This is a genomic window from Acinetobacter sp. YH01010 (assembly GCF_013420775.1).
In the GTDB taxonomy this organism is placed as follows: Bacteria; Pseudomonadota; Gammaproteobacteria; order Pseudomonadales; family Moraxellaceae; genus Acinetobacter; species Acinetobacter amyesii.
In genome coordinates this window covers 171776-349803 of sequence record NZ_VOYF01000001.1, presented here as the reverse complement: position 1 = coordinate 349803, position 178028 = coordinate 171776, and the positions used below count along the sequence as shown (strand labels likewise).

The 178028-nt window shown below is 39.5% G+C and carries 155 protein-coding genes, 7 tRNA genes and 2 pseudogenes; 92 read left to right on the top strand and 72 right to left on the bottom strand.

Features of this window, described 5'->3' with window-relative positions:
* Positions 1–370: 370 nt before the first annotated feature.
* The gene (locus FTT77_RS01715) at positions 371–865 is read right to left on the bottom strand and encodes an Lrp/AsnC family transcriptional regulator (protein ID WP_180056054.1); all 495 of its coding nucleotides are present in this window, start codon (positions 863–865) and stop codon (positions 371–373) included.
* A 113-nt stretch (positions 866–978) separates the two neighbouring features.
* On the opposite strand from FTT77_RS01715, the gene FTT77_RS01710 reads away from it, so the two are divergent.
* The 8 genes from FTT77_RS01710 to FTT77_RS01680 all read left to right on the top strand — a co-directional run bounded on the left by FTT77_RS01710 (position 979) and on the right by FTT77_RS01680 (position 9367).
* Positions 979–1584, top strand: coding sequence for a LysE family translocator (locus FTT77_RS01710; protein WP_168378266.1), 606 nt, complete (start codon positions 979–981; stop codon positions 1582–1584).
* 527 nt (positions 1585–2111) lie between these two features.
* On the top strand, positions 2112–2864 hold the full coding sequence (locus FTT77_RS01705) for an electron transfer flavoprotein subunit beta/FixA family protein (protein ID WP_078192067.1): 753 nt from the start codon (positions 2112–2114) through the stop codon (positions 2862–2864).
* Positions 2865–2882: 18 nt separating this feature from the next.
* Positions 2883–3815 (top strand): FAD-binding protein, encoded by a 933-nt coding sequence (locus tag FTT77_RS01700; protein WP_111883923.1) that lies wholly within the window; start codon positions 2883–2885, stop codon positions 3813–3815.
* A 452-nt stretch (positions 3816–4267) separates the two neighbouring features.
* Positions 4268–4654: a hypothetical protein gene (locus FTT77_RS17330; protein ID WP_257224687.1), complete on the top strand. Its 387-nt coding sequence runs from the start codon at positions 4268–4270 to the stop codon at positions 4652–4654.
* The gene (locus tag FTT77_RS17325; protein WP_257224686.1) at positions 4614–4901 is read left to right on the top strand and encodes a hypothetical protein; all 288 of its coding nucleotides are present in this window, start codon (positions 4614–4616) and stop codon (positions 4899–4901) included. The genes FTT77_RS17330 and FTT77_RS17325 overlap by 41 nt, the downstream gene beginning before the upstream one ends.
* Before the next feature lie 290 nt (positions 4902–5191).
* A complete protein-coding gene (gene gyrA, locus FTT77_RS01690) occupies positions 5192–8176 on the top strand; it encodes a DNA gyrase subunit A (protein WP_180026830.1) in 2985 nt (994 codons plus the stop codon).
* 91 nt (positions 8177–8267) lie between these two features.
* Positions 8268–8738 carry a hypothetical protein gene (locus FTT77_RS01685; protein ID WP_180026829.1) on the top strand — a complete coding sequence of 157 codons (471 nt, stop codon included), beginning with the start codon at positions 8268–8270 and terminating at the stop codon, positions 8736–8738.
* A gap of 197 nt (positions 8739–8935) precedes the next feature.
* The gene (locus FTT77_RS01680; protein ID WP_180063731.1) at positions 8936–9367 is read left to right on the top strand and encodes a DUF3887 domain-containing protein; all 432 of its coding nucleotides are present in this window, start codon (positions 8936–8938) and stop codon (positions 9365–9367) included.
* A 67-nt stretch (positions 9368–9434) separates the two neighbouring features.
* Here the strand turns inward: FTT77_RS01680 and gltP are convergent, their stop codons facing one another.
* A complete protein-coding gene (gene gltP, locus FTT77_RS01675) occupies positions 9435–10730 on the bottom strand; it encodes a glutamate/aspartate:proton symporter GltP (protein ID WP_078190399.1) in 1296 nt (431 codons plus the stop codon).
* Positions 10731–11189: 459 nt separating this feature from the next.
* Between gltP and FTT77_RS01670 the strand changes: the two genes are divergently transcribed.
* Positions 11190–11738, top strand: a complete 549-nt coding sequence (locus tag FTT77_RS01670; RefSeq protein ID WP_180108785.1) for a hypothetical protein — start codon at positions 11190–11192, stop codon at positions 11736–11738.
* A 119-nt stretch (positions 11739–11857) separates the two neighbouring features.
* Here FTT77_RS01670 and FTT77_RS01665 read toward each other — a convergent pair whose 3' ends face one another.
* From FTT77_RS01665 to FTT77_RS01650, 4 genes are read right to left on the bottom strand one after another with little or no spacing between them, the layout of a single operon-like run.
* Positions 11858–12955 (bottom strand): ABC transporter permease, encoded by a 1098-nt coding sequence (locus FTT77_RS01665; RefSeq protein ID WP_373684689.1) that lies wholly within the window; start codon positions 12953–12955, stop codon positions 11858–11860.
* A gap of 17 nt (positions 12956–12972) precedes the next feature.
* Positions 12973–14103, bottom strand: a complete 1131-nt coding sequence (locus FTT77_RS01660) for an ABC transporter permease (RefSeq protein ID WP_180020751.1) — start codon at positions 14101–14103, stop codon at positions 12973–12975.
* Positions 14103–15266, bottom strand: coding sequence for an HlyD family secretion protein (locus FTT77_RS01655; protein ID WP_180074162.1), 1164 nt, complete (start codon positions 15264–15266; stop codon positions 14103–14105). The genes FTT77_RS01660 and FTT77_RS01655 overlap by 1 nt, the downstream gene beginning before the upstream one ends.
* A gap of 21 nt (positions 15267–15287) precedes the next feature.
* Positions 15288–16775: a TolC family protein gene (locus FTT77_RS01650; RefSeq protein WP_180108783.1), complete on the bottom strand. Its 1488-nt coding sequence runs from the start codon at positions 16773–16775 to the stop codon at positions 15288–15290.
* Positions 16776–17122: 347 nt separating this feature from the next.
* Here FTT77_RS01650 and serC point away from each other — a divergent pair, with 347 nt between their 5' ends.
* Positions 17123–18202 carry a 3-phosphoserine/phosphohydroxythreonine transaminase gene (gene serC, locus FTT77_RS01645; protein WP_078192058.1) on the top strand — a complete coding sequence of 360 codons (1080 nt, stop codon included), beginning with the start codon at positions 17123–17125 and terminating at the stop codon, positions 18200–18202.
* Positions 18203–18808: 606 nt separating this feature from the next.
* On the opposite strand, the gene nudC is transcribed toward serC, so the two are convergent.
* The 3 genes from nudC to dnaQ all read right to left on the bottom strand — a co-directional run bounded on the left by nudC (position 18809) and on the right by dnaQ (position 22757).
* A complete protein-coding gene (nudC, locus tag FTT77_RS01640) occupies positions 18809–19582 on the bottom strand; it encodes an NAD(+) diphosphatase (protein WP_180107611.1) in 774 nt (257 codons plus the stop codon).
* The gene (locus FTT77_RS01635; RefSeq protein WP_180108782.1) at positions 19582–21228 is read right to left on the bottom strand and encodes a chemotaxis protein; all 1647 of its coding nucleotides are present in this window, start codon (positions 21226–21228) and stop codon (positions 19582–19584) included. Before FTT77_RS01635 ends, nudC begins: the two co-directional genes overlap by 1 nt.
* A gap of 128 nt (positions 21229–21356) precedes the next feature.
* Entirely contained in the window at positions 21357–22757 is a 1401-nt protein-coding gene (dnaQ, locus tag FTT77_RS01630) for a DNA polymerase III subunit epsilon (protein ID WP_180108781.1), read from the bottom strand.
* 206 nt (positions 22758–22963) lie between these two features.
* Here dnaQ and FTT77_RS01625 point away from each other — a divergent pair, with 206 nt between their 5' ends.
* The 7 genes from FTT77_RS01625 (at position 22964) to FTT77_RS01595 (ending at position 33890) form a co-directional block, all read left to right on the top strand.
* Positions 22964–26290 carry a LysM peptidoglycan-binding domain-containing protein gene (locus tag FTT77_RS01625; protein WP_180008296.1) on the top strand — a complete coding sequence of 1109 codons (3327 nt, stop codon included), beginning with the start codon at positions 22964–22966 and terminating at the stop codon, positions 26288–26290.
* 26 nt (positions 26291–26316) lie between these two features.
* The gene (locus tag FTT77_RS01620) at positions 26317–28155 is read left to right on the top strand and encodes an extracellular solute-binding protein (protein ID WP_180108780.1); all 1839 of its coding nucleotides are present in this window, start codon (positions 26317–26319) and stop codon (positions 28153–28155) included.
* 33 nt (positions 28156–28188) lie between these two features.
* Positions 28189–29256, top strand: a complete 1068-nt coding sequence (locus FTT77_RS01615; protein WP_180108779.1) for a microcin C ABC transporter permease YejB — start codon at positions 28189–28191, stop codon at positions 29254–29256.
* Positions 29256–30269 carry an ABC transporter permease gene (locus tag FTT77_RS01610; RefSeq protein ID WP_180008289.1) on the top strand — a complete coding sequence of 338 codons (1014 nt, stop codon included), beginning with the start codon at positions 29256–29258 and terminating at the stop codon, positions 30267–30269. The genes FTT77_RS01615 and FTT77_RS01610 overlap by 1 nt, the downstream gene beginning before the upstream one ends.
* Positions 30244–31845 carry an ABC transporter ATP-binding protein gene (locus tag FTT77_RS01605; RefSeq protein ID WP_180008388.1) on the top strand — a complete coding sequence of 534 codons (1602 nt, stop codon included), beginning with the start codon at positions 30244–30246 and terminating at the stop codon, positions 31843–31845. The genes FTT77_RS01610 and FTT77_RS01605 overlap by 26 nt, the downstream gene beginning before the upstream one ends.
* 112 nt (positions 31846–31957) lie before the next feature.
* Positions 31958–33202, top strand: coding sequence for an NADH:flavin oxidoreductase/NADH oxidase family protein (locus FTT77_RS01600; RefSeq protein ID WP_180008287.1), 1245 nt, complete (start codon positions 31958–31960; stop codon positions 33200–33202).
* A 43-nt stretch (positions 33203–33245) separates the two neighbouring features.
* Complete coding sequence (locus tag FTT77_RS01595; protein ID WP_306669437.1) at positions 33246–33890, top strand: YiiX family permuted papain-like enzyme; 645 nt, start codon at positions 33246–33248, stop codon at positions 33888–33890.
* A 66-nt stretch (positions 33891–33956) separates the two neighbouring features.
* Here FTT77_RS01595 and FTT77_RS01590 read toward each other — a convergent pair.
* The 6 genes from FTT77_RS01590 to FTT77_RS01565 form a co-directional block, all read right to left on the bottom strand.
* Positions 33957–34032, bottom strand: a tRNA-Glu gene (locus FTT77_RS01590).
* Between the two features lie 58 nt (positions 34033–34090).
* Positions 34091–34166: transfer RNA gene (locus FTT77_RS01585), tRNA-Glu, on the bottom strand.
* Between the two features lie 24 nt (positions 34167–34190).
* A tRNA-Glu gene (locus FTT77_RS01580) sits at positions 34191–34266 on the bottom strand.
* Between the two features lie 132 nt (positions 34267–34398).
* Positions 34399–35304, bottom strand: a complete 906-nt coding sequence (locus FTT77_RS01575; RefSeq protein ID WP_180074167.1) for an alpha/beta fold hydrolase — start codon at positions 35302–35304, stop codon at positions 34399–34401.
* 109 nt (positions 35305–35413) lie between these two features.
* Positions 35414–36832: an amino acid permease gene (locus FTT77_RS01570; RefSeq protein WP_078189154.1), complete on the bottom strand. Its 1419-nt coding sequence runs from the start codon at positions 36830–36832 to the stop codon at positions 35414–35416.
* A gap of 123 nt (positions 36833–36955) precedes the next feature.
* Positions 36956–37031, bottom strand: a tRNA-Glu gene (locus FTT77_RS01565).
* A gap of 107 nt (positions 37032–37138) precedes the next feature.
* On the opposite strand from FTT77_RS01565, the gene FTT77_RS01560 reads away from it, so the two are divergent.
* Positions 37139–37831: a hypothetical protein gene (locus FTT77_RS01560; RefSeq protein ID WP_180108778.1), complete on the top strand. Its 693-nt coding sequence runs from the start codon at positions 37139–37141 to the stop codon at positions 37829–37831.
* 156 nt (positions 37832–37987) lie between these two features.
* On the opposite strand, the gene FTT77_RS01555 is transcribed toward FTT77_RS01560, so the two are convergent.
* The 8 genes from FTT77_RS01555 to pyrC form a co-directional block, all read right to left on the bottom strand.
* The gene (locus FTT77_RS01555) at positions 37988–39415 is read right to left on the bottom strand and encodes an amino acid permease (RefSeq protein WP_078192919.1); all 1428 of its coding nucleotides are present in this window, start codon (positions 39413–39415) and stop codon (positions 37988–37990) included.
* Positions 39416–39543: 128 nt separating this feature from the next.
* Positions 39544–39696 (bottom strand): hypothetical protein, encoded by a 153-nt coding sequence (locus FTT77_RS01550; protein WP_180004134.1) that lies wholly within the window; start codon positions 39694–39696, stop codon positions 39544–39546.
* 65 nt (positions 39697–39761) lie between these two features.
* The gene (locus tag FTT77_RS01545; protein WP_180008279.1) at positions 39762–40529 is read right to left on the bottom strand and encodes a hypothetical protein; all 768 of its coding nucleotides are present in this window, start codon (positions 40527–40529) and stop codon (positions 39762–39764) included.
* On the bottom strand, positions 40526–41362 hold the full coding sequence (locus FTT77_RS01540; protein ID WP_180108777.1) for a hypothetical protein: 837 nt from the start codon (positions 41360–41362) through the stop codon (positions 40526–40528). The genes FTT77_RS01545 and FTT77_RS01540 overlap by 4 nt, the downstream gene beginning before the upstream one ends.
* Positions 41363–41421: 59 nt before the next feature.
* A complete protein-coding gene (locus FTT77_RS01535) occupies positions 41422–43959 on the bottom strand; it encodes a TonB-dependent receptor plug domain-containing protein (RefSeq protein WP_180108776.1) in 2538 nt (845 codons plus the stop codon).
* Positions 43960–44164: 205 nt separating this feature from the next.
* Positions 44165–44240 (bottom strand) — tRNA-Glu (locus FTT77_RS01530).
* A gap of 20 nt (positions 44241–44260) precedes the next feature.
* Positions 44261–44920: a ribonuclease T gene (rnt, locus tag FTT77_RS01525; protein ID WP_078192915.1), complete on the bottom strand. Its 660-nt coding sequence runs from the start codon at positions 44918–44920 to the stop codon at positions 44261–44263.
* A complete protein-coding gene (gene pyrC, locus FTT77_RS01520; RefSeq protein ID WP_111885770.1) occupies positions 44905–45939 on the bottom strand; it encodes a dihydroorotase in 1035 nt (344 codons plus the stop codon). Before pyrC ends, rnt begins: the two co-directional genes overlap by 16 nt.
* Before the next feature lie 151 nt (positions 45940–46090).
* Here pyrC and FTT77_RS01515 point away from each other — a divergent pair, with 151 nt between their 5' ends.
* On the top strand, positions 46091–47347 hold the full coding sequence (locus FTT77_RS01515) for a diguanylate cyclase (RefSeq protein ID WP_180108775.1): 1257 nt from the start codon (positions 46091–46093) through the stop codon (positions 47345–47347).
* 82 nt (positions 47348–47429) lie between these two features.
* Here FTT77_RS01515 and argG read toward each other — a convergent pair whose 3' ends face one another.
* Positions 47430–48773, bottom strand: coding sequence for an argininosuccinate synthase (argG, locus tag FTT77_RS01510; protein ID WP_078189146.1), 1344 nt, complete (start codon positions 48771–48773; stop codon positions 47430–47432).
* A 619-nt stretch (positions 48774–49392) separates the two neighbouring features.
* Between argG and lldP the strand changes: the two genes are divergently transcribed.
* The 7 genes from lldP to FTT77_RS01475 all read left to right on the top strand — a co-directional run bounded on the left by lldP (position 49393) and on the right by FTT77_RS01475 (position 58314).
* Positions 49393–51060: an L-lactate permease gene (gene lldP / locus FTT77_RS01505; protein WP_180004194.1), complete on the top strand. Its 1668-nt coding sequence runs from the start codon at positions 49393–49395 to the stop codon at positions 51058–51060.
* 32 nt (positions 51061–51092) lie between these two features.
* Entirely contained in the window at positions 51093–51836 is a 744-nt protein-coding gene (gene lldR, locus FTT77_RS01500; protein ID WP_180004196.1) for a transcriptional regulator LldR, read from the top strand.
* Between the two features lie 2 nt (positions 51837–51838).
* Positions 51839–52993, top strand: coding sequence for an FMN-dependent L-lactate dehydrogenase LldD (lldD, locus tag FTT77_RS01495; protein ID WP_180004197.1), 1155 nt, complete (start codon positions 51839–51841; stop codon positions 52991–52993).
* Between the two features lie 319 nt (positions 52994–53312).
* Entirely contained in the window at positions 53313–55004 is a 1692-nt protein-coding gene (gene dld / locus FTT77_RS01490) for a D-lactate dehydrogenase (RefSeq protein WP_180108791.1), read from the top strand.
* Between the two features lie 182 nt (positions 55005–55186).
* On the top strand, positions 55187–57223 hold the full coding sequence (locus tag FTT77_RS01485) for an NADPH-dependent 2,4-dienoyl-CoA reductase (protein WP_180008269.1): 2037 nt from the start codon (positions 55187–55189) through the stop codon (positions 57221–57223).
* A gap of 87 nt (positions 57224–57310) precedes the next feature.
* Positions 57311–57400: transfer RNA gene (locus tag FTT77_RS01480), tRNA-Ser, on the top strand.
* Between the two features lie 701 nt (positions 57401–58101).
* Positions 58102–58314, top strand: coding sequence for a hypothetical protein (locus FTT77_RS01475; RefSeq protein ID WP_078189132.1), 213 nt, complete (start codon positions 58102–58104; stop codon positions 58312–58314).
* 59 nt (positions 58315–58373) lie between these two features.
* Here FTT77_RS01475 and FTT77_RS01470 read toward each other — a convergent pair whose 3' ends face one another.
* The 5 genes from FTT77_RS01470 to FTT77_RS01450 form a co-directional block, all read right to left on the bottom strand.
* Positions 58374–58667, bottom strand: coding sequence for a hypothetical protein (locus tag FTT77_RS01470; RefSeq protein ID WP_111885765.1), 294 nt, complete (start codon positions 58665–58667; stop codon positions 58374–58376).
* A 166-nt stretch (positions 58668–58833) separates the two neighbouring features.
* On the bottom strand, positions 58834–59190 hold the full coding sequence (locus FTT77_RS01465) for a hypothetical protein (RefSeq protein ID WP_180008268.1): 357 nt from the start codon (positions 59188–59190) through the stop codon (positions 58834–58836).
* 217 nt (positions 59191–59407) lie between these two features.
* Positions 59408–60127: a hypothetical protein gene (locus FTT77_RS01460; protein WP_180008267.1), complete on the bottom strand. Its 720-nt coding sequence runs from the start codon at positions 60125–60127 to the stop codon at positions 59408–59410.
* 88 nt (positions 60128–60215) lie between these two features.
* Complete coding sequence (locus tag FTT77_RS01455; RefSeq protein ID WP_180008265.1) at positions 60216–60914, bottom strand: 3'-5' exonuclease; 699 nt, start codon at positions 60912–60914, stop codon at positions 60216–60218.
* 89 nt (positions 60915–61003) lie between these two features.
* A complete protein-coding gene (locus FTT77_RS01450; protein ID WP_180041538.1) occupies positions 61004–61297 on the bottom strand; it encodes a hypothetical protein in 294 nt (97 codons plus the stop codon).
* 242 nt (positions 61298–61539) lie between these two features.
* Here FTT77_RS01450 and FTT77_RS01445 point away from each other — a divergent pair, with 242 nt between their 5' ends.
* The 5 genes from FTT77_RS01445 to FTT77_RS01425 all read left to right on the top strand — a co-directional run bounded on the left by FTT77_RS01445 (position 61540) and on the right by FTT77_RS01425 (position 66771).
* Positions 61540–62763, top strand: a complete 1224-nt coding sequence (locus tag FTT77_RS01445) for an alpha/beta fold hydrolase (protein WP_180108774.1) — start codon at positions 61540–61542, stop codon at positions 62761–62763.
* 156 nt (positions 62764–62919) lie between these two features.
* Positions 62920–64173, top strand: coding sequence for a serine hydroxymethyltransferase (glyA, locus tag FTT77_RS01440; protein WP_111885761.1), 1254 nt, complete (start codon positions 62920–62922; stop codon positions 64171–64173).
* Positions 64174–64334: 161 nt separating this feature from the next.
* Entirely contained in the window at positions 64335–64739 is a 405-nt protein-coding gene (rnk, locus tag FTT77_RS01435) for a nucleoside diphosphate kinase regulator (RefSeq protein WP_078192900.1), read from the top strand.
* Positions 64740–64986: 247 nt separating this feature from the next.
* Positions 64987–65949: a TauD/TfdA family dioxygenase gene (locus FTT77_RS01430; protein ID WP_180108773.1), complete on the top strand. Its 963-nt coding sequence runs from the start codon at positions 64987–64989 to the stop codon at positions 65947–65949.
* Positions 65950–66066: 117 nt separating this feature from the next.
* Positions 66067–66771 carry a Crp/Fnr family transcriptional regulator gene (locus tag FTT77_RS01425; RefSeq protein ID WP_180108772.1) on the top strand — a complete coding sequence of 235 codons (705 nt, stop codon included), beginning with the start codon at positions 66067–66069 and terminating at the stop codon, positions 66769–66771.
* Between the two features lie 62 nt (positions 66772–66833).
* Here FTT77_RS01425 and FTT77_RS01420 read toward each other — a convergent pair whose 3' ends face one another.
* Positions 66834–67322, bottom strand: a complete 489-nt coding sequence (locus tag FTT77_RS01420) for a TIGR00645 family protein (RefSeq protein WP_078189122.1) — start codon at positions 67320–67322, stop codon at positions 66834–66836.
* Between the two features lie 327 nt (positions 67323–67649).
* On the opposite strand from FTT77_RS01420, the gene FTT77_RS01415 reads away from it, so the two are divergent.
* From FTT77_RS01415 to FTT77_RS01405, 3 genes are read left to right on the top strand one after another with little or no spacing between them, the layout of a single operon-like run.
* Positions 67650–68441: a tellurium resistance protein gene (locus FTT77_RS01415; protein ID WP_078189121.1), complete on the top strand. Its 792-nt coding sequence runs from the start codon at positions 67650–67652 to the stop codon at positions 68439–68441.
* A 16-nt stretch (positions 68442–68457) separates the two neighbouring features.
* Complete coding sequence (locus tag FTT77_RS01410; protein WP_180009477.1) at positions 68458–69588, top strand: toxic anion resistance protein; 1131 nt, start codon at positions 68458–68460, stop codon at positions 69586–69588.
* A 41-nt stretch (positions 69589–69629) separates the two neighbouring features.
* Positions 69630–70550, top strand: coding sequence for a hypothetical protein (locus FTT77_RS01405; protein ID WP_180009481.1), 921 nt, complete (start codon positions 69630–69632; stop codon positions 70548–70550).
* 85 nt (positions 70551–70635) lie between these two features.
* Here FTT77_RS01405 and FTT77_RS01400 read toward each other — a convergent pair whose 3' ends face one another.
* A complete protein-coding gene (locus tag FTT77_RS01400; protein WP_257222706.1) occupies positions 70636–71040 on the bottom strand; it encodes a DsbA family protein in 405 nt (134 codons plus the stop codon).
* Between the two features lie 48 nt (positions 71041–71088).
* The gene (locus FTT77_RS17320) at positions 71089–71247 is read right to left on the bottom strand and encodes a hypothetical protein (protein WP_257222656.1); all 159 of its coding nucleotides are present in this window, start codon (positions 71245–71247) and stop codon (positions 71089–71091) included.
* 432 nt (positions 71248–71679) lie between these two features.
* Here FTT77_RS17320 and ahpF point away from each other — a divergent pair, with 432 nt between their 5' ends.
* Positions 71680–73245, top strand: a complete 1566-nt coding sequence (ahpF, locus tag FTT77_RS01395) for an alkyl hydroperoxide reductase subunit F (RefSeq protein ID WP_180009476.1) — start codon at positions 71680–71682, stop codon at positions 73243–73245.
* Between the two features lie 286 nt (positions 73246–73531).
* Here ahpF and FTT77_RS01390 read toward each other — a convergent pair whose 3' ends face one another.
* The 3 genes from FTT77_RS01390 to FTT77_RS01380 form a co-directional block, all read right to left on the bottom strand.
* Positions 73532–73786: a YfhL family 4Fe-4S dicluster ferredoxin gene (locus tag FTT77_RS01390; RefSeq protein ID WP_180009475.1), complete on the bottom strand. Its 255-nt coding sequence runs from the start codon at positions 73784–73786 to the stop codon at positions 73532–73534.
* A gap of 9 nt (positions 73787–73795) precedes the next feature.
* Positions 73796–75190 carry a tRNA 5-hydroxyuridine modification protein YegQ gene (yegQ, locus tag FTT77_RS01385; protein WP_180010889.1) on the bottom strand — a complete coding sequence of 465 codons (1395 nt, stop codon included), beginning with the start codon at positions 75188–75190 and terminating at the stop codon, positions 73796–73798.
* Between the two features lie 80 nt (positions 75191–75270).
* Positions 75271–75687 (bottom strand): Cd(II)/Pb(II)-responsive transcriptional regulator, encoded by a 417-nt coding sequence (locus tag FTT77_RS01380; protein WP_168379319.1) that lies wholly within the window; start codon positions 75685–75687, stop codon positions 75271–75273.
* A gap of 76 nt (positions 75688–75763) precedes the next feature.
* On the opposite strand from FTT77_RS01380, the gene FTT77_RS01375 reads away from it, so the two are divergent.
* The 12 genes and pseudogenes from FTT77_RS01375 (at position 75764) to FTT77_RS01325 (ending at position 89323) form a co-directional block, all read left to right on the top strand.
* Complete coding sequence (locus tag FTT77_RS01375; RefSeq protein WP_180009473.1) at positions 75764–76399, top strand: cation transporter; 636 nt, start codon at positions 75764–75766, stop codon at positions 76397–76399.
* A gap of 302 nt (positions 76400–76701) precedes the next feature.
* On the top strand, positions 76702–77265 hold the full coding sequence (locus FTT77_RS01370) for a TetR/AcrR family transcriptional regulator (protein WP_168379321.1): 564 nt from the start codon (positions 76702–76704) through the stop codon (positions 77263–77265).
* Between the two features lie 689 nt (positions 77266–77954).
* Positions 77955–80846: a type VI secretion system Vgr family protein gene (locus FTT77_RS01365; RefSeq protein ID WP_180108771.1), complete on the top strand. Its 2892-nt coding sequence runs from the start codon at positions 77955–77957 to the stop codon at positions 80844–80846.
* Positions 80846–82246, top strand: coding sequence for a hypothetical protein (locus FTT77_RS01360; RefSeq protein WP_180009471.1), 1401 nt, complete (start codon positions 80846–80848; stop codon positions 82244–82246). Before FTT77_RS01365 ends, FTT77_RS01360 begins: the two co-directional genes overlap by 1 nt.
* A 14-nt stretch (positions 82247–82260) precedes the next feature.
* Entirely contained in the window at positions 82261–83241 is a 981-nt protein-coding gene (locus tag FTT77_RS01355) for a PoNe immunity protein domain-containing protein (RefSeq protein ID WP_180009470.1), read from the top strand.
* Positions 83242–83279: 38 nt separating this feature from the next.
* A complete protein-coding gene (locus FTT77_RS01350; RefSeq protein WP_180010880.1) occupies positions 83280–84260 on the top strand; it encodes a PoNe immunity protein domain-containing protein in 981 nt (326 codons plus the stop codon).
* Positions 84261–84327: 67 nt separating this feature from the next.
* Positions 84328–85595 (top strand): annotated as a pseudogene (locus FTT77_RS01345) (type VI immunity family protein).
* Between the two features lie 35 nt (positions 85596–85630).
* On the top strand, positions 85631–86602 hold the full coding sequence (locus FTT77_RS01340; protein WP_180074081.1) for a PoNe immunity protein domain-containing protein: 972 nt from the start codon (positions 85631–85633) through the stop codon (positions 86600–86602).
* A gap of 479 nt (positions 86603–87081) precedes the next feature.
* Positions 87082–87693: a DUF1911 domain-containing protein gene (locus tag FTT77_RS17315; RefSeq protein ID WP_257223246.1), complete on the top strand. Its 612-nt coding sequence runs from the start codon at positions 87082–87084 to the stop codon at positions 87691–87693.
* Positions 87694–87732: 39 nt separating this feature from the next.
* Positions 87733–88494 carry a hypothetical protein gene (locus tag FTT77_RS01330; protein WP_257223244.1) on the top strand — a complete coding sequence of 254 codons (762 nt, stop codon included), beginning with the start codon at positions 87733–87735 and terminating at the stop codon, positions 88492–88494.
* A gap of 78 nt (positions 88495–88572) precedes the next feature.
* A pseudogene (locus FTT77_RS17310) lies at positions 88573–88704 on the top strand (hypothetical protein); the annotation flags it as partial.
* Between the two features lie 178 nt (positions 88705–88882).
* Positions 88883–89323: a hypothetical protein gene (locus FTT77_RS01325; protein ID WP_180027310.1), complete on the top strand. Its 441-nt coding sequence runs from the start codon at positions 88883–88885 to the stop codon at positions 89321–89323.
* A 73-nt stretch (positions 89324–89396) separates the two neighbouring features.
* On the opposite strand, the gene FTT77_RS01320 is transcribed toward FTT77_RS01325, so the two are convergent.
* The gene (locus FTT77_RS01320; protein ID WP_078189109.1) at positions 89397–90176 is read right to left on the bottom strand and encodes a ferredoxin--NADP reductase; all 780 of its coding nucleotides are present in this window, start codon (positions 90174–90176) and stop codon (positions 89397–89399) included.
* Between the two features lie 106 nt (positions 90177–90282).
* On the opposite strand from FTT77_RS01320, the gene tsaA reads away from it, so the two are divergent.
* Positions 90283–90996, top strand: coding sequence for a tRNA (N6-threonylcarbamoyladenosine(37)-N6)-methyltransferase TrmO (gene tsaA / locus FTT77_RS01315; protein WP_180005251.1), 714 nt, complete (start codon positions 90283–90285; stop codon positions 90994–90996).
* A 39-nt stretch (positions 90997–91035) separates the two neighbouring features.
* On the opposite strand, the gene FTT77_RS01310 is transcribed toward tsaA, so the two are convergent.
* Positions 91036–92049, bottom strand: a complete 1014-nt coding sequence (locus FTT77_RS01310) for a hypothetical protein (RefSeq protein ID WP_168379329.1) — start codon at positions 92047–92049, stop codon at positions 91036–91038.
* Between the two features lie 210 nt (positions 92050–92259).
* Between FTT77_RS01310 and FTT77_RS01305 the strand changes: the two genes are divergently transcribed.
* From FTT77_RS01305 to FTT77_RS01290, 4 genes are all read left to right on the top strand, one after another.
* Positions 92260–94017 (top strand): GspE/PulE family protein, encoded by a 1758-nt coding sequence (locus tag FTT77_RS01305; RefSeq protein WP_180108770.1) that lies wholly within the window; start codon positions 92260–92262, stop codon positions 94015–94017.
* Positions 94018–94121: 104 nt separating this feature from the next.
* Complete coding sequence (locus FTT77_RS01300; RefSeq protein ID WP_180108769.1) at positions 94122–94484, top strand: NirD/YgiW/YdeI family stress tolerance protein; 363 nt, start codon at positions 94122–94124, stop codon at positions 94482–94484.
* Between the two features lie 133 nt (positions 94485–94617).
* A complete protein-coding gene (locus FTT77_RS01295) occupies positions 94618–95286 on the top strand; it encodes a response regulator transcription factor (protein WP_180009491.1) in 669 nt (222 codons plus the stop codon).
* 4 nt (positions 95287–95290) lie between these two features.
* Complete coding sequence (locus FTT77_RS01290) at positions 95291–96610, top strand: HAMP domain-containing sensor histidine kinase (RefSeq protein WP_180009490.1); 1320 nt, start codon at positions 95291–95293, stop codon at positions 96608–96610.
* Between the two features lie 197 nt (positions 96611–96807).
* Here the strand turns inward: FTT77_RS01290 and hemP are convergent, their stop codons facing one another.
* Entirely contained in the window at positions 96808–96978 is a 171-nt protein-coding gene (gene hemP / locus FTT77_RS01285; protein WP_078189103.1) for a hemin uptake protein HemP, read from the bottom strand.
* Between the two features lie 147 nt (positions 96979–97125).
* On the opposite strand from hemP, the gene FTT77_RS01280 reads away from it, so the two are divergent.
* A complete protein-coding gene (locus tag FTT77_RS01280; protein WP_180009489.1) occupies positions 97126–98025 on the top strand; it encodes an NUDIX domain-containing protein in 900 nt (299 codons plus the stop codon).
* Positions 98026–98166: 141 nt separating this feature from the next.
* Here FTT77_RS01280 and FTT77_RS01275 read toward each other — a convergent pair whose 3' ends face one another.
* The gene (locus FTT77_RS01275) at positions 98167–98784 is read right to left on the bottom strand and encodes a tetratricopeptide repeat protein (protein WP_257220948.1); all 618 of its coding nucleotides are present in this window, start codon (positions 98782–98784) and stop codon (positions 98167–98169) included.
* Positions 98726–101119, bottom strand: coding sequence for a penicillin-binding protein 1B (gene mrcB, locus FTT77_RS01270; protein WP_168379334.1), 2394 nt, complete (start codon positions 101117–101119; stop codon positions 98726–98728). The genes FTT77_RS01275 and mrcB overlap by 59 nt, the downstream gene beginning before the upstream one ends.
* Positions 101120–101271: 152 nt before the next feature.
* On the opposite strand from mrcB, the gene FTT77_RS01265 reads away from it, so the two are divergent.
* Together FTT77_RS01265 and FTT77_RS01260 are read left to right on the top strand one after the other, a co-directional pair.
* Entirely contained in the window at positions 101272–102210 is a 939-nt protein-coding gene (locus FTT77_RS01265; protein ID WP_078189100.1) for an NAD(+) kinase, read from the top strand.
* Between the two features lie 2 nt (positions 102211–102212).
* On the top strand, positions 102213–102479 hold the full coding sequence (locus FTT77_RS01260; protein WP_078189099.1) for a YeaC family protein: 267 nt from the start codon (positions 102213–102215) through the stop codon (positions 102477–102479).
* A gap of 91 nt (positions 102480–102570) precedes the next feature.
* On the opposite strand, the gene FTT77_RS01255 is transcribed toward FTT77_RS01260, so the two are convergent.
* Positions 102571–103569, bottom strand: coding sequence for a glycosyl transferase family protein (locus tag FTT77_RS01255; protein ID WP_180009488.1), 999 nt, complete (start codon positions 103567–103569; stop codon positions 102571–102573).
* 408 nt (positions 103570–103977) lie between these two features.
* On the opposite strand from FTT77_RS01255, the gene FTT77_RS01250 reads away from it, so the two are divergent.
* Both FTT77_RS01250 and FTT77_RS01245 read left to right on the top strand, forming a co-directional pair.
* Complete coding sequence (locus tag FTT77_RS01250; protein ID WP_180005246.1) at positions 103978–105324, top strand: dicarboxylate/amino acid:cation symporter; 1347 nt, start codon at positions 103978–103980, stop codon at positions 105322–105324.
* A 171-nt stretch (positions 105325–105495) separates the two neighbouring features.
* The gene (locus FTT77_RS01245; RefSeq protein ID WP_180020843.1) at positions 105496–106638 is read left to right on the top strand and encodes an acyl-CoA dehydrogenase family protein; all 1143 of its coding nucleotides are present in this window, start codon (positions 105496–105498) and stop codon (positions 106636–106638) included.
* Between the two features lie 145 nt (positions 106639–106783).
* On the opposite strand, the gene FTT77_RS01240 is transcribed toward FTT77_RS01245, so the two are convergent.
* Positions 106784–107314, bottom strand: coding sequence for a DJ-1/PfpI family protein (locus FTT77_RS01240; protein ID WP_078189095.1), 531 nt, complete (start codon positions 107312–107314; stop codon positions 106784–106786).
* Between the two features lie 572 nt (positions 107315–107886).
* Between FTT77_RS01240 and pheA the strand changes: the two genes are divergently transcribed.
* The 4 genes from pheA (at position 107887) to FTT77_RS01220 (ending at position 112894) form a co-directional block, all read left to right on the top strand.
* A complete protein-coding gene (gene pheA / locus FTT77_RS01235; RefSeq protein WP_078194414.1) occupies positions 107887–108996 on the top strand; it encodes a prephenate dehydratase in 1110 nt (369 codons plus the stop codon).
* Positions 108997–109065: 69 nt separating this feature from the next.
* The gene (gene hisC, locus FTT77_RS01230; protein WP_078189092.1) at positions 109066–110157 is read left to right on the top strand and encodes a histidinol-phosphate transaminase; all 1092 of its coding nucleotides are present in this window, start codon (positions 109066–109068) and stop codon (positions 110155–110157) included.
* Positions 110158–110160: 3 nt separating this feature from the next.
* On the top strand, positions 110161–112410 hold the full coding sequence (locus tag FTT77_RS01225; protein WP_180020845.1) for a bifunctional prephenate dehydrogenase/3-phosphoshikimate 1-carboxyvinyltransferase: 2250 nt from the start codon (positions 110161–110163) through the stop codon (positions 112408–112410).
* 112 nt (positions 112411–112522) lie between these two features.
* Positions 112523–112894, top strand: coding sequence for a hypothetical protein (locus tag FTT77_RS01220; RefSeq protein WP_180020847.1), 372 nt, complete (start codon positions 112523–112525; stop codon positions 112892–112894).
* An 83-nt stretch (positions 112895–112977) separates the two neighbouring features.
* Here the strand turns inward: FTT77_RS01220 and FTT77_RS01215 are convergent, their stop codons facing one another.
* A complete protein-coding gene (locus FTT77_RS01215) occupies positions 112978–113502 on the bottom strand; it encodes a hypothetical protein (RefSeq protein WP_078194408.1) in 525 nt (174 codons plus the stop codon).
* Positions 113503–113782: 280 nt separating this feature from the next.
* Entirely contained in the window at positions 113783–114409 is a 627-nt protein-coding gene (locus FTT77_RS01210) for an alpha/beta hydrolase (RefSeq protein ID WP_078189088.1), read from the bottom strand.
* 124 nt (positions 114410–114533) lie between these two features.
* On the opposite strand from FTT77_RS01210, the gene yaaA reads away from it, so the two are divergent.
* The 4 genes from yaaA to FTT77_RS01190 all read left to right on the top strand — a co-directional run bounded on the left by yaaA (position 114534) and on the right by FTT77_RS01190 (position 119095).
* Entirely contained in the window at positions 114534–115316 is a 783-nt protein-coding gene (gene yaaA, locus FTT77_RS01205; RefSeq protein WP_078189087.1) for a peroxide stress protein YaaA, read from the top strand.
* Between the two features lie 957 nt (positions 115317–116273).
* Complete coding sequence (locus FTT77_RS01200; RefSeq protein WP_078189086.1) at positions 116274–117596, top strand: NCS2 family permease; 1323 nt, start codon at positions 116274–116276, stop codon at positions 117594–117596.
* 66 nt (positions 117597–117662) lie between these two features.
* Positions 117663–118664: an adenosine deaminase gene (locus tag FTT77_RS01195; RefSeq protein WP_180108768.1), complete on the top strand. Its 1002-nt coding sequence runs from the start codon at positions 117663–117665 to the stop codon at positions 118662–118664.
* A gap of 56 nt (positions 118665–118720) precedes the next feature.
* Positions 118721–119095 carry a hypothetical protein gene (locus FTT77_RS01190; RefSeq protein ID WP_180108767.1) on the top strand — a complete coding sequence of 125 codons (375 nt, stop codon included), beginning with the start codon at positions 118721–118723 and terminating at the stop codon, positions 119093–119095.
* 52 nt (positions 119096–119147) lie between these two features.
* Here FTT77_RS01190 and FTT77_RS01185 read toward each other — a convergent pair whose 3' ends face one another.
* Complete coding sequence (locus FTT77_RS01185; RefSeq protein WP_180108766.1) at positions 119148–119705, bottom strand: cytochrome b; 558 nt, start codon at positions 119703–119705, stop codon at positions 119148–119150.
* A gap of 212 nt (positions 119706–119917) precedes the next feature.
* On the opposite strand from FTT77_RS01185, the gene FTT77_RS01180 reads away from it, so the two are divergent.
* Both FTT77_RS01180 and rnhB read left to right on the top strand, forming a co-directional pair.
* On the top strand, positions 119918–120304 hold the full coding sequence (locus FTT77_RS01180) for a hypothetical protein (RefSeq protein ID WP_168379346.1): 387 nt from the start codon (positions 119918–119920) through the stop codon (positions 120302–120304).
* 93 nt (positions 120305–120397) lie between these two features.
* Positions 120398–120967: a ribonuclease HII gene (rnhB, locus tag FTT77_RS01175; protein WP_168379347.1), complete on the top strand. Its 570-nt coding sequence runs from the start codon at positions 120398–120400 to the stop codon at positions 120965–120967.
* Between the two features lie 91 nt (positions 120968–121058).
* On the opposite strand, the gene csrA is transcribed toward rnhB, so the two are convergent.
* From csrA to alaS, 3 genes are all read right to left on the bottom strand, one after another.
* On the bottom strand, positions 121059–121313 hold the full coding sequence (gene csrA / locus FTT77_RS01170; protein ID WP_078189080.1) for a carbon storage regulator CsrA: 255 nt from the start codon (positions 121311–121313) through the stop codon (positions 121059–121061).
* A 249-nt stretch (positions 121314–121562) separates the two neighbouring features.
* Positions 121563–122843, bottom strand: a complete 1281-nt coding sequence (locus FTT77_RS01165; RefSeq protein WP_078189079.1) for an aspartate kinase — start codon at positions 122841–122843, stop codon at positions 121563–121565.
* Positions 122844–123189: 346 nt separating this feature from the next.
* Positions 123190–125883 (bottom strand): alanine--tRNA ligase, encoded by a 2694-nt coding sequence (gene alaS / locus FTT77_RS01160; RefSeq protein ID WP_180009412.1) that lies wholly within the window; start codon positions 125881–125883, stop codon positions 123190–123192.
* 573 nt (positions 125884–126456) lie between these two features.
* Here alaS and FTT77_RS01155 point away from each other — a divergent pair.
* Together FTT77_RS01155 and FTT77_RS01150 are read left to right on the top strand one after the other, a co-directional pair.
* On the top strand, positions 126457–127485 hold the full coding sequence (locus FTT77_RS01155) for a type I glyceraldehyde-3-phosphate dehydrogenase (protein WP_180108765.1): 1029 nt from the start codon (positions 126457–126459) through the stop codon (positions 127483–127485).
* Positions 127486–127685: 200 nt separating this feature from the next.
* Positions 127686–127988, top strand: coding sequence for a hypothetical protein (locus FTT77_RS01150; RefSeq protein WP_180108790.1), 303 nt, complete (start codon positions 127686–127688; stop codon positions 127986–127988).
* Positions 127989–128146: 158 nt separating this feature from the next.
* Here the strand turns inward: FTT77_RS01150 and FTT77_RS01145 are convergent, their stop codons facing one another.
* Both FTT77_RS01145 and FTT77_RS01140 read right to left on the bottom strand, forming a co-directional pair.
* Positions 128147–128446 (bottom strand): AzlD family protein, encoded by a 300-nt coding sequence (locus tag FTT77_RS01145; protein WP_180108764.1) that lies wholly within the window; start codon positions 128444–128446, stop codon positions 128147–128149.
* A complete protein-coding gene (locus FTT77_RS01140) occupies positions 128443–129189 on the bottom strand; it encodes an AzlC family ABC transporter permease (protein WP_180074064.1) in 747 nt (248 codons plus the stop codon). Before FTT77_RS01140 ends, FTT77_RS01145 begins: the two co-directional genes overlap by 4 nt.
* 142 nt (positions 129190–129331) lie before the next feature.
* On the opposite strand from FTT77_RS01140, the gene FTT77_RS01135 reads away from it, so the two are divergent.
* From FTT77_RS01135 to FTT77_RS01110, 6 genes are all read left to right on the top strand, one after another.
* Positions 129332–129787: an Lrp/AsnC family transcriptional regulator gene (locus FTT77_RS01135; protein WP_180009416.1), complete on the top strand. Its 456-nt coding sequence runs from the start codon at positions 129332–129334 to the stop codon at positions 129785–129787.
* A 320-nt stretch (positions 129788–130107) separates the two neighbouring features.
* On the top strand, positions 130108–131274 hold the full coding sequence (locus FTT77_RS01130; protein WP_180074063.1) for an ATP phosphoribosyltransferase regulatory subunit: 1167 nt from the start codon (positions 130108–130110) through the stop codon (positions 131272–131274).
* Between the two features lie 66 nt (positions 131275–131340).
* Positions 131341–132660 carry an adenylosuccinate synthase gene (locus tag FTT77_RS01125; RefSeq protein ID WP_078189071.1) on the top strand — a complete coding sequence of 440 codons (1320 nt, stop codon included), beginning with the start codon at positions 131341–131343 and terminating at the stop codon, positions 132658–132660.
* Between the two features lie 514 nt (positions 132661–133174).
* A complete protein-coding gene (locus FTT77_RS01120) occupies positions 133175–133978 on the top strand; it encodes a M48 family metallopeptidase (RefSeq protein WP_078194387.1) in 804 nt (267 codons plus the stop codon).
* A 97-nt stretch (positions 133979–134075) separates the two neighbouring features.
* Positions 134076–134384, top strand: a complete 309-nt coding sequence (locus FTT77_RS01115; protein ID WP_078194385.1) for a hypothetical protein — start codon at positions 134076–134078, stop codon at positions 134382–134384.
* A 112-nt stretch (positions 134385–134496) separates the two neighbouring features.
* Positions 134497–135276: a M48 family metallopeptidase gene (locus FTT77_RS01110; RefSeq protein ID WP_111885895.1), complete on the top strand. Its 780-nt coding sequence runs from the start codon at positions 134497–134499 to the stop codon at positions 135274–135276.
* A gap of 56 nt (positions 135277–135332) precedes the next feature.
* On the opposite strand, the gene FTT77_RS01105 is transcribed toward FTT77_RS01110, so the two are convergent.
* The 4 genes from FTT77_RS01105 to FTT77_RS01090 all read right to left on the bottom strand — a co-directional run bounded on the left by FTT77_RS01105 (position 135333) and on the right by FTT77_RS01090 (position 139791).
* Positions 135333–136316, bottom strand: a complete 984-nt coding sequence (locus FTT77_RS01105) for a hypothetical protein (RefSeq protein WP_180108763.1) — start codon at positions 136314–136316, stop codon at positions 135333–135335.
* 137 nt (positions 136317–136453) lie between these two features.
* The gene (locus tag FTT77_RS01100) at positions 136454–136936 is read right to left on the bottom strand and encodes a peptidylprolyl isomerase (protein WP_078189067.1); all 483 of its coding nucleotides are present in this window, start codon (positions 136934–136936) and stop codon (positions 136454–136456) included.
* 136 nt (positions 136937–137072) lie between these two features.
* A complete protein-coding gene (locus FTT77_RS01095; RefSeq protein WP_180108762.1) occupies positions 137073–138374 on the bottom strand; it encodes an NAD(P)/FAD-dependent oxidoreductase in 1302 nt (433 codons plus the stop codon).
* 103 nt (positions 138375–138477) lie between these two features.
* Positions 138478–139791 carry a D-alanyl-D-alanine carboxypeptidase PBP6B gene (locus FTT77_RS01090; RefSeq protein WP_180012276.1) on the bottom strand — a complete coding sequence of 438 codons (1314 nt, stop codon included), beginning with the start codon at positions 139789–139791 and terminating at the stop codon, positions 138478–138480.
* Between the two features lie 180 nt (positions 139792–139971).
* Here FTT77_RS01090 and FTT77_RS01085 point away from each other — a divergent pair, with 180 nt between their 5' ends.
* Both FTT77_RS01085 and FTT77_RS01080 read left to right on the top strand, forming a co-directional pair.
* Complete coding sequence (locus tag FTT77_RS01085; protein ID WP_180108761.1) at positions 139972–141675, top strand: M61 family metallopeptidase; 1704 nt, start codon at positions 139972–139974, stop codon at positions 141673–141675.
* A gap of 64 nt (positions 141676–141739) precedes the next feature.
* A complete protein-coding gene (locus tag FTT77_RS01080; RefSeq protein WP_218954048.1) occupies positions 141740–143380 on the top strand; it encodes an LA2681 family HEPN domain-containing protein in 1641 nt (546 codons plus the stop codon).
* 32 nt (positions 143381–143412) lie between these two features.
* Here the strand turns inward: FTT77_RS01080 and FTT77_RS01075 are convergent, their stop codons facing one another.
* On the bottom strand, positions 143413–144201 hold the full coding sequence (locus FTT77_RS01075) for an rRNA large subunit pseudouridine synthase E (RefSeq protein ID WP_078194376.1): 789 nt from the start codon (positions 144199–144201) through the stop codon (positions 143413–143415).
* Between the two features lie 189 nt (positions 144202–144390).
* On the opposite strand from FTT77_RS01075, the gene icd reads away from it, so the two are divergent.
* The gene (gene icd / locus FTT77_RS01070) at positions 144391–145644 is read left to right on the top strand and encodes an NADP-dependent isocitrate dehydrogenase (RefSeq protein WP_180004095.1); all 1254 of its coding nucleotides are present in this window, start codon (positions 144391–144393) and stop codon (positions 145642–145644) included.
* A 405-nt stretch (positions 145645–146049) separates the two neighbouring features.
* A complete protein-coding gene (locus FTT77_RS01065; RefSeq protein WP_171319314.1) occupies positions 146050–146199 on the top strand; it encodes a hypothetical protein in 150 nt (49 codons plus the stop codon).
* A gap of 301 nt (positions 146200–146500) precedes the next feature.
* On the opposite strand, the gene FTT77_RS01060 is transcribed toward FTT77_RS01065, so the two are convergent.
* Both FTT77_RS01060 and FTT77_RS01055 read right to left on the bottom strand, forming a co-directional pair.
* Entirely contained in the window at positions 146501–147676 is a 1176-nt protein-coding gene (locus FTT77_RS01060) for a YbfB/YjiJ family MFS transporter (protein WP_180023950.1), read from the bottom strand.
* Positions 147677–147907: 231 nt separating this feature from the next.
* Positions 147908–149338 (bottom strand): pyridoxal phosphate-dependent aminotransferase, encoded by a 1431-nt coding sequence (locus FTT77_RS01055; RefSeq protein ID WP_078189059.1) that lies wholly within the window; start codon positions 149336–149338, stop codon positions 147908–147910.
* A 228-nt stretch (positions 149339–149566) separates the two neighbouring features.
* Here FTT77_RS01055 and msrB point away from each other — a divergent pair, with 228 nt between their 5' ends.
* From msrB to FTT77_RS01035, 4 genes are all read left to right on the top strand, one after another.
* Complete coding sequence (gene msrB, locus FTT77_RS01050; RefSeq protein WP_078189058.1) at positions 149567–149986, top strand: peptide-methionine (R)-S-oxide reductase MsrB; 420 nt, start codon at positions 149567–149569, stop codon at positions 149984–149986.
* Entirely contained in the window at positions 149983–150471 is a 489-nt protein-coding gene (locus tag FTT77_RS01045; RefSeq protein ID WP_078189057.1) for a glutathione peroxidase, read from the top strand. Before msrB ends, FTT77_RS01045 begins: the two co-directional genes overlap by 4 nt.
* A gap of 101 nt (positions 150472–150572) precedes the next feature.
* On the top strand, positions 150573–151094 hold the full coding sequence (locus tag FTT77_RS01040; RefSeq protein WP_180009462.1) for an energy transducer TonB: 522 nt from the start codon (positions 150573–150575) through the stop codon (positions 151092–151094).
* 321 nt (positions 151095–151415) lie between these two features.
* The gene (locus FTT77_RS01035) at positions 151416–153605 is read left to right on the top strand and encodes a TonB-dependent siderophore receptor (RefSeq protein ID WP_180108760.1); all 2190 of its coding nucleotides are present in this window, start codon (positions 151416–151418) and stop codon (positions 153603–153605) included.
* A 142-nt stretch (positions 153606–153747) separates the two neighbouring features.
* On the opposite strand, the gene dapC is transcribed toward FTT77_RS01035, so the two are convergent.
* The 6 genes from dapC to FTT77_RS01005 all read right to left on the bottom strand — a co-directional run bounded on the left by dapC (position 153748) and on the right by FTT77_RS01005 (position 160850).
* Positions 153748–154917 (bottom strand): succinyldiaminopimelate transaminase, encoded by a 1170-nt coding sequence (gene dapC / locus FTT77_RS01030; RefSeq protein ID WP_180108759.1) that lies wholly within the window; start codon positions 154915–154917, stop codon positions 153748–153750.
* Between the two features lie 24 nt (positions 154918–154941).
* Entirely contained in the window at positions 154942–157608 is a 2667-nt protein-coding gene (gene glnD, locus FTT77_RS01025; protein WP_180004107.1) for a [protein-PII] uridylyltransferase, read from the bottom strand.
* Positions 157609–157637: 29 nt separating this feature from the next.
* The gene (gene purT / locus FTT77_RS01020; protein ID WP_180108758.1) at positions 157638–158852 is read right to left on the bottom strand and encodes a formate-dependent phosphoribosylglycinamide formyltransferase; all 1215 of its coding nucleotides are present in this window, start codon (positions 158850–158852) and stop codon (positions 157638–157640) included.
* A 160-nt stretch (positions 158853–159012) separates the two neighbouring features.
* Positions 159013–159630, bottom strand: a complete 618-nt coding sequence (locus FTT77_RS01015) for a hypothetical protein (RefSeq protein ID WP_180108757.1) — start codon at positions 159628–159630, stop codon at positions 159013–159015.
* Between the two features lie 123 nt (positions 159631–159753).
* A complete protein-coding gene (gene ygaH, locus FTT77_RS01010; protein ID WP_078189050.1) occupies positions 159754–160101 on the bottom strand; it encodes an L-valine transporter subunit YgaH in 348 nt (115 codons plus the stop codon).
* Entirely contained in the window at positions 160098–160850 is a 753-nt protein-coding gene (locus tag FTT77_RS01005) for an AzlC family ABC transporter permease (protein WP_168379646.1), read from the bottom strand. The genes ygaH and FTT77_RS01005 overlap by 4 nt, the downstream gene beginning before the upstream one ends.
* Before the next feature lie 103 nt (positions 160851–160953).
* Between FTT77_RS01005 and FTT77_RS01000 the strand changes: the two genes are divergently transcribed.
* A complete protein-coding gene (locus tag FTT77_RS01000; RefSeq protein WP_180027232.1) occupies positions 160954–161433 on the top strand; it encodes a hypothetical protein in 480 nt (159 codons plus the stop codon).
* Positions 161434–161866: 433 nt separating this feature from the next.
* Entirely contained in the window at positions 161867–162025 is a 159-nt protein-coding gene (locus FTT77_RS00995) for a hypothetical protein (RefSeq protein WP_257221543.1), read from the top strand.
* A 96-nt stretch (positions 162026–162121) separates the two neighbouring features.
* Here FTT77_RS00995 and FTT77_RS00990 read toward each other — a convergent pair whose 3' ends face one another.
* Entirely contained in the window at positions 162122–162829 is a 708-nt protein-coding gene (locus tag FTT77_RS00990) for a Crp/Fnr family transcriptional regulator (protein ID WP_180074055.1), read from the bottom strand.
* Between the two features lie 100 nt (positions 162830–162929).
* Between FTT77_RS00990 and FTT77_RS00985 the strand changes: the two genes are divergently transcribed.
* On the top strand, positions 162930–163469 hold the full coding sequence (locus FTT77_RS00985; RefSeq protein WP_078189046.1) for a DUF962 domain-containing protein: 540 nt from the start codon (positions 162930–162932) through the stop codon (positions 163467–163469).
* 64 nt (positions 163470–163533) lie between these two features.
* Here the strand turns inward: FTT77_RS00985 and FTT77_RS00980 are convergent, their stop codons facing one another.
* Positions 163534–163926 (bottom strand): hypothetical protein, encoded by a 393-nt coding sequence (locus FTT77_RS00980; RefSeq protein ID WP_373685422.1) that lies wholly within the window; start codon positions 163924–163926, stop codon positions 163534–163536.
* A 273-nt stretch (positions 163927–164199) separates the two neighbouring features.
* Positions 164200–165291, bottom strand: coding sequence for a redox-regulated ATPase YchF (ychF, locus tag FTT77_RS00975; RefSeq protein ID WP_078189045.1), 1092 nt, complete (start codon positions 165289–165291; stop codon positions 164200–164202).
* A 269-nt stretch (positions 165292–165560) separates the two neighbouring features.
* Between ychF and FTT77_RS00970 the strand changes: the two genes are divergently transcribed.
* Together FTT77_RS00970 and FTT77_RS00965 are read left to right on the top strand one after the other, a co-directional pair.
* Positions 165561–166325 (top strand): glutathione S-transferase family protein, encoded by a 765-nt coding sequence (locus FTT77_RS00970; RefSeq protein ID WP_168379640.1) that lies wholly within the window; start codon positions 165561–165563, stop codon positions 166323–166325.
* A 321-nt stretch (positions 166326–166646) separates the two neighbouring features.
* On the top strand, positions 166647–167117 hold the full coding sequence (locus FTT77_RS00965) for an Lrp/AsnC family transcriptional regulator (RefSeq protein ID WP_180050071.1): 471 nt from the start codon (positions 166647–166649) through the stop codon (positions 167115–167117).
* Positions 167118–167208: 91 nt separating this feature from the next.
* On the opposite strand, the gene FTT77_RS00960 is transcribed toward FTT77_RS00965, so the two are convergent.
* The 3 genes from FTT77_RS00960 to FTT77_RS00950 form a co-directional block, all read right to left on the bottom strand.
* Positions 167209–167961 carry a YebC/PmpR family DNA-binding transcriptional regulator gene (locus FTT77_RS00960; protein WP_078189042.1) on the bottom strand — a complete coding sequence of 251 codons (753 nt, stop codon included), beginning with the start codon at positions 167959–167961 and terminating at the stop codon, positions 167209–167211.
* Positions 167962–168263: 302 nt separating this feature from the next.
* Positions 168264–168833 (bottom strand): 1-acyl-sn-glycerol-3-phosphate acyltransferase, encoded by a 570-nt coding sequence (locus tag FTT77_RS00955; protein ID WP_078189041.1) that lies wholly within the window; start codon positions 168831–168833, stop codon positions 168264–168266.
* A gap of 764 nt (positions 168834–169597) precedes the next feature.
* Positions 169598–169674 (bottom strand) — tRNA-Ile (locus FTT77_RS00950).
* A gap of 368 nt (positions 169675–170042) precedes the next feature.
* Here FTT77_RS00950 and FTT77_RS00945 point away from each other — a divergent pair.
* Both FTT77_RS00945 and FTT77_RS00940 read left to right on the top strand, forming a co-directional pair.
* Entirely contained in the window at positions 170043–172247 is a 2205-nt protein-coding gene (locus FTT77_RS00945; protein ID WP_180108756.1) for an OsmC domain/YcaO domain-containing protein, read from the top strand.
* Positions 172248–172783: 536 nt separating this feature from the next.
* Complete coding sequence (locus FTT77_RS00940; RefSeq protein ID WP_111885746.1) at positions 172784–173008, top strand: hypothetical protein; 225 nt, start codon at positions 172784–172786, stop codon at positions 173006–173008.
* Positions 173009–173134: 126 nt separating this feature from the next.
* Here FTT77_RS00940 and bioB read toward each other — a convergent pair whose 3' ends face one another.
* Together bioB and queG are read right to left on the bottom strand one after the other, a co-directional pair.
* A complete protein-coding gene (gene bioB, locus FTT77_RS00935) occupies positions 173135–174127 on the bottom strand; it encodes a biotin synthase BioB (protein WP_180027230.1) in 993 nt (330 codons plus the stop codon).
* A gap of 277 nt (positions 174128–174404) precedes the next feature.
* On the bottom strand, positions 174405–175499 hold the full coding sequence (gene queG / locus FTT77_RS00930) for a tRNA epoxyqueuosine(34) reductase QueG (protein WP_180108755.1): 1095 nt from the start codon (positions 175497–175499) through the stop codon (positions 174405–174407).
* A 20-nt stretch (positions 175500–175519) separates the two neighbouring features.
* Here queG and FTT77_RS00925 point away from each other — a divergent pair, with 20 nt between their 5' ends.
* The gene (locus FTT77_RS00925; RefSeq protein WP_180108754.1) at positions 175520–177007 is read left to right on the top strand and encodes an NAD(P)H-hydrate dehydratase; all 1488 of its coding nucleotides are present in this window, start codon (positions 175520–175522) and stop codon (positions 177005–177007) included.
* Between the two features lies 1 nt (position 177008).
* Positions 177009–177284, top strand: a complete 276-nt coding sequence (locus FTT77_RS00920) for an acylphosphatase (protein WP_168379658.1) — start codon at positions 177009–177011, stop codon at positions 177282–177284.
* 70 nt (positions 177285–177354) lie between these two features.
* On the opposite strand, the gene ruvC is transcribed toward FTT77_RS00920, so the two are convergent.
* Positions 177355–177900 carry a crossover junction endodeoxyribonuclease RuvC gene (gene ruvC, locus FTT77_RS00915; RefSeq protein WP_078189034.1) on the bottom strand — a complete coding sequence of 182 codons (546 nt, stop codon included), beginning with the start codon at positions 177898–177900 and terminating at the stop codon, positions 177355–177357.
* Positions 177901–178028 lie beyond the last annotated feature (128 nt).

The following is a 178028-nucleotide window of genomic DNA, read 5'->3' as shown; positions in this document are numbered from 1 at the left end:
GAGATCCATGCACGTGTAGCAGTCCTTAACAGATTTACGGAATTAGGTCGCCCACTTACCCAAGTTACGCCTTAAATTTGGATCAATTAGGGGCGCTTTGCATTTCAAATCTTTGTGCAACAAAGCCGTGTGAGCCTAAAAATCAATGGTTTTCCTACTTGAGCAATTGAGCTTAAAGACCTCCTTAATAGTTCTCATTCAATTGCCGCAAATCATGATTTTTCTTTGCTTAAAATAAAAGGAAAATACCGCAAACTAGGTATTTGCATTCGAGGCTGTGAGGGTAATCCGTCACTACATTGCCAAGCTTGTAGTATCGGCCTTGTTGTTTTAAATGCTTGAGTTGTTTCTTGGCAGATCAATTGTGTGGTTATAAATCTTCTAACGGTAACTGGAAGCTTTGTTTGATGATTTGGCTTGGTAAATCAGTCTTTACACTGGTGATGCCATTTTTCTTGGTTAAGTGAGTAGACTGAAATTTACGGTAACTTTCTAGGTCAGGCACCACAACTTTGAGCATTGCATCGCACTCACCCAAAATAATATAGCACTCCATGACTTGAGGAAGTTCTTTCATGGCTTCGATAAAAGTATCGATGGTTTCAGCATCTTGCCCAGTTAACCAAATACGAGAGAACAAAATTAATTGAAAGCCAATCTTTTGTGGATCGACCACGGTGGTGTAATTCTGAATCACACCTGCTTCTTCGAGTAATTTGACCCGACGTAAACAAGAAGAAGGCGAGAGTCCAATTTCCTTGGCTAAGTCATTATTTTGCATACGACCATTATTTTGAAGTGCGCGAATGATATTTTTATCAATACGATCCAGTTTAACTAGAATTGACTTAGAAGGTGTCTTCATAAAATAGAATATAATTCTAAAAATAATATCTATTATAGAATATTTGATATCCTATTTTAAAGCGATTCAAACATACTAATTTCACTTTCAGGACATAGAAAGGGAAAATTGAAATGTCTGTATTTGCTTTATTTGCCTTAACGGTAATTCCCCTTATTTTCACACCAGGACCCGATATGCTTTTTATCCTGTCACAAGTGATGGGTAAGGATGCAAAAGCAGGCATGATGGCTACAGTAGGTGTGTGTTCAGGTTACTTGGTTCACTCGATTTTGGTGGCATTGGGTATTGCTGCGATTATCGTGTCATTTCCACTACTGTTTGAAACAATCCGCTGGTTGGGGATTGCTTATCTTTTATATTTGGCGACGCATTTGCTACGTTCAGTATTTAGCAGTAAAAAATTAAGTATTGAGAAAAAGTCAGCGTCAAACCCGATTAAAAAAGGCTTTTTTACGGCTTTGCTGAACCCGAAAGGTATGTTGATTTATTTTGCAATTTTGCCGCAATTTATCGATAAATCAGCGAATACCGTGAGTCAAGGTTTGATTTTGTCCTTCATTTTTATTGGGCTGATTTTTGTGGTGTATTGTAGTTTAAGTGTGGTCTTTGCACGTATTACACAAAAAACTGAAATTGATGAACGCAAACAAAAGTGGGTTGATGGTACATCAGGCGGTTTATTGGCTCTTGCTGCGACATGGTTAATTGCCAATTAAAAACAGCAAATGTAAATAGAAATAATTGCCTTAACTAAAACCTTCGTGAAGGCGGAGGTTTTTTTATATGTGCTGAATATCGACACATATTAAGAACAAGAAAGAGAGAAAAACCCACCAATTAGCTTCGGAAAAGTGAAATTAGCGCTAAATTCATTATGCTTCTATCTTAAATGACAAGTTTAGATATGTTGCCGAATGTGTAGAGGGAAAGCTCTATTTCAGAAAGATTGATCGAAAATTGATATTAAATCAGATCTTTTGATGAGCTAAATCAAGTAAAAAAATAATAAAAATCAATGCTTAAAAAATAACTGAATAATGCGTTTTTTTGGATAACTGAACCATTCTCTAAAAAATGTGAACGATAAGTTCAAGGAAATTACGCTTTTTTACAGGTCTTTCGATAATTGTGACTTGACCGAAATGCCGTACACATTGCAAGATAGGGCACCTAAAAAATTTAAAGTGAAGAGTTAATATAACTTTTCTCAACATTTACATTTGCTAAAACAGCCGAGGATTACATGAAGGCTCTTGTTGCTGTAAAACGTGTGGTTGATGCCAACGTTAAAGTTCGCGTTAAGCCGGACAACAGTGGTGTTGACTTAACGAACGTTAAAATGTCAATTAACCCATTCTGTGAAATCGCAGTGGAAGAAGCGGTTCGTTTAAAAGAAAAAGGAACTGTTTCAGAAATCGTTGTTGTTTCTATTGGTCCTAAAGAAGCTCAAGAACAAATCCGTTCTTCTATGGCGCTTGGTGCAGACCGCGGTATCCTTGTTGAAGCTGACGACAGCCAGTTAGGTGCACTTGAAGTTGCAAAAATCCTAAAAGGTGTTGTAGACGCTGAACAACCTCAATTGATCCTTCTTGGTAAACAAGCAATTGATGACGACTCTAACCAAGTTGGTCAGATGCTTGGTGCGCTTTTAGGTGCTGGCCAAGGTACTTTCGCTTCAGAAGTTAAAGTTGAAGGCGATAAAGTACAAGTGACTCGTGAAATCGACGGTGGTTTACAAACTGTTGAACTTGCACTTCCTGCAATCATCACAACTGACTTACGTTTGAATGAGCCACGTTATGCTGCTCTTCCAAACATCATGAAAGCGCGTAAAAAGCCGCTTGATACTAAGTCACCTGCTGATTATGGCGTTTCACCTGCAACTAAGCTTAAAACTGTTAAAGTTGAAGCTCCTGCAGAACGTAAAGCGGGCGTACAAGTGAAGTCTGTAGACGAGCTTGTAGATAAATTGAAAAACGAAGCGAAAGTGATCTAATACAGAAGGATAAAAATCATGAGTATTTTAGTTATCGCTGAGCACGACAACAAAGCACTAAATGGTGCAACTCTTAACGTTGTTGCTGCAGCGCAAAAAATCGGTGGTGATATCACTGTATTAGTAGCTGGTTCAGGCGCTCAAGCAGTTGCAGACCAAGCAGCTAAAGTTGCGGGTGTAAGCAAAGTATTACTTGCTGACGACGCTGCTTATGCTAATCAATTGGCTGAAAACGTTGCTAAATTAGTTGCTTCTATCGGTGCGGGTTACACTCACATCCTTGCTGCTTCTACGACAACGGGCAAAAACGTACTTCCACGTGCTGCTGCGCTACTTGACGTAAGCATGATCACTGACATCATTGCTGTTGAAGGTCCTAAAACTTTCAAACGTCCAATCTATGCAGGCAACGCGATTGCAACTGTAGAGTCTGGCGAGTCTGTTGTAGTTGCGACTGTTCGTGGTACTGCATTTGATGCTGTTGCAAGCGAAGGCGGCTCTGCTGCAGTTGAAGCTGTTGCATCTACTGGTGATGCTGGTATTTCTAAGTTTGTTTCTGAAGAAATCGTGAAATCTGAACGTCCAGAATTAACAGCTGCGCGTATTGTTGTTTCAGGCGGTCGTGGTGTTGGTTCAGGTGAAAACTATCACACTGTTCTTGATCCATTAGCGGACAAGCTTGGTGCTGCGCAAGGCGCATCTCGTGCAGCAGTTGATGCTGGTTTCGTACCAAACGATATGCAAGTGGGTCAAACAGGTAAAATCGTTGCTCCTGACTTGTACATCGCTGTAGGTATCTCTGGTGCGATTCAGCACTTGGCAGGTATGAAAGAATCTAAAGTGATCGTTGCGATCAACAAAGATGAAGAAGCGCCAATTAACTCAGTAGCTGACTACTGGTTAGTGGGTGATTTGAATACTGTTGTTCCAGAATTAGTATCTAAAATCTAATTTCTGAACGCAGTTCAAAACGCTCCTAAGCTTATGGTTTAGGGGCGTTTTTGTTGTTTGAAGAATTAGTAGGTCTTCTTGGTTATGTTTAATCGATTAATTATACGTAAATGTACATATATAAATTGCACTTAGATGTTTCATGCTTATGAGGGTAGTGGATTCTTAGTTTTGTAGTTCAAAATTCATATAGTGTTTCTTATTATTGGTATTAGACACTACTGTAGCGCAAGCTATTTGTACGTTAAAACTTAAATGGTAAGTAAGCAGGCGCAATCGCTTGGTAATAGGATGGAGATTAATAAATTATAAAAAATACAAAGATTTAAAATAAAATAATAAAAATTTATCCTTCAAGTTTGAATCTTAAACTTAAAGCAAGCTTAAAGAATTGTATATTTTGTGTTAACATTGCTTTTTTATTGAACTTGCCCTTTAGGCGGAGTCTCCCTTTGAAATTTGATTTTCAGTTACCAATCAGTGTATTGGTGCTGATGATCTGTTGTTTACTTTTTCCTGTTTTACAAAGTATCTCTTTTCCTTTATTTGATGGAATGACTGTTACAGCAGTTGAATCGGTCCAAGCATTGTTATTGCTGTTTTTTGCGATTTTTACTTTTTTCTATATTCGACCACTTGAAATGCAAGATGGAAAGAAACAATTTTGGTTGTGGGCTGTTGCATGGTGGTTGTTGCTATTTGGTCGTAGTATTAGTTGGGGGCGTGACTATTTTCCTGATGTGCCTAAACCGTATTTTCGTTTAATTTCGGTATTCATGATTGCACCCTGTCGTCTTTATGCTGTTTTCGCCTTATTTACGCCAAGAAATCGCACGTAACTTAAAAACCTTGGCTTTGCCAATTTGGCCATTCGGCTTGGTGATATTGGGCTTATTTATTTCTGATGCAGTTGAGCATAGTCGAAGTCTTAGTTTTTTATTTTTGTACGATTTGGCTTATAAAGATTTCATCGAAGAAGTTTATGAATTTCCGCTTATTTTTGGTTTGTTTCTAACAGCATACCCATGGTTGCAGCATGATCATGTGCCTCAAGAATTAGAGGTCATGCAATATCATAAAGAGTGATTTTTATCACATTTATGGGTCTAAATTTGAAGCTTCGAAAAGAAATATTTTGAACATTAAACAACCTCTATTCGTAGAGGTTTTTTTCACAGCAAATAAAATCAAAATGCTTAAAATAAATACAAAAAATCATGGTTCTAGTGCAAGATGATTGGCACAAAAATCAGGGTTTTTATGCTATACTGTCCGACTTGATTTTTGATATTGGTTCAGTATTTTTTGAACTAATTTTTACAGATTTACGATATATAAATGCGGGCAGAATTCTGCTTGTATAACAAGGAGTATGCATGAGCGTATCGGAAATTAGACCGATTGCCATTGAGGATGAACTGAAGAGCTCATATCTCGATTATGCAATGAGCGTGATTGTGTCACGTGCGTTGCCAGATGTCCGAGATGGTCTCAAACCTGTTCACCGTCGTGTGCTTTTTGCAATGCACGAATTGGGCAATGACTACAACAAAGCTTACAAAAAGTCTGCCCGTGTAGTCGGTGACGTCATCGGTAAATATCACCCACATGGTGACTTAGCTGTATACGAAACCATTGTTCGTATGGCTCAAGATTTCAGTTTACGCTATCAATTGGTTGATGGTCAGGGTAACTTCGGTTCTGTCGATGGTGACAGTGCAGCAGCAATGCGTTATACCGAAGTTCGTATGCGTAAATTAACCCACGAACTTTTAGCGGATCTTGAGAAAGATACCGTAGAGTGGGAAGACAACTACGACGGTTCTGAACGTATTCCACAAGTCATGCCAACACGTGTGCCTAACTTGTTGATTAACGGTGTAGCTGGTATTGCTGTAGGTATGGCAACCAATATGGCTCCGCATAACATGACAGAAGTCATTAATGCATGTCTTGCTTATGCCAACGATCCGCACATCAGCATTGAAGGATTAATGGAACACATTTCTGGTCCAGACTTCCCTACAGGCGGTATAATTTACGGTAAATCTGGCATTGTCGATGCGTACCGTACTGGTAAAGGCCGTTTGCATATCCGTGGTAAATATCACATTGAAGAAGACCAAAAATCGGGCCGTAGCACGATTGTCTTCACTGAAATTCCTTATCAAGTTAACAAAGCAAAAACCATTGAACGTATTGCTGAGTTGGTCAAAGAGAAAAAACTTGAAGGTATTTCTGAACTTCGTGATGAATCAGATAAAGAAGGGATGCGTATTGCAATTGACTTGAAGCGTGGTGAAAACGCTGAAGTGATTGTAAATAACCTATTCCAAAATACCCAATTAGAAAATTCATTCAGTATTAACATGGTCTGCCTCGATAATGGTCAGCCTAAGTTAATGAACTTGAAAGATATTATTGCAGCGTTTATCCGTCACCGTCAGGAAGTGGTTACACGCCGTACCATGTTCGAATTGCGTAAAGCACGTGAACGTGGACATATCTTAGAAGGTTTGACGGTTGCACTTGCAAACATCGATGCGATCATTGAAACCATCAAAACATCTGCAAACCCAAGCGAAGCACGCGAACGTTTACAAGCGGGCGAGTGGGCAGGCGGTGGTGTCGTTGCATTGCTTGAAAAAGCAGGCGCGGTATCTGTCCGTCCAGATGAAATTGAAGGCGAAGATCCAGCACGTCCATTTGGTTTAACAGGTGATATTTATCGTCTGTCTCCAACTCAAGTAGGTGCGATCTTAGAACTTCGTTTACATCGTTTAACTGGTCTAGAACAAGACAAGTTACAAGCTGAATATACAGAAATTCTTGGTCAAATTGCTGAATACACTGCAATTTTGAACGATTTCAACTTATTGATGAACGTGATTAAAGAAGAATTAGCTTTAATCCTTCAACAATATGGCGATGCACGTCGTACCGATATCGTGGAATCACGTATCGACTTCTCTCGTGAAGATTTAATCCCTGAAGAGCAAATGGTACTAACTGTTTCTAAATCAGGCTATGCAAAAACTCAACCATTGTCAGACTACGCTGCACAGCGTCGTGGTGGACGTGGTAAGTCTGCAACTTCAATGAAAGAAGACGATTACATCCAGCATTTGATCGTGACTTCAAACCACGCAACAGTGCTTTGCTTTACCAATGTGGGTAAAGTTTATCGTTTGAAAGTGTATGAAGTACCTCAAGCATCTCGTGGTGCGAAAGGTCGTCCGATGGTGAACTTATTGCCATTAGATGAAAACGAGACCATCACCGCTATTTTACCAGTGGTCGATGCGCCGAAGAAATTTAAAGAACGTTTGGCTGACTTTAAAGCATTTGTAAAAGCCAATAGTGCACAGCTACAAACCAATGAAGTGATTAATAGTCATTTTGCTGGTTTAGAAGCTGCACTTGCTGAGACTGAAGACGGTGCAGATGACTTGTCTGATGCATTACGTGTTCAATTGAAACAGTTGGGCTTAGAGCTTTCTACCACTGATCTTGATGATGAAATCATCAATGACTTTGCACAGCAAGCAGAAGCCGTTCGTAAAAACTTCTACGTATTTATGGCAACAGAATACGGTACGATTAAACGTGTTGAGTTAGAACAATTCTCGAATGTTCGTTCAAACGGTCTACGCGCGATTGAACTCAATGGTGATGACACCTTAATCGGTGTTGCCATTACCGACGGCGAACAACAAATCATGTTGTTCTCAAACGAAGGTAAAGCCATTCGTTTTGCAGAAACTGACGTGCGTTCAATGGGTCGTTCTGCCAAAGGTGTTCGTGGTATGCGCGTGACCATTGGTGCAGCAGCTCAAGCTGAAGACGCTGAGGATGCGGATGTAGAGTCTGATGATGAAGATACCTCTGATTCAGTTCTCATTAGCCGTATAGTGTCATTGGTGGTTGTTCCTGAAACCGGTGAAGTACTTTGTGCTTCAGCCAATGGTTATGGTAAACGTACACCAGTAGATGACTTCCCAACTAAGAAACGTGGCGGTAAAGGTGTTATTGCAATTAAAACATCTGAACGTAACGGTGAACTTGTTGGTGCGGTAGCGATTGATGCGTCTAAAGAGCTGATGTTAATTTCAGATGGTGGTACACTGGTTCGTACACGTGCGTCTGAAGTGGCACAAACAGGTCGTAATGCTCAAGGTGTTCGTCTGATCCGTTTAGGTGAAAGCGAAATCTTGGTCGGTGTTGTTGCGATCGAAGCAGTTGAAGAAGACGAAACTTTTGAAGAAGTGGAAGCAATCGAAACTGAGCAGCTTGTAGATGACTCAACGATTATTGATCAAAATGACAATGAATCAGATCTCAATGAGCCTGAAGAAGACTAATTGAAGATTGAGAAAAGAGGGCGCTACGGCGTCCTTTTTGATAGATGAATAGTATTAACAAAAATTTATATAAACAAGAATAGTGACTTAAATGTATTTCAAAAAATTAATTAGAACCAAAGGAATAGTCATTTGTTTTGCATTAATGGGATGTAGTGAGCCGACGTCTGTAGAGTTTAATGAAGGTATAAAAAAAGAATCATCTATTCCTTATAAGCTGACACCTTTGCAACTTAAACACATTGAGCAATTGTATGTTGCTATACGTGATAAAGATTTAGATCAAATCCAGAAAATAACAGATGAGAAGTTTTATCAAGCTTTGTTAGAAGATCCAACATTATTACCAGAAATATCTTCATATATTCCATATTTTGAAAAAGTTTTAGATTATAAAATGGTGGAATATAAAAGTATTAAAAATAGTGTGCATGGTGAACTAATTGAAGCAAAGCTTAAGTATGAATACGAGCAGCAAACTGTATTTTACACCGTATTATTTAAACAAGATGATCCTTTGGCTAAAATTATCGGTAGTCATCTAAAGTTGGTACTTAAATAAACCCTTAGAATTTTCAGTGGTACTTTATTTAAATACATTAAAAGTGAAGCTCATTTACCTTGCGTAAGTGAACAGAGTTTAATTTAATGTATTGTCAACAAGTTGGAAAGAGAAAAGTTAAAGAGATATCTTAATTTTAATATCAACTTTGAAGTTTTATATATACTCAAAAGCTTAAATTAGGAATAAGTGTGGTTATGAAGGCAAATTTTTTGTTACTAGGTTGTGTCATAGCGTTGTCAGGTTGTGACCAAATTGGCCAAAAAGCATTAAATGCAATACCAGACCCAAGTACTGAACAGACTGAAGTTGCCCAAGCTGCCTATGATCAATTACGTGAAGGCAATTTTGATAAGCTGTACACTTACTTTGAACCAGAACTCAAAGCGAAGTTTGAACAGAATGAAAAAGAGCTGCGTAAATTTGCACGAGGTATTCCGAAACAAGATTACTCACGCAAAAATATTGTGGCTAAGCACATTGAAAAACCGTCTTTATATACGGTCACTTATGAGTACGGTTATACCAATAAAAACCTTGTACAGTATGATGTAAGTTTTGATAAGCCGGCAGGAAGTAACAAAATTCGAGATTTTAATATTTCAGTGTTTGGTGAAAAAAATAAATAAAGTTTGGTAAAAAATAAAACAAAGCTGTAAAAAAGGACGCCGAAGCGTCCTTTTTTATGGCATAAAATTAAGCGGCATCTTTTAGATTAGCGGCATAATTTTTTTGTTTTTCAGTATCAAATTGGCCTTCCCATTTACTGATCACCAGTACCGCAAGCGCGTTACCAATCACATTCAGTACAGTACGTGCCATATCTAAAATACGGTCAATACCTGCAATGAATGCCAGACCTTCGAGAGGAATACCGACACTGCCGAGAGTCGCCAGCAAGACCACGAAAGAAACGCCAGGTACACCTGCAATCCCTTTAGAGGTAATCATCAAGGTCAGTACTAGAATCACTTGTTGGGTGATTGTCAGATCAATCCCGTAAAGCTGAGCAATAAAGATAGCTGCAATACTTTGATATAGGGTCGAACCATCGAGGTTAAATGAATAGCCAATTGGAATCACGAAACTGGTAATCGGTTTCGGAGCACCGTAAGCTTCCATTTTTTCCATAATACGGGGGAGGACAGTTTCAGAACTTGCAGTTGAATACGCGAGAATCAATTCATCTTTTAAGATCTTGATAATGGCCCAAACACTGAAGCCACAGAACTTGGCAACGGCACCTAATACTATAAAAATAAAGAAGAATATTGCACCATAAACTAAAACTGCGAGCTTAAGCAGTGGCACAAGAGAGCTGAAGCCGAAATTCGCAACAGTCGCTGCAATCAGGCCGAATACACCAATAGGTGCAAACATCATGATCATGTGCGTAACTTTAAACATCGTTTCAGAAACAGCGGTCAACACTTTAATTAAAGGTTGTTTTACTTCCTGATCAAGCGCACCTAAACCTACACCAAACATCACAGAGAAAAAGATGATTGGGAGCATTTGACCACTCGTCAAAGCTGCAAAAAAGTTAGATGGAATAAGTGAAAGTATTGTTTGAATCAAACCATGAGAATGTTCACTGACTTCATGTGTTGTTTCTTGATACTTTGAAATATCGACTTGCGTCAATGCAGACATATCAATGCCGGCACCAGGTTGGAATACGTTGGCTGCAACTAAACCGACTAAAATAGCAACGGTGGTAATGATTTCAAAATAAATAATCGTTTTGAAACCTAGTTTACCTAAGTTACTACCGTGACTTGTATTGGCAATACCTAAAATAAGCATCGACACAACAAGCGGAATAACGATCATCTTAATGAGGTTAATAAAAATTGAGCCCAAAGGAGTCAAAAAGTTATTAACTAAAGCATCACGATATTCAGGAGAATAGTGTAGGAAAGCACCAACAAGTATACCTAGAATGAGAGCAATCACGATTTGCCAGGCAAGGCTCACCTTAATCTTTTTCATACATCAGCTCTTATGTCAGATTTGGGAGAAAAAAGCCCACAGTCATCCACGAACAAATGTTGCAGACAGACTGAATCCGCCATGACAAAAAGTTCTGAATAATTTGGGAGATAAATACGATAATATTTTGCAGTTTATATGAGAATACAGCCAACGATTTTGATCAAAACTAAACTGTTTGATCGGTAAATTATCATTTTTAGTTGTATAAGCGATTTGATTGTTAAGTTTAATTTATAGAACGAATAAAATTGAGTTATTAATGAACACTTCACAAAATCTCTGATTTGCCTAGAAAGATCGAAAAACTAATTGTGAGCCTGTATTTTTCATTTTTATATAGAAGTTTGCTTTATACTTGTGAGGCAGATAAATCAGTGAAAATTCTATAAATCACACAGATTATCCGAAATAAATTTTAACTTTATATATTTTAATAATAACCAGAGGGCTTGTACGGTGTTGAAAAAATTAGTCGTCATCATCGCTTTAATCTTACCTATAACGGCTTGTGAAAAAATTGGCGATTTCTTGATTGCAAAATTCGAATCAAGCCTACCAAGTGAGACAAGCTCACAGCGTACTAAGTCAGAAAAATTATTCGCAGCACTACACCAACCCCATCAAGACAGCTTTTTGGCATTGGTTGAAGAAAATGTTCGTGATGTGATGCTAGCAGATCCAGAGCTGTTTTCACGTATGAAAAAGCTGATTCCTGCAGGTCAACCTAGCGCTGAAGCGCAAGTGATTCAGCGAATGGCAAATACTCGGCTGGGAGAAGGTAAGACCACAACAATTGTGTATAAATATGATTATCCGCAAAAAGAACTGTATATGAGTGTGGTCTTTGCAGGTCATGATGGGGACGATAAAGTGAAAGGATTCTGGCTTGAAAACGCTGCAGAAAAAGAATCAGATGATTTGGTTACTGAGATCACTTCAGATGCAGATGATTTTGATATTCAAGTGGATGAGGCATCGACTGTGACGCCAACAGCATACAGTTAATTGGCGACAGAAAGCATTAAAATTTCAGACATGCTAAGAAGCAAAGCGTTCGAGTCTATGATGAATAGGTTTGAACGCATTTCGCTTGAGACCAGACATGTCTTACAGCACAAACAGTTTTATCTTTTGGCAAACTTTAAACGCCAGACAGCAAGACATAAAAAAATCAGTCCAATACTTGTGAGGTAAAGCAGTTTAGGTATGAGGATTACTGTAGGCACACCCATCTGATTGAGTTGAAGGAACATTTGAATGCCTTGGGTCGAAGGTAATGCTTGAGCGAGTATTTGCATCCATTTAGGCATAGCTGCATGTGGCCATGCCGTTCCCGAAAGTAGAAATAGCGGAATAGAACTAAAAACGATGACATGTCCTGCACGTTCTGGCAGGTCAAGAAAGGTGGCTAGATAGAGCGTCATCGCAATAATACAACTGAGGAAGATGGGTACAGCAATGAACATGCCACAAAAATTTCCACCCCGTGGATAATCGTTCAGCCAAAAGGTAAAACCAAATAAATAGAAGCACCCTAAAGTCCCGATAGTCAAAATACACAAGAAAATGCCAGCTAATTGTGAATAGCTTGGACGCCATGTGGTGTTTTGTCGATAGGTCGCAATCAGCATGCACAGACCCAATAAAATCGTCTGATGAATAATTAAGGGAGCAACCGCTGGGAAAATATAGCTGCCATAGCCTGAAAGTGGATTAAATAATGGAATCTTATGAATCGACAAAGCGGGGCTAAAATCAGATATGTTCTGGAATTTTTCTGCATATTCGACGAGGGCATTTTCCATAGAACTGGCTAAACCTAAGCCAATTTTTTGAGTCTTTAGAAAGTTTGCAGCACTGAGATATAAACCAATTCCACCGGTTTCACCACGGCGAATGCTATTTGAAAGATTACTCGGCAACAGTAAAATCCCGTCAGCTTGCTGACTTCTGAGCATATTTTCAGCCTCAGCAAAATTACCAGTCACAGCTTGAATTTCTACATTGGGACTATTGGCTACAGCACCAATAATCGTATTGGTGAGTATGCTTTGTTCCTCATCCACCACAATGATAGGGAGCGATTCTGCGTGTTCCGCTTGATAGGCAATGGGATAAAAAAAACTGTAAAGAAAAACAGAAAGCACTAAGGTGGTAAAAATCGAACTGTGCTTCACAATATCTTTAAATGTTTGAATATAGTGTCTGAGCAAAGCTGTTATAAATAACGCGATTTTATTCATATGATTTGTTCCTTCAGTACTTTACGTAAAAAGAAGCTGGCGAGAACAAAATAGAACAGACAGTAAATGATCAGGGTGACAAGCGGTGTGATTGAAATGGAGATTGGGCTACCAATGACCCATTGTTCTGTTTGTAATTTGGCATAAGGCGTATAGGGAATAATATTAGCCCAGAATTTTGTAAACATCGGCGCGTTATTCAGCGGCAATGTTACCCCTGCAAAACTCAGTGATGAGCCACCATATACCGCAATAAAACCAAAAGATTTGGTGAGATCACGTGTCGCCAAAACTACAGTAGAACTGATAAAGGCATAGGCTGTATAAAAAAACAATTGCCCGAGCAAAATTAGCAGTAATGAACCCTGAACAAACCACCCTCGAAACACGATTAGCCAGAACATCCACGCCCATGTCCAAGCGGTAAAAATGAAAACATAACTGAGATTTTTAGCGATTAAAGCTTGAAAGACAGAAGTCGGTTTCACCCATTGATTTACAGTGCCATATTTGATTTCTTGACCGACTGAAAATGCGACACAGCAACACAGTAATAAATGCAGAATCGCAGGAATCATGTACGGCTCTAAATAGAACTCATAATTTAAACCTGGATTATATAAAGGTGAAATTTTGACATTGGGTGTCGGTGCATCGAGGTAGGGAATTGTATTTTCTAAATACTGATGACCACTAAAATCGGCCATGGCTTGCAATGTACTTAGCAGCATGGCTGATGAAATACTATTGCCGACACTAAAATAGCTTTGGTTATAGGCAATGCTGACTTCTGCATCTTTTGCTTGAACCAGTCGTTGCTCTGCACCAGCAGGAATATGAATATAGCCCCAAATTTGAGTCTGATTTAAAAGCTTTTCAGCATCATCCATACTGGGTGTAATGGTGGCTACTTTTAAGGTATGGTTCAGCTGCGCAAAATGAGTAATGTTACGGCTTAAACTGCTTTGATCTTGGTCTATGATCGCGATGGGTAAATGATCTGGTTTGCCTTGAGCAAACATATTGGTAAAGAGCAAAATCACAAGGGCAGGGGCAAGTGTGACCATACACAAGTCCCATTTATGCTGCATCAAATAGCGAAACTCACGCAGAATGCCCCTAAACATTATTTACGCTCTTCAATTTTAAACAAAACGCTCATACCCACTTTTAAGTCAGCAATCGGCTGAGCGGGTTTCAGTTGGACTTTAAAACTACGAATGTCATAGCCGCCCGTTTGCCGCGTGGTTTTAATCGTTGCAAATTCACCTTCCGCTTCAATGTGATCAATTTTAAAATCGGCAGATTTGTTCAGTGCTGGTATAAATCCTTGCATGGTCTTGAGTTGATACACTTGAGCATACTGGTCTTCACGGACATTTAAGCTAATCCATAAGCTATCATCTTGAATCAGGCTTACAACGGGCACACCCATTGCAACTAATTCTGAAACTTTGCCATAGGTTTTTGAAATAGTGCCATTGGACGGTGCAAATAACTTGGTTTCAGCCTCAAGTGCATTGGCTTCAGCCAACGCGGCTTGCGCAATCTTGACTTGGGCATCTGCCGAGCTTTGTTGTTGCGGTGTACTGCCACGTTTTGCACGCGCATATTGTTGATAAGACGCTTCTGTCATTTGTGCAGCAGACACTGCGGCAGCTTGCATTTCATCACGGCGTTGTCGTGAAATGACACCTTCTTTATAGAGGTTTTGACCACGTTGGTATGTGGTTTGCGCCAATTGTTGCTGTGCTTTTAGACTTTGCCAATTGGCATATAAACTATCAATATTTTCTTGTTGAGAGCCACGTTCAGCTGTGGATTGCAGTGCTTGCGCAGATTGGAGTGCAGCTAAAGCCTGTTGTTTCTTTGCATCGACTTCGGGGCTGGTTAAACGAACCAGTGCTTGACCTGCTTGTACTTTTTCACCGTCATGCACATATATTTCTTCAATACGACTAGGTACTTTTGTACTAATGTGGATGGTTTCTGCCTCAACTCGACCTTGTAATTCAACCTGCTTGGGCTGATAACTTTTCCATAAGCCAAATGCAATCAATGCCAAAAGCAGAACTAAGACAATGCCAATCACGAGCTTGATCAAAGCAGATTTATTGCGACTTTGCACTGAGCTTTTTTTCGTCTCTGCATCAGTATTGGTATTCACTTTCTTTGGAGTATCCTCAGCAGTATTTGCTGTAGACGAAACGTTTGAACTCGAGACATTGGATTGGGATGTTTCAGCATTCGCAGAGGCATCTTCTTGGTGATCAGTTGGTTCCTGATTCATATTGTTTCCCCTCGGCTAAACTTAGCGAATATAGTCGGTGTGTGATTGATTGATATAGCTTTGGAACTGGTCAATGCTCCCGTGACTTTGTAGCAGTGTTGCGAGTGACATCACGTATTTATAAGCATTTAGCGCCATTTCACTTTGTAGCCCGTTCAATGCATTTTGTGCATCAATGACTTGTGTGGCCGTTCCCATATCTTCTTTAAATGAAAGCTGTTGAATTCTTAAATTTTCTTGAGCAGCTTTTAGGTTTTGCTGCAACAACAGGTGACTTTGTTGAGCGCTGGTGACTTCATTAAATGAGCTATAAATCAGGCTTTCAATTTCTTGTTTGGTACGCTCAGTCATTAACTCAGATGCATAGCGTTGAAGTTCAGCAGCTTGTACGGATTTGTTTTTATCAATACCTGAAAATAAGTTGTAGCGAGCGGCAACACCAACGATCCAGTTTTGTTTATCGTCGAGACTATATTCACCAAAGGCAAAGACGTTGGGTTTTTTTGCTGCGCTTTGGGCTTTCACATTAGCACCAGCCAATTGACTGTCCAATTGCATTTTACGCACCAAACTAGACTGATCCTGATAACTTTTTAGTAAGGCGGTTATATTTTGATTGTGTTGCTGATTGATAAATAATGGCGTTGTAAGATCAGTAATTTGGCTGCTTTGCATTAAGTTGTTTAACTTAAATAAGCTAGAGCGGAGATTCGCTTCAGTATTTTGAAAAGTTCTGAGAGCATTATTCTTCGCCACTTCAAATTGCATACGCTGGCCTTTGCTAATAAAACCCTGTTGTTCCATTTTGAGCGCATTGGCATAGTGTTGTTGCATCGCATTTAAATTGAAGCGGCTGCTTTCGACTAATTTTTTTTGTAATTGAGCATTGAAGTAGGCTTGGATTAATTCAAAACGTTGCACATCTTGTTGTTGTTCACTGCTTATCGCGCTGCGTTTGGCTTGGATATTGGCAATTTCCTTGGCGCTAGACGTTAACCCACCGGTATACAGCGGCATCATTACGGAAACGGTAGGGCGGATCACTTGATCATCTAAGACCACTTGGGAAGAATCTGGAATTAATCCGACACCATCACGGATTGGCTGTTGCAGACTGTCTTTTAATGGGTCTGCCAAATCACTCGGTAAGCTTTCATCAATTTTATTATTAATGCCATTACTCAGCGTTTGTTCTAAGTTGTTTTTTAAGGCGCCGAGAGGAATATCGAGTTCATTATGAAAGGCATAGGCACGGACGTTTAAATCCACACGAGGTAAACCAAGGCCTTTAATGGCCTGAGCTTGAAGTTCGGCAGATTGTTGTAGCGCTTGGTTGGCCTGAGTACTATACGAACTAGTGAGTAGACTTTGTTCTGCTTGGCTATAACTGATACTTTGCGCAAGTACCGTGGGGCTAAAAAAAACACTCAAACAACCAAGGCCAAGCAGCAATCCTGAACGAAATGTATGTTTAATTTTTATAGAATAATCTGTTCGAGGTAGAGGCATAAAAACACACTCACAGCTAGGATGGGTTCATTATAGTCATTGTGATGAAGTTGGGTAAATTCACTAAGTTGTTGTATTGTTTCATATGCATATGTAAATAAATTTTATCTTTGTAGCGCACGTCATTTTCGCACATCAAGACCTTAAATTAGCATCAATTCAAGGGATAAAAAATATCAGTAAATCTAATAATTTGAATTAATAAGAATTAATTTTGATCTTTATTGAAAATTTGACTTCAAATGTCAGACAGCATTGGAATATTTTCAGCTTTAACTACTGCAAGCACGCGTCAGATATGGTTAAATGCCATCATTTTATTGTGTTTCACTTTGAAAGGAAAACTCATGCGCGCGTACAACTTCTGTGCTGGTCCTGCTGCATTACCCACTGCCGTTTTAGAAAAAGCTCAAGCTGAAATGCTTGACTGGCAAGGCAAAGGCCTTTCGATCATGGAAATGAGCCACCGTAGTAAAGACTATGTCGCTGTGGCAGAGAAAGCAGAAGCTGATCTTCGTAAGCTGATGAATATTCCAGACAACTATAAAGTGTTATTCCTTCAAGGTGGCGCATCACTTCAATTCTCTGCGATCCCATTAAACCTATTGGGTAAAAACAGCAAAGCAGACTATATCCACACTGGTATTTGGTCTGAAAAAGCGTTGAAAGAAGCACAGCGTTATGGCGACATTAATGTTGTTGAAGCGGGTACCACCATTGACGGTAAACTTGCGATTACTGATCAAAGCACCTGGAACTTATCTGATGATGCGGCTTATGTGCATTATGCAGATAATGAAACTATTGGTGGTCTTCAGTTTGCCAACATTCCTGAAACGGACAAACCATTGGTTGCCGATTTTTCATCGAGCATTTTATCTGCACCATTAGACGTATCTAAGTTCGGTTTAATCTATGCAGGTGCTCAGAAAAATATTGGTCCTGCTGGTTTAACTTTGGTGATTATTCGTGATGATTTATTGGATCAAGCGAAAGCAGATATTCCAAGTATCTTGAAATATTCAGCTCAAGCGAAAAATGGTTCAATGGTGAATACACCTTCAACTTATGCATGGTACTTATCTGGCCTCGTTTTTGAATGGTTACTTGAGCAGGGCGGTGTAGACGCAATTTATAAAGCGAATATGGCAAAAGCTGAATTACTTTATGGTTATATTGATTCAAGCGATTTCTATGCAAATCCAATTGCAAAAGAATTCCGTTCAATCATGAACGTACCATTTACTTTGGCGAATCCAGAATTGGAAAAACAATTCTTGAAAGAAGCTGAAGAAAACCACTTGCTGAATTTAGCTGGTCACCGTTCAGTGGGTGGTATGCGTGCAAGTATTTATAATGCTGTTCCGCTAGAAGGCGTTCAAGCACTGGTTAACTTTATGGATGACTTTGCAAAACGCAACGCATAATCCTAAAGGCATAAAAAAACCGGCAAATGCCGGTTTTTTTTATTGAATAGATTAAAAAATAAAAGTATGTAACACGTATGCACAAATCAGCATACCTAACATAAAAAATAAGCAGGACATTGGCTCGATTTGATATCGAGATTCCATGTGATGGTCAACTTGCGATAAGTTTTCTTCTTGCACGACTTTCATAGATATTCTTTCCGATCTATTTATCGTTAATTACTATTTCTTAAACGCATTTTTAACATAATTATTTGATTAAATAAAGTACTATCTACCATAAACTTACTAAACTATTTATTTTATTTAAAAATAAGCAACTAAATTGCTAAATTTAGTTTCATAAATTTCCTATCTTATTTATTTATATTAGATTTTTATATTTTATCTTTTGCAGATAGATTTATTTTTTGGCATTATTTTGAATTTAATATTGTGGGTAAGTTATTTTAATTTGAATTTAAAAGTAGAATAAATCGACCAGCTTGTGGATAAAAAATATTCAATTATTTAAATATGCAGTGAATACACATGATTAGTGAGAAATAAAAAAACCACACTGAGGCGGCTTTTTTTATTTCTAAGTTTCTCAAAAGCAGTAGCTTATAACCATGCCTGGGTATCATCTGCAACAGCAGACCCATGGATGACATGCATAATCATCGAATGGGCGATACTTCCTTTGAACGGAATTTCAGGTAATGCATCAAATTTAAAGAAAGCCGCATCACTTATTTCTTCTTCTTGTAATTGAAGTTCACCTGAAGCATATTCTGCTTTAAATGCGATCATTAAATTACTTGGGAAGGGCCAAGGTTGGCTTGCCAGATATTGAATATTTTTGACCTTCAGCCCAACTTCTTCTTCAGTTTCACGACGAACCGCTTCTTCTAAAGTTTCACCGACTTCAACAAAACCTGCGATCAGCCCATACATTGCCCGGACATTTTTCGCATTTTTAGCCAATAAGATTTCATCTTCACCACGGGTAATGACGGTAATGACACAGGGGTTTACACGAGGGTATTGGTGATAACCGCAAGCAGGGCAAACCATGGCATATTCTGTGGCGTGGACTTGAGTTGCTGTACCACAGTGGCTACAAAATTTATGATTACGGCGCCATTCTAAGAGTTGAATAGCACGGCTGGCTTGTTCAAATTGCTGTACATTCCAAAGTTGTAGAAGCTGGCGAATAGGAATGAGTTGTAAGCCATCAGGAATTGGCTCATTTTCAAGTAGATCACGGGCAATCACTTGATCACCCGTGCCAATATTTAAATCACTTGCGAGTTGCTCAACTTCGGGAAGTTGAAAGTTTTCATCGACCAGCAATTGCTGTTGTTTGAAGATATACGCAAGTGACAATTTAGACATTAGGCTGCTGCTGATTTCAGTTTTTCGCTACTGTCCAATGCTACCTTAAACATGCCCTGTAAAACAGGTTGTTTGTTCTTTAAATTGTCAATCAACATATCTGCGCTTGCCAATGAATCTAATGCTTGATTCACTTCATTTGCTTCAATCGCAGTTGAAGACTCAACTCGTTTCAAAATGAATTGAGCTGTTGAATTCAGCGCATTTTGAGCCGCATCTGCATTGAGGAACAACATCGCACCACCAATTTCACGGAATTGAGTTGCAGTCGCTTCAAGTTGTGTCAAATCTTGGTTTTGTAAATACTGAACCAAAGATTGGCTAGCAGCATCAATTAAAACCTTGGTCTCATTTAACAGAGCAGCGTGTGCTTCATCTAAACGGTCGAGTGAAATATTCATATTATTCACACGAAGTTGTAAGCGGCTAGAAGTGTGATGACGCTCAAGCACACCAATCGAGTTCATGGCAGACAAGATATTGTTCATCAACTGCTGGGCAAAGCTTTCATCTTGTAAAATCTCAGCATTACCTAATGACGCAGCTTGACGCGACAGGTCGTTATACGCTTCATTTAAGTTCAAGACTTTGAAAATATTTGCCAATTCGTTCAATTTCGCTTGAAGTTCTTGGGTTTTTTCAGGCGTCATATTTTGATAGTTAAATTCAATATCATTACGAATTTGCGTCATTTCAGTCGTAACCAATTCACCAATGGTATGCATGGTTTCGAAGTCAGGACCATATAAATGACGACTGAAAACTTGCAATTGGGTGTCGGTAAGAAGGTCTTCACCGATATTTAACTTGCCACGAATATGATGAGAAATGTCATCTTCTTGGCTAATGCTTAGACTTAAGACATTGGCTAAATCAGAAATGGATGCTTTAAAGCGCTCAGTTCCTGCAAAATATTGAGCCATATTGCGTTCAATGCTCACTAAGGTACGTAAACGAGCATCGGTAATTAAGATTTGATCAATTTGATTAAATGCAACAAAAACCAAGTTCCAGTATTGTTTGCTTGGATGTTTATCTGAAAGACCTGCTAAATACGCACCGACCAATTTAATCGCTTGCAGATCCAGCTCAGTTTCTTCTTGTTTAATCAATTTATTCAACGCCAACTTATACAGACGGTGAACGTATTTTGATTTTTCAAGTGCAGGAGCTTGAGGTAGGTCAAAGTCAGGAGTAATACAATCGAGTAGGGACTCAATGTGTTGGCCTTCCGACGTTAAAGGTTTACCTAAAGACAGTTCTAGACGATTCAGACTGTCGAGTAGGAACTGTGGGATTTTAACTTCACGTAAGCAGATAAATTCAATATAGCGTTTCAGCATGGTTGTGCCTTCGCTCAGTGCGATGACATCTTGAGTGTTAATTTGCGCAGGATTCCCCATGATCTTGCGCATTAACTCTGCTGAATATTGAGCGATTTTTGCCAAACTTGGCATATCAACTAAAGCTAATACTTGAGCACATTGTTCAAATTGAATCAGTGCATCATCAATCCCGAAAGGTAAAGTTTGATCTTCAACTAAGGTGCTGACTGCTGATTCGACTAACTTGATTGAGTTATCAACCTCATTTTTTATTATCAGCAAAGCCGTTGGATCAAAATGGATAGAGGTTTGGTAAGACATGTATCTGCACCTTTCCTAGATGTTTTATCTTGTTTATTAACCGCCCCTTAAGGCGGTCCATGTTTATGGTTTTACTATAGCGTATGTAAGAATTGTTTATATACAAAAAGTAACACGAAATTTAGATTTTATTTCGCAAAAAGGCAAGGTGTACCATGTTTTTCTTCAAATTGTTTGACCCATGTCTCATGGGCTTCAAGTTCATCGGCTGAAGGTAAAATCACTGGTAATTCTATTTCAACAGCGGCGCGGGTTTGCGAACCATCTTCATTTTGCGAGTGGGTCAGGGCATCGATATCAAAGGATACCTGACCACCCGTCATTGCTAGGTATACGTCAGACAGAATTTCCGCATCGAGTAAGGCACCATGGAAGGTACGGTCACGTTGTGGAATTTCGTAACGACGCACTAATGCATCGAGTGAGTTTTTCTGGCCTGGATGCTTGGCTTTGGCCATAGCCAAGGTATCGGTGACTTCGCAAACTTCAGATAAGGCCACAAAACCGGCACGTTTGAACTCCATATCAAGGAAGTTCATATCGAAGGTTGCGTTATGCGCAATGATTTCTGTGCCTTTTAGATAGTCAAATAAGACATCAGCAATTTCAGCATACAATGGTTTGTCTTTTAGAAAGTCATCACTGATTCCGTGAATATTTTCAGATTCACCGACAGGTTTTTGCGGGTTGATATAAATATGAATTGAGCTACCGGTCAGTTTGCGGTTAATCATTTCCACTGCACCGACTTCAATAATACGGTCGCCATCTTGGAAATAGAAACCTGTGGTTTCCGTATCCAAAATTAATTGTCGTGGGCCAGATACATCGACAGTTGCTGGTGTAATGACAATCATTGGATGGATTTCAGCAGCTTGCTTAGACTGTGTAGAAGCATCTGGACTCAACGTTGAAGCAGTGTCTGTTGCTTGTTGTTCTATCACAATGTCATCAATCTGCTCTGCGTCAATAGCTGACTCAGCTGAGATTTCTTCTGCTTCATCCTCGCTATCAGCAAATTCAAGTCCAAACGGATCATTTAATAGCCAGTCAGGTTCAGCTTTTTTTTTAGGTGCTTCAGCTGTAGATGCTGCTTGTTTGATGCGTTCGAGGGTTTTTTCTGCGCCTAGATTGGCCAATTGATCGGCCATTTCATTTCCCGGATGGCCTGCATGCCCTTTAATCCAGTTCCATTCAATTTCCCGACCCTGACAAGTTGCATCCAGTAATTTCCACAAATCTGGATTTTTAACATCTTTCCAGTTTTTCTTTTTCCAACCATGAATCCACTCGGTTATGCCTTGTTTGACATAGTTGGAGTCTGTCCAAATGATCAGTTTTGCATCGGACGGACAATGTTGAATGCCTTCAATAGCAGCAGTCAATTCCATACGGTTATTGGTGGTTTCAGCTTCGCCGCCGCAGAGTTTTTCTTCTCCAGTTTCACGGATGATATAGGCCCCCCAACCCCCTAAGCCAGGGTTGCCTTTACATGCACCATCAACATAAAGCGTGATTGTTTGAGACATAAATCAAATCCGGAGAAAAACAAGCATTCAGAACCGTATATTGTATAACGCAAATGACAGAGAGAAATCCATTTCTGGCGATTTTTTTAATTTCTTGTAACATTTATACTGAAATAGCGTTAAATTAACGCCTTGTGTCTGTGTTCTGCTTCACTACAATGGCATATCTAAAAAATAAATTTTATATGAGTTGTCTGGATTTTTTTATGTATAAATCAACTGCGACTGTCTGGCAGCCTACGTTACCACAAATTTTTAAATTTACAGTCTTGGGTTCTGCGCTCGCAGCTCTTGGTCTGACGGGCTGTTCTTCATCGCAAACGACTAAGCAGAACTCAGCAAGTAAACAAGTTGGCTCAAACTTTCTCGATGCCAATAGTTTAGATTCACTCGAAGATTTACTTTCTGCAACAGACATGCGTGCCGTAGAAGGCGATCGCCTTTTAGTACTTAAGCATGGTGATGTCTGGAAGCGTATGACTGTGGGTTTCAAAATGGATTTGAACCACTGGGATACGCGAATTGAAGCGCAGCGTGGTTGGTTTATTTCACGTCAACCATATATTGATCGTTTAAGTGCGCGTGCGTCCCGTTATTTATATCACACGGTTAAAGAAGCAGAACGTCGTGGTTTGCCGACTGAGTTGGCGTTATTACCAGTGATTGAAAGTTCTTATGACCCAGCAGCAACCTCAAGTGCAGCCGCAGCGGGCTTATGGCAATTTATTCCAAGTACTGGACGTATTTACGGCTTAAAACAAACCTCAATGTATGATGGTCGTCGTGACGTAGTGGAATCAACGCGTGCAGCTTATGAGTTTTTAGGTGCGCTACATAACCAGTTCGGTTCGTGGGAATTGGCTTTGGCTGCATATAATGCAGGGCCGGGCCGCATTCAACAGGCGATTAACCGTAACCGTGCGGCAGGTTTGCCAACGGATTATTGGTCGCTAAAACTGCCCCAAGAAACCATGAACTATGTCCCACGTTTCTTGGCTGTTGCTCAAATTATTAAAAATCCAAGTGCCTATGGCGTAAGTTTGCCACCAATTGCCAACCGTCCACACTTTCGTGAAGTGGCTGTAGGGCCTGCAAATTTAAATGAAATTGCATCTATTACCGGTTTAAGCCGTGCAGAACTCTATGCACTAAACCCTGGTCATCGTGGCGATGTGATTGATAGCAGCAGCCCAATGCGGATTTTAATTCCTGCGGATGTGAGTCCATCAGTTGATGCACGTTTGAAAAAATTACAATCAGGTGGTTCATCAGGTTATTGGGCAAGTAATTCAACTTATAACTTACCAAAAAATAATGTTGAAATAACACCGTCACGTGTTACTCCGCCGGAATTAAATAGTAAAACTATTCAGCCCGCTAAAGTGACGCCACCTACGCTTAAAACACAGCCGACAGTGACAGCTTCTGCCAAACCACCTGTAGTCGCTACAACGGTAACGCCGAGTGTTCCATCAGGAACGAAAGGCAAAACGCCAATAGGATCATCTGCTTTGGCTGCATTTGCATCGAATAGTGATATTCCAAGTGCGCCGCGTATTCCAGTCGCTGTAACACCTTCGACGCCTGTGAAAGCCGTATCTGTCGAGCCACCACTCAGCGCAAATGAGCGTGAGCAAATCATGGCGGCTATTAAAGCTGAAGGTGAGACCAAAACAGTCGATGAGGTATTAAAACCAGTAGCGACTAAAGCAGAACAAGAAGAAGTCGTTCAGGAAATTAAAGCTATTGCGCCGAAAGGCACTGAAATTGTCGATCCTTATGATGGCAAGATTAAGTTGACTGCGATTCAGACCAGTCAGTCAATTGCAGACCAACAAGGTAAAGAACTGACGAAAGGGTTCTCTTACCCGAAAAGCGTGGCTGAAAATACAGGTGCAGATTCCGAAGAAGCCAAACGCAACCAAGGTAAAAATGTCATTCGTACAGATTCTGAAATTGTAGTTGTACCACCTAAAGGTAAACGCAGTACTTATACAGTTTTGGCGGGCGACACATTAGCGTTGATCGCGATGAAAAATGGCGTGAATTGGCGTGATATTGCAGCTTGGAACCAAATTTCGCCAGATTCGACCTTGTATGTCGGTACGACCATCTATTTATATGATGCGAAACCGATTGTGCAAAATAATGAAGAATCGAAAGCTAAGCCTATCGCAGATAGCTATGTGGTGAAAGCAAATGACAGTCTTACAGCTGTTGCGAGTCAATTTGGTTTAAGTACGAAGCAACTCGCCGATTACAATGGTTTAACCACCACGAGTGGTTTATATGTTGGGCAGAAATTATCCTTAAAAGAAACGCCAGCATCTAAAGCAAAATTGGAAGCTGACAAGAAAGCAGCTCAAGTTGTCGAAAAATCTGCAAAAGTTCAAACCAAATCCTACACGGTAAAACGTGGTGAATATCTAAAACTCATTGCAGATCGTTATGCGCTGTCAAATCAAGAGTTGGCAGATTTAACAACTGGTTTAACGGCTGGCAGTAGCTTGATGGTGGGACAAAAAATTAATGTGCCATTACAAGCTGTAGCAGAAGTTGAGAAGCTCGAAAGCAAAGTCGTGAATCGCATTGAAAATGTCAAAGTTGATCCTGCGTATAAAGTTGAAAGCTATAAAGTGCAGCGTGGTGATACCCTTTACAGTATTGCGACGCGGTCAAAAATCAGTTTGTCAGAATTGGCGAGTCTAAATGATATGTCGGTAAATAGTGGGCTGATGGCTGGGCAAAGCATTAAAGTTCCTGCAAGTTCAACTGTTCCGGATACATATGTGGTGCAGTCTGGCGATACACTGACAGGCATTGCTAGTCGCTATGATTTAGGCATGGACTATGTCGCAAATTTAAATGGTATAGAGCGTAGTTCTGGTCTACGCGTTGGGCAGAAATTAAAATTAACAGGTGATGTCGCACCGGTTAAAGTAGAAACCAAAGCTGAGGCGACCAAAATTGAAAGCAAAACCAATACACGAACGAATTCCGTTGATGCGACCGATATTCATGTGGTGAAATCAGGTGAAACATTGGGTGTGATTGCGAAGAAATATCATCTTCAATTACGTTATTTAGCTGAATTAAATGGCCTAAATACCAATAGTGCGATTCGTGTAGGGCAGCGTTTAAAAGTAGATGGTGAACTACCTGCTGATGTAGCTAGTAAAGCAACTGAAACCAAAAAAACGGAAGCTAAATCCTCTACGAGCAATGTGAAACCAACAAATACTGAAAGCTATACTGTGAAATCAGGCGAGTCTTTAAATTCGATTGCTAGTCGGACAGGTTTAACTGTGGCAGCATTGGCTGAATTAAATAACTTGAATCCGCGTGCTGGGCTTCGTGTCGGTCAAAATTTACAAGTCCCTAAAACTATCAGTGAATACCGTATTAAACGCGGCGATACATTGATTGGTTTAGCAAGCCGTTATGGACTTGATACATCAAAACTTGCTGAAATGAATGATATACAACCGTCTGCTCAGTTACGTATTGGTGAAGTCATTAAAGTACCAAACTGAGTCCAAACATTAAGGAGTTAAGTTGAATGTATTCTGCTTCAACTTCGCGTTACGTGTTTGGTGTGACTTTGAGCATACTTTCAACAGGGGCGTGGGCTGCGTTGCAGACCACGCCTTTTCTTGCCATACATAGTAGCCCTCAATATCATCAATTACAGGCAATGCCCTATGCCAATCCTCTTGCCAATAAAGGGGGATATATCACGACCTCGAGTATTGGGAGTTTTGATAATTTAAACAGCATGAATGGAAAAGGGCGTTCTGTTGAAGGTATCAATTATCTTTTTGATAGCTTGATGAGTTCATCTTTAGATGAACCGGGTGTGATGTATCCATTGCTTGCCGAAAAGGTGACATTTGACCCGAAAAAAACTAATTTTGTTATTTTTCATTTAAACCCAAAAGCACGGTTTAGTGATGGTTCTGAACTCACTGCTGAAGACGTTAAATTTAGTTTTGATACCTTTCAAACTAAATCAAATCCCGGTCTACAAATGTACTTAGCGGATTTGGACAAAACAGATGTTTTATCTAAATATCAGGTGAGGATGAGTTTTAAATCTGGACACAACACTGATATGCCCATGATTTTGGCGCAAATGCCGATTTATTCCAAAAAAGATTGGGCAAAAAAAGATTTTACTCAAATTACATTGCAGCCCATATTAGGCTCAGGCCCTTACACAATTGAGACGATCGATGCAGGTAGGAGTATTCGCTACAAGCGCAATCCTGAGTATTGGGGGCAGAACTTAGCTGTTAATCGTGGTCGATATAATTTTAACCATCTGAAATATGTATATTACCGCAGTCCTGACATTGCCTTTGAAGGCTTTAAAGCAGGTCAATTTACGTTATATGAGGAAAAGACTGCACGTAATTGGGTGGGAGCGTACAATTTTCCTGCTTTTAAAGACGGTAAAATTGTCAAATATCGCTTTAAACATGAACGACCGATTCCCACAAAAAGTCTCGTATTTAATACCCGTCGTGCGCCATTTAGTGATATTCGCTTTCGGCAAGCTTTAACTTTTGCTTATGATTTTGAATGGCAAAATAGAGCGTTGTTTTATGGGCAGTATCAGCGTTTACAGAGTTATTTTAGTAATAGTGTGTTAGAAGCAAAGGGAAAACCCTCTATCCAAGAGTTGGATATTTTAAAACCGATGTTATCGCAACTTGATCCTATTCAACGACAGGGGGTTTTATCCAATTGGCAATATCCTGTTTCTGATGGCAGTGGATTTAATCGAAAAAACCTTCTGCATGCACGCCAACTGTTATTGAATGCGGGTTATCGTTATCAAGACGGCAGATTGGTGGATGCAAAATCTCAGCCTGTGAAATTTGAACTTTTGATTCAGCAACAAGATTTGCAGCGAACCTTAATGCCATTTATACGAAATTTGAAACGTTTAGGTATTCAGGTGTTATTACGACAAGTCGATGGACCGCAATACACCGAGCGTATGCGAAATATTGACTTTGATATGATCGTGGATGAAATGCCTCAATCGCTCACTCCAGCGGGTGAGCAAGCTCAACTTTGGGGCAGTCAAGCAGCCGATCAAGTGGGTAATTATAATTATGCTGGGATTAAAAATCCTGTGATCGATAAGCTCATTCAACAGGTGATCAATGCTCCAAATCGGGAGGAATTGATTGTTCGTACGCGTGTTTTAGACCGCCTGCTTAGAGCGGGTTATTATCAAATCCCAATGTTTGGGCAAAGTGAAAACTGGTTTGCCTATTGGCATATGTATAAGCAACCTTATGTCAAACCTAAACTTTCTGTAGGGATTGACTATTGGTGGAGTGATGTAGCTCAAGCCAAGCAAATAACACAATATCTACGGCAGCAATAAATACACCTGAATGACAAGGAATGTGAAAGCAACATGGGCACATATATTTTAAAAAGATTGCTCCTGATTATTCCAACATTGTTTTTCATTTTACTGATTAACTTTGTCGTGATTCAGATTGCACCGGGAGGACCTGTTGAACAAGCCATACAGCAAGCTGAGTCCTTTCAAGGTATGGGAAACACAGGTGGTGGTGAAACTGCGACGACAGGCAGTAAATACCAAGGTGCTAAAGGCCTCAGTGAAGAAATGGTGGCAAAAATCGAAGCGCAATATGGTTTCGATAAGTCATTGTTCGAACGTTTTTGGCTCATGTTAAAGGGGTATGTGACGCTAGATTTTGGTACCAGTTTCTTTAAAGATAAGCCTGTGACTCAGCTGCTTTGGGAAAAACTGCCAGTATCTTTATCCCTTGGCTTATGGAGTACCTTGCTGATCTATATGGTGTCTATTCCATTAGGCATTAAAAAAGCCCGTCAACATGGTCTGTTATTTGATAAAAGTACGTCTATTTTATTGGCTATCGGCTACGCCATTCCTGCTTTTGCCTTTGCCATTTTACTCATTGTATTTTTTGCAGGTGGTTCATATTTTCAGTGGTTTCCTCTACAAGGTTTAGTTTCAGAGAATTTTACTGAGTTAAGTGTATTTGGCAAAATTGCAGATTATTTTTGGCATATGGCGTTGCCTTTGTTTGCCATGGTGATTGGTGGTTTTGCTGGCTTAACTTATCTGACCAAATACTCTTTTATGGAAGAACTAAATAAGCAATATGTTCTTGCTGCTCGTTCTAAAGGTTTGACCGAATCACGTGTGCTGTATGGGCATGTATTTCGTAATGCAATGCTCATTGTTATTGCTGGTCTACCAGAAGCCTTGATTGGCATCTTCTTTGTGGGAAATCTATTTATTGAAATTATTTTCAATCTAGATGGCCTGGGATTGTTGGGGTTTGAAGCCATCGTACAACGCGATTATCCAGTGATTTTTGGCACCTTGTTTATTTTTACCTTGATGGGGCTGATCTTAAGATTAATCAGTGATGTCATGTATCAAATGATTGATCCACGAATTAATTTTGATTCGCAGGGGGCAAAATAATGTCTCCGATCATGCAAGCGCGATTTCAACGTTTTAAAGACAATAAATTAGGTTTTACATGCTTTATCAGCTTTGCCTTGATTTTTATGTTGTCTCTAGCTGTCGAGTTTATTGCCAATGATAAACCGCTCTTGGTCAAATACGATGATTCTTTATATGTGCCCGTACTAAAAAGCTATCCAGAGACCGCATTCGGTGGGGTATTTGAAACTGAGGCTGATTATAAAGATCCTGTCGTTCAGCAACTGATTGAAGAGAAAGGCTGGGCTGTATGGCCACTAATTAAATTTTCCTATCAAACACCGAATTTAGAACTGGCTGTGCCCGTACCATCTGCACCAACTGCACAAAATTGGCTTGGTACCGATGACCAAGGGCGTGATGTGCTCGCACGTATTTTATATGGACTACGTGTGTCGCTCTTGTTTGGTTTTGCATTAACTTTTGCTTCAGCCATATTGGGCATCATGGTTGGGGCGATACAGGGCTATTATGGTGGCTGGGTAGACCTCATTGGTCAACGGATTTTAGAAGTCTGGGGCGGACTACCGATGCTATTCATGGTGATGATTTTGGTCAGCATGTTTACGCCGAGTGTGTATTGGCTCTTTGTCATTATGCTGCTGTTTGGCTGGCCCACTTTGGTCGGCTTGGTTCGTGCAGAGTTTTTGCGTGCTCGTAATTTTGATTATGTCCGTGCAGCACGGAGTCTTGGCGTTACAGATAGCACCATTATGTTTCGGCATATCTTACCAAATGCGATGAGTTCCAGTCTTTCACAGCTACCTTTCATGCTCACGGCAAATATTACGGCACTGACAGCCCTAGATTTCTTAGGTTATGGCTTACCGCCTGATGCAGCGTCATTAGGTGAGTTATTGCTTCAAGGGAAAAACAATCTGAATGCACCATGGCTTGCCTTATCGGGATTCTTTACCTTAGCGATCGTGCTGTCTTTATTGATCTACATTGGGGAGGCGACACGTGATGCATTCGATCCTAGACGTCAATAATCATCAAGTTAATGTACATCCCATCGTGTTAGAGGTGGAACATTTACATATTTCACATGCAGCACAGGTCTTGGTTGAAGACCTGAATTTTAAATTGCATGCAGGTGAAACGTTAGCCATTGTTGGAGAAAGCGGTTCAGGTAAATCGATTAGCAGCCTAGCTATACTCGGTTTGTTGCCAAGTGATCTGCAGGTCACAGGCAGCGTCAGCCTGAATGGACAAAATATTCTTGGACTGAGTCCTGAGCAGCACCGAAACATTCGTGGACAGAAAATTGCCATGATTTTTCAAGAGCCGATGACGGCCTTAAATCCCTTACATCGGGTTGAAAAGATTGTTGGTGAGTCACTGTTGTTACAGGGATGGTCGAAGGCAAAAACTCGGCAGCGGGTTATAGAATTATTAAATGATGTTGGTATTCCTGATGCTGAAGATAAGTTAAGACGATACCCACATGAGTTATCTGGGGGGCAGCGACAACGTGTCATGATTGCCATGGCATTGGCCTTAGATCCTGATATTTTAATCGCTGATGAGCCAACCACGGCTTTAGATGTCACTTTGCAAGCGCAAATCTTAAATTTATTAAAGTCGCTACAACAGCAGCGTAATATGGCCATGATTTTAATTAGCCATGACCTGAATTTGGTCAAGCGCTATGCCGAACATGTGATTGTGATGAATCGTGGACAAGTGGTGGAACAAGGAGATGTTCAGGAAATTTTTGAGCAACCGAAGCAGGCGTATACCCAAAATCTGTTAGACCATGATTTTGGTGTAGCAATACAGGTTTCACAAACGCAGACACTTTTAAAATTACACAAATTAGGAGTGAAGTTCCCAGTCAAACAAGGCTTATTGAACCGCATCAAAGATTATGTCGTTGCGGTAGAGGCTTTGGATTTAACAGTGGCTGAAGGTGAGTCGATCGGTATTGTTGGAGAGAGTGGTTCTGGGAAAAGCTCCCTAGCATTGGCTATTGCTCGGCTCATAGAAAGTGATGGCGAAATTATGTTAAATCAACACGCCATCCATCAACTTTCAGAAAAACAGCTCAGACCTTTACGTCGTGAATTTCAAATTGTCTTTCAAGATCCATTCAGTAGTTTAAATCCACGGCTAAATGTAGAGCAAACCATTGGCGAAGGTTTGGCCTTACAGCATTTATCTGCAAATGAAATTGTACAGCGTATAGATGAAGCTTTGCAGAAAGTCGAATTAGCCAGCTCATTTAAGCAGCGTTATCCACATGAGTTATCCGGTGGGCAACGGCAGAGAGTCGCCTTAGCACGTGCGTTGGTATTACGTCCTAAATTATTGATACTCGATGAACCCACATCGGCACTAGATCGGACGACACAAAAAGCCATCGTGAAGCTACTACGGCGTTTGCAGCAAGAATTTAATATGAGTTATTTATTTATCAGTCATGATTTACACGTGGTCAAAGCCCTGTGTCAAAAAGTGTTGGTACTGCGACATGCCAAAGTCATGGAGTTTCAAGACACTGCAGATCTATTTGCACGACCACAAACGGACTATACCCGTAAATTAATTGCAGCCAGCCAATACTAAAATCAAAGCTATGGATATTTTGACATGTGTCATTGTCAAAATATCCTTGACCTTTAGAAAATAATAATTAGAGTAAATACTCAGGACTTATTATTTCATTTTGGACATTGCCATGAGCCATTTAGCTGAAAGCTTTAAAATTCGTAATACCACATTTAAAAATCGCATCATTAAAGGTGCAATGAGCGAAGCATTGGCCAATACCGCAGGCCAACCCAATCACTTACATTTTGGGTTATATGAAGCTTGGGCGAAGGGTGGTTTAGGCTGTGCCATTACGGGTAATGTCATGGTGGATTTTTGTGCTAAAAATGAGCCTGGGGTTGTTGTCGCTGAAACAGAGCGTGATTTAGCACAGTTAACACAGTGGGCTGAGCTAGGCAAGAAGCACGGCATGGTGCAATTGGTTCAACTTTCACATCCTGGCCGCCAATGTCCTAAAGGTTTAAATAAAGAAACGGTTGCACCATCTGCTGTGCCATTTAGTCCAATGTTAGCTACAACGTTTGGAACACCGCGCGAACTTCGTGAAGATGAAATTTTAGATATCATTCAGCGTTTTGCACGTGCCGCACACATTTGTGAAAAGGCAGGCTTCGAAGGCGTGCAATTGCATGGTGCGCATGGTTATTTAATTAGTCAGTTCTTGTCGCCACTGACCAATAAACGTCAAGATCAGTGGGGCGGTTCAAATGAAAACCGCATGCGCTTTTTGCTTGAAATCTATAAGGCAGTTCGTGCAGCGACGACAGATGATTTTATTATTTCGGTCAAACTCAACTCTGCTGATTTCCAACGTGGCGGAATTAGCGAAACAGATGTGATTGAGGTCTTTAAGGCAATCGATTCCGCAGGGATTGATATGATTGAAATCTCGGGCGGTTCCTATGAAGCGCCAGCGATGGCGGGTGCTAAAGAAGAAAAACGTAAAGCCAGTACCATTGCTCGTGAAGCTTATTTCCTCGATTTTGCGGACAATATCCGTAAAGAAGTGAAATGCGCGTTAATGGTTACCGGCGGGTTTAGAACCGTCCAAGGCATGAATGCTGCACTAGACAGTGGAGCTTGTGATTTTATTGGTATTGCACGTCCTTTCGCTGTTGAAGTCGATTTGGCTGATCGTTTATTGGCGGGTCAGGATGTTCGTTATGGTGTGGACAAAATTAAAACTGGCATACCGATGATTGATAAAATGGCGATTATGGAAATTATTTGGTATGCCGCTCAGTTTAAATCGATTGGTGAAGGAAAACAGCCAAATCCTAAACTTTCACCGTTAAAAGTGTTTTTTAAATATCTCAAAGGCAATTTAACCGCGGTCATTAAAGGGCAAGTCAATTCACGTAAGTCGGCTTAGTCAATCATTGAATTATTAGAATAAGGGCAATCGGCATACATCCATGTTATGGTTGCCTTCATTCATATCAATATTACTTACAATAAAAATGTCTAAAATTTTAATATTAATAGTCATTCTTTCGGGGCTCAGTTCTGCTCTCTATGCCCAGTCTACATTTCAGACGGGGGATATCATTTTTCATATCTCAAAGTCACAACAAAGTTTAAGCATTCAAAAGGCGACACATTCGCCTTATAGTCACATGGGCATGATCGTAAATAAAAATAACCAAACTTGGGTGCTTGAAGCTATTCAACCTGTGCAATATACCGCTTTAAATCAATGGATCGCGCGTGGGGAGAATGCTCACTATGTGGTGAAAAGGCTCAAACAACCCTTAAATGTGCCGCAGAAAACGAAGCTAGTACAAAATGCAGAAAAGTACTTGGGCAAACCCTATGATATTTATTTTGAATGGGATGACCGTGCAATTTACTGTTCTGAAATTGTTTGGAAAGCTTATCAGCATGCTTTAGGAATCGAACTTTCGCCGTTACAACAACTTAAACAATTTGATTTAAAACAATATGAAGTGCAGCGTCTAATGCGGCAGCGCTATGGTCAAAATATTCCGCTAAATGAGCAGGTGATTGCCCCTAAGGCCATTTATGATTCAAAACTTTTAAAAGAAATATTTAGAAATTAAGGCAATAAAAAAGCCCAAGTCGCAATGCTTGAGCTTTTTAATGAGTGGTTAAAACCAACTCGAATATGGCGTCCCTACGGGGATTCGAACCCCGGTTACCGCCGTGAAAGGGCGATGTCCTAGGCCTCTAGACGATAGGGACAGTACAGAAAGCAAATTTTAAAACCGTTTATTTCAGTCTAAGTTTTTAGACTAAATAATGGCGTCCCTACGGGGATTCGAACCCCGGTTACCGCCGTGAAAGGGCGATGTCCTAGGCCTCTAGACGATAGGGACTTAATAAAATGTACTTCTGAAAATTGGCGTCCCTACGGGGATTCGAACCCCGGTTACCGCCGTGAAAGGGCGATGTCCTAGGCCTCTAGACGATAGGGACGTTTCAGAGGTGGGCGTATATTAGGGTGAAAATCGGGGGGTGTCAAACGCTTTTCTATAAATAAATTCAGTTTTTGTTGTTGAGTGCATAAAATTAAAACAATTTGCTAAAAATGTTTGAAAAATACATTATTTATGTCGGTTTTTTCAACACTTGTAAGATTGTAGCAATAACTTCTGGATGCGTTAAATATCCAGCAATATCGTGTGGGTGTTCAATCGATGTCTGAATTTGCTGGTTGATAATGGCGGGTTGAAAATCAAATGGTGCCTGACTCAGTGGAAAAGCGCTGAGAAAATCATCATGTGAATAAAAGTTTAACCAATCACCTGAAATTGCATCAGGTCGCTGTAAAGGCTGAGGTAAGTGGGCTTGGATGACACGAAAAGCCAAAGGTGAGCCCAAGGTAATAAAGCGCTGTATGTTGAGTTCAGGATGTAACAGTAAAAAATGATACGCAATCACGCTACCTAGCGAATGTGCAATCAACAGGGTGGGTTTCGTTTGATGTAATTGCTCATGCAGACGAGTATGAACTGCCTGAATAAAGTGTGGATTGGATAAATAGAGATAAGTTTCGACCAAAAATTTATGCAAAAGTGTGGCATGTAATTTTGGGAAATAATTCATTAAAACTGCAAAATCGCGTAGGGCAAGATCTTTGCCAAGTGCAGTGATCGATTTGAATGATTGACTAAATCCAATAGCATCATTGAGGGTGATGTCAGGTAGATTGTTTTGTACGGCATGATGCTCAAGTACTTTTGGTGATTTTTCTAGGAGTTCAGTGCGATGGATAAACGGAAAATGTGGCCACGTTTGAGGCGTCAAGGTGCTGGCTTGAAGCATATTCTGCAAATGATAACGCGTGAGTAAATCTCCATAAAAAGGCATGCGCATATGGTGCTGTATATATGATAAAAAAGTCTCTTGATGGCTTTGCTTTAAGCCTTGAGACAACAGTGCAAGCCAATGCTGTTCGAGCGAACGTGCAGTTTGTTGCTGTTGATTCATGCCATGGATAAAGATGATCTGCATATTGCACCTCATCGACGGATCAGTTTTTATTCTACTTTTATTAAAATATAGCCATAAAAAAAGAGCAACCGAAGTTACTCTTTTATCGTGTTTGGTATGACAACGCAGATCAATCTTTGTTGTGATACAAGGTGTAGTAGCTGATATAACACGCCACAATGAAGATCATACAGCAGATAAAGCCAGTTAACATTTCTGGGTCAAATACCATACTAATACAGGTAATAAGACAAAATACAAAACCGAGTATCGGCACGATTGGGAAGAGTGGTGCAGCAAAAGCTAAATCTTTTGCAGTTTTGCCTTCTTTATACCACTGACGGCGGAAGTTGAATTGGCTTAAACAAATACTCATCCATACCACCACCATGGTAAATGCCGCGACACCTAACAAGTTTTTGAAGATGGTTTCTGGTGCAAATTGCTCAGAAAGTAAGCCCGGCATACCACCGATCATGGTCACAATCACCGCAACATAAGGAATACCACGTGAGTTCACTTTAGAGAACACCGCAGGTAATTGCTTACTATAGGACAATGACCACATCATTCGAGATGCAGCAAATAAACCTGAGTTTGCAGCAGAAAGTAGGGCTGTGATAATGACAAAGCGGATGATGTCTTCTGCATAAGGAATACCAATGTGCTGGAATACTGTTACGAAAGGTGAACTACTTACACCTTCGGCAGATAAGCCAGCTTCTTGGTGTGGCAATAATGCAGTAATAACAACAATGGTACCTACAAAGAAAATCAACAAGCGGAAAATCGCCGTGTTAATGGCTTTAGGCACATTTTTCGCTGGATCTTTGGTTTCACCCGCAGCAACACCAATCAGTTCAGTACCTGAGAATGCAAAGTTAACAATCAACATTGTAGCGAAGATTGGGAACAAACCTTCAGGGAACCAGCCTTGTGCAGTGAGGTTGCTAAACAGCGGTGCAGCTTCATAGCCTCGATAGCCTAAAACACCAAAAATGGCCAATAGACCTAAAATAATAAAGGCTACAACGGTAATCACTTTGACTAAAGCTAGCCAAAATTCAGATTCAGCAAACCATTTGGTTGAAATCATATTCAAGCAGAATACAAAAGCACCAAAGATTAAGGTCCACATCCACATAGAGCTGTCTGGGAACCATTCCTGCATTAAAAGTGCAGCAGCGGTAAATTCAGTTCCTAGCGTTACTGACCATGTCAGCCAATAGAGCCAAGTGATGGTATAACCCGTACCAGGTCCGATATAGCGTTTAGCATAAGCGCCAAATGAACCAGATTCTGGCATATGTACAGCGAGCTCGCCTAAGCAAAGCATCACCATATAGGCGATAATACCGCCTAAAAAATACGAAATAATGGCACCTACAGGCCCCGTTTGTGCAATGACTTCACCCGAACCAAGAAATAAACCAGTACCGATTGCGCCGCCAAGCGAAATCATCACCAGATGTCGAGTACTCATAGCGCGTTTTAACGGCGCAGAATTGCCCTGATGCGAAGCATCATTCGGAGAATGTGATGACTGCATAGAGAAAAAGGAGAATCAAATAATGAAGCGAGTAATTGTAGAGAAGAATGCAATGATGATGCAATCAATTAATATAAATTATAGATAAATAAACTTTAAGTTTGTCAGAACTGACAGAAGAATTGGCGTCCCTACGGGGATTCGAACCCCGGTTACCGCCGTGAAAGGGCGATGTCCTAGGCCTCTAGACGATAGGGACGTTTTGAGGTGGGTGTATAGTACATAGCCCATCTATATTTGTCAAAATAGAGTTTCATTGTTATATTCTAAATGTATATAAATGAAACAAAAAACAGAATTTTTTTAATGAAAAATAATTTTAATGAGTTTATTTCTGGAATTTTATTTGAAATCAATCAATTTAATGTGGGCAAAGTCCATGAAAGATTCTATATAGTTTTATTGAATTATTTGCATTGGTTTGAAGTTTATCCAAATAATTTTTCTTCGTATATCAGTAAATCAGGGTTTGAAAGAATTATTGATGAACTTTTATTTAGGGATTTAGATGGGGAAAGTAGAATTACGTATAATCACCTCAAATCTTTAGATGATTCTCATTATTTTTTAGATATCCAGAGCTTTTTTAAATTATATTTAATCTTAAAGGTTCGAAGATATCAGTTGTCTAGTGATGATGTAGAACTTGAAAAATTAGAAAAAAAATTGGATGTAAGTTTTGAGCCAATGTTGTGGAGTAAAGACAAACAAGATTTATTGGTTATTAATCGTGATTTTCCTGAATTTAAAAAACAGATGAATTCAAGTCGGGTGCTTTTGCCACTTTCATTAATAGTTTTTAACTTTACTTTTGTTGAATTAATATCTAATACAAGTTTGAGAGTATCTATCCAAATATTTCTAGCAATAGTAGCTGTGTGTCTTTTAGCTAATGTTTCTAAAGGGGCAAAATCCGAAAAGGACTCATTAGAGTTGAAAGTATGGGATTATATCTTGGTGTTGAGCGAGGATAAAAACTCATTGACGAAAAGCAGTTGAACTATTTCTTTAAATTATAATTTGTACAGTGGTTTTTGTGGATTAAACTGCTCCCACAAATCATTTTTGAATTTATATGGAAACCCTAATTTTTCTCTCATAGGGAAGAGAAATAGTTTCATAAAAAAAGGTGGCTAATGAGCCACCTTAACTATTTTATTTATCGTGATATAACCAATAATAACCTGCATAACACGCCGCCATAAAGATCAGACAGCCAATAAAGCCTGAAAGCATTTCAGGATCTGCAGCCATACTTAAACCTGTTGCGGTACAGCAGACAAAGCCAAGAATTGGAACCAGCGGGAACCATGGTGTACGGAATTTAAGTTCTGACACGCTATGACCTTGTTTCAGCCATTGGCGACGGAAGTTAAATTGACTCCAGCAAATACTCATCCACACGATCACCATGGTGAAGGCAGCAACCCCCATCAAGTTCTTGAAGATGACATCTGCGCCAAATTGTTCTGACAATAGACCTGGTAAACCACCGATCATAGTGACCAATACAGCAATATAAGGCACACCAGTTTTGCTTAATTTGCCGAAAGCACGTGGTAATTGTTTTTGTGCGGACAGCGCCCACATCATACGTGATGCAGCATATAAACCAGAGTTAGCTGTAGACAGTAAAGCCGTAATAATGACGAAACGAATTAAGTCTTCTGCATAGGGAATGCCCATCAGGTTAAATACGGAAACGAATGGGCTACTACTTAAGCCGCCATGTCCACCAACATTTAAACCTGCATCGGTATAGGTCAACAGTGAACTGATGACGATAATAGTGCCGACAAAGAAAATGATTAAGCGCCATACCGCAGCATGAATGGCTTTAGGCACATTCTTTTCAGGGTTTTCAGTTTCACCTGCAGCGATACCAATCATCTCCGTACCATTAAAGGCAAAGTTCACGATCAATAGCGTGGCAAACAGAGGGAACAAACCATTTGGCAGCCAACCATGTTCTGTCAAATTGTGGAACATTGGAGCTGATTCATAGCCTTGGAAAGGTACGAAACCAAAGATGCAGGCAAAACCAAGGATGATGAAAATCAACACTGTTGCAACTTTCACCATTGATAACCAAAATTCTGACTCTGCAAACGCACGTGTAGAACTTAGATTAGAGATCAGTACGCCAGCTGCAAAGATCAGTGTCCATAACCAAATAGAGGTTTGTGGAAACCATTCCTGCATCAAAATAGCCGCCGCAGTAAATTCTGTACCTAAGGTGGCAGACCAGCCCAACCAGTACATCCAAGACACCATATAACCGGTACCCGGGCCAATATAATTAGTCGCAAAAGCACCAAAAGAGCCAGAAACAGGTAAATGTACGGCAAGTTCACCCAAACAGAGCATGACCATGTAGGCAATCAAACCGCCAATAATATAGGCAAGAACAGCGCCTAAAGGCCCAGCTTGTGAAATAACTTCACCTGAACCCATAAACAAACCAGTACCAATTGCACCACCAAGTGAGAGCATCACAAGGTGTCGAGTCGTCATCGCACGTTTAAGCGATGGACTTTTACCTTCAGCAGACGAGTGTTGCGAAGGTTCAGAGGGAGATTGCATAGTGAAATGAAAATTGAATGAAAGGTATATTTTATGATTGAATGCAGTGAAATGATTGATAAATCGAATTTTTCTTATAATGTGATAATACTGATCTAAAATTTAAATCTTTAGCACTGACCATTAGATTAATGGTCAGGAGTTTGATATTCGGCTTCGGAGGTTGCAGGTACTTGAGTTTGTTCGGTTACAGGGGCTTTGTTGTCATCGCGGCTCACAATATACAGATAGAGTGCAGATGGAAATAAGATGGCTAAAACCAAGAGCAACTTTTTAAACATAGGGTATTCTTACATCAAAATAGATCAAGCTGAAGTATAAACAAAACCAGTCAGGCTGTAATTAATTAAAGTTTACGGTTTTTCTGTTCTAGATTGGATAGGATGACTTGGTAAATGTCGGGGTAGTGTTGTTTAAAGTTCCGTTGTTGCATGATTGTGATGGTTGAAGCATTTGGCTCGATACCCAGTTTTAAAATTTTTTGGGTTAAAGCGAGTTGAGGGGAGCGACCATCAAAATGTGTATTTAGTAAGTTACCATCGGTATATTTTACTGTGAGTCCGATATTCAGGAGATAATCAAAAACATCAGGCAAACCAAAACCGGCAGCTTTGTAGAGTAAATTATATGTTTCTGCACGATAGCCACGGCCGTATGTTTGATGTGTTTTTAATAATCCTAATGCATTATAAAATTCTAATTTAGCAATAATTTCTTGTTCATTAATAGAACCATCGCCATTTTTTAAAGTCCTATTGATGGTATTAAAAGTGACATCGTTTGAGCTGGGTTTGCAATTAGCAGCAATCAGTCGCTTGATATCTTGAAGTGGAAGTATAAGATGCGCTGTGTCACACATTTTTTTAACTTCTTTATTTTTCATTTTACTGTTTTGAATATTTTTATTTTCAAATTCCTGCACTATGGCTGACCAACCATATATGTTTATAAATTTATAATAACGAGATGCATCATTTGTCATCCCTTTGATCTTTTTAAAGTCGTGAATGTTTTTCACTGATGGTGCATTGGTAGCGTGATTTTGTGGCACTGGAGCATTTGCAAAGCAATGCATACTCATTAGCAGGCAGCTGGTAATAACGATGTTTTTCATGGTTTGTGTGCTTTTAATAAATTGTAAACGTCAGGATATTTGGTTGAAAAGTCATTCTGTTCCATTTGTTTATAAACGTTACTATTGGGCTCGATTCCTGCATTCAGTAGTTTTTGAACGAAACTCACAGAAGGGTTACGGCCTTTGATATTGTCTAAAATTAAATTACCATCCACGCCCGTGTAATCGACTCCAATACTCAGCAAATAATCAAAAACGTCTTCAAGCCCCCAACCAATTGTTTTAGATTGCAAAGAGCTTTTTTCTTCATACGGGCCAAATTTATACGTAACGTGTGTTTGTAAAACATTTTCCGACTTGTAGAGTTTTAATTTTTCAATGATTTCGTTTTGATCTATTTTGCCTTCTGCATTGGTTAATGCGCCATTAATAATCATAGAGGATGAACGGCCATTGAGTGGTTTGCAATTTGCTTTAAATAAGCGTTTGGTTTTATCGGCAGTGCTTTGACTCAGTGCAATTTCGCAAAGTTTTTCTATTTCCCCTTTAGGCATTTTACTTTTTAGGATGGTTCCATTTTTAAAATCACGAACGATTGACTCCCAACCGTATTTACTTGCTGTTCGGTAATACTGTATTGCTTCTTCGCTCAATTTTTTGGTTTTTTTCGCTTGTATTTGAGTGTCATGATCGTTGGTTTCGGGAATAGAAGATTCTTGGTCATCATTCAATGCTGTTTGATTTGTCTGATTGGCATCGTGCTCAACAGTATTTGAAAAATTTGTCGGTAGGCTGGCTTCGGGTCTAAAAATGTAGATGAAGATACCGAGACATACTATGCACAGGCCAAAGAGTAAGATTATTTTTTTCATGTTTTAGTCTATTTTAAAATGAATCAAGAGCGTTTTTAAGGCGCTCTTGATAGGGAAGATTAAAATTTAAATGTGACATCAGCAATGAACTGTCGCCCAATTTCAGATCTAAGTCTGTTGGTCGACTCACTAATACCTGGGGTGGTATAGATATTATGTCGATTGGTAATATTGTTAATGGTTAAACCGAATATTGCTTTGTAGTCTTTAGAGAAATTCAAATCATAAGTGGTACGCATATCCCAACTAAATCGAGGTCTAATTGTATCTGTGGCATAGGCTTCCAACAGGACACCATCATGCTCAACTTTGTTTTTTAGTTTATACGTATCTTTATATTCAGATTTGTAGCTTAAGAAGTTATTAATCTTTAATGGTAAATTTGAAAACTCAATGTCCCAACCAAAACGAGCCGTCCAAGGCTGATTGAAATTTTCAACAGGACGTTCATTAAATTGGATGAGGCTGCCGTTAAAAATAATATCGCGATCTTCAGCAGCGGTATTACTGTTAACGTTATATGGCTCAGAATAGTCTAAATAATTTTTTTCCGATTCAGTGTAATCAAAGCCAAAGTTAAACCCGTGCAGAGAGTTTTTATATACGACTGGCAGCGTATTTCTGAGTGTGAGTGTGTAAATGTCAGCTTTTGCTTTACCACTATTACTATATTCAAAATGATCGATGGTATTGCTGGTTGTTGGATCAATAAAACGATTTTTTGTGATTTCATCTTTGCTATCGCGATTCACCCATTTCAGACCAAGGTTCCAGTTTTTAACTTGGCTATTAATGGCAAACACAATTTCGTCAGCATAAGGGGTCTTTAAATTGGCACGTTGAATATTGGAATTAGCTAATATTAAATCTGATAACCCAGTTTGAGTCCAATAGTCTTCAGTTTGATTTTTTGTGCGTTTTAAATTGTATTCCAAAAATGCAAGTTGATCTTGCAGTTCAGTGGCTAAGGTATAGTTTGCATAATATCGATTCCATCCCGTAGTGAAGGACAGAAGATCATTTTTTAGCGGTTTATAGTTAAAGGCAGTACGAGGTGCAATATTTAAATTTTTCGATAAGCTATCATAATCTGCACGTAAACCTAAACGCGCTGAAAAATTATCCCAAGTCGATGTGTTTTCAATGAAGGTATGCACACGTTGTTGGTCAATATTAACTTTACCTTTTTGATAATACTTGCCATTTGTTTGATATTGGCCTTGATAGTTATTTTCATCCGTTGCTTCATCACAAAGAATATCACCTGCCGTACAGCTAATGCCTGAACTAGATGTAAAAGTCTTAGGCTGATTATACATATAGGCATCGTTAGGCCGTTCCCATGCAACTTTAGAATAGTCATAGCCCATACCAAAGCTTAATTGTTGCATGCTGTTGCCAATCTGAATGGTATCAAACGTATTTTTTAGACTATACGAAAATGTATCTTGGTGTAATTCAATATCACTACTTGTGGCACCTTCACCAGGATTGGAACTCCAGTTTTTAGTTGGTGTTTGCTTCCAAAGAATGCCGGTAGTTGAATCATTTTCACGTGCTTGGCTTAGCGTTTGATAGCTAATATTTTGTTTTAATGTTGAATTATTGAGTTTACTTTCTAATTCACCAAAAAATGTCAACGTTTCTGTATTGCTAATACTTTTTGAATTTATTCGCTTATCAACGAAATTTAGACTGTCCAAATCCCCTAAATCAAAGCCAAACTTCGCTTTGGTTGTGTCCGAAGGTGTGTAAAAAAGGGTAGTCCCTAAGTTGATATTATTACGCTCGCTTTTGACTTTACTGCGATCTTCTAAACCACTCATTACTGGAACGATGGATTCACGTTTAGAGGCATAACTATTGATGCCCCATTGTTCAGAGAGTTTGCTGTATAGATTCAGGCTTAAGCCGTGTTTTTTATATTCTTTATTATTTGATGATGTTGGATCTTCAAACTCTGCAGCTTCTTCTTCATCGGTAAAATGATAACGTGACCAATCACTTTCCGTGTAGTCGTAAGTAACGGAGCCGTGGATTTTGCCAATTTCAGTATTTGGGGTACAAGTTTCAGCATTAACTACACCACCTGTAAATTCGCCGTATGCTGCAGAAACATTACTATCGATCAATTCTAATTTACAAATTAAATCGGTATTTAGGGCCATCCCTTGTGAGCCACCATCAAGCTTGCCTGAATAGGAGTTGCCGCTTGCCAGAGGGTCAAGGTTATTGGTGGTATTGACGCCGTTAATTACAAATTTATTTCGGTAAGTTTGCGCGCCATTAATAGATATCTCGGATGGTCGTAGCTCAGCCTGTGAATCTGCAGAACGTTGTTCACGGCTAAACTGCACATTTGGATTAACTTTTAAAAAGTCTGTGATATTTTTCGAACTATTCGGCGTTTTTTCTAAATCTTCTTTGGTGTAGATGGTTTTACCTACTTCTGGCTTGGCTTTGACTTCAACTTCAATCGGCGACATTTTGAGATTATTGCTTTGAATAAATTGAGTTGTATCAATTTCATTGGCATAAGCTTGAGATGCTAAAGCAGTCAAAATTGCGAGATTGAGGGGAGAATAGGCAAAGCGCATGGCTGTCAACAATTATGCAGATAAAAACGATAGCGATTATCATTAACTTTGCAAAAATAATCAATAGAAATGAGAATTATTTGCAATAGGTGTTTTTTTAATACACAGCGATTTCAGTGAATGAAAATTTTAACTAATCAGTAGAGATGGTGATGTGTATTCAATAGACTTGAATATTCAGCTTGGAGAAAGTCTGAATAAGAATTGGCGTCCCTACGGGGATTCGAACCCCGGTTACCGCCGTGAAAGGGCGATGTCCTAGGCCTCTAGACGATAGGGACGTTTAGAAGATGGCGGTATCTTATTGATCCGCCATCATAGTGTCAAGTAGGTGAGGGCCGAGTTTGTTCAAAATATAGCAGAACAGTTCAGCGGTCTTCTGAGTATCGTAAAGTGCAGAGTGTGCTTCTTTACCATCAAACTCAATACCTGCTTGAATACATGATTTTGCCAGCACAGTTTGTCCAAACATTACAGCGCTCAAAGTCACTGTATCGAATACGGAAAAACTATGGAAAGGATTTTGATTTTTTGTCCCTGTACGTGCAATAGCTGCCTGTACAAACCCTAAATCAAAATGGGCATTGTGACCAACTAAAACAGCATGAGTGCAGTTTTGTTGACGACGTACTTCATTCACTGACTTAAAAATACGTTTTAATGCTGATTTTTCATCTTCAGCCATGGCCATACGCATCGGATTAAATGGATCTACACCAATAAAATCCAGTGAACGACGGTCAAGGTTGGCACCTTCAAACGGATTGATATGTGCATGGTGGGCTTCACCCGGTACAAAATTACCTTCTGCATCATACACAATAGGAATCGCTGCAATTTCCAGTAAGGCATCGGTCTGTGAATTAAAACCTGCTGTTTCGACATCGACAACAACAGGTAGGAATCCACGGAAACGTTGACCAATGACTGGTCGAGTTTCATCTGTCACACTTTTCTCCATTGGATGGTCTTACCCGCATACAACGGAATAATTTTTTCGCCATCCAAATAGTCTAAACTTTCAGGGATCACTTGATCTTCTTTTACCAAAGTAATGGTATTGGTATTTCGAGGGAGTCCGTAGAAGTCTGCACCAAAGTGGCTTGCAAAACCTTCTAAACGGTCGATTTTACCGACTTGATCAAATGCTTGAGCGTATAGCTCAATTGCTGTTGGTGCACTATAACATCCTGCACAGCCACATGCATTTTCTTTAGCATTTTTTGAGTGAGGCGCACTGTCTGTACCTAAGAAAAATTTAGGGTTTGCACTGGTCGCAACTTCGAGCAATGTTTGCTGATGGGTTTGGCGTTTTAAAATCGGTAGGCAATAGAAATGCGGTTTAATACCACCCACCAACATATCATTACGGTTAAACAATAAATGTTGCGGTGTGATTGTCGCAGCGACATTACGGTCTTGTTCTAATACAAAATGCGCAGCTTCACTAGTAGTGATGTGTTCTAGCACCAATTTTAATTTAGGGAACTGTTTTAACAGTGGAGAAAGCACTTCATCAAGGAAACGTTTTTCACGGTCAAAAATATCCACATGGTTATGTGTCACTTCACCATGTAACAGTAACGGCACTTGGTGTTCTTCGAGTTGCTCAATCACACCATAGACTTTACTAATATCACTGACACCACTGTCTGAGTTCGTGGTTGCACCCGCTGGATAGAGCTTAATGGCATTAACATGCTCAGACTCTTTAATTTTTTTAACTTCACTTGCAGGGGTGTTGTCTGTGAAATAGAGCACCATACGCGGGTCAAAGTGAACGCCTTCAGGAACATGTGCCATGATACGTTCACGGTATGCATTTGCTTCTTCAACGGTTTTTACCGGTGGTACGGTGTTTGGCATACAAATCGCGCGAGAGAATTGTTGTGCTAAATCAGGAACTGTACGCTTTAGGGCTAGACCGTCACGTAAATGTGCATGCCAATCATCTGGCTGAAGAAGAGTAATCGTATTCACAGCGATTCCAAGCTTGGAAATAAAACAAATGATAATGCAAATAATGTGAAAATGGTAACGAGATTTCTGTACAAATGACTGAACAGATATAAATAAAGAATAAAACTGTGGTATTTTTAAATGACTAAAAGAATTAGATAAATGCTTGGAAATGGAATACAAGTATAACCTTGCAAAGTTGCAATACGATAAAGAAAAAATAGAGGAACTGATTACACGGCAAACTCGTCGTGTAGGGGAAATGTTTCCTAAAAAACTGGAAACCCAATTTTGGACTTTAAACCTCGATCGTGCGCAAACCAACATACGTCATTTTTTCTGGATGGGGGTGTTGATCTACTTTGTGCTCACCATGCTGATCATTCCCGGAGATTACTGGATAATTAATCAGCAGCATTTTGTGCATGATTTTATTCATTGTTTGCTTGGACAGCTCAATGGTGCGCTGTGTCTTCTGACTTTATATGCCTTTGCTCGTTACGACCGTCTGAAGCCTTATTTTTCACATGCCAGTATGTTTGTAGTGTTTTGGGCAGTTATTTCAATGTCTTGGCTCACCATGACCGTGTATACCGAAGCACTTAAACATCAGGCCATGATGATCCTTTGTATGATTTACATCTTGAGCTATATTTTGACGGGGGTTAAACCAGTCCAAATGTTGATGTCTGGATTGTTGGCTGCTGTGGTCACCATGTTGATGCTTTTTTCATTAGAAGTGAAATTTGATGTGATGGTATTGGGGCGTGTACTGATTGGAAGCTGTGTATTGGGTTTTGCAATCAGTAAGATGCTCTGTGCGCGTGAACGGATGATATTTTTGAATATGCTGCGCGCGGATATTAGTGAAAAAATCCATCGTATTCATACCACAGAGCTTTTACATTTAAGTCAGCATGATGAATTAACCAAGATTTCAAACCGACGTACTTTTGATGAAATGCTTGATACCTTTTATGAGCAATCTCGACGTAATAACACCTCGCTTGCTGTGCTATTTATCGATGTTGATCATTTTAAAAACTATAACGATTTCTACGGTCATCAAAAAGGCGATGATGTAATTTCAACCATTGCCAAAACCATTAAAAATGCCATTCGACATATGGATTTTGTAGCGCGATATGGTGGTGAAGAATTTGTGGTTTTATTGCCTGAAACCGATGCGCATGGTGCTTATGCGGTAGCGTCAAATATTTATAAAGCAATCGATCGTTTAGAAATTCCACATGCCAAATCACAGGTTTCAAATCACGTCACTATTAGTTTGGGTATTACGGTATATCGTGCTGAAAATATGACGAAGGATGAACTGTTAAATATTGCCGATCAGGCGTTGTATCGTGCGAAACAATTAGGCCGGAATCAAATTTACTATCAGTCGATTCGTTCAGCACATGTGGCTTAATGTTTAATAAAATTGAGAACTTCTCTGAAATCGGCAATAAAAAACCGCGCAAAATGCGCGGTTTTTTATGACTCAACAAATCTTATTTGTTTTTGTCTTTTAATTGAGGCACTGCAGAACCTGTACCTACTGCAAGTAAGCCAGAGTTTGTGTAGATACCTAATTTAGCGCGAGTATCTGTGATATCCAAGTTACGCATAGTCAATTGACCGATACGGTCAGCAGGACTAAACATAGAGTCACCTTTCTCCATAGTTAAACGTTCAGCTTCATAAGTGAGGTTAGGAGATTCAGTGTTTAGAATAGTGTAGTCATTACCACGACGAAGTTCTAAAGTCACAGTACCAGTGATTGCTTTAGCAACCCAACGCTGCGCAGTTTCACGAAGCATTAATGATTGAGAATCGAACCAACGACCTTGGTAAAGAAGACGACCTAAACGCAGACCGTTAATACGGTATTGTTCGATGGTGTCTTCGTTATGAATACCAGTCACTAAACGTTCATAAGCGATATGAAGAAGTGCCATACCCGGAGCTTCGTAGATACCACGAGATTTTGCTTCAATGATACGGTTTTCGATTTGGTCAGACATACCTAGACCATGACGACCACCGATACGGTTAGCTTCAAGAATGAACTCAACTGGGTTTTCGATGCGTTTGCCATTTAATGCAACAGGGAAGCCTTCTTCGAAAGTTACAGAAACTTCTTCAGCTTTTACTTCTACGTCATCTTTCCAGAACGCAACGCCCATGATTGGGTCTACGATTTTGATACCCGCATTAAGGTATTCAAGATCTTTTGCTTCGTGAGTCGCACCTAACATGTTTGAGTCAGTTGAGTACGCTTTCTCTTTTGACATTTTGTAGTCAAAACCATTGTCGATCAGGAACTGTGACATTTCTGCACGGCCGCCTAGCTCGTCAATGAAAGTTTGGTCTAACCAAGGTTTGTAAATTTTTAGCGATGGGTTAGTCAATAGACCATAGCGGTAGAAACGTTCAATGTCGTTACCTTTATAAGTCGAACCGTCACCCCAGATGTTTACATCATCTTCTTTCATTGCGGTTACAAGCATCGTACCTGTAACTGCACGACCAAGAGGAGTCGTGTTGAAGTAAGGCATACCACCAGTTGAAATGTGGAAAGCACCACATTGAATAGCCGCAATACCTTCTAATGCAAGTTGTAAACGACAATCAACTAAGCGAGCTTTAACTGCGCCATACGCTTCCGCTTTTTTTGGAATCGCATCGTAGTCGTCTTCATCAGGTTGACCTAAGTTTGCTGTGTAAGCATAAGGTTCTGCACCTTTTTGTTTCATCCACAAAAGCGCAGCTGAAGTATCTAGACCACCAGAGAAGGCAATACCAACTTTTTTGCCAACTGGGACATTCTGCAAGATAGTTGCATTATCAGTCATTGTTAATCCTAACGATATAAATATAGGCACCGAGAATGGGTGGCCTGAAAGAATACATATATGTGCATGATTGTAGCACTTTTCTGCGGGGTTTTTCTAAAAAATCATGAGATACAAGCGATGAGGTGGAAAAAAATGATCGTTGAAATCTATTGGTGAATACTTCATCCAGTTTTTGCGGGCGGAAAATGCGTTTTCTGAATGGAATAGGATGTAAATATAAAGAAATCTATTTGATTTAAATTAATGGTCATACCATTATTGGGTTAATTTGGTTTTTATGCTTTTCATTGAAATGAGACTGAGGTCAAACAAAGCGTGGTTATTAGACTAAAGTATATTTTATAAAGTTTAGTTGTAAATAATAAATACAAAACAGATATTTAAAAGTTGATATGGAGGTTTTTAAACGGAAAAATAATGTTTTTGTATTTTATATTGGTCATACCAAAAACAAGAAAAGCTTGAATGATTGAGTTGAAATAATTAAAAATTGCGGAGTATTTCAGCAATAGTATGAGTTTTTATGTGTTTAATATTTATATTAGTCATACCAATGATAAAAAGACCACATGCTGATATTGCTCAATAATTAAATCTTAGTAAGCATTTCAAGGAGATGACAATGCTTCAATGGCAGCAAATATATGACCCAATGGGGAATATATGGATATCAAGTTTAATTGCGCTCATTCCGATTATCTTTTTTTTCTTGGCGCTTGCTGTATTTCGTTTAAAAGGCAGTGTGGCAGGTACGATCACCGTTGTACTGGCACTGTTGGTGTCTTTATTTGCCTATGACATGCCTGCGCTTATGGCATTGGCTTCGATGGTCTACGGTTTTTTCTATGGTTTATGGCCGATCGCATGGATCATTATTGGTGCGGTGTTCCTGTATAAAATCTCAGTCAAAACAGGGCAGTTTGACATCATCCGTTCTTCGATACTTTCCATTACTGAAGATCAACGTTTACAGATGCTATTAGTCGGCTTTGCTTTCGGTACTTTCCTAGAAGGTGCTGCGGGCTTTGGTGCTCCTGTGGCGATTACCGCAGCACTATTGGTAGGTTTAGGCTTTAAACCTTTATATGCGGCAGGTCTTTGTCTGATCGTAAATACAGCGCCAGTGGCTTTTGGTGCGATGGGTATTCCAATTATCGTTGCTGGACAAGTGTCTGGTGTAGATACGATGGAAATCAGTCAGATGGTTGGTCGACAGTTGCCATTTATGGTGCCGATTGTACTGTTTTGGATTATGGCGATTATGGATGGCTGGCGCGGTGTGAAGGAAACTTGGCCTGCGGTTGTGGTTGGGGCGAGTAGCTTTGCGATTGCACAGTACCTAACCTCGAACTTTGTCGGTCCTGAATTACCCGATATTACTGCGGCGATTGCCTCTTTAGTGTCATTAACGATTTTATTTAAATATTGGCAGCCTAAACATATTTTCCGCTTTGCAGATCAAGATGCGACGATGAGTGAAGATGTGGCTGCACAAAAACAGCAAAAATATAGCTTGGGTCAAATTGCAAAAGCGTGGTCGCCATTTGCGATCTTAACGGTGATGGTCACGATCTGGAGTATTAAACCGTTTAAGGATTTATTTACCAAAGACGGTGCTTTACATGATTTGGTTATTTCGATCAAAGTGCCATTCTTACACCAATTGGTTCAAAAGATGCCGCCAGTCGTACCTGAAATGAAGGACTACGATGCCATCTATAAATTTGATTGGTTTTCGGCAACAGGTACGGCAATTGTCATTGCTGCGATCATTACCATTATTTTCTTAAAAATGAAGCCGAAAGACGCGATTGTGACCTTTGGTGAAACCATTAATGAATTAAAAATTCCAATTTATTCGATTGGGATGGTGTTGTCTTTTGCTTTTATCGCCAACTATTCAGGTATGTCTTCGACCTTGGCTTTGGCCCTTGCACATACAGGTCAAGCCTTTACCTTCTTCTCGCCATTTTTAGGATGGCTTGGTGTATTCCTCACGGGTTCAGATACGTCAGCCAATGCGCTATTTGCAGCATTGCAGGCGACTACTGCACAACAAATCGGTGTGCCAGAAGTATTACTCGTTGCTGCTAATACCAGTGGCGGTGTGACAGGGAAAATGATTTCACCACAGTCAATTGCAATTGCATGTGCGGCAGTCGGGTTGGTAGGTAAAGAGTCGGATTTATTCCGTTTTACCGTAAAACACAGTATAACGTTCACAATCATGATGGGGATTTTAATCACCCTACAAGCTTATGTGTTCCCTTGGATGATTCCATAACACGAATTGTGTAACAACGTTAAGGAAAGCAGATGAAAGTCTCTGATAAAACTGTTCAAAGTCTTCGTGTATTGATTGAACAAAGCAATATGCAAGTTGGAGATCGTCTGCCTGCTGAACGGAAATTGTGTGAACAACTTGGCGTCTCACGCACCTCTTTACGCGAGGCGATTTCTCAATTGACTAGCATGGGCGTGTTGGTCAGTAAAGTGGGTGCGGGGACTTTTTTAAAGCAATTACCAGCGACTTGGTCGAGTTATCAAATTGTGCAGCCCATCAGCAGTTTGATTAGTGAAGACCCTGCCTACCGTTTTGATGTGCAAGAGGCGCGCATTATTTTAGAAGGTGGTACTGCATGGTATGCGGCACAACGTGCTACAGCAGAGGACTTGGCACATATCCGACATTATTATGATCAGATCAATCATTTTCAGGCTTTAGGGAATGACGATGAAGCAGCGCGTGCAGATGCCAAATTTCATTTAGCAATTGCTGAAGCATCACATAATTTAGTGTTGATTCAGATGATGCGTGGTCTATTTGATCTGTTGCAATTTAATGTCGTTTTAGGTCGTCGAAAAGTTTATAGCGAAGCACACCGATTTGATCAATTGCATGATCAGCACTTCCAAGTCATGAATGCAATTGAACGTCGTGATCCTGAAGCTGCACGTAAAGCAGTCTGTGGACACATTGAGTTTGTAGTACAACAGGTGCGCATGATTGATGAAGAAGAAGCTCGTCGTCAGCGTGCCAGTCGATTAAACAGGATATAAGCATGATTATTTCTTCTGCCAATGACTATCGTGAAGCGGCACGTCGTCGTTTACCGCCATTTTTATTTCATTACATCGATGGCGGGGCGTATGCCGAATATACCTTAAAGCGTAATGTAGAAGATTTATCAAAAATAGCGTTGCGTCAACGTGTGCTGAATGACATGTCACAGCTGAGTTTAGAAACCCAACTGTTTAATGAAACCTTATCAATGCCTGTGGCTTTATCACCTGTGGGTTTAACGGGAATGTATGCACGCCGCGGCGAAGTTCAAGCAGCAGTAGCCGCAGATAAAAAGGGCATTCCATTTACGCTGTCTACCGTTTCAGTATGTCCTATTGAAGAGGTGTCGCCAGCGATTCAGCGTCCCATGTGGTTTCAGTTATATGTGCTACGTGACCGTGGCTTTATGAAAAATGCCTTAGAACGTGCCAAAGCTGCAGGCTGTTCAACTTTAGTGTTTACCGTGGATATGCCTGTTCCGGGCGCGCGTTACCGTGATGCGCACTCAGGGATGAGCGGGCCAAATGCAGCCATGCGCCGTTATATGCAGTCGTGTTTCCATCCACACTGGGCATGGAATGTGGGTTTATTAGGTCGTCCGCATGACTTAGGGAATATTTCTAAATACTTGGGCAAACCAACAGGTTTAGAAGATTATATCGGCTGGTTGGGTAATAACTTTGACCCATCAATTTCATGGAAAGATCTTGAGTGGATTCGTGAATTTTGGGATGGACCGATGGTTATTAAAGGCATACTTGACCCTGAAGATGCCAAAGATGCTGTGCGTTTTGGTGCAGATGGCATCGTGGTGTCAAACCATGGTGGCCGTCAGCTCGATGGGGTTTTATCTTCAGCGCGTGCATTGCCACCAATTGCCGATGCCGTAAAAGGCGATATTAAAATTCTTGCGGACTCAGGTATTCGAAATGGTTTAGATGTGGTGCGTATGCTGGCTTTGGGTGCGGATACCTGTATGCTCGGTCGCGCCTTTGTTTATGCGCTCGGTGCAGCAGGTGGTGAAGGTGTTTCCAATCTTTTAGAACTGATTGATAAAGAAATGCGTGTTGCGATGACCTTAACAGGTGCAAAAACCATTGCGGATATTACATCTGATTGTTTGGTGAAGTTAGAGAAAGAGTTGGCTGGGTGATTTTTTGAATCGATCTCTTGGGAAAGTTATTCGTCATCAAAAAAATTAGCAATGAAAGTTCCCTCTCTTTGCAGGAGAGGGTTAGGGAGAGGTGTTTATTGAATAATTCTCCTAACCCTCTTGCGTAGCGTTGCTACTCATCCCAAAGGGAGAAGGGATATTCATTATAGATTTTAATAACAATGACTAAAAACTTTTGATATGTGCAAATAAACCTACGTTGTTTAAAATTATTTAAATCAATATTTTTTCATTGCATAACAATGCTATTCCTCTTTATCAAGGAGAGAAAATATTGAAAATGGAAAATTCTACGAGCATGCAAACTCAATCATTACAAACCATTCAAAACCTCATCAACATCGTCGGTAAGCAACACGTTTTAACTGAAGATAAAGATACACGTTTATACCGCCAAGGTCGTCGTTACGGTGCAGGGAAAGTACTGGCTGTGGTTACACCGGGCTCATTACTTGAGCAATGGCATGTGTTGCAAGCTGCTGTTGATGCAAATTGTATTGTGATTATGCAAGCCGCCAATACCGGTTTGACAGGTGGTTCAACGCCTTTTGGTGATGACTATGACCGTCCTGTGGTACTGATGAGTACTCGTCGTTTGGTTGGCATTCAGGTGATTAATGACGGTCAACAAGTCATTTGCCTACCGGGGGCGACATTAGACAAGCTTGAAAAAGATTTGGCGCAATTCAATCGTGAACCTCATTCGGTGATTGGTTCTTCTTGTATTGGGGCATCGGTTTTGGGTGGCGTCTGTAATAACTCAGGTGGTGCTTTGGTGCGCCGCGGTCCTGCCTATACAGAGCTTGCACTGTATGCACGAGTGAATGAGTCAGGTGACTTAGAGTTGGTCAATCATTTAGGTATCAATCTTGGCAATACGCCTGAAGAAATCCTCACAGCGTTGGAAAATAAAAATTATCAAATCAATGACATTGTGAATAATTCAAGTTGCTGTGCCTCTGATCAGCGCTATTCACATGACGTTAAACAAGTTGATGAAAATACGCCTGCACGTTTCAATGCTGATCCAAGCCGCTTATTTGAAGCATCGGGTTCAGCGGGTAAAGTGTGTGTCTTTGCCGTACGTTTAGATACCTTTGAAAAGATTCCAAGTCAGGTGTTTTATGTAGGGACCAATTCACAAGATGATTTAACAGAAATTCGTCGTTTTCTATTAAAAGATCTTGCACGCCTCCCGATTGCAGGTGAGTACATTCATCGCGTGGCATACGATATTGGGGCTGAGTATGGCAAAGATTCTTTTGTATTTATCGAAAAATTTGGCACCGCAAAAGTTCCTGCTGCTTTTGCCATGAAAGATAAAGTCGATGGCTATTTAGAAAAACTGGGTTTGCAAGGTTTTTCGGATAAGGTTTTACAACTCGTCACTAAATTTATGCCGAATCATCTGCCAAAACGCATGAATGAATTTCGTGATTTATATGAACATCATTTGATGATTCGTATTGAAAATCAGGATGTTGATCAAGTTGATGCGTATTTGAAAACGTATTTTTTAGACAAAATCTCAGGCAATTATTTTAAATGTACGGATGAAGAAGGACGTAAGGCTTTTTTACATCGCTTTGCGGTGGCAGGTGCTGCCATTCGTTATCGGGATACGCATCGTTCAGAAGTGGAAGACATTGTTGCACTGGATATTGCATTACGTCGCAATGATCGAGAATGGGTGGAAACTTTGCCGAAAGCCATGGATGAGCAAATTATCCATAAACTCTATTATGGACATTTTCTCTGTCATGTTTTTCATCAAGATTATATTGTGAAAAAAGGTGTAGACCCTTTGGCAATGGAACATGCAATGTGGCATTTACTCGATGATCGTGGCGCTGAATATCCTGCGGAACACAATGTTGGGCATTTGTATGTGGCCAAGCCTGCATTAAAAAATCATTATCAAAAGCTGGATCCGACTAATAGCTTTAATGTGGGGATTGGACAAACCAGCAAGCTGAAAAACTGGAAATAATGCTTTAAAAAACAACATGCCGTGATGTGAAAGTATACGGCTTTTTTTATGGTTAAAGGATTAATATATCCGGAGGTATTGACCATAAAGGCGAAGAATATTTTCTAAATTGTCATCCCAAAATATAAAAAAACCGCTAAAGTGTTATGCAACAAGTTGCAAAGCCAAAATAAGGATTCAGCATGACAACGACTAGCTATGCAAATATTTTAAAGCCTTTACATTTGGGTTTTACCACGATTAAAAACCGTGTCGTGATGGGGTCCATGCATAGTGGGCTGGAAGATCGTTTTTATAACTATCCTAAATTGGCAGCTTATTTTGGTGAGCGTGCTAAAGGTGGTGTCGGCCTGATTATTACAGGCGGTATTTCTCCAAACCGCCAAGGTTGGCTGTTACCTGCTGGCGGTACCATGAATACGTTAGGTGATATTGCTCCACATCGCTTGGTGACCCATGCAGTACATAAGCATGGTGCCAAAATTTTAATGCAAATCTTGCATGCTGGGCGTTATGGCTATCAGCCTTTTGCAGTGTCAGCAAGTCCGATTAAATCTCCGATTTCACCTTTTAAACCACGTCAATTAACGGACAAACAAATTCTTTCAACCATTGATGATTATGTCAAAACGGCAAGTCTTGCACATAAGGCCGGCTATGATGGTGTTGAAATTATGGGTTCAGAAGGCTACTTGTTGAATCAGTTTTTAAGCCGTCATGTCAACCAACGGACAGACCGTTGGGGCGGTGAAATTGAAAATCGTATGCGCCTTGCGGTTGATATTGTGAAATCAATACGTGCTGAAGTGGGTGAGAAATTTATTATCTGCTTCCGTTTGTCATTGCTTGATTTGGTTCATGATGGGAACACCATGGCAGAAGTCATTACTGTTGCTAAAGCATTGGAAGCAGCTGGTGTGACGTTATTGAACACGGGTATTGGTTGGCATGAAGCACGTATTCCGACAATTGTGACCTCAGTGCCTCGCGCAGCGTTTGTGGACTATACCGCTGAAGTCAAAAAACATGTTGCGATTCCTGTCATTGCGTCCAACCGTATCAATATGCCAGATACAGCTGAAGAAATTTTGGCTTCAGGCAAGGCAGATATGGTGCAAATGGCGCGTCCATTCTTGGCAGATCCATTTTGGGTAAATAAAACGGCGACCAATCGTGTCGATGAAATTAATACCTGTATTGCCTGTAACCAAGCCTGTTTAGATCATACTTTTAAAAATCAGCGTGCGACGTGTTTGGTCAACCCACGAGCGGCATATGAAACTGAATTGGTTTATTTAAAGACCAAAAAACCGAAGCGCATTGCAGTCGTCGGTGGTGGCGTGGCAGGGATGTCTGCTGCAACGGTTGCAGCAAACCGAGGCCATGAGGTGACTTTATTTGAAGCTGGTGCAGAGGTAGGTGGTCAATTTAATTTGGCGAAAGTCGTTCCCGGCAAAGAAGAATTTCATGAAACGATTCGCTACTTTAAAGTTCAAATCGAAAAAACGGGTGTGGATTTGCGTTTAAATACGCGTGTAAACCGTGAACAGCTTGAACGTGAAGGGTTTGAAGAAGTTGTTATTGCAACAGGTGTGGTTCCTCGCAGCTTAAAAATTGAAGGTAGTGATGCACCGAATGTCTTGTCTTATGCAGAAGTGCTGAAAGGCGCAGCTGTGGGGGGTAAAGTTGCTGTGATTGGTGCAGGCGGCATTGGCTTTGATGTATCTGAATTTTTACTCAAACCACCACATCAGCCACAACCAATGCCTTTAGCGGATTGGCAGCGGGAGTGGGGTGTTGATCCAAATCCAAACTACGTAACTGAAGGTGGTATGCTGGCTGCTGAGCTCGAACCTCCTGTTCGTGAAATCTACTTATTACAACGTAAAACAACTGCACTTGGTGCTGGGTTAGGTAAAACATCAGGCTGGGTACATCGTGCACAATTAAAGAAAAATGCGGTTCGTATGCTGCGTGGTGTTCAATACAAAGCCATTACTGATGAAGGTCTTTGGGTTGAATATGAAGGGCATGATCAATTATTACGTGTAGATACGATTGTCGTTTGTGCAGGTCAGGAATCGGTAAAGCATTTGATGCCAGAACAGGGTGAGAAAACCCTTGCCAATTACCATATTATTGGTGGTGCAAAACTAGCAGCAGAGTTAGATGCGAAACGCGCAATACGTGAAGGTGCGGAGCTTGCGGCTAAACTTTAAGGATTTGGCGAAACAATATTCATTTGAAAGGTTTAGTTGTAATTTTTACTTGTCAGATGAATAAAACCTCCGTATTATGGCGCACATGGAAGCGTGGCAGAGCGGTTTAATGCACCGGTCTTGAAAACCGACGAGGGCGCGAGTCCTCCGTGAGTTCGAATCTCACCGCTTCCGCCAAATTCAAAAAAGCCCCTGTAGTGATACAGGGGCTTTTTTTTGTCTTAGATTTTAATTTGAGACGGCAATCTTATTCATTAGTATTTTTAAGCAATGCTAAAAATGGATATCAGACTTAAAATTCAAGTCAGAAATTAATACAAGGGTTGTCAAAGGTAGAATTAAAAGTAAGAGAAAAGAATGTTTATAGATTGATAGTGTAGAATTTATTTTTAATGGCCTATTTATTTAAATCTTTCACAAGCATTGGGCAGAGCTATGATCGCTTATTTTGAAAAAATATCAATTGTATTTTATTTGATCAATTGTTTTGAAGTGTTAGCAAGGCTTGGCAAGAGAATTGAAAGTGCTATATTTAAATCACGGTAGGTCATAAAACGACGCTACCAATAAGTTGGACGGATCAATGACAGCTCGTTGAGTTTCGTAATATTTTAGTCTTAAGATATTGCAGACAAGAAATCAGCACTAGCCTTCCAACATAGAGCCCGCAGCAATGCGGGCTTTTTAATGTCTTTCAAAATGTGAAAATATAGTGTTTTTGTCAAACAATAATTAAATAGTTAACTTATGTTATTGATATATATTTACTAAAGTAAAATAAGTTTACATTGCCATGAAATCTAACATTTACAAAGCAGGTTGTTGCGTAAAGGTGTGATATAAAAAATTCAATTATTAAAACAAGTAGAGACGTCACTATGACACAGATGATCGATATTAAAGTGAAGGACCAATTTAGTCAGGTTTATGAAGCACAAGCTTTGGTGCGTAATCCTTCAGAAGAAGATTCAAGAGCGCTGTTTCATCGCATTGAACATATCATTATTGCAGGTGAAATCATCCTACCCAGTATAGAACTACTTTTTGAAAGTCAAAAATCGGACAGTATTTACAAGCTTTTAGAAGCTTAAATTGAATGAATAAAAAAACTCACCTTAATGGTGAGTTTTTTATTTTTAGAAATAGAACTTTAAGCTGTTTGATCTGCTTTAAATTGATTCAAGATATAAGACAGTAACTGATAGCGTGTCATCGGGTTGCTAGAAGACAGTTCAACATCTTGTTTACGCACTTGAATTTCTTGAGTTAAAACTCCAGCTTGAAAACGTTGCACGATCATATGATCTTTTGATACATCATGGTCGGTCAGCACTAGTTTGGGTCCAAGGTGCAGATGTCCAATCGCATCTAGACATTGTTCAAGGCTGCTATATAGGTTGAAAAGGATGAGTGCCTGATCATTAGAATAATTGGCTAAATTCATTTTTATTATCCATGGTCAAAAATTATTGAGCAGGAATAGTGTATACGAATTAAGCAATATTAATCTGTATGGATTATTTTTCATTTAATGTCTATCTAGCTAACTTTGGTTAAATCATTGAGACAGCTTAAATCTTTATGAAAAATAAGTTGGAATTCGCTTTAAATTAAAGCGGCTTGAATACCAATGGGACATCATAACGGGCAAATTCTTCAATGATACTGTTTAAAACCAATTGAGCTTGAGGTTCCGCTGCTGTAAAGGTGAGTTCTTGGTTCGTTTGGCTGTTGAAGCATTCAACTTGTTCTATACGCCAAATTGTTTCAATGGCTGTATTTTGAATGACCACACGTCGAGGTTGTAATTCGTCACTAATTTTTCGTGGCATGACATAGGTAATGGCCAATTGAACATTAGGCAATTCGTCTTGTGAAGTTAAAAAGGTAAATACCCAATTGCCAATTTTGCTGAGTTGCATAGGATTATCGAAAGAATCAAATTCTAAACAAAACTGTTGTGACATTGACATGCTCAAACGCTAGGAGGTCGGTTTTATTCTTGCGATTTTTTACTGTTGATTGACATTAGGGGAAGGTCGTATAAAACAGCAGTTAAAACCATAAAAGAAATAAGTGAATCGATAAAGTTAATAAAATTCAATTTCTTATATTGATATGTGTGAAGAATTACTCACCTCATTAAGTTGTTTTTTGAATGAGAAGTGAGGAAAAGTCTCTAAGTTAAACCAGTTGTTGTAGATTTTTTAGACTGTAATTAATTTGCTGTAATGCATGTTGTAAGAGTTTAGGTTGAATATTGGATTCATTTAGACAGGTGATCCATTGCATCTGACAGGCTTTTAATTCTGCAATGTCCGTGGCCTGTTGAATATTAAGCATTAATTTTTTTGCCATCAGCCCACAATAACGCTGTAAGTAACTGCACATAAAATTCTGTAACTCATCAAAATCATGTTCGATGAAATCAATGATTTGTTCTGCTAATACAGGGGTGTTTGATGTTATGTTTTCAGGTATGGCTTGATTAAATTGATGGGGTATAAAGCCAATTGCATCCATTGGCAGGGAGTCAGTTATTTCGTGCTGTGAATGAGTATGAGGAACTTCCATCGTTGGCATTGAAATTTTATCAAGTGTGACATTTTCTTGCGCTATGCGATCGGATGTCTTTGTTGACGCTATTTTAGGTGTATTAAAAGCAGAAAAATCGGATTTTTGAAGGCGTTGATGATCATGTGCTGTAATTGGCTGAATCAGCCCAAGTTCCATCAGTTGCTCGAGCAAGGGCACTTCAGCAATCCGCTGCTGATAATGCACTGGCATTTGGTTAAAGTCATCACTACCAATTAAGAGTAGCAGACGACGTTGTCTTGCATTTAATGCGAGCTGTCGGTCTTTTAAAGTTTGAAAACCCAGCTCAGTTTTTTGATAGTTGAACATGCCTTAATTCCATAGCTCAAAAGAATTAAGGCAATCCTATGCAGTGATAATGACAGTAATATTAAGAAAATATTAAACAATCAATGATTTATAGAGTAATGACAGCAGAGTTTTCTAAAGCTTTACGCAAATAAGGGTCTAAGTCATCTTGACGTAATAGCCATTGCACATAGTCCGCAGGTAATTCTGCAATTGCGGTACCACGGTGTTTACCAAAATTAATACTGCGTGGAATGCGAGCATCTTCCGAAGCTTCGTATAATTCTTCGATGCTGTTGATTTTTAAGTGATGCACAATATGCATCAAAATATTGGCAGTTAAAATAATATCCATATCTGCGCGGTGAGCTTTACGGATCATTTCACGGGCTTTTCCACTGCCTTTGGTGATCATATATATCAAGGCAGAAATATTATGCGCTTCTGCATCAGGCCAAACACGACGAGCTAGCGCAAGGGTACAAATGGCTTTGATTTTTGAACTATCTACACCGCATTTTTCGAGCGCTCGAATATCGTAGTCGATATTATGCCCAATGATATATGTCGTCTCTGATGGGAGTTCAAAACTGCTGTAGTGGGGCTGACCTTCAAGATCTGATTCTAAAATATGATGTACAGCCATTGCTGCAAAAGAAATTGCTTCATCACAACGATAAAGTTGATCAAAAATTTTAGATTTATCTAGGGTAATTTTGGCATCTGCCACCTGAATTGGAGCATAGGCAATCTCGATGGGTTGTCCATTTAGTGTATGGGTTTCTGTGTCGAGAATGATGGCTTGCATGTCCAGTTCCAGCATGTTGAATAATGTTTATGAATGTACATTATCACATCCACACTGACAAACCCATGCTGTGATTATTTGTAGGAATATTATGAAGATGGCTGCGCAGTGTTTAAATAATCTGCTTTTATCGCATCTGCCGAAATAAAACCTTTACAGCGGGATAAAGCTAAACCATCTTCTAAATCGACTTGTTTTAAAGGCTTTTGTCCATCTTGATATCCAAAAATGTCGCTAAGTGGATTAAGCACTAGAGTATGTTCACGATCAATGGCATGGTGGTTTTTCGGCTTTACTTTTGTGCATATGTTTGTGTAGTTGGCAGGGGGTACAGCATTTTTGTTGATTTTACATTTTGCTTTAACCTCCGAAAAATAGCCCAATCTGTATCCAATGATCAGAAATATAAGTTCAGCCATTTTTCTGAGATCGGGGTGGCTGATTTATTTGAATGCTGTTAATCCATATCGAGCTAAAACAAAGTTTTAGTTCTATATTAATTTGATAAATTAAAATAAGAGTAGTTGCTTAAAAATTAGGCTTGAACAAAAGTTTGTTCCATGTATTTAATGATTCATATTCAATGAAAAATTGACTTTAAAACAACAAACAAAAGGATCATGGAATGAAAATGCTGCGTTTAACGGTTTTAGTCAGCAGTGCGCTATTTTTAGCAGCCTGCGGTAATGATAGTAATGACCAACAATTTAGTAATCCTGAAACAAACGCTGATCTCAATCAGATCAAAAATCCGGTGGTAACTACAACAGCCTATAGTCAAGACAATATGCCTGCTGTGAGTGCAGACAGCCGATTGATGACCTATAAAATGCTAGGAGTAGATGGCAAAGTTGTTCAAGCCACAGCCTTAGTCTTTACCCCAAAAACAGTTGCTCCGGCAGGTGGTTGGAAAATTGTGGCTTGGGCACATGGAACGACCGGTGTGGCTGATAAATGCGCTCCGAGCCGACAAGGTTTGCAAGGCACTGAATATTTATTGCAAATGTTATTGGCAAAGGGTTATGTCGTTGTGGCACCCGATTATGAAGGATTAGGGGAACCTAGTGGACGTGAAAACCATCCTTATCTGAATCTAAAAAGTGAAGCCTTTTCGATTACCGATGCCGTTGTCGCTGCTCGAAGTTATTTAACCAGCCAAGGTAAAACGGTGTCGAAGGATTGGGTGTCAATCGGGCATTCTCAAGGTGGTCAAGCCGTATTAGGTGCAGCTGAATTCGCATCGCGTGCTGACTTAAATTATAAGGGAACGATTGCCATAGCACCTGCAAATAATCTTGCGCTCATTCTTGACGCAGGCGAGAAGTTAGCTGTAGGTAAACCTGCAACCGTGCAAAGTATGATTTATGCACCTTTAGACAGTTTTACTGCGCAGATCATTGCGGGTATGCAAGGGCATAAAAACAGTGTGGATTATTCAAAAGTATTTAGTGGACATCTGGCTGCGATTGCACCTCAGGCTGAAACAGTGTGTTCAGGCGAGTTAACCAAGTTAATTCAAGATGACATGCTCAGTTATGCGAGTCAGAACACGACTTTGGATAACTATGGCCGCACGCAGTCTGATTTCTTAACTTTAAAGCCAATCCAAAACTTTATGAGTGAAGGTTCACAGCCTTTAACGACAGCGGTGAAAACGCCGATCATCATTTATCAAGGTAAAGCCGATCAGACCATTCCAGCAGATGCGACTAAATTTATGATTAGCCTTGCTAAGCCGGGAACATCAATTGACTATCGTGAGCAAGCGACAGCGGATCATCTTACTATTTATACCGATAATCTGGCAAATTTTGTGCAAGATGTAGAGACTCTCATGCCAAATCAATAAGTTGATTTGACTTAAATAATGCTCGTGCAGATTCAACATGGGCATTATTTATTTAAAAACAGCACAAACTTCCCTCTCTCATTTCTAAAACTTCATGCTACAATACGCGCCAATCTTAGCACGGCTTAAAAGCCCTAATTTAATAGGACCTCGCTAATGTTTGCCAACACCTCTATTGCTCAATTTGACCCTGAATTAGCTCAAGCGATCTCGAATGAAGATGCTCGCCAAGAAGCGCACATTGAGTTAATCGCTTCAGAAAACTACTGTTCACCTGCAGTAATGGAAGCTCAAGGTTCAAAACTTACTAACAAATATGCAGAAGGCTACCCTGGTAAACGCTACTATGGCGGTTGCGAGTATGTAGACGTGATCGAACAATTGGCCATTGACCGTGCTAAAGAATTGTTTGGTGCAGATTATGCAAACGTTCAACCACACGCTGGTTCACAAGCAAACTCTGCAGTTTACCTTGCGCTTCTTAACCCAGGCGACACAGTTTTAGGTATGAGCTTGGCTCACGGTGGTCACTTGACTCACGGTGCTAAAGTTAGCTTCTCTGGTAAAACTTACAACGCAATTCAATACGGTTTGAACCCAGAAACTGGCGAAATCGACTATGAAGAAGTTGAACGTTTAGCTGAAGAACACAAGCCAAAAATGATCGTGGCTGGTTTCTCTGCGTATAGCCAAGTTGTTGATTGGCAACGTTTCCGAGATATCGCGGACAAAGTTGGTGCTTACTTATTCGTAGATATGGCTCACGTAGCTGGTCTTGTTGCTGCTGGTGTTTACCCAAGCCCAGTACAAATTGCTGACGTAACTACAACGACTACACATAAAACACTTCGTGGTCCACGTTCTGGTTTAATCCTTGCGAAAGCAAACGAAGAAATCGAGAAAAAATTACAATCAGCTGTATTCCCTGGTAACCAAGGTGGTCCTTTAGTTCACGCTGTAGCGGCTAAAGCGATCTGCTTCAAAGAAGCAATGGCGCCTGAATATAAAGCTTACCAACAACAAGTTGTTAAGAATGCGCAAGCAATGGCTGAAGTTCTAATCGAACGTGGTTATGATGTTGTTTCTGGCGGTACTAAGAACCATTTGTTCTTATTATCTTTAATTAAACAAGACATTACTGGTAAAGATGCCGATGCTTGGTTAGGTGCTGCTCACATTACTGTGAACAAAAACTCAGTACCAAACGATCCACGTTCTCCATTCGTGACTTCTGGTATCCGTATCGGTACTCCTGCTGTAACAACACGTGGTTTTGGCGAAGCTGAAGTACGTGACCTTGCAGGCTGGATCGCTGACGTTCTAGACAGCAAAGGTGACGAAGCTGTGATTGCTGCAGTGAAAGAAAAAGTTGCTGCTGTTTGCGCTAAATTCCCAGTTTACGCAAAATAAAACAGACTTGAGAAAAGCCCCCTCAAGGGGGCTTTTTTTATGTCATCAGAAAAATTCAAAAGTTATCTAAACATTTATATTTCTGATATAACGGAATAAGAGATAACAAAAAATTTGCCCATCGCTATAGATCTGTTGGCAAGGTCGCAAAGGAACTTTATATGAAAAAACCCAATATTATTCTTTCAGAACAAGATTTACATCGCTTAGAAACCATGTTGGAGCATCAGTCTAAGTTGACGCCGACGATGGAGCATTTGGAAGATGAGATGGCGCGCGCTGAAGTGGTTGCTCCACAAGATGTCCCTGCCAATGTGGTGAGTATGAATGCCAAAGTTCTCATTAACATTGCACCTGCGACAGAAGCAACCGAAATTACACTGGTCTATCCACATGATTTTCGTGGCGATAAAGGTCAAGTCAATGTTTTGGCTCCAGTGGGCGCTGCCATTTTAGGTTTGGCTGAAGGGCAGGAAATAGAATGGCCGCAGCCTGATGGTCATACCATGAAAGTCAAAATCATTAAAGTGCTCTATCAACCTGAGCGTGAAGGGAATTATCTATAATTCCGCTGTGATATACAGATAAAATCCGCACACAAAGCCATCGATACCGATGGCTTTTTTATTTTTTCTTTATTGCATTTTTAGATATGAAATGTGCAAATGTTGTTAAGCAGATTTCATTACAACCATAGCAGTTTAACTTGGGAAAACTGTCAAATAATTGACAGAGTCATGGGCACGAAGTCGGCACACTTTATTTCAACAACACCATCGTTGCTTAATAATTTGAAGAATAAGGTAGAGCCCTATGACACAATTAGAATCGAATCATTACAATCCAGACTATCAATATCAGCATATTGAAGTAAAACCTGTAACCGGTCGTATTGGTGCCGAAATTTCTGGCATTCAGTTGTCTGGAAATTTAGACAAAAGCGTGGTCGATGAATTTAATCATGCACTATTAAAATATAAAGTTGTATTTGTGCGTGGACAGCAAGATCTCACCGATTTAGAACAAGAAGCCTTTGCACGACTTTTAGGAAATCCGTTGAATCACCCAAGTGTGCCACTCAAAGATGGTACAGCACATACTTTGTCAATTGACTCACGTGGTGGGCGTGCAGACTCGTGGCATACCGATATTACGTTTTTGCCCAATTATCCTAAAGCCACAATTTTAAGAAATGTAGTTGCACCTGAACATGGTGGCGATACGGTTTGGGCCAATACCGTGACCGCTTATGAAGATTTAAGTCCTGAGCTGCAAAAGTTGGCGGAACAATTACGCGCGGTGCATAGTAATAGTTATGACTATGCGGCGCCGAAAGGTCAGTACAATGAAGAAGGTCGCCATTTATTCCGTACCGCGGTAGAAGTAGAAACAGAGCATCCTTTGGTGCGTGTACATCCTGAAACAGGTGAAAAAAGTTTGGTGTTGGGTCACTTCTTTAAACGCTTCAGTGGATACAGTCCGGCACAGTCACGACGATTATTTGAACTGTTTCAAGAGCAAATCGTGCAATGGGAAAATATTGTGCGTTGGCGCTGGGCGGTTGGTGATGTTGCGATTTGGGATAATCGTGCGACGCAGCACCGTGCCATCAATGACTATGGTGATGAGCTACGTATCGCCTCACGTGTCACTATCGAGGGCGATGTGCCTGTCGATGTAAATGGTCAGCCGAGTACTGTACTGAAAAACATTCAGAACACCGACATTTCAAACTTGCGTTCAGAAGCAGGCCGTATTTATGAGAAAGCATCTTAAGTATTAGAGCGTCATTTAAAACAGCATAAAAACAGATAAATAATGCGAAAAACAATGGTTTTACATTTTTCAGCACTTGCCTAAGATCGATGAGATCTTAGGCATTTTTTTATAGACGTGAGCGATCAAAAGAACACAGCCCAACAGCATTTGTTGCAAATTTTGCGAAATGAAGACATCTTTCAAGGCTTTTGCGATCAGACGTTAGAACAGCTTGTGCAACAGGTGAAATATTCACGTTTTCATGCGCAGCAGCATATCTTAAAACAACAACAAATCGTGCAGGATATTTATATTTTGCTTTCAGGTACGCTACAAATTGGTTGGTTGCAAAATAATGGTGAATTGATTGTCAATGATTATATTCGTCGCCAGTCAGTATTTAATTTTGTTGCAGTCTTACAACAAAAGCCGTTGAATTATGATTATTTTGCTGCGACACACGTTGAGGTGGCGATCATTTCTGGAACAACGTTTTTAGCGGTTTTACAGCGTGATTCGCAGGCACTTTGGAATGTCGTGCAATCTCTCAGTCAACGCATGTATTTGATGTTTGAGCATAATCGTTATTTGCGAACGGCAACGCTAGAGCAGCGTATTGCTAGACATTTGATTCGACTCTATGAGCAATATGGATGTCGGCAGGAAATTCCCCTGAAACTCAGTCAGCAGGAATTTGCAGAGTCTTTTAATATTTCACGGCAAACGTTGAATAAACATCTGCAGCAATTTGTTCAAACACAGGTGATCGCGTGGAATTATGGACAAATCGTGATCTTGGATCTTGATCGTTTAAGGCGAATGAGTGAACTTGATGAATAACTAGATTTAAAATTTGACGAGAAGCCATAATCGCAAATGGCTTCATTGGACTTGTTTTTAGATTAGTGCTTACTGATTTTATCCAAATATCCCATCATAAAAGCAGAAAAAACAAAGGTTAAATGCATGATGATGTACCACATGATTTTGTCATTGGGGATGTTTTTCGCATCCATAAAAATACGTAATAAATGAATAGAAGAAATTGCCACGATTGACGCTGCAACTTTGAGTTTTAATGAATTGGCATCCATGGTGCCTAGCCAGTTCAAGCGATTGGTCGATTCATTTATTTTCAGTTGGGAAACAAAGTTTTCATAGCCAGAAAACATCACCATCACAATCAGTCCGCCCACCATAGTCATATCGACCAAAGAGAGGATGACTAAAATCAGGTCAGCTTCTGAATATTCTAAAATATGCGGAAGGACATGAATGACTTCTTGGAAAAATTTAATCGCGAGCAGTAGCAGTGCAAAGGATAAACCAAAGTACACGGGAGCCAGAATCCAACGTGCTGCATACATTGTGTTATGGAAAAAACGTTCCATTTAAGCCTCTAAAATTATTGATCTAATATTTGGTTATAAAGTATATGAATTAAATTTTACGATAATTTTGATAATAATTCATGTAGAGTCAGTTGTTTAATTTAAATCTAGATTAAATCTTTGGGTATCTTAAGCTTGAATTCATCTGTGTAGGTCATCATATCCATTGAAATGATGCCGTATGGCTGCTTAGGCGGATCTATATGCGACGGTTGAATTTAATGACGAAATTTGACTGATGAAATAGATGTATTTTTTGCAAAATACTACAAGACTTTTATGGCAAAACTTGTAGTATAAAAATGATTTTATTGAGTTTAATTGGCTATGTCACAAATTGATGTATTGGTGCCGTTAAAGGATATTACGGTAGATCGGGCGGAAGTGCTTTCGATTAAGCGGAATGACCTTGTGCCATTACTGACCGATCAATATCGTCTAAATCATTATGCAGATCAATTAATTCAAGCACAGTCGGTACTGCTAGATGGTGTTGACCCTCAGTTGACGAAGCAACTTAGTCAAACCATTGAGCAGTTGATTCAAGCCTTAGCCAATTCAAAAAAATATTTAAAAACACGCAAATTTAATGCCTTGCAAAAATGGTTAGGCATTGATTTGGAGTACGGTTCAGGACAAGTTGAATATTATAAAAATTTGGATCAATTGCTTGATCGGGCAAATCATCTGAGCCAAAAATTACAGTTAGAAATTCAAAAGTCCCAAGCACGTTTTAATCAATTACAGGGTTTACGTGAGCAAATGGCGCGCTATATCGTCGCGGCTGAAGAATTTTTGCTGGAATACCCACAGTTTGTTAAAAATCAGCATCCGCTTGATAACTTTGCAGAACGCTTATCGAAAAAGGTGAATACGTTGCAAACCTTACAAGCCAGTAATGATATTGCAATTACACAAATGCAGCTTTCTCAGCAGCTTTCTTTTGGTTTATTAGATCGATATAAGGAAGCTCAGCAAGTGTTGATTCCGGCATGGCAATATCATGTGAAACAAAGTCGTCAAAGTAACTCGACAAGTTCATTGGAAAAGCTTGATAATAGCCGTGAAAATTTGATTAAAACTTTAAAAAAATCATTAGAGAATTCCTCTAAGTCTTAGAAATATAAGGTGAGTTATGACCGATTTAGATGCCAAAAATTTACCCGTTGAAGTAAGTAAAGAATTGACTGAAGAAAAGTTTCAGCAACTCAATTTACAGGAAATTGGCTTACAAACTTCCGATTTTCACGAAGTCGAAGCTGCACGTAAGGAATTGGCAGATTTAAGTCATAATAGTGTTGCCGAATATGGTAAAAACATTGCCACCAAGACGTCGACCTATACCGATGAATTATTAAATTTGGTGCAAAATAAAGATCTGGATGCGACAGGTCAAAAGCTCAATCAGGTGGTACAAGTCGCACAGCAATTGAATACCACGAGCATTTTAAATAAATCGAAAAGCTCAGGATTTTTTGGTGGTTTACTGAGTAAATTTAAAGGTGCCAAGCAAAGTTTTGATCAGCACTTTAATACCACTAAAGAGCAAATTGATGCTTTAGTTAAAGAAATTGAAACTTCGCAAAATGGCTTAAAAGCGCGTGTAAATACCTTAGATAAAATGTTTGAAGGCGTACAAGACGAATATAAACAATTAGGTGTGTATATCGCCGCAGGTAAGTTGAAAGAGCAAGAAATTCAACAGGAAATTGCAAGCTTAACCACTCAAGTTCAAGATCAAACCACTACGCAAAAAATCTATGACCTCAATCATTTGGCAAATAATCTTGAAAAACGTGTGAGTGATTTACAGATCTTGCAACAGTCTGCGATGCAGACCTTGCCGATGATTCGTATTATTCAATCCAACAATTTGATGTTGGTTGATAAATTTTATGCTATTAAAAATATCACCTTACCGGCTTGGAAAAACCAAATTAGCTTGGCGATTTCATTGCAAGAACAAAAGAACAGCGTGCAATTGGCAAATAGCATTGATGATGCGACCAATGACCTGTTAAAACGCAATGCAGATTTGTTGCATCAAAACTCTGTCGATACAGCGAAAGCCAATCAGCGTTCAGTGATTGATATTGACACACTTGAACATGTGCAAAATACCCTCATTAAAACCGTTAATGATGTGATTCAAATTCAGAAAGAAGGTGTACAAAAGCGTGAAGAAGCGACGACACGTATTCGTGCCTTACAAAATAATTTGAATCATTTAGTAATTGAATCGAGTGGTTCAAACCCTTCTTCATAAACGGTGAGGGAGGTGAAAATATAATCTGAAGGAGTATGTCTTTGCCTCCCATTGATGAATATGCGCTAAATCCGCAGCAACTGGAAACAGGGCTTCAAACCATTAAGAAGCGTCAACGCAATTTGACGTTATTGACTTTAACCAGTGTTTCTGTGCTGATCGTTTCGGCTGTGATGCTGTTTATTCAGCATGATATGGTCTATAGCTTTTTTGGCCTAAGTTCTAGCGTACAGCAACTGCATATCCCTGTTAGTGCAGGTGATTTGGCATATCAACTCGGTGAGTCCTCCGACTATTTTTCAAATTTTTTATCCTTTATTGGTTGGTTATTTCTCAAACTTATCGTTTCATTTATTGGCGCATTTTTCTTGGTTGGATTTCTAAAGAAATTTCAATTTTTTAGAATTCGATTCCAATCTTTTGTATTGAAATTTGTCGGCTGGATTTTATCGTTTATCGTGCTTTGGTCAGGCTTAACTTATGTGCAATATGACCTTAATCATGATGACCGTGCAGCAGATCAAAAATTGGTACATTATGAAAAAAATATTCAAGAAAGCCAGCTGGCTTTCGAGATGGAAGATGCACAATTGGCAAAACCCGTGCAAGCCTATTTACTTGCACAAGCTGCTTTGATGCATAAGCCTGTAGATCGTGCGACAGCAATTCCTTTGGTGCAATCCTTAATCAATGCCGAGCAACAAAATCCAGCAAAATTCCGTGAATACGGTTTTCAGCCTGAACAGCTCTGGGCAATGCAAAATCAGCTATTTGATAAAACCATGACACCGATGGCGCAAAGCGTGGAAAAACAAGTTCAGCAAGCCAATGTAGTAGAAGTTGTTGTACGTTGGGTGTTGATCGCCGTGATGGTACTCACGCTGGTTTTGAGCTTAATTTTGTATCTACTATCTCAGCATTTCAAATCACGGATTAATCGAATTGAGCAGGGACTTCATTAACAGGCCTATTTTCTTTTTAGATCATTGCATTGCTCAGAATAAAAATCCCCATCACATTGTATGGGGATTTTTGATCTTGGGTAGATTAACTTGCGCGATGAAACAGTTGTCGAAGTTCCTGTGTAGAAAAAGTCTGATCATTCACTTCGCCATCCACAAGGTAAAAAGGAATGGGGTGCTGTCCCTTTGATTTTACATATTGTGTAATTTCATGCTGACGGTCTGCAATATCTTTATGTTGAATTGAGCGCAGTACTTTTGAGCCATCTAAACCAATGCCTTCAATGATGCTTTTTAAAACCTGAATATCAGCAATATTTTGACCGTGTGCAAATAATGCATGGAATAATAAGGCTTGAGTCAGGGCATATTGATCCAGAATATTGTCCAAGGCCAAAATACCTTGATGAGCCAGTTGACTGTTTGGCATACGTTTCATGTGCTCAATATTGACAATCACATCTTCGCTATAAGCGGCAAACTTTGTCATTTCGAGTTTTCGATTTGCTGCACTTGTGCCATACTTATTGGTTAAATACTACAGCACATCTAAGCCTTGTTCAGGAATTTCAGGAACGCGTTGAATCGGCAATAGCTCTACACGGGTTGCGGTATGTTCATTCCAGTTTTGTTTTAACTTTTGAAATGCGACATAACTCATGGGATAAACAATATCAAAGACAAATTCAATTTTCATTATTCTGCTCACTGTTGATTTTATACTTCTAGATCGATGGCTGATTGATGCAAGGGATTGATTGCGGCTTTATTGGTGGAACTCAAAAGCAGTCAAATCATCTGATATTTCCTTTGATTTAAAGCCGACTTGCTGAAATGAAACTTAAAGCTTTATAAAGATTTTGTAATTGATCAGGTCGTGCGTATGTCTTGCATAGACTTGGTGTAATTTCAATAAAAAAGAAAAAAATGAGGAATTTATCACGATATATGTGTGCGAATAAATCATTTTAATGTTAATATGCGAACATATATTCATGATTTAGAAAGAAATTTAACTATTTGATTTGTAAAACCGATTAATTTTATAAAAACAAACCGTTTCACCTATTTAATGGTTTGTTCTATCATTCTCTCATCAAATAAATTTACTCCTCTGGAGACGTTAGCAATGTTAGATCAAAATACTTCTGCTCAATTAAAAACCTTACTTGAACGCCTTGAAGGCCCGATTGAAATCGTCGCGACTTTAAACGGCACGGACAAATCAGACAAAATTAAAGAATTGGTAACTGAAGTTGCTGCCTTATCTGATTTAGTGACTGCACGTTTTGACGGTAACAACAGCCGTGCGCCAAGTTTTGGTATTGCAAAAGCAGGTGAAACTCCACGCGTATTCTTCGCAGGTCTACCTATGGGCCACGAATTCACATCTTTGATTCTAGCTTTGCTACAAACTTCAGGTTATGCACCGAAAGTTTCTGACGAAGTACTGAACACTATCAAAGGTCTAGGTCTTAAAACTGACTTTGATGTGTTTGTATCTTTAAGCTGCCATAACTGTCCTGACGTGGTTCAAGCACTTAACTTGATCGCAATTTACAACCCGGGTACAACTGCAACCATGATTGATGGTGCATTCTTCCAAGACGAAGTGGAAGAACGCAAAATCATGGCTGTACCAATGGTATTCCAAGACGGTGAGCACATTGGTCAAGGTCGTATGACCTTGGAAGAAATCATTGCTAAATTAGACACCAACTCTGCCGCAAAAGATGCTGAAAAGTTAAATGCCAAAGAAGCCTTTGATGTTCTTGTGATTGGTGGCGGCCCTGCGGGGAATACTTCTGCAATCTATGCAGCACGTAAAGGCATTAAAACAGGTATCGTGGCTGAACGCATGGGCGGTCAGGTCATGGATACGATGGACATTGAAAACTTCACGTCGATTCAAAAGACTCAAGGTCCTAAGTTTGCTGCTGAAATGGAAGCACATGTACGTGAGTACGGTGTGGACATTATGAACTTGCAACGTGTATCTGACATCAAAGGTGCTGACCAAACAGCTAATGGCTTAGTTGAAGTGACTTTAGAGAATGGTGCAAAACTTGAATCTAAAACAGTGATTCTTTCAACAGGTGCACGCTGGAGAGAGATGAATGTTCCAGGTGAGCAAGAATACCGTACTCGTGGTGTAGCTTACTGCCCACACTGTGACGGTCCATTGTTCAAAGGCAAACGTGTTGCAGTGATCGGTGGTGGTAACTCTGGCGTTGAAGCAGCGATCGACCTTGCAGGTATTGTTGAACATGTAACGCTTGTTGAGTTTGATACCAAGCTTCGTGCTGACCAAGTGCTTCAAGACAAGTTAAACAGCTTGCCGAATACGACTGTGATCATGAATGCATTGTCTACAGAAGTAGTTGGTGATGGTTCACAAGTGACTGCACTGAACTACAAAGACCGTGCAACAGATGAAATCAAAACGATTGAATTGGCAGGTATCTTTGTACAAATCGGTTTGTTACCAAATACTGATTTCTTAAAAGAAACAGCGGTTGAACTTTCAAACCGTGGTGAGATCGTAATTAACGAGCGTAACGAAACCAATGTGAAAGGTGTATTTGCTGCAGGTGACTGTACAACAGTACCGTACAAACAAATCATCATTGCAACAGGTGAAGGCGCGAAAGCTTCATTGTCTGCTTTTGATTACATCATCCGTTCGGGTCAATAAAAGAAAGGCCAGTGTGTTTCGAGAAACACGCTGGCCGCGCTGAATGTTGTCATTTGAATATTATTTTTCTTAATATTCTCGTTTTACAGGAACTTTGGATGCTAACACCGGAGTTCCTTTTTTTGTCTGCAAAATTAGGATTCAAAAATGTCCCCACACATTTTGAATCCTATTCGTTGCCCAGCTATTTTTGTTTTACAACCTTATTTTTATACTTTCCCCAAGGTTGTTTCTCTATAAAATATAAAGCGGAGTAAGCAATTAATATACCAATCACATCACGAATTTAAGATTTAAATAAATTCAAGCCTTTAAACTTCTCCATTAACTGCTCATCTGTCTCCACATGTTCAGGATGAGGCACAATGCACTCAATCGGACAAACTGAAACACAAGTTTGGTGCGCATAGAAACCGACGCATTCAGTACAACGTGCGACATCGATTTCATAAATCTTTGAGCCTTCATAAATGGCATCATTGGGACATTCAGGTAGACACATGTCACAATTGATGCATTTGTCTGTAATCAACAAAGCCATAAAGTAAACTCAAGCCTGATAAGCTAAAGTTGAAGCCGAAATATCCACTGTCGAATTGGGTAAGTTACGAATCAGTAAGGCGTATCGCATATCCACATCGGCAGGTACAGGAATATCCACGATATGACCTGAACCTTTGGCATCGTCGATTAGATTACCTTTTTTATCTTTCATTTCAGTTAAAACGAAGGTGATGTTGCCTGAAGTGGTCATCAGTTCTAAAGAATCACCTACAACAAAACGGTTTTTCACTTCGATTTTAAGAGAGTCACCATTGCGTTCTAAGACTTCACCTACAAACTGTTGATGATCAAAACGTGAAGAGCCGGTTTCATAGTTTTGATATTCACTATGTACATGGCGGCGTAGAAAACCTTCGGTATAACCACGGTTCGCAAGACCTTCAAGCTGAGACATGAGAGCAGGGTCAAATGGTTTACCAGAAAGGGCATCATCGATGGCTTTACGATAAATTTGAGCGGTACGCGCACAGTAGAAATAAGACTTGGTACGGCCTTCAATTTTTAAAGAATGAATGCCCATTTTGGTTAAACGGTCAACATGCTGTACAGCACGCAAGTCTTTCGAGTTCATGAAATAAGTGCCATGTTCATCTTCTTCGGCAGCAAACATGTCTTCTTCATTGCGTTGTAATAAAACCGGCTCGCCGAATTGGTGTTGTTCTAGGGCGTGTTGCTCATCGGCATTTTTATTATTGCAGCATGATGATTCTTTAATTTGTGTGACTGGAATAACATCACCAGTTTCATCTTCAACTGCATCGTGAATTTTATAATCCCATCGGCATGCATTGGTACATGCACCTTGGTTTGCATCACGTTTATTCATATAGCCAGAAAGTAAGCAACGACCGGAGTAAGCCATACATAATGCACCATGTACGAAAACTTCAATTTCCATATCAGGTACATTGTGTTTAATTTCTTCAATTTCTTCGATTGATAATTCACGTGACAGAATGACACGTGTCAGTCCCATATTTTTCCAAAATTTAACCGTTGCCCAGTTCACCGCATTGGCTTGGACAGACAAATGAATGGACACTTCTGGAAAATGTTCACGCACCATCATGATTAGACCAGGGTCAGACATGATCAGTGCATCAGGATTCATGGCAACCACAGGTTCAAGGTCACGGATGAAATTTTTCAGTTTTGAGTTATGCGGTTGGATGTTTACCACCACATAAAACTTTTTCCCTAAGGCATGAGCTTCTTCAATGCCAATTTTTAAATTGTCATGGTCGAAAGCATTATTGCGCACACGTAAGCTATATCGCGGCTGACCTGCATACACGGCATCTGCGCCATAAGCAAAAGCGTAGCGCATATTTTTTAAAGAGCCAGCAGGTGAGAGGAGTTCGGTTACGTGTTGAATCGTCATGTCAATAAAGGCATAAAAAATTTATGGCTTTATTGTAGTGATCTAAAAAAAGGATTCAACCAAGTATTTTAGTTGGGTTTTCAAGATATTCCGTTTTCCAAATGTTTTAAAATTTGGCAATCATTAATTTGACTGGTTTCATTACAGCTAGCACGGAGCTTACTTAACTGTATTTTAAAATTTTCTAATTCTTTAATTTTTTCAGAAACTTGACGAATGTGATTGTCAATTAATTCATTCACAGCATGACAGCTTTGCGTAGGGGATTGCTCAAGTTCAAGCAGGGTTTGAATCTCGGTGAGAGAAATATCGAGGTTTCGACAGCGCTTAATAAAAACCAAACGTTTGTACATTTCTTCATCATAATAGCGATAATTGTTGTCTGCGCGGAAGCTAGGTTTCAGCAGTTTTTTCTTTTCATAAAAGCGAATACTGTCAATGCTTACCCCAGATTTGGTGGACAATTCTTTAATCAAATAATGTTTTTGTACGTTCATGCTTGACCTTGGAGTGAGTCCATAGTTTTGAATAAGAGTAATACAAATCCATTGATTTTAAAATTGGAGCACATTTATGGCATGTACATGTAGTCATGAGCCAGCACCAAACAAACCCAACAGTAAATTTCGTATCGCACTTTGGATTGCCTTAATCATTAACGCCATGATGTTTTTGGTGGAGCTGATTGGTGGGGCTTATGCACATTCTTCTGCGCTTTGGGCGGACTCGCTGGATTTCTTTGGTGATGCTGTAAATTATGGGGTTTCATTAGCCGTGCTTGGCGCCAGTTTATATTGGCGTGCAACAGTTGCCTTGGTGAAAGGTTTTGTCATGGCAGCGTTTGGGATCGTTGTGATTGCCAAAGTGCTCTATGCCTATGCCAATGGGATCGCTCCTGAACCAATCACCATGGGTGTGATTGGTATTCTGGCCTTAGTCGCTAATGTCATCTGTGCATACGTCTTATATGCCTTCCGTGAAGGTGACTCCAATATGCAATCCGTTTGGCTATGTAGCCGTAATGATGCGATTGGTAATGTCGCAGTGATCTTGGCTGCAGTCGGGGTGTTTGGTACAGGCAGTCTATGGCCAGATTTGATCGTGGCCGCAATCATGGCGATCTTAGGTTTAACGGGTGGTTATCAGGTGATTCGAAAAGCACTGCAAGAGCGTAAGCAAAAAGATATTCTGAGTACCCCTTGCTCTTAAAATACTTACTCTTAAATCCACCGTTAATGGCATTCATTTTATCCATGTTTTTAACGCAGATGAATAGTCGTTAAATCGCTAGTTGAAATTAAAATAGCAGTCAGTTTTATACGAAATTTTCCTGACTGCTAATTCGATAAATCATCTGAAATCAGACTGTATTTAATAGGGTGCTGAGGTTTTATCTACAGACTCCAATTAAGTTATGCTTTACAATAGCGCGCGAAAATCATGTTTAAAAATTAGGTTTTCTACCTTGAAAGCTTTATGTTTAGGCCCCATTGGTGCATCAGGTAAATTAAATGTCGAAAAAGCAAGACATCATTAACGTTGCGCTCCAACTCTTCAATTCTTATAGCTATAACTCGATTGGTATAGATCGAATTATTGGGGAATCGGGCGTTGCTAAAATGACGTTTTATAAATATTTCCCCTCTAAAGCCAAATTAATTGAAGAATGTCTCGTGATTCGAAATCTTAATTTACAGGAATCACTTGAAGCTGCTATTGCAGAATGTGATCCAGAAGACCATCTTTCGCATATTAAAACCATTTTTGCTTGGTACGATGCTTGGTTTCATACTGCAGATTTCAATGGTTGTATGTTTCAAAAAGCAGTAGAAGAAATATCTAAAGTTTATCCTTCGTCATTACAACCTGCGATCGATTATAAAGATTGGCTCAAATCAAAACTAAGTACTGCCTTACAAAATCTGGGCATTCAGCAAACTGAACAACTAGCTGCATTTCTGAGTAGTATTTTGGATGGCATGACCATCCAAGCCCAAATTGACCCCAACCAAGTGCATTTAGCAGATTATTGGAAGCGAGTTGAAACCTTAATTCGTTTGGAATTGGCTGCTTAAAAATTTGTTTGTAGGCATTTAGGTTTTAAATCTAGCGACGACTTATTTGTATTGATTAACAATCAATTTTTTCACATGACTTAAGATTCTAAGAAAATAAAAAGCGCGATTATTTGGGGTAATCGCGCTTTGCTGACAATTGTGCGTTCAAATCATTCACTTTGTTAGCTTAAGTCAATGATTTGATTTTCGAACGTTTTATACGTTTTCTCTCATTTATATTTTTACCCTCTGAATGCTAAATTCATTCGGTTTTTGCAGCAAAATAGACAGACTTGTCTGTTTTTTTGAATTATAGGGGATCTTAGGTGAATTACAAGACAGGAAAGAAAGGTTTGTGTGTTTTTTAATCTAGCTTAAGTTTAAATTAATCCACTATTTTTAAAGATAATATTAAAAAATTGATCATTAAGCTCGATGTTAATTAGACGATAAAACTATTTTTACAGTTGCGTGCATGACGCTGTTCGTTGGGTGCAAGTACATGGTCTAAGACCATTTGGTGAATATTTTATATGCAAGAAGTAATTAGTGAGTGGGTTCTCCGCTTTTTATTTTTAAGTGAATTTTTGAATCGTGGATTTTACATAACGAAACATCTTCTATGGTTTTAAGCATTAAGTTTATTGATGAATTTGACTAAACTAGCAGCAAAATTATTTCCATGATTACAATTTAGAATTTTTATTATGTTAGGCAAAATATTTGCTGTATTAGAACAATTGGGTCTATCCGCCCAAAAACGTGCCATTCATGTGCAATTTTCCAACCCTGCGTTGAATGAAGAGCTTTTTATTCAACGTATTGATGGGGAGCATATCTTAAACCAAGGCGTACAAGCGACTTTGATTTGCCTATCCACCAATGCACTTATTCCACTAAAACAATTTATTGGCGCACAGGTTGCCGTTGATCAAGTGACCGATCAGGGCGAACTCTTCCGTACCGCCGGTATTATTACCGAAGCCACCCAAGGCCAGAGTGACGGTTCACTCACGCTGTATAAACTCACTTTAGAAGATGCAACATCGCTGTGGCATAAACGCAGGAACAGCCGTGTGTTTATGAACAAATCTGTTCGCGATGTCAGTGAAACTCTCTTTAAAGAATGGCAAAGCAAAAGTCCGCTTTTTGCTGCCAGTCTAACGCTAGATCTAAGCGGTTTAAGTCAGAACTATGATGTACGACCTTTCATCATGCAGTCGAATGAAAGCGATTATGACTTTTTAACGCGTCTTTGGCGCAGTGAAGGCATCAATTGGCTCATCGATGAAGCGCAGCTGAAAGCACCACATTCCTCAGCGCCAATTGAAAAACAAAAACTCCGCCTGATTGATGACAATAGCCAATATCAAGCACTCAGCCGTCGTAGTATCCGCTTTCATCGCTCTAGTGCCACAGAAAAACAAGACAGCATCACCAGCTTGATCGGTGAACGTAGCATTCAACCGACTGCGGTCCATGTGCAGCGCTGGCAAGCCGATGGACTGAGCCAAGAAGAAGGCGCAGGCTCAGTTCAAAGCAAACATCAGCATAGCCAAAGCCAAGACAATGCCAGTTTAAGTTTGGAACAAGCATGGCATATCAGCCCTGCATGGATGCAAGACTTAAAAGGCGAAGACCAAGCTACCGCTTCATCAAACAGTCAGATTGAAAAACTGAATCAAAACCTAACGCGCTATCACGAGCTACAATCGAAAAAATTCAATGCACAATCGACTGTGCGTGATACACAAGTCGGTTATTGGTTTGAATTGAATGAACACCCAGAAATTGATCAACACAGTGGTGCAGACAAACAATTTTTAATCACAGAAAAGAAATTCTATAACCAAAATAACTTACCCAAAGACCTTACTGAACAAGTCAATCAACTGATTGAACAAAGTCAGTGGAACATTAAACCGATCCATGAACAGGCCGAGCGTCAGGCCAATCAGCTCACATTACAACGCCGCAATATTGCGACGGTTCCTGCATATAACCCACTCGAACACCGTCCAAGCACCCATCCGCAACGGGCTAAAGTCGTTGGGCCAAGTGGTGAAGAAATACATGTCGATGAATGGGGGCGTATCAAAGTCCGCTTCTTATTTACCCGTGGTGATGATCACAGCCATGATGGTGGTGCAGGCAGCAATGACAATGATATGGATTCTGCATGGGTCGATGTACTTACTCCATGGGCAGGTGAAGGTTATGGCGCACGCTTCTTACCGCGCATTAATGAAATCGTAGTTATTGATTTCTTTGACGGTAATATTGACCGACCATTTGTAGTGGGGCGCATACATGAAGCACAGCGCAGTCCAACCCAATTTGATAGTAAAGGCAAACTGCCAGACACCAAAAAACTGGCTGGAATAAAAAGTAAGGAAGTCCAAGGTGAAGGCTTTGGACAACTTCGCTTTGATGACACGACTGGACAAATCTCAACACAATTACAAAGTACCCATGGCGCCACTCAGCTCAACCTAGGGAACCTCAGTCATCCCAAAGAAACCGCAGAAAGTGAGGGAAGAGGCGAAGGTTTTGAACTGAGAACCGACCAATGGGGCGCGGTGCGTGCAGGTCAAGGGTTATTGGTTAGTACACACCCACAACAACAAGCAGCAGCAATGCACCTCGACGCACAAGCTGCAAAAGATCAAATCGAAGCCAACTTAAACAGCAGTAAAGCTTTAAGTGAAGTGGCGAAAAATCAACAAACTGACCCACTTGAAGTCTTGGATAACCTAAAAAACTTTCTTGGACAAATTGAAAAAGGCAGTAAAGAAAAGGCGGATGCCTTTAAACAAGCCTTAATGATTTTATCTGCACCAAACTCAATTGCTGTAAGTAGTCAGGAAGATGTTCATCTTTCAGCAGATGGACAGATCAGCCAAAGTGCAGGGGATAGCATCAACCTCAGCAGTCAAAAATCCTTAATTGCCCATGCACAAAGCAAGATCAGTCTATTTGCAGCACAAGAAGGCTTACGAGCTTATGCAGGCAAAGGCAAAGTTGAAATCCAAGCCCAAGGAGATGGGGCAGATCTGATTGCCCGAAAAGGTATTCAAATTATTTCCACGGAAGATGTAGTTTATATCACCAGTCCTAAAGAAATAATCCTGACTGGAGGCGGATCACAGCTCAAGATTAATGGTTCTGGCATATTCCCTACCACGGGTGGAAAGTTTGAGGTTAAGGCCGGGCAGCATTTATTTACAGGTGGAAGTACGGCTCAACCAAAAAATATTACTTTACCATTATTAGGTGAAATGCAAAATTGGATGGAATTGAACTACCATTATGATGATTTATCACCAGTTAAAGGGGCTCCTTTTAAAGTCTTTTTTGAAGATGGAAGTTACAGAGAAGGTACTTTAGATGATAAAGGGTACGCTAAATTAGAAAATGTACCTAAAGGAAAATCTGAAATTTATTATGGGGAAGATCCGTCAGAGTTTAAAAAAGACATTCCCGATGACCTAGATGCAGAAATTGAAGATACAGACACTATTGACGATGATATTTGGTCACTATTAGATGAAGAAGCATATCAAAAACTTACAAATAACTTACAGAATGGAGCGAAATAATGGGCTCTGTCGCTAAATATAAACGTTCTGTAGATTCTGTTCCCGGTGGATGGCTACAAAGTTTAAAAAAAGACACTATGACTTTCTTTAAAGGTGAAAGTACTGGTGGTTGGGCAATTTTAGCGGAGACGGTAATTGGGTGTGTACCTGTTTTAGGTCAATTGGTAGACGCGAGAGATATTATTAAAGCGATTATCATTTTATCTGCAAATCCAGCTAGCCCTGCTGGATGGTTTGATCTTATTACAGCATTAATTGGCTTAGTTCCAGGTGGTGGGGATGCTGTCAAAATGTCATTAAAAAGTGTCAAAAAAGGCGCTTTACCAATGGATAGTATTTTAGATGGTATCCGAAAACTAGGGAAAGGTGATCCTGAGCAATTGATACGTAAGTGTCTAGATCTAAATGCATTACAAAAAAATTTGGATAAGATACTGACAAACCCTAAAGTATTAAATCAGCTAAGCCCTGAAGCTCGTAAAAATGTTGATCAGATTCGAAAAAATTTAGGTAAACAATTACAAGAATTTAAAAAGGAAGTTGATGGCTGGCTAATAAAAAGTAGAAAAACTTCAGCAGATGCAAATAAAAATTCTAAGAACCAAACAAATAAGCCAAATTCTCCAGCAAATGGTGGACAAAAAGCAAACAATACAAATCAGGGCAAATCTAACAGTACCAATAATTCGTCAATAGGCCAAACAGCTATAACTAATTTATCTAATAAATTTAAAGGTATTCTAGGTGAGCATATGGCAGATTACTATTGCCAAGAAATTAAAGGCTGGGGAACTTCAACACATGATAAGATAGGAACGAAAAACTCTCATAAATTGAATGATAATGGGGAAATGGTAAATCTATTTTCTATTAAAAGTAGAGGGCGTGGTATAGATGGAGTTTGGAAGAAAAATAATAATGACGCAAAACCATATGCAATTATTGAGGCTAAATGTAGCCAAAATCCTGCTGCTTCACTTAGAGATTTATTAGGTGATGCTAATGATAAAAATGGTATTGATAAATCAATACCTCAACAACAACAAAGATCTGGCAGAACTTCTAGAAACCGTACTAACACTAGTTCAACTAATCGTAATCTAACTTTAGGTGGCGAAAAATATAGAGATTCTAGTGGAAAAGTAGTTCAAATGAGCCATCATTGGATAACAAATCGTCTTGTTAAATCAGTAGGAATTAAGCTAGCTCCAATAATATTGAAAAAAAGAAGATATGAAAGATATGTTATTTTTTTTAGTGGATTGCAGGTAGTAGAACATGCTGTTGCATTAATTAAATTCTTATCTAAACAAACAGTAACTGATAAAGAACATTCTATTCATACAGCTACAAAGGTTTGGACTGATAAAGACATTAGTATCGTTGTTAATAATAAATAATTGGAAATTTATTTATGATGGAATTTAAGTTTAATCGTAGACAACAATTTTTAGATGAAAGTTACTATCAATCTACAAGGAGTGAGCTTGTCAGCGCCATAGAAAGTTTTTTAAGTGAATCAAATGATGATGATGATATCGAAGCAGGATGGATAGACTCTTATTCGATAGCGTCTAGATATCAGTTTGATTTGCTTATTTTGGACTATACTGCTGGTAAACCGATTGAGTATTTACGCTTAGAATTTGATAAAGTAATTGAATTATTCAAGGAACTCTCTTTAAAACAAAGAGCCTATTATAAAAATAATAATTTTAGTGTTTTTGACATCGAAATTTTAGATGACTATTGTGTATATATATGGATTATCAGCCTTTGTTATTTATTAAAAAGAACTGATTTACTACCGTTGGTAGCTAACCTTGTTGATGGAGAGGATCAAGAAAATGGAGGGAAAGATTGGATTGTAGAGGAATTTTTGGCTTTTAATGACGATAACCGTTTTGATTGTTCAGATGTCCTTTTTTCAAATCCTTATTTTGAGTTATCCAATGCATTTGTGACCCAAGATAATAAAGTTTCATTCAAGCATTTAAACAAATTTTTAAAAAAATGGTATAAAGATTTATCTGGAGCTCCATGGCATGATACCCATAAATCAGAGGGTGGATATTATGGATATTGGGCTTTTGAAGCAGCTTGTGCTGTTATTCTATTAGAAATAGAAAATGATAAAGAATTTCATGAATACCTCTATTATCCTAAAGACTTAATAGAGTTCTATCGTACATTTAAACCTAGTAGTGCTGAAATTGACCTCCTAACTAAATATCAAAAAGTATCAATTCAAGCAGGTAAAAAATGTCCTCAATCAGGTTATTGGTTCAGTGTAGCCAAGGAAAACACTCGTAAATACTTTAAACAAGGGGAAATATTCCCTGATTTTGAAAGTGATTGGGGGGATGTATATTGGCAGTTTGACGGTGAAGAATAAGTGAAAATATGCCCTTCGGGGCAGTTTTTGGGCATAAAATGGATTTAGTTAATATAAAAAGACAACAATTTCTTACACCTCAAATGTATGAAACATTAAAGGCGGAAACTCTGAACACTATTGAAACTTTTAAAGTAAATCCTACAGGTGTTGGTGATTCAATAGAAGAAAGATGGGTATACTCTTATGCTATCGTAGCAGAGGACTATTTAAATCTGCTTATATTGGAATATACAGCTGGCAATAGTTTACCTTTTATTAGAAGCCAAATTGAAATAGTTATTGACTATTATGAGCAATATGGAAGTAAATTAAGAAGTTATCATAAAAATATAAACTTACCAGTTTTTGAATTATTTACTATTGATGGCTATTGTCCATGTATTTGGTTAATCAGTTTGTGTTATTTACTCCACCGAAAGGATTTGCTACCTAGAGTTGCGAAATTAATTGACGGAGAAATGAGAGAAAATGTTGCTCAAGATTGGCTAATTGAAGAGTATTTATCTTTTTCAGATGAAAATAGATATGATTGTTCAACAGTATTAGTACCAAAACCTTACTTATTATTATGTGAAGCCTTTTCAAATCAAGATAATGAAATTTCTTTAGCTTTTGTCCGTAAGTTTTTAAAGAATTGGTACAAAGATTTATCAGGTGCGCCTTGGCATGATACTCATAAATCAGAAGGTGGCTATTATGGATACTGGGCTTTTGAAGCAGCGTGCGCTGTTATTCTGTTAGAGATAGAGAATGATACTGTCTTACATGAATACTTATATTACCCTAAAGATTTGGTTGAATTTTATCACAAATTCAAGCTCAAAACTTCAGTAATAAATTTTCTTGAAAATCATAATAAATTTTCAATTAAAGCTGGGGAAAAATGTCCTCAACAGGGTTATTGGTTTACAGTTGCTAAAGTGAACTCACGTCAATACTTTAACTTGGGAGATGTTTTTCCTGATTTTGAAAGTGATTGGGGCGATGTGTATTGGCAGTTTGATGGTGAAGAGTAATTTATGCCTTCGGGACTTGATAATATTGGATCTCTAAAAAAAGAAGTATTAATTAAAAGAATATTTTATGAGCACAGCACAAGTTTATTTAAATGATGAGGAAATAGAAGAATTAGTTCGAGATATTCCTCTTGATACATCAATAATTTATGGGGAAGAAAAAAAAGAGTTCGGAGTTTGCCCTTATATTACATTTTATATTGATCAAAAAAAACAAATGCGCAAGAATTTTTGATAAAAGTAATTGATATTTATGAGAAATTTGAATTCGAAATAATTGATAAGCCATTTCATTTAAGATTTCGATGTGATACTGAAGTTTGGAAAAAGGCAATTTCATGGATTAGAAGTCGTGAAGAAATATCAGCTGAAATGGCAAAAATTTATAAAAAATATTTCATTTACTATTTAGGTGCAACATCTGCACAATCTCAAGATCAAAGTCCACGTTGGGCTTTAAGTGCAAAGATTAGAGACTCTAGTGAGCGCTATTCTAGTCTAAAATTAACTTTTGGTGATCAATGGTATAGATCCAATAAAGATATTTGGTACTCATTTGTTCAAAAATGTCTAGAAATGCTTAACCCAATTCAAGCATATAGTGGATATGAAATTGGAAACACAAGTCAATTTGCATTTGTTTCTCCTGAATTTGAAACAGTTGAACGGACTTTCACGGATTATTTTTACGGGCTCGATATTGATCATCCTGGTATGGAGTTTTCTCATGAAAATATGTTTATTGCAGAAGATCGGGATGGTTTAGGTGGCGGTATTCGTACCCCAACATGGTGCTTTTTACTTTCTCCCTACTGGCTAGAGAAACTAGGCTTGAGTGAAGAACAAATTCGTGAAAAACTGGATGATCCACGAATTGAAATTACTAAAATTATAGACCTAGAAGATTCAACAAAATACAGCTTATGGATACGTTTGGGAGAGCTTTCACTTTATCCAGTTGAAGAAGGTGTTCCTGATTTATTGGTGATGGCAAATGAACTAATTAAACCGATACGTTGTGATAACTTAAAACTGACCACTTTAGATGCGTGGTCAGATGATCCAAATCCACGTTTTGATGCCGTAAGTTCAAAGCAATGGATTGCACGATTTGATGAAGACAGCACTTGGCCTGAATTAAAACGAGTGAAAGTTGAAGTTCAAGAACCAGAAAGAATAGATATTGTTATTGCCGGTAGCCCATGTCCTCACGCAGGATATTGGTATACTTTTGCTAAAGAAAACTCACGTCAATATTTTAAACAAGGTGATATATTCCCTGATTTTGAAAGTGATTGGGGTGATGTGTACTGGCAGTTTGATGGTGAAGAATGATTTATGCCCTTCGGGGCATTATTTTTGGAATAAGAATGATTTTTGATAAAAAGAAAAGACAATTATTTTTAACAGATGAAGTTTACAATAGAGTAAATATATTTTTAAAAGAATTACCCATTGAAATTTTAGAAAGTAAAAAAATATATGAAGACAGTCCATCTGATATAAGAAGATTAGATTATTACTTATCACTACATTCTTATGATTTATTAAGTCTAAATTTTACTGCTGGGTTTGATATTTCTACACTTAGAATTCAATTAGAAGATGTAATTACGAAATATGAAGAATATACAATAGCCTTGCGCAAAGACGAGGAGGATGAAGATTGGGCACCATTTTATTTTACAGCTATAGATGAGTACGAAAGATGTATGCAGTTGATAGGACTGTGTTATCTATTACACAGAAGGGACTTATTACCTCGTATTGCAGCGATGCAGGACAAAATTTACCATGAGCAAACAGACCAATTAGATACACTGTATGAGGACTTTTTATCATTTGAGTTGGCAGATAGATATGATGTGGATCAATGGTTTTTTGATAATCCATATCGCCCATTAATTTTTAGTAAATATAGAGATACTAAACAAGAGAGTATTCGGGATATACAGGAATATTTGAAATTATGGTATCCCGCATTTGAAAGTGCTCCATGGTATGACTTACATAAAATGGAAAATGGAGGTTATTTTGGCTATTGGGCTATAGAAGCTGCTGCTTACGTTTATTTGCTAGATTTAGATGATAGTGAAATAACACATATGATTTATCCAAAAGATTTGGTTAAATTTGCCCGAGAATTTGTACCTTGCGAGAAGGATATAAGTAATCCAAGTACAAAAACATTAAAATGCGAAGCAGGTCAAATTTGCCTTAAAACAGGTGAATGGTATAGTCCTGCGAATAACATGGAAAAACGTCATTTTAATCAAGGAGAAGATATGCCTGAGATTAAAGATAACCCTTGGGGATTAACGATTTGGTATCTAACTGAATAAATAGATGCCATTCGGGGCATTTTGGAATGGGTGGGGATGTGTACTGGCAGTTTGATTGTGAAGAATAAATAAAACATACCCTTCGTGGCATTAATTTTAGGATTAATATGAGTTTCGATAAATATAAAAGACAGATTTTTCTAACTGAAGACTATTATAAAAGTGCCTATGATTTTTATATAGAAGACGTTGATTTTTAGAAAGAAAGTGATGCATTTGAGGATGATGAGTATAATTGCGGCGAAAAAAGAAGATGGAATTTAATAACACATGATTATTCTTTTCTACTTTACCTTGTATACACAGCAGGAAAATCTATAGGGGAAGTTATACCCTTATTTGAAAAAGTTATAGAAGGCTTTGAAAAACAATCTGAAGCCTTAGCTATCTTCCATAAGTCAAAAAAACCTTCTGTCATTCCAACTCAAAATGAAACGTTAAATATACTTGGTCTGGCTTTTTTATTTAATCGAAATGATTTGTTTGATCGTATACATTCATTAGTCAATGGTGAGGGTGAAAGTCATACGTGTGAAGATGAGGTTATTAATAAATTTTTTAAACTTAATGATCCTTCACATCCAACATTTAACGAAGGAAATTTATTTGCATTAGGTTATTCAAAATTATGTGATGTGATTGATAATGTGCTAGTTAAAAATAATAAAGAAACTGCTGTTAAATATTTAGATGAATACTTAGCTGATTGGTATCAAATGAATAAAAATGCACTTTGGTTTAATAGTCATCTAGAGCCTGCAGAAGAACTAAAATATTGTGGTTATTGGTCTTTTGAAGCAGCAGCTCTTGTTTATTTACTAGATTTGGATGACACTCCTCTACACAAGCATTTATTCTATCCTAAAGATATAGTTGCATGGGCTCGTAAAAATAATACTCAATCTGAAGTAACCCAAGAGAATCTAACTGTAATAAAAGTCAAAGCTGGCGAAAAATCCCCAAAAACGGGCTATTGGACAACCCCAGTACAAGTGGATTCACGCGTTCATGTGTTAAGAGGTGAAATCTTACCAACACTTTCTGGAACAGATTGGGGTGAAGTGTACTGGTATTTTAATGGTGAGGAATAAATAAAACATGCCCTTCGGGGCATTAATTTTAGGCTGAATATGAATTTTAAAATCGATCCTAAATTTTTATATTTATTAGAACATTTTAGTTCTAAAGAATTTTTTTATAGCATGAGAAATAACTATCAATCTTTTTTAGATCGTTTGGAATTGCTGTTTGTCGTTTATATGAGAAATCTACCCTATAATTATCTGGATTTTCCAATGCCAGAGCAAGTTGACATCAATTGGGGAGGGACGGTTTTACCGCTTTTAAGAAAAACCATGGATACTTTAGATTTTGCTTATATAAGAATAAAAGAAGGCGATCTAACATATTTAGATTGCGCATCAGAGATTCGATCGAATGACAAAGGTATGAGTGAGTTTTCAAAAAAATGGATGGATGAACTACCTCATGAAAATGTGAAAGAATGTTGGGATTTTTATACAAAGGCTAAGGCCGAGGCATTCATTATTGAAAATACCTATCCAACGTATTGGAATCAAGAAAGTATTGTTGATGAAATATTTGATATTTCAAAAATTAATATTCCTGTGTCATATCCCATTTATCGTATAAATCAAAGTATTAAAGTAAAATCGAATGAAAAAGTTGCGATAACAGATTTATATATTTCCGAATTTGTGCCGAACCGAATAGAATTTATGGCTCATAGTAATGAAGATGATAGAGGTTTTGGTAGTGTAATTCCCACTACAATAGATCCAGAAACTTATGAAACATATTATGAGAAAACAGATTGGTACTTGATTGAAAGAGTCGCAAATGAAGGGGGCAAGTTTACTGATCGAAGCTGAAATGATTTGTGTTGTCTGATGTGTGTTGATAAATGATAGCGAAATAACACATATGATTTATCCAAAAGATTTGGTTAAATTTGCCCTAAAACAGGTGAATGGTATAGTCCTGCGAATAACATGGAAAAACGCCATTTTAATCAAGGAGAAGATATGCCTGAGATTAAAGATAACCCTTGGGGTCTTACGATTTGGTATCTGACTGAATAAGTAGATGCCATTCGAGGTATGTTGGAATGGATGGGTATGTGTACTGGCAGCTTGATGGTGATAAATAGGATAAAATTTCCTTTTGGTTATTCGTTTCTAATGGATAATATTTTTAATTTTCTTTGATTATTATTTTTAATTAAATAAATTAAAACCCAATATTTTTTAAAGGATAATGATGAAAGTTTTAAAAACGAATTTAATGTTTATTATGCTTTCAGCAATGAGTTTAATAGGGTGTAATACTCATTCAACAAAAACTTATGTGTTGACGACAACATCTTATGGTTATGATGCAAGTTATATTCCTTATATTGTTGAATTAAATGGAGAGGAGCTAGGTGGAGGGCTAGGTAGTGGAACGAAAAGATCAGCAGTGATAACAGGAGCTCAATATATTAAATGGGGAGAAGGTAATAGCTCTAAAAAGCATATTGCAACCAATGTCCCCACATTGACGAATGAAAATTTAAAAGATAAAAAATATTTAGCTGTACATATATATCCAGATGACAGTGTGGAAATTAATTTATCGAATGAATTACCTGATGCTACTGAGAAAGGTTTAGAGTGGAGAGCAAAAATTATTGATGAATTGAAGGTAAAAGAAGAAAAATAGCTGTATCAGTCATTAGTGGCATATAGATAAAAAAAAAGCGCATGATGAGATGCGCTTTTTAATTTACAGCTAATTATTTTTCAACGAATGCACGTTCGATCACGTAGTCGCCTAGAACGCCCATCTTAGGAGATTCTTTCAGGCCGTGCTGGTCAAGCAGGGCAGCAACGTCGTCTAGGAATGCAGGTGAACCGCAAAGCATTGCGCGGTCAGTTTCAGGGTTGAAACGTGGAAGACCAATTTTTTCGAAAAGTTGACCAGATTCAATGGCAGTAGTTACACGGCCCTGAGTATGGAATTCTTCACGAGTTACCGTAGGGTAGTAAACCAATTTTTCTTTCGCGCCTAATTCACCAAAGAATTCGTGGTTAGGAATTTCATCTAAGATTAAATCTTGATAAGCCAATTCCGAAATGAAACGTGTACCATGTACAACGATGATTTTTTCAAAACGTTCGTAAGTTTCAGGGTCACGAATTACAGAAAGGAACGGTGCAAGACCTGTACCTGAAGAAAGTAGGTATAAGTTTTTACCAGGGTTTAAGTCATCTAGAACCAACGTACCTGTAGGTTTTTTAGATACTAAAATTTCATCGCCAACTTTTACTTTTTGTAAAATAGACGTTAAAGGACCATCTGGAACTTTAATAGAGAAAAACTCTAATTCTTCTTCATAGTTTGCGCTTGCAATAGAATAAGCGCGCATTAAAGGCTTACCATTTACTTCAAGGCCGATCATCACAAATTGACCGTTTTTAAAACGTAACGCAGTATCGCGAGTGGTTTTAAAAGAGAATAAAGTGTCATTCCAATGGTGGACGTGAGTAATCTTTTCGACGTTAAAAGCAGCCATTAAAGGTCTCAATAAAATTATCAAATTAGAACAGCTTACTATTCTAATCTAAAATCATTCTCGATAAACTGAATATATTTAATTGAACTTATCAGAAAAAGTGATTATGTCTGAGCTTAAAATGCCAATTATCGGGTATATGAAATCTCCCTACCGAGAAAAATTTGGTATTCCACGTCAGCCGAATTTGGTGCAAGTCGAATCTTATATTGAAATGGTGGAACCTTATAACGATTTATTGGCTTTCGAAGGGATTGATGATTTTAGTCATCTTTGGCTGATTTGGCAGTTTCATGAAAATAAAAATGCAGATTCGACAAAATTTCGTCCGCAAGTTCGTCCTCCGCGTTTAGGTGGTAATCAAAAAATCGGGGTATTTGCGACACGAAGTATGTACCGACCGTCACCTATGGGCTTGTCGGTTGTGCAGCTCAAAGGGGTGAAAAAAGTCGGAAAATCGGTACGTGTCTATGTTGTCGGTAGTGATTTGTTGGATGGAACACCAATTTTAGATATCAAACCCTATATTCAATATTCAGATGCAGTTATGGATGCGCAAAGCGGTTATGCGCAGGATGAGCCAGAAAGAAAATCTGTGATTTGGTCAGAGCACGCTGAGCAACAAAAACAGGTATTTTTGAATAATGGCAATTTAACCGAACAATTAACAGCAGAACTGGAACAAGTATTGAGTTTAGATCCACGTCCTGCTTATCAGCATGATGTTGAACGTATATATGGCATGTTGTTTGGCGGTTGTAATGTGCGTTTTTGCGTAGACACTAATAAAATAGTCGTACACGAAATTCTAAGTAGTTAAAAAGATCAGGTTTTAAACCTGATCTTTTTTGAAATCGAATTACTTTAATTTAGAGTATTTATCAATTTCAGTACTAGCGATATTGTTAAATAGCGAGCATTCATTTTTGATTGCTTCTACATAGTTAGTTTCAACTTTTGCTTCCAGGCTATCCTTTCCATAATTTTGAATCGCCTCATCTAAGTCAGCTTGATAGTCTTTAATATCATTAGCCAATGTGTAAGTGGTCCCTGATTTATAGTATGAGCCATAACGATAATTTTGATTAAACTGCACATAAGCATCAAAATCATAATTTACAGGTTGATTTTTCGAAATATAAACTGGATAAGAAGCTATGTTTTGGATGGTATAACCGTCATCTAAATATTCAGTAGGATCAAAACCATTAATGTTGTCACCAAGGAGTTCAACATAATTTTTTGAACTTGATGATGTTTTCAGTCTTAAGCAAGTTGAACCTTGAGGAAAAGTTTTTCCTTTTAATTTTGAATAATAGAAACTAGGGAATGTGCCCAACTTCGTTGCTAACGTAGTATCTGCACCTGAAAGATAATTAAATGTGTCTACGTAATAGCCAATTTCTTTACCTGTTAAATTTACCACTTCGAAATTTTGAGTCAGTTTCAGACCATTGAAGTTTTGACTAGATGCTGGTGTGAAAATCCATTGGCTATCATTTTTAGAAATTAAATTGGCAAATTTATAACCATATTCGGTTTTGTTCAGCACTGGTGTATAAAGGCCTTCGTCTGTTAAATAATCAGAAATTATCCATTTCAAGTCATAATTTTCATTGTTATTGCTTAAATAATCAACATTGAAATAAATAGTATTATTTTGAATATTGAAATGTGTTTTTTCGAATAAATTGTCGCTTCCATCCCAATATGATGATGAGTAGATTGACCATTTATTATTTTCGGAACTAGTTTCAGCTCCATTTCCTGATCCAGTTTCAGATGAAGTAGAACTATTGTCTGAAGAGCCGCCGCCGCAAGCGCTTAGAATTAAGGAACTAAAAATGGCTAGGCTTAAAATTTTAAATTTCATGTTACCCTCTTTAATAAATTATGAATTACGTCACTATTATTTGTGACTGTTGCATATAGTATAGAAAAACATAAAAAAGGGAATGTTAAAAATTAACTAATTAAAATTAATGATTTAAGTTAAATTTTTCTTAATAATTTAAGTAAAAAATATTGCGTTTTAATCAGCTGGTTTTGTTATAGTGAACCTATGTTTGGGGAACATAGAACAATGACTTTTAATTTTGAAATTGACACTTCTTGGTGTTTAGACCAATTACAAAAAGATGGACGTATTACTGAACGGGACAAAATGCTGATTCAAACCACGCACCGTCAGCGTGAGCAGTTGAAATGGCATCCTTTACAATGGATTGCCAATTTTAATTTAGTCGATCAGAGTCATCCGCAGTCTACCTTAACACTTAATAGACTCTGTCAATGGTTGGCAGAAAAGTCAGGTGTACCGTTTTATATTATCGATCCTTTAAAAGCTGATGTGCCTGCACTGACAGCCATTATGTCGCAGGAATTTGCAGTACGAAATCGCATTTTAGCGGTGGAATTACAAAATGAGCATGTGTTGATTGCAACGGATCAACCTTATAAAAATGAATGGATTGCCAATTTAGAAAGAACGGTATTACCACGCAAGATTCAGCGTGTATTACTCAGTCCAGATCAACTACAGCGATATTTGGTTGAATATTACCAAGTGAGTCGTGCGGTCAGTAATTCGCAAAAATCATCGAGTTATGACCGTGAAAATAAAGGCGTTGAAGCGCTATTACAATTAGGTGATACACAAAATCCAGATGCCAATGATCAGCATATTGTGAAGCTTGTCGATTGGGTCTTACAGTTTGCCTTCGAACAAGGTGCAAGTGATATTCACCTCGAGCCGCGTAAGGATACAGGAAAGGTGCGTTTTCGTATCGATGGGGTATTACATACCATCTACAACATGCCCGCAAATACCCTGACAGCCGTGGTCTCGCGAATTAAGATCTTAGGTCGGATGAATGTGGCGGAAAAGCGTAAGCCGCAAGATGGACGTTTAAAAACCCGTACACCCAAAGGACAAGAAACTGAGCTACGTTTATCGACGCTGCCAACGGCCTTTGGTGAAAAGTTGGTTATGCGTATTTTTGACCCTGAAGTCTTGGTACGTAGCTTCCAACAGCTCGGTTTTGAAGGGCGTCTGTTGGATGATTGGAAAGCATTAACCAGTCATAGTCACGGTATTATTTTAGTGACCGGTCCGACGGGTTCAGGTAAAACCACCACGCTTTATTCATCGCTCAAACAATTAGCAACTGAAGAAGTGAATGTCTGCACCATTGAAGACCCGATTGAGATGTTAGAGCCAAGCTTTAACCAAATGCAGGTGAATACAGGGATTGATCTGGGCTTTGCCGATGGTGTACGGGCTTTAATGCGTCAAGACCCTGACATTATCATGGTCGGGGAGATCCGAGATCATGATACGGCAAATATGGCGATCCAAGCTGCATTAACAGGTCATTTGGTGCTTTCAACTTTACATACCAATGATGCACCATCCAGTTTGACTCGATTACATGATCTGGGGATTCAGCCTTTTTTAACGGCAGCGACCATTTTAGGGGTTCTGGCACAACGTCTAGTTCGTCAACTCTGTCCACATTGTAAGCGTGAGACTTTTATCAATGAACAAGAGTGGAAACATTTGACCTTTGATTATGCGATTCAAATGCCTGATTTTGTCTACGAGGCGGTGGGCTGTGATGAATGTCGTCAAACGGGTTATAAAGGCCGTGTGGGGATTTATGAATTTATGCCGCTCAGTATTGAAACCAAGCAATTGATTGGTGCCAATGCAGATTTAACCCAATTACGTACACAGGCACGTAAAGAGCATGTCGAACCATTACGAATTGCAGGTGCGCGTAAAGTACTTGCAGGGGTGACGACTTTAGAAGAAGTTCTGCGTGTCGTACCGCTTAACTAATGGTTCGATCAAATAAATAAAAACGTCTTTGCAGCTTAAGATTCGACTCATCTTGCTTTGTTTAAATAGCGCTATCGAAATAGACAAAGTAAGAGAGACCGAAGATGAAAACATTCACTCAATTGGTATGTGGTTTAACATTTGCAGGTGTGGCATCGGTTGCAGTCGCGAATACAGCAGTTAATCAAACAGCTGTTGCACCGATGAAAACCACATCTGTGAAACATGCCTTAGGCTTAAAAGATGACAGTAAAGTTCAATTGAAAGGTTATGTTGTAAAATCGATGGGTGATGAAAAATATCAGTTCCGCGATAGCACAGGCAGCATTACAGTGGATATTGATGATGAACTTTGGCAAGGCAAAGCAATTTCAGCTAAAACACCGGTAACGCTCATTGGAGAAATCGACATTGATTACAAACCGACGAAACGCGTTGAAGTTGATGTCGATCAAGTAAAATTTTAATTTAGCCTGTTATTCATTACAGTGCTGCTCCATGAAAAAAACCACGGCTTGCTGTGGTTTTTTTATGTTATGAGCAGATATGAGCAAAAGTTCGATACACTGAAGTCGTGACCATAGAAATAGGGTAGGTAAGATGCGAATTTTATTGGCAGAAGATGATGCTTCCCAAGCAGACAGTATAAAAACATGGCTTGAAATGGATGGCTACAGTGTCGATTGGGTTGATCGCGGCGATCACGCTATTTTGGCTTTAGAACAACATCAATATGATTGCATACTTTTAGATCGTGGCTTACCAAAAGTAACTGGTGATGAAATTTTAAAACGTATCGTACAGTTGCATCCGCTTACACCAGTTTTATTCATTACTGCTCGGGACAGTATTGCAGATCGTGTAGAAGGTTTAGATCTGGGTGCTCATGATTATTTGGTAAAACCCTTTAGCTTGGAAGAGTTGTCAGCAAGGGTACGTGCCCAATTACGCTTGCATCATCAACAGCGTGATAATTCTCTGACTTTCGGGGATTTAAGTTTAGATGTACAAGCCAAAACGCTGCGTAAAAATGCGGAATTGATTACGCTGACATCGCGTGAATATCAAATCTTGCATAAGATGATGTTAAATCCTGAGCATATTATGACGCGTAGCCAACTCGAAGAATCACTCTATGCTTGGGGGGATGAAGTTGAAAGTAATGCGATCGAAGTTTTTATTTACCAATTGCGTAAGAAGATTGGCAGTGATTACATCAAAACCTTAAGAGGTTTGGGTTATCGCATGAATCTTCCACAACAAAGTTAAGTCTATGAGTGATAAAAAAAGCATTTCCTTACAGTCGCAACTGATTAAAACCTCACTGCTCAGTGCAATTTGGGCGGGAGCAATCTCCCTGTGTCTGATGTTGGGATTTGGTCTTTATCACATCATGAGTGTACATGATGCCCTGATGGACGAAGTGGCTGACATGCTCACTGCTACTGATCTCACGCTGAAGCAAGACGAACAAATAGATGAGCTGAGTGAAGAGTTTGATATGCAATATCAACTCATGCAAGGGTCGCAAGTCTTAACCACATCGGAACAACACACAGCATTTGAACATCAGCCCAATTTAAAACAAGGGTTGCATTATCAATGGAGAGAAGGCGCGCTTTGGCGTAGCTATGCACTTCAGGACGATGGATTAAGCGTACAAATCATTCAACCGATGAAAACACGGCTCAGAGAAACGCTGCAAAGCGTACTAGGCTATGCAGGGATTCTGTTGATTGTCTGGTTGATCCAATGGCTATTACTGCATATTTTGATTAAACGTCAATTGAAAGTTTTACAGCTTTTTTCAAAACAAATCGCTGAAAAAAATGTAGATGACTTACAAGCCATTGTCTTACCTGAACCTGTATTACAAGAACTAGAGCCGATCCAAACACAGCTGAATTTTTTATTAAGTCGATTAGATCAAGCCTTAGAGGCGGAACAACGCTTTACATCCGATGCTTCACATGAATTACGCTCACCGCTGTCTGCGATTCAAATGCGACTTCAGGTATTAAAACGAAAATATCCCGACATTCAGCAGGATTTATTGAGCATACAGCACGATGTTAATCGAGGAACGCGCGTGTTGGAAAATCTACTGATTTTGGCACGGCTCGACCCGACGCAATCGGAGCAATTAGATAAAAAACAAGAAGACTTAGAACAGCTGAGTTTACAAGTCTTTGACGCTTTACAGCCTTTTATTGAAGAAAAACAGATCGAATTGAAGCTACAGACCCAGTCTGTACAGTTTGCTATGAACCCAGAGTTGATGTTTAGCTGTCTACGCAATTTAGTCGATAACGCAATTCGCTATAGTCCTGAGCAAGGACAGGTAAAGATTGATTTAACGGTAACAGCACAGCAGGCGGTTTGGACGATTGAAAATCAAGGTGCGGGACTGACAGTCGCAGAATTGCAACGCATTGGCGAGCGATTTTACCGTGTATTGGGAACGAAGACGCAAGGTTCAGGTTTAGGTATTTCAATTGCCCAAAAAATTGTACAGTTACATCAAGGCCATTTAAATGTGGATGCATCTGAACTTGGTGGCTTAAAGGTACAACTCACTTTTCCAATCCGTTAAAAACACGATTTGCTCTAAGGAATTTAGCGAAAGAGTGTTGTGAGAGGAAGATGAGTGTTGCGATTTAAATTAAGTTTGAGTAGCTATAAAACTTAATTTAACTAAGTACAAAACTTAAAAAAGCAGTAAGCGAATGGCTTACTGCTTGTGTCCACGATTATTTTTATTGCGCTGATAATTATTATTTTTATCAGAAATTATTTGGTCAAAATAAGGCGATTATTTCGTGTTAAACGTAGTCGATATTCTTCACCTGCATGCATAATGCGAATTTCACGTCCTAAAGCAAAAAGGTTGTTTGAATGTAGCATTGGCAGTGAGTGGTGTGCTTCATTGCTACGAGTAAAAAGGCTAAATGGTGCGTTCATTCCGTCGACTCCGTGGTGTATTTCTGAATGGTTTAAATGATAATCATTATCGAATAGGCCTGTCAACGGTAATTTTAGGATTTTATAAAAAAGATAAATTTGCTTACACTTAGATATCAATTGGAACAGAGTAGAGAGCAGGGAACTATGTCTAAACCGCAAATCGATGTCGCCATTGCGATTTTATTGCATCAAGACAAAGTACTGGTGGGTTGGCGTGAAGCAAAACAACATCAGGGCAATAAACATGAGTTTCCGGGCGGTAAAGTCGAGCAGGGTGAAAGTCCTGAACAGGCTTGTCGTCGTGAAATTTTTGAAGAGGTTGGAATTGGTTTACATGACTGGCATGCTTTTGATTTTATTCAACATGAATATGATGATGTCATTGTGAAATTACATTTATTTCATGCCACCGTCCCGCATGCGTTGCTGAATGAAATCCAAAAGCCATGGGCCTGGTATTCGCGTCAACAACTCATGAGTTTGAATTTTCCAAAGGCCAATCAAGCTATTTTGCAGCGTTTATATTGGCAGCAACAGATCAAAATCACCGCCGATTTACCAACACTTGAAACGCTTAAAGAGACGCTGTTGTATTATTGGCGAGTCGATGCCAGCGCAGAAAATGCAGAGGCATTAAATCAATTACCTACCGTGATTTTAAAACAACTGATAATTAATGAAGATCTATGGTCATTACTCTCTACAGAGGTGCAAGCACATATTTCGGCTTTACATCTTAAGCAGCACCAATTGCTGAAAAAAAATAAAGGTGATTTACAGCTTGGGAAGCGCTATATCGCAGCTTGTCATGATCAAGTTTCTGCGCTGCATGCGCAAAAAATTGGCTGTGAGGCTATTTTTATGAGCCCAGTTCTGGCGACACAAAGTCATCCAGAGGCGCAAGGTATGGGATGGGCGCATTTTTCTGAGATTGCACGAGGCATAGAAATCCCTGTTTTTGCTTTAGGTGGCATGCGTCCTGAATTATTGTCTATTTCACAGCAACATCATGCTTATGGGGTGGCAGGTATTCGCAGTTTTTAAATTAAAGTGTGTATTGAATTAAATTTGTATTTAAAGTCGATATTTTAGACTTAAAGTAACTATTGGAAATAAGCTTACTTTTAGTATGTTTTAAATAAAAAAGCCTGATCTCAATTAAGATCAAGCTTTTTTACGGGGTGCTTAAAGAGCTTTAATTGCTTGTTGTGCTTTTTGAATGGTGCTGCTTTTCTTTTGCATTTGACCAGCTTTTAAAACAACATTCCAAAGCTGTTGTTTCATCGGCTTGGTTTGAGCATAGCTTAATCCACGCAGTGCCAACGATTCTGCATTCGCAGGTTGATTTTTTCGATTGGCGATCATTGCCAAATATAAAAAAGTTTCCGCAGATTGTGGTGCCAAACGCTGTGCTTGAGTTGCAGCACTTTCAGCTTCATTCCATTTTCCATTGGCATAAGCGGTTTGCGTAGTTTGCATCAATTTTTTGAATGCAGGTAAGTCACGACCATCATCAAACTTTTGAATTTGGGTTTTCTGCTCAGGAATAACGATGCGTTGACGTTTAATTTCTGGATGGTCATATGGCGTAATAATGACCCCAGAAGAGTCATGGATATCTGCCTTTTTTTCAGGTGGAGCAGGCGGCTTTTGCTCAGGTTCGACTATGGTTTGGCAACCAGCCAAAATGATCGTCAAAACGCTCAGAATACTGAACGTTTTTAAAACTTTAATGTTTTGCAATTTAATTTGTATACTCTCCACTTGAGATGATGCGAGGTTGATCAGATGAACCCTGATCATTATCGACATCACTTTCACGAATGTAGTCACCTAAACTATCATTTTGTTCCTGAGTTGGCTGCGTCTCTTCAGTATCAACTGTGTAAGGTTCTACTTCATATTGTGTCGAACCACATGCCGTCGCTTGATTTGGAATAGAGTTGCGCGACAGAGGAATATACATCGCACCTGTACAATGCTGTGCAGATAAATTACCTGAATAACGGTCTAACCAATGCCACTGTACGCTGTCTGGTTGACGTAAATTAACTGGCTTTTGACGTAACTGCTTCATGACATTGGTCCAAACCGGAAGTGCTCCTGACGAACCCGTTAAGCCTGTAACTTTGTTGTTGTCTAAACCTAACCAAACCACACTTAAATAATTACCTGAATAACCTGCAAACCATGAGTCACGCGTATCATTTGTTGTCCCTGATTTACCTGCAAGTTTGAGTGAAGCTGGTAATGATGCATAAGCAGAACGGCCTGTCCCTGAACTCATGACTTGTTGTAAACCATAGTTCAAGATAAAGGCTGCATCAGGTGCAATAGTCGGTTGTACCGTTAAGCTATAACGATCTAATAAACGACCATTGGCATCGACCACTGAACGAATAGCTTTCACTGGATATTTGAAGCCACCGGTTGCAAAGTTGCCATACACACTCATCACTTCCATCGGTGACATATCGATAGCACCAAGGTAAATCGAAGGGTAGCTTGGAATATTAGAAGTCACACCAAACTTTTTCAGATGGTTAATAAAAGTCGACATACCGAACTCTTGACCTAAGCGTACCGCAGAGAGGTTATAAGAGTTTGATAGGGCATCGACCATTGGTACGACACCATGTGCACCACCACTATAGTTTTTCGGTGTCCAAGCTTTGCCATCACTTTGAATGCTGATAGGACTGTCTTCGATTTGACTCGCCCAGTTATAACGGTTTGATTCTATCGCACTGAGGTAAATCACAGGTTTTAGCAATGAACCGACTTGACGTTTAGCATCCATTGTACGGTTAAAGCCAGTAAAGTCCTGCGTTGAACCGACTGCTGAAACCAATTCACCATTTTCAGGATGAGACACCAGTACCGCGCCTTGTAATTCTTTCAAGCGTGCTGGATTGGCATTACTTAAACGTGCCACAGATTCTTTAAATGCAGTTTGTACACGAGTTTGAGCAATCGGGTCCATCGCGGTGAAAATACGCAGACCTTGATTGGTCAAATCGCTTTCTTGGTATTCGGTACGCAATTGACGACGCACGATATCCATATAGTCAGGGAAGCGAGAAGGGCCCAATGTTGGTTTAGTAATGACATTTAATGGACGCGCTGACTCAGTTTCATATTGTTCCTGAGTTAAATAGCCCATCACTACCATATTGTTTAACACAATATTACGGCGTTTAATCGCACCTTCAGGGTTTTTCCACGGATTAAATAGGGTCGGGCCTTGTACCAAACCGACTAAATAAGCCTGCTGAGCAATATTTAGTTCACGTAGGGGTAAACCAAAATAGAATTGTGAGGCTAAACCATAACCATTGATGGAATAGTTACCGTTTTGACCTAAGTTCACTTCGTTTAAATAAGCTTCAAGAATTTCATCTTTGTCATAGTGAAGTTCAATCAGCATGGCCATTAAGGCTTCGTTGGCCTTACGCTTAATGGTTCTCTCAGGCGATAAATAAAAATTTTTCACCAATTGCTGAGTGAGGGTCGAACCACCTTGACGTTTACCACCTGTGACATTACTCACAATGGCACGTGCTGTACCACGAATCGAAATACCATGATGCTGATAGAAATTACGGTCTTCGGTAGCAATTAAAGCTTGGATTAAAGGCTTAGGCACTTTATCAAGTTTAATCAGCACACGGTCTTCATTGTGCTGAGGATAAATACCACCAATTAACATCGGCTCTAAGCGGGCAATACCACTGCTTGAAGGCTTGGTTGCACTCACTTCAGTGATTTGATCTTCACCAAAGGTCACTTTAAGGACTTGTTCAGGGTCGACACTATCACCAAAGTCAAAACCACGCGTATGGATATAGGTTACATTGCCAGAAGTAACGTAACTCCCTGTTTTCGCATAGCTATCTTGAGCGTTATAACCCAAAAGTTTCAGTTCTTGGTTGAGGTCTGCTTGGCTCACAGGCGCATTAGTATAAATTTCTAAAGGACGAGCAAATACCTTGGCTGGAATGTCCCAACGTTGACCTTCGAATTTATCCCGTACAATATTATCTAGACGAATAAGATAAATGCTGAACACGAGAAATCCGCCGATAATCAACAGCGAAAAAATCAGTGCAATTATGCCTATGCCACGTTCAGACTTCATAAATAGTGATAAGACCCTGAGAAATTTTGCTAATCATGCGAAGCTTTTCAGTATTTTGCAATATTTAAACTGTTATATGTATGCAAAATATTGGAAGCTACTTCACTAAAGTCGAAACTTTAAAGTTTTTTTAAATCATTTCTGTTAGTGATATGATACCAATGAGGCGAAGCGGAGCAAAAGCGCAGGTGCAAATTTCACATAAATCATTTCGAAACATTGGGTTGATTGGTCGTCCAGACAAATCATCAGTGATCGAAACCCTATGTTTGATCCACGATCATATTTTGAGTTTGGGATTACATCCTGTATTTGATACGCAAACAGCGCAGCTGGTTCCCTATAATAATACTCAGACGGTCAGCCGTAATTTATTGGGAGAAGTCGTCGATTTGGTGATCGTAGTCGGCGGTGATGGTTCATTGCTTCATGCTGCACGTGCCTTGGTGAAATATAATACCCCTGTGATTGGGGTGAACCGTGGTCGTTTGGGCTTCCTGACCGATATCAAACCAACAGAAGTGATTTTTAAGTTAGATCAAGTGCTCAAAGGTGAGTTTCAGTTGGATCGACGTTTCTTGCTGGAAATGGAAATTCGCTCGAAAGGTGAGTCGATTTACGATGCTGTGGCTTTAAATGATATTGTGCTGCATTCAGGTAAATCGGTACATATGATCGACTTTGAACTGAATATTGATGGGCAATATGTATACCGCCAACACAGTGATGGTTTAATTGTTTCGACACCAACTGGCTCTACAGCTTATGCATTATCTGGTGGTGGTCCGATTGTCCACCCAAGTATGGATGCGATTGCCTTAGTGCCAATGCATCCTCATACTTTGTCGTCACGTCCGATTGTCGTGGGCGGACAAAGTGAAATTAAAATTTTGATTCGTGAAAACCGTGTTTTACCAATGGTCAGTGCCGATGGTCAACACAGTGTATCATTGGGTGTAGGCGATAGTTTACATATCCGCAAACATCCATTTAAGCTCAACTTATTACATCCACCTGGTTATGACTTCTATATGGCATGTCGTACCAAGCTAGGCTGGAACCAAGATTTTGACTCATTAAAGCAGGATTAATTATGAATATTGAACAGATGCTTGCCGTACTCGATCCTGAAATTGTTGGTCGATTAAAAACGGCAATTGAAATTGGTAAATGGCCAAATGGCGTAGCGCTGACTCAAGAACAACGTCAAATTTGTATGCAAGCGGTGTATGCATGGGAAATTAAACATTTGCCAGAAGATGAGCGTAGCGGTTATATCGACCGTGGGACCAAAGAAGAAGATGAGCATTGCGACTCGCATGTGGAAGAACCTGAGTTCAAGCCGATTCGTTTCGTTTAATCCGTTTTCTTTCTGATTGAAAAAGCCAGCTTAATGCTGGCTTTTTTATTGGCTGATGCATGCCTAAATTTGTTGCTTCATATCTGCTTATTTAAGCGTGACGATTTGCCCACATGGTTTTGGCAGTTTGCATCGCTTCATCAAAACTTGCGACGGCACCCATGGTATACAGTGCAATTCCCATGGTTTCGATGACTGCGATTTCACCATATTCATGTACCTGTTGACCGTCCCAAACGGCTTTAAAGACGGCCAAATCGAGTTCTTCTTCGACGGGACTGCGGTTGTCCGTAAGTTTAGGCAATTCATGTTCATACATTTCACCATCCTTGATGCCACAAATTAAGGTTTTTGCATCGGGGTTACGTTCGAATTCACCACCTTCACCCTTAATGACAGCACTATTTTGATAACCCAATTGGAATGCCGCACGTTGGTGTGATCCACGATAGGCTGGGTGGAAAATCGCTTGCATGGTGGCTTTGGCATTAAACGGATTTATTAGGCGGGCAAGGGTGTGAATTGGGGAACGCAAACCCATCACATTGCGCAGTGAAATTAGATCACTGAGTATTGGCGAAATGACGTCGAGCGGAATATAAGCAAAATGACGTTGTATAAGCTGCTGTTCCACATCTGTATCATTTTGGCAAATAGGAAAACCCAAATACTCTAATACTTGTTCTGTATAAAGGCGGTTAATGGTATGACCTGAAGCGCCATGCATTACGACATTGTAGCCGTGTTTTGCCAGCGTTAATGCGGCCAATAAAAACCAAGGATAATGTTTGCGTTTACCTGCATAAGATGACCAATCTAAATCGACATCAAGCTTTTTAAACTTGAGCTGATCACGTGTGGCTTGGACAAAGCCTGTCAGTTCATCGACAGATTCTTCTTTTACACGCAATAACATCAAGAAAGCGCCCAATTGAACGTCTAAAACCTCATCTTTTAAGATCATGCTGAACGCTTGGTAGGCTTCATCATAAGTGAGAGAACGTGCGCCATTTTTACCTTTACCCACGATACGGACAAATTGCGCAAAAGGATGTTCAAAATCTTTGTAAATATTTCGTTTATTGTTCATGCAAATACTGGGCTTAAAATTAGGACTTAAGGATAGTTTACTTCTATAGTTGGTATTTTTCAGCCTGATAACAGGTTTAAAAAAGGATGTCTTTAGACTATCGTCTAATGATCTCGGTCTATTATTTAACCGAAATTAACATTTGTGGCAGAACAAGCCATTAAAAAACAGGTAAAATTTAACCTACTTTAGTATGTGTTTCATCTCCTGATCAATGCGCTGATTTTATATCAGGTCCTGATGTGATTATTTAATCACCATACATATTTCGTTTTTCTGTATTTGGCTAAGTCAAATACCTTTGGTGCTCTTTTGTCGAAGACAAAGGGGTTTTGGGCTGTTTATTTTTTGAAAATAGACAAAAACTGAATATTTCTTTGAAGCAGAAATATATCGTGAAGTAATGTCATGGCTAAAAAACCAATTTATAAGTCACTATATTTTCAAGTGATCGTTGCCATTATTGCGGGTGTTTTGGTGGGGCATTTCTCACCAAGTGGCACGCAAATTATCAATGGTACCGAGCAATACGTAAAAGGCTGGGGTGAATTGTTCTATCCACTAGGACAAGGTTTCATCAAGCTGATTAAAATGATTATTGCACCTGTGATCTTCTGTACCGTGGTAAGTGGTATTGCAGGTATGGAAAGCATGAAATCTGTGGGTAAGACAGGTGGGGTCGCTTTACTATACTTCGAAATCGTTTCGACCATCGCACTCATTATCGGTCTTGCAGTGATTAATATTGCAAAACCTGGTGTAGGCATGAACGTAGATCCAGCATCTTTAGATACTGCAGGTATTTCTAAATATGTTGAATCTGGTGCAGCACAATCTACCCAAGAATTTTTTATGAATATCATCCCAAACACCGTTGTTGGTGCGTTTGCTGAGGGTGAGATTCTTCAAGTTCTATTATTTGCCTTATTATTTGGTTTTGCATTGCATAAACTTGGTGATGCAGGTAAGCCTGTATTGAAGTTTATTGATCAAATTGCACATGTATTCTTTAACATTGTAAACATGATCATGAAGCTTGCGCCAATTGGTGCCTTCGGTGCGATGGCTTATACCATTGGTAAATATGGTATTGGTAGTTTGGCGCAATTGGGTCAATTGATCATCTGCTTCTATATTACCTGTTTGCTGTTTATTTTCCTTGTACTTGGCTCAATTGCACGTATTTGCGGTTTCAGTATCCTCAAAATGATTCGTATGATTCGCGAAGAGTTACTGATCGTACTGGGTACGTCTTCTTCTGAATCTGTACTGCCACGTATGTTGAAAAAACTCGAACTTGCTGGTGCAGAAAAATCTGTAGTGGGCCTTGTTATTCCAACAGGTTATTCATTTAACCTAGATGGTACGTCTATTTACCTGACCATGGCAGCAATCTTTATTGCACAAGCGACCAATACACCGCTTGATATTTCGCATCAGATCACGTTGTTGTTGGTTCTACTCATTTCATCTAAGGGTGCTGCGGGTGTGACGGGTTCAGGCTTTATTGTGATGGCTGCAACATTGTCTGCTGTGGGTCATATTCCTGTTGCAGGTTTGGCATTAATTCTTGGTATTGACCGTTTCATGTCAGAAGCACGTGCATTAACGAACCTTGTAGGTAACTCTTTGGCAACGATTGTGGTTGCGAAATGGGTGGGTCAATTAGACAAAGAAAAACTGGATTTTGCTTTGGCAAACCCTGAAGAAATTGACCGTCAGATGCAAGAAGAAGGCAATGCACATCATGCCTAAGGCAGATGCTGTGATGTAAAAGATGTCATTTAAAAAGGAAGCTTCGGCTTCCTTTTTTAATGCAGGACTAAAGCCAAATTTGAACGCTTTAGTTTTTGGGCATGACGGCCGTTCTAAACTGCAATAGGATGGAGTTCAACAAAACAACAAACTTAACCAAGGAAGAAACACATGCTGGCTTATGATGCAGACTTAGAATTATTTCGAGATAACTTTCGCCGTTTTATGGCAGAGCATGTCGCACCACATTATGAGCAATGGGAACGTGAAGGCATTATGCCGCGATCAGTATGGAATGCCTTGGGTGAAAATGGCTTTTTATGTGTCGATGTGCCTGAAGAATATGGCGGCTATGGCGTCCCAACGCATTATTCACTGATGTTAGTTGAAGAATCTGCTCGCGCAGGTTTTAGTGCATTATCGACAGGTATTTCATGCCATTCTGAAATTGCAGCGCCTTATATTTTGCACATTGGTTCAGAAGAACAAAAACAATATTGGTTACCGAAAATGGTCACAGGTGAGGTGGTCGGTGCTATTGGTATGACAGAGCCGGGAGCAGGTTCGGACTTGCAGTCTATGCGCAGTAGTGCAATTTTGCAGGGTGATCATTATCTGCTCAATGGCTCGAAAACTTTTATTTCAAATGGTCAACATGCAGACCTTGTGGTATTGGCTGCGAAAACTGATCCACAAGCACGTGCCAAAGGTGTGTCATTACTTTTAGTCGATACACATTTGGATGGATTTAAGAAAGGTACCAACCTCGACAAAATTGGTCTGCATGCGCAAGACACTTCAGAGTTGTTTTATGACAACGTCAAAGTGCCAAAAGAGCAACTTTTGGGTCAAGCTGGACAAGGCTTTGCTTACTTGATGCAAGAGTTACCGCGTGAACGTACCGCAATTGCCTCGACTGCAATTGGTGCGATTCGCGGTTCCATTGATGTGGCAACGCAGTATGTTAAAGAGCGACAAGCGTTCGGACAGGCGATCGGACAGTTCCAAAATACTCGTTTTGTCTTGGCACAGGCTAAGATTGACGAATTGGCTACAGCGGCATTTTATAATCAAAATGTTGAACTTTATATGCAAGGCAAACTTGATGTTGAAACTGCAGCAGCACTCAAGAGCTTTTCTACCGATATGCAAATGAAAGTGGCCCATAATCTACTTCAATTATTTGGTGGCTATGGTTATATGACCGAATATCCAATTTCACGTTTCTTTGTCGATGCACGTATTCAGCAAATCTACGGTGGCACCAATGAAATTATGAAAGAAATCGTGGCACGAAGTATTTTAGGTCGATAAACAATTTATCAGGCTGAAATTAAAATAGCGAAGTGAAGACTTCGCTATTTTTTTTAGGATGTATTTCTATAGAGACGATGTATTTCTATAGATTTGCTTATTTGAATTAGATTGTGTGTTTAATTTTGCGTGAATATTTTGAAACCTATGATAATGACGGTTGCCCCAAAACTTGCAAACAGACTTCAATAAATTCAGGTGTATCTAAAGTACTGCGAGACGATATATATAGGTTATTATCATTCACAACCGATTGATCCGACACCACCACACCTGCGTTTAACAAAGCGGATTTAAGTGTTTCAGATTGGGCGAAATGGCGACCTTGTATGACACCAGCTTCTAGTAACAACTGTGGACCATGGCAACTGCTCAAGATCGGCTTTTGGCTATCTGCAAAATTACGTACAAAATAGATAAAACGGTCATCTAAAGCGAGTTTCTCTGGGGAATAACCGCCGGGAATAAATAAGGCATCAAAATCATGCACAGAGGCATCGTCGATACTTTGGTCAATGGTGATCTGGGAACGGCGTTTAATGCCGTAAACGATTTTTCCAACCTGATCTTCGATATTGATAATGCTGTGCCGAGCGGCTCGAAAGGCCTCCACAGGCTCAAGATACTCAATATCTTCAAAATCGTAGGTCACTAACACTGCAATTTTCTTGTGCATACTTGTACCTATGGGGCTGTTATTTTTTTTCTGATATTTAGACTACAAAGCAATGATAAGAATTACCTGTGTCTTTTGTAATAAATGCGTCAATGACTGTAAACACTAGATGAAAGTGCCTATTAAGTCACTGAAAAAACGATCAATGACCAAGTGTTTATATAGATCATCTTTAAGTTTCAAATTATTTCTATGCCATGAAAACCAAGTTTTGAAATTTTTATTTTGCTTCAAGTATTGAGAGCAAAATTTAAAACTGAAATGACCAATGAAACAAATTGATTGATGGGCTTATACAAGGAGATGGATCTGAGGCAAATTTGGAGGAAAAGAGAAGGGCTATTTATTGTGCTGCTCAAGATGAATGATCAATAAAGCCGTCAAAAGGTAAGATTTGCCTTAATTATGGCTTTACCTATCAGTTTGGCTGTTTTGGCTCTTAAGTTAAGCTGATGAAGCTTTAATCAACTGTATGTTTTTAAGGCTGAAACCATCAAAGTCGTATTGCGCAACATTTGAAAGCTAACTATTGTTATACTGTTTGCAAAATTTTTTTGAAGGGCGACATAACAATGATCAACGATGATCAAAACACTCCGACTTCTCTGGACTTAGCTCAAATTCGTGAAGATATCGACTCTGTTGATATGCAGATTCAACAACTTATCAACCGTCGTGCGAAACTAGCTGAAGCTGTGGCAAAAGCAAAATTTGCTGCAGAAGAGAATCCATTGTTTTATCGTCCTGAACGTGAAGCGCAAGTTTTACGTAAAGTTATGGATCGTAACGAAGGCCCATTGTCTGATGTGACAATGGCACGTTTATTCCGTGAGATCATGTCGGCTTGTTTAGCTCTTGAAGCACCGCAAAGTATTGCGTTCTTAGGTCCAGTTGGGACATATACACATTCGGCGGTGTTGAAACACTTTGGTCAAGACGCTGTTGTTCGCCCTCTTCCAACGATTGATGAAGTATTCCGCGAAGTAGAAGCAGGCAGTGCGCACTATGGTCTTGTGCCTGTAGAGAACTCATCTGAAGGGGTAGTGAACCACACCCTAGATTGCTTCAAATCTTCACATCTGAATGTTATTGGTGAAGTGGAGCTGCGTATTCATCACCAGTTCCTAGTGTCTGAAAACACACGTAAAGACAGCATTAAACAAATTTATGCTCATCAACAAACTTTGGCGCAATGCCGTGGTTGGTTAGATGCACATTATCCGGGTGTAGAACGTGTTGCACTCAGTTCAAATGCAGAAGCTGCACGCCGTATTCGCAATGAATGGCACTCAGCAGCAATTGCTTCTGAAGTCGCTGCAAACATTTACAACCTTGAAATTTTGCATAGCAATATTGAAGACAATCCTGAAAATACTACTCGTTTCTTGGTGATTGGTCGTGAGAAAGTACCGCAATCGGGCAATGATAAAACTTCATTGTTGATTTCTGCGCATGACCGTGCGGGGGCCTTACTTGAAATTCTTGCACCGTTTGCCAAGCATAATATTAGCTTAACAAGTATCGAAACACGTCCTGCATTACCCGAAAAATGGGCTTATGTATTCTTTGTGGACTTGGAAGGTCATGTTGAGCAAGAAAACGTGAAAGCGGCAATTGAAGAAATTCGTCCGTTAGTAAAAGAAATTCGTGTATTGGGTTCATATCCGATTGCTGTTCTTTAAGATCACAACTGTGATCAATTCCATCAGGAGTTGATCACCTTCATCATTTGAAAAAACTGGAAGTGTAAAATGACGTTTGTCCCAGCCAATGAAGGCATTGCAAAGCTAAAGCCTTACCAACCAGGTAAACCAATTAGTGAACTTGAGCGTGAGTTGGGTATTACAGATATCGTAAAACTCGCATCAAATGAAAACCCATTGGGTTGTTCTGACAAAGTGAAAGAAGCGGTTGCTGCTGAACTTGCAGAAATTGGTCGATATCCTGATGGTGGCGGTTTTATTTTGAAAGACCAAGTTGAAAAACAATTTGGTATTGCACATGACCGCATTACGTTGGGTAATGGTTCAAACGATCTTCTAGAAATTTTCGCTCGTGCTTTTGTTTCAGAGCAAGACTCTGTGGTGTATAGCCAACACGCATTTGCTGTGTATGGTCTGGTGACACAAGCCATTAATGCTGAAGCGATTGAAGTGCCTGCAAAAGGTTTTTCACATGACCTAGATGCAATGGCTGCGGCAATTAAAGACAATACTAAATTGATTTTTATTGCGAACCCAAATAATCCAACAGGTACATGGTTTGAAGAAGCTGAATTTGAAGCGTTCATGCAAAAAGTACCTGCAAATGTGATTGTGGTTTTAGATGAAGCTTATGTGGAATATTTCCCAGAAAACTTCAACAGCTTGAAATTCTTAGATCAATACGCAAACTTAATTGTGAGCCGTACCATGTCAAAATGTTATGGCTTGGCTGCGTTACGTGTTGGTTTTGCCTTGGCTTCAGTTGAAGTGACGGATTTCCTCAATCGTATTCGTCAACCATTTAACGTGAACCATCTTGCGATGGTGGCTGCAGTTGCTGCACTTAAAGATGAAGCATTTATTGAAAAATCACGCGTAGTGAACAAAGCGGGTATGGCTCAACTTGAGTCAGGCTTTGATGCTTTAGGTTTAGCGTATGTGCCTTCACGTGCGAACTTCATTTTAGTAAATGTAAAAGCAGATCCTGCACAGACGTTCAATGCTTTATTAAAAGAAGGTGTGATTGTTCGTCCAGTTGGTATCCCTGAGCATTTACGTGTATCAATTGGGACTGAAGCTGAAAATGCTAAGTTCTTAGCTGCATTGGCTAAAGTTTTGGGCTTAGAGGCTAAAGCTTAAGTCATGTCTGTGCCACTATTTGAAAAAGTTGCTTTTATTGGGCTTGGGCTGATTGGCTCAAGCCTAGCTCGCGTCATGATTGCTGAAGGTTTGGCTAAGGAAATTGTAGCGTCTACGCGTTCACAAAAAACTTTAGAAGATGCAAAAGCTTTAGGGCTTATTCAGCAGGGTTATAGCGATCCTGCCGAAGCGGTCAAAGGTGCAGATCTCGTTGTCTTGGCTTTGCCTGTACGTGCGACACAAAAAGTCCTTGAGGCGATCAAACCTTATCTAACCGAACAGACGATTATTACCGATGTTGGAAGTACTAAAGGCAATGTCGTTGATGCAGCGAAAGCGGTCTATGGTGAGCAATTACCTGCTGGTTTTGTACCGGGGCATCCGATTGCGGGGGCTGAACTGACAGGTGTGCATGCTGGTAAAGTGGATTTATTTGCCAATCACAAAGTGATTTTGACACCTTTACCTAGCAGTGCAGATTGGGCTGTAGAGAAACTGATTCAATTGTGGCAAGCTGCCAAAGCGGAAGTGATTTGCATGGATGTGGAAAAACACGATGAAGTGTTGGCCCATACCAGTCATCTTCCGCATTTGATGGCATTTAACTTGGTTGAGCAACTTGCGAACCGAGAAGATAATCTAGATATTTTCCGTTATGCCGCTGGCGGTTTTCGTGATTTCTCACGCATTGCTGCAAGCGACCCACATATGTGGCATGACATCTTTTTTGCCAATAAAAAGGCAATTTTAAATGCGGTAGATGGCTTTGAAAAACAATTGGCTATTCTTCGTAAACTGATTGAAGATGAAAACTCACAAGCGTTGATGGGACTGTTGGGGCATGCACAAGCGGCACGTCAACATTTCAATCACATGCTCGCAAAGAAACCACTGATGGAGAAAAATAAAGTGACGACACAGCAATTCAAAATTTTACCGGGTCCAAAGCAATTCCAAGGTAAATTTACTGTGCCAGGTGATAAATCTGTGTCACATCGCTCTATCATGTTTGGTGCTATTGCAGAAGGCACAACGCATGTCACGGGTTTCCTTGAAGGTGAAGATGCCTTGGCAACCCTCCAAGCATTCCGTGATATGGGAGTGAGTATTGAAGGCCCTAAAAATGGCGAAGTCACCATTCATGGTGTAGGCATGCATGGTTTAAAAGCACCTGCAGGCGCTTTGTATATGGGTAACTCAGGCACTTCAATGCGTTTGCTTTCAGGCATGTTGTCGGCACAGAAGTTTGATTCGGTGATGACGGGTGATGCGTCATTATCAAAACGTCCAATGGAACGTATTGCCAAACCATTACGTGAAATGGGTGCGCAAATTCAAACTACAGGTGAGCGTGGTACGCCGCCCGTGTCTATTTCCGGAAGTCAAAACCTGAAAGGTATTCATTACGACTTACCAATGGCATCTGCACAAGTAAAATCCGGTATTTTGTTGGCTGGTCTTTGGGCGGAAGGTGAAACTGTTGTCACTGAGCCGGAACCAACACGTGACCATTCAGAGCGTATGCTTCGTGCATTTGGTTATGACGTGAAAACAGAAGGCAACCGCATTTCACTTCAAGGTGGCGGCAAGTTAGTCGGTACAGACATTCAAGTACCCTCTGACATTTCATCTGCAGCATTCTTTATGGTGGGTGCAGCGATTACTGAAGGTTCAGATGTCACACTCGAAGCGGTTGGCATTAATCCAACACGTACAGGTGTGATCGAAATTTTAAAACAGATGGGTGCTGACCTGACTGTTGAAAATGAGCGTATCGCTGGTGGTGAGCCGATTGCAGATATTCGTATTCGTGGTTCACGCACGCTTAAAGGCATTCATATGCCAGAAGATCAAGTGCCATTGGCGATTGATGAATTTCCAGCACTGTTTATTGCAGCGGCATGTGCAGAAGGTCAAACCATTTTGACCGGTGCAGCTGAACTTCGAGTGAAAGAGTCGGATCGTATTCAAGTGATGGCAGATGGCCTAAAAATTATGGGTATTGACTGCACGCCTACTGATGACGGCATCATTATTGAAGGTCAAGGTAAAACGGGTGAGTGGGGTGCAATCTTCACAGGTGGTCAAATTGAGTCACATCATGACCACCGTATTGCAATGAGCTTCTCAATGGCAGGTTTACGTACTTCGGGTGAAATTAATATCGTGGGTACAGAAACCGTTGCGACCAGCTTCCCGACATTTACAGAGCTAGCGACTCAAGCCGGTTTAACGATTGTGGTAAGTGAATAAATAATTCACTAAATTTGTATATTTATTCAACAACAGCCAAGCAAATGCTTGGCTGTTTGGTTTTAATTGCTTATGCTAAAACCATACAACAAGAATGTCTTTGGATAGATACATGAGAAAACTACAATTCACCGCCCATAGCGATTCAAATCGAGTTGAAAGCAGTGCTGATACGCAAACTCAAGTGGCTGAGTTTTTAGCAAGTAAGCTTGAGAAATATGGCTTTCAAACGTTATCGCAAAGTGGTGATCAGATTGCAGTCAGTGTCGATCAGCATGAATTGCCACTTTCAGTGACATGTCAGGGGCAGGATGAATCCGGTCGTCTAGTCTGTGAAATTACCTCTTATCCAGATGAAGACCAAGATTGGTTAGATCGTATTACTGAGCAAAGTCTATTGAACCAATTGGCTCAAGCGGTCGAAAACAGTTTAAAAGAAGAAGAGTCATATAGTGAGTTTCAATGGAAACAAATGACGAAATGATCTGAAAATTTGAATTAAAAATCATCCATAAAAAAGCAGCATAGCGCTGCTTTTTTGTTTTTTAACGGAATGTATTTACAACGTTATAGACATTCAATATTGATAGGATTAATAGTTCGATTGCTCTTTTTCACATAGTCACACATTTTTTCTGACTCTTGTTCATTGAGTCCCCAAAACACGATCACACCACGTTGATCAGTCAATTTACTATCGCTTAAATAAATATAATGGGTGTCATGATATTTTTTATCGAGCATATCTTTATATTTTTGATCGGTAAAAGATGAACAAGACGAAATTTCAGCTTCTTTACACACCGAGTCACTCGAACAGCGTTGCTTAAAGGTTGAAATCATATTCATGGTGTCAGTGCTGTTGAGTTGGGCTTCACACACTTGGCTGTTGGGAAAGTCGTAGACCATTTTTAAGCTAAAATCACGACCATCGACATTCATCTTGTATGACGCAGTCAAATAGGCTTTGGGACCATCGTTCGCAGCAACCGTAGACGCTGGCAAATTTGTCGTTGTGGATGGGGTTGAATTAAAATAATAGACCAAAGCTGCAATGCTTAGACTTAAAATCACAGCAACAATAAATTTCATTTTTCCCTCTAAATTTTATCTTAATTTTTCTGGGTATTATTTCTGTAGTTGATTATTTAAACAAGTAAATAATTGGTTTTTAGATAAAAAATTGAAGCGTAATCAAAATTAAACGAGCATAGGCTTAAGTCATTACATGTTGAACGAATTGTGATTACTAATGCAAAAAATGGATAACTCGACAAGCGAGTAGTTCAGTTTATCTGAAATATTGGGGGAATAGAGCGTTCGCTAGGCAAAAAAAATGAGCCAGTTAAGCTGACTCATTTTTTTGTATTTTTTATACTAAAAAGCGTGAAATCGCGATACGAAGCTGTTTTAGATAACCTGTAAAGAAGTGGTTTGCACCTGGCAAAACCGTGATTAAATGGCGCTGTGGTTTGGCCCACTGAATCAAGTCAGATAACAGTGTGACATTATCTTCTTCACCATGAATAAATAAAATATCACCCTTAATATGCGGAGTCACATAGTGACGCACACCTGCAACTGTTGTGGTTGGTAGGCCACATAAAATAGTTTGTACAGGCTGCAATTCTACTGGCAATAGGGCATAGCATTTAGTCATGACATTTGCACCAAAACTAAAACCGCCTGCATAAAATGGCAGGTTCGGATGTTGGTTGCGAGCAAATTCAATGACTTGCATAGTGTCTTTGGTTTCACCATTGCCTTCGTCATGTATTCCTGCACTTTGGCCAGAACCACGGAAACTTGGGCGGTAAACAACATAGCCACGTTCTAAGAACATTTGCGCTAAAAGCACAGGGACTTTGTGCTGTGGTGTACCACCTTGCAATGGGTGAGGGTGTGTAACTACCGCGAATCCTTTCACTTCACCCTGTGGATAATCAACAAAAATTTCAAGTTGACCCATCGGCCCTTGAATGAACATTTGTTCTGACATAATGACTAAAATGTGAAAGCGGGAGAGTCTATAGTTTACAGATTAATATTATCTAAAACACAGATTGGATTTAAAAATACTCTACTGTTATAGTTTGTTTAATTAAAAATTAATCAGGATGTTTATGCTCGCTTTAATTTCTCCAGCAAAAACTTTAGATTACGAAACCGCTTTACCGACTGAAAAATTCACTCAACCACGGCTATTAGATCATTCTGAAGAATTGATCTCAGTCGCACGTAAATTGTCGGCAAGTGAAATTTCAAGCTTGATGAGTGTCAGTGAGAAAATTGCGACTTTAAATGTTGAGCGCTTCCGAGATTGGCAGCCTGATTTTGATTTTGCCAATGCACGTCAAGCAATTTTTGCCTTTAAAGGTGACGTGTATACCGGTTTAGATGCTTATCAACTTGCAAATACTGACCTTCAATACGCACAAACCCATTTGCGTATGCTCTCGGGTCTCTACGGTTTATTGCGTCCACTGGATTTAATGATGCCATATCGTTTAGAGATGGGGACCAAGTTGCAAAACCCACGTGGACATAACTTGTACGAGTTTTGGGATAATACAATCACCAATCTCATCAATGACGATTTGGAAAAAGCCGGCTCTGAACTTTTGGTCAACATCGCTTCAGATGAATACTATAAGTCGGTCAAAGAATCAAAAATTAAAGCCGAAATCATCAAACCTGTTTTTCTGGATCAAAAGAACGGCAAATATAAAGTCATCAGCTTCTATGCCAAAAAAGCACGTGGCCTAATGGCGCGTTATTTGTTGGAAAATAAAATTGAACGTATTGAAGATATCAAGTCGTTCAATACCGATGGTTATTATTTCGATGCAGAGAGTAGCTTAAAGGGCGAATTGGTCTTTAAGCGAGACGAACAACAAGCCGCTTAATTTCGAAATTGAAAAACTTAGACCGAAAAGAATATGAATAGCCGCTGCTTAGAACTCAGCGGCTTTTTTTATCTTCTTCATTCGAGATGTAATGGTGGGTCTGTGAAATTGATCGTGCTTTAAATTTCGCAGGTGAAATGATCTATGATTTGAGGCTTTTTGCGGAAAAGGCTTCGAAAAAACATTCAGTTATTATCTTGTCTATCAGTCTAAAATATATTACAAAGTTAACATTGATCGAACAAATAGCTTATTAAATGACTTAATAAGATATAAAATTGTGAAATACATCACTTTTTTGTTTAAGTTTTTTGTTATTATAGTTAAATATTTAAACATGAATAAAATTTTGTTATGAAAAAAATACTGATACCAATTTTTATACTCAGCATTGTGTTTTTAGGGTTTAGTGTTTATAAGAATGCAGAGTTAAAGCGACAGCAAGAAATTAATCAGGTGTTCAATGATGATTTGAGCGCATCACCTTATATGCGCTAAAAAAAATCAATCTTGCTGCTTTTGCATTGAGCTCAAGCATGGTCTTGAAGTGTTCGTTTAAATATTGATATTTTATTTTTATATATAATAATTTGAAACTTTATAAAGAAAACAATGTCTTAAATTTACTAAATTGAAAAGCGATGAAAATGTGGAAACATTAAAAAATCAATGTGTTATAATTTGCCGAAATTAATTTGATCAGTATTTATTGATATTAAATACGAATTAAATGACATAAATAGAGGAGCTGCATAGGTTTATGCAGCTTTTTTGTTTGCAAATTTCAACATTTGTACCGTGTTGTATGTTGTTGAAAATAGGATTTTTTAAAGCCTACAATCTGCCGAATTGGCATATTCGTTGCTTAGGCATACACAAAATTAATGATGAATACATGACATGATTAATTTTGTGGAATGCTTATATGCATAAAGTTTACTTCATAGGGGCTAGGTCATGACGACTCCTAATCCATCTTCCGAGAACATGCTTGAACGTCTGTTTAAACTGAGCGAAAACAAAACCAGTTTCAAAACAGAAGTCATTGCAGGTGTAACTACTTTCTTGACAATGTGTTACATCATTATTGTCAATCCAATGATTTTGTCCGAAACGGGTATGGATCATGGCGCTGTTTTTGTCGCAACCTGTCTAGCAGCAGCCATTGGCTGTTTGGTGATGGGGCTTGTTGCTAACTATCCAATTGCCTTAGCACCCGGTATGGGCTTAAACGCTTACTTTACCTATTCTGTATGTTTGGGTATGGGCGTGGAATGGCAAACTGCTTTAGCAGCTGTTTTTGTCTCTGGCCTTGTTTTTATCGCTATCAGCATGTTCAAAATCCGTGAAGCGATTGTCAATGCGATTCCAATGTCGCTTAAACTGGCGATCGGCGGCGGTATTGGTTTATTCCTTGCACTGGTTTCTTTGAAAAATGCCGGCATTATTGTTGATAACCCTGCAACATTGGTTAGTCTGGGTGATTTAAAACAGCCGTCTGTCTTGTTGGCTTTACTTGGCTTCTTGATGGTTGTGGTTATGCATCACTTCAAAGTACGTGGTGCAATCATCATCAGTATTTTGGTGATTACTGCAATTTCAACCCTACTGGGCTTCAACGAATTTAAAGGTGTTGTAGGTGCTATTCCTTCAATCGCTCCAACATTCATGCAAATGAACTTCGAAGGTCTATTCACAGCAAGTTTGATTGGCGTAATCTTTGTATTCTTCTTGGTTGATTTATTTGACTCTACAGGTACATTGGTCGGTGTATCACACCGTGCAGGCTTATTAAAAGACGGTAAATTACCACGTTTGAAGAAAGCATTATTTGCTGACTCATCTGCAATTGTTGCGGGTGCGGCATTGGGTACGTCTTCGACTACGCCTTATATTGAATCATCAGCAGGTGTTGCTGCCGGTGGTCGTACAGGTTTAACTGCGGTTGTGGTTGCTGTATTGTTTATTTTGGCATTGTTCTTAGCACCACTTGCTCAGTCTGTACCGGGTTTTGCCACTGCGCCAGCATTGTTGTTTGTTGGTGTGTTGATGATTCAAGGTATCGTTCATATTGAGTGGGATGATATTACTGAAGCAGTCCCTGCATTTTTAACAATTGTGTTTATGCCGTTCACGTATTCAATTGCAGACGGTATTGCAATGGGCTTCATTAGCTATGCATTAGTTAAATTGCTTACAGGTAAAGCGAAAACTGTACCGTATATGGTCTGGATTATTGCTGTACTTTGGGCATTGAAATTTGCTGCATTTGGCGGTTAATACTGTCAAACAGCGAAAGGGTGTAAACTCAGTTTGCACCCTTTTTTATTTTTATGAGGATAAGAGATGGATCAACTTGAGCTGATTCGAGCTTTGCCAAAAGCAGAGCTACATGTGCATATTGAAGGGACATTTGAGCCTGAACTCATGTTTGCAATTGCCCAACGCAACAATATTGCAATCCCTTATCAATCAGTCGAAGAATTAAAAGAAGCGTATAACTTTCATAATTTACAGTCTTTTTTAGACATTTATTATGCAGGTGCAAATGTACTGATTCATGAGCAAGATTTTTATGATTTGGCATGGGCATATTTTGAAAAATGTGCAGAAGATCATGTGGTTCATACCGAAATGTTCTTCGACCCACAAACCCATACAGACCGTGGTGTTGCTTTTGAAACGGTTTTGAATGGCTTACAACGCGCTTGTGATGATGCCAAAGTAAAACTGGGCATTAGCTCACATCTGATTATGTGTTTCTTACGTCATTTATCTGAAGACGCAGCATTTGCAACATTAGAACAAGCTTTACCATATAAAGATCAAATTATTGGTGTTGGTTTAGATTCGAGTGAAGTGGGTCATCCACCATCAAAATTCGAACGTGTTTTTGCCAAAGCACGTGAAGCAGGTTTTCTTATCGTTGCGCATGCAGGGGAAGAAGGTCCAGCAGAATACGTATGGGAAGCCTTGGATCTACTGAAAGTAAATCGTGTTGACCATGGTGTACGTTCAGAAGAAGATCCAGCCTTAATGCAGCGTTTAATTGCAGAGAAAATGCCATTAACCGTTTGCCCGCTGAGTAATTTAAAACTTTGTGTTGTGAATGATATGGCTGATCATAATATTCGCCGACTATTGCAACAAGGTGTGCATGTGACCGTCAATTCAGATGATCCATCTTATTTTGGTGGCTATATGAATGATAACTTTGTTGCGATCACCAAAGCGCTTGATTTAAGCAATGCAGAGTTAAAGCAACTGGCAATTAACTCTTTTGAAGCATCATTTATTTCAGATGCGGAAAAACAAACTTGGATTAAAAAGATTGAAGCGTTGAATTAATAATCAGCGTATAATCTCAGGCAGTGAATATTCACTGCCTTTTTTATGTTTAAATCATGCTTTTCTGTCATTCAAATCGCTCTATATTTGCCTCATCGATTACATTTTTAGCCGTAGTATTGATTTCATCGGCTGCTATTGCAGATAAATCAAGTTTAAGTCAGCGTATGCTAAAGCCCGTGATTGAATATCAATGCTCGCAAGAGTTAAATAGTTCTAAAATTTGGAAAGGTGCTGCGTTGTTTATGAGTGCTCAACAGAAAAAAGACAATCAAGCTGCGATTTGTCAGTGCGTGAGTGAGCATGCTATGGATGATATTGGTGCGAAAGATCTGATGACTGCTGCAGTGAATGAAACTGAAAAGAATAAACTGATTTCTAAAGCGGTTTTGAATAGTATGCGTGGCTGTGCTCAGCAAGTGCTGAATTAAAAGATGATGCTCACAATAAAAGCCACATAATGTGGCTTTTATTTTGTCTTTGTTAGGGTTTTGGTTGTCGTGTCATGCTTTTGAGCACATGGTCTTTATCAATAAAATGATGTTTCAGTGCTGCCAAAATATGAACCACTAAGAGCAAGCCTGCTGCCCAAGAAATCCAAATATGTAATGGTTTCACGATGGCAAGTAATTCAGGATTATCTTGGACCAAGCGTGGTATTTCAAACAAATACAAGACAGGGGCAGGGTGACCTGCACTCCAGCTAAATAAGCAACCTGTAATCGGTAAAGCCAGTAGTACAAAATACAGTGCTAAATGACCCAAATGTGCCAAGGTTTTCATGCCGGATGACATACTGTCAGGTAATTCAGGTGTGGGGTGGGTATAGCGCCAAAAGATTCGTATCACCGCCAGAAAAATAATCGTAGTCGCAATATTTTTATGGAGGGTAATGACTTGCCCTTTAAAGCTACCATCGACGTCATAACTCAGAAAATTGCCACTATAAAAGCCAATGAACCATGCCACGATGAATATGATCGCCATCAGCCAATGTAAGACCTGAGCTGTTCGAGTGTAGTATTGTGTGTTATTGCTCATGTTGATTATTTAAGCGTTCAATCTTATGCAGATTCTAATACAGACCACAAAAATATGCGTCGTTTAAAATCGGGACACTGTGTTGTGAATATGCAACACAGGCTTTGATGATTAACTACACAATTACCGAATTTATTTTAAATAGTCATATCGGATGGTGTGTGATTTGGGGCACAATATGCGCGTTAATTAACAGAACAAAGGAAATATTCGTGAAAAAATTAGTTGCTGTTCTAGCGCCATTAGCGCTTGTTCTTTCTGCATGTGCTGCGACTGGTACAACAGGTACAAGTTCTACAGGTACAACTTCAGCAAACAGCTTGGCAATGATGGCGGTTAAAGTGGGTGTTCAAGCGAAATGCGTGACTGAGCTAAATAACAACAGCTACTGGAAAACAGGTTCAAAATTATTAACAGAAACTCAAAAATCTGAACTACAAACTGAAGTGTGTTCATGTGTAGGCGAGAAAGCGACAACTAGCGTGACTGCAACGGATTTGGTTGTAGCAGCAATGGATAAAACTTCACAAGCAAATCTTGCGGCTAAAATCGTGACAAATACTTTAAATGCTTGCGTGATTGAAACATTTAAAAACTAAGATTTAGAACATTTTATACGACCCTGACAATGGTTTTGCTGAGTATCAGTAAATCCAAATTAAGGGTCGTATTTTATTTTGAGTGAGAGATATATGAAAATTGCTGGTGCAGATGAAGCGGGTCGCGGTCCATTGGTGGGTTCGGTTGTTGCGGCAGCTGTCATTTTAGATCCAAATAACCCGATTGAAGGTTTAAACGATTCTAAAAAACTCACTGAAAAAAAACGTGAAAAGTTATTTATTGAGATTCAAGAAAAAGCCTTGGCTTGGGCGATTGCTGAAAGTTCTGCACAAGAAATTGATGAGATCAATATTTTGCAAGCATCATTACTTGCAATGCGTCGTGCAGTGGAAAAACTCAATGTACAGCCAGAACACGTGTTGGTCGATGGTAATAAAGTCCCAACCGGTTTAGCAATGAGCTGTGATGCAATCGTGGGCGGTGATGCGATTCATCCAGAGATTTCGGCTGCGAGTATTTTGGCAAAAGTGACTCGAGACCACGAAATGGTTGAACTGGATGCAAAATATCCACAGTATGGTTTTGCGAAACACAAGGGCTATCCAACCAAAGCGCACTTCGAAGCGATTGCACAGTATGGGGTGATTGATGAACATCGCCGCAGTTTTGGCCCCGTACGTAAAGTTCTAGAAGGGCAGTAATTAAGCTCAGTTGAACTTATATAGTAAACGCATGTTCTAGATAAATTTAAAGCGGCCTAATGAGCCGCTTTATCATTTAACAACTTAAATCTTAGCGATTATAGTTGTTTTGTGAATAATCAGTTTCTTCAAAAGATGGCTGATATTCTTGATCAATGTTTTGGAGATGTTCGTGCATTGCGCGTTCATGTTGAATTCGTTGGTAAATTTCTTCACGATGAACAGATACTTCTTTTGGAGCATTCACGCCAATACGAACCTGATTACCTTTAACACCAAGTACAGTCACGCTAACTTGGTCTCCAATCATTAATGTTTCTCCGACACGACGAGTCAGAATCAGCATGTTTCTCTCCTTGCAAAATGCAAAACCTGCAAATGATCTGTTATGTAAAATTCATAACTTGTAAAAGCAAAAAAATTTAGCAGTGCATCTGAAACAATCATTGTGACAGTCGCAAACTGAGTAAATTTTAAAATCCTCAGGTTTAATATAACAGAGCCACTATAAAAAAAACTATAGTGGCTCTGAATTTTTACGATGTTTTTCAAAATCTGTCTAACAATGACAAATTTTGACACACAGCAAGGTTAATTAAGCACGCGCGCTTGATTCACCTGTTTCACGATCTAGACCGAATGCAGTGTGTAGAGCACGTACAGCAAGCTCTAAGTATTTCTCATCGATAATCACTGAAATTTTGATTTCAGAAGTCGAGATCATCAAAATGTTAATGCCTTCTTTTGCAAGAGCAGTAAACATTTTGCTTGCTACACCAGCGTGTGAACGCATACCAACACCAACAATCGATACTTTAACGATGTCTGCGCGAGTTGCAACTTCACGTGCACCAATTTCTTGTGCAGTCGCTTCAAGAATAGCTTTCGCTTTTGGTAATTCACCACGGTTAACTGTAAAAGTGAAATCAGTTGTACCGTCTTCTTCCACGTTTTGGATAATCATATCCACTTCAACATTGGCATCACCAATTGGTGAAAGGATGTTTGAAGCGATACCTGGTTTATCCGGTACACCAAGAATAGTTAATTTAGCTTCATCACGGTTGAACGCGATACCTGAGATGATTGGTTGTTCCATGTTGTCTTCCGCTTCAGTGGTGATTAGTGTCCCGACGTTTTGTTTAAAGTTTTCGTCGAATGCGCCATCATCGTCATTATCAAAACTTGATAATACGCGTAAAGGCACTTGGTATTTACCGGCAAATTCTACAGAGCGAATTTGAAGGACTTTAGAACCAAGTGATGCCATTTCAAGCATTTCTTCAAAAGAAATACGATCAACTTTTTTCGCTTTTGGAGCGACACGAGGGTCAGTGGTGTAAACACCATCAACGTCTGTGTAAATCTGACATTCATCAGCTTTAAGTGCAGCTGCCAATGCAACACCTGAAGTGTCAGAACCACCACGACCTAGAGTCGTAGTGTTACCTTCGGCATCAAAGCCTTGGAAACCTGCCACTACAATGACACGTCCAGCGTCAAGGTTTGAAGTCAATACATCTGTATCAATCGCTTCAATACGCGCCTTGGTAAATGCGCTGTCGGTTTTAATACCAACTTGACGACCTGTAAGTGATTTAGCTTCAACACCAATAGAGTTAAGTGCCATTGCTAACATAGAAATCGTTACCTGTTCACCCGTAGACACCATTTGGTCTAATTCGCGTGGATCAGGTGTTTCGGTAATGGCTTTCGCTAAAGCAAGTAGACGATTGGTTTCGCCACTCATTGCAGATACAACAACCACAACTTTGTGACCGTGATCATGCCAACGCTTTACACGACGAGCAACATTTAAAATGCGCTCTGGAGTACCCATTGAGGTACCGCCATATTTTTGAACGATTAATGCCATAACTATCCTTACCAAGTAAATAAGTCTAAAGACTTAAAGCACTTACACATATTTTAAGACCGCACTTCGGCGCGATTTTAATATACCACGTAGCTTATGAACTCCAAGGTAGGAGGAGTTCAAATAGATACTTTGTGTCTGCAGGGGATTCACATGAACCCAGCCTTTTAGACTCCATTTTCATCATTTAGCCAGAGGTTGAATATTGGTTTCAACATGATGATTGAGTTTGCGCTTTCACGCATCAACAGTGTTTAAGCAGGATCCAGCATTAAAAAACACACTGCTTAAACCTGTTGATTTGCTCAAAGGAGGTGAGTCACTTTGAGCTATAGGACTTTTGGTCTTATTTTGCAGCTAACCATGCAACGAGGTCAGTCATTACCGCTTCAAGTTTGTCGCTATAAGGCGCACCACCTTGAGCCATATCAGGTTTACCACCACCTTTACCGCCAAGTTCTTGACCAAGGTGTTTGATGATGTCACCTGCTTTTACAGCAGCAGTGTATTCTTTAGCAACCGAAGCAATGAGGCTCACTTTGTCGGCATCAACCGCTGCGATCACGATCACAGCATTGTCTAACTTAGATTTCACACCGTCGTGCAAGTTGCGAAGTGATTTCGCATCTACACCTTGAACCGTGGTGATTAATGTTTTACGGCCAGCAATCTCTTGAACTTGACTCAATAACTCAGCGGCTTGGAAGCTTGCCAATTTTTGGTTCAATTGTTCAATTTGTTTTTGCAAGCTAGATGCAGTGTGAGAAAGCGCTTCTACTTTTTCTAAAGTTTGGTCTTTTTGAGCTTTTAGCAAATCGTTGATTGCATGAATATCACGATCCGCTTTTTGTGCTACTTCAACTGCTTTTGTGCCTGTAACAGCTTCTATACGGCGTACGCCTGCAGCAACACCGCCTTCAGAAGTGATTTTAAATAGGCCGATGTCACCTGTGCGTTTTACGTGAATACCGCCACAAAGTTCGATAGAGAAGTTTTTCTCATCTTTGGTTGTACCCATAGACAATACACGTACTTCGTCACCGTATTTCTCACCGAACAACATCATCGCGCCTTTTTCTTTAGCCGCATCGATGTCTAAAAGTTCAGTTGAAACAGCAGTATTGGCAATCACTTCAGCATTGACAATGCGTTCAATTTCTTGAAGCTGTTCAAATGAAACAGGTTGATCATTGGCAAAGTCAAAACGTAAAAGTTCGCTGGCAACCAATGAGCCTTTTTGCTGTACGTGCGTACCCAAAACTTGGCGCAGCGCTGCATGCAACAGGTGAGTCGCAGAGTGGTTGCGCGATGTTGCTGCACGGATATCTGCTTTAACAATCGCTTCAACCGCTTGAGCCGCTTTTAAGTTACCCATGGTCACGATGCCTTGGTGTACAAATGCGCCGCCTGATTTTTTGGTGTCTTGAACTTCAAAAATACCAGTTTCGTTTTTGAAGATACCTGTATCGCCAACTTGACCGCCACTTTCTGCATAGAACGGAGTTTGGTTTAGAACGATTAGTGCTTCGTCACCTTCAAAAACTTCATCAACTTGTTCGCCGTCTTTGTAGATTGCAACAATTTGACCTTGGCCTTGAGTTGCGTCATAGCCGTCAAATTGAGTCTCGCCTTCAACTTTGACAATTGAGTTGTAGTCGACAGCAAATTTACCAGCATCACGCGCACGTTGACGTTGAGCCGCCATTTCGACTTCGAAACCAGCTTCATCAATCGTTAAATCACGTTCACGTGCAATGTCTGCTGTTAAGTCAGTCGGGAAGCCGTAAGTATCGTAAAGTTTAAATACAGTTTCGCCTGGAATCACTGAACCTTTAAGTTGAGCCAATTCGCCTTCAAGCAATTTCAAACCTTGCTCTAAAGTTTTTGCGAATTGTTCTTCTTCTTTCAAAAGCTGTGCTTCGATACGTGCTTGCTGTGCAGCAAGCTCAGGATAAGCAGCGCCCATCACGTCGATCAGCGGCTGCAACATTTTATGGAAGAATGAACCTGTTGCACCCAATTTGTTACCATGACGTACTGCACGACGGATAATACGGCGAAGTACATAGCCACGGCCTTCGTTAGACGGGTTAACACCGTCTGCAATCAAGAAGCAGCAAGAACGTGCATGGTCAGCCACAACTTTAAGTGAAGCAGGGTATTCAACTGGTTTGTTTTCTGCTTGTGCTTTTGCTTCAAGTTCAGTGGTATCTAAACCAATGATTTCAGCAGCAGCTTTAAGTAGGTTTTGGAATAGGTCAATTTCGTAGTTTGAGTTTACATGCTGTAAAACTGCAGAAATACGCTCAAGGCCCATACCTGTATCTACAGAAGGTGCAGGAAGGGCATGCAGAACACCATCAGCAGTACGGTTGAACTGCATGAATACGTTGTTCCAAATTTCGATGAAACGATCGCCATCTTCTTCAGGAGTGCCCGGTAAGCCGCCCCAAATGTGGTCACCATGGTCAAAGAAGATTTCAGAACATGGACCGCAAGGACCTGTATCGCCCATTGCCCAGAAGTTATCTGAAGCGTATTTTTCGCCTTTGTTGTCACCAATACGGATAATGCGTGAAGCGTCTAGACCAATTTCTTTGTTCCAGATATCAAATGCTTCGTCATCTGTATGGTAAACAGTGGCATAAAGTTTATCTTTTGGCAGACCTAACCATTTTTCGTTGGTTAAGAAATCCCAAGCAAATGTGATGGCATCACGTTTGAAGTAGTCACCAAATGAGAAGTTACCCAACATTTCAAAGAATGTGTGGTGACGTGCTGTATAACCAACGTTGTCTAAGTCGTTGTGTTTACCGCCAGCACGGACACATTTTTGTGAAGAAGTTGCACGAACGTAGTCACGTTTTTCAAGACCAAGGAAGCAGTCTTTAAACTGGTTCATACCAGCATTTGTGAACAATAGTGTTGGGTCGTTGGCAGGTACCAGAGAACTCGACGCGACACGTGTATGCCCTTGCGATTCAAAGTAGCTTAAAAAAGCTTCGCGAATTTCAGCTGATGTCATAAAACGAGTACTCACAACCAAGTCTCTCCTAATTTCGATTTGGTAATAGCATATCAAGCAAGTCTTACAAAAATTTAAAGCTGGCTTGAGATGCTGACATAAAATTTAAAAACGCTAAATTATAACGGAAAAAGGTGTAGTGACCAATGATTTTCGGCTATCTCTATGACTTTTTATATGTTTTAAATTTAGCACCTATATTTTTAGATTTTTAAACCTTTGGAACGCTGAAAGTATTTATTGATTAATCTAGTGAGCACTGTTTTCGGCGTTTTATTTATATGTCTTGAAAAGTTTTAAAAGTTCAAATTCAACATGTTGATGAATGGTCTACATGAAGGTGTTTTGCATTTATATTTTTCAGTTCATTGGGAAAATTGCATGTTTGTATCCATTTTATTAAGAGTGATTGAACTTGATCTTGGTGCTGTACATTTTCAGTGAAGCTAATATTTGGATTTATACAGGCGCTAACGGTTTATAAAAATATAGCCCAATAAGCATTAAACGAATAAATGATAACGTTTTCATGTTGAAATCCTTTAATATATAAGCGCTTTATAACTGTTTCAAAATGAAGGGTAAGTCATGCAGCGAGTGGCAATTAATGGATTTGGTCGAATCGGACGCAATGTATTACGCGCTTGGTTTGAAAATCCAAAAGAATTTCATTATGAAATTGTTGCCATAAATGATGTCGCTGATGTGGAAACCATGGTGCATTTGTTTAAATATGACACCACGCATGGTCGTTTTGCAGGCCAAGTCGAAATTCTTGAACAAGATGGCGCTATTTTTCTAGATATCTCTTGTGCTCAAGCGCATCTCAAAGTGCAAGTTTTAAATGAAGCACAGCCGAGTCTTTTGCCTTGGCAGCAACTGAATGTCGATGTGGTACTTGAATGCACAGGTTTATTTAGATCGCGAGAGGCAGCCACACAACATATTGGTGCAGGTGCCAAACGTGTGATTATTGGTGCGGCGCCGTTTGACAGTGTTGATGCTGCGATTGTGTATGGTGTTAATCATCATGAAGTCAAAGTGACGGATCAAATTATTTCGAGTGTGTCGTGTACCACGCAGGCTTTGGTGCCTTTAGTCAAAATTATTGATGATGCCTTTGGTATAGACACAGCACTCATGACAGAAATTCATGCTGTGACTGCGGATCAGTCTGTATTGGATCATGCACATCGTGACTTACGTCGTGCGCGAGCTTCGGGTCAAAATATTATTCCAACGACGTCTTCAGCTCTAGGGGCATTGAAACGGGTCATGCCGAAAATGGAAGATCGAATCGATGGCTATTCGATTCGTGTACCGACTATCAATGTTGCTGCAATCGATTTAAGTTTTGTGTCCCAATCGCTTATCACCAAGCATGAGTTAAATGCAGTGTTAAGCAAAGCTGCACGTTTTGATTATCATGAAATTATGTCAGTAACCGATGAACCTTTGGTCTCAAGTGATTTTAATCATTCACCTTATTCATTGATTGTCGATTTGAATCAAACCATGGTGGTAGGAAAGCAAGCAAAAGTTTTCGCATGGTATGACAATGAATGGGGCTATGCGAACCGCTTGCTCGATTTATGTGAAAGTTTTCACTCTTTATAAAAATTCAAACTTATCCAATATAGAAAACATCTACTAGCTTGTAGGTGTTTTTTTATTTTCTAAAATTAGATGAAAAATCATGCGTAATCTCGTTGATGTATCTCGAAAATATTGAAAAACTTTAAAAAATATTCAAGCACAGCCGATTTATTGTTTAAGATGAAAGTCAAAGAAATATATAAAGAGTATTGAGCATGATGTTGATGTTAATTTGGGGATTTATTTTATTATTGGCGCTGGCGGTTATATTTTTAATTTGGCTACAGTTTAATCGTGACGTATCGCAATCTACCGCGCATGAAACCTTGCCACTCGAGGAAAAAGTGGTGCATCTAGAAGCCAACCTGAAAAAGACCTTGGAAATTATGCAAGACCTTGCAAAGAAAATGCATATCCAGCAAGAAGTATTAGATCAAACCACTCACAAATTACAGCAAGTTGAATTGCAAAATGCAGAGTTGGTGAACCTTTTGGCAAAAGTGGTCAAAACCGATCAAAGCTAATCGAAAGATAAAGAAGACTGCCCATAGCTCGATATCTGCATGAAGCATGTAATCTCAAGGTATGGGTATTTTTTTATCCAATAAGATGATTCTCAATATTTATTGTCATTGGGTTCAAATCGTAGTTCACGCGTTTTTCAACATATGATCGTATGGGACTAAATCAAAATTTGTCTTAACACGGCTGCTGAAAGCATGCTAATCACAACGGTAGGCAATAATGAAAAACGTGATGCTGCAAATAGCATAATGGCCATCGAGATCAGATCGGCAGGATTATCTTTAACAAAATAAGGCGCGATCACTGAGATCAACACACAGCCGGGAACAACTTCCATAATTTGACGTTGTTTGTTGGTGAGGCTACGGTTTTTCAGTAACACATAACCCAAGATACGGGTCAGGTAAGTGGTTAAGGCAATAAATAGAATCGCGATCAGGGTGCTAGAGTGGATCATACATCATCTCCAATTAGGAAAAATGCAGAAGCAATACCCGTAACTGCGCCAATCGGAACATACCAGCCCGCAGGGAGATACAAATAAGCCAGAGATGCGGCAATCAAACTGACCAGCCATGGACGCGCCGCTTTAAAGCCTTTCCACATGCCACGTAGTAAAACAAGAAATACAGCAGGGAAGGCCATATCAAAACCAAGTCGACTAATATCGCCAAGTATCGGTCCGATCATTGCTCCTAAAGTGGTAAAGCCGACCCACATCAAATATAGAGCACAGCATAAGCCTGCATAGAACATTAAACTAAAGGCGCGCTGAATTCCCAAAGCATTAGATTTTTTTTGCGCATCGGCCAAACCTACGGCCCAACTTTCATCGCACATAAAAAATAAAGCGGTATAAACCGTGCGATTCGGGAGATGTCGTAAATACGGGACAAGGCTCGCCCCCATTAATAGGTGCCGACTATTCACTAAAAACGTAATAAACATCAGCATGAGAATATTAGGGGGATTGGTCCAAACTTGCAAAATGGCAAATTCAGAACCACCTGCAAAGTTAAGACCAGTCAAAAGCGGAACTTCTAAACTAGAAAAGCCTTTATGTGTTGCCTGAGCACCCAGAACTAATGCAAAAGGAATAATGCCCAGCAGCATTGGAATAGATGTTTTTAGACCTCGTTTAAACTCAATAGAATGCTGTGAATGGGTATGATTGAGTGTACTTTGTCTAAACATCAACATGACGTTTTCCATGAAGCGAGATCGAAAGCAATATTTTATGGATATCTGAGCAGCATTTGGCAGCTGTTTTGTGAAAGATTGCTTTTATTGTGCAATGAAATTGCTAAAATAAAGATTATTGTGAAATTTAGTGCCTTTATTGATGGATCAGATAGATAAACGCATTTTGCAAGCATTACAGCAAAATGGAAAACTACAAAATAATGAATTGGCCCAACTAGTTGGTTTATCACCTTCGCCGTGTTTGAGACGGGTTAAGCAACTAGAAGATGAAGGCTATATTGAGAAATATGTGGCTTTACTGAATCAGTCAAAATTGAATTTAAGTTTAACGGTATTTGCGCGGATTTGGCTAAAAGGTCAAGATGCAAAAACCGTGAATGATTTTGTCGCAGCGATTCAAACGATGCCTGAGGTGATTGAATGTCAACTCATGGCAGGAGATTGTGACTTTTTCTTACGTATCGTCGTGGCAGATTTAGAAGCCTATCGAAAGTTTCAGATTCATCATTTAACGCAGATCGCCAGTGTGCAAAATGTAAAAACAGAGATACCGTTACAGGCTGTTAAACTAACCACAGCGCTTCCTTTGGATTGATGCTCTAGTCTTAAATGAAGTTATTGAGCCTGATCATATTTATAACTTTGTTTAAAACTTCATCTATAGAAAGTAGGATGCTTATTATTTTTTATCAAATGGTTAAAAAATAACGTTCATAGGATTTTAAAATAGAAGCATAAACATGGATTTAGTTGTAAAAGTTAAAGCTGTGGATGAAGTAATGAATGCTGAAGCATCTTTTATGAAAAAGTCGTGTGCAAGCGTAAAACTATCGTGCTAAACTAGGAGAAATCGGGTGTGCTCCCGATTTTTTTATGCGGATTTGTTCCGCGCTGACAAGAATTTAGGTTTACAACATGCCCATTTCAGAGACATGGTTATTACCTGATGGTGTAGCTGATGTACTGCCAGAACAGGCGCAAGTGATTGAATCTTTGCGTCGTGAAGCATTAGATTTCCTCGCATCTCGAGGTTATCAGTTGGTGTACACGCCATTCATTGAATACATCGAATCTCTATCTTCTCTTTCAGAATCGAATCAAGATTTAGACTTAGCCACTTTTAAAGTGATCGACCAACTTTCAGGTCGTTTGCTTGGTGTGCGTGCCGATATGACACCACAAGTGGCTCGTATTGATGCGCATGTACATCCTGTCGAAGGTGTAGCTCGTTATTGCTACGCTGGTACAGTACTACATACTAAGCCACAGGGTTTTAATACCACACGTGCACCTTTACAGTTAGGTGCTGAATTATTTGGTTCAGACAGCATTGATGCTGACGTTGAACTGATTGATGTCATGATCAACTTGCTTGCTAAAGCAGGTCATGCAGATGGTATCCATCTTGATTTAGGGCATGTCGGTTTATTCCGCAGCATGGTGAAACAAGCTGGCTTGAGCAAAGCAGTTGAACGTCAGTTATCTGACTTGTATCAACGTAAAGCGCTACCTGAACTTGCTGAATTCACACAAAGCATTCCAAATGGTGCTGACTTTTATACTTTAGGTCGTTTTGCAAGTGATTTAGATGCGTTACAAGCAAATTTAAGTGCTGAAGTTTTAAATAACGAAGCATTTAAACTGGCTTTTGATGCAGTGAAATCGACTCAAGCGGCAATCCAAGCCCGTTGGCCAGACTTACACATTGGTATTGATGTGGTTGAACTTCGTTCATATCACTATCACACTGGTTTAATGTATGCCGTATATGCGCCAAACCGTGCTGCGCCATTGGCTCAAGGCGGTCGCTATGACGGTATTGGTGAACACTTCGGTCGTGCGCGTCCAGCTACAGGTTTTTCTTGTGACCTATATGCATTAACTGCAGGTCAAGTTCAGAAAAGCCAAGTTTTGGTTGCACCAAAAGGCATCGAAGCAGATTTATTAAAGGCAATTGAGGCAGCACGTACCGAAGGATTCAGTGTGGTTCAATTGTTAGGTAATGATGATTTAAGCTCAGCACCGTATGCAACGCACCAGTTGGTGAATGCAAATGGCGAGTGGACAATCAAACAAATTTAATCGCGGATGTGCCTGCGGGCACACACGTTTTTTCCAATTTTAACAGCATGATGCAATGAGGCTATTATGGGCAAGAATGTTGTGGTACTTGGTACCCAATGGGGCGACGAAGGTAAAGGTAAGATCGTCGACCTGCTCACAGATCAAGCGGCTGCGGTAGTTCGCTATCAAGGTGGACACAACGCAGGTCATACACTTGTGGTTGGTGGTAAGAAAACTGTATTACACCTCATTCCATCTGGTATTTTACGTGACAACGTATTGTGCTTAATTGGTAATGGTGTTGTTTTATCACCTGAAGCTTTAATCCATGAAATGGAAGTTTTAGAAAAAGAAGGCGTGCCTGTACGTGAACGTCTACGTATTTCTCCAAACTGCCCATTGATCCTTCCACACCATATCGCCCTTGACCAAGCACGTGAGAAAAAACGTGGCAATGCGAAAATTGGTACAACAGGTCGTGGTATCGGTCCTGCATACGAAGACAAAGTGGCCCGTCGTGCAATCCGTGTTGCTGACTTGGTTCGTGGTGGTGCTCATCTTAAAGCTCAACTTGAAGAGCTTCTTGAATACCATAACTTCCAATTGACTCAATTCTTCGGTGTTGAAGCCGTTAAAGTTGAAGATGTAATCGCTCTATGTGACGAATGGCGTAAAGTCATCGAACCTATGGTGATGGACGTTACTGGCGAACTTCATGCTTACCGTAAAGCGGGTAAGAAAATCATGTTTGAAGGTGCGCAAGGTTCACTTCTTGACGTTGACCACGGTACATATCCGTACGTTACTTCTTCAAATACGACTGCTGGTGGCGTAAGCTCAGGTTCAGGTCTTGGTCCATTACACCTTGACTATGTATTGGGTATTACTAAAGCGTACACAACTCGTGTAGGTGCTGGTCCGTTCCCAACTGAACTTGTTTATGATGCTGCTAACGATGTTGGTGATGCAATCGGTAAACACTTAGGTACAGTGGGTTCTGAATTTGGTGCGTCTACTGGCCGTCAACGTCGTTGTGGTTGGTTCGATGCTGAAATTCTACGTCGTTCAGTAGAAGTAAACTCACTTTCTGGTATTTGCTTAACTAAACTAGACGTTCTAGATGGTTTAGAAGAAGTGAAAATCTGTGTAGGTTACGAAGCAGCTGATTCTGGTTGTGTAGGTTCTTCTGATGCGCTTGCATTTGAAACTTTAAAACCGATCTACGAAACTATGCCAGGTTGGTCTGAGTCTACTTTCGGTGCGAAATCACTAGATCAATTGCCACAAAATGCAATTAACTATGTGAAACGTTTAGAGCAATTGATTGAATGTCCAATCGACATCATTTCAACTGGTCCAGACCGTGATGAAACAATCGTATTACGTCATCCATTCGACGCATAATGTGCTGTTGAATTAAGATGTAAAAGCCTCGCGAAAGCGGGGCTTTTTTTATATAGCGAAGAACATAACTTCAAAAAACGGCATGTATTATAAACTGATAGTACTCAGTAACATCCGAAGTGCCATTTGATTCAAATAAAAGAATGATACGCGATAATTCATCCGCAAGTGTTTGAGACAGGACTACTTTTAATTAAAAATGTTTTTGCAATACTGTAAATATTTTGACACTAGTGAACGAGTTTTGCGGATGATAATGGTTTTGGGTACTTTTGCCAAAACAAAAATACCTCCAGCCGAAGGCTAATCCCTGTATTTAAACCCAAGATGTAAGACTCCGTTGAATATACTTAAAAGTATTTAAAAAATGTGAAATTATTTTTACGGGGTAACATCAGATATTAAATTTAAATAATGGAAAAATAAAGATTTTGAAAAAAATAAGCATAAAAATATTGAGTCAGTCAATTTTTTGTATATATTTGACACTCTTTATAAATAACTAGAGATCATGATGAATTATAAAAAATCTTTGGCATGCTTTGCCGTAGCAGCTTCTTTATCAGGTTGTACCACGATTGCTGATCTTGCAGGTGCTGATTCTGCATCTTTGAACTTACAGGCAACACAGTCTTATAACGCAATGCTGAAAGACGCACAGACCAAACAAGTGCTCGATACCAAGTCTGCGACTTATCAAAAAGTAAACCGTGTTTTCTGGAAAATGAAACCATTTGCAGATCAGATGAATCAAACGGGTCAGGCTTTTGATTGGAAAGTTGCCGTAATCAAGTCTAAAGAAATCAATGCCTATGTTGCACCCGGCGGGAAAGTTGTTTTCTATACAGGAATCGTCGAAACCCTCAAACTCACGGATGATGAAGTCGCAGCAATCATGGGTCACGAAATGGTTCATGCTTTAGAAGAACATGCAAAAAATAAAATTGGCGCTTCAGCACTGACCAATCTTGCAGTGAGTATAGGTTCACAATACGTAGGTAATGCTGCAGGCGGCTATGGTGCAACCTTGCTTGATTTGGGTAGTCAATTTGGTGTGGGCTTGCCGTATTCACGTAATTTGGAAAGTCGCGCGGATAAAGGTGGCCTAGTGATGATGGCAAAGGCTGGATACAATCCAGAAGCGGCGATTTCATTGTGGAAAAAAATGAATGCGAATGATAACAGTGGCAACGACGCACTGAGCAAATTTATGTCTACACACCCAAGCAATAATGACCGTATTGCTGCTATGCAAAAAATGATGCCGGAAGCGCAGCAATATTATAAAAATGCGACACCTTCGAGTGTACGTCGTTAATATCTGCGGTTTTCAAGACTAAAGTTGCATTTTAGTACGCTACACACTTTGTGTTGAGTTGCTAAAATGCAATTTGAATTAGGAAGAGAAGTGCAGGATGCAAAAGAATATTTCGACCACCATTTTTTATTCTTTATTATTTGCGATGGGGGGAGCACCCACTATTGCTATGATGATCATTCGTGCCCAAACTCAAGATCCACAATTAATTTATCAAGCCCTGATTGGGTTGTCGGTGATTATTGCCTGTATTCTTGTGCCCATAGTTTTGATACAAAATGCTGTCTTATTTTTTAAGCGAAAAAATGTGCAGTTAGAAGAAAAAATTAAGCCATTAATGCATGTGTATTTGGGCTTGAATGTGGTTTGTTTAATCTATTGGTTGGTTCTTCAATTTTCGGCTTAAAAAAATTACATAAATACTATTATAAGTCGCTACAACTTCGTTTTAAGCTCCAAACCATAAGAATATAATATCCATAAATTCACTTATATTTTAATGGTCTGGAGTAGCCTTAATGAAAAAAATAATTTTAACGAGCCTGTGTATGGCCGGTGTAATGACGATTTCGGGCTGTGCGACAGTGGCAGATATGGCAGGAGCGGATACTGCTACATTGAACGCGCAAGCAACACAAAGTTATAACAAAATGGTGGCGGATGCGCGTTCTAAAAATCAGTTAGATACTTCATCAAGTACGTATAAACGAATTAATTCAGTATTCCTCAAACTTCGCCCATTTGCAGACCAAATGAACCAAACGGGTCAAGCGTTCCAATGGCAATTGGCAGTCATGAAATCAGACCAAGTCAATGCCTTTGTCGCTCCAGGCGGTAAAGTTGTATTTTATACAGGTATCGTCAATAAACTGAATTTAACCGATGCAGAAATTGCAGCAGTTATGGGACATGAAATGGTCCATGCTCTTGAAGAGCATGCAAAAAGTAAATTGGGAGCGCAAGCCTTAACTGATCTTGCATTGAATATTGGTTTAAGTGCGGCAGGTAATAATGTCGGTCAATTGGGTACTGCGGCCGCGCAGTTGGGTAGTCAAATTGGTATAGGTCTGCCTTATTCACGTTCTTTGGAAAGCCGTGCAGACCAAGGTGGCTTAATGTTAATGGCACGTGCAGGTTATAACCCACAAGCGGCGATTACGCTTTGGGAAAAAATGAATAAGCTTGAAGGTGCGGGAGGTTCATCATTCTTATCAACGCATCCATCAAACTCACAACGTATTGAAGCGATGCGTAAAAATCTACCTGCAGCGCAGCAGATTTATAACCAACGTCGTTAATAGTATGAATGAATTATCCATTTTAAAAAAGCAGGCCGTGGCCTGCTTTTTTTCTATCACGAACAAAAATCATTAATAGATTTTGATGATATTTCATTTAGAGATTTAATTTCATTATCTTTTTTATCAAATTCTTTAAGGTTGTTTTGATAAGTTTTAAAGATTGTACAATTCCATTGCTTTAGCTTTTGATCCGATTCTTTCCATTGATAAGGGTTCCATTTTTTTTCGTTACTTATTTTAATGGATGAATTTTCTAGGTCGGTTAAAAAATGTTTTGCAAATTTAGTTCCATACCAAACATTATCTTTAAATACCAGTGAACCATCAATATAAGTTCTCTTTAGAAGCTCATCGGGGACTAAGAATGCATCTTTTTGTTGTTTGAAAAACAAACGCCGCCACATGTGATTATAGTTTTTATTAAAGAATTGCTCATTAACTTGTAATGCATTTTGGGGTAATGCACGTAATTGAGTTGTTTGCGGTGTAATATCACGTCTAAGTGCATGTTCAGCCCAATTAGCCATACTTTCCAAGTACCATGCGTTTTTAAATTGTGCATAGCTATATTGGTATAAATGAAATAATTCGTGAGTGATCGTAGTCCAATAATTTCCAGGAAAGTCTTTTAATTGATTTGAAATAGAAATGCTGATAAAGCAAAGATTATTTTTAAGATTCGTGGCACTTGGCGCTCGAGATGAGTTTTCATAGGCGAGCCCATTTCCTTTTAGTTCGTGTACATATATGGCAATAGCCTTTACATTCTTATATCTTGGGCTTTTTAGAGGATGTCTAAATCCTGCTAGTTTAAAGATATCTCTTGATGCGACTGCTTGGATGGCAATATCTTCGATATAGTCAGGAATTGCATTATTGTTTGTATCGTTCAGATTTTGGATGCGGTCTCTACTTTTCTGTTTATCCGAATAAAAAATATAGAATTCATCTTTTTGATAGACGCGATTGAGTTGCTTTGCGCTTTTTAATTCGAAACTGCGACAAGTATCGCTAGATCCGTATGCTGGAAAAGACATATTTATGAGACATAGACTTAATAGAAGGGTATGAGTTTTCATTCTTATTCAATAAATTATTTGCTTTACATGAAATATAGCAAATAAAAAAAGGCAAAGTAAAAACTTTGCCTTTTTGCACTTGAGATCAGAGGATCTTAGTGGTGGTGACCGCCTGCACCGTGTACGTGACCGTGTTCAAGTTCTTCAGCAGAAGCTTCACGGATTTCAACGATTTCAACTTCGAAAGTTAAATCTTGACCAGCAAGTGGGAAGTTTGCATCAACAAGAACGTTGTCGCCTTCAACCGCTTTAACTGTCACGATTTGAACGCCGTCATCAGTTTGAGCTTGGAATTGCATACCAGGTTGGATGTTGTCCACGCCTTGGAACATTTGAGCAGGAACTTCTTGAACTAGGTCAGGGTTGTATTCGCCATAACCTTCAGCAGCAGGAACAGTTACAGTGAATTTTTCACCAACAGTTTTGCCTAAAAGTGCTTTTTCAAGACCTGGAATGATGTTACCAGCGCCGTGCAAATATGCTAGTGGCTCACCTTGAGATTGGTCGAGAGTTTCACCCTCTGCATTAGTCAATGTGTAGTGGAAAGAAACCACAGAGTTATTTGCAATAGCAGTCATGTTATTGATCCATTCAATTTTTTAAGGGTTACATCATAAAGTGAAATTGCATTTTTGTAGACTAAATTTATCAAAAAAATGCAATTTTTAAATGTTTATGATGCTTTTTTCATTAATCGGGGCAGATCTGTAAATTTCAATGCAATTTAATTTTAGGCGCGATTTTTCGTGTAACAAAATCTTTAGCCGTTAATAGTCCTGCATGTGCGTAGCCGTAAATTGTGGCTTGATGCATTCGATACAATGAAACATACATTGATTTGGCAACAAAGCCTTGAACATTGACCTGACCTAAAAGTTCACCAACCGCTTTATGCTTACTTAATGAGACTAGAGAGCCTTTGTCTGAAAAAACGAACATAGGGAGTTGTTGACCACGGATACGTGCTTTTAAGCAATCCACAAGAAATGACGCTTGTTGGCTGGCCACTTGAGCGCGTGGGCCGAGGACAGGCTCATCTGCGCGCGGTTGACAATGTGCACAATCACCAAACGCGAAAATATCTGGGTGTGCTTTGGTTTGTAGTGTTGCATATACACTCAAACGGCCCATACGGTCTTTTTCAAAGCCTTCAAGCTTCGAAATTACTTCTGGTGTTTTAATACCTGCAGCCCATACTTTCAGTTCAGCTTTAATTTTACTGCCATCATTAAAATAAACATGTTCAGCATCGACTTTTTCCACACGTTTAGAGGTTAAGACTTCAATTTTCATGCGTTTTAATTGCTGCTGTGCATGCTCGGCCATTTTTTCAGGGAGTGCAGGCAGAATCCGATCAGCACCTTCAATTAAATTGATCTGTACGCTTTGCGGATGAATTTTATTTAAACCATATTTATAAAAATTATGTTTGGCTTCGACCAATTCTGCGGAGAGTTCAACGCCAGTTGCACCTGCGCCAATAATGGCAATTTTCAACTCACGTGCTGTATTGCTATTTTGCGCATCCAAATATAACTGTAAGAGATCTTGTTGGAAGATTTCAGCTTGTTGTAGGCTGTCCAAATAGTGGCAATGTTCATACACGCCCGGCGTGTTGAAATCGTTAGAAACTGAGCCTAAAGCAAGAACAAGGGTGTCATAACTCAGTTGCAGTTGTTCTTGAGTAGATTCATATTTTCCTTGTTGGACTTTGCTGAGCTGAATGGTTTTTTCAGTAGGATGAACATTTTCAAACTTAGCCAAGACAAACTCATAATGATGCTTCGCAGCATGCGCATAGTAGTTGATTTCTTCTTCGCTGACTGACATCGTGCCTGCGGCAATTTCATGTAAAAGGGGTTTCCAGACATGCGTGAGTTTCATATCTACGAGGGTAATGCGCGCTTTCTTTTTTTTCCCGAGTAAGTCACCGAGTTGCGTAACCAGTTCTAAACCACCAGCACCACCACCGACAATGACAATATGGTGTAACTTGGAGTCATCAGCGTTATTCATTGAATTACCTATTTTATTATTGTTGAAAAAAAGAAGATGGCACGAGTATGTCATCTTCTTTATTGCACAAATAACGAATTGTCTTACAAGTTACATAATCACATCATTGACCTAAAGGGTAGGTTTTAACTTCTGCTGCATCCGTATTAAAGATGCTAAAAAGGCCTTTGATCCACATCATGAAACGCTCAAAAATATTGGCTTCTTCAATTTGCACGTCATCTTCGATATCAAAGGTATTGATCAGCTGATTATTTTGATAAACAGTAACGGTGGCTAATTTCATTACTTCAGCCAAAGGCGCAGTGAGTTCTTTTTCATTTACTTCAACACTCAGTTTAGTCTGTGTTTCATGAAGTGGTTCAATGGCTTGAATTTGGCCATTGCCAGTATTTAAAAGAATACGTTGCTGTGTAGGATCAAAAGCTTTTAAATCGATGGCATAAGCTTGATCATAAAGTGAAGTTGTAATCAGTTTAGGTTGTTGAGTTTCCACCTTAAACATTTTCAAGGTTGATTTAACCACAGGTAATTCTGCAATTAATTGCTTATCTTTGATTGCAACTTCATTACGTGTATAGGTATAAGCCAAGTTCATGAGGTTGTGTGCTACTTCTGCACGTTTTAATCCACTTTTTGCCCCTAATACTACAACAATCAAACGACGTTCTGGCGCGTCAGGATTCGCGATCAAACGGTTGGCTGTTAAAGCTAAGTTATAACCTGCAGCTTTAGTAAAACCTGTTTTTAAGCCATCAACGGTGGGATCTTGTTTTAATAAGATATTGGTTGCACGGTGGAAGCGTTGGTTATAACTAAAACTTTGTTGTTTTGAATAATACAAATAGTCAGGTGTGTCAGTCACCAGTGCTTGCCCTAAACGTGCAAGGTCAGCCGCCGATGAATAATGTTCTGGCATGGTAATACCGGCTGGATTTTGAAAATTGGTGTCATTCATGCCCAAAGCTTTAGCTTCTTTGTTCATGCGTTCAATAAATTTAGGAATATCACCAGAAATGCGTTCAGCTAAGGTTACTGCGGCATCATTGGCAGACATGACCACAAGACCTGCCAAAAGCTGATCAACTGAAATTTGTTCACCTGCTTTGAGATACATTTGTGATTCATCCCATTGAACCACTTGCACGACTGGGGTGGCGGTCAGGATTTCATTTTTCTTTAAATGACCTGCTTTAATCTCCTTTAAAGCAATATAAGCCACCATCATTTTGGTAAGCGAAGCAGGGGCACGCTGAACATGGCTATTATGTTCTGCAATCACCTGACCCGACTGAGGGTCTAAAATGGTCCAAGCTTCAGCTTCAACAGTTTCAGGGACAATATTTAAAAGGGCAGCATTTGCTATCGTGGAGCATAGAAAACTAAGCAGCGCGATGAGGTAGATCACGTGTTTCAATGAGGTTCCTTAACCAACCATTCCGTTGGTGGTAAAACGAAAAAATTTTTAGGCATGCTATGCCTTTTTTTTTCTGCTGACTAGTCATAATTGTAGACAATTGCGACAGTTCCGCATTCAGTTGTAAAAAATGTTAATCTAATTGATAAGTTATCTTTTATTTATTTTATATCGCCCATTATGTTGCATTATCAAATCGAATTTGACGATTATCGTCAGCATCTAGTCCATGTCACTGCACGTTTCTTGGCAAATCCTACACAGGTGCTTTCGTTGCCTACTTGGATTCCCGGAAGTTACTTAATCCGTGAATTTTCGAAGCATATCGAAGCCGTTCGAGCATATGATGAAGATGGGCGTTTGTTACAAATTGAGAAATTTGAAAAAAATAAATGGCGTTTATTCAATACAGATCATGAGTTGATCACGGTTGAATATGATGTATATGCCTTCGATTTATCGGTCCGTGGTGCTTATGTCGATCAAAGCCGTTTATATGTCAATCCAGCTTGCGCATGTTTAGGTTTAGTTGACCAAGAAGATACAGCCATTGAGGTTGAAGTTTTCTTGCCACCCGAGTTAAAGCATTTCCAACTTGCGACTGGATTAAAGTCAAAAAGTTTAGTGAAAGGTCGTTATACCTTATATGCAGATAACTATGCTCAGTTAATTGATGCACCGTTTGAACTGGCGGAACAAACCCGTTTTAGTTTTGAAGCCAACGGCATTCCGCATGAGTTTGTGGTGTCGGGCAAACATGCTATGAACGCGCAGCGTATGCAGCAAGACATCGAAAAAATTTGTTCGACTGAAATTTCAATGTTTGGTTCGGCGCCATTTAAAGACTATACCTTTATGACCATGGCAACGGTCAATAGCTATGGTGGTTTAGAGCATCCAAACAGTACGAGTTTAATTAGCCCGCGTGATGATTTACCAAAAGCCAATGAACCTGTAGAACCATCGGCAGATTATCAACGTTTCTTAGGGTTATGCAGCCATGAATATTTCCACTCATGGTTGGTAAAATTTATCCGTCCAGAAAACTTTGTGAATTATGACCTCAACAAAGAAGGCTATACCTCTTTGCTTTGGATTTTTGAAGGTTTTACATCGTATTATGATGATTTGATCTTGCTGCGTAGCGGTGTGATCAATCAGGATTCTTATATCAAGCTTTTAAAAGCACAAATAGATCGCTATTTGCAAAATCCGGGTCGTGAGATTCAAACTGTGGCTGAATCAAGCTTTGATGCATGGGTGAAATTCTACCGTCAGGATGAAAACTCAAATAACGCAGGTACAAGTTACTACAACAAAGGTTGCCTCGTTGCATTGTGTTTAGATCTAGGCTTACGCCTGCGCGGTTCTAGCCTTGATGCCTTAATGCGTAAGCTATATGAAAATGCGCAAAATGGCATTCAAGTCAATGAACGGACTATTTTCAATTTATGTAATGAATTAACAGGTGATGATTGGTTAGAACAAATCAATCACTTGATTAATACTACAGATGAATTGCCGTTAGATCAGTTGTTCCCTGAGTTTGGCTTAAGCTATACACTCAAAAATGACAAATCATTGCCATTTGGTTTAAAACTGGCTGATAAGCCTGAAGGTGTGTTGGTTCAGTCTGCTCGCCGTGACGGTGCGGCGGCAAAAACTGGCTTGTCTGCAAATGATGTGATTATTGCAATTGATGGTCTAAAAGCAACCGTTAAATTGGCAGAAAAATATGCCAAGCAAGATGGAACTTATACCGTACTGGCATTCCGCCGTGATGAGTTGATGAGCTTTGAAGTAGAAGCGGCAGGTTCAGAATTGACGGAAGTTGAACTTAAAGTGGAAGATCAGGCTAAAGCTGAGAAGTGGTTGAAGGCTTAATTTGAAAAACATTTAAATTTCATGTAAAACCCATACTTAGTATGGGTTTTTTATTAGAAAAATTATGGAATTGGGGCTGCAACAATTAAATTCATTTGCAGGGTTGGTAGATGATTTATTATTGGATACAAGTCGAAAAGCTGAATTAATAAAGTGGTTTAATTTTCATTTTGATAACGAGTTCACTTTTACTGATGATGGCTGTAAAGGCTATTTTTACTATATTTTAGCGAATTGTAGTTCAGAAATTTATAAATATCAGGATGAGCATTGGTTTTCGAAAAACTTAATAACTACGGTTAATTTGTATGAGAAGTCATTATATATCCTTAAAAAAACAAATGATAATCATGGATTATTATCATTTGTTTTAACAAATTTTGGGAATTTTTTATCTTCAATAGGGCGCAGTTTTTGTGCTCAATATTATTGGGATCAAGCAATAAAAATGGATAATAACCCTGTAGCGTTAGTTGCTAAAGCACAAGGTGTAATTTTTAGGTCAAGTCAACTGTATGACCAATCACATGTAAATATTCATTACTATTTTGCAAATCAGTTGATAAAGCAGGCATACATGAGTTTTGATGCTTTAGAAGAGGAACAGAAAATTCCGTTAAAGGAGACAGGTGATTTATATCATTTTACTTGTTGGTATCAAGAGCACTTCCAAGATACTGATTTTGATTATGTAAAAGAATATAAACAAAAGACAAAAACTAAGGCTGAGCTTAGGTATCTAGTTTGGAGTGCAGAAAACAAATTATTTTTAAATGACTTAAACGATTTATTTGAGGATGAAATTGTACTTCAGGACATTTTGGGGCTTCCTGATATGACCTATAAAATTAATTCGTCTTTGAGCCTTAAAGAAAGTCTCGTATATCATTCAAATTTTGATGAGCTTAGAAATGAATATACTTATGCTAGATTTTTAATTTTTCAAGCTTCTGAAATAAAAACGGATACTCAACATTTTTATAATAAAACCTATCCACATGTGTATGATACTTTACATGCAATTGATAATTTAAAAACATCACAAATGAAATCGGCTTTTAGAATTTTATATTCAATTTTTGACAAAATTTCATACTTTTTAGCTAAGTATTTAGATTTAGAAATGAATGATCGTCAAATTACTTTTTCAAAAGTTTTTGGATGGAATGAAAATAGAAAATTTAAGCCACGTGATAAACTGAAGGATTCAAAGAACTACTTTTTACATGCTTTGTTCTATATTTTAAAAGAAATTGAATCTGATCAGCTGAATGGTCATGATAAAGTGAGCGAATTAAATTCTAGAGAAAAAATTGAAAAGCCTAGATTATCAAAAATTCGTAACTGTCTAGAGCATAGGTCTTTTAGAGTTATTGATGATTTTGGATATGAATTAAATACCAAATTTGATATGACGTCAGAATTTGCATATCAGAACTTAAAAGATCAGCAGAATATTTTAATAAAACAAGGCGAAGTAGAGACTTTTGAATATCTGGAAATCTTAGAAAAGATAAAAGAAAAAGAAAAGAAAGCAAACTATATTTTAGAAATACCTTTATCAGAATTTGAAAACTCATTAATGGATCTTGTTCGATTAGTTAGAAATTCTTTGATGTATTTATCTTTTGCAGTGCAGTTTGAGGAAAAGATGAAACCTCAACCTGAGGGGCTAATTTTACAGCGAGAAATTCCATTAAAATAAAGCCCACTTTCGTGAGCTTTAATTCTTAAATCTTAACGTCCGTTACGACCGCGGCCACGAGGGGCTTTAGTATTCGGACGAGTTGTGCCATTGGTACGGCGTTTGGGTTTTTCGCTCTCATCCATTTGCCAGATACGTTTTGTACCTGACTTTTTCACTGAGCCATCTTTATTCTTACGAACCATTGGCTTACCACCTGTACCGCCTGGTTTTTTCACATAAGAGCGCGAACGGTAAGGTTCTTCTGCAGGTACATTTTGAAAGTCAGGGTACAGTAAAGGCTCAATTTCTTTGGTTTCACCTGGTTCTAAACCCAATTGAACTAAATCGATGGCACCAATACGTGTACGAATTAAACGTAAAGTCGGGAAACCTACTGCTGAAGTCATACGACGAACTTGACGGTTACGGCCTTCGCAAATTTGGATTTCAACCCAAGAGGTTGGAATGTTTGCACGGAAACGTACAGGAGGATCACGATCCCATAACCATTCTGGCTGTTGCACTTTAATGGCTTTGGCTGGCAAAGTCATACCATCTTTTAGCTCAACGCCTTTACGTAATTGTTCAAGCGCTTCTTCTGTGATGTCGCCATCGACTTGCACTAAGTAGGTTTTGAACTTTTTATTTTCAGGGTTGGTAATGTACTGATTTAAACCACCATGATCAGTTAAAAATACCAAACCTTCAGAGTCCATATCTAAACGACCTGCAATACGTAGACTAGGATCGTCCACGAAGTCAGATATGGTCATATGCGCTTCGTCTTTACGGAATTGGGAGAGCACGTCATATGGCTTGTTTAAGATGACGATTTTCATAGGAAATAACTTCTATTAAATACAATAATTCAAATTGGTTAAGATTTATTCAATAGGGAAATGCAGCTATTTCCCATCTAAATCTCAAAAAAGGTAGATTTGCTTTAGAGTATTATGCGTGAAGCGCAATTAAAAGTCTTATCAAACAGCAATTATTTTTTCACTCGCTTCTCAGGGAGGGTCATAAAAATGGGTTATCAAAAGATCGTCGTTCCAGTGGATGGGACAAAAATTACAGTAAATTCAGACTTATCATTCAATGTTCCCAATAATCCAATTATTCCATTTATTGAAGGCGATGGTATTGGTGTTGATATCACTCCAGTGATGAAAACCGTGGTGAATGCCGCAGTACAAAAAGCTTATGGTGGAAAACGTGCCATAGAATGGATGGAAGTTTATTGTGGTGAAAAAGCCAATAAAATTTATGGTACCTATATGCCCGAAGAAACCTTTGAGGCTTTACGCGAATTTGTGGTTTCAATTAAAGGGCCATTAACGACGCCTGTCGGTGGTGGCATTCGTTCGCTAAATGTTGCACTACGTCAAGAATTAGATCTCTACGTCTGTGTGCGCCCAGTACGTTGGTTTAAGGGCGTTCCTTCACCTGTTCAGCATCCTGAACGTACAGACATGGTGATCTTCCGAGAGAACTCAGAAGATATTTATGCTGGGATCGAATGGAAAGCAGATTCACCTGAAGCCAAGAAAATGATCAAATTTCTTAAAGAGGAAATGGGCGTCACTAAGATTCGCTTTGAGGAAAATTGCGGTATCGGTATTAAGCCTGTATCTAAAGAAGGTTCTCAGCGTTTGGTACGTAAAGCTATTCAATTTGCCATTGATAATGATAAGCCGAATGTCACTTTGGTGCACAAAGGTAATATCATGAAATATACCGAAGGGGCGTTTAAAGAGTGGGGTTATGAAGTCGCACTTGAGCGCTTTGGTGGTGAATTGCTAGATGGTGGTCCTTGGGTCAAAATAAAAAATCCAAAAACGGGCAAAGAAATCGTGATTAAAGATGCGATCGCGGACGCTTTTTTACAGCAGATTCTCATGCGTCCGACCGATTATTCAGTCATTGCTACCCTAAATTTAAACGGTGACTATATTTCAGATGCTTTGGCGGCTGAAGTTGGCGGCATTGGTATTGCACCGGGTGCCAATATTGGTGGCGCGGTACAAGTTTATGAAGCGACACATGGCACTGCACCTAAATATGCGGGTCAAGACAAAGTAAACCCTGGGTCTATTATTCTGTCTGCAGAAATGATGCTGCGAAATATGGGCTGGACTGAAGCGGCAGATCTAATTATTAAAGGGATCGCAGGTGCCATTGAAGCCAAAACGGTGACCTATGATTTTGAACGACTCATGCAAGGTGCAAAACTATTACGTTGTTCGGAGTTTGGACAAGCCATCATTGAGCATATGGACTGAGTTTATTTGCCAATCTAAGTGTAAAAAATGATAGGTGAAAAAAGGACTGAATGATTTAGTCCTTTTTTAGGACTAAACATTAAAAACACAGAATCATAGCTTCTCAATACAATTCAAAATACAGCAATCAAAAGGTGACTTCACGCAATCAATCAGATGGTCTGGCATGCTTGTCATGTTACTAAAAGTTTAAAACCGCACTATTCGAGTGAACTTAAGTAATGCAGAAAATAGAGGGGGATTGATTTCAAATTAATTATTCTCCAGAAATTTTACAATGAAGTAATTCGAAACATTTATCGGGTTGGTTCCATGAAAATTAGCGGTACATTGGTTGTTGTCCTTTAGTAGATGTACATCTAGTAACAGTACATTGTGACACTTATGATGATAAGGAGAAATGAAATGTCTCGTAAACAGCATCAACAAAACCAACAAACTGATCAACAGCAGCAAAATGATCAGCAACAGCAACAGCAACAGCAACAGCAACAAGACCAAAAGAAACAGAAACAACAGCCGCATCAACGAAATCAGCGTCAACAACATCATTAGTAGGCTAAAGACTTTGTGAATCAAAGTTCATTTGGCCGAATGGTTTTTAATTGATCGAAATTTAAGTTTTATACGTAGACGAGAAGGAGATGAATTTGTCTAAGAAAACCAAATCACTTAAAAAGGAAATTAAAGCGAGGTTGAACAAAATTTCAAAGCATAATTCTGCTTTGAAAAAGTTAAAGAAAAAGCTGAAAAAAGCTTAGTCCATTCACGATTTATCAAAAAGAAAAGACCTATTTAAATAGGTCTTTTCTTTATATACATGATTGGTGATGTAGTTGAATGTCTTGTGATCTACCTAGACGAGATGCTTACTTAATTTTGCAGTGCGAGTGAACCAAAAGAGTTGTAGTGTTCCAATGAAGAGCACGCATGCGGCCAAAATAAATTGCTGTGAATAATCAATACCGATTCGCTGTAAAAAACTAAAGCTTATACCGCCAATCAATTGAATAGATGCAAAGCACAGGGTTGCAATACTCCAGAGCTTTTTATAGGCGCTACCATAGATTTGCAGAATGGTATAAGAGGTAAGAAAAACCACTGCTGGATTGAGTAGGCCTGTAGCAAAAGAAGATAAAAAAGTAAAAAGTGGATGGATATTAATAATTGCTATAAAAATCGCCAAGACATAGCTGCTATATAAAATTTTAAGAGCGCTGATATTTCCCAGTTTTTGTGCTAGGCAGTAAGCAGCAAATGCCCCTAAAGCACTCCCCAGACCATATAAAATCCAATTGAAATTGATCCCGATCGGGCTCAGGTGTAGGGTGTGAGTTAAATAGTCAATCCAAAATAATGAATGGGGCACGTAAGCAAAAGCACTGGTGCTATACACAATTAAGAGACAATAGAAAATTCCATCGACTTTATGTTCTACTGCAGGAATCGCGGTGAGTGTTGTGAGCTGTAATTTAAAACTCTTCAAAAGCACGCTGAGTAACATACAAATCAGGCTTGAAAAAGCAAACAAAATCAACCAAGCCCACATTGTCGAAATTTGTTGGATGTAAGGCAAAAATAGCGTTGCCATTAACACCCCTAAGCCAATACCACTGAAACCAATAAAGTTGATTTTAAAGCGGTCTTGAAGCTGTGAACATTGGGCCACGACACTTGGGGAGAGGATCATTAGTAAGCCGCCGCTGATCCCTGAAATAACGCGCCAAGTGCTATACCAAAGTTCTGAAAAACCTGAAAATGCACAACTGAGTAAACTGAGTGTCCCTGCAATAGCTGCGAGTTGGATATAATTCACCATGCTTTTATTTTGGGGTAATTTCATGGCCCAAAATGCACCGATCAAGTAGCCGAGCAAATTGGCACTACCTAAGATGCTGGCAAAACTTGGGCTCCAACCAAATGCTTCACGGGTTGAAGGGAGGAGTGCGGTATAGGAAAAACGTAATATCCCGATGCCTAGGCACATGCTTAGACAGAGAAATAGGCTCAGTTTAATTTTGTTAGAGAACATCCTGTACTCATGTATTTTTATGATTGGTTAAAAAATAACATGAATAGGCTATAGAAAAATCAACAGATCTTAAAGTTTTGACTAAGGTCTAAGCTAAAAATTAATTCTTAAAAACTTAACTATTCAAAAAGATAGCTGTGGTGTGCGTATAGTAAGAAATCAAATTTAAAGATACAGTAATAAAAAACCGTACATGGCGTACGGTTTTTTTATTTTTAAAGCACTTATGAATTAACGCATTTTCGCCAAGAAACGACCTAAACGAGTGAGTGCTTCACGTAGTTCATTTTCAGCAGGCAAGAACACCACACGGAAATGATCAGGTGTCGGCCAGTTAAAACCCGTACCTTGAACCAACAGTACTTTTTCAGCACGGAGGAAATCCAACATGAATTTCTCATCGTCTTGGATTGGGTAAATTTCAGGATCCAATTTAGGGAAGCAGTACATAGCACCCTCTGGTTTCACACAAGATACACCTGGAATATCATTCAACATTTCCCAAGCAATGTTGCGTTGTTCATATAAACGACCGCCCGGACGGATGAGATCATTAATCGATTGATAACCGCCCAAGGCTGTTTGAATCGCATATTGCGCTTGGTGGTTGGCACACAGACGCATCGACGCGAGCATGTCTAAACCTTCAATGTAGTCTAGCGCGCGTGATTTATCGCCTGTAATTGCCATCCAGCCTGAACGGTAACCTGCAATTCGATACGCTTTAGATAAGCCATTGAATGAAATACATAGCTGATCGCCTGCTAAAGATGCAACAGAGACATGCTCAATGCCGTCATAAACGATCTTGTCGTAAATCTCATCAGCAAATAAAATTAAGTCGTATTTCTTCGCAAGAGCCACAATTTGCTCAAGCACATGACGTGGGTAAACCGCACCTGTTGGGTTATTCGGGTTAATCACCACGATACCGCGAGTATTCGGTGTGATTTTACTTTCCATGTCGGCAATATCTGGATACCAGAAATTTTCTTCATCACATTTATAGTGAATAGCTGTACCGCCAGAAAGGTTAACTGCCGCTGTCCAAAGCGGATAATCCGGCATTGGCACCAGCATTTCATCGCCATCGTCAAGCAAACCTTGCATCGCCATCACGATCAGTTCAGATACGCCATTGCCGACATACACGTCATTCACGTGCATGTTTAAGATACCTTTTTGTTGATAATACTGACAAATCGCCTTACGCGCAGGGAAGATGCCTTTTGAGTCGGTATAACCGATTGCATTTGGCAAGTTTAATGCCACGTCGTTAATAATTTCTTGAGGCGCTTCAAAACCAAAAGGTGCGGGGTTACCAATATTTAATTTAATAATTTTATGGCCTGCCTCTTCCATCTCATTGGCCGCTCGCAACACTGGTCCGCGAATGTCGTAGCAAACATGCTCGAGCTTAGACGATTTCTTAATTTCGCGTGGGGTGTTAAACGTATTCGGCATTTTTATATTCTCGGAAAGAGTGGAGGTCACTTTTGCATAACGGTATAAATAGCTTTTAAATGTCTCGGTCGTTACTAAATCGAGATGATGTTCGTCTCTGAGTAAAGCAACTATTTTTTCATGCGTAAACCCTGCCTGTTGATATTGTTTGATCACGGGCAGCAGATTTTTAAAAATTACGCTCTTTTTCTGCGACATTTTTTAATCCTGAGCAAGAGTAGCGCTAAGATTATCACTAAAGTTGCTCACAAAAAAGCATTTAATTTGGCATTTTGCTTACCATTGATTTAGATTTGCTTACCTTTTGCTTTTTTGGTCATTATATAGATTTTGTAAATTGTTGAATAAAGACTAGAAATTTAAGAATGAATGACGTAAATATAGGATTATCCTATTTTAAATACCACGATATAAAGGGACGTCATCATGGGAAAACTCAATAAAACAGAAAGAGAATGGCAAAGAGAATTGTCACCAGAAGAGTTTCGCATAACGCGTCAGAAAGGCACGGAGCAAGCTTTCACTGGAAAATATTGGAATACGAAACAAGCTGGTACTTATGTATGCCGTTGTTGCGGGGAACCGCTTTTTTCTTCTGAAACAAAATACGATAGCGGTTGTGGTTGGCCGAGCTTTTATAAGCCGATTGAACCTGCTGCGGTGGAAGAAAATGTAGATACGACACACGGTATGGTCAGGACAGAAATTGTTTGTCATCATTGTGACGCACATTTAGGGCATGTTTTTGCTGATGGCCCACAGCCGACTGGATTACGTTATTGTATTAATTCGGCATCCTTAGAATTAGAAACAAAAGAAAAAAATGATGAGGAAACTTATCCATGACAACTATTCACCAGTTTGAAGCAGAATTACTGGACGGAAGTAATAAATCCTTTGCAGATTATGAAGGTAAGGTTTTATTAATTGTAAATACCGCCAGCAAATGTGGGTTCACTCCTCAATTTGCAGGTTTGGAGAAAATTTACGAACAATATAAAGATCAAGGTTTGGAGGTTTTAGGCTTTCCATGCAACCAATTTGGTGGACAAGATCCGGGCTCGAATGATCAAATTGGCGCGTTTTGTCAAAAAAACTATGGCGTATCTTTCCCGATGTTTGCCAAAGTAAATGTAAAAGGCCCTGAAGCGCATGTGATTTTCCGTTATTTAACCAATAACTCGAAAGGCGTATTGGGAAATGGCATTAAGTGGAATTTTACGAAGTTTTTAATAGGGAAAAATGGTCAGGTCTTGAACCGCTATGCACCCACGACAAAGCCTGAAACCTTGAATGAAGATATTGAAAAAGCTTTGGCTCAGTCTAAATGATGTGAATCATTGGTGGAACTGAGGTTGATATAAAGGCGCGAAAGCGTCTTTATTTTTTTGGATGTTTTATACTGACGTCTCTTTATTTGAAGGTCATAACATTGTTTAGGCAGATAGTTAAACGTCGAATTTGTGTTTTAACGGTTTTTTTACCCGTATGTGTGGGTACAGCATGGGCAGATAGCAATCTGAGCGCATCTGAAGTTGTAAAAACGTCTGTTGATGCCAGCAATCTAGACCGCACGACAGATGCTCGGGTCAATGCATTATTGCAATTATTAAAAACACCTGTTGAAGAATACCAACCTACGCGTGTTGCCGATGTAATTGATCCACATGTCAAACCGAAAATGTATGAAGTCTCTTGGGTAAATGCACCACAATATGTGCTGTCTGCGTCTGAAATGAAAACATATAAGCATCCTGTCAAACTACAGCTCACCGTGATTGCTGCAACAGGCTATATTGGTAGCTCAAAACTCATCGCAAGTTCAGGCTCTAAAAGCTTTGATCAAAAAGTACAAAAATCCCTATTGGTTGCGCGACTTGAACCCATTCCGATGGTCGATAAAAATCTCAGTTATACCGTTGAACATGAATTTGCTATTCATCCACCTCAATAAGCCTGTAGTAGAAGGCATATGTTAATCATTGTCTTAAGCTCCGAGAATGATTTGTCATTGTTTGGGTTTTCATCTGATAGATGAAGCTTGAAAATTGGTTTCATGAGTGGAAATTAAATTACTTAATCCTTGTGTATTTGATGAATGAAATCGCTCTTCGGCAATCAGGTGGGTGTAATTCATTAAGTTGAGCTTAATAAAAAATTACAATTAAAAAATAAAAAGTAATAAATAAAAAGCATCGTAAAAGATGAAATGAAAGAATAAATGCTAATCATTATCATTTATTATGTGTGCGTATTTTCTAGGATTACTCTCCCAATGTTAAAAATGAAGCAGCTCTGTGTGATGATGGCGTGTGCTACACAAGGGTTCACATATGTTTATGCGAATGAAATCGCTGAAACGGAACATCCCGCTGCCAATATCGATAGTACTGAAGTTCAAACGCTAGAAGCCATTAATGTGGTCGTGAGAGCGGATGCTTCTGCAAATGGCTTGATGAAGCCTTATACAGGGGGGCAAGTCGCGACAGGTGGTAAAGTGGGCATTTTCGGTAATCAGAAAAATTTAGAAACACCATTTAATATCACTAGTTATACCCAGCAATATATTCAAGACCGCCAAGCGAAAAGCGTTGGGGATGTGCTACAAGCAGATGCTGGTGTGCGTACCGCCAAAGGTTATGGGAACTTTCAAGAAGCCTATTTTATTCGTGGTTTTGCACTGGCATCAGATGATACGGCATATAACGGCTTGTATGGCATATTGCCGCGCCAATATACTCCAACAGAACTGTTTGAGCGGGTAGAAGTCTTCAAAGGTGCTTCGGCATTTTTAAATGGTGCAATCCCGGGAGGAACAGGAATTGGTGGTTCAATTAACTTGCTTCCGAAACGAGCCAGTAATGATCCCTTAACACGTGTGACGGTGGGGACAAACTTCAATGGTGCCTATGTGGCATCGGATGTATCACGTCGCTTTGGGACAGATGATCAATTTGGAGTGCGGGTCAATACCGCTTACCATGATGGTGGAACCGAGATTGACCAAGAAAAGAAAACACTTGGATTGGCTTTGATTGCTGCGGACTACAAAGGGGAGCGTCTCCGCCTATCTGGTGATTTGGGGTATAACAATAACCGCCTTGCAGAAAATCGACCGAGTTTACGTTTAACCAATGCGGTTACACAGCTTCCGAGTGCAGCCCAATATGCTAATTATCATGGTCAAGCGTGGACTTATTCAAACGAAGAAGATTTATTCGGAAGTGTACGTGCAGAATATGACATAACCGATGCAACGACAGCCTATGCAGCATATGGTTTTCGAACATCAGAAGAAGCCGGTGTTTACTCAAGCCAGCAATTAAGTGATACCGCAGCAGGAACAGCAAAACTTTCTGCATCGATGATTCCACGTAAAGATCGCAATCATTCAGCAGAACTGGGTGTGAAAACTAAATTTGAAACAGGTGCTTTAAAACATCAAGTGGTCGCTTCTGGTTCTTTATATCGTGCAGATAAACGCTATAGCTATGGATATGCCACCAGTTTGAATGATAATTTTTATGATCCGATTTACACCGAAGATTCAAACATTGACAAATGGTTGGGGGGAGAAGGGACTTATCCAAAAGCGGGTGTCAGTACGTTGAAAAGTTTTGCCTTGGGCGACAATATTTCGATGTTAGATGATCGTTTAACGCTCATGCTGGGTGCGCGTTATCAGGAAGTTGATCAAGACGTATATTCTTACGGAACCTATAAATACAATATTAATAAAAATCAGCTCACACCAGTATTGGGCGTGAGTTATAAATTAACGCCTGAATGGTCTATGTATGCCAATTACATCGAAGCTTTGGTTCAAGGCGAAGCGATTTTGGATAGCGAAGGCAACAACTTTATTGCCGATCCATTTGTGTCGAAACAAAAAGAACTGGGCGTGAAATATGAAAATGGCTTGATTGGTGGAACATTGAATTATTTCTATACAGATCGCCAAAAAGCCTCAGTGAATAGCTCGGGGACTGCACAAATCAGTCAAGCGACGAATATTCACCAAGGGCTTGAATTTAATGCCTATGGTCAATTAACAGATTCAATCAAGATATTGGGCGGTGCAACTTGGATTGATACCGAGCAAAAAGACACATACCAAGGTTTATTTGATGGACATCGTGTGATCAGTGTGCCGGAGTTCCAAGCCAATGTCGAAGCGGATTGGAAACTACCGATTGAACAAGATGTTAGTGTAAATGGGCGTGTTGTATATACGGGTTCAACTTATGCAAACAATGCCAACACATTGAAACTTAAAGATTGGACACGTATAGATTTGGGTGCAAACTATAAAACGCAAATCAAGAATGTACCCACCAGTTTGAATTTTAGTGTGACTAATGTTTTAGATAAAGACTATTGGGCCTCTGCATCGGTGAACGACTATACGTATTTGTCACTGAGCGAACCTCGAACATTTAAATTGAGTGCTACATTTGATTTCTAATATTTTTCAATGATTTCTTAATAATTGTTTCTAAGTGAATACCCTTAAATGATTTTCTCTGAATGATGGTTAAGAAATGACTCAAATAAAAATGCCCCAAATCTGGGGCATTTTTTGTTTTAAGCAAAACGCTTTAAATCAATTAAAGTACTGCTTTTAAGCGACGAATGACTTCTTCACATTGGGCAATATCAGCAACAAGGGCTAACCGGACATGGTTTTCACCCGGATTACCTTGTGCAGTATCACGCGATAAATAACGGCCTGGAAGCACTTTAACGTGTGCTTTTTCCATGAGCATTTTGGCAAAGCTTTCATCATTATCCACTTTTAACCAGTAGTAGAACCCTGCATCAGGTTTTTGTAATGGTAGTAGGTGACCCAGTTCGCGTTGGAATAATTCAAATTTTGCACGGTACTGGACGCGGTTTTCTTCGACGTGTGCTTCGTCATCCCAAGCTGCAATTGAAGCTAACTGGTGTTGAACAGGCATCGCAGCGCCATGATAAGTACGGTATTGTAAATAAGGTTTTAAAAGCGCAGCATCACCTGCAACAAAGCCAGAACGCATACCCGGTAAGTTAGAACGCTTAGACAGTGAGTGGAATACCACGCAGTTCTTATAATCATCACGGCCCATTTCAGCACAGACTTCAAGCAGACCAACAGGTGCTTCATCAAACCAAAGCTCTGAGTAGCATTCATCAGATGCAATCACAAAATTATATTGGTCAGACAGAGCAATCAGTTTTTTAAACTGTTCTTTAGAAAGTACCGCACCTGTAGGATTACCCGGTGTGCAGACAAACAGTAAAGCGGTTTTTTCCCAAACTTCAGCTGGTACAGCGTCAAAGTCGCCAAGGTAGTTATTTTCTTCTGTACAGTTGATGAAGTAAGGCTCTGCACCCGCAAGTAAAGTTGCGCCTTCATAGATTTGGTAGAACGGATTTGGCATCACGACATAAGGGGCATCTTCACGTTTAACCAAAGCTTGTACAAACGAGAAGATCGCTTCACGTGTACCTGATACAGGCAGGACGTTGGTATCTGCACTGATGCTATTGAGTTTAAAGCGACGGGTTAACCAATTTGCAATACTTGTGCGAAGCTCAGGTAAACCCTTGCTGTTTGGGTAAGTTGATAAGTGTTGAAAATTATCAATAATAGCCTGTTTCACAAACTCCGGTGCAGGATGCTTTGGCTCACCAATCGATAGGGGAATCAAAGGCAACTCTGCGGGTTTCACATCCTGAAATAGCTTATTTAGCTTTTCAAATGGATAAGGGTGCAATAATGACAAACTGGAGTTCATGGAATGGATACCGATCAATTTAAGTTAATGATGACTACAAACCTGATTCGAAGCTTCATCGAGTGCTGACTTTAACTGTGCAGCAAACGTTTCTGCTTCTGAATCGCTCATAGGTGAGCCATCTTTTTTAGTGACATAGAAAATATCTTCAGCACGTTCACCGAGCGTCGCAATTTTCGCAGAGTGAATATCTAGGCCTTGCATCATAAATAAACCACCGACTTTAGCAAGTAAGCCCGGATGGTCAAGTGTCGCAATTTCAACCATATTTTGTTGAAGCGCTTCATTAAAAGAAATACTCACGGTATTTTCAATATCAAAATGACGCAGTTGACGTGGAATGCGACGTTGCATCAGGCCTGGGTACTTGTCTGATTGGCTCAAGGCTTTTTTAAGCGCTTCAATAACGGTTTGCTCACGCTCTGGATCTGTTAATAAGGTGCCAAAACGGTCAAGTACAACATAGGTGTCCAAACTAAATGCAGTGGATGCAGTGATAATACGGGCATCTTGAACATCTAGATTCATTCTGTCCAAAATAGCCACTGTGGTCGCAAACAAGTTAGGCTGATCTTGGGTGTAAATAAAGATCTGTACCGCATCTTGTGCAAATTTGCGATGTGCTCGCATCAGTACCAATGGTTCTGCATTATTGCCATGCTTTAATATGGCGCGCGTATGCCATGCGATTTCATCGGCAGATTCTTTTAGGAAATATTCATCACCGAGTTCTTGCCAAACAGTTTCTACATCGTAGAGCGAAAAATCGTTGACTAATAGTTCACTGGCCGCAAATTTAGTGTCTTCGATCAGCATTGGATAATCTACAGGACGACCCAAACCAGAACGAATCACATCACGCGCTTGTGTATACAGTTGGCGCATGAGGGATGCACGCCATGTATTCCAAAGCGTCGGATTAGTTGCATTGATATCAGCAACTGTCAATGTGTAAAGATAGTCGAGATGTTCCATATCGCCCATTTTCTCAGCAAATTCTTTCACTACATCTGGATCGGAAATATCTTTTTTCTGAGAAGTAACGGACATCAATAGATGGTTTTGAATCAACCATGCGACAAGGTTGCATTCACGTTCAGTAAACCCATGGGTACGGCAAAAAGCAATTGCATCCGCTGCACCAAGTTCACTGTGGTCACCACCACGACCTTTGGCGATATCATGGAAAATTGCCGCTAAATAAACAATGTCACGGCGCGCCAGTCGTTGGAATACGGAGCTAACGACAGGGAAGTCCTTAGCAAATTCAGGCTCTTTAAAACGGTTTAAATTACGTAGTAGTAATAGGGTGTGGGCATCGACAGTATAAATATGGAACAAGTCGTATTGCATGAGTCCCATGATTTGCCCAAAGGCAGGAATATAGTTGCCGAGCACACCATAACGTTTCATCGCCACCATGGTGTCATATAAACGGTAGGGTGAGCGAATGATCGCCATAAATAAGGCTTGATGTGCGGGATTGTTACGGAAGTTTTGATCAATACGTTTTGCCGCAAGAGACAATAGACGTAAAGTTCGGGCACGAATGCCTTCAATTTCCGGACGATTCGCCAAGAGGTAGAAAATTTCTAAAATAGCACTTGGATTTTCAGAGAAAATTTTATGATGCTGCACCGCCAATTTGCCATCAACTAATTTGAAGTTGGCATTGATTTCTTCAATCTTACGTTCATAGTCAGGCAAGCGCGGTGTGATGACCGATTCATTGAAATAAGCCAAGAGCATTTCATTTAAAGTCGTCACTTGCTGAGCGCTACGGTAGTAACGTTTCATGAACTGTTCGATTGGATAATTCGGTGATTTGCCTTCTTCACGCTGATAGCCAAATTTAGCGGCAATGTCACGTTGATAATCAAACAGTAAGCGGTTTTCGTCGCGCTTGGTTAAGCGATGTAAATGATGACGGATTTCCCAAAGAAAGCTTTCTGTTTCTTCAAGAACGCCAAGTTCAAACTCTGAAATAAAACCTAGATGTACAAGGTCATAGATGCGATTGACACGGAAATGACGCTTTGCAATCCAACCGATTTGGTTGATGTCGCGGATACCACCGGGCGCATTTTTAATATCGGGTTCTAAGTTGCTTTCGGTATTGTTATGTTGAGCATAGCGTTTGGCTTGCTCTTGCATTTTGGCATCATAGAAGGTTTTATCCGTCCATGTCTGTGACACGATACGGCGTGGCCATTTGGCTAGGTGTTCATTGCCCACAATCAAACGTGCTTCGATCAGCGCTGTTGCCACGGTTAAATCATTGGTGGCTTGAGCAACACAATCGTTAATAGTACGCACACTGATGCCCGGCTTGAAATTACCAACATCCCAAAGTGTTGAAATAAAGCTGGAGATGAGTTTTTCTTGTTCTGGACTGATTTCATCTTCAGACAAAATCATGATATCGACGTCGGAATATGGCAGCATTTCGCGGCGACCATAGCCGCCGACGGCAAACAACCCGAGATCGGTTTGGTCAAGTTCAGCATGTGTCCATAAGAACTTTAAGGCTTCATCGATTAGATTCGATCGAGCCAAAATCACATCACGAATCGACTGTCCATTTTCAAAGCATTCCTGTAGCTGATTTTCAACATCTGAGCGCCATTGGTTAATCGCCTGAATGTCGTGGTTACTTTTAATGTAATTCAGCAGAGGAAGCGTATTGATCATGAACAGTGGTCCGTTAAGGTGTTACAAACTTAGTTTTGTTGAACACTGACTTGTTGTGCAGCATGTTGAGCGAGTTCACGCGCGTGATCTGTGGTTTCAGCACGTGCTGTTGCTACGCCCATACGGCGACGTTTAAAGCCTTCTGGTTTACCAAAGAGGCGTAAATCGGTGTCTGGATTAGCCAAAGCAAGATTTAAGCCAGTAAATGATAAATTGGTATCATCCACGCCTGCATAGATGACTGCGCTCGCAGCAGTACTGTGTCGAGCAGTATTCACAGGCAGACCAAGAATGGCACGTGCATGCAGTTCGAATTCGCTTTGGAATTGCGATGCAAGAGTGACAAGGCCTGTATCGTGTGGACGAGGTGATACCTCACTAAACCACACTTTATCGCCTTTGACAAACAGTTCCACCCCAAAAATGCCACATCCACCTAATGCAATGGTTACTTTATTGGCAATACGCTTGGCTTCTTCTAAAGCAAGAGCAGTCATGAGTTGTGGCTGCCAACTTTCTACATAGTCACCAGCGTCTTGGCGGTGGCCAATTGGGTCGCAAAATGATGTTTCAATTTCACCTGTTTCTGCATTTTTTGCACGAACAGTTAGAAGGGTAATTTCAAAGTCAAAGTCAATTTGTGATTCCACGATCACTGTACCTTGATTTACACGCCCACCTGTTTGTGCATATTCCCAAGCAGCATCGACTTCATCAAAGCTTTTTACACGTGACTGTCCTTTACCCGAAGACGACATGACAGGCTTAACAAAGTTTGGGTAGCCAATGTCATCGCATGCAGCACGGAATGCTTCAAGTGTATTGGCAAATCGGTAGGCTGAAGTCGGGAGTCCAAGCTCTTCGGCAGCTAGACGGCGAATCCCTTCACGGTTCATCGTCAGGTTTACAGCTTTTGCAGAAGGAATGACAGTGGCGATATTTTGTTCTTCAATTTTGACCAAAACTTGAGTCGCAATGGCTTCAATTTCAGGGACAATCAAATGAGGCTTAACTTGAGCAATTAAGGCTTTAAGTGCCTCAGGATCTGCCATATTTAAAGTATGAGAAAAATGTGCAACTTGCATGGCAGGAGCATGGTCATAACGATCGGCAGCATGAACTTCTACACCCAAACGTTGCAATGAAATCACAACTTCTTTACCGAGTTCACCAGAACCTAACAGTAAGACTTTATACGCTGAAGACTGAAGTGGAGTACCAATAGTGACGCTCATGTAAATCATCCATGCTTGATTTTATGGGAATTTAAGCATAGCAGAACTTGTTCGAGAGATAAGCGAGTGTTCACATAAATAAATGATATTGTCCAACAATTTTTTTTATATCTTTATGGGGGTGCGTTCGTGTAATTATTTACCTGCGAAAATCTTTAAATAGTGGTATTTATTTGTTTTTATTTAAATTCACTTTAAATATGCCAGCATTTTTTACAGATGCAGGGAATGGCTCAATATCCAAATTTGCACATTGAAGCGCACGGAGCTGCACAGATGTTTGACGGAAGTTGGGCCAGTACAGTAATCCGAGCAGTGGTACGGCGCCTATACATAAAATCAATATTAAGCCAACTAAAATGGCAGTGAAATAGAGTGTGTCTGCAGCTACCGATAGAAGGTGAAATGATGAATTGAGCCATGAACTGAGGCTGAAAATACACAACAGAAAAATCAATAAAAAACCCGACAGCTGCAGAAAATTGCTGAACAGGCGGGGCATTGAGATGTGTGAAAACATCAGGCGACGTGGATGTAAGTGCAGAATCTGCTGTGTGCAGTTGTATAAGCCCACAATCTTTTGTTGCTGATTTTTCTCGATATAAATGGCGCGGATCTGATCTGCTGGTTGGCAATGTACAGCGCAGATATTACCACTGAACAGCTGGTTTTGAATGAAGCATTGAAAATATACGCTTTCTATGGGCTTTTGCAGTCCACAGCTCAATTCAGATGGTTGTCTAGAAAGAATATAAATTTTGCCTTGAATAAAATGGTACTTTGCCATCTATGGGGTTTCGCTAGATTTTTTATGTTATGCGTTGACTATCTCATAAATACTGCTAATTAAAAAGCACAGGCTAATGAAGCTTGTGCTTGATGTTTTATTTGGATTGTCGCTGACTCAGCTTTAGAGATGAAAAGGTATATAGGTATAGACTAAGCCATAAGTCAGTGCCGCAGTCAGCGTAGCAGGTACAATTTTCTTAAACTTGAAATACAAGCCTGCAAGCACAGCAAAACCAACCAACATGGCAAAGCTTTTATTTGGGGTTTCAAGCAGAGGTGGTAAGGTTGCAACCACCAACATCGAACTAATTGCGGCAATACCAATCGAGCCCAAAGCGATTTTGAGCCATAAAGAACCACGCTGCTGTGAACCTTGCTGAAATTTCTGAATTACAAAAAATGGCCCAAACCGTGATGCAAAATTCGCAATCCCGACCAAGATCCCGACCAGGATAATTTCTAGATTCATGATGCTTCACCCATATGTTCAGGATCGGGTTTCTTTAAGATATAATGTTTGAATAAACCGGCAAAAATACCAGAAGAAATACCGATAAAAATTGCGGCAGACAAGTCGATAAAGTAGCAGGCAATTGCAGAAACAATAATTGTAACCGTGACCACAAATGTATGTTTTTTCTCAAATGCTGCAAGTAAAAAGCTTAAAAACAATGCAGGCAGTAGGAAGTCGAGTGCAGCTTGTAAAAATTGTGGAAGGTTGCTGACTTGATCGGCAAATAAACCGCCTAAAAATGAGCCTGTTGCCCAAGACAGCCAACTAAATAAGCTGAGTCCTAACATCCAAGATTCTGACCATTCTTGACGACGTTGCGACAGTTTGATCATACCTGATGCAAAAACTTCGTCGGTTAAACCCCAAGCCCAAACTGCAGTTTTCTTTAAATTGAGTCGGTCTTGAATCAGGTTTTGTAAGGCAGGACCATAGAGTAAATGGCGGATATCGAGGGCAATTACAGTAAGAGCAGTCATCCAAATAGATGTTCCACTTCCCAGTAACGCAACGACGAGAAATTGACTGGCACCTGCATACATAGAGCAAGATAAAAATAAGGCTTCCCACGCAGTGAAACCAAATTGAGTCGCAGAAACCCCAAATGCAAAAGAAACAGGAAGATAGGTAAAGATAATGGCTTGACTATCTTTAGCACCTTGCCAAAAACCCGCAGGCTGAACTGTAGGAAGTTTGTGCTCAGACACGACACACCTTTGAAAGAGTTGAACAACAGGTCAAATGATGATTGAGTATTGTACTCGAATTCACTAGCATATTGCCGAATATGTTTGCTGAAATGAGCCGGATATGCAGAGGTTGAAGATGCGAGGGATACTGATTGTTTCATTATTGAGCAGCACGGTGTTGTTGCAGGCCTGTGGTAATGATGGAGCTGAACAAGCTCAAGTTGAAATTAAAGCAGCACCCAAATTAACCAATGATGCAACGGAGTATGCTGCCAAAGCTTGGGCGTTTATCAATGAAGTCGATCCGATTGTTTATGCAAAACAAGTCGATCAGATGGAAGAGAAAGTTCGTATTCCAGCGCGTAAATTGAGTACGGAATGGCGTATCAATGTCAAAATGACCGATTCTGTTACGGAAGGCAAATACGCGCTGTGTCGTAAGGCTTTGACAAGTTTGGAAATTTGGGCACGTGAAAGTATTGATCAGAGTTCGACTGTTGCACAGAAGCAAGCAGATTATGAGCGTGATAAAAATCAATGCAAAGGTGCGATTGAAAACCCTGAACTCGGAAATACCGATCCGAAAAAAGTAGGCATTTAACCCGATCAAAGCAGTGAATTTTCACTGCTTTTTTTTGGAAAATATCAAAAACAAGAATAAATCTATAAGAGAGGATTGGAAAATCCTCCTAAAATCATCGCTATTTTATATAAAAATTAAATCAGTGCGCTGCCGTAGTATTGAGCTAAATTCCAAATTGCATGGTTGTTTTCTGAAGTTAAATAGATAAAGCATAGATAATGAATAGTAAAAATATCTTTTGAGAAAAATTTATTGATAAAAAATCCCCCCATTTTAGAACGCCAGTCGTCTGACCTTCTCTTTAATTAATATCTTTAAAATATTAATAATATAAAGTATAGATAATGTGATTAAAAATTAAAATTATCATTATTTGATAAATTATGTAAAAATTACTGCGTAAAAGATGAAGTATGTAAGTTAAATTAAAGACGTTGAATAGGTGATTAAGATGAAAAAAACATTAATGAAGTTATCGGTTTTGGCTGTTTTGACTACAGCGATCAATGTACAAGCAGCGACTGAAGACAAATCAGAAGCATCAACTCAAGAAGTTGCAGCATGTACAAATGGTTTTGACAGTGTAAATGTTTGCCAATTATTGTCGTGATCAAAACTCGATAAAGCGAAGTGCCACAAATAAAAGCAAAATAACTATAAAGAATCATTCTGGTGCAATTAAATGCACTTATTTAAATCACAAATGTCAGACATCATGCACAGGAAGTGCATGAGCAATCTGATGTAACTGCGCTAGATCTAAAATTTCAATTTGTTTAAACGCAACACGAAGCACCTGCATTTTTTCCAACTGCTGAAGCTCCTGATTGACTGATTGTCTTGAGCAATTCATCAGTTGCGCGAGTTGTTCCTGTGAGATGTGTATGGTGTGTTGCTCAATTTCCAAATGATTTCCATATCCATTTAAAATAAACAGCAGACGCTGTGCGAGACGTTGACTTAAACTTTGCGTATGTAAGGCAATGAGTTCCATAAAGGCATAGCGAAGTTTTTGACTGGTGAGCTGGGCAATATGAAACCAAAACTCAGGGTGTCGTTGTAATAATTGCTGAATTGCTTGAGCCGGTAAGTGTAATAAAGTGGATTTTTTGATACAGATGGCATCGTGAGAGCGTGGTAATTGGTCAACCAAGGATATTTCGCCAAACCACATAATTGGCTCAGCAATGGCGGCAATCGCTTCTTTGCCATGAATATCAATATAGCCTAAGCGAACTGCGCCATCTAAGACTGCATACATACCATTAAAACGCTGTCCTGATAAAAAAACACGTGCGTCTTTTTCGAAAGTTAAGGTCAGGGCATGGCGGCAGATAAAGTCTTGGAAGGAAATATTTAAGCCTGAATACCACACATTTTTATTGAGTTGATGCACATATTGAGCGTCCAGCACAGCATATCCTTATTTTATGGTCCAACTTGTCTATTAGATGACAACTTTATTGATGCATTTTTTATATAGTGAAATGAGTGAATGAACAAGAAGTAAGTTAATGAGCAAACTTGAAAGATTGCTAAGCCAGTATGCAGCATATCATTTAGATCGAAAAAATGTGCTGACGCATTTTGTGGGTATTCCGCTTATTGTGTTTTCAATTATGTGTCTAACCGCACGAGCAGGGCTAATGATTTCGGGTTTTGAACTGACTCTTGCATTGTTGTTGATTATTGCCAGTGTCATTTATTACCTGAGTTTAGATAAAATTTTCGGTTTGATCATGCTTTTGGTGTTTGCCGTCACATATCCCTTAGCCTTAATGATCGCAAAAATGAGCCTTATGTCATGGTTGATCTGGAGTGTGGGGATCTTTGTTGTGGGTTGGATCATCCAATTTATCGGTCATTATTATGAAAAGAAAAAGCCTGCGTTTATGGATGATGTCATTGGCTTGGCAATAGGGCCTTTATTTGTCCTAGCTGAGTTTGTATTTCTACTCGGCTTTCGTAAAGAGCTTGAACAACGCATGCTGACAGAAGCAAGAAGACAGCGTGCTGAGATGGATGCAAAAGCATTACATACCGCTCACCCATAAATGTTTTGAATAAAAAAGCCGGATAATTCCGGCTTTTTTTTGCGATGTGTTAATTCTCAACTGTTTATGATTTCACAGCAGCTTTATGTTGTTCCGCTGCGACCTTTTGTGCAGCGATTTTTGCTTTTGCGTCAGTATTTGCAGCTTTGGCAGCATGGACTGAAGTTCTAGCTTCTGATTTTGCTTGTGTTGCAAGATGCTGTGCTTGAGCTGCATCATGTTTTGCTAATTTTTGATTATGTTTCACTTTGCTCTGAGCCAATTGGCTGGCTTGTTTTGCATCGTGTCGAGCGACTTTTGCATCATGCTGCGCAGCTTGTGCTGCATGTGTAGCAGTACGTTCCTGATGTTTTGCATCTTTAGCAATGGAAACACAAGTACCACCTTTATGGTTTGCACCTGTACCACCTGTAAGTGTGGTGCCTTGTGGACATGCAAACGCAGTTGCACTAAGCATTGTAAAGATACCTGCTGTTAGAATTGTGCTGATTTTTTTCATTGCTATTGTTCTATGAAAATAGGCATTAGTGCCTATGGGTAAATTTATAGCAGAACGGTAGAGATTTAAGTCTTTGCACTGTAGTGACTCAGCAACCAAATCATGTATTCGTGTCGATATAATTTTGTTTTTAAGCAGGTTTTAAGTTTTTAAATATGCTTATTTTTTGGCTTCATCATTTGCCTAAAATTAAAGAAGCCAGCAAATTGCTGGCTTCTTATGGGTGCTGTTTTATACGTTAAAACGGAAGTGTAAAACATCGCCATCTTGAACGATGTATGTTTTACCTTCTAAACGCCATTTACCTGCTTCTTTAGCGCCAGCTTCACCATTGTATTGAACGAAGTCGTTGTAGGCAACACATTCAGCACGAATAAAGCCTTTTTCGAAGTCAGTGTGAATCACACCTGCAGCTTGAGGTGCAGTTGCACCAATTTTTACTGTCCAAGCACGAACTTCTTGTACACCAGCTGTGAAGTATGTTTGAAGGCCGAGTAAGCCATAACCTGCACGAATAACTACGTTTAGACCAGGTTCTTCCATGCCTAAAGCTTCAAGGAATTCCGCACGGTCTTCGTCTTCAAGTAATGAAATTTCTGCTTCGATTTGGTTGCAAAGTGGAACCACAATCGCATTTTCTTCAGCAGCTAATTTTTGTACTGCTTCTAAGTGAGGGTTATTTTCGAAACCATCTTCTGCAACGTTGGCAATATACATGGTTGGTTTAAGGGTTAAGAAGCCATAACCACGCACCAATTTACGTTCATCTTCATCAAGGTCAGCTGCACGCGCAGGTTTACCTTCATCCAGTAAAGGTAAGATTTTGTCTAAAACAGCTTTGGTCGCAATCGCTTCTTTATCGCCACCTTTTGCAGATTTTGCTAGACGTGTAATTGCTTTAGAAACAGCTTCTAAGTCAGCAAGTGCAAGTTCAGTGTTGATTGTTGCGATATCGTCAAGTGGGTCAATTTTGCCATTTACGTGAATGACATTCTCGTCTTCAAAACAACGTACAACATGTGCAATAGCATCCGTTTCACGAATGTTGGCTAAGAATTGGTTACCAAGGCCTTCACCTTTAGATGCACCAGCAACGAGACCTGCGATATCCACAAATTCCATCGTGGTTGGGACAACACGTTGTGGGTTTACAATTTCAGCAAGTTTATCCATACGTGGGTCAGGTACAGGTACAATCCCAGTATTTGGCTCAATTGTACAGAATGGGAAGTTTTCAGCAGCAATCGCAGCTTTGGTTAATGCGTTGAAAAGCGTTGATTTACCAACGTTCGGCAGGCCGACAATACCACAGTTAAAACCCATGAAATAACTCACAAAGTATTATAAAAAAATTGTGGATGATTTTACATGAAAGCCATAATAAAGTCAGGTGATATGGGCAGGAGAATGTATATCTTATTGAATCGCGCAGAGATAGAGATGAATTCACGTCTGAATAATGCTTGAGTTGCACTACAGATGCAGAATAGGTGCAAAAATGACATTGTGTTTCAATAACACAGTGACTAAAGTATCCCTATAAAATTACTGGGTTTTATAAACTACAGTTACAACAAAAACTTGGAGCATTTATGCGAACTCTCTACCAGTTTCCACTCTCACATTTTTGTGAAAAGGCGCGCTGGTTACTCGATCATAAAGAGTTGGATTATGTGGCTCATAATTTAATGCCGGGTGTACATCGTGCATTTGCACAGCTTAAAACAGGGCAAAACAAATTACCGATTTTACGTGATCAAGATCATTGGGTTGCAGATTCAACTCAAATCGCCTTTTACTTGGATGCGACCTACCCCGAACATAGTCTGATCCGTCCAGATGTCAAACTGCGTGAAGACGCTTTAGAAATTAATGAACTCTCCATTGAGTTAGGGCAACATGTGCGCCGTTGGGGGTTGGCACATGTATTAAATGAAAGTGAAGAATCACTTGATATTTTAATTGGTGAAAAAGGCTATTTACGTCAGTTTGAAAAATATTCAAAACCGATTATAAAGGCACTGGTTTCTAAGGGTTATCAATTAGATACAGATAAGGTTGCGGCTTCACGTGAGCGACTGGATGAAATTGTGGTTGATTTAAATCAACGTCTGATTGAACAAGGTGGGCGTTATTTTGTGGGCGACCGATTAGGTTTAGCCGATATTGCGGTGTGTTCAATGTTAGCGCCGTTATTAGAGGTTGTCGGAACGCCGTGGGAAAAAGAGCATGGCGAAACCTTGTCAGAAGAGTTCAAAGCTTATAAAGCCTATTTGAGCGATTTGCCTTTAGGTCAATATGTACAACGCATATACCAAACAGAACGGAATGCACGGGTAGATTGGCGTGGTGTATAAGCCCTTTATATGAAACTTTGCGTCATACTGCTTAAAAAAAGCGCGCCTAATGGCGCGCTTTTTTTAAGCCACTTAATACTTACTTGGTAATATAAAAAATCAAACCGTGATGAAAAAACATTCATTTAATCAAGATATTTATGCAAATTATTATTTATATGATGCATCTGAGCTTTATTATTTTTAATAAATCATGCTATACATGAGAAAACTTGCACATAAATGCTGATTTTAAAATTTAAAATAACATTGAAAATGACAACAGGTGTTTGATGAATCGGGATCATCAGCACTGTTTTCAAAAATGGCTGGAGTAGACCGATGGAACTAGACCGTTTTGATAAACAAATTTTAGAAATTTTGACCCATGAAGATGTCAATTTAAATGAACTATCAGAGCGGGTGAATTTATCGGTCAGTTCCGTTCATCGGCGGATCAAACAATTGATTGATCACAATATTATGAGCGGTTTAAAGCGTGAAATTAATTATCAGAAATTAGGGTTTAGTCTACATGTAATTTTACAGGTGTCACTCAGTAAACATGATACGGATACTTTTGCAAAATTTTTAGAAGAATTAGAAAGTATTCCTGAAGTGATTAATGCATTTTTAGTGACAGGGCAGTCAGCTGATTTCTTGGTTGAAGTGGTGGCACGAGATATGGAAAATTACAGTGAAATTTTACTCAAGCGTATTGGAAAAATTGAACATGTGGTCGCATTACACTCGAGCTTCGTGATTAAACAATATAATGTCTTTAACTGTAATGGATTGTTAAATAAGGTTTGAGTGCTGCACTTAATTCAAACTCATTATCCGTTGAAAGCTTAGCAATAAAAAACGCACCGATGGGTGCGTTTTTTATTTCATAATGAAGAAATTATAGGGCTTCTAACTCAGCCATCACTTCATCGGTGAATTCAACGTTGGTATACACGTTTTGAACGTCGTCAAGATCTTCAAACATATCAATCATTTTGATGATTTTTTTCGCTTGTTCGATATCTGAAATTAACGCTTTCGTTGAAGGGTTCATGACCACTTCTGCGTTATCAGATTTTAAACCTGCTGCTGCAAGCGCATCCTGAACTTCACCGAAAGTTTCAGGTGTAGTGATAACTAGAATTTCTTCTTCGTCCACTTCGATGTCTTCAGCACCCGCTTCTAAAGCGATGTCCATAATTTGATCTTCTAAAGAAACATCTTCAAAAGTAATCTCACCACGTTTGGTAAACATATAAGCCACTGAACCTGCAGTACCTAAATTACCATCAGTTTTAGAGAAGCAGTGACGAACGTCAGGAACAGTACGGTTCAAGTTGTCAGTCATTGTTTCAATGATGACAGCAACACCACCAACGCCATAACCTTCGTAAGTGACTTCTTTTAGATCAGCATTTTCTTCACCGCCCACACCGCGTTGGATTGCACGGTTAATGGTGTCACGTGTCATGTTTGCAACTAATGCTTTTTCAACAACAGCACGTAAACGTGGGTTAGACGCTACATCACCGCCGCCTAAACGTGCAGCTGTCACGATTTCACGGATAAATTTTGTGAATACTTTAGCGCGGCTCGCATCTTGTTTTGCTTTACGATGCTTAGTATTAGCCCACTTGGAATGACCCGCCATGCGAAATATGCTCCTTGTAGATTGGCCTTATGCCTATCAAATTGAGCAAATTCTACCATAATGGCTTTTTTGTGTGAAAGTACTGGATTTCATGAATTGAGTAGTTGAAAAAAAAATATCCAAATTTGAGAAAATAATGCGAAATGTCTAAACGCTCGTACTGTAATTTTTCTTATGATGAGAATTGGGCTGAAAGGAGCGAGGTGATCTTGTTATAAAAGGAAGATATAAATGTACAATGCATGGAGCACGATACATTTATATCTTTAAGTACGTATATCTTAAAAAAACGTGAATGGCACTTAGTCTTTATTTTTAGGTTCTGGGATCACGATGTCTAAACCTACTTTATCTTTATAGAGCTGCTTAATTAAAGCTAAATCGTGATCGAGGTCAGTCGGGTAAATCTTACCGAAAATACCGCCTTGTTTGGTTTTTGAGTTGGCATACATTAATACAATCGGCACACCTGCTGCTTTAGCGATATACCAAAAGCCTGTACGAATCGGTTTTCGTGCTTCACCACGTTCTGCACGGGTCGCTTCTGGAGCAATGACTAAATTAAATTTTTCATTGGCTTCAAAATGCTCAACCATTTGAGTCACGATGTCTTTATTGGCTTTACGGTCTACAGGAATACCGCCAATCGCTTCAAGTACAGGTTTAAATGGACCTTTAAAGAGTTCTTTTTTAATCAGCGTGTGAATTTTAATGTCGTAAATTTGGCAAAGGGCCAGTGAAAGAACAGCATCCATCATTGAGGTGTGTTCAAAGCCGACGATCACTTGTTTATTTTCTAAAACATCAGGTTCTACGTGGTATTTCCAGCCTGCCAATTTAAATGCAGATTCGCCAATAAACTTTTTCAACATAGTCGGTGATACGGTGATTTTAAAAAGGTGTAATTTCTGCTTGTTTGGATCATGAGTCAAGAGGATTTAAGTGAGCTTTGATCTGAATTGTGCAGATATTTCAAATCGGAATAAGAAGGGCGGATTGAAGAATTATACTTTTTAGCAATAAATCGGTTAAATTTTATATAGCAAAGCTATCATCATAGATAAAAATACTCTTAAAAATTTGCTAAATATGGCTAGGCACCGTCAGAAATTCTTATTAGACTTTTGTCGTAGATTAAAATTTTTAACCTGTTGGTCTTAACTCGTTTTCTAACGGAGAACTCAAGCATGATTTATTTAACTGCTGTGTTATTCGCTGTTGCTATGTTTGCTTTGATTGTTATTTGGTCAATTGTTGAGTTTTATTTGGACTTAAGAAAGCCTGAACAGGTTGAGTCTTAATATTTGTGCTTTTAAAGTGTGAAATATATAGTATTTCTAAATGTCATGAATCAAAAAACATTTGCTTATAATGAATAAAATAATACCTTTTAAGTATAACAAATCGTGACTTTATTTAAGGGTATCTAGAACTTAAGCTTTTAAATTTTTCTTGAATGTATTTCTTTATAACCTACTTCTCGTATTAACCAATCGTAGCTTACTCAAGTTGACTTGAAGTTTTGTACGTATCTATATGTTATCTGCCATATCTTTTAAAGGCTTAGACAAACTTTACTTAGCTTTTAACATTAAAAAACCCCTCACGATTAATGCACGTAAGGGGTTGTTTTATATGGTGGGCCCACACAGACTTGAACTGTGGACCAACGGATTATGAGTCCGCTGCTCTAACCAACTGAGCTATAGGCCCTATATTCTGAATGTGTTATTTATCAACAAGTTCAGACGCAAAGCATACTAGCGAAGATTTTTTTAAAAGACAAGCCTTTTTCTTCACGGCTGCACACTAACACAACAAATTGGCTGTAGTTGCAGCAGTTGAGCTTGGATTAGACCAAAATGCACAAAGTGCCGAATCCTATCGTGATGTAAATCACGACAAAAGTTATCAAACAGTCAAAATAACCTTATAATAATGCCCATTCTTGTCAGTACCGTGCTCAACAGCGCATAGATTGGTACTGGCCTCACATTTTTAAGTCAATGTCCTACATTTATTCGGCTTATGTTTTCATTTTTATGTGTTGCACTGACACATAAGAATATTTAGGTGCCCACATGGAAATTAAGGTTAATTATCTCGATAACCTTCGACAAGAAGCCAAATTTGATGACTTCACGGTAATTGCCGACCAACCTATTCGCTATAAAGGCGATGGCTCTGCTCCCGGACCATTCGACTACTTTTTAGCGTCATCAGCATTATGTGCAGCGTATTTTGTAAAAGTGTATTGTGTAGCGCGAGACATTCCGACAGACAATATTCGTTTATCTCAAAATAATATTGTTGATCCTGAAAACCGCTACAAGCAAATTTTCAAAATCCAAGTCGAACTTCCTGCGGATATTTCAGAAAAAGACCGTCAAGGCATTTTGCGTTCAATTGACCGCTGTACGGTTAAAAAAGTGATTCAGACTGGTCCTGAGTTTGTCATTGAAGAAGTAGAAAGCATTGATGCAGATGCACAAGCTTTACTTATGCCAAATTTAGCGTCAGAAAGTACCACGTTTATACCGGGTAAAGATCTGCCACTAGAAGAAACCATTGCCAATATGTCAGGTATTTTGGCTGGTTTAGGCATGAAGATTGAAATTGCATCATGGCGTAATATCGTACCGAATGTTTGGTCACTACATATTCGTGATGCACAATCGCCAATGTGTTTTACCAATGGTAAGGGTTCAACCAAAGAAAGTGCCTTAGCCTCGGCTTTGGGTGAATTTATTGAACGTCTCAATTGCAACTTCTTCTATAACGATCAGTTCTGGGGTGAAGAGATTGCCAATGCGGACTTTGTGCACTATCCAGATGAAAAATGGTTCCAACCCGGCCCAGAAGGCGAGTTACCTGTCGAAATTTTGGATGACTACACACGTGTAATTTATAACCCAGAAGATGAGTTGTTAGGCACACATCTATATGACACCAATTCAGGAAATACAGCACGCGGTATTTGCTCTCTTCCTTTTGTCCGTCAGTCAGATGGTGAAACAGTGTATTTCCCATCAAACTTGATTGAAAATTTATACTTGTCAAACGGGATGAGTGCAGGGAATACCTTGGCAGAAGCGCAGGTTCAATGCTTATCTGAAATCTTTGAACGTGCAGTAAAACGTGAGATTTTAGAAGGTGAATTGGCATTACCAGATGTTCCTGAAGAGGTTTTAGCCAAATATCCAAGTATTGTTGCAGGTATTAAAGGGCTTGAAGAACAAGGTTTTCCTGTATTGGTAAAAGATGCTTCACTTGGTGGTCGGTACCCTGTGATGTGTGTAACCTTAATGAACCCACGTACTGGTGGGGTTTTTGCATCTTTTGGTGCGCACCCTAAACTCGAAGTGGCTTTAGAGCGTAGCTTAACCGAGCTTCTACAAGGCCGAAGCTTTGAAGGTCTAAACGATCTACCAAAACCAACGTTTAGCTCGAATGCAGTCACTGAGCCAAATAACTTTGTAGAACACTTTATTGACTCAAGTGGTTTGGTATCTTGGAAATTCTTTAGCGCACAATCAGACTATGATTTTGTAGAGTGGGATTTCACATCTGAAGGTGAAAATGCCAATGCGGAAGAAGCTGCAGCGATGTTTGCGATTCTAGAAGACATGGGCAAAGAAGTGTATATGGCGGTCTACCAGCATCTTGGTGCTACGGCATGTCGTATTTTAGTTCCGGGTTATTCTGAAGTGTATTTGGTTGAAGACTTGGTTTGGGATAATACCAACAAAGCTTTGGACTTCCGTGAGGATATTTTAAACATTCATCGTTTAGATGAAGACGAGTTAGTGTCATTGGTTGAGCGCTTAGAAGAGCTTGAGGTGGATGATTACACGGATATTGTGACGCTCATCGGGATTGAGTTTGATGACAATACCGTATGGGGCCAATTAACGGTTCTTGAGCTCAAACTACTGATCTATATTGCCTTACAAGAATTTGAAGAAGCAAAAGAGTTGGTCGAAACCTTCCTTCAGTACAACACTAATACAGTTGAACGTGGTTTGTTCTATCAATGCATGAATGTGGTTTTAGAAGTTGAATTGGACGATGACTTAGATCTCAATGACTATGAACATAATTTCCGTCGTATGTTTGGTGACGAACGTATGGATGCAGTGATTGGTTCAATGGATGGCAGTCTTCGCTTCTACGGTTTAACTGAAACCAATATGCAACTTGAAGGTTTAGATCGTCATTTACGTCTGATTGATAGCTATAAAAAATTGCATGCTGCACGTGCGAAGTTTGCCAGTCAGAACGTTTAAATCTGGGCTTGTGAATAACGTTACTCATGTGATCATCTATTTGAAAAAACTCTCCTAAGGGGGAGTTTTTTTGTGCGAAATTTGCTGAAAATTAATCTATATCTGTGATGTTGATATTAATAAAAATCCTTATAACTCAGGTGAATATAAGGAAGGCTTAAAAATAACCGATTATCCGAAATTGTGTCATTTTAAAGTAAAGATATTTGACTCATTGGAAAAATATGCTAATAAATTAGCTATGGCGTGTTTAGGCATGATCATAATATTTCAGGACGAAATATTCAGAAGCACATTAATAAATAAACGGGAGTTTTAACAACATGCTTCAATTATTCAGAAAACTATTTTGCATGCATATTTACGAATACGAGCAAATGGAAGAAATCGGTTCGCACAAGGAATGTCGTAAGTGCGGTGTGACAAAGTAATGCAGAGTCTCAGCCGAAAAAAAAGTGAGCGAAAGCTCACTTTTTTAATGCCGGTCAATATTGAAATCATTAAAATAGAAATACATTCACAGTTTTCATGCAGATATGAGTAAAGATTTTCAAGCCGAGCGTTATACCGTCGATGCCAATATGGCAGATACCATTGCATGGTTATTACAACATCAGGATTGCTTTGAATCTTTTCATTATGATGTGATTCAGCAGCAATTGGTGGTTCAACATGCTAATGGTCAAGACATTATTCGTGAAGGGGATTATTTAAATGCAGGCTATGGAATTTTAATAACAGCACATAACTTTGCGAAGTAATCGATATATTTTCCATACTCATGGTGATTCAACCATTCATTTATTCGCACCATCTCTTGCATTGCACATTGAAACCTACCACTGATCATTCAATAAAACTAAGCCCCGATGTTCGGGGCTTGGGTTTTAAGCCATTTGCATGGCATCAGTTGAAAGCTGTGCAGCAGTTGGTTTGGGCTGTTCCGCGATTAAACCGAGTTTGCTAAATAAAAGCTGATCTTTGCCTTCGCCTGCATTTGGCGTGGTCAGCAGTTTTTCACCAGAAAAGAGTGAATTTGCACCTGCCATAAATGCCAAAGCTTGTTCTGAATCACTCAGGGATTCACGACCTGCAGAGAGTCGAATATAGCTTTTTGGCATAATGATCCGTGCGACTGCAATGGTGCGAATCCATTCGATCACATCAAGTTTCTCAACCTCTGCAAGTGGGGTACCTTGAATAGGGACAAGGAGATTAATCGGCACGGATTCAGGATGAATCGGCAGCGTTGCCAACTCCATCAAAAAGGCGATACGGTCATCACGGCTTTCACCTAAGCCCACAATTCCGCCGCTACAGATTTTCATTCCAGATTGGCGAACATAGTCTAGCGTCGTTAAACGGTCATCATAGCTACGCGTGCTAATGACATTGGGATAATACTCACGAGAGGTATCGAGGTTATGGTTGTAATAATCTAAGCCTGCCTCATGTAGGCGCTCTGCTTGAGACTGATTCAGCATGCCAAGGGTCATACAGGTTTCAAGTCCCAGCGCTTTGACTTCACGCACCATTTCTAGCACATAGGGCATGTCCCGTTCATGTGGATTGCGCCATGCAGCGCCCATACAAAAACGCGAAGAACCTGAGGCAAGCGCAGCTTTCGCTTCATTGATGACTTTTTCCACAGCCAGACGTTTTTCAGCTTCTAATCCAGAGTCATAATGTGCAGACTGAGAGCAATATTTACAGTCTTCAGGGCACTTACCGGTTTTAATCGAAAGTAAGGTGCTGACTTGAATATGATTGGCTTGGAAATATTCACGGTGAATGGTCTGTGCTTGGAATAATAAATCCATCAATGGTTGTTGATACAACTCTTGTATTTCTGGATGTGTCCAGTCATTTCGGTAGCTCATAAATAATCCATATTTTCTGCCTAATGCAGATCATCATACGTAAAATTTGCAGACTTCCAAGACTATTTTGTAACATTGAAATTTAGCTAAAGTGCATTGAAATGGCTTTTTTAAAGAACTTTTGATATTTAAGATACTTACAAAGTTGTGTTAAATGTCAGCACAATCGCTGCAATGTTTATTTTAAGCTGAAAAATCAATTTTCTTTGATTGCGTCACTAAGTTTTAGCTTAAAAGAAAACTTTGTAAGGATCTGGAAAATATAGAATAAAAGCCCTTAAAGCATTTTTGAGTTTTGTTCTGCAATTGCCCAATCAATATGAACTTGCACAATCGCGTCATGTTTTTCGCGAGAATTTTTTAATGATTGAACAATATTTGAACTGTATGGTGCATTGCCTAAGCCAATGGCGATATTTCGCATAAAGCTTTGATAGCCTGTTCGTCGGATAGGACTGCCTTCAGTACAGCTTAAAAAAGTGGCTTCATCCCATTGCCATAGATCTAATAAACTCACTTGGTCGAGGCCATGACGTGGATAAAAGTCCTCAATTTGAGTTTTATGCGCAAAGCTATTCCATGGACAGATAAGTTGACAGTCATCACAGCCAAACACACGGTTGCCAATGCCACGGCGTAATTCTTCAGGAATGATGCCTTTATATTCGATGGTTAAGTAGGCAATGCATTTACGTGCATCTAACATATAGGGCTCAACGATGGCCTGAGTTGGACAGATATCAATACAGGCTGTGCATGAACCACAATGTTTGGTTGCCGGAGAATCAAAAGGTAATTCGAGTGATGTAAACAGCTCACCTAATACAAAAAATGAGCCTGATTTTTTATGGATCAGTAAGGTGTGTTTGCCTGTCCAGCCCATGCCTGCATTTTCAGCTAAGGATTTTTCAAACACTGGTGCAGAGTCGGCAAAGGGTCTAGATTCAAAATCTCCGATTTTTTCACGGATGATATTCGACAAGGTTTTTAAACGACCACGCATGACTTTGTGGTAGTCACGACCTCGTGCATAGCGTGCAATGATGGCTGCATTTGGCTCATCAGGAACATAACGTGGTTTTGGGGTTTCGACCAAATAGTCCATGCGGACACAGATAATACTGCGTGTGCCGGGGACTAAAAGTGCAGGATTGGCACGTTTTTCAAGGTTTTCCTCTAGGAATTTCATATCGCCATGATAACCACGTTCTAAATATTCTTTAAAACGAGGGAGTTCCTCTTGAGCATCTGGCTTTGCGATGACACAATCAGAAAAACCTAAATTTAAGGCTTGTGCTTTAATCCATGCTTTTAGGGTTTCTGGATCATATTGATCGACAGGAATTTTTTGTGCAGGAGTTGAAGCGGCCATAATCATAACAAGGAAAAACAATGCGCCTGCAAGTTTACCATAGCCCTGTTTATCTTAGCCAAAGTATTCAAGCTTGGGAGCAGCGTTGGTTTGCTCAGCACAATAGCAGTTATGGTCTGATGCAGCAGGTCGCATGGTCGATTGCTCAGCAACTCATTCCAATGTTAAAGCAGCAAAATTTAAAAAATATCGCTGTATGTTGTGGACAGGGCAATAACGCAGGAGATGGCTATCTTACAGCGCAATACCTACAGCAAGCAGGCTTTCAAGTCGATATTTACGCCGCTGAAATTGGAGCATCGAAAGATTTACATTCTGCTGTACAAGAAGCGATAGATCACAAGCTCAAGATCTATACACATTTTGATTTTCAGCATGACTATGACGTTTATATCGACGCATTATTTGGTATAGGGCTCAATCGTGAACTTTCTAGCGAATGGCAAGCCATTATTCAACGATTGAATGCATGCACGGGACTTAAAGTTGCGATTGATATTCCAAGCGGATTACATGCCAATACAGGACAGCCTTTACCCATCGCATTTCAAGCCGATTATACCTTTACGGCATTGGGTCTAAAAGCAGGGCTATTTACAGGTCAAGCGAAGGAATATGCAGGTGAAGTTTCGGTGATAGCATGCATACCGACTGATGCTGAGCTTAAACCACTTGCGTATTTGTCGCCACAGAAAATCACTTTACCTGCACGTCAAGCTTTTGGTCATAAAGGCAGTTATGGCCATGTTTTGGTTGTTGGTGGCCATGCTGAAATGGGTGGGGCGGTGATTATGGCTGCTGAGGCTGCATTCCATGCAGGTGCAGGTAAGGTTACGGTTGTTTGTGATGCACGACATCACACCGCTATTTTGGCGCGCGCACCGAATATTATGCTACGCGATATCAATGCATTAACTACAGAAGCGATTCGGCAACTGATCGATCATGTCGATGCGATTAGCTTTGGCATGGGGCTTGGTCGTGACGATTGGGCACAACAGCAGTTTCAGTCATGGTTTCCATTGATTCAGCAGTCAACCTTGGAAATTGTTTTGGATGCCGATGCCTTGTGGTTTCTAGCAGAAACACCTGAAAAATTGAATGCACGCACCTATGCAACGCCACATCCGGGTGAAGCTGCAAAATTATTGGGTCTATCTATTGCTGAAGTTGAAGCAGATCGTGTACAAGCAATTCAACAATTGAAAGAAAAATTTCAAGGTCAATGGGTGCTTAAAGGGGCAGGCAGCTTAATACTTGAAGATCAGCTTTGGATTTGCACCGCAGGTAATGCGGGAATGGGTACAGGCGGTATGGGAGATGTGCTTGCGGGGATGATTGCAAGTTTAAAAGCACAATTTCAGCAGCAAATTCATCTGCACGAAATCGTAAGCCTGCATGCTTTAGCAGGTGATGTATTAGCGAAGTCGGGGATGCGTGGTTTGCAAGCACAGGATATGGCCCAAGCGGTTTATCATGTGGTCAATCATTCAGGTGTTGAAGACTAAAATGCATGCAGTTAAATTGAGAATTCAAGGTAAAGTGCAGGGTGTTGGCTACCGTCGTTGGTTTGAGCAGCAAGCGCTTGCACTCGGTTTAAATGGCTATGTGAAAAATCTAGCGACGGGCGAAGTTGAAGCGCTGATTATAGGAACTGAAGACGCCATTCATAAAATACTGAAACACAGTCTGGTAGGGCCGTTACGAGCAGACGTGACTAAAATCGATCAGCAAGAAATTCCAATGCATGAATTAGACTATAGCGGTTTTAAAATGATTCGCTAAATTTGATCACTAGATTGAGTGGGCTTTTGAAAACAGAATGAATTACTGCGCTATATGATTTGATGATTATTTATCGACGTCGAGTGCTTACACGGCTTCGGCCACGAGCCATACCACCTAAGGCATTCAGTACAGCCATTTTACTCATACTACCAGACGCATGCGCATGACAAATTGCGGCAGCCAAAGCATCGGCTGCATCCTGCTGAGGTTTGATACTTAGGTTCAGAATGCGCATAACCATCATTTGGACTTGTTCTTTATCAGCAGCACCATAGCCGACTACTGATTGTTTAATTTGACGTGCAGTATATTCAGCGACTTGTAAATCTAAATTGGTTAAAGCGGCAATGGCAGCACCACGTGCTTGACCTAATTTTAAGGCCGAGTCAGGGTTTTGAGCCATAAAGACTTGTTCAACCGCAGCTTCAGTAGGCCCGTGAAACTTTACGATACGATCAATACCAGCAAAGATACGTTTTAAGCGTTCAGGCATTTCTGTCGTTTCGGTACGAATGGTGCCAGCATCGACAAAACGTAGTTTAGAACCATCCTTTTCGATGATGCCGTAACCAGTTAAGCGCGACCCAGGGTCAATACCGATAATTAATGACATGTTTGCCCTATTTGCCCTTTAAAAATAAAATAATGCCCATATTGTTACATAAGCGTGTCAAAAAAGCTTGATAGTGATTGAGCAGTTGAACGCAACACCTTAAATTAATTTACTGAGATTTGTTTAAT

Bases quoted from the DNA above. Each gene is read 5' to 3' on its own strand.
- FTT77_RS01715 (WP_180056054.1), bottom strand. From the start codon at position 865: ATGAAGACACCTTCTAAGTCAATTCTAGTTAAACTGGATCGTATTGAT.
- FTT77_RS01710 (WP_168378266.1), top strand. From the start codon at position 979: ATGTCTGTATTTGCTTTATTTGCCTTAACGGTAATTCCCCTTATTTTC.
- FTT77_RS01705 (WP_078192067.1), top strand. From the start codon at position 2,112: ATGAAGGCTCTTGTTGCTGTAAAACGTGTGGTTGATGCCAACGTTAAA.
- FTT77_RS01700 (WP_111883923.1), top strand. From the start codon at position 2,883: ATGAGTATTTTAGTTATCGCTGAGCACGACAACAAAGCACTAAATGGT.
- FTT77_RS17325 (WP_257224686.1), top strand. From the start codon at position 4,614: ATGCTGTTTTCGCCTTATTTACGCCAAGAAATCGCACGTAACTTAAAA.
- gyrA (WP_180026830.1), top strand. From the start codon at position 5,192: ATGAGCGTATCGGAAATTAGACCGATTGCCATTGAGGATGAACTGAAG.
- FTT77_RS01685 (WP_180026829.1), top strand. From the start codon at position 8,268: ATGTATTTCAAAAAATTAATTAGAACCAAAGGAATAGTCATTTGTTTT.
- FTT77_RS01680 (WP_180063731.1), top strand. From the start codon at position 8,936: ATGAAGGCAAATTTTTTGTTACTAGGTTGTGTCATAGCGTTGTCAGGT.
- gltP (WP_078190399.1), bottom strand. From the start codon at position 10,730: ATGAAAAAGATTAAGGTGAGCCTTGCCTGGCAAATCGTGATTGCTCTC.
- FTT77_RS01660 (WP_180020751.1), bottom strand. From the start codon at position 14,103: ATGTTTAGGGGCATTCTGCGTGAGTTTCGCTATTTGATGCAGCATAAA.
- FTT77_RS01655 (WP_180074162.1), bottom strand. From the start codon at position 15,266: ATGAATCAGGAACCAACTGATCACCAAGAAGATGCCTCTGCGAATGCT.
- FTT77_RS01650 (WP_180108783.1), bottom strand. From the start codon at position 16,775: ATGCCTCTACCTCGAACAGATTATTCTATAAAAATTAAACATACATTT.
- serC (WP_078192058.1), top strand. From the start codon at position 17,123: ATGCGCGCGTACAACTTCTGTGCTGGTCCTGCTGCATTACCCACTGCC.
- nudC (WP_180107611.1), bottom strand. From the start codon at position 19,582: ATGTCTAAATTGTCACTTGCGTATATCTTCAAACAACAGCAATTGCTG.
- FTT77_RS01635 (WP_180108782.1), bottom strand. From the start codon at position 21,228: ATGTCTTACCAAACCTCTATCCATTTTGATCCAACGGCTTTGCTGATA.
- dnaQ (WP_180108781.1), bottom strand. From the start codon at position 22,757: ATGTCTCAAACAATCACGCTTTATGTTGATGGTGCATGTAAAGGCAAC.
- FTT77_RS01625 (WP_180008296.1), top strand. From the start codon at position 22,964: ATGTATAAATCAACTGCGACTGTCTGGCAGCCTACGTTACCACAAATT.
- FTT77_RS01620 (WP_180108780.1), top strand. From the start codon at position 26,317: ATGTATTCTGCTTCAACTTCGCGTTACGTGTTTGGTGTGACTTTGAGC.
- FTT77_RS01615 (WP_180108779.1), top strand. From the start codon at position 28,189: ATGGGCACATATATTTTAAAAAGATTGCTCCTGATTATTCCAACATTG.
- FTT77_RS01610 (WP_180008289.1), top strand. From the start codon at position 29,256: ATGTCTCCGATCATGCAAGCGCGATTTCAACGTTTTAAAGACAATAAA.
- FTT77_RS01605 (WP_180008388.1), top strand. From the start codon at position 30,244: ATGCATTCGATCCTAGACGTCAATAATCATCAAGTTAATGTACATCCC.
- FTT77_RS01600 (WP_180008287.1), top strand. From the start codon at position 31,958: ATGAGCCATTTAGCTGAAAGCTTTAAAATTCGTAATACCACATTTAAA.
- FTT77_RS01595 (WP_306669437.1), top strand. From the start codon at position 33,246: ATGTTATGGTTGCCTTCATTCATATCAATATTACTTACAATAAAAATG.
- FTT77_RS01575 (WP_180074167.1), bottom strand. From the start codon at position 35,304: ATGCAGATCATCTTTATCCATGGCATGAATCAACAGCAACAAACTGCA.
- FTT77_RS01570 (WP_078189154.1), bottom strand. From the start codon at position 36,832: ATGCAGTCATCACATTCTCCGAATGATGCTTCGCATCAGGGCAATTCT.
- FTT77_RS01560 (WP_180108778.1), top strand. From the start codon at position 37,139: ATGAAAAATAATTTTAATGAGTTTATTTCTGGAATTTTATTTGAAATC.
- FTT77_RS01555 (WP_078192919.1), bottom strand. From the start codon at position 39,415: ATGCAATCTCCCTCTGAACCTTCGCAACACTCGTCTGCTGAAGGTAAA.
- FTT77_RS01550 (WP_180004134.1), bottom strand. From the start codon at position 39,696: ATGTTTAAAAAGTTGCTCTTGGTTTTAGCCATCTTATTTCCATCTGCA.
- FTT77_RS01545 (WP_180008279.1), bottom strand. From the start codon at position 40,529: ATGAAAAACATCGTTATTACCAGCTGCCTGCTAATGAGTATGCATTGC.
- FTT77_RS01540 (WP_180108777.1), bottom strand. From the start codon at position 41,362: ATGAAAAAAATAATCTTACTCTTTGGCCTGTGCATAGTATGTCTCGGT.
- FTT77_RS01535 (WP_180108776.1), bottom strand. From the start codon at position 43,959: ATGCGCTTTGCCTATTCTCCCCTCAATCTCGCAATTTTGACTGCTTTA.
- rnt (WP_078192915.1), bottom strand. From the start codon at position 44,920: ATGGAGAAAAGTGTGACAGATGAAACTCGACCAGTCATTGGTCAACGT.
- FTT77_RS01515 (WP_180108775.1), top strand. From the start codon at position 46,091: ATGGAATACAAGTATAACCTTGCAAAGTTGCAATACGATAAAGAAAAA.
- argG (WP_078189146.1), bottom strand. From the start codon at position 48,773: ATGACTGATAATGCAACTATCTTGCAGAATGTCCCAGTTGGCAAAAAA.
- lldP (WP_180004194.1), top strand. From the start codon at position 49,393: ATGACAATGCTTCAATGGCAGCAAATATATGACCCAATGGGGAATATA.
- lldR (WP_180004196.1), top strand. From the start codon at position 51,093: ATGAAAGTCTCTGATAAAACTGTTCAAAGTCTTCGTGTATTGATTGAA.
- lldD (WP_180004197.1), top strand. From the start codon at position 51,839: ATGATTATTTCTTCTGCCAATGACTATCGTGAAGCGGCACGTCGTCGT.
- dld (WP_180108791.1), top strand. From the start codon at position 53,313: ATGCAAACTCAATCATTACAAACCATTCAAAACCTCATCAACATCGTC.
- FTT77_RS01485 (WP_180008269.1), top strand. From the start codon at position 55,187: ATGACAACGACTAGCTATGCAAATATTTTAAAGCCTTTACATTTGGGT.
- FTT77_RS01475 (WP_078189132.1), top strand. From the start codon at position 58,102: ATGACACAGATGATCGATATTAAAGTGAAGGACCAATTTAGTCAGGTT.
- FTT77_RS01470 (WP_111885765.1), bottom strand. From the start codon at position 58,667: ATGAATTTAGCCAATTATTCTAATGATCAGGCACTCATCCTTTTCAAC.
- FTT77_RS01465 (WP_180008268.1), bottom strand. From the start codon at position 59,190: ATGTCACAACAGTTTTGTTTAGAATTTGATTCTTTCGATAATCCTATG.
- FTT77_RS01460 (WP_180008267.1), bottom strand. From the start codon at position 60,127: ATGTTCAACTATCAAAAAACTGAGCTGGGTTTTCAAACTTTAAAAGAC.
- FTT77_RS01455 (WP_180008265.1), bottom strand. From the start codon at position 60,914: ATGCAAGCCATCATTCTCGACACAGAAACCCATACACTAAATGGACAA.
- FTT77_RS01445 (WP_180108774.1), top strand. From the start codon at position 61,540: ATGAAAATGCTGCGTTTAACGGTTTTAGTCAGCAGTGCGCTATTTTTA.
- glyA (WP_111885761.1), top strand. From the start codon at position 62,920: ATGTTTGCCAACACCTCTATTGCTCAATTTGACCCTGAATTAGCTCAA.
- rnk (WP_078192900.1), top strand. From the start codon at position 64,335: ATGAAAAAACCCAATATTATTCTTTCAGAACAAGATTTACATCGCTTA.
- FTT77_RS01430 (WP_180108773.1), top strand. From the start codon at position 64,987: ATGACACAATTAGAATCGAATCATTACAATCCAGACTATCAATATCAG.
- FTT77_RS01420 (WP_078189122.1), bottom strand. From the start codon at position 67,322: ATGGAACGTTTTTTCCATAACACAATGTATGCAGCACGTTGGATTCTG.
- FTT77_RS01415 (WP_078189121.1), top strand. From the start codon at position 67,650: ATGTCACAAATTGATGTATTGGTGCCGTTAAAGGATATTACGGTAGAT.
- FTT77_RS01410 (WP_180009477.1), top strand. From the start codon at position 68,458: ATGACCGATTTAGATGCCAAAAATTTACCCGTTGAAGTAAGTAAAGAA.
- FTT77_RS01400 (WP_257222706.1), bottom strand. From the start codon at position 71,040: ATGACAAAGTTTGCCGCTTATAGCGAAGATGTGATTGTCAATATTGAG.
- FTT77_RS17320 (WP_257222656.1), bottom strand. From the start codon at position 71,247: ATGAAAATTGAATTTGTCTTTGATATTGTTTATCCCATGAGTTATGTC.
- ahpF (WP_180009476.1), top strand. From the start codon at position 71,680: ATGTTAGATCAAAATACTTCTGCTCAATTAAAAACCTTACTTGAACGC.
- FTT77_RS01390 (WP_180009475.1), bottom strand. From the start codon at position 73,786: ATGGCTTTGTTGATTACAGACAAATGCATCAATTGTGACATGTGTCTA.
- yegQ (WP_180010889.1), bottom strand. From the start codon at position 75,190: ATGACGATTCAACACGTAACCGAACTCCTCTCACCTGCTGGCTCTTTA.
- FTT77_RS01380 (WP_168379319.1), bottom strand. From the start codon at position 75,687: ATGAACGTACAAAAACATTATTTGATTAAAGAATTGTCCACCAAATCT.
- FTT77_RS01375 (WP_180009473.1), top strand. From the start codon at position 75,764: ATGGCATGTACATGTAGTCATGAGCCAGCACCAAACAAACCCAACAGT.
- FTT77_RS01370 (WP_168379321.1), top strand. From the start codon at position 76,702: ATGTCGAAAAAGCAAGACATCATTAACGTTGCGCTCCAACTCTTCAAT.
- FTT77_RS01365 (WP_180108771.1), top strand. From the start codon at position 77,955: ATGTTAGGCAAAATATTTGCTGTATTAGAACAATTGGGTCTATCCGCC.
- FTT77_RS01360 (WP_180009471.1), top strand. From the start codon at position 80,846: ATGGGCTCTGTCGCTAAATATAAACGTTCTGTAGATTCTGTTCCCGGT.
- FTT77_RS01355 (WP_180009470.1), top strand. From the start codon at position 82,261: ATGATGGAATTTAAGTTTAATCGTAGACAACAATTTTTAGATGAAAGT.
- FTT77_RS01350 (WP_180010880.1), top strand. From the start codon at position 83,280: ATGGATTTAGTTAATATAAAAAGACAACAATTTCTTACACCTCAAATG.
- FTT77_RS01340 (WP_180074081.1), top strand. From the start codon at position 85,631: ATGATTTTTGATAAAAAGAAAAGACAATTATTTTTAACAGATGAAGTT.
- FTT77_RS01330 (WP_257223244.1), top strand. From the start codon at position 87,733: ATGAATTTTAAAATCGATCCTAAATTTTTATATTTATTAGAACATTTT.
- FTT77_RS01325 (WP_180027310.1), top strand. From the start codon at position 88,883: ATGAAAGTTTTAAAAACGAATTTAATGTTTATTATGCTTTCAGCAATG.
- FTT77_RS01320 (WP_078189109.1), bottom strand. From the start codon at position 90,176: ATGGCTGCTTTTAACGTCGAAAAGATTACTCACGTCCACCATTGGAAT.
- tsaA (WP_180005251.1), top strand. From the start codon at position 90,283: ATGTCTGAGCTTAAAATGCCAATTATCGGGTATATGAAATCTCCCTAC.
- FTT77_RS01310 (WP_168379329.1), bottom strand. From the start codon at position 92,049: ATGAAATTTAAAATTTTAAGCCTAGCCATTTTTAGTTCCTTAATTCTA.
- FTT77_RS01305 (WP_180108770.1), top strand. From the start codon at position 92,260: ATGACTTTTAATTTTGAAATTGACACTTCTTGGTGTTTAGACCAATTA.
- FTT77_RS01300 (WP_180108769.1), top strand. From the start codon at position 94,122: ATGAAAACATTCACTCAATTGGTATGTGGTTTAACATTTGCAGGTGTG.
- FTT77_RS01295 (WP_180009491.1), top strand. From the start codon at position 94,618: ATGCGAATTTTATTGGCAGAAGATGATGCTTCCCAAGCAGACAGTATA.
- FTT77_RS01290 (WP_180009490.1), top strand. From the start codon at position 95,291: ATGAGTGATAAAAAAAGCATTTCCTTACAGTCGCAACTGATTAAAACC.
- hemP (WP_078189103.1), bottom strand. From the start codon at position 96,978: ATGAACGCACCATTTAGCCTTTTTACTCGTAGCAATGAAGCACACCAC.
- FTT77_RS01280 (WP_180009489.1), top strand. From the start codon at position 97,126: ATGTCTAAACCGCAAATCGATGTCGCCATTGCGATTTTATTGCATCAA.
- FTT77_RS01275 (WP_257220948.1), bottom strand. From the start codon at position 98,784: ATGATCAGGGTTCATCTGATCAACCTCGCATCATCTCAAGTGGAGAGT.
- mrcB (WP_168379334.1), bottom strand. From the start codon at position 101,119: ATGAAGTCTGAACGTGGCATAGGCATAATTGCACTGATTTTTTCGCTG.
- FTT77_RS01265 (WP_078189100.1), top strand. From the start codon at position 101,272: ATGATACCAATGAGGCGAAGCGGAGCAAAAGCGCAGGTGCAAATTTCA.
- FTT77_RS01260 (WP_078189099.1), top strand. From the start codon at position 102,213: ATGAATATTGAACAGATGCTTGCCGTACTCGATCCTGAAATTGTTGGT.
- FTT77_RS01255 (WP_180009488.1), bottom strand. From the start codon at position 103,569: ATGAACAATAAACGAAATATTTACAAAGATTTTGAACATCCTTTTGCG.
- FTT77_RS01250 (WP_180005246.1), top strand. From the start codon at position 103,978: ATGGCTAAAAAACCAATTTATAAGTCACTATATTTTCAAGTGATCGTT.
- FTT77_RS01245 (WP_180020843.1), top strand. From the start codon at position 105,496: ATGCTGGCTTATGATGCAGACTTAGAATTATTTCGAGATAACTTTCGC.
- FTT77_RS01240 (WP_078189095.1), bottom strand. From the start codon at position 107,314: ATGCACAAGAAAATTGCAGTGTTAGTGACCTACGATTTTGAAGATATT.
- pheA (WP_078194414.1), top strand. From the start codon at position 107,887: ATGATCAACGATGATCAAAACACTCCGACTTCTCTGGACTTAGCTCAA.
- hisC (WP_078189092.1), top strand. From the start codon at position 109,066: ATGACGTTTGTCCCAGCCAATGAAGGCATTGCAAAGCTAAAGCCTTAC.
- FTT77_RS01225 (WP_180020845.1), top strand. From the start codon at position 110,161: ATGTCTGTGCCACTATTTGAAAAAGTTGCTTTTATTGGGCTTGGGCTG.
- FTT77_RS01220 (WP_180020847.1), top strand. From the start codon at position 112,523: ATGAGAAAACTACAATTCACCGCCCATAGCGATTCAAATCGAGTTGAA.
- FTT77_RS01215 (WP_078194408.1), bottom strand. From the start codon at position 113,502: ATGAAATTTATTGTTGCTGTGATTTTAAGTCTAAGCATTGCAGCTTTG.
- FTT77_RS01210 (WP_078189088.1), bottom strand. From the start codon at position 114,409: ATGTCAGAACAAATGTTCATTCAAGGGCCGATGGGTCAACTTGAAATT.
- yaaA (WP_078189087.1), top strand. From the start codon at position 114,534: ATGCTCGCTTTAATTTCTCCAGCAAAAACTTTAGATTACGAAACCGCT.
- FTT77_RS01200 (WP_078189086.1), top strand. From the start codon at position 116,274: ATGACGACTCCTAATCCATCTTCCGAGAACATGCTTGAACGTCTGTTT.
- FTT77_RS01195 (WP_180108768.1), top strand. From the start codon at position 117,663: ATGGATCAACTTGAGCTGATTCGAGCTTTGCCAAAAGCAGAGCTACAT.
- FTT77_RS01190 (WP_180108767.1), top strand. From the start codon at position 118,721: ATGCTTTTCTGTCATTCAAATCGCTCTATATTTGCCTCATCGATTACA.
- FTT77_RS01185 (WP_180108766.1), bottom strand. From the start codon at position 119,705: ATGAGCAATAACACACAATACTACACTCGAACAGCTCAGGTCTTACAT.
- rnhB (WP_168379347.1), top strand. From the start codon at position 120,398: ATGAAAATTGCTGGTGCAGATGAAGCGGGTCGCGGTCCATTGGTGGGT.
- csrA (WP_078189080.1), bottom strand. From the start codon at position 121,313: ATGCTGATTCTGACTCGTCGTGTCGGAGAAACATTAATGATTGGAGAC.
- FTT77_RS01165 (WP_078189079.1), bottom strand. From the start codon at position 122,843: ATGGCATTAATCGTTCAAAAATATGGCGGTACCTCAATGGGTACTCCA.
- FTT77_RS01155 (WP_180108765.1), top strand. From the start codon at position 126,457: ATGCAGCGAGTGGCAATTAATGGATTTGGTCGAATCGGACGCAATGTA.
- FTT77_RS01145 (WP_180108764.1), bottom strand. From the start codon at position 128,446: ATGATCCACTCTAGCACCCTGATCGCGATTCTATTTATTGCCTTAACC.
- FTT77_RS01140 (WP_180074064.1), bottom strand. From the start codon at position 129,189: ATGTTGATGTTTAGACAAAGTACACTCAATCATACCCATTCACAGCAT.
- FTT77_RS01135 (WP_180009416.1), top strand. From the start codon at position 129,332: ATGGATCAGATAGATAAACGCATTTTGCAAGCATTACAGCAAAATGGA.
- FTT77_RS01130 (WP_180074063.1), top strand. From the start codon at position 130,108: ATGCCCATTTCAGAGACATGGTTATTACCTGATGGTGTAGCTGATGTA.
- FTT77_RS01125 (WP_078189071.1), top strand. From the start codon at position 131,341: ATGGGCAAGAATGTTGTGGTACTTGGTACCCAATGGGGCGACGAAGGT.
- FTT77_RS01120 (WP_078194387.1), top strand. From the start codon at position 133,175: ATGAATTATAAAAAATCTTTGGCATGCTTTGCCGTAGCAGCTTCTTTA.
- FTT77_RS01115 (WP_078194385.1), top strand. From the start codon at position 134,076: ATGCAAAAGAATATTTCGACCACCATTTTTTATTCTTTATTATTTGCG.
- FTT77_RS01110 (WP_111885895.1), top strand. From the start codon at position 134,497: ATGAAAAAAATAATTTTAACGAGCCTGTGTATGGCCGGTGTAATGACG.
- FTT77_RS01105 (WP_180108763.1), bottom strand. From the start codon at position 136,316: ATGTCTTTTCCAGCATACGGATCTAGCGATACTTGTCGCAGTTTCGAA.
- FTT77_RS01100 (WP_078189067.1), bottom strand. From the start codon at position 136,936: ATGACTGCTATTGCAAATAACTCTGTGGTTTCTTTCCACTACACATTG.
- FTT77_RS01095 (WP_180108762.1), bottom strand. From the start codon at position 138,374: ATGAATAACGCTGATGACTCCAAGTTACACCATATTGTCATTGTCGGT.
- FTT77_RS01085 (WP_180108761.1), top strand. From the start codon at position 139,972: ATGTTGCATTATCAAATCGAATTTGACGATTATCGTCAGCATCTAGTC.
- FTT77_RS01080 (WP_218954048.1), top strand. From the start codon at position 141,740: ATGGAATTGGGGCTGCAACAATTAAATTCATTTGCAGGGTTGGTAGAT.
- FTT77_RS01075 (WP_078194376.1), bottom strand. From the start codon at position 144,201: ATGAAAATCGTCATCTTAAACAAGCCATATGACGTGCTCTCCCAATTC.
- icd (WP_180004095.1), top strand. From the start codon at position 144,391: ATGGGTTATCAAAAGATCGTCGTTCCAGTGGATGGGACAAAAATTACA.
- FTT77_RS01065 (WP_171319314.1), top strand. From the start codon at position 146,050: ATGTCTCGTAAACAGCATCAACAAAACCAACAAACTGATCAACAGCAG.
- FTT77_RS01060 (WP_180023950.1), bottom strand. From the start codon at position 147,676: ATGTTCTCTAACAAAATTAAACTGAGCCTATTTCTCTGTCTAAGCATG.
- FTT77_RS01055 (WP_078189059.1), bottom strand. From the start codon at position 149,338: ATGTCGCAGAAAAAGAGCGTAATTTTTAAAAATCTGCTGCCCGTGATC.
- msrB (WP_078189058.1), top strand. From the start codon at position 149,567: ATGGGAAAACTCAATAAAACAGAAAGAGAATGGCAAAGAGAATTGTCA.
- FTT77_RS01045 (WP_078189057.1), top strand. From the start codon at position 149,983: ATGACAACTATTCACCAGTTTGAAGCAGAATTACTGGACGGAAGTAAT.
- FTT77_RS01035 (WP_180108760.1), top strand. From the start codon at position 151,416: ATGTTAAAAATGAAGCAGCTCTGTGTGATGATGGCGTGTGCTACACAA.
- dapC (WP_180108759.1), bottom strand. From the start codon at position 154,917: ATGAACTCCAGTTTGTCATTATTGCACCCTTATCCATTTGAAAAGCTA.
- glnD (WP_180004107.1), bottom strand. From the start codon at position 157,608: ATGATCAATACGCTTCCTCTGCTGAATTACATTAAAAGTAACCACGAC.
- purT (WP_180108758.1), bottom strand. From the start codon at position 158,852: ATGATTTACATGAGCGTCACTATTGGTACTCCACTTCAGTCTTCAGCG.
- FTT77_RS01015 (WP_180108757.1), bottom strand. From the start codon at position 159,630: ATGGCAAAGTACCATTTTATTCAAGGCAAAATTTATATTCTTTCTAGA.
- ygaH (WP_078189050.1), bottom strand. From the start codon at position 160,101: ATGAATCTAGAAATTATCCTGGTCGGGATCTTGGTCGGGATTGCGAAT.
- FTT77_RS01000 (WP_180027232.1), top strand. From the start codon at position 160,954: ATGCAGAGGTTGAAGATGCGAGGGATACTGATTGTTTCATTATTGAGC.
- FTT77_RS00995 (WP_257221543.1), top strand. From the start codon at position 161,867: ATGAAAAAAACATTAATGAAGTTATCGGTTTTGGCTGTTTTGACTACA.
- FTT77_RS00985 (WP_078189046.1), top strand. From the start codon at position 162,930: ATGAGCAAACTTGAAAGATTGCTAAGCCAGTATGCAGCATATCATTTA.
- FTT77_RS00980 (WP_373685422.1), bottom strand. From the start codon at position 163,926: ATGCTTAGTGCAACTGCGTTTGCATGTCCACAAGGCACCACACTTACA.
- ychF (WP_078189045.1), bottom strand. From the start codon at position 165,291: ATGGGTTTTAACTGTGGTATTGTCGGCCTGCCGAACGTTGGTAAATCA.
- FTT77_RS00970 (WP_168379640.1), top strand. From the start codon at position 165,561: ATGCGAACTCTCTACCAGTTTCCACTCTCACATTTTTGTGAAAAGGCG.
- FTT77_RS00965 (WP_180050071.1), top strand. From the start codon at position 166,647: ATGGAACTAGACCGTTTTGATAAACAAATTTTAGAAATTTTGACCCAT.
- FTT77_RS00960 (WP_078189042.1), bottom strand. From the start codon at position 167,961: ATGGCGGGTCATTCCAAGTGGGCTAATACTAAGCATCGTAAAGCAAAA.
- FTT77_RS00955 (WP_078189041.1), bottom strand. From the start codon at position 168,833: ATGTTGAAAAAGTTTATTGGCGAATCTGCATTTAAATTGGCAGGCTGG.
- FTT77_RS00945 (WP_180108756.1), top strand. From the start codon at position 170,043: ATGGAAATTAAGGTTAATTATCTCGATAACCTTCGACAAGAAGCCAAA.
- FTT77_RS00940 (WP_111885746.1), top strand. From the start codon at position 172,784: ATGAGTAAAGATTTTCAAGCCGAGCGTTATACCGTCGATGCCAATATG.
- bioB (WP_180027230.1), bottom strand. From the start codon at position 174,127: ATGAGCTACCGAAATGACTGGACACATCCAGAAATACAAGAGTTGTAT.
- queG (WP_180108755.1), bottom strand. From the start codon at position 175,499: ATGGCCGCTTCAACTCCTGCACAAAAAATTCCTGTCGATCAATATGAT.
- FTT77_RS00925 (WP_180108754.1), top strand. From the start codon at position 175,520: ATGCGCCTGCAAGTTTACCATAGCCCTGTTTATCTTAGCCAAAGTATT.
- FTT77_RS00920 (WP_168379658.1), top strand. From the start codon at position 177,009: ATGCATGCAGTTAAATTGAGAATTCAAGGTAAAGTGCAGGGTGTTGGC.
- ruvC (WP_078189034.1), bottom strand. From the start codon at position 177,900: ATGTCATTAATTATCGGTATTGACCCTGGGTCGCGCTTAACTGGTTAC.